A 225290-nucleotide genomic window follows, 5' to 3' on the forward strand; every position below is an offset into this window, starting at 1 on the left:
TCGGCTCATCGATGGGATGAACTGTACGCCGGTGGGGTGCAGAGAAAAACCACCGAGTCGCGAACTAACTGTTCCAGTATTGTGAACAATCGGCACGGAACTTTTCAGGGTTTACCCAAGACTGACTGCCTGAGAGCGCCAAAAAATGGGCTTTCGGCGACATTGCCTCATGGAAACCCTGATTTCCATTTGGGACAATGACATTGGGGTGACAAAGGGCTTTTCCACCCGGGAAAGCCTGGGTGGAAGCAGGTCTTGCACAGGGGAATATGGGCGTGCAATGCGTTCCATGCGGCCAAAACAAGTGCAGGCACCAGGGCCTGCCACTTGATGTGCATCAAGATTGCGTGTTTGTATCGCGCCATGCGAGTCAGTGCCTTGCAAGAGAACCCCATATAGTGCGAAGTAACGATTTGTGTTGCTTGCATGACCGATATTCTTCTTTCAGCGGATGCCGAGGACGCTGACAGTCCCCATTACTTGCGTGCGCTGACCGACATGGCCGACCGGCGTACGGTGGTCGCAGGCGCTGCCATCTACACCGACAACGGCATCAAGCTGGTGGAGAAGGGGGCGCGCATTGACAGCCGCCTGTACGACCGCCTGGTACAGCACAAGCTGCGTGAACCCATTGACCGCCATCTGTCCATCGAAAACCCGGTGGACGTGTCGGCCCTGCTGGCCCTGGGCCAGACGCTCATTGAGCAGGAAACCCTGCCAGCCATGCTGGCCGAGGCCCTGGGCTCCAGTGCCCGGTTGCTGGCGCCGCTTCGTTCCCTGCCATTGCCTTCTGCCATGGCCTGCAAGCTCACCGTGATGCGTGACCAACGGCCTGCGCTGTTCCAGCACAGTCTGGTGATGACCACCGTGGCGGTGTTTCTGGCGCTCAAAAGCGGGCTGAGTGAGCGCGACTGCAGCACGGTGGCGGCCGCTGCGCTGCTGCATGACCTGGGGGTGCTGCACATGGACCCGGCCTGGGACGACCCGGACCACAAGGTGGTGGGGGTAGGGCGCAAGCACCTGGTGGCCCATCCCATCTCGGCCATGCTCATGATCCGCGACACACAGGCCTACCCACGCGCCGCCGAGGTCGCTGTGCTGGAGCACCACGAGCGCATGGACGGCAGCGGTTACCCGCGCGCCTTGCTCGGGGCCGACATCACGCCCATGGGCCGCATCCTGCTGTTGGCCGAGGTGGTGGCCGCCTTCTACGAAAAATACGACGACATGCCCGCACAGCGGCTGTCGCTGGTGCTGCGGCTCAACCACCGCAAGTTTCCTTCGGCATTGGTGGCGTTCATCCTGCCGCTGTTGCAAGAAGAAGTAGCCCGCGAATCCGCCCTGATGCCCCTGGGTAACGATGCTCCGCGCCAGATCGAATTGCTGGCCGAAGCCTTTGCCTACTGGGACCAGCTCAAGGCAGCCTTACCCCCAGACGCGGGGGCCAAGTCTCTTGCAGGCAGTGCCTTTGCGTTTGCCGATTCCCGCCTCATGGCATTGCAAAAGGCCTTGATCGAAGCGGGCTCACACCCCCGGCACCAGGGGGAATTGCTGGCGCAGCTGCAAGGCGACGCTATTGGCATGGCCGAGGTCGCCCTGGTGGGGCGCGAGGCCTTGTGGCAGCTGCAAAGCATCCTGAACGCCAGCCACCGCCGCTGGCCCCAGCTCTCGGACCGCGCCACGCCTGCCGATGCGGCAGTGGCGGACTGGTGCGACTGGGCGATGCGTACGCTGTAAACCGACTCTTGGATCGACACCACCAACCCGGGGGGCTCTTTAAGAGAACTCCCTAGTTGGGGGCGTTTGCTAGCGCCCCCTCAGCGCCGCCTTGAACGCGTGGCGGTTCGCCAGCCTGCGTCGGCTTTCGCATACCGGCGTCCTAGGTGGGTCTTCGCCTTCAGACCCACCCAAGCAGCAAAATACTGGTTATATTTACAGTATTCTTGTTGCCTGAATTCCCCTACGACCATGCCTGCGTCACGCCCTTCCTTGCGGCTTGCGTCCCATTTGCCCGCCTCCATTGCTGGGGTGTGGCATGCCGACGCGCTTGGGGGCGGCACGCAGCGTGTGCTACCCACGGGGTATGCCGCGCTGGATGCCGAGCTGCCGGGCGGTGGCTGGCCTGTGGGAGCCCTGAGCGAGGTGCTGCAGCCCCTGGCGGGCTTGCATGAATGGCAACTGGTGCTGCCTGCGCTGGTGCAGGCCACGGCAAAACAAAGTGGGGCCATCGTGCTGGTGGCGCCGCCCTGTGAGCCTTTTGGCCCGGCCTTGCAATCGCAGGGCTTGCGCGCAGAGCGGGTGTGTGTGGTGCGCGCCGACTCCCCCGTGGCCGCCTTGTGGGCGGCTGAGCAGGCGCTGCGCTGCCAGGGCGTGCTGGCCGTCATGGCCTGGTTGCCCCAGGCGCAACCTGCAGCACTGCGGCGACTGCAACTGGCGGCGGCCCAGCAGCAGCAATTGTTGTGGGTGTTTCGTTCGGTGGCCGCCTCGCTGCAGGCGCAGCAAGTGCTGCACGCGTCGCCCGCCCCGTTGCGGCTGCAAGTGCAGGGACTGGCCCTGCCAGGGGATGCCGCCGCTGCCCCCGGCATGCAGGTGCAGATTCTCAAGCGCCGGGGGCCTCCGCTGGCGCAGGCACTCCACCTGCCGGGCTGTCATCCGCAGTTGGCGCAGGTGCTGGTGGCGCAGGCTGAGCGGCGCCGTGCGGCGCAAGAGGCCGCCAGGGCTCTGCTGGCAGGGCGCCAGTCTGCGTCCGTCCGTGTAGCCGGGGCCTTGGCGGGGGCGCTGGCGCGCCACGTGCCTCCAGTCCAGCCCCCCGGCCAGCCCGGAGAGCAGCCAGGAGGCCGACCCAGAGGCCGGCCAGAAGGGAACAGGCATGCACTGGATTGCTCTGCCATTGCCCTGGTCCGATGAGCCTGCCGCCTTGCCAGGTACGGGTATGGGCACGGACAAAAGTGCTGGCGCACTCCAGGCCGCCGCTGGCTGGTGGGCCTTGCGTTTCACGCCGCGTGTGGCACTGGCCGATGGCGAGGCGGTGTTGCTGGAGGTGTCCACCACCGAACGCCTGTGGGGCGGGCGCGAGGCGCTGCAGGCCCTGGTGCTGCAAGCCTGGGCCGAGGCTGCTGCGCGGTACGAAGGGGAGGGCGCGGCGCCTCCACGCGTCCGCAGCGCGGAAGGGCTTGCCCCTTCCTGTGGACAGACCCCAGCTTTGCCGCCCCATGCGCCGACGGTGTGGGGCACAGGCCCCACCGCCCTGGTGGCCCATGCCAGGCTGCGCATGGCACTGGCAGGGCGCCCCTGCCCACCGCAGGGCAGGGTAGAGAGCCTGCCATTGCACACGCTGACAGCACTGCGCCCCCATGTGGCCAGCCTGGAGCGCATGGGCTGCCGCACCTGGGGCGCGCTGCGGGTCTTGCCGCGTGCGGGCGTCGCGCGGCGCCTGGGCGCGGGCGTGCTGCAGGTGCTTGACCAGGCCCTGGGCGATGCCCCCGAGGCCCATGCCTGGCTGCAACTGCCCGAGCAGTTTGTGTTGACCACCGAGCTGCCCGCCCTGGCCGCGTCGGCCGATGCACTGTTGTGGAGCGCCAGCCGCAGCCTCTCGGTCCTCCAGGCCTGGCTGCAGGCGCGCCAGCAAGGCGTGCTGGCGCTGGAGCTGGCCTGGCGCCACGACCTGCGGCGCATCGATGGTGTGGTGCTGCCGCCCACCCAGGCGCTGCAGGTGCGCACCGCCCAGGCCACCCACGACCTGGCGCACCTGCGGCGCCTGCTGGCCGAAAACCTGGCGCGCACCACGCTGGCCGCGCCGGTCAACCAGATCACGCTGCGGCTGCTCGACGCGGCCCCGTTGCCGCACCGCAGTGCCAGCCTGCTGCCCCCGGGGGAGGTGGGCGGGCGTGACCCCACAAGCCATGGCAGCACCGACCCGGCCGGTACCCCCGGCGAGGCCCTGCACCAACTGCTGGAGCGCCTGTCGGCCCGCCTGGGGGCCGACCACGTGGTGGCCCCGGTGCTGCTGGCCGACCATCGGCCCGAACGCATGCAGCAATGGAGACCGGCCGCTGAAGTGCTGGGCATGCCCTCGGCTGCGACGCGCAATGCAGCCACGCGGACACCCACCGGTCCTGTGTCCACGCGTGCGGACGGTGCTTCGCAGGGCATCGTCCCGGATGCCCCCTTGTTGCCCACCTGGCTGCTGAACCCGCCCCGGCAGCTGGCCGTGCAAGGCAACCGCCCCTGCCACCACGGCCTGTTGCGCCTGCTGGCCGGGCCCCACCGGTTGGAGGCGGGCTGGTGGTCTGCCATGGACGACGCTGTGGACCCAGCACGCCCCTGCGCAGACCTGGCCTTGCGCGATTACTTTGTGGCCCACAACGACGTTGCGGGACTGGTGTGGGTGTTTCGCGAGCGCCTGGCGCCTGCGCTGGACGGCACGCCAGCGGTGGCTCGGCCACACCGCTGGTTCTTGCACGGAATCTTTGGGTGAGCGGGCAGGGTGGTTGTCCATGGGTTTGACGCACCGGCATCCTCCACAGGCCACTGCGGTGCCAGGCCCCGCAGCGGGCGCGGGCGAGCTGCCGGGCTATGCCGAGCTTCACTGCCTGTCCAACTTCAGCTTTCAGCGCGGCGCATCGCACCCACAAGAGCTGGTCACGCGTGCTGCCCAACTCGGCTACCAAGCGCTGGCGCTGACGGACGAATGCTCCGTGGCCGGCGTGGTGCGTGCCTGGGGGGCGGCCAAGGAATGTGGCCTGCACCTCATCGTGGGCAGCGAGTTCTTGTGGGGTGACTTGCGGTTGGTGGCACTGGCGCGCGATGCCGAGGGCTGGGGCAACCTGTGCGAGTTCATCACCGCCGCCCGGGCCGCTGCGCCCAAGGGGCAATACCGTGTGGGTGTGGACAGCCCCTGGCACTTGCTGCAGGGGTGCGAGCTGCTGCTGGCACCTTGCCGTCAGCGCTTTGATGCTTCTAATTTTGTAGCGCTTAGCGCATGTATCACTAGCGCTACCAGCCAATTGGGCTCTCAAAATGCTCCGCATGTGTGGCTTGCGGTCGAATTGCACCAGGCCGCCGACGACAGCTTGTGGCTGGCCACGCTGCAGCGCGTGGGGGCCGCGCTGCAGCTGCCGCTGGTGGCCGCGGGCGACGTGCACATGCACGCCCGCTCGCGCAAGCCGCTGCAGGACGTGATCACCGCCGTCCAACTCGGTTGTACCGTGGCCGAGTGCGGCTTTGCGCTGCAGCCCAATGCCGAGCGCCACCTGCGCCAGCGCGTGCGGCTGGCGGGCATCTACCCACCCGAGTTGCTGGCGGCCACGCTCACCGTGGCCGGGCGCTGCACTTTCAGCCTGGGTGAGATCCAGTACCGGTACCCGCTAGAGACCGTGCCCGAGGGCATGACCCCCGCCCAGGCGCTGGCCTGGCTGGTGGAGCTGGGCGTGCAAAGCCATTACCCGCAGGGTGCTCCCGAGCGCGTGCAGGCGCAGATCCGCAAAGAGCTCGACCTGATCGCGCACTGCGGATACGAGATGTATTTCCTGACCGTGCACGACATCGTGCGTTTTGCACGCAGCGTGGGCATTCTGTGCCAGGGCAGGGGCTCTGCGGCGAACTCGGTGGTCTGCTACGTGCTGGGCATCACGGCGGTGGACCCGGAGCAGTCCCACCTGCTGTTCGAGCGCTTCATCAGCAAGGAGCGCAGCGAGCCGCCCGACATTGATGTGGACTTCGAACACGACCGGCGCGAAGAGGTCATCCAGTACATCTACGACAAATACGGCCGCGACCGCGCCGCCATCGCCGCCGTGGTCACCTGCTACCGCACACGCAGCGCCCTGCGCGACGTGGGCAAGGCCCTGGGCGTGGCGCCCGCCCTGGTCGATGCGTTTGCCAAAGACCACCACTGGTTTGACGAGACCTTTGCCACGGACCGCCTCCAGGAGCTGGCCCAGGCGGTGGGCGTGTCGCTGCACCGGCACATCGCCCGGCTGTGGCTGGAGCTGGCCGCCGATCTGAAGGACTTTCCGCGCCACCTGAGCCAGCATGTGGGCGGCTTTGTGCTGACCCAGGGCAAGCTCACACGGCTGGTGCCGGTGGAGCCAGCCAGCATGAAGGACCGCTCCGTCATCCAGTGGGACAAAGACGACCTGGATGACATGGGCCTGCTCAAGGTCGATGTGCTGGCCCTGGGCATGCTCAGCGCGCTGCGCCGCTGCCTCAACCTGCGCGCCGCCCTGCGCGGCGAGCACTGGGGTCTCAAAGACATCCCGCACGAAGACCCCGCCACCTACGACATGATCTGCGCCGCCGACACCGTGGGCGTGTTCCAGATCGAAAGCCGTGCCCAGATGAGCATGCTGCCCCGCCTGCAGCCGCGCGAGTTCTACGACCTGGTGGTCGAGGTCGCCATCGTGCGGCCCGGCCCCATCCAGGGAGGGATGGTGCACCCCTACCTGCAGGCGCGCGAGCGCCGGCGCAGGGGTGAACCGCTTCAACTCGAAAAACCCGAACTGGAAACCGCCCTGGCGCGCACGCTGGGTGTACCCATCTTTCAGGAACAGGTCATGCAAATCGCCATGGTGGCTGCCGGATTTTCCGCTGGCATGGCGGACGACTTGCGTCGCTCCATGGCCGCCTGGAAGCGCAAAGGAGGCGTACACCGGTTTGAGCGACCCTTGATCGGGGGGATGGAGGCACGCGGCTACCGTACCGAGTTTGCCCAGGCCATCTTCCAGCAGATGCTGGGCTTTGGTGAATACGGCTTTCCCGAAAGCCACGCCCACAGCTTTGCGCTGCTGGCCTATGCCAGCAGCTGGCTCAAGTGCCACGAACCCGCCTGTTTTTTGGCGGCTTTGCTTAACTCGTTGCCCATGGGTTTTTACAGCGCCTCGCAACTCTTGCAGGACGCCCGCCGCCACGGCGTTCGCGTGCTGCCCATCGACGTGACCGTGAGCGACATCGACTGCACACTGGAGGGCGAACCCGAGCCGCTGCGCCCCACACGCGGCCTGCGCGCACCGCCCCTGCCCCAGCCTGCCGTGCGCCTGGGCCTGCGGCTGGTTGGCAGCCTGCACGCAGACGCTGCCAAGCGCCTGCTGCAAGCCCGCGCCACAGGCCCCGTCTTTGCCACCACCGAAGACCTGGCCCTGCGTGCCCAACTGAGCCAGCAAGACCTGCAGGCCCTGGCCGCCGCCGATGCCCTGGCCAGCCTGTCCGGCCACCGGCGCCAGCAGATGTGGGACGCCGCCGCCCAGCACGCCGCGCCGCCCTTGTGGCGCGACGTGCCCGTGCACGAGGCCCCGCTGCAACTGCCCGAGGCGCCCGAGGGTGAAGAAATCCTGTTCGACTACGCCGCCACCGGCCTGACGCTGCGCCGCCACCCCCTGGCCCTGCTGCGCCCCCGCCTGGCCCGCTGGCGCTTGCAGACCGCCCTGCAATTGCATAGCGCCGCCCACGGCCGCAAGGTGCGCGCCTGCGGCATCGTCACGGTGCGTCAGCGCCCCGGCACCGCCAAGGGCACCATGTTCGTCACGCTGGAGGACGAAACCGGCCCCGTCAACGTCATCGTCTGGCCCGCCCTGGTCGATGTGTGGCGCAATGCGCTGCTGCGGTCACAGCTGCTGGCGGTGGAAGGGGTGTGGCAATGCAGCGCCGGTGCGCCTGGCAGCACGGCCGTGGTGCGGCACCTGGTGGCCCAGCGCTTCAAGGATTTGACCCCGCTGCTGGGGCGCATGGGGCGGGCGCTGCAGGGGAGCCGGGATTTTCATTGAGGGGGTGGTCGCTCTTCACGCAGGAGTATGGACCTGAATTGCAGGGCTGCTAACGGCCAACACTAGACGGTGGCCGCCAAAGAAAGCGGACGCTCAACGAACAAGCTAAGCCGACCGCCGAAGGCGGGTCGGCTTGAGCGCCGGGTTAGAAATCATCTCGGTAAGTAGACCTCACCGCTAGCGAGAAGCCGGACGCCGTACTCCTGTGCGCCAACTCCAAATAGCTGACCAAGTGATGCAAGCAAGCTTGAATGATCATCGCCTTGCAGAGCATTGAGAGCTGCCGCCGGCACTAGGGTTACTTCCGGCTCAGCTGCTGCCGCACGAACCAGAAAAGCGAGTTGGGCACCTTGAAGCCAAGTGCCTACGTAAGGAACAACTGAATTAAAGCCAGCCGCATAGACCTTTTTGGCATAGGTCGACCTACCTAAACAAGCAACTCTTGCGCCCTTGTCGTGCGAGAAGAGCGAGTCGCGAAGTGTGTTGAAGCGCGATTGTGCTCCACCTTTATGCCGACGCCACTTCGGAGTATTGGATTTCAGGTCCATCTGATGAATTCCAAACTCGACGACCCCATGCGAATCAAGTGATGAAAGCATTTGCTGCCAAGTCATTTTTCGCTTCCTCTCTGTCAAAGAATAGACAAGCGTCTGGGCATGAGTTCTAACGTAATGTAGACCGCACCGGGTCGCAGGCCATATCTGGCGCTTGCGGTCTAAATTGGCGCGAAAAAAAAACGCGGAAAGGGGCTTGTAGCCTAGCTCGACGGCGCGCATGCTGCACAAACGTACAGTACTAAATTTACCCATGAAACCCGACTCCCCCCTGTGTTGCGCGCCACACGGTTGCTGGATCAGGTCCGTGAGCGAATTTGTTCCGCACACTATAGCTTTGCTAATGGGGCTTTGCCATGCCATGGAGCCGTTCATCATCGAACGACGGCTTTGTGGCTTGGCCTGACCGACAGCTCTGGGCCCATTCCAGCCATCGAGCTGTAAACCCAGCCAACGCCCCACGACCCCACTGCCTCCATTCAAACCGACTTACACCCAAACCTTACCCAACGGTGCACCTGCACAAACGTCGCGCTGCACCGTGGGGCACGGTGGTACAAAACGCAGGTCGGTCGCATCGCGGTGGGATGCACCCGGTGCAGACACCACGGCAATGCCCACCCCGATGCGGGCCATGGCAAGCCGGTTACAGGGCCAGGTTGGAGACTTCCGCGTTGACACCATGTGTTGCACCAGGTCCGGGCCTTTGGCGTGCCGCACGCTCACAAATCAAGGCGCCTGCAGCTTTTGCAGCAGTTCCAGCGTCGGATACCCATCAGCCACCACGCCCAGGCTGCGCTGGTAGCCGCGCAGGCCCGCGCGGGTGGCGGGGCCCATCACGCCATCGGGGGGGCCTGCGGCAAAGCCCTTGCGGTTCAGGGCTTCTTGCAGGGCTTGCAGCTGTGCGCGCGACAGCGGCTCGATGTCGCGGGGCCATGGGGCGGCCACTGGGCCCCCGCCGTCGATCTGCCGCGCCAGCAGCGCCACGCCCAGCGCGTAGTTGACCGAGTTGTTGTAGCGCAGGATGGTGCGAAAGTTGTTGCCCACCAAAAACGCCGGGCCCCGTGCACCCGCAGGGGTGGCGATGGAGGCCCCGGCCAGGTCGGGCAGCGGCGCCCCGTCGATGGATCGCACCCCTTCGGCCTCCCACTGGGCCGTGGTCTGGCGCACGGCGGGGTCGGCGCGGGCATGGTCGAAGGTGGGGGGCAACTGCACTTCGGCACCCCATGGCTCGCCAGACTTCCAGCCGGACCGGGCGAGGAAATGCGCGGTGGACGCCGTCACATCGGGCACGCTGCCCCAGATGTCGCGGTGCCCGTCGCCGTCGGCATCCACGGCATAGGCCAGAAACACCGAGGGCAGGAACTGCGTGTGCCCCATGGCCCCGGCCCACGATCCGATCATGCGGTCGGCGGCGATGTCGCCCTGGTCGATGATGCGCAGCGCTGCCAGCAGTTCGGTCTGCGCCCAGGCGCGGCGGCGGCCTTCGTAGGCCAGGGTGGCCAGTGCGTCCACCGTGCGGAAGGTGCCAAAGTTGCTGCCGTAGTTGCTCTCCATGCCCCAGATGGCGGTGACGATGCTGGCCGGTACGCCATAGCGGGCGGCTGCGGCCTGCAGTGCCGCGCTGTGCGCCGCTAACTGGGCCTGTCCCTGGGCGATGCGCTGGGGGGAGACGGCGCTGTCCAGGTACGCCCACGGGGTGCGGGTGAACTCGGGCTGGGCGCGGTCCAGCTCGACCACGCGGGGCAGCCACTGTGCCTTGCCGAGCACGTCGCGCACGGTGGCGGGACGAATGCCGGCCTCCAGCGCCTGGGCCGAAAAGGTGCTGAGCCATTGGGCAAAGCCGGCGGTGTGGTCAGCATCGGGGCAGGCTTGCGGCTGTGTGGCGGCTGGTATGGGCGAAGCTGTCTGAGCTGGGGCCGCAGGGGCCGCCGCCACAGGTTTGGCTGCGGGTGTGGGGGGGGAGCTGGGGGCTGACGCGCAGCCCGCCAGGGCGAGGGCGGCTGCCAGAGCCACTCCGGCAACGCCTGCGGGGGCGTGGGCGCGCTGGACAGCGAGGGGCAGGGCGGTGGAGAGCCCCACGGGGCGAGGGGAAGCAATGAAACTGGGCATGCGCCATTGTCCCGCGTGGCGATCTGCCCGCCGGGGGCGAATGTGCATCAGTCCGTACGGTGAATATGCTTACTATGTTTTTGATAGCTGCTTGCGCATGTTCCACTAGCGCTTGCGGCCAAAAACACTGAAAAATGCGGTTACAGTGGCGGCTTGATCGCCCCAGCTCCCGCCGATTGCGCGCGAGCCACCGCCTGCAGCCTCCTGTTAGCCTACCGACCATGGCGCCCCACACCTTTCTTTGGCACGACTACGAAACCTTTGGCGCCAACACGCGCCGCGACCGGCCCGCGCAGTTCGCGGCCATCCGCACCGATGCCGAGCTGAACGAAATCGGCGAGCCGCTGATGCTGTACTGCCAGCCCGCCAACGACTATCTGCCCGACCCGGTGTCGTGCCTCATCACCGGCATCACGCCCCAGCAGTGCCTGGAGCAGGGTGTGCCCGAGCACCAGTTTGCCGCGCGCATCGAGTCCGAGTTCGCTCAGCCCGGCACGATTGGCGTGGGCTACAACACCATCCGGTTTGACGACGAGATCACGCGCTTCATGTTCTGGCGCAACCTCATCGACCCCTATGCGCGCGAGTGGCAGAACCAGTGTGGCCGCTGGGACCTGCTGGACGTGGTGCGCATGACTTATGCGCTGCGGCCCGATGGCATCACCTGGCCCAAAAAGGAAGACGGCGTGACCCCCAGCTTCAAGCTGGAGCACCTGTCGAAGGCCAACGGCCTGCAGCACGACGCCGCGCACGATGCGCTGTCGGACGTGCGCGCCACCATTGCGCTGGCGCGGCTGATTCGCCAGCACAACACCAAGCTGTTCGACTTTGCTCTCAGCCTGCACAAGAAGGACCGCGTGGCTGCCGAGCTGCGCCTGCCCGCCACCACGGCCACGGCGCGGGCGTTTTTGCATGTCTCGGGCATGTTCCCCACCGAACGCGGTTGCTTGGCGGTGATGTGGCCGCTGGCCAGCCACCCCACCAACAAGAACGAGCTGATCGCCTGGGACCTGGCCCACGACCCGCGCGAGCTGGCCACGCTGAATGTGGAGGACATCCGCCTGCGCATGTTCAGCAAGGCCGATGCGCTGCCCGAGGGCGTCACCCGCCTGCCGATCAAGACCATCCACCTGAACAAGTCGCCCATGGTGGTGGGCAATGTGAACACGCTCACGCCCGCGTTGGCCCAGCGCTGGGGCATCGACCTGGCCCAGGCCGCGCAGCACGCCGAGGTGGCGCGCGCGCTGCCCGACATGAGCGGCATCTGGCCAGCGGTGTTTGCCCGTCCGCAAGAGCCCGCGCCCGATGTGGACCAGGACTTGTATGGCGGGTTTGTGGGCAACAACGACCGGCGCCTCCTGAACGACCTGCGCACCCTCAGCGGCGACAAGCTGGCCAAGGCGCGTGCGAACTTTGACGACCCGCGCCTGGCCGAGCTGCTGTGGCGCTACCGGGCGCGCAACTTTCCGCAGACGCTGTCACCCGAGGAGCAGGAACGATGGGAGGCCCACCGCGCTGCCTGCCTGTTTGACGGGCAGGGCGGTGCGCGCACGGTGGAGCAACTGTTCACTGAAATCGACGAACTCTCAGAGACCGCCGACGACGAGCGCACGCAGGATATTTTGGGCGCCTTGTACGATTACGCTGAACACATCGCACCGGAGCGATGACTCTCCCTGAGGCGGTGCGCGCCTTCCCCTGGCGGGGGACGCACCGGTGGCCAGGCAAAGCCAGTTCCATGGCTGCGTTGGCCTCTGGTGCCCAGTAACGCCAGGCCTTTTGTGCAGACGAAAAGAAATTGCCGCAGATTTTTATGACGACACCGCAGAACCACAGTTTCACCACCCAGATCGTGCACGCCGACCGCCTGGGCGGCGCCGAGCAAGGGGCCATCCACAAGCCCATCCACACCTCGGTGCAGTACGGCTACGAGAAGGTCGAGGACCTGATCGCCGTCTTCCAGGGCACGGCCAAGGGCGGCTTCAACTACGCGCGCCAGGGCACGCCCACCACGGCGGCGCTGGAGGCCAAGATCACGCAGATGGAGGGCGGGCACGGCTCCATCGTGTTTTCCACCGGCATGGCGGGCATCTGCGCGGTGTTTCTCACGCTGCTCAAGGCGGGCGACCATCTGGTGGCCAGCCAGTTCGTGTTTGGCAACACCAACAGCGTGTTCGGCACGCTGGCCGACCTGGGCATTGAAGTGACCACGGTAGACGTGACCGACGCGGCCAACGTGGCCGCCGCGCTGCGCCCCAACACCCGCATGGTGTTTGTCGAAACCATTGCCAACCCCGGCACGCAGATCCCCGACCTGGAAGGCATTGGCGCACTGTGCCAGCAGCGGGGCGTGCTGTACGTGGTGGACAACACCGTGGCTTCGCCCTACCTGTTCCGCGCGGCCACGGTGGGCGCGGGCCTGGTGGTCAACTCGCTCACCAAGAGCATTGGCGGGCAGGGCGATGCACTGGGCGGCGCCATCACCGACACGGGCCTGTACGACTGGTCGGGCTACCCCAACATCTTTGCGGCCTACCGCAAGGGGGACGCCAAGGGCTGGGGCCTGCAGCAGCTGCGCAAAAAGGGCCTGCGCGACATGGGCGGCACGCTGTCGTCCCACGCCGCCCACCAGCTGGCCTTGGGCGCGGAGACCCTGTCACTGCGCATGGACCGCACCAGTGCCACGGCCCTGGCGTTGGCGCAGTGGCTGGAGGCGCATCCGGCCGTCTCGCGCGTGCTGTACCCCATGCTGCCCTCGCACCCGCAGCACGCCTTTGCACGCAAGCACCTCAAGGCGGGCTCGTGGCTGCTGTCGTTCGAGTTGCGCAACCCCGACCAGTGCCTGCCCGTGTGCAACCGTCTGCAGTTGCCCATCAAGGCCACGGGGCTGGCCGACACGCGCACGCTGATCATCCCGGTGGCGCACACCATCTTCTGGGAGGCCGGCCCCGCCGTGCGCGCCACCATGGGCATTGCCGACAGCATGATCCGCCTGTCGGTGGGCCTGGAAGAGGTGGAAGACCTGCTGGCCGACTTTGAGCAGGCGCTGGCCGGAGCCTGACCCCACCTGACTTGCCCACCCTGATCGGGAGCCCCGCCATGGCCACTGCCACCTCTGCACCGCCCGCCAACATCGGCAAGTACCGCATCGAGCGCGAACTGGGGCGGGGCGCCAGTGGCATTGTGTATCTGGGGCTGGACGGCTTCCGGGGCCGCAAGGTGGCGATCAAGCAGACCCACGCGCACCTGCTGAAGGTGCCCGAGCAAGCCGAGCGCTACCGCAAGCTGCTGCGCAACGAGGCCGCGCTGTCGGGCCGCCTGCGCCACCCCAACATCGTGCGCCTGCTGGATGCGGACGAAGAGGCGCTGCCGCCGTACCTGGTGCTCGAATACGTGGACGGCCAGCCGCTGTCCGACTTTGCGACGCCCGACACCCTGCTGCCCGTGCCCCAGGTGCTGGACATTGCCTTCAAGTGCTGCAACGCGCTCGAATACGCTTACCGCGAAGGTCTGGTGCACCGCGACATTAAGCCCGCCAACCTCATGCTGGCGCGCGGCGGCGATGTGAAGCTGACCGACTTTGGCGCGGCGCTGTCGCTCCGCAGCGATGCCACCCAGCTGTCCGGCCTGGTGGGCTCGCCCTCGTACATGTCGCCTGAGCAGGTGCGCGAGCAGGACCTTACCCACCACAGCGACATGTTCTCGCTGGCCGTGGTGGTGTACGAACTGCTCACCGGCCGCCGCCCGTTTGATGGCGATACCGACTTCGCCACGCTCTACAAGATCAGCAACGAGACGCCCACGCGGCCCAGCCTGCTGCGCGCGTCGCTGCCCGCGCATGTGGACGAGGTGCTGCTGCGTGCGCTGGCCAAGCAGCCCGCCGACCGCTTTGCCACCTGGGCCGACTTTGCCCAGGCGCTGCTGGCCGCGCACCGGGGACTGCCCCGTCAGAAGTCGCAAGACACCGAGGCCGAGCGCTTTGCGCGCCTGCGTGCGCTGCCGTTTTTTGCCGACTTTCACGACGTGGCGCTGTGGGAGCTGATGCGCCTGGGTAGCTGGCGCCGACTGGAGCAGGGCACGGTGCTGATGCGCGAGAACACGCCCGGCGACTCGTTCTGCATTCTCATCGAAGGCCAGGTGGCCGTCAGCCGCCAGGGCTGGAACCTGAGCACGCTGGGCCCGGGCGTGACCCTGGGCGAGATGACCTACCTGCGCCCCGACAACCGCATCCGCACTGCCACCGCCGTGGCCGAGACCGAGGTGTTGGTGCTCAAAGTGCGCAACCCGGCGCTGCGCGAGGCGTCGGAAGATCTGCAGTCGCGCTTTGACAGGGCCTTCATCAAGCTGCTGGTGGGGCGGCTGATTGCGACCAACGAACAGTTGGCGGAGTGGGAGCTGGTGGCTGCGCCTGGGCCGGCTGGCGGTTGATATCCTGTTTGCTATTTAATTGGTAGCTGCTGGGGCATATTGCACTAGCGCTACGAGGGCCTGTTCACCCTATTTTTGCCAGATGCGTTGCGATGCCCAAGGGCCAGGCGCAAGGCGCCAAACGAAGCTGGGGTGCGGCCCCGGCGAGGCTTGGCAACGCTGCGGATGGCCCTTGGGCATCGCAACCCGAAGGGAAGGCATCCCCCGCCACGCCACTCGTCGTTGCGTTCCTAGCCAAGGCCCCGGCCTTGGCGTCGTCGCGCGCCTCGATTGGCGCGGCGGGGGAAGCCTTCGCATTTGCAAAAATAGGGTGAACAGGCCCTGGCCCAAATTACCCAAAAAACCGGTAGCACACCACAATGGCAGCCACCACGCCCGCCAGTTCGGCCAGCAGCGCGCAGCCCACGGCGTGCCGGGCGCGCTGAATGCCCACTGCGCCGAAGTACACGGCCAGCACGTAGAAGGTGGTTTCGGTGCTGCCCTGGATCGTGGCGGCGGCCAGGGCAGCAAAGCTGTCCACGCCCTGGGTCTGCATGGTTTCGATCAGCATGGCGCGCGCCGCGCTGCCTGAAAACGGCTTGACCAGGGCAGTAGGCAAAGCGTCCACGAACCGGGCATCAGCGCCCAGCGTGGTCACGCACCAGCGGATGCCGTCCAGCACATAGCCCAGCGCCCCCGAGGCGCGGAAAACGCCCACCGCGCACAGCATGGCCACCAGGTAGGGCAGCAAGCCTTTGGCCACGTCAAAGCCTTCGCGCGCGCCCTCGATGAACGCCTCGTACACCGGCACCTTGCGCCAGGCGCCCAAGGCCACAAACAACACGACCAGCGCAAACAGCGTGAGGTTGCCCAGCAGCGACGACAGCGAGGCCAGGGCCGCAGCGCTGAGCGTGGTGAGCAGCGCCATGAAGCCGCCCAGCACCAACGCCACCGGCAGCAGGTAGGCCAGCACCACGGGGCTCCACAGCGGCAGGCGCTGCACCACGGCCACGCTCAGCAGGCCCACCAGGGTGGACGCGGAGGTCGCCAGCAGGATGGGCAAAAAGACCAGCGTTGGGTCGGGCGCGCCCTGCTGCATGCGGTACATGAAGATGGTGACGGGCAGCAGCGTGAGGGACGAGGCATTGAGCACCAGAAACAGGATCTGCGCGTTGGTGGCGGTGTCGGGCTGCGGGTTCAGCTCCTGCAGCGCTTTCATGGCCTTGAGGCCCATGGGGGTGGCCGCGTTGTCCAGCCCCAGGGCGTTGGCCGCAAAGTTCAGCGTGATCAGCCCGAGCGACGGGTGGCCGCGCGGCACCCCGGGCATGAGCTTGGCAAACAGGGGGGCCAGCCAGCGCGCCAGCGCGTCCACCAGGCCCGCCTTCTCGGCAATGCGCAGGAAACCCAGCCACAGCGTGAGCGTGCCAAACAGCAGCACCATGACTTCGACCGAGAGCTTGGCCATCTGGAACAGGGCCTGCACCATGGCCGAGAAAATGTCGGCATTGTCACCCACCAGCCACTGGGCCAGCGCAGCCACCGCCGCTGTCAGGAAGAAGCCGAGCCACAGGGTGTTGAGCATGGGAGAGGGGGCGCTGAGGGGAGGGTGGGTGTTTGGCCGAGATTACACGCTGCTGAGGGCAGGGCGGGGCTGTTGGCAGCGGGTTTGGCGCTGCCACGACAACGCCAGGGTTGTGTGCCTGGGGAGATTCTGGGGTGCCGGGTAAACTATAGGGTTTTTGCCGCGCGGGGCGACCCACGGCAAATACCCCCCAACCCACACACAAAGGTAACCCCCATGGGCGCGCAGTGGAAAGCAAAAGGCAAGGCTCTGGTGGCCGATGCCAAGGGCAAGCTGTTTGGCAAGCTGGTCAAGGAAATCACCGTGGCCGCACGCGGCGGCGCCGACCCGGCCAGCAACTCGCGCCTGCGCCTCGTGGTCGAGCAGGCCCGCAAGGCATCGATGCCCAAGGACACGCTGGAGCGCGCCATCAAGAAGGGCTCCGGCACCGGCGCCGACGCCGTCAGCTACGAACGCGTGATCTACGAAGGCTTTGCCCCCCACCAGGTGGCCGTGATGGTCGAGTGCCTGACCGACAACGTGAACCGCACCGCCCCTGAAATGCGCGTGCTGTTCCGCAAGGGCCAGCTGGGAACATCTGGCTCGGTGGCTTGGGACTTCAACCACGTGGGCATCATCGAAGCCGAGCGTGCCAACGCCGATGCCGACCCCGAGCTGGCCGCCATCGAAGCCGGTGCGCAGGACTTTGAAGCCGGCGACGAAGAAGGCACCACCGTCTTCTGGACGGACCCCACCGACCTGGATCTGGTCAGCCGCGCGCTGCCAGCCCACGGCTTCACGGTGCTGACTGCCAAGCTGGGCTACAAGCCCAAGAACCCGGTGAACCCCGCCAACCTTACGGCCGAACAGCTGGAGGAGGTGGAGAACTTCCTGGCCGCCATCGATTCGAACGACGACGTGCAAAACGTGTTTGTGAGCCTGGGTGGCTGATGCCAGCGGGCTGGTGCTGGCGCAGGTGCTGCATGCGGTGCCGCGCAGCATTCCGCCCACTCCATCCGTTGGCTGGCCACCTCTTGTTTTGACGGACCCATCCACTGTTTCATGACTGCTGACCACTACGCAGCCCTCGGGCTGGCGGCCAACGCGTCGCTGGCGGACATCAAGAAGGCCTTTCGCCAGAAGGCCTCGTTCTACCACCCCGACCGCAACACCGCACCCGACGCGGCCCAACGCTTTGCCGAAGTGCAAAAGGCCTACGAGGTGCTGTCGGACGACGACGCGCGCCAGGCCTACGACGACAACCGCCGCCGCAACCTGCTGGACGACCCGCTGCAGACCGCCCAGGAGATCTGGCAGGCCTACAGCGCGCGCATCCTTTCTCATCCTTCTGCCCTGTGAAACTTTCTCCCTATTTTTATGACCTGCGCTCCGCCTACCAGGCCGAGCTGGATGACCTGGTGTCGGACTCCGAAGGCAATGACGTGCTGCGCAAGCGCCTGGCTGAAAAGCGCAACGAGATGGCGTTTTTGGTGCAGATGATGGAACTGGCCCCCGAAATGGTGGCCGTGGTGTTCCACCGGGGCTTTCGCTTCACCCAACCGGCGGCGCTGGAGCACCTGCTGAGCCTGCCCGTGAACGAGCTGCCCGACTGGCACAGCCTGGGCCATGCCGTGGCGCTGGAGCCCTGGGCGCAGAGTCTGGCGCAGACGGTGCTGCGCGAGCCCCAGGGCGCACGCTTTCTGACCGTGGCTGCTGGCCTGGAATACCTGCAGCAGCACGCCCACATGGCCCCCGCTGCTGCTGCCCATGGCGACAGCGATGCCGACGACGACGGTGAAGACGCCGCCGAACACGACGACGACTACAGCGCCCTGAGTGCCGACGACGCGGTGGACCCTCACAACAGCCGTACGCGCGAAGAGGCCAGCGCCAATTGGCTGGCCGACGTAGGCTTTGAGCGCAAGGAATGACGACCATGAGCAACAGCAACCAACACCTGGCCCTGATCACCAAGACCACCAGCCTCATCGCGGCCGGTGACATCGTGGGCGCCGAATCCGCGCTGGCCGAGCTGGCCGATGCCGAAGGCGACAACGCCCTGATGGTGGTGCTGGACCAGCTCGCGCCCAAGGACATCCTGGCCGTGATGCGTGAGTACGACGACTCCAAGGCGTCCGTGGTCAACATGCTGGTCACGCCCGAGCAGTTTGCGCGCGCCATGGTGCTGGAAAAGCAGTACAAGGACCTCACCCACACCCACCTGCGCAACATGGTCAACGCCGTGGTCTTCCGCGACGATGCCGACCCGGTGGAATTCCTCACCGCCATTGGCGACCTGGAAGGCGGCGCCGAGGCCTTGGCCAACTACTTTGCGGAAAAGTGGAGCCGCATCGAAGCCTTTGCCCGCACCGGCACGTTTGACGCGACAGAAGACTACGGTGTCACGCTGAGCGACGACGAGCTACTGGCCTCGGGCTATGTGCAGCCGCGCGTGGACCTGGACGAGGTGGCCGACCGCGACTGGATGCAGATGGCCTGGCTGCTGCGCTACGAGTGCCGCGACCTGTTCATTGAAATGCTGCTGGTGCTGCGCGCCAAGGCCCGTGCGTTTGACCTGGGCCTGGAAGAGGGTGACGAGACTCCCGCCGAGGAAGACGACGGCAAGTTCGAGACCAGCGAGACAGACCGGGGCAAGGCCACACCCGCTGCCCGCGCCTCTGACGAAGAATCCGCGATTTGATGATGTCCCAAAGCTCGGCACTGCAACTGCACGACGCCCGTCCTTTCTTTGAAAAGGCGCTGGTCTACGGCGTGCAGCACGGCATCATTGATGCCGACCGGCTGGCGGCCATCAATACCGATGCACCCAAGGGCATGGTGCAGATTGCGCGCTACTTTGGCAGCGAGTTCCTGCGGCCCGAGCTGGAAAAAGCGCGGGACCGTATGGTCAACCTGATCAGCCTGTACCTGCTGGAGACCACCGACGGTGACCTGGCCAAGGCAGCGGTCTCGTTGCGCGACAACTCCTTTTTGTCGCGCTCCAAGGGCGGGTCGGACATGCTCAAGCGGCTGATCGCCATGCCCGAGAGCAGCAACTTTGGCATGGCCGGTTATGCCGATGCCGAAACCCCGCTGCTGGCTGCCTGGTCGCTGCGCAGCCATGCCGAATACCGCGCGGAGCTGGCCCGCCGCAGCCAGATCGCCCAGGCCATCGCCGCCGCCGAATGGCTGGCCGCGCAATACGACCTGGACACCGACGAGCTGGAAACTGCTGGTGCCGATGCCGAGGCGGTGATCCGCACAGGGCTGCTGATGCAGGCGCTGAACCCCCAGGCCATGGCGGCGGGTGAGTGGCCCAGCGCCCCGGCGTTTGAAAAGCTGGTGACGGCACTGCGCAAAAAGAAGGCAACTGTGCCGACGGCGCTGCGCTTGCCCGCTGGTGTGCCCGCAGAGCTGCGCGATGTGCTACAGGCCCAATGCGCTGCTGTGCTGGCGGACTTGCCCAAGCTGCTGCAGTCCACTGCGCCCCTGCGCACCCTGTTGCGCCCCATGGGCGCCTTTCGGGCGCGGTACTTCCTGCTGGACGACCCGCTGGCCGAAGTGGACAGCTTTCACCGCAGCCTGGACGCTCTGGAGGAAGACGACGAGCCTCCGCAGCCCGCGAGCAAGACCTGGACGAAGGCGACCGCAGGCAACGAGGACGAGCACTCCCTGCTCACGCTGTTTCTGTGCCTGGCCGCCGGTGCGCCCAAGAAGACGCTGCTCACCGAGAAAACCGCCGCCAGCCTGGTGCGCAAGATCCGCAAGTCCGGCCTGCAGCCCGAGCTGGCGACCGACTTCATCCGCACCCATGCGGCGGCCGCCTTCCAGCAAGACTACCTGGCCCTGTGGTCCGGTTTTGTGCAAGACGCGCAGGCCACGCTGACCAGCGACCGTGACTACCAGATGCACGACGCACTGGCGCTCCTGCGGCGCGAATGCCACGTGGTGGGCTGACAGGCGCGCCCATAGGCCGAGCGAGGGGGCGGCCTGAGAGGCTCCAGGCACTAGCTCAAGCACTGCATGGATGCCCGCAAAAGAGTCGCGGGGCAGTCAAGGCTCTCGGTTACCATTGTTAACGTTGACAGTCATCGCATAGCCTTCAAGCCTTAGCAGCCGGGCGTTGGGCGATGGCGTCGCGTTGTGAGCCTCATTGCCATCGCCTGTCTGTACCCTCTGTGCACAGCCCCACCCTCCTTATCGTCGCGGCCATTCTTGCAGCGCTGGTCACAGGCGTTCTGTCCGCGGTGTGGCTCTTCAACAGACGCATTCCCGGGCTTCGGTTCTGGGCGCAGGCACTGTTCTGCGCCACCGTCTTCTGCATCAACCTGCTGCTGCGCGACCATGTGCCGCTGCCGTTGTCTGTCGTGCTGGCGCAGTCTTCCATTGCTTTGACTGCATACCTGTGCCTGCTGGGCGCACGCGAGTACATGGGCAGGGCGCCCTTGGGGCATGGCGTTGCCGCTCTGGCCTTGGCGCTTCTGCTGAGTACGGCCTTGTTTTTTACCCTGGTCAAGCCGAACGTACAGGTGCGCATCGTGCTGACGGGTCTGGTGCCTGGGGTGTTGTTCATTGCGGCCGCGCACACACTGGCCCGTGGCGGCTTTCACAAGGTGCCCGCACGCTACCTGTTTGCGGCCACGGTGGGCGTGCATGGAGCGTTCCTGCTGGTGCGGCCCTTGTTGTTCACGCTGGCCGCGCCCGCCGATGGGGCGCAGCCCGAAGCGGGCATGGTGGCCGCGCTGTCGCAGTTTGTGGTGCTGGAGTCCACCCTGGCGCTGGTGCTGGTGGCGTTTGGTGCGCTCATGCTCACCAATGAGTTCATCACCAACGAACTGCGCCATCTGGCCGAGGTGGACCCGCTGACCAATGTGTTCAACCGCCGCGCGTTTTTGACCCTGCTGGACAAAGCCATCAGCAACGCCCAGCGCACGCAGACGACGCTGCCCGTGTTGGTGATGGACCTGGACCATTTCAAGAAGGTCAACGACAGCTGGGGCCACCGCGCGGGTGACGATGTGCTGCGCCATTTTGTGATGCTGGCCCAGCGCTGCCTGCGCAAGGAGGACGTGATGGGCCGACTGGGGGGCGAAGAGTTCGCCATCTTCTTGCCCAATGCAGGGACAGGTGGCGCCGTTGCGGTGGCCGAGCGGCTGCGCGCCATGGTGGAGGCCCACCCGGTGGTGACCGAGCAGCGCAGCATTGCGCTCACGGTGAGTGTCGGCGTCACCGTGTGCGCGGGCAGCGAGTCTGCAGGCACGGCCCTGCAGCGTGCGGATGAGGCCATGTACCTGGCCAAGGAACGGGGGCGCAACCGCGTGGAGATGACCGTGGTCCCTGCTGCACCCCTGGCCCCGGCTACCACCACCAACCAGCCTGCCACGCGGACCACCCTGGCGGCATAGGAGCTGCCTTGCGCCGTGGCGGGCTGTGTCGGCTGCCCGACCCTGGCGGTGGCGGCATGGGTCACAAAGTCGATGTTGCCCGTCACAATCGCCTTTTTCACCCCGCCCCCGGTGATGCGAGCAGACAACCCCATGGCAGTCCCCACCCCTCCTGGCGCTCCCAGCGACGCCCACGCTGCAGCCCCCCAATCCGCCGGCACCCAGCCCGCGCCCTCTGCGTCGCCCGTAGCGCACGGCCGCAGGGCATTTCTGGCCACCGGGGCCGGGGCGGCGCTCGCAGCCGCTGGCGCTGCGGGCTATTTTCTGCACCAACCGGGCAACGACCGACGGCTGGTCTTCGCCACCCTGCACGACGCCATGGGCGAGGCCGAGCGACTGAACGCTGCCTCAGTCCACGCGCTGGAACCCGCCACGGCCTGGACCTGGGCGCAGACGCTGGTGCATTGCGCGCAGAGCATTGAATACTCGTTGCAAGGCTTTCCGTCGCCCAAGTCGGCGCTGTTTCAGAACACCCTGGGCGCCGCCGCTTTCAAGGTGTTTACTCTGAGGGGCCGCATGAGTCACAACCTGGCTGAGCCCATTCCGGGAGCCCCGGCGCTCGATGCGCAGACCACGGACGCATCGGCCGCCATGGCACGCCTGCGCCAGGCGGTGCAGGACTTTGCCCTCCACACCGGTGCACTGCAGCCCCACTTTGCCTACGGCGCCTTGACCCGGGCGCAGTACGAGCAGGCGCACGCCATGCACCTGGCCAACCATCTGTCGGCCTTTGATGGGCGCGGCTAGTGCAGGCGTTGAAGACTAAAGCTGCGCTCGTCTGAAGCTGCTGGACAGCTCTGCAGCCCAGGCGTAAGACCCACGCAATTGAAGCCAAATTGATGCAAGTCAAGGGGGGCGGCCGACCGCGCGCCGCCCATGAAGGCCCTGCGCTTACGATGCATTTTGAGGTGAGGCGCCTTCGCTGATGTGACTGCCAACGCGCTCTGCCTCCGCACCAAAGAGGATCAGAGCCATGGGCAGCAAGTGGAAAGTTTATGCGGCCGTCGCAGCGCTGTTGCTGCTGGGCACCGTATTGGTCGTGCGGTGGGCGCCCTGGCAGCCCAAGGGGCCGGGCCCGGGCTTTGTGAGCGGCAACGGCCGCATCGAGGCCACCGAGATCGCCGTGGCCACCAAGCTCGCGGGCCGGGTGCAGGACATCCTGGTGGCCGAGGGCGATTTCGTGAAGGCGGGGCAGCCCGCGGCCCGCATGCAGATCGACGGCCTGCAGGCCCAGCGCGAAGAGGCCGTGGCCCGGCTGCAGCAGGCGCAGCTGGCCATCAGCAGCGCGCAGGTACAGGTGGCCCAGCGAGAAAGCGACTACCAGGCTGCATTGGCGGTCGTGGCCCAGCGCGAAAGCGACCTCGACACTGCCCGCCGCCGCCTGCCGCGCTCCGAGCAGCTGGCGCGCGAAGGCTTCTTCTCCAGCCAGTTGCTGGACGACGACCGCGCCAAAGTGCGCAGCCAGCAGGCCGCCGTGGTCGCGGCCAAGGCGCAGGCCAAGGCTGCGCAGGCGGGCATTGGCGCGTCGCGCACGCAGGTGACCAGCGCCGAGGCCAACGTGCGCGCGCTGGAGGCCACGCTGGCCCGCATCGATGTGGAGCTGGCCGACAGCGAGCTCAAGGCCCCGCGGGACGGCCGCGTGCAGTTTCGCGTGGTGCAGCCCGGCGAGGTGGTGGGCGCGGGCGCACGGGTGCTGCAGCTGGTGGACCTGAGCGACGTATACATGACGTTCTTCTTGCCCGAAACCGTGGCGGGTCGCGTGGCGCTGGGCAGCGAGGTGCGCATCGTGCTCGATGCAGCACCGGGTTTTGTGATCCCGGCCACCGTGTCGTTTGTGGCCAGCACCGCTCAGTTCACGCCCAAGACGGTGGAGACCGCCAGCGAGCGCCAGAAGCTCATGTTCCGCGTGCGGGCCCAGATCGACAAGGCACTGCTGCTGCGCCACCAGGAGCAGGTCAAGACCGGTCTGCCCGGCGTGGCCTGGCTGCGGGTGGACCCAGCGGTGGAATGGCCTGCCAACCTCGCCGTCAAGGCCGACCAGTGAGCCTCCCCGGCAGCGCGGCACCCGTGGCTCGCCTGCGTGGCGTGGGCCAGCGCTACGGGCGCACCGTGGCGCTCGACGGCATCGACCTGGAGGTGGCTGCCGGCCGCATGGTGGGCCTGATCGGGCCGGACGGCGTGGGCAAGTCCAGCCTGCTGGCGCTGGTGGCGGGCGCCCGCGCAGTACAGCAGGGCACGGTAGAGGTGCTGGGCGGCGACATGGCCAAAAGCCGCCACCGCAGCCGCGTGTGCCCCCGCATCGCCTATATGCCGCAGGGCCTGGGTAAGAACCTGTACCCCACGCTGTCGGTGGAAGAGAACCTGCAGTTCTTTGGCCGCCTGTTCGGGCACGACGCGGCCGAGCAGCGCCGCCGTATTGATGAACTCACGCGCAGTACCGGCCTGCACCCGTTTCTGGCGCGGCCTGCGGGCAAGCTTTCGGGCGGCATGAAGCAGAAGCTGGCGCTGTGCTGCGCGCTCATCCACGACCCCGACCTGCTCATCCTGGATGAGCCCACCACCGGCGTGGACCCGCTGGCGCGCGCGCAGTTCTGGGATTTGATCGGCCGCATCCGCGCCGCCCGGCCCGGCATGAGCGTGATCGTGGCCACGGCCTACATGGAGGAAGCCCAGCGCTTTGAATGGCTGGTGGCGATGGACGAGGGGCGCATTCTGGCCACCGGCACCCCGGCCGAGCTGATGGCCCGCACCGGGCACGATTCGCTGGAGCAGGCCTTTGTGGCCCTGCTGCCCGAGGCCAAGCGCCGGGGCCACCAGGCGGTGCAGATCCCGCCGCTGGACCGGTCGCAGGCAGACGCCGCCACCAACGTCGCCATCGAGGCGCGCGACCTCACCATGCGCTTTGGCGACTTTGTGGCGGTGGACCATGTGAGCTTTCGCATCCAGCGGGGCGAGATCTTCGGCTTTCTGGGCAGCAATGGGTGCGGCAAGTCCACCACCATGAAGATGCTCACCGGCCTGCTGCCCGCCAGCGACGGGCAGGCCTGGCTGTTCGGCCAGCCGGTGGACCCCAAGGACATGGCCACGCGGCGGCGCGTGGGCTACATGTCGCAGGCGTTTTCGCTGTACAGCGAGCTGTCGGTGGAGCAGAACCTGGTACTGCATGCCCGCCTGTTCCACGTGCCCGAGGCCGAGGTGCCCGCGCGTGTCACGGCCATGCTGGAGCGCTTTGACCTGCAGGCCGTGCGCAGTTCGTTGCCCATGAAGCTGCCGCTGGGCATGCGCCAGCGCCTGTCGCTGGCCGTGGCCATGGTGCACCAGCCCGAGCTGCTGATTCTGGACGAGCCCACCTCGGGCGTGGACCCGATGGCGCGCGACAACTTCTGGCGCCTGATGGTGGAGCTGGCGCGGCGCGACAAGGTCACCATCTTCATCTCCACCCACTTCATGAACGAGGCCGAGCGCTGCGACCGCATCTCGCTGATGCACGCAGGGCGCGTGCTGGAGAGCGCTGCGCCGCAGGACATCGTGGCCAAACGCGGCGCTGCCACGCTGGAAGAAGCCTTCATCGGCTACCTGGAAGATGCCGCAGGCAAGGCCCAGGCTCCTGCGTCTGTGCCTGCGCAGGCTTCGGAGCCCGCTGCGCTATCGCCCGAGCCTACCCACGACGCCCCCACCTGGCCCACCCGCCTGCGCCAGAGCCTGGCCCGCATCCACAGCACCCAGTGGCGCGAATCGCTGGAGCTGCGCCGCGACCCGGTGCGCGGTGCCATGGCGCTACTGGGCTCGCTGATCCTGATGTTTGTGATGGGCTATGGCATCAGCATGGACGTGGAAAACCTGCGCTTTGCCGTGCTGGACCGGGACCAGACCGCGCTGAGCCGCGCCTACACGCTGAACCTGGCGGGCTCGCGCTACTTCACCGAGAGGCCGCCCATCACCACCTACACCGAGCTGGACGCGCGCATGCGGTCCGCCGAGATATCGCTGGCGCTGGAGATCCCGCCTGGCTTTGCAAGCGATGTGGCACGCGGCCAGCCGGTGCAGATCGGCGCGTGGGTGGACGGCGCCATGCCCCAGCGCGCCGAAACCGTCATCGGCTACGCCCAGGGCCTGCACCAGCAGTGGCTGGTGGAACAAAGCCGCAGCCGCACAGGCACGGTGCCCCGGGGCCTGCTGGAGGTAGAGCCGCGCTACCGCTACAACCCCGATGTGCGCAGCCTGCCGTCCATGGTGCCTGCCGTGATCCCGCTGCTGTTGCTCATGCTGCCCGCCATGCTCACCGCCCTGGCCGTAGTGCGCGAGAAGGAGCTGGGTTCCATCATCAACCTCTATGTGACGCCCACCACGCGCACCGAATTCATGCTGGGCAAGCAGCTGCCTTATGTGCTGCTGGCGCTGTTCAACTTTGGTTTGATGTGCCTGGCGGCCGTGACGGTGTTTGGCGTGCCCATCACCGGCAGCTTTGCCACGCTCACGCTGGGGGCCGTGCTGTTCAGCCTGTGCTCCACGGGCATGGGGCTCTTGGCCTCCACCGTCACTCGCAGCCAGATTGCGGCCATGTTTTTTGCCATGGTGGGCACGCTCATCCCGGCGGTGCAGTTTGCGGGGCTCATCAACCCGGTGTCGTCCATGACCGGTTTTGCCCGCTGGGTGGGCGAGGTCTACCCGGCCAGCCACATGTTCACCATCAGCCGGGGCGTGTTCAACAAGGCCCTCACGCTGCAGGACTTGCAGGCCGAGTTCTGGCCCATGCTGGTGGCGGTGCCGGTCATCATCGGCGCGGCGATCTTGCTGTTACGCAAGCAGGAGACCTGACATGGCACTGCGTGGACGGTGGCCGAACATTTTTCGCCTCGGCATCAAGGAGCTGTGGAGCCTGTGGCGCGACCCGGCCATGCTGTTCCTCATTGTCTACACCACCACGCTGGCGGTGTACTCGGCAGGCATGGCGCAGCCCGAGACGCTATACCACGTGCCGATTGCCATCGTGGATGAGGACGACTCGGCTCTGTCCCAGCGCATCGCCACCGCGTTCTACGCACCCCAGTTCACACGCCCCGCCATGATCAGCATGCGCGAGGTGGACCCGGGCCTGGATGCAGGCCGCTTCACGCTGGTGCTGCACATCCCCGCCCATTTCCAGCGCGATGTGCTGGCAGGCCGGGTGCCGCAGGTGCAGCTCAACATCGACGCCACGCGCATGGGGCAGGCGTTTGCGGCCAATGGGGCTGTGCAGCAGATCGTGCAGCTGGAGGTGGCTGAGTTTGTGCAGCGCGACCGCGCCGTGGCCGAGCAGCCCATCGAACTCACAGTGCGGTCGCGCTTCAACCCGGCGCTGAACCCCGCGTGGTTTGGCTCGCTCATGGAGCTGATCAACATCGTGACCATGCTCTCCATCATCCTCACGGGCGCCGCACTGATCCGCGAGCGCGAGCATGGCACGGTGGAGCATTTGCTGGTGATGCCCGTCACCCCGGGTGAGATCATGCTGGCCAAGGTGTGGGCCATGGCGCTGGTGGTGCTGGTCGCTACCTGGGTATCGCTCACGGCGGTGATCCGCTGGGCGATTGGTGTGCCCATCGAGGGTTCGGTGCCGCTGTTTCTGCTGGGGGCCACGCTGCACCTGTTTGCCACCACGTCCATGGGCATCTTCATGGCCACGGTGGCGCGCAGCATGCCGCAGTTTGGCCTGCTGATGGTGCTGGTGATGATGCCGCTGCAGATGCTGTCGGGCGGCGTCACCCCGCGCGAGAGCATGCCGCTGTGGGTGCAGTACGGCATGGCGCTGGCGCCCACCACGCACTTCACCGAGCTGGCCCAGGCCATCCTCTACCGGGGCGCGGGCTGGGCGGTGGTGTGGCCGTCGCTGGTGTGGCTGCTGGGCATTGGGGCGGTGCTGTTCAGCCTGGCGCTGGCGCGGTTTCGCAAGACGATTGCGCGCATGGCGTGATGATCTTTTTTGCTATTGAATGTATAGCTATCAAGGCATGATTCACTAACGCTTGGGGCTATTTGGACGCAAAATCTACGCTATCGGGCCGACCAGGCAGCTGTAATTGCGCCACAGGCGCCGGGCTGCTGGCCACCCGTTGGCCGCGTCGCCACACACCCAGGCGCGTGGCCCGCAGGCGGATGGCGTCCACCGGGTTGCGCGCATGCAGCAGCACCAGGTCGGCGTGGCAGCCGGGGGCAATGCCATAGCCCTCCAGGCCCAGCAGGCGCGCTGGGTTCACCGTCACCGCATCAAAACACTGCCGCATCGCGGCCTGGCTGGTCATCTGCCCCACATGCAGGCCCATGTGCGCAGCCTCCAGCATGTCGGCGCTGCCGCCGCTGTACCACGGGTCCAGCACACAGTCATGGCCAAACGCCACCGTCAGGCCTGCGGCCATCAGCTCGGGCACGCGGGTCATGCCCCGGCGCTTGGGGTAGGTGTCGTGGCGGCCTTGCAGGGTGATGTTGATGAGTGGGTTGGCCACCACGCCCAGGTCGGCCTCTGCCATCAGGGGGATGAGCTTGCTCACGTAGTAGTTGTCCATGCTGTGCATGGAGGTGAGGTGCGAGCCCGTCACACGGCCGTGCAGACCCAGGCGCTGGGTTTCGAACGCCAGGGTTTCGACGTGGCGCGAGTGCGGGTCGTCGGATTCGTCGCAGTGCATGTCCACGCGCTTGCCGTGCTCGGCGGCCAGCTCGCAGAGGATCTTCACGCTTTCGGCCCCTTGGGCCATGGTGCGCTCGAAGTGCGGAATGCCGCCCACCACGTCCACACCCATATCCAGCGCACGTTTGATGTTGTCGAGCCCCCCGGGCGCACGCAGCACACCGTCTTGCGGAAAGGCCACCAGTTGCAAATCCAGGTAGGGCGCCACACGCTGCTTCACATCCAGCAGCGCCTCCACTGGCAGCAAGCTGGGGTGGCTGGTGTCCACATGGCTGCGGATGGCCAGCAGGCCGCGCGCCACGGCCATATCGCAATACTGCAGGGCGCGTTCAACGATGGCGTTGTGGGTGAGCGTGGGCTTGAGCTCGCCCCACAGCGCAATGCCCTCCAGCAGCGTACCGCTCTCGTTTACGCGCGGCTGGCCGTAGCTCAGGGTCGAGTCCATGTGGAAATGCGCGTCCACAAACGGCGGGCTGACCAGCAGGCCGCCTGCATCCACCGTCTCATGTGCGGGGGCTTGCAGGCCTTCGGTCACTTCGGTGATGCGACCGCCTTGCACGGCAATCGACATGTTCTGGCGGCCGTCGGGCAGGGTGGCGTGGGTGATGAGCAGATCGAGCATGGTGGGAGAGTTTAGAGATTCGTCTGGGCGTGCAGGCACACTGCGGGGTCTCAAGAACAAAGGGTCATCCGATGAACGAACATGAAAAGCTGAACTACGTCGAATTTGCCGCGCGCGACTTGCCCGCCACGAAGTCGTTCTTTGAAAAGGCCTTTGCATGGGTCTTTGTGGACTACGGCCCGGAGTACACGGCCTTCACCGGCCAGGGGCTGGACGGTGGATTCTTTCAGGCCAGCCTGCGCTCTACCCCAGCTACTGGCGGCGCCTTGCTGGTGTTCTACAGCGCCGACCTTGAAGCCACTTTGGCCAAGGTGGAGGCAGCGGGTGGCCATGTGATCAAGCCGGTGTTCGAGTTTCCGGGAGGACGGCGCTTTCATTTCACAGAGCCCAGTGGCAACGAGTTTGCGGTGTGGTCCGACCAGAGGGTGTGAATGAATCGGGCGTGGTGGGCTCATTCGCATCTTCTCATCGCTCCCCCTTGCGGTAGGGCTTCATCAGCGCCTGCGGATACGCCGCCTTGCGTGCCACCAGCACCAGCGCCAGGATGGACAGCAGGTACGGCAGCATCAGATACACCTGGTACGGCAGCCACGCATCGCCCGCTTGCTGCAGGCGTAGTTGCAGCGCGTCAAAAAAGGCAAACAGCAGTGCACCCAGCAGCGCCTTGCCGGGCCGCCAGGATGCAAAGACCACCAGGGCCACGCAGATCCAGCCCCGACCATTGATCATGTTGAAGAAGAAGGCGTTGAACGCCGACAGGGTGAGGAACGATCCCGCCACCCCCATCAGCGCCGAGCCTGCCACGATGGAGCCCGTGCGTGTAGCCGCCACCGAGATGCCCTGGCCTTCGGCGGCTTGGGGGTTCTCGCCCACCATGCGCACGGCCAGGCCCAGCGGCGTGCGCATCAGCACCCAGGCCAATAGCGGCACCAGCAGCAGGGCCAGCAATGTGAGCGGCGTCTGCGCCGACAGGATAGGCATGCCCAGCCACTCCATGGGCGCAAAGGGCTCGATGGTGGGCGGCGTGTTCACCTTGGGGAAGCTCACGCGGTAGCCGTAGTAGCTGAGCGCTGTAGCCAGCAGCGTGATGCCCAGGCCGGACACGTGCTGTGACAGCGCCAGCCCCACGGTGAGCCAGGCGTGCAGCAGGCCAAACACAGCACCGGTGAGCGCCGCCACCAGCACCCCGGTCCACAGTCCATGGCCAGCATACACCGTAAGCCAGCCGGTGAAGGCTCCGGCCACCATGATCCCTTCAATGCCCAGGTTCAGCACCCCGGCGCGCTCGCACAGCAGCACGCCCAATGTGCCCAGGATGAGCGGAGTGGCCACGCGCAGGGTGGCAATCCAGAACGCGGGGTTGGCGAGGATGTCGAGCAGCTCGGTCATGTGCCCACCTCACTGCGATTCACTATATTTTTAGTAGCTGCTTGCGCTTTCTGGATAAGCGCTAGAGGCTTATTTGGCTTGAAAATCTGATGCATTGGCTTGTTCATGGCGTGCTCACTTCCAGCGCACCCGGTATTGGGTCAGCAGCCCCGCCACCAGCACCGCAATCAGCGAGGTCGCCACGATCACATCCGCAATGTAGGTCGGCACGCCCACCGCACGGCTCATGCTGTCCGCCCCCACCAGCACGCCCGCCACAAAGGTGCCCGCAGCAATCACGCCCAGCGGGTGCAGCCCGGCCAGCATGGCGATCACGATGCCGCTGTAGCCATAGCCGGGCGACATGTCGAGCGTCACATAGCTGGTGCGGCCCGCCACCTCAATGGCACCCGCTAGCCCCGCCAGCCCGCCCGACAGCAGCGCCACCAGCACCACAGTGCGGGTGATGGGCACGCCCGCAAACGCCGCAGCCCGTGCATTGGCCCCGGAGGCGCGGATGTCAAACCCCGGCACCGTGCGCGCCAGCAACGCCCACAGCATCACGGCCAGCGACACGGCCCACAGCAGGCCCGTGTGCAGCCGCGTCTGCGGCACCAGCTTGGAGAGCTCCAGGTCACCCTGCAGCGCCACGCTCTGCGGCCAGCCCATGGAGAGCGGGTCTTTCATCGGCCCATCCAGCAGCGCCGACACCAGCAGCAGCATGATGAAGTTGAGCAGCAGCGTGGTGACCACCTCGTCCACCCCCAGCCGGGCCTTCATCAACGCCGGGCCCAGCAGCAGCGCGGCACCCGCGAGCGCGGCCGCCAGCATCATCAGGGGGAAGAGCACGTAGGGCGACCATTCCAGCCCCGTTCCGCCATGCATGCCCCCCACGGCCACGGCGGCCAGAGCCCCGGCGTAGAGCTGCCCTTCGGCGCCAATGTTGAACAGCCGGGCGCGGAAGGCCACGGCGGCCGCCAGCCCGGTCAGGATCAGCGGCGTTGCGCGGGTGAGGGTTTCGGTCAGCGCAAACACCGAGCCGAACGCGCCTTGCAGCAGCAGGGCATAGGTTTGGCCCACGGGCGCACCGGCCCAGAGCACCAGCAGGGCGCTGACGATCAATGTGAACACCACGGTGCCCACCGGCGCCAGCACGTAGGCGGCGGGGGAGGTGTGGTTGCGTTTTTCGAGTCTCATGGATTTTTCTTTTTTGTCGCTCAGTGAGTTGCACCGGCCATGGCAAGGCCGATGGCTTCGCGCGTCCAGTCTTCTGCAGGCCGGACCTCGCTCAGGTCCCCGTCATGCATCACCGCCACGCGGTCGCCCAGTGCCAGCACTTCGTCCAAGTCGTCAGAAATCAGCAGTACGGCGGCTCCCGCATCCCGTGCATTGATGAGCTGCTGCTGCACAAACATCACCGCGCCAATGTCCAGCCCCCAGGTGGGCTGGTGCGCGACGATGAGCTGGGGCGCTGTGGCCGAGTTACCCGCTGCGTCCTGTGGCGGCATCAGCGCCCGGCCCAGGATGAGCTTCTGCATGTTGCCGCCCGACAGCGACCGGGCGGGGGTGTCCGGCCCGCCGCCACGCACGTCAAAGGTCTCGGCCACACGCTGTGCGTGCTGGCGCGCGGCGCGGCGTTTGACCCAAAAGGCCCGGAACCACGGGTGTGCAAACCAGGGGCCGCGCAGGCGCTCTGACACCGCGTTCTCCCACACCGACAGGTCACCCACCACGCCCACGGCGTGGCGGTCTTCGGGGATGCGGGCCACGCCCTGGCTGACCAGCCATGCGGGCCTGGCTTGCAGCGCCGCGCCGCGTAGCGTGACCTGGCCGGTGGTGGCGTTGCGCACGCCGCACAGCACATCGGCCAGCGCCACCTGGCCGTTGCCGCTCACGCCCGCAATCGCCACGATCTCGCCTGCGCGCAGGGTGAGGGATACATCGTTCAGCCGGTCGCGCCCGGTGGCGGCGGTGCTCACGTTGGCCAGGGTGCAGATGGGCGCGCCCACGTTCTGGGCGGGGCGGCGCTTGGCGGCCTCGATGGCGTGGCCCACCATCCACTGCGCCAACTGCCCCTGCGTGGTGCCTTGTGCAGGCGCCTCGGCCACCAGTTGGCCCTGGCGCAGCACGGCCACGCGGTGCGATACGCGCAGCACCTCGCCCAGCTTGTGGCTGATGAAGATGATGGACAGGCCCTGCGCCACCATCTGCGCCAGGGTGTCGAACAGCGCCTCGCTCTCCTGCGGGGTGAGCACGGCGGTGGGCTCGTCCAGGATGAGGATGCGGGCGCCCCGGTACAAGGCCTTGAGAATCTCGACCCGCTGGCGCTCGCCCACGGACAGGCTGCCCACCTTGGCATCGGGGCTGACAGGCAGCCCAAACTGCTGCGACACGGCCAGCAGCTTGGCGCGCGCCTCGCTGCGGCGTGAGAAGGGCTGCCACAGCGGCTCGGTGCCCAGCAGCACGTTATCGAGCACCGTGAGGTTGTCGGCCAGCGTGAAATGCTGGTGCACCATGCCAATGCCCGCCGCCAGCGCCGCGCGCGGCTGGCCGGGCGGCAGGGGCTGGCCGAAGACTTCGATGCTGCCTTCGTCTGCCACGTAGTGCCCGAACAGAATCGACATCAGCGTGGACTTGCCCGCGCCGTTTTCGCCCAGCAGGGCCAGCACCTCGCCGCGCGCCAGCGTCAGGCTGATGGCGTCGTTGGCGACGAGCTTGCCGAAGCGCTTGGTGATGCCCGACAGGCGCAGGACGGGCGCCGTGGTGTCTGTCATTTATTTCCAGTTGGCCAAAAACGCTCGCAGCACCTTGGCCGAATTGGCTGCGGCCAAGCCCATGAAGGTGCCCATTTCGTTCTCGCCCTCGCCGCCCCCGGCCAGATCGCTCAGCGATCGGAAAGCGATGTACGGCACGCCATTGCTGTGCGCCACCATGGCGGTCGCAGCGGTTTCCATGTCGAGCACGTTGGCCTCGAAGGTCTTGAAGGCGTATTCGCGGAAGGCCTTGTTGTCCACAAACGCCTGGCCCGACACGCCGTTGCCGCCCACCACCAGCTGCGGGCGCTGCTTGAGGCAGGTGGCAGCCAAGCAGTGTTCCAGGCCCACGTTCTGCAGGCTGCGGGCGGTGGCCAACATCTTGGGGTCAGCTTCAAACCAGAACTTTTTGGAGAGCTTGGGCTGGGCTGCCGAGCGCACTTCCACCGGGCGTGGGTGCATCATGCCGAAGGCGGGCATCGTCAGCTCGCTTTTCATCCAGGCGGGGGCGCTGTACTGGCCGGGCTGGTCTTCGCGCGCCATCAGCCATTCCATGTACTGGCCCCACTGCGCGGGCACGGTCACGTCGCCAATGTGCAAGCTGGGGTTCACGCCACCGGCAATGCCGCTGAAGACCACATGGCTCACGTTGAAACGGTCCAGCACCAGTTGCGTGTTCATGGCCGCGTTGGTCATGCTGATGCCGGAGAGGAAAACCACCACAGGCTTGCCTTCGAGCGTGCCGGTGGTGAACTCCACGCCATTGACGCTGTGCTTGGTGTGCTGCTGCACCTGGGGCAGCAGCACGGTCAGCTCGGGGGCGAAAGCAGAGATGACGGCGATGCGGGGCGTGTCGTCCAGCCGCACTGCCGTCTTGCCGGGCGCGGGGGCAGCGCAGCCTGAGACCATGGCGGCCAGTGCCAGAGCGCCCATAAGACGTGAACAGCGTGTCGCCAGCGAGGCTTTTGCGACGGGAAGTGAGGTCATGAGGGCCTTGTCAGCGGTTCATTGCGGGAGTGTCTAACAAACAGGCCACCGCGTGGTGAGGGTGGCCTGTTCACGCAATAGAGAGAGGGCAAGCGGGCAGGGCGCCCGCCGCACGCCGTGCTTACTTGGCCGTCGATTTGGGCTGGCTGTCATCCACCTTCACGGTGAACTTGCCAGCCAGGATGTCGGCCTCCTTGGCCTTGACCTTGGCGACGATGTCGACAGGCACCTTCTTCTCGAACGTGCCCAGGGGCGCGAGTTCGGAGCCCTTGTGTTTCATCATCGAAAATGGGCCGTAGTCCTCGGCGGTGAACTTGCCTTCCTTGACCAGCTTGAGTGCGCGGTCGATGCTGGGCTCCATGTGCCACAGGGCCGATGCGACCACGGTGTCGGGGTACTGCTCTTGCGTGTTGATCACGTTGCCGATGGCGAGCTTGCCTTTTTCCTTGGCGGCATCGCTCACCCCAAAGCGCTCGGCGTAGAGCACGTCGGCGCCCTTATCGATCATGGCGAAGGTGGCTTCCTTGGCCTTGGGGGGGTCGAACCAGCTGTTGATGAAGGTGATGGTGAACTCGACCTTGGGATTGGTCTCCTTGGCGCCCGCCATGAAGGCGTGCATCAGGCGGTTGACCTCGGGGATGGGGAAGCCGCCGACCATGCCGATCTTGTTGGTCTTGGTCATGCCGCCAGCCACCATGCCGCTGAGGTAGGCGGGCTCCTGGATGTAGTTGTCGAACACGCTGAAGTTGGGCGCCTGCGGCTTGCCGGAGGAGCCCAGCAGGAAGGATGTCTTGGGGAAGTCTTTGGCCACCTTGCGGGCGGCGGCTTCTACCGCAAAGGCTTCGCCCACGATGAGCTGGTTGCCGCCGGTGGCGTACTCGCGCATCACGCGCTCGTAGTCGGCGTTGCTCACGTTTTCGCTGGCCTTGTATTCGATCTCGCCGCGTGCTTCGGCGGCCTTGAGGGCCTTGTGGATGCGGCTGACCCATTGCTGTTCAAAAGGCACCGTGTAGATCGCCGCGACCTTGAGCTTGGACTGCGCGAAGGCCAGAGAGGGCGCCATCGCCATGGCGGCTGAGAGGGCCATGGAGGTGCAGAGCAGGCGTCCGGTGAAGATGCGGCGAGTGGTCATGGTGGGGTTCCTTCAGACAAGCAAACAAGGAGGTTGGGTGTGCTGCTACCAAGCAAGGAGCGCGCCAGTCGGTGGCGGTGTAACTGCAAACCAGCGGCAAGTCTGCCAGAGGAAAGCCACCAGTTGGTAAAAAAATGGTGCGTGCGTGCAGAGCTTCCGAAAATCCGCCTGCGGCACCCCACCAGGGTAGGGCCCGCAATGGGCTGTTACGTAACGCAGAGAGGCCCGGTGACGAAAAAAAGCCACCGCTGGGCTGCAAGCCCTGCGGTGGCTGGTGCACGGGCGCTGACGTTGTGCGCTTATTTGGTGCCAAAAATGCGGTCGCCTGCATCGCCCAGGCCCGGCAGGATGTAGCCGTGGTCGTTCAGCTCGCGGTCGATGGCGGCGGTGAAGATCGGCACGTCGGGGTGGGCCTTTTGCAGCGTGGCCACACCTTCGGGGGCGGCCAGCAGGCAGACGAACTTGATGGAGCGGGGGTTGAGCTTCTTGAGGCGGTCCACGCAGGCTGCGGCCGAGTTGCCGGTGGCGAGCATCGGGTCCACCACGATGATGTCGCGCTCGTCCATTTCGGACGGCATCTTGAAGTAGTACTCCACGGGCTGCAGCGTGGCCGGGTCGCGGTACAGGCCGATGTGGCCCACACGGGCGCCGGGCACCACGTTGAGCATGCCGTCCAGAAAGCCGTTGCCCGCCCGCAGGATGGAGACCAGCACCAGCTTCTTGCCGTCGATCATCTTGCCGGTCATGGTCTCCAGAGGGGTTTCGATCTGCACATCCTGCAGCGGCATGTCGCGGGTCACTTCGTACGCCATCAGCGTGGACAGCTCGCCCAGCAGGCGGCGAAAGCTGTTGGTGCTGGCGTCTTTCTTGCGCATCAGCGTGAGCTTGTGCTGGACGAGGGGGTGGGTGATGACGGTGACGTTGCTCATGGGGAACCTGAAAGGAGAAGGGCAGAGGCCTTTGCGCTGAAACACAGGTGCGCTCTGCCGCGCGGTGAGTAAAAAAGTGGGGGTTAGTCTGCCAGAAACCGTGCCAGCCGCGACAAATCGACGTTGCCGCCGCTGATGAGGATGCCGACGCGCGCTCCGTGGATGTCCACGTTGCCGTGCTGGGCCCCTGCGAAGGCCAGGGCGCCTGTGGGCTCGACCACGATTTTCATGCGCTCGGCAAAAAAGCGCAGGGATTCGACCAGTTGCTCGTCGGTGGCGGTGACCATGTCGTCGGCCAGACGCTGGATGATGGGATAGGTGAGCTGGCCCAGCGCCTGGGTTTGTGCGCCGTCGGCAATGGTGTGGGGCGTGGGGATCTGCACCACATGCCCGGCTTTGAACGACTGCTGGCCGTCGTTGCCCGCTGCGGGCTCCACCCCTACCACCCGGCATTGCGGTGCGAGCGCCTCGGCGGCGAGCAGGCTGCCGGCCAACAGGCCACCGCCGCCGACGCAGACGAACAAGTAGTCCAGGTCGGGCACTTCTTCAAAAAGCTCTTTGGCCGCGGTGCCCTGGCCGGCAATGACATGGGGGTGGTCGAACGGGGGCACCAGCGTCATGCCGCGCTCCAGCGCCAGGCGGCGGCTGATGGCCTCGCGGTCTTCGGTGTAGCGGTTGTAGGTGACGACCTGGGCACCGTAGTCGCGCGTGGCGGCCATCTTGGAGGCGGGGGCGTCCTCGGGCATGACGATGGCGGCGGGCATGTCCAGCAGCCGGGCCGACAGCGCAATGGCCTGGGCGTGGTTACCGGCCGAGAAGGCGAGCACGCCGCGTTCGCGCTGCTCGTCGGTGAACTGGGCCAGGGTGTTGAACGCGCCCCGAAACTTGAAGGCGCCGGTGCGCTGCAGGTTTTCGCACTTGAAGAACAGCTGGGCGCCCAGCCGCTCGTCGGCAGTGCTAGAGCGCAGCACGGGCGTGCGGTGCGCCATGCCCTTGAGCCGGTGCGCGGCAGCGGCCACATCGTCGTAGGTGGGTGGGGGAGCGGTGTGCTCGGTCATAGCGGTGTCCTCGCTGCGGGGCGCAGCCTGCCCCTGGTGGGTACATGATAGCCCGTCAAGTAGATTGTTGGCATAAGAATGGCCGCTACCGCTTGATGGTTGGGTGATATTTGCTATCAAATGCGTAGTGATGGCAGAGCTGCGCAGCCCTGCCAGCGACGGTAGGTAACGGCACGGCATGTGTGGGGCTTGGCCATCGCGCTACTTGTTGCGCCAGCTTTTGAGCATCCGGATCAGCATGGCGGGTATTTGCTCGCGCCGGTGCACCACGCCCAACGGGGGGAGGGGGCTGCTCAGCTGCACATCCAGCTGGCACAGCTGCGCGCCCGACGGCAGCACGGGCGCAATGCTCTGGGGGACCAGCGCCACGGCATCGGGCTGGTTCAGCAGGCTGGCGAACACGGGGAGCGAGACGGTCGACACCGGGAACTGCAGCGCATCGGGCAGGGCCGCCAGCACTTCACGCTCGAAGATCTCGCGTACGGCGATGGTGGCGGTGGGCAGCACCCAGCGTGAATCCTTGAGCGCCGAGAGCGCGATGCCCCGGCGCTTGGCCAGGGGATGGCGGGTGCTGGCCATGATCACCGGCTCATCGGGCTGCAGCGGCTTGAAAACGTACGACGCTGGCAGCAGCACCGGCTCGCGGCAGAACACCGCGTCGAGCCCGCCGTTGAGCAAGAGCGGCAGCAGCCGTTGGCTTGAGTCCTCCTGGACGTCGATGTGCACCCGGGGCTGGGTTTTGTAGAACTCTGCGAGCAAGGGCGACAGGATGGCCTGCGTGGCCGCGGGTGTGGCGCCCAGGCGCAGTGCAGCGGCAGCGCCGCGCCGGATGGCGGCCAGCGACTCTGCCGCTTCCTCCAGCGCGGCGAGCACTCCGCGGGCTGTGTCTACCAGCGTCTGGCCCGCCAGCGTGGGCCGGATGCCCCGCGCATGGCGCTCGAAGAGGCGCACGCCCAGGATGCGCTCCATCTCTGCCAGCGCCTGCGTGGCGGCGGACTGGCTCATGTGCAGTGAAGCGGCGGCCTGCAGGACGGAGCCGCACTGCTGCAGCGCCACCAGCAGCTGCAACTGGCGCAGGCGCGCGTGGCGGGCCAGGCGGGCATAGAGCACCTGCCCTTGCGGGGGCGCGGGGTCGTCCAGGTTGTCGGAATCGGTGGGTGGGGTTGAGAGGGCCATGGGGCTCCTGTCCAGACTGGCAAATAAGGAGAAGCGATAGAGATCCGGCAGCAGCGTGACTCGCCACTGCGATGGTTGCTATCCCGTCGGAGCTATCGACAAGGCTTATACCTTTCGAAGAATACCGCGACCTGCAGAGAGTCTGAAATTCCTATAGTCGATGTCAGTAGCAGGCATGCCCGGTGGCCCTGCGCACCGTGCCCTTCCCGCTGATCCAGACCCATCCATCCATTCACGAAAGCGCTACCCATGTCCACAATGACTTCGTTTCTGGCACGGCGGACCGTTGTGTCCACACTGTGCGCCGCAGCTGCCTCCGCCCTGCTGGTGGCAGCCCCGGCAGCGCAGGCTGCAGACAACTACCCGAGCAAGCCTGTGAAGCTGATCGTGCCGTTTGCCCCCGGTGGCTCCACCGACATCGTGGCCCGCGTGGTGGCCGAGGGCATGCGCGCCAGCCTGGGGCAATCGGTGGTGGTGGACAACAAGGCGGGTGCTGGCGGCCTGCTGGGCACCGAGACCATCGCCCAGTCTGCGCCCGACGGCTACACCATCGGCATGGCCACGGTGAGCACGGCCACGGTCAACCCTTCCATCTTCACCCGGGCGGCCAAGCTGGAGGGCAAGCTGGTACCGGTGGTCAAGCTCGTGACCGTGCCCTCGGTCTACATGGTGCACCCTAGCATGGGCGTCAAGGACTTCCAGGGCTTCATGGCCAAGGTTAAAGCCAAGCCCGGCGACTACAGCGTGGGCGTGCCCGGCCTCGGAACGCTGGGCCACCTCATGATGGCGTCGTTCAACGAGACCTTGAAGACCGATATCCAGATCGTTCCCTACCGTGGCAACGGCCCCGCGCTCAACGATGCCCTGGCAGGCATGGTGCAGGTGATGGCAGACCAGCTGCCCTCGGCCATGCCGCACATCAAGGGCGGCAAGCTGGTGCCCATGGTGCTGGCCGCCGACCGCCGCGTGTCCGAGCTGCCGGATGTGCCCACCTTCAAGGAGCTGGGCCACGCCGATCTCAATGAGCTGGGGATGAGCTGGTTCGGGTTGGTTGTGCCTGCGGGTACGCCTGCGCCCATCATCAAGCGGCTGCAGGACGCGGCCGTCAGCGCCTTGCGTTCGCCCGATGTGCAAGGCCGCCTCAAGACCATGGGTGCGACAGCGGTGGAGATGGACCAGAGCAAATTTGCATCGCAGATCGCCGCTGACCTCCAGCGCAACAAGGCGCTGCTGGACAAGCTGGGCGTGAAGCCTGAATAAGGGGCGGTGCGATGACTGCTGCCGTGCAATCGATTCAGGATCTGCAGGATTTTTTTGACCGTGAGAGGCCCCGGATGGCGGGACTGGCCGACAGCGTGTGGTCCCTGGCCGAGCTGCGCTACGCCGAGCGCGGGTCTGCCCAGCTGCACATCGACGGGCTGGCCGCAGCGGGCTTTCGCATCACGCGCGACGTGGCCGGTATCCCCACCGCCTTCATGGCGGAGTGGGGCGACGAAGGCCCGGTGCTGGCCTTTCTGGGCGAGTACGACGCGCTCTCGGGCCTCAACCAGCAAAGCGGCGCGCTGGTGTGCCAGCCGTCCGTGGACAGCCCCGGCCTGGCCGGGCACGGCTGCGGCCACCATCTGCTGGGCACCGCGGCGCACTTTGCCGCCATTGCGTTGCAAGAGCACCTGCGCCGCTCGGGCCAGCAGGCGCGCGTGCGGTTCTACGGCTGCCCGGCCGAAGAAGGTGGCTCGGGCAAGACCTTCATGGCACGCGCAGGGGTCTTCGATGATGTGGACACGGCGCTGACGTGGCACCCGGGCAGTTTTACCGGGGTGCTGAGCCAGGCCACGCTGGCCAATGTGCAGGCGCGTTTCGTCTTTCACGGGCGCGCCTCGCACGCGGCCCACTCGCCGCACCTAGGCCGCAGTGCCCTGGATGCTGTGGAGTTGATGAATGTCGGTGTGAACTACCTGCGCGAGCACATGCCTGCGGATGCGCGTGTCCACTATGCGGTCACCGACTCGGGCGGGTTCTCACCCAACGTGGTGCAGGCGCGCGCCGAGGTGCTGTACCTGATCCGAGCACGCAACAACCGCGATGCCGCCGAGCTGTATGAGCGTGTGCAGAACGTGGCGCGTGGTGCTGCCTTGATGACGGATTGCCGTGTCGAAATCGTGTTCGACAAGGCCTGCTCCAACCTGCTGCAAAACCGCACGCTGAACCAGGTGATGTACGCGCAGATGCAGGCACTGGGGCAGCTGAAGGTCGATGCCGCGCAGCACAAGCTGGCGGGGGATTTTCAGGCCACGCTGGACGCTGCCGATGTCGAGCAGGTCAGCCGCCCGCTGGCCAGTGTGCTGCGGGGCAAGATGCCGGCGATCTTCGAAGGCATCGCGCCCTACGACCCTGCCGTCGAGGAAACCCTGTTCGGCTCAACCGACGTGGCGGACGTGAGCTGGATCACCCCCACCGTGCAGGCCTGGGTGGCCTGCTACGCCTTCGGCACGCCGTTGCATTCATGGCAGATGGTGTCGCAAGGGCAGTCCGAGCTGGCACACGCGGGCATGGTGCACGCAGCGCAAATCCTGGCCGCCACGGCGATTGTGTTGCTGGAGCAGCCGGAGCTGATCGAGCAGGCCAAGGCCGAATTGCTGGAGCGCCGAGGTGGCCAGCCTTATGTCTGCCCCATCCCGGCAGATGCTCCGTTGCCGAGCCAGCCGCGCGCTGCGGGTTGATGGGACCAACGTGATTCGCCTGCGGCGGCGCCTGCCAGTGCTTGTTCAGCGCATTAACCCAGTTCGCTGAACCGCTGCAGCGGTGTGAGCGCCGGGAACTCGCCCGCGCGTTTCTGCTTCATGGCCGTGACCGATTCGCGCACATGCTGGTTGCTCCAGATGGCGCCCTGCAGCCAGCCCATCTGGCGCAGGCTGTCTTCCACGCTGTGGTCGCGCGCGTAGTTCACGGCCTGCTTGGTGCCCCAGATGGCCACCGGGGGTTTGGACGCGATCTCTTTCGCGCATTGCAGTGCAGCGGCCACCATGGCCTCTTGCGTGTCGAACACCTCGTTGACCAGGCCGTAGTCCAGCGCCTTGGCCGCGCTCAGGCGGCGGCCGGTGTAGGCCAGCTCTTTGACCACACCCAGCGGGATGAGCTTGGGCAGGCGCTGCAGCGTGCCCACGTCGGCCACCATGCCGATGTTGATCTCCTGGATGCAGAAGAACGCATCCTGAGTGGCGTAGCGGATGCAGCCCGCCGTGACCATGTCCACTGCGCCGCCGATGCAGCCGCCGTGGATGGCCATGATGACTGGGATGCGCAGGTTGTCGATGCGGGTGAAGGTGGCCTGCATGTCGGTCAGCAGGTCGAAGATGGCGGCCCGACCCTCGGGGCTCTGGTCGTCCATGGTGATGGCGCCGCCAAAGGTCTCCAGTGCCATGCCCGCGCTGAAATGTTTGCCGGTGCTGCTGATGACCAGCGCCCGCGCCTCGCCCGCCTGGTGCAGCTGGGCCAGCACCGTGTCCAGCTCGCGCCAGAAGGTGGGGTGCATGGTGTTCATGGCCTCGGGTCTGTTCAGAACCAGATGGGCCACGTGGTCAGTGATGCTGAGGGAAAAGCAGGTGAGGGTGTTCATGGGGTGCCACTGTAGACCGGTAGGCACAGGCGCAGTCGTCGCCTGGGTGACTGGGCGTGATTTCAGGTAATTTTGGCTGTAAGCGCCAGTGCATCAAGCCTCGTTAGCTATCAAAAAGAGAGTGATTGGGGCTGGCTTTGTGCCGCCAGCGGGGGCGGTTGGGTGGGTGGACCAGGCGCTCAGTCCCCGCCGCCACCACAACCGCCGCCGTCGCCCCCGCCATCCCCGCCGCCATCACTGCCTGCATCCGAACTCTCGGCCCCACCAAAGTCGCCCGAGCTGCCGCTGTAGCTGCCGTCCGAAAAACTGGTGCCGCAGTAGCTGTCGCCGCCGCTGCCCCCGGCGTCGCTCTTGCGCGCGATGTCGGAGCAATCGGGCACGTAGCTGAAGCCCCCGGCAATCGCGAACTTGGCGTCCAGCGCAAACAGCAGGGGCAGGCGGCTGGGCGCCTTGGGGTCAATGGACTCTTCCTTGCACACCCAGTACCAGCAGCGGCGCAGGCCGTCGTTGTGGCGCGCCTTGTGGCCCAGCGCCTCGGCGGGGGTGTGGTGCAAGAAGAAACCCAGCGCGTTCTGGCACCACAGTTTGTACGCCTGGGTGTGCAGGATGAATTCGTGCCACAGCGCATCGACTGCCTTGGAGGGCATGGCCACAAACTGCTGGTTGCTGCGCAGGCAGGCCATGAAGAACTGGCGCAGGCCGCGTTCGACCAGCTCACAGTCGCGGGTGCTCAGATGGGGGTAGGTCTCGCGCAGCTTGCGCTGCAGAAAGCGGGGCAGGGGAGCCTCGCGGATGTAGCGCTGGCGCACCGCGTTGGTCCACTGGATCACCAGCGCCGTGAAGATCACGGTGGCAATGAAGTACAGGACCCAGGGCCAGCGCAGGCGCCAGGCCCCGGCAAAGATGCCGAGGATGGCTGCCACCCACACCCCAATCGCCAGCAGCATGACCTTGCCGCCCCAGCGCAGCAGAACGTTTTCGATCCGTGTCATCGTCCCTCCTTCTTTTTGTTGTTGTGTATGGCGATTTCACGGCAGCCATGTGACTGATTTGTGACGACTTGCAGGGTGTCGTCAAACCGTCACAGGCGCCATGTGATGCGCTTTTGCAAGAGAGGCAAGCCGCAGGGGGCGGAAGAGGCGCCGGTCGATGACGCCGGGTGCCATACCAACGGAGTTAACGGCGCTTGCTGCCCCCGCCAAAGATACCGCCCAGCACACCCCGCAAAATCTCCTTGCCAATTGTGGTGCCCATGGTGCGCACGGCGGACTTGGCCATGGTCTGCGCCAGGCCGTCGCGTTTGCCGCCGCGCGGGCCGGTGCTGCCAAACAGCACATCGTTCAGCCCACCCAGCAGGCCGCCGCCTTCTTCGGCGGGCGTGCCGGCGGCCACCTTGCCGTCGCCACCGCCCGCTGCATTGCCTGCCTGCGCGCCGGCTTCAGCTGCGCGGCCCTTGAGCTTTTCGTAGGCCGACTCGCGGTCCACCATTTTTTCGTACACACCCGCCACCAGCGAGCTGGCCATCAGCGCCTGACGCTGCTGCGGGGTGATGGGGCCCAGCTGGCTGCCGGGTGGCAGCACAAACACACGCTCGGTCACGCTGGGGCGGCCCTTGGCGTCCAGAAAGCTCACCAGCGCCTCGCCCACGGCCAGCTCGGTGATGGCAGTCTCGATGTCCAGCCCCGGCTTTTGCCGCATGGTGGTGGCCGTCGCCTTCACGGCCTTCTGGTCGCGCGGGGTGAAGGCGCGCAGCGCGTGCTGCACGCGGTTGCCCAGTTGGGCCAGCACGCTGTCGGGGATGTCGAGCGGGTTCTGGGTGACGAAGTACACGCCCACGCCCTTGGAGCGCACCAGTCGCACCACCAGCTCGATGCGCTCGATGAGCACCTTGGGCGCTTCGTTGAACAGCAGGTGGGCCTCGTCGAAGAAGAACACCAGCTTGGGCTGCTCGGGGTCCCCGATTTCGGGCAGTTGCTCGAACAGCTCGGACAGCATCCACAAGAGGAAGGTGGCATACAGGCGCGGCGAGTTCATGAGCTTGTCCGCCGCCAGGATGTTGACCACCCCGTGGCCGTCCACGGTCTGCATGAAGTCCTGGATGTTGAGCATGGGCTCGCCGAAGAACTTGTCGCCGCCTTGCTGCTCGATCTGCAGCAGGCCGCGTTGGATGGCGCCCACGCTGGCGGCGCTGACATTGCCGTACTCGGTGGTGAACTCCTTGCTGTTGTCACCCACGTACTGCAGCATGGCGCGCAGGTCTTTCAGGTCCAGCAGCAGCAGGCCGTTGTCGTCGGCTATCTTGAACACCAGATTGAGCACGCCCAGCTGCGTCTCGTTCAGGTTGAGCATGCGGCCCAGCAGCAGCGGGCCCATGTCGGACACCGTGGCGCGCACCGGGTGGCCCTGCTCGCCGAACACATCCCACAGCGTGGTGGGGCAGGCGAGGGGTTCTGGCAGATCCAGGCTGCGCTCCTTGAGCACGGCGGCCAGCTTGTCGCCAATCTTGCCGGGCTGGCTAGCGCCCGTGAGGTCGCCCTTCACGTCGGCCATGAACACCGGCACGCCAATGCGCGAGAAGTTTTCGGCCAGGGTTTGCAGGGTCACGGTCTTGCCGGTGCCGGTGGCGCCGGTGATAAGCCCGTGCCGGTTGGCCAGGCCGGGCAACAGGTGGCATTCGATGGTGTCGTGCTTGGCAATCAGGAGGGGTTCAGCCATTTCGGGTTTCCTCGGGGTGAGGGAACCTCTGCACGCGTCGCGCGCCGTGTGCATCTGCGGTCTCGGGCGGTCTGCTGCGTTACAAATGCTCGCAATAGCTGCGGCTATTGCTGCGCTTTGTGCCTGGCAGCCCATCCCGACCCGCAGCGCACACTTTCCGCGCGACGCGTGCAGAGGTTCCCTGTGTTCAGCAAAAAGTAAAATCCACCGACTAGATTAAATCAATACAAAAGGACTTCTCGTGGCAGGACACAGCAAATGGGCGAATATCCAGCACCGCAAAGGGCGCCAGGATGAAAAACGCGGCAAGATCTGGACCCGCATCATTCGTGAAATCACTGTAGCCGCCCGTGCCGGTGGCGGTGACCTGTCTGCCAACCCCCGCCTGCGCCTGGCGGTGGACAAGGCCAAGGCGGCCAACATGCCCGCCGACCGCATCAAGTACAACATCGACAAGGCCACGGGCAATGCCGAAGGCCTGACCTACGAAGAAATCCGCTACGAAGGCTACGGAATTGGCGGCGCGGCCATCATGATCGACACCATGACCGACAACCGCGTGCGCACCGTGGCCGAAGTGCGCCACGCGTTCAGCAAGCATGGTGGCAACATGGGCACCGAAGGCTCGGTGGTGTTCCAGTTCAAGCACTGTGGTCAGCTGATTTTTGCCCCCGGCACCAGTGAAGACAAGGTGATGGAAGTGGCGCTGGAGGCCGGCGCCGAAGACGTGGTGACCGACGAAGACGGCGCGGTGGAGGTGCTGACTGCCCCGGCCGACTTTGAAGCCGTGAAAAACGCGCTGGAGGCCGCTGGCCTGACGGCCGAAGTGGCGGGCGTGACCATGCGGCCTGAAAACACGATCGAACTGACCGGCGAAGATGCCGCCAAGATGCAAAAGCTGCTGGACGTACTGGAAGACCTGGACGACACCCAGGAGGTCTACCACAACGCGGCGCTGTGACTTGGCACCCGTTGATCACCGCTTTTTTCTTGCCCTGACCTGTTTTCCGACTGATATTCCCCCGAACCCCACCCAGCAGCGCAGCGCTCTGGGCCGGGTTCACCAAAGGTTCCTATGAAAGTACTTGTGATTGGTGGCGGCGGCCGTGAACACGCGATGGCGTGGAAACTGAGCCAGTCCCCCAAGGTGACCAAGGTGTATGTGGCACCCGGCAACGGTGGCACGGCCCTGAACCCGAAGCTCGAAAACGTGGCGATCTCCGACGTGCGCGAACTGCGCACCTGGGCCCAGGCCGAGAAGATCGCGCTGACGGTGGTGGGCCCCGAGGCGCCGCTGGCGGCCGGTGTGGTCGATGAGTTCCGCGCCCACGGTCTGCGCATCTTCGGCCCCACCAAGGCTGCGGCCCAGCTGGAAAGCTCCAAGGCGTTCAGCAAGGCCTTCATGCGCCGCCATGGCATCCCCACGGCCGACTACGACACCTTCACCGACCCTGCTGCGGCCCACGCTTTTGTGGACCGCCTGGGCGCGCCCATCGTCATCAAGGCCGACGGCCTGGCGGCGGGCAAGGGCGTGGTGGTGGCGATGACGCTGCAAGAGGCCCACGATGCCGTGGACTTCATGCTGGTGGACAACAAATATGGCGTGACGCACAACGAAGGCGGCGCGCGGGTCGTGATCGAGGAATTCCTCGAAGGCGAAGAAGCCAGTTTCATCGTGCTGTGCGACGGCAAGAACGTGCTGGCCCTGGCCACCAGCCAGGACCACAAGCGCCTGAAGGACGGCGACGAAGGCCCCAACACCGGCGGCATGGGTGCCTACTCGCCCGCGCCCGTGGTCACGGCGGACGTGCACGCCCGCGCCATGCGCGAGATCATCCTGCCTACGATCCGTGGCATGGAAAAGGACGGCATTCCCTACACCGGCTTCCTGTACGCAGGGCTGATGATCGATGCCAAGGGCCAGCCCAAGACGCTCGAATTCAACTGCCGCATGGGCGACCCCGAAACACAGCCCATCCTGATGCGCCTGAAGAGCGACTTCAGCGACGTGATGGCCGCTGCCGCCGACGGCAAGCTCGACCAGATGGAACTGCAATGGGACCGCCGCACCGCGCTGGGCGTGGTCATGGCAGCCCATGGCTACCCGGAAAATCCGCGCAAGGGTGACCCCATCACCGGCCTGCCGGCTGAGGCGGACGATGCCGTGGTGTTCCATGCGGGTACGCAGCTGAAAGACGGCGTGGTCAGCGTGACGGGTGGCCGGGTGCTGTGCGTGACGGTGCTGGCCGACAGCGTTAAGCAGGCGCAGCAACGTGCGTACGACGTGGCACGTGGCATCCAGTTTGATGGCGCGCAGTACCGCCGCGACATCGGCTTCCGTGCCCTGAAAAGCTGATGGCAGACGCGCAAAGCCTTAACGCCGCCGACACGGTGGCCCGCGTGCGCGCTTACTTGGTGGGCCTGCAGGCGCGCATCACCGATGCGCTGGAATCCGTGGAAGGCGAGGGCGGCGCACGCTTTCTGGCCGATGCCTGGAGCAAGCCGCCCGGCGAGCCGCTGCAGGGCGACGGCATCACCAAGATCATGGAAGGCGGCCGCGTGTTCGAGCGTGCCGGTTGTGGCTTCAGCCATGTCCGCGGCCCCCAACTGCCGCCTTCGGCCACGCAGCATCGGCCCGAGCTGGCGGGTGCACCGTTCGAGGCCATGGGCGTTTCGCTGGTGTTCCACCCGCGCAACCCGTATGTGCCCACGGTGCACATGAACGTGCGCATGATCGCTGCCGGTCACCCCGGCCAGGCGCCCACCTGCTGGTTTGGCGGCGGCATGGACCTCACACCGTACTACGGGTTCGAGGAAGACGCGGTGCACTTTCACCGCACCTGCCGCGATGCGCTGGCGCCGTTTGGCGACGACAAGTACCCCAGGTTCAAGCAGTGGTGCGACGAATACTTTTACCTGAAGCACCGGAGCGAGCAGCGCGGCGTGGGTGGCGTGTTCTATGACGACTTCTCGGAGCTGGGCTTTGAGCAGAGCCTGGCCATGACGCAGTCGGTAGGCGACGCATTCCTGAGCGCCTACCTGCCCATCGTCGAGAAGCGCCAGGGCATACCCTACGGCGAGCGCGAGCGCGACTTCCAGCTGTACCGCCGGGGCCGCTATGTCGAGTTCAACCTGGTCTGGGATCGGGGCACGCACTTTGGCTTGCAGTCGGGCGGGCGCACCGAGTCCATCCTGTTGTCCATGCCGCCGCTGGTATCGTGGTCTTACCAGCGTTCTGACGCGGCCGATTCGGCCGAAGCCGACCTCACGCAGCGCTTTTTGGTACGGCGCGACTGGCTTGCGGAGGGCGCTGTCCCTTCGTCCTGAAAGCCGTGAAAAGCGCAAAAGCTATAATTTCAATAGCTGCCCGCGCTTTTCACATGAGCGCAAGAGGCAAAAAACACCTCACACTGCTGCAGCGCCCCAGCACAACACCCGCGCAACACCCAAGGCTCAGCCCGCTGGCTGTGCGCTGCGTTGCACGCTATATTGATTCCATTCCCTCTCTAATCACCGCCTGATGACCACCTCCACCAAATCGGAAACCGCCGCCAAAAAAGACGTCACCAAACTCCAGCGCGCCATCGTTGATGGCCTGGAAGACGTCAAGGCGCAAGACATCCAGGTCTTCAACACCGAGCATCTCTCGCCGCTGTTTGAACGGGTGATCGTGGCATCGGGCACCTCCAACCGCCAGACCAAGGCACTGGCTGCCAGCGTGCGCGATGCGGTGAAGGAAGCCGGTTTCAGCAAGCCCCGCATCGAAGGCGAGGACAACGGCGAATGGATCATCGTGGACTGCGGCCCGGCCGTGGCGCACATCATGCAGCCCGCCATCCGCCAGTACTACCGTCTGGAAGAGCTGTGGGGCGACACCCCCGTGCGCCTGAAGCTGGGCGCCGCCAAGCCCCAGTCCAGCGCCGCTACCGAACTGGCCGAGAAGAAATCGGCCCAAAAGGCTGCCAAGGCCGCAGGCAAGGCGCCCGCCAAGAAGGCCGCGACCTCCACTGTGGCCGCCCGTTCAGGCAAGGCCACCGTCAAGGCGGTCGCCAAGACTGCTGCGAAGACTGCAGCCAAAACAGCACCGAAGCCTGCAGCAAAAACTGCGGCCAAGGCCGCACCGGCAAAGTCCGCTGCCAAGACCAGCGCCGCCAAGCCAGCCAGCAAGACCACGGGCGCAGTAGCCGCCAAGAAGCCCGCCACCAAGACCCCCGTCAAGACCGTGGTGGTCAAGCCCACTGGCGCCAAGAAGCCCGCTGCCAAGAAGTCGCCGGCAGCCAAGTCCCCTGCACGTGCAGCTGCCAAGCCAGCTTCCGCATCGGGCTCCAAGCCGGCGGCCAAGAAGGCGCCTGCTCGTAGCAAGGGCTGATCCCGCTCCGCTGCCGCGCGCTCACTGTGCTCACTATGGGCGTTCTGCAGCGGCCTCTCCCACACGCTCCAGGTTGATCCATGAAGCTGCTGATCGTGGCGGTAGGGCAGCGGGTGCCCGACTGGGCGCAGACTGCGTACGACGACTACGCAAAACGTTTCCCGCCCGAACTCAAGGTCGAACTCAAGGCCGTCAAGACCGAGCCGCGTGGCTCCAAGACGCTGGAGACGCTCTATGCGGCCGAGCGTGAGCGCATCGAGGCCGCTATCCCGCGTGGCACGCGTGTGGTGGCACTGGACGAGCGCGGCACCAACCTCACCACCAAGGCCCTGGCCGAACGGCTCAAGGGCTGGCAGCTGGGCGGTGACGATGTGGCGCTGGTCATCGGCGGCCCCGATGGGCTGGACCCCGCCTTTCGGCAGGCGGCGCACGAGCGGATTCGCCTGTCGGACCTGACCCTGCCGCACGCCATGGTGCGCGTGCTGCTGATCGAGCAGCTGTACCGCGCCTGGTCGGTGAATGCCGGGCATCCATACCATCGTGAATGAAACAGGCCCTTTGTGATGCTGGTCTGTGTTACTCCTGTTTTCATAGCTGCTAGCGCTTGATGAATAAGCGCTAGAGCCGATTTTTATTCAAAATCCGTTCATGCCCGACTTCATCTACCTCGCCTCCCAAAGCCCACGTCGTCGCCAGTTGCTTGAACAGCTGGGCGTGCGGCACGAGTTGCTGCTGCCCAATGTGGAGGGTGACGAGGCGGAGGACGCCGAAGCCATCGAGGTGGTACTGCCCGGCGAGGCGCCCACGGCCTATGTGGAGCGCGTGACCGCTCTCAAGCTCGACGCGGCCGTAGCCCGGCGTGCACGGCGCCAGTTGCCCGATGCGCCCATCCTGTGCTCCGACACCACTGTGGCGCTGGGCCGTACCATCTACGGCAAGCCGGACGATGCCGCCCATGCGGCGCGGATGCTGGCCGAGCTGGCGGGGCATGAGCACCGCGTGCTCACGGCCGTGGCGCTGCAGGTGGGCACCAAGCGGCTGACGGCCCTGTCGGTGTCGCGCGTCACCTTCGCTGCGATGACCCCGGCGCAGATTGATGCGTATGTGGCCACGGGCGAGCCGCTGGGCAAGGCGGGCGCCTACGGCATCCAGGGCCGGGCGGCGGCGTATGTGGAACACCTGGCGGGCAGCTATTCGGGCATCATGGGGCTGCCGATGTACGAGACCGCACAACTGCTCCGTGCCGCAGGCTTCCCGCTATAAGCAAGAACAACAGGTTCCAGAGCCATGCAACAAGACATCCTGATCAACTGGTCGCCCCAGGAAACCCGTGTGGCCATCGTCGAGCACGGCGCCGTGCAGGAGCTGCATGTGGAGCGCACGCTGGAACGCGGCCTGGTGGGCAACGTGTACCTCGGCAAGGTCTCCCGCGTGCTGCCAGGCATGCAGTCCGCTTTCATCGACATTGGCCTGGAGCGTGCGGCCTTCTTGCATGTGGCCGATGTGTGGCAGCGCCAGCCCGATGGCGAGCCGCCCGCATTCGCCCGCAAGAACGAGCCGCAGGTGCCCATCGAAAAGCAGGTGTTCGAAGGCCAGGCGCTCATGGTGCAGGTGATCAAGGACCCGATCGGTACCAAGGGCGCGCGGCTATCTACGCAGATCAGCATCGCCGGCCGGCTGCTGGTGTTTTTGCCGCAGGACGACCATGTGGGTGTGTCGCAGAAGATTCCGCCTGCGGAGCGTGATGCGCTGCGTGCACGGCTGCAGGCGCTGGTGGGGGATAAATCCACCGGCGGTGGCGGAGGCTTCATTCTGCGCACCAATGGCGAAGATTCCACCGACGCCGAGCTGGCCGAAGACATTGCCTACCTGCGCAAAACCTGGGCACGCATCAAGGAGGCATCGCTCAAGCAACCAGCCAAATCGCTGCTGCATCAGGACCTGGATCTGCTGCAGCGCGTGCTGCGCGACCTGGTGGGCGACCACACGCAGACCATCCGCATTGATTCGATGGAACAGTTCCAGCGCCTGCGCGCGTTCGGGCAGGAGTTCATGCCCGCCGCCGCCGGCAAGCTGCAGCACTACAAGGGCGAGCGGCCCATCTTTGACCTGTACTCCATCGACGAAGAAGTGGCCAAGGCCCTGGGCCGCCGGGTGGATTTGAAATCGGGCGGCTACCTCATCGTGGACCAGACCGAGGCGCTCACCACCATCGACGTGAACACCGGCGGCTACGTGGGTGCCCGCAATTTTGACGACACCATCTTCAAGACCAACCTGGAGGCCGCGCAGGCCATTGCGCGCCAACTGCGCCTGCGCAACCTAGGCGGCATCATCATCGTGGACTTCATCGACATGGTGCGCGACGACCACCAGCAGGCCGTGCTGTCGGAGTTCAAAAAGCAGCTGGCCCGCGACCGGGTCAAGACCATGTCGTCCGGCACCTTCTCGCAACTGGGCCTGGTAGAGATGACGCGCAAGCGCACCCGCGAATCCCTGGCCCACATGCTGTGCGAGCCCTGCGAGGTGTGCCAGGGCAAGGGCAGCGTGAAGACCGCGCGCAGCGTGTGCTACGACATCCTGCGGGAGATCCTGCGCGAAGCGCGCCAGTTCAACCCGCGCGAGTTCCGTGTGGTGGCGTCGGCCCGGGTGGTGGAGCTGTTCCTGGACGAGGAAAGTCAGCACCTGGCCGGTCTCTCGGACTTCATCAAGAAACCCATCTCGCTGCAGGCCGAAAGCGCGATGGGGCAGGAGCAGTACGACATCGTTCTGCTGTAACTGCACTCTTGATCGACTGAGGGCGTCAGGCCTCGATCTGCATCGATGGGCGCGCCTGCACCCGGGCCAGCCACGCCTGCACATGCGGGTGTGCATTGACGGGGGCACCCAGGTACACGCTGTAGCCCAGCACCGAGCCCACCACCAGATCCACCAACGAGTAGCTCGCCCCCAGCATCCAGGGTTGCTGCGCCAGCCGCGCGTCCAGCAGGGCCAGCAACTCGCTCAGCTGACGCAGAACGGCTTCTGCCTGGGCGCTGTTACGCCACACCGCTTCGCCCTGGGTGGCCACATGCAGGCGACCCACCAGCGCGCCATAGGTCACATACGACCACGTGCACCACGACAGCGCCTCCAACGCCTCGGGCGTGCCGCCAGCGGGCCACAGGCCGCGTTCCACCCCAAAACGGTGGCCCAACCACAGATGGATCGCCAGGGCCTCGAACATCGGCGCACCGTCCACCGTCAGCGTGGGCACCTTGCCGTTCGGGTTGAGGGCCAGGTAGTCGGGGCGGCGCTGCTCGCCGGTGCGGATGTCGATCTTGATGCGCTCATGCGGCACGCCCAGCTCGGTGAGTGCGCAGGCAATCGGGGTGGCGCTGGACATGGGGTGCCAGTAAAGGACGATGGACATGGAAAACTCCTCAGTTGTGGTGGAAGAAAAGGTGGAGCCACTGTAAGAACCATTGCGGACAATTTCAGTCCTCGATTCAACGTACAGTGGCGGCATGCTCAGTTCTTCCACACGCCTGTTGCGCCTGCTGTCCCTGCTGCAAACCCGCAGCCACTGGATGGGACCCGAGCTGGCCGAGCGGCTGGAAGTGCATCCGCGCACGCTGCGGCGCGACATCGACCGCCTGCGCCAGCTGGGCTACCCGGTGCAGGCCAGCAGTGGCGTGGCGGGCGGCTATGCGTTTCGCGCGGGGCAAGCGTTGCCCCCGTTGCTGTTGGACGATGAAGAAGCCCTGGCCGTGTCGATTGCGCTGCGCACCGCCACTGCGGGTGCCGTGGGCGGCATTGAAGAACCCGCCTTGCGCGCCTTGGTGAAACTGGAGCAGGCCATGCCCCTGCGGCTGCGTGAGCAGGTGGACGCGCTGCGCTCCACCATCCTGCCGCTGGACCGCACCGGGCCGGTGGTGGAGGTCTCGCTGTTGGCCACGCTGGCATCGGCCTGCCGCGACCAGTTGCGGCTTGGCTTCTCGTACGAAGACGGCAAGGGGCGCGCTACCCAGCGCTCGGTGGAGCCACAGGGCGTGGTGCACACCGGCATGCGCTGGTACTTGGTGGCGTGGGACTGTGGCCGTGGTGACTGGCGCACCTTCCGCATCGACCGCATGGTGGCAAAGCCCGAAGTTGGCGCGCATTTTGTGCCGCGCCCTGGGCCGGACGGCGGCGACCTCAAGGCCTATGTAACGCGCTCCATCACCGTGGCGCCGCACCCCGACCAGGCGCGGGTGGTGCTGCACGCGCCCTACGCAGAAATGGCGCGGCGCATTCCGCAGTCGGCCGGTGTGGTCACCACACTGGCCGATGGGCAGCAGTGCCTGCTGGAATGTGCCGCCAACGATGCCCTGGTGTTCTGGTTGATGGCGCTGGACGTGGAGTTTGAGGTGCTGGCGCCCGCGTCACTGCAGCAGCGGCTGCGCGTGGCGGGGGAGCGGGCGTTGCGCTGCACTGGTGCGCGCAGTTCGTGAGTGGGCCTCAGGGCACGAACCGGTACCCAATGCCCGCCTCGGTCCGAAGGTGCCGGGGCATCGAGGCGTTGTCCTCCACCTTCTTGCGCAGGTTGGCCATGTGCACGCGCACGTAGTGCGTGTCTTCTGCATGGCCTGGGCCCCACACGGCTTTGAGCAGCTGGGCGTGGGTGATGACTCGGTCGGGCTGGGAGGCCAGGTAGGTGAGCAGCTTGTATTCGATGGGCGTAAGGTGCAGGGCTTCGCTGCCATCGCTACCTGTGCGGCGCTCCACGGTGCGGCGGGCCAGGTCCACGGTGATGGCCCCGAACTGGATGACGGGTGTGGCTTCGGCGCCGGATGCGCGCTGGCTGCGGCGCAACTGGGCGCGCACGCGGGCCATCAGCTCGCCCGAGCCAAAGGGTTTGACCAGGTAGTCGTCGGCCCCGGCGTCCAGTGCCGCGATCTTGCTGGCCTCGGCACTGCGGGCCGAGAGCACGATGATGGGCATGGCCGACCAGGTGCGCAGGTCGCGGATCAAATCGACACCGTCGCCATCGGGCAGACCCAGGTCCAGCACCACCAGATCAGGGCGGCGGGTGCCGGCCTCGATCAACCCGCGCTGCAGGGTGGCGGCCTCGTGCACGGTGTGGCCTTCGCTCTCCAGCGTCAGGCGGACAAAGCGGCGGATGTCGGCCTCGTCTTCGACGATGAGGATGTGGGTGGGCAGGTCGGTCATGGGGATTGCGGGGCCGCGCGGTCAAACTTCGCTGGTGGTGTCTGCATCGGTGCCCAGGTCGGTGGGCGGCGTGCCGCGTGGCAGCAGCAGCGTAAAGCGCGCACCCGCAGGCTGGCCCTGGGCGTTGTGGATGGTATCTCCCCGGATGCTGCCGCCGTGCGCCTGCACGATGGCGCGGCAGATGGCCAGCCCCAGGCCGACGCCGGGCGTGGCGCTTTCACGGGCGCCGCGCTCGAACTTTTCAAACAGCAGCTCTTCGCGCCCTTTGGGCAGGCCGGGGCCTTCGTCGGTGATGGTCAAGGCCACGGCATCGCTTTGGGGCTGCGCGCTGATGTGGATGGCCGTGCTGGCGGGCGTGTACTTGGCGGCGTTTTCCAGCAGGTTGACCAGCACGCGCTCCATCAGCACGGCGTCGATCTGCAGGAGGGGCAGGTCGCCCGGCAGGGTCACTTCGATACGGTGCGCAGCAATGGCCGGGGTGCAGGCGGCCAGGGCGCTGCCCACCACCTCTTCCAGCGGCTGCCAGGCCTTGTTGAGCTGCACGGCCCCGGCTTCCAGGCGGGCCATGTCCAGCAGGTTGTTGACGAGCGCGCTCATGCGCTGGGCGGATTGCTGAATGGCTCCGGTCAGCTCCTGCTGGTGGGCGGGCAGGGGCGGCTGCACCATGGCCAGCGATTCGGCCAGGCCCACCAGTGAGGCCAGCGGGGTGCGCAAGTCGTGCGAGATGGCCGAGAGCAGCGAGTTGCGCAGCCGCTCGGACTCGATCTGCACCGTGCTTTTCTGCGCCACGTCGATGTAGTGGATGCGTTCGAGCGAAATGGCCAGCAGCGAGGCGCAGGTCTGCAGCAGGCGGCGTGGCTCCACGCCCGGTACTTGGCCTTGACCTTGGTGTTGTGGCATGGCCACCACCAGCACGCCACGGATTCGCATGGGCGCCTTGAGCGGCAGCACCAGTGTGGGGCTGGAGTGCAAGGTGTCCGTGCCACGGCCTGCGGGCTCGCCGCGCTCAAACGCCCATTGCGCCACGGCCATGTCCACGGGGGCGGTGCCACCGGGCAGCACCTGCAGACGGTTGTCATCGTCGGCCACCACCAGCGTGCTGCCTGCGCTGAACTCGCCAGTGATGAAGCGTGCGCCAATCTCAGCCACCTGTTCGGGCAGCAGCGCGGCCGACAGGTCCCGCGCCATGTCGTACAGGCTGCGCACGCGGTGCTCGCGCTCTGTGGCGGCTTCGGCCTGTACCTTGAGCCCGGCGGTGAGCTGGCCCACCACCAGGGCCACTACCAGCATCACAGCGAAGGTGACAACATATTGCGCATCGCTCACCGCAAAGTTGAAGCGGGGCGGCACAAAGAAAAAGTCAAAGAACCCCACGCCCAAGAACGCGGCCATGATGGCCGGACCGCGACCAAAACGCAGCGCCACGCCCACCACCACCAGCAAAAACAGCATGACGATGTTGGTCAGCTCCAGCACGTTGGCCAGCGGCGTCGCAATGACGGCGGCCACGCAGCAGGCGAGCGCGGCGGCGATATAGCCCGGCCAGAACGCCGCGCGCGGGGCTGCGGTGCTGGTGCGAGGGGCTTTCCGGTCTGTAGCGGCATCGCGGCCAGGCAGGGTGCCCACCTGCAGCAGGTCCAGGTCGCTGGCACTTTGTCCGATCTGCTCGGCCAGCGTGGCCTGCCATGGCCAGCGCCGGGTGCTGCGCCCCATCACAACGCGCACCAGGTTGTGTTCGCGCGCATAGCGCACCAAAGCCTGGGCGGGCTGCGCGGCTGGCAGCACCGCGCAGGCGGCGGTGCCCAGTTGCTGGGCGATCTTCAGGGTGCGCTCCACCTGCGGGTGCAGGGTGGCCGACTGGCCTTGCTGCTCGGGCGTTTCCACATGCACCGCGTGCCAGGGCAGGTCGAGCTGGGCGGCCAGGCGGGCGCAGCTGCGCACCACTTTTTCGGCGTTGTCGCCCGTGCCCACGCAGGCCAGCAGGGCCTCGCGGTTGGGCCACACGGCCTCTGGCGTGGTGGTGCTGGCGCGGCGGTAGGCGCGCATTTCGTCGTCCACCCGGTCGGCGGTGCGGCGCAGGGCCAGCTCGCGCAGTGCCAGCAGGTTGCCTTTGCGAAAGAAGTTGGCGGCGGCGCGCTCGGCCTGCTGGGGCAGGTAGACCTTGCCGGCCTTCAGGCGCGCCAGCAGCTCGTCGGGCGGGAGGTCCACCACCACCACTTCGTCGGCCGCGTCAAAGAATTGGTCGGGCACCGTCTCCCACACGCGGATGCCGGTGATGCCGCTCACGATGTCGTTCAGGCTCTCCAGGTGCTGCACGTTCATGGTGGACCACACGTCGATGCCTGCGGCCAGCAGTTCTTCGGCGTCTTGCCAGCGCTTGGGGTGGCGCGACCCGGCCACGTTGCTGTGGGCCAGTTCATCGAGCAGCACCAGGCCGTCGGGGTGTTCTGCGCCCCAGGCCAGCGCGGCGTCCAGGTCAAATTCGGGCAGGGTGCGGTCTTTGTAGTGCAGGGCGCGCAGCGGCAGGCGCGGCAGGTGGGCGGTCAGCGCCTCGGTGTCGGCGCGCCCGTGTGTCTCGACCACGCCAATGGTGACGGGCGTGCCCTGCGCTTGTGCCGCCCGGGCGGCCGACAGCATGGCAAAGGTCTTGCCCACCCCGGCGCATGCACCAAAGAACACCTTGAGCCGCCCGCGCTGCTGCTGGGCCTGCTCTTGCTGGATGCGCTGCAGCAGCGCGTCGGGGTCGGGGCGATCCTGCATGGGTACAGTGTACTCGTCAATTTGGAGTCAAATAGGCCTCTAGCGCTTATCTATCAAGCGCAAGCAGCTATTGTTTTGGTAGCGCATCAAGCGCCAGGTTCAAGGCCAGCACGTTCACACGCGGCTCGCCCAGCAGGCCCAACCAGGGGGTGTCGGTGTGCTGCTGTACCAGCGTCTCCACTTGCGCTACGGGCAGGCTGCGGGCGCTGGCCACGCGCTCAGTCTGGTAGGCGGCGGCTGCCGGGCTGATGTGGGGATCGAGCCCGCTGGCCGATGTGGTGACCAAGTCCACGGGCACGGGGCGGGTGTTGCCGGGGTCGGCGGCGCGCAGTGCGTCAATGCGAGCTTTGACGGCATCTGCCAGGGCCGGGTTGGTGGGGCCCAGGTTGGAGCCACCCGAGGCGGCTGCGTTGTAAGGCATGGGCGCAGTGGCCGAGGGGCGGCCCCAGAAGTGGCCGGGCTCGGTGAACGACTGGCCGATCAACTCAGAGCCCACGGCCTTGCCACCTTGGGTAATGAGGCTGCCGTTGGCCTGGTGCGGGAAGGCCGTTTGTGCCACGCCGGTCACGGCCAGAGGATAGAGCAGGCCGGTGACGAGGGACAGCACGACAAACAGCGTGAGGGCGGGGCGCAATACGCCGCCGGTATTGGTGGGTAAGTCGTCGCGGGGGATACGGATAGGCATACGATTTTCCTTTCAATCAAATTCCGGGAGCTGCGCATCAGACTGGCGCGCCCCAGGCCAGGGGACACCGAGCAAGGGCCGCCCCGCAGTGAGGGTGTCGTCCCCCTCCCCGCGCAGCGCAGCGAAGCGAGAGGAGGGGGAAGGCGCGAAGCGACACAGGGGGAGGTCCTTGTTCAAGCCACGCCCATAGCCGCCAGCACCATGTCGATCAACTTGATGCCAATGAATGGCACCACCATGCCCCCCAGCCCGTAGATGGCCAGGTTGCGGCGCAGCAGCGCGGCTGCACCCACGGCGCGGTAGGCCACGCCCCTCAGGGCCAGCGGGATCAAAAAGATGATGATCAGCGCGTTGAACACCACGGCGGACAGAATGGCCGACGAGGGGCTGGCCAGGTGCATGAAGTTCAGCGCCGACAGCTGCGGGTAGGTGGTGACAAACGCCGCCGGGATGATCGCGAAGTACTTGGCGATGTCGTTGGCAATGCTGAAGGTGGTGAGCGAGCCGCGTGTCATCAGCATCTGCTTGCCGGTCTCCACAATCTCGATGAGCTTAGTGGGGTTGCTGTCCAGGTCCACCATGTTGCCCGCCTCCTTGGCGGCCTGGGTGCCCGTGTTCATGGCCACGGCCACGTCGGCCTGGGCCAGGGCGGGCGCGTCGTTGGTGCCGTCTCCGGTCATGGCCACCAGCTGGCCATTGGCCTGGTAGCTGCGGATGAGCTGCAGCTTGGCCTCGGGCGTGGCCTCGGCCAGAAAATCGTCCACACCCGCCTCGGCGGCAATGGCGGCGGCTGTGAGGCGGTTGTCGCCCGTCACCATCACGGTCTTGATGCCCATGCGGCGCAGCTCGGCAAAGCGCTCTTTGATGCCGCCCTTGACGACATCTTTGAGCTCCACCACGCCCAGCACCTGCGCGCCATCGGCCACCACCAGCGGGGTGCTGCCGCGGCGCGATACATCGTCCACCGCCGTCTGCACGGCGGTAGGGAAGCGCCCGCCCAGTGCCTCCACGTGCTTGCGGATGGCGTCTGCGGCACCTTTGCGCAGCAGGCGCGGGCCGGGCAAGTCCACGCCGCTCATGCGCGTTTGGGCAGTGAAGGGCACAAACTGGGCCTGCAGACTGGAAAGGTCGCGCTCACGCAGGTTGAACTTCTGCTTGGCCAGCACCACGATGCTGCGGCCCTCGGGCGTTTCGTCGGCCAGCGAGGCCAGCTGGGCGGCGTCGGCCAACGCGGTATCGGTGACACCGGGGGCAGACAGGAACTGGCTGGCCTGCCGGTTGCCCAGGGTGATGGTGCCGGTCTTGTCCAGCAGCAGCACATCCACATCGCCCGCAGCCTCCACGGCGCGGCCCGAGGTGGCGATCACATTGGCCTGCATCATGCGGCTCATGCCTGCCACGCCGATGGCGCTGAGCAGGCCCGCGATGGTGGTGGGGATCAGGCACACCAGCAGGGCCACCAAGACGACCAGGCTCACAGGCTGGCCCGCGCCGCTGGCCTGCACGCTGAACAGCGAGAACGGGAGCAGCGTGACCACCACGCCCAGGAACACGATGGTCAGCGCCACCAGCAGGATGGTCAGCGCGATCTCGTTGGGGGTCTTGTGGCGCTTCGCGTTCTCCACCATGGCGATCATGCGGTCCACAAAGGTCTCGCCGGGATTCACGGCCACGCGCACCACGATCCAGTCGGACAGCACGCGGGTGCCACCGGTGACGGCCGAGAAGTCGCCGCCCGATTCGCGGATCACCGGGGCGGATTCGCCCGTGATGGCGCTTTCGTCCACGGAGGCCACGCCGTCGATCACCTCGCCATCGGCGGGGATGGTGTCGCCCGCTTCCACCAGCACCACGTCGCCCTTGCGCAGGTTGGCGGCCTCCAGCGGCAGCCAGGTCAGCTCGGTGCGCGGGGTGGTGCGGGCAAACTGGCCGTCGAGCTTTTTCGCCCAGGTCTGCTTTTTCAGGCCGCGCAACGAGGCCGCCTGGGCCTTGCTGCGGCCTTCGGCCATGGCCTCGGCAAAGTTGGCGAACAGCACGGTGAACCACAGCCACAGCGCGGCTGCGGCGGTGAAGCCCTCGGGTTGGCTGGCGGCCAGTGCAGTGGTGAAGGCGCTGCCCACGTACACCACAAACATCACCGGGTTGCGCCATTGCACGCGCGGGTCCAGCTTCTTGAAGGCCTCCAGCAGCGCGGGGCGCACCAGGGCGGGGTCGAACAGGGTCAAGGTTTTGCGAGTCATCACAATCTCCGTGCCATTTATCAACGAGGTGTGAGCACGAGATGCTCTACCACGGGGCCCAGCGCCAGGGCGGGCACATAGTTCAGCAAGCCCACCAGCAGCACCACGCCTGCCAGCAGCGCCACAAACAGCGGGCCGTGGGTGGGCAAGGTGCCATCGGTGGCGGTGGCGCGCTTTTTGGCAGCCAGAGACCCGGCCATGGCCAGCACGGGCACGATCACGCCAAAGCGGCCCAGCCACATCGTCACCGCCAGCAGCACGTTGTAGAAAGGCGTGTTGGCCGACAGGCCTGCAAAGGCGCTGCCGTTGTTGTTGGCGGCGGAAGACAGCGCGTACAGCACCTGGCTGAAGCCGTGCGCGCCGGGGTTGGAAAGGCCTGCACGGCCCGCCTCGCTCATCACCGCCACAGCCGTGCCCAGCAGCACCAGCAACGGCGTGACGAGGATGGCGATGGCAACGAGCTTCATCTCGTGCGTCTCGATCTTCTTGCCCAGGTACTCGGGCGTGCGGCCAATCATCAGCCCGGCAATGAACACGGCCATGATGGCGAAGACCAGCATGCCGTACAGGCCCGAGCCCACGCCGCCAAACACCACCTCGCCCATCTGCATGAGCACCATGGGCACCATTCCGCCCAGGGGTGTGAAGCTGTCGTGCATCGCAATCACCGCGCCGCAGCTGGCCGCTGTGGTGATCACTGCGAACAGGGCCGAGGTGGCGATGCCAAAGCGCGTTTCTTTCCCTTCCATGTTGCCGCCCGCCTGCAGGGCGCTGGCAGTCTGGTCCACACCCAGCGATGCCAGCAGTGGGTTGCCCTGCTGCTCGAAGGCGGTGGCTGCCACCACGGCCACCACAAACAGCAGACTCATCGTGGCCAGAATCGTCCAGCCCTGGCGCTCATCGCCCACCATGCGGCCAAACACCAGGCACAGCGCGGCGGGGATGAGGAAGATCGCCAGCATCTGCAGCACGTTGCTGGCGGCCGAGGGGTTCTCGAACGGGTGGGCCGAGTTGGCGTTGAAGAAGCCGCCACCGTTGGTGCCCAGCATCTTGATGGCCAGTTGCGAGGCCACGGGGCCCATGGCCAGGGTTTGGGTGGTTTGTGTGGCGGGCTCTGTGACCGGGGCACCCTGCGCGTCCAGCACGGGCTGGCCTGCGGCGTCCAGCTTGGGGGCGTCGTAGTGCACGGGCTCCAGCGTCTGCACTTCCGTATAGGGCGACAAGTTCTGGATCACGCCCTGGCCTGCAAACACCACGGCCAGCACCAGCGACAGCGGCAGCAGCACCCACAGCGTGGCACGGGTCAGGTCGGCCCATACATTGCCAATGCTCTGAGCCGAATGCCGCGCAAACCCGCGCACCAGCGCAATGACGACGACTAAGCCTGTGGCGGCGGACAGAAAGTTCTGCACCGTCAACGCCAGCATCTGCGTGAGGTAGCTCATGGTGCTCTCGCCGCCGTAGCCTTGCCAGTTGGTGTTGGTGACAAAGCTGATGGCCGTGTTGAAGGCAGAGTCCGGAGCCACCGCAGCCATGCCCTGCGGGTTGAGCGGCAGCACCGCCTGCCAGCGCTGCAGTGCATACACAGCCAGCACGCCCAGGCCGTTGAACACCAGCAGGCCCAGCGCGTAGCGCAGCCAGCCGGTTTCTTCCTCGGGCCGCACGCCAGCCAATTGGAAGAGCGGCCCTTCCAGCCGCCGCCCCAGCGCAAAGCGGCCTGCCATCACGGTGTCGATGTAACGCGCCAGCGGCCAAGCCAGCGCCAGCAGCAGTGCCAAAAACACTGCCAATTGCAGCCAGGCACCGGTGCTCATGAAAAGTCCTCTGGCCGCAGCAGCACCGCGACCAAGTACACCAAGAGGCCTGCAGCCAGCACGGCCGCCAGAATCATCCAGCCGCTGGTCATGACCGCTCCCCTTGTGCCTGGCGTTGCAGCAGCGCGCAACCTTTGGCCAAGCCATAGACGGCCAGCCACTGCAGGCCTCCCACCGTCATCAATATCCAGTCCATATCGTCCTCCTTGAGACATGGACCGATGCTAGGAACGGCCGCATCAAGACGGGCGCAAGAGTGCGGGGTGCGATATCAAGATCGCATCAAGATGCGCGGACGCCAGGCCAGGTGGGCAGAAAGATGTGTGGGGGTTTGCTATTGAATTTGTAGCTTTTTGCGCTTGATATTCAAGCGCTACAGGCCGTTTTTATTCAAAGTTTTGCATTGAAGCGCGGGTTTGCCGGTTCTCTCACTGGTTTCGGGCGTCTGCACGCTCGGCAGGTGTGGCGCACCTTGAGGTCTGTCCTTTCTCCCAACGGGTCATTAGAGAACCCTCACATCGGCCTGCAGCAAAGACGCTCGCAAGCTGCGATCATCCCCACCCTGCATCACGCTTCTTTGCTTCATGACCCAGGCCACACCGCTGCGTTCCAGCGCTACCAGTCCGCTCGATTCCCTTGTCCCTCTGCTGTTTGTGGCGCTCTGGAGCACCGGCTTTATCGGCGCCAAGCTGGGGTTGCCGTATGTGGAGCCGCTGACCTTTCTGGCGCTGCGGTTTGCCGTCGTCATCGTGCTCATGCTCGCGGTGGTGGCCGTGGCGCGTGCACCGTGGCCGCCGTCAGGCAGGGCCTGGCTGCACATTGGGGTGTCGGGCCTGCTGGTGCACGGTGTGTACCTGGGCGGGGTGTTCATGGCCATCGGGCACGGGCTGCCATCGGGCATTACAGCGCTGGTGGTGGGCTTGCAGCCGCTGCTGACAGCCCTGGTGGCCGGGGCTTTGCTGGGCGAGAAGGTGCGGCCTGCCCAATGGGCGGGCCTGGCCCTGGGCTTTACCGGCGTGGCGCTGGTGGTGGCGGGCAAGGTGGCCACCGTACCAGCGGGCGCTTTGCTGGGCATGCTGCTGCCCGCGGTGGTTGCGCTGCTGGGCATCACGGCGGGCACGCTGTACCAGAAGCGGTTCTGCCCCTCGTTCGACTTGCGCACGGGCTCTGTCATCCAGTACTTGCCGTGTGCGGTGGCGATGGCCGCGGTCGCCTACGCCACCGAATTCATGGCTATATCGTGGACCGGCGAGTTTGTGTTTGCGCTGGGCTGGCTGGTGCTCGTGCTCTCACTGGGGGCAGTGAGCCTGTTGAACCTGCTCATTCGCCGGGGCGGCGCAGTCAATGTGGCCAGCCTGTTCTACCTGACCCCGCCCACCACGGCCCTGATTGCTTGGGCCCTGTTTGGCGAGACGCTCAGCGGTTGGGCACTGGCGGGGATGGGGTTGGCTGCGGCGGGTGTGTGGCTGGCCAGGCAGACGAGATGAGGGCGGGGCACTGCAATGCCACTCCGTGGAAAACGCGGGGTTGGTGTGGCAGTCTGGGTGATGTGTAGAGAGTTTGCTATTGTATTTGTAGCTGTTCGCGCTTTGTGGATGTGCGTAAAGGCCACTTTTCTTGAATTTTTGCTTGCTGCTGAACGATATGGGCCCTGTCAGGCAGCGGGGTGCACGGCAACGATGTTAAGAGGCCCTGAAATGGAGAGTCCGCTGAAACCCATTGGGGATTCCAGCGCAGACACATGGCCGCCCTCCGCCCACACATCCACCAGCGCATCTTTCGTTCCAAACTGGCAGGCAATGGTGGCGATGCGGAATGTGTCCGTCCGGTCGAAGAGAAGCGCTGTCGGCCATCGAACCTGAAACCAGCGTTTGCACTGGAATTCGATGCGCTTCCAGTCGAATGGGCGGCGAATGTTGTTGATGCAGTCCACCTGCTTCGCCAGCAACACCGCCTCAGCCGGTGGCAGTGCGGAAGCGGTGGCTTGGAGCAGCGCTTTCTCAAACGGCAACAGTTGGTCGGTGGGCGTCGGCGCGACGATGGGCTGGAGAGACCCGGTCAGTGGAACCATGGCAACGGCCTCAGAGTTTGCGCAGCCGTTCCAGCGCCGCCCGCAGCGTCTCGTCCTTCTTGGCAAAGCAGAACCGCACCACACGCTGGTCAAACCCGTCGCCATAAAACGCCGACAACGGAATCGCCGCTACGCCTACCTCACGGGTCAGCCACTGGCAGAAGTCGGCCTCGTTCAAGTCGCTGATGGCCGAGATGTCCACGCACTGGAAGTAGCTGCCGGTGCTGGGCAGCAGCTTGAAGCGCGAGCCTGTCAGGCCTTCGCGGAACAGGTCGCGCTTGGCCTGGTAGAACGCGGGCAGTTGCAGGTAGGGCGTGGGGTCTTGCAGGTAGGCGGCCAGGCCGTGCTGCACGGGGGTGTTGACGGTGAACACGTTGAACTGGTGCACCTTGCGGAACTCGGCCGTGAGCGCGGCAGGGGCCGCCACGGTGCCGACCTTCCAGCCGGTGACGTGGAAGGTTTTGCCGAAGCTCGACACGATGAAGGCGCGCGCCGCCAGGCCTGCAAAGCGTGCGGCGCTCTGGTGCTCGGCGCCGTCGAACACCATGTGCTCGTACACCTCGTCGCTGATGAGCAGGATGTCGGTGGGCGCGAGCAGGTCTTCGAGCTGGCGCATTTCCTCGGCCGTCCAGATGGTGGCGCTGGGGTTGTGCGGGCTGTTGATGAGGATGGCGCGGGTGCGGGGCGTGATGGCCGCGCTGATCTTGGCGAAGTCGGGACGAAAGGTGCCGGGCGTGAGTGGCACGCGCACGGCCTTGCCACCGGCCAGCTCGATGTTGGGCACGTAGCTGTCATAGCAGGGGTCGAGCACGATGACTTCGTCGCCCGCGTGCACGATGGCCAGGATCGCGGTGATGATGGCCTGGGTGGCGCCCGCGGTGATGGTGATTTCGGTGTTGGGGTTGTAGGCGCGGCCATGCAGCGCCTCGATCTTGCGGGCCAGGGCTTCGCGCAGGGCGGGCACGCCGGTCATGGGCGGGTATTGGTTGTGACCGGCTTGCATCGCGGCGGTGACGGCGTTCACCAGCTCGGGCGCGCATTCAAAGTCGGGGAAGCCCTGGCCCAGGTTGACGGCCTTGTGCTCGGTGGCCAGGGCGGACATCACGGTGAAGATGGTGGTGCCGACATTGGGCAGCTTGCTGGGGACGGAGGGTGTGCGGGCGGTGGTGGATGTCATGGCGCAGCAGCTTGGAAAACGGGAAATTCTGGAAGAGATCGGGGTGTTTCGGGCCTGAATGCAGGTCAGAGTTCGTAGTCGTTGACATGGCCCGTCATCGCGCGGGCAATCAGCTCACGGCTCAGGCGGTCGCTGAGCAGCTCCGCAAACTTGTAGACAAAGTTGCGCAGGTAGGCGCCGCGCTTGAAGGCCACGCGGGCCACGCTCTGGCCGAACAGGTGGCCCACGGGGCGCACGGCCAGGTCACCCACCGGGTCGTCGCGCATGGCCATCTCGGCCACGATGCCGATGCCAAGGCCCAGGCGCACATAGGTCTTGATCACGTCGGAGTCGATGGCTTCGAGCACGATGCGGGGCGTGAGCTTGCGCGCCGCAAAGGCGTGGTCGATCTTGCCCCGACCGGTGAAGGAGGGGTGGTAGGTGATGAGGGCTTCATGGGCCAGGTCATCCAAACCAATGCGCTCCTTTTGCGCCAGCGGGTGGTCGTTGGGCACGACCAGCACGTGCTGCCATTCGTAGCAGGGCAGGGTGACGAGTTCGGGGTAGTCGGCCAGGGATTCGGTGGCCATGCCGATCTCGGCCACCTCGTCGATGATCATGCGGGCCACTTCGTGGGGCGTGGCCTGGTGCAGGCTTACGTTGACCTTGGGGTAGGCCTCGCGCAGGCGCGCCACGGGCACGGGCAGCACATAGCGCGCCTGGGTGTGGGTGGTGGCGATGCTGAGGGTGCCGCTGTCTTGTGCGCTGAACTGCTCGCCAATGCGCTTGAGGTTGCCCACCTCGCGCATGATGACCTCGATGCTTTTGAGCACATGCTGGCCGGGCTCGGTAATGCGCTTGAGGCGCTTGCCGTGGCGGGCAAAGATGTCCACGCCCAGTTCTTCTTCCAGCTCGATGATGGCTTTGGAGACGCCCGGCTGCGAGGTGTGCAGGGCCTTGGCGGCCTCGGTCAGGTTGAGGTTGCGGCGCGCAGCCTCTTGAACGAAGCGGAATTGGTGCAGATTCATATCGAATATTGCCTAAAGAATTGCATCATTATGCTGCAATCGTCTAAGCAAGCGGACCGCACTCTCGGAAATTTCAGATCGGCGGGCTTTCGCAGGCGATCTCGGCCATCAGGGCCGTCATGCGGGGGTCTTCTCCGATGGCTGTCTGCACATGGAATTGAACTCCAGGATGTGCGGTGCGGAGCTCTTGCACCAGTAAGGGCAAGTCCTCCCGCGCATGTTTGCCCGTGCCCAGGAACATGGGCACCACCGTGACAGCGGTGGCCCCATCGGCCACCAGTTGCCGGACGGCGTCTGGCAGGGATGGTTCACACAGTTCCAGGTAGGCGCAGATAGCTTGGCGGCCAGGGCTTTGTGCCGCAATGCGCGTTGCGACTGCCTCCATGGGGGCGCGCCACAGGGGGTCGCGGGACCCGTGGGCAAACAGGACGATGGCTTGGGTCATGGGGCGAGGCAAGGTCAGGGTGTCAGCGTCTCAGCACCAGCCAGCCAAACGCCGCCAGCGAGAGCAGGGAATAGATCAGGCCAGGCGCCGCCGCTGTCAGCCATGGCGACCAGTTTTGCAGGTTGCCCGCATAGCCGAAAACGTTGTTGAGCAGGAAGAAGCTGATACCCGCCATCACGCCGCCGAACACGTAGCCCGCGATGCCGCCCGAGCGGAAGTGCAGGTACGCAAAGGGCAGAGCCAGCACCACCATCACCAGACAGCTCAAGGGGTAGAACACCTTGCGCCAGAACTCGATCTCGTACTTCTGCGCGGACTGTCCATTGGCGTTCAGGTGCCGGATGAACTGAAAGAGGTCCAGCGTGGCCATGCGGTCGGGCTTGAGCAAGGACGCTGCCACCATGTCGGCGCTGATCTTGGTCGGCCACTGCAGGGAGGGGCTCTCCAGGTGCTCCACGCGGGCCTCGTTCTTTTCGCTTTGCTGTTCAAAGTGACTGCGCTGCACCTTCTCCAGGGTCCACGATCCATCGGTGCCGAACTGCCCCGACGCAGCCCGGGTCTGCGACGCCAGGCGCCCCTTCTCGTCAAACTCGAAGATGCGCACGTCCAGCATGCCGCCATTGGGGGTGAGTGCGCGCACGTTGACGGCAAACGAATGGTCTTCTTGCCGCTCCTTGAGCCATGCACCTGTGGCGCCTGCTGTGAGCCGCCCCAGGTAGCGCACTTTGATGAGCTGCGCGGTGCGGTCGGTCAAGGGGGCCAGGTAGTCACCGACAGCAAACGTCAGCAGCACAAAGACGCCGCCGAGCGTGAGCAGGGTACGCAGTGCGCGCCAAGGGCCCATGCCGCTGGTGCGCATGATGGTGAACTCCGAGCTTTGGGCCAGGCGCGCCATCACGAAGATGGTGCCGATCAGTACCGTGATGGGCAGCAGTTCATACAGGTGACTGGGGATGCTGAGCACCACAAACAGCAACGCGTGCGATAGCTGGTAGCCATCCTCCCCGGCACGGCCCACCCAGCGGAGCTCATCCACCAAGTCAAAAAAGAAGAACAGGGCCAGAAAGCCCACTGTGACGAAGGTGACGGCGCCCAGCGCCTCACGGTGGATCAGGCGGCGGATGGTTTTCATGCGGACTGCCCTCCGGTGCGCACGGACTGCCATAGCCGGCCCATCGTCCATTGGTTGTGTCGGACAGCAAGCACCAGCAGTGAGGCCGCCAGCATGCCGCCGTGCAGCAGCACCATGAAACTGGTCAGGCCCAGCCGGTCCGCGCCCACCCAGCTCTGGCCCAGGGTCATGAGGTTGTAGTAAACGATGAAGGCAAACAGCGCAAACACCATGCTCGTGCTGCGCGCTGCGCGTGGGTTGACGCTGGCCACGGCCAGACCCAGCAGCACAAAGTTGAGCGCGGCCAGTGCCAGGCCCAGCCGCCAGCCCAGCTCGGCGCGGTAGGCCGGCAGCGGCCGCATCACAAGGTCGTAGGTCGTGCGTGTCTTCACCGCCAGTTCTTCCGCCGCACCGGGCGCTGCACTACCGATGCGGGTGCCGTACAGGCTGAACTCGCTGATCTTCACGCCGGGCTTGTCCCGCGAGGTCTCCAGGCGCTGACCGTCGCTCAACAGGGCCATGCGTTCACCGCCCTGGGTCTCCAGCCGGGCGCTGCGGGCGGAGGTGACGGATTCGCGTTTGCCGTCATTGGCGGCAATGAAGACGTTGTTGGCGGCCTGCGTGTCTGGGGTGTCCTTGTCGATGAAGAACACCCGGCTGCCGTTGGACGACTCCTGGAACTCGCCCGGTGCAATGCGGTCGATGTCGCTGCGCTGCTCGTAGCGGGTCTTGAGTTCCTGGATCTGGGAGTTGGCCCAAGGCCACACCAGCAGCGACAGTACGGCAATCACCACCATCACCGGCCAGGCAAAGCGCAGCAGGGGTCGCACCAGACTGATCAGGCCGCGCCCGCTGGCGAACCAGATCACCATTTCGCTGTCACGGTACATGCGCGACAGGGTGCCGACGACCGCAATGAACAGACTGAGGCTGAGAATGGTGGGCAATTGCCCCAAGACGGTGAAGCCCATGACGAGCATCACGTCGGATGGGCTGACACTGCCCTTGGAGGCCTGGCCCAGCGTGCGGATGAGCATCATGGTCATGACCACTGTCACCAGCACCACAAGGGTCGCGCCGAAGCTGCGCGCCAGCTCCTTGCGGATGGATGAATCGAATAACATTGGCTGGAAGGAAAACACCAATTATGAACTTTGATCTCAAGACCCTTGAACTTGCTGCGGCAGCTTCGGAGAAATGCGACCTGCTGATCGTCCTGCTTCCTGAGGGCTTCAAGCCAGGCAAGGACGCGCTGTCTGCCCTGGCGGCCTTGGCGCTCAAGAACGGAGATCTGACCACCAAAGCAGGCAAACACCTGCAGCTGTACCAGGTGCCTGCCGTTGCAGCCCGCCGCGTGGTGCTGGTGGGGTTGGGCGATGGATCGGCGCGCGCAACGCGCCAGGCGCTGCAGGCACTGGGTGGTGCCATCAAGGCGCCCCAGACCAAGCGCGTGGTGCTGTGTTTTGCCGGCGCAGCCTCGGCGGCGTCTGTCAGCGCTGCCGTGCAGGCGGTGGCAGACGTGAGCTATGTCTACACCACCACCAAGACCAAGGCGGAGGCACGCAGCCTGAGTCGCTGTGTGGTGGGTGTGCCCGATGCCGCCGGTGCGCATGACGGGTTTGACAGCGGGGTCGCTCTGGTCGCTGGTGTGGAGTTTGCGAGGGAGTGGGGCAACCGCCCAGCCAACCATGCCACCCCCAGCCAGCTGGCGGATGCGGCCAAAACCCTGGCCAAGCTGCCACGCATCCAGTGCAAGGTCCATGGCCCGGCAGAGGTGGCGCGTCTGGGCATGGGCGCCTTCATGGCTGTGGCAAAGGGCTCTGAAGAGCCCCTGCGTTTCATCGAGCTGCGCTACAACGGCGCTGCCAAGGACCAGGCACCCATCGTGCTGGTGGGCAAGGGCATCACCTTTGACACCGGCGGCATCTCGATCAAGCCCGCGCCCGAGATGGACGAGATGAAATTCGACATGTGCGGCGCTGCCAGCGTGCTGGGCACCTTCCGCGCGCTGGGCGAACTGCAGCCTGCCATCAATGTGGTGGGCCTGATCCCCGCCTGCGAAAACATGCCGGACGGGCGCGCCGTTAAGCCGGGTGATGTGGTCACCAGCATGAGCGGCCAAACCATCGAGATTTTGAACACCGATGCAGAAGGGCGCCTGGTGTTGTGTGATGCGTTGACCTATGCAGCGCGATTCAAGCCTGCCGCGGTGGTGGATATCGCCACACTGACGGGTGCCTGCGTGATCGCGCTGGGCGGCGTGCGCAGCGGCCTGTTCGCCAACAACGATGATCTGGCGGAGTCTTTGCAGGCGGCCGGCGAAGCCGCGCAAGACCTTTGCTGGCGCATGCCCCTGGATGACGACTATGCGGATGGCCTCAAGAGCAACTTTGCCGACATGGGCAATGTGGCTGGCCGTGCGGGCGGTTCCATCACTGCAGCCAAGTTCTTGCAAAAGTTCGTGGGCGACATGCCGTGGGCGCATCTGGACATTGCAGGCACCGCGTGGAAAGGTGGGGCGGCCAAGGGTTCTACAGGCCGGCCCGTGGGGCTGCTGGTGCACTATGTGCTCGAACAGTCTAGGTCGCCGGTCCGTACGGCAAAGGCCCCCAAGTCCACGTCGCGCTCTGCGACCAGCAAGGCGGCTACGGGCACTGCCCGAAAGCCTGCTGCTAAGCGGCCCGCTGGCAGCAAGTCTGCTTGACTGTGCCATGACCGAGGTGGCCTTTCACTTCAATGCGCCCGACAAGCTGGCGTATGCATGCCGGTTTGCGCGCAAGGTGCAGCGTAGCGGAGCTCGCCTGGTCATCGCAGCGCCGGCGGACGCGCTCCAGACGCTGGACCGCATGCTCTGGTTGATGGCCCCCCAGGACTTTGTGGCTCATTGCCACGCCGATGCTGACGAGGATCTCGTTCAGGCTTCGCCGGTATTGCTGGCGCAAGATGCACGCTTGGCGCCGCACCACGAAGTCTTGCTGAATCTTCATGCGGAAGTGCCAGAGGGTTTTGGCCGGTTTGACCGCCTGGTGGAAGTCGTGAGTGCCGAGGACGAAGCCGACCGTGCCCAGGCGCGCACGCGATGGCGCCATTACGCGTCCCGTGGCTATGCCATTACCCGTCATGATCTGGTGCTGAAAGCGGGCTGATGGCGCTCCCCCCCAAGACCCCTCCGCGGTTCGTGCCCACGCTCACCGAAGTGGTGCAAGTGCCCGACGCCGCAGCCCCGGCGTCGGGCGCTACCAATCCAGCAGCGCGTACGACAGTTCTTTCTCCATCGCAGTCGGCTGCGCTGGCAAAGGCAGCTCCGCCCGCAGTGCGGCCTGCTCCGATGCAACAAGGCAGTGCGCCAGTCGCTGTGGCGCGTCCTGTCGCTCCGCCCTTGGTTGCGCCACCACCGGTGGTTTCTCCTCAAGCGTCGCGCGCTGTGTCTTCATCTGCCCAGCAACGCCCATCAACCTTCGCTGCTGCCACTTCCGTAGGGATGCCACCAGTGTCCGCGCCTGTTGCAGCCCGCGCTTTGCCCGAAGGGATGGAGGAATACATGGTGCACCGCGTCATGCAGCGTGTGGATGTGGTGCTCGATCAGCGCCTTCGCGAGGCAATCGCCACAGTGGTGCAGGAGCAGACGCGTTCGGTACTGCCACGCCTGCGCGAAGAGATCGAATCAGTGGTCCGGCATGCGGTGTATGAAGCCGTGGCTGACGAGTTGGCCAGCGGTGCGCTGCCTGCGCCAAAGGGATGACAGGGTATTCCCCTGTGGTTTCTCTCGCGTTTAATCGTGTTCCCTAATGATCTGGCCCGTAAATTGCGATATGTTCGCCTGCGTTGAGACACAACAACATGCTCAGCGTTTATCTTTACTGGAGATTTGATATGCAATTGAAGTTGAAACTGACCGTGGTTGCTGCTATCGCGGCGATTTCCACCATGGCCGCTGCACAAGAACAAGTGGTCAAGCTCGGTCACGTTGCTCCTATGTCGGGCGCGCAAGCCTCCTACGGCAAAGACAATGAAAATGGCGCTCGCATGGCCATCGAAGAACTGAATGCCCAGGGTGTGACCATCGGGGGTAAGAAGATCAAGTTTGAACTGATGGCGGAAGATGACGCTGCTGATCCAAAGCAAGGCACTGCTGCAGCGCAAAAGCTTTGCGACTCCAAGGTGGCGGGTGTAATCGGTCACCTGAATTCTGGTACCACGATTCCCGCATCTAAGGTGTATAACGACTGTGGCATTCCCCACGTCACTGGCGCAGCCACCAACCCTAACCTGACCAAGCCTGGCTACAAGACCACCTTCCGCATCATCGCCAACGACAATGCGTTGGGCGCTGGCTTGGCTTTCTACGCTGTGGATACCCTGAAGCTCAAGACCGTGGCTGTGGTCGACGACCGTACTGCGTACGGTCAGGGTGTTGCTGAAGTGTTCAAGAAGACTGCCGCCGCAAAGGGCATGAAGGTAGTGGACGAGCAGTTCACCACCGACAAGGCCACTGACTTCATGGCAATCTTGACTGCCATCAAGGCCAAGAACCCTGATGCTATCTTCTTCGGTGGTATGCACCCTCAAGCTGCGCCCATGCTTCGCCAGATGGAGCAGTTGGGTATGAATAATGTCAAGTATTTCGGCGGTGATGGGATTTGCACCCAGGAAATTATTCAGCTCGTCGCGGGTGCCAAAACATTAGGTAATGTGATTTGTGCGGAGGGTGGATCTTCGCTGGACAAGATGCCCGGCGGAAAGGCTTGGAAGGCCAAGTACGATGCCAAGTACCCTGGACAGTTTCAGGTTTATAGCCCCTACACCTATGACGCTACATTCCTTATTGTGGATGCCATGAAGCGCGCCAACTCTGTGGATCCGAAGGTCTACACGGCGGAACTCGCCAAGTCGAACTTCAAGGGTGTCACTTCAACCATTCAATTCGAGCCCAATGGTGAAATGAAGAATCCTTCCATCTCCTTGTACATTTATAAGGATGGCAAGAAGGTACCTCTGTAATTGGAGTGTGGCTTCCCGCTGCGGGGCATTGCGGGTGCCTTGCAGACAACAAAAAGGCTTCCTTCGGGAAGCCTTTTTGTTGTGGGTGACCCGTCCTGCCTGGCGTTGACACGAGGACCTTTCAAAAAGGGTATGTGTCATGGAATCAAGTGTCAAACGCACGCAGCGCGACTACACACTGGCCTTTAAGTTGGCGGTGGTGGAGCAGGTGGAAAAAGGCGAGCTCACGTACAAACAGGCGCAGCAGCACTACGGCATCCAGGGTCGCTCGACGGTTCTGGTCTGGCTGCGCAAGCACGGTCGCCTGGGCTGGAGTCCTGCGGCATCATCTGCAGCCATGCCGATAGACAAGAAGAACACTGGTGCTCTCACGCCCGAGCAGCAGATCAAGGCGCTGCAGGTGCAGCTCGCACAGGCGCAGGAGAAGGCCGGGCTGTTCGAAGCCGTCATCGACGTGCTGCGCAAGGACTATGGGGTGCGCATCGTAAAAAAGCCTTTGGGCAAGTCCTCGCGCAAAACCTCATCGCAGGGTTGAGCGTGAAGAGGGCTTGCCAGCATATGGGCCACAGCCGTCAGGCGTACTACCAGGGTAGGCGCCGCGAGGCCGATCGCTTGGCGAATGCGCAGACGGTGGTGGAGTTGGTACGCGAGCAGCGCATGCGCCAACCACGCATAGGCACGCGCAAGCTGCACCACTTATTGCAGGAGCCGCTACAGCGCCGAGGCATCGACTTGGGCCGCGATGCAATGTTCGACGTCCTGCGCAATGCCAGGCTGCTGGTGGCACCTCGGCGGGCGTATCACAAGACAACAGACAGTCACCACCGCTTCAGGCGCCATCCGAACCTTCTCAAGGTAGGGCCGCAACAGATCCACGCCAGCGGCAGCGAGCAGGTCTGGGTGGCTGACATCACCTACTTGCCCACACACGGCAAGTTCGTCTATCTGAGCCTGGTCACGGATGCGTATTCCAGGAAGATCGTCGGCTGGCACGTGCATGAGAGCCTGCAGACCGAAGAGGTGGCGCAGGCCATGAAGATGGCGCTCTCGGGGCGACAGAGCAGCCGACAGTTGGTGCACCACTCCGACAGGGGTATCCAGTACTGCGCGACGTACTACCAGGCCCTGCACAAGCGCCACGGCGTGATCTGCTCGATGACGGACGGCTACGACTGCTACCAGAACGCGCTGGCCGAGCGGGTCAATGGCATCTTGAAGAGTGAGTTCTTGCTGCAGCGCCCCGCCGATCTGGGGCAGGCCAGACGCGTGGTCGAGCAGTCAGTCGACATCTATAACTGCGAGCGACCGCATCTGTCGCTGAAAATGCAAACGCCCGATGCAGTGCATCGGGCGTCATTGGCCGGATAGTCCGGCTGGAGTATTTAACCGTCCTGGGTGTCAACGCTATTCAGGACGGGTCAGAGGTGCAGCCAGTCGCGTAATTGGAGCTGGTGGATGACCGACAGCCGCTAGCGCCTCACCTGTAGTGAGCCTGGGTTCACGATGTTGGTGGGTGTGCCTTTGATGAAATTCACCACGTTGTCAAAAGCTGCACCAAAGTAGAGCTCATAGCTGTCCTGTTCCACGTACCCAATATGTGGCGTGCAAATGCAGTTTTCGAGACGGAGCAGGGCGTGCCCTTGCAGGATAGGTTCGCTCTCGAACACATCCACCGCGGCCAAGCCTGGGCGCCCTCGGTTGAGGGCTGCGATCAGCGCGTCTGGCTCGATCAATTCTGCGCGTGATGTATTGACCAGCAGCGAAGTTGGCTTCATGCACGAGAGATCTTCGAGCGAGATGATGCCCCGCGTCTCGTCGTTCAGGCGCAGGTGCAAAGAGATCACGTCGCATTGCGAGAAGAACTCTTCCCGCGTGGCTGCTGCCTGGTAGCCGTCCGTCAGCGCCTGCGCGCGCGATGCTTCACGGCCCCAGACGCGCACGTTCATACCAAAAGCGCGCCCGTACCCGGCCACCAGTTGTCCAATGCGGCCATAGCCCCAGATGCCCAGGGTCTTGCCCCTCAGCACATTGCCGATCCCGAAGTTGGCGGGCATCGAGGCGGTCTTGAGACCTGACTGCTGCCAGGCGCCATGCTTGAGATTGGAGATGTACTGGGGCAGTCGGCGCATGGAGGCCATCACCAGGGCCCAGGTCAGCTCAGCCGGTGCCACCGGGGACCCAACCCCCTCTGCCACGGCAATGCCGCGCTCGGTACATGCCGCCACATCAATGTGGCTGCCAATCTTGCCGGTTTGTGCAATGAGCTTGAGCCGAGGGAGCTTCTCGACCAATTGGCGCGTGATCTGGGTCCGTTCACGGATCAGCACGATGATGTCTGCATCTTTGAGCCGCACCGAAAGCTGCCCCAGCCCCTTGACCGTGTTGGTGTAGACCTTGGCGGTGTATGCGTCGAGCCGCGATGCGCAATGCAGCTTGCGCACTGCATCCTGGTAATCGTCGAGGATCACAATGTTCATCCCGACATTGTGCCTTGGTGGGCGCGGAGAAGAACCACCCAAGCCCTGTGGGCATGCCAAAGCCCCCAGTTTTTGGTGACGGAGTGCTGCGGAGATACCAGAACAGAAATGGCCTTATCACTCCGCACGACCGCACGACCGCACGACCGCACGACCGCACGATTGGCGCAGGTGGGCCTCCGTGTTTGGTGTCGATCAAGATTTGGTAAGGCTCAGCACCAGCCTCGGGGCTGTGGGTGCAATCCTGGCACCACCTCATCGGCTGTAGCTCCGTAGTCTGAAGGGAAGGCCGCCACAGTGAGGAATATCAAAGAGCGCTTGCCACCTTAGCCCCCCAATGTCCAGCAAATCAGGCCCTGAGAGCCTCGGATGCCGCCAAGCGGTCCAGCTCTGCGCAGACATCTGCCATGCGGCCTGCAATCACCAGGCGTCCGGTACCTGCGGCGTCAGAAGCCCGGCGCAGCACTTTGGTTGTTCGTGGGCCGCAGGAAGCCGTACCCACCGCTGATAGGAAAGCTTGCCGTTTGCTGCCGGCCATGTGCGTTGGCAGAAAAGAGCGCTGCGTGTCGGGCAAACGGGCAGGGCTTTCTGGCGCTCGTGCAGGTGGTTTGGCCGTAAAAGGCCAGTTCCCGCGAGGAGCGCGTTGTCCTTGGTGCTGTTCAGCACGATGAAGTGTTGCAACGTCTGCAGCCCGTCTTTGGGAAATAAACGGCGATGCACTCCCAAATTCAGTGAGCTCTCTTGTCTCTGCTTGCGCCGGTAGGGTCGTCTTGTCTGCAGACGCTAGCTCCGCACTCGCAAACAGCTTTTTGAGGCTGCGAACAGGGCTCTGCAGGGCAGAAAGGGTGAACAAAGCAATTCCCATGTGAAAACTCCGAAAGTCGGGGGTTGAACATAGGCAGGATTGCAACGTGGCTGAGTACCAGAACACCCAAAAGCAGCGCGAGACCATCCCCTGCGGTGCAGGCAACTGCTCCGCCGATTCATCACACATTGCCTGGGAGTTGTTGGCACTCAACGGGATCCGCATCGCAGGGCTGGTGTACCGATCAGAATCTGTCCACCAAACGCCCGCCACCCACGGTGCGGCCCCTGAGCGCGTGCTACATCAGCATGGTGTTGCGGATAAGGCCCACTGCCAGGCCTTCTATCTCAAAGGGCTCACCTGGCTGCACCACGATCACGGGATAGTCGGGGTTCTCAGGCAACAACTCAATGGCGTTGGCGGTGCGGCGAAGGCGCTTGACAGTGACGTCGTCACCCAGGCGGGCGACGATGATCTGGCCGTTGCGGGCTTCGCGGGTGGACTGAACGGCCAGCAAATCGCCATCCATGATGCCCGCGTCACGCATGGACATGCCCCGCACCTTGAGCAGGTAATCGGGCTTGTGCTGGAAGAGGCTGTTTTCTACGCTGTAGGTCTGGTCTACATGTTCCTGCGCGAGAATGGGCGACCCCGCAGCCACCCGGCCTACCAAAGGCAAGACCAGTTGCGACAGGCCCGGGATGGGCAGGCTGAACTGGCTGCCGCGCGCGGCGTTGATGGAGCGCACCGTGTCGCCGCGCAGGCGGATACCCCGAGAGGTGCCGCTGACCAGCTCGATCACCCCTTTACGGGCAAGAGCCTGAAGGTGTTCTTCTGCCGCATTGGCTGACTTGAAACCCAGCTCGGCCGCGATTTCTGCGCGGGTGGGAGGCGCGCCGGTGCGTGCGATAGCGGTCTGGATGAGATCCAGAATCTGCTGCTGGCGGGCGGTGAGTTTGGGGTTGTCGAGCATGGTGGTTTCCGGTGCGGGCGGTTACAGTGATGAACAACTGTTTTTTAATCCAGTAACTGTATTTTTCACCAGTTTTTCGGAGTATGCAAGTGAGTGGGCAAAAAATTGTGGTTTTGGGCACCGGTGGCACGATTGCGGGCACCTCGGCCCAAGCGGGGGACAACATTGGCTACACCGCCGCGCAGGTGGGCGTGGAGCAAATGCTGACGGCTGTGCCAGGTCTGCAGGCTCTGGCAGGGGGCGCCTTGGTTGCAGAGCAAGTAGCGCAGATCGACAGCAAGGACATGGATGGCGAGGTGTGGCGCACGCTGGCATTGCGGTGCGCCCACCACCTGAATGACCCGGAGGTGAAGGGGTTGGTCATCACCCATGGTACGGACACCCTGGAAGAAACGGCGTGGTTCTTGCACGAAGTGCTGGACGCCGCCAAACCCGTGGTGCTGACCTGCGCGATGCGGCCTGCCACAGCCTTGACCCCCGATGGCCCCCAGAACCTGCTGGACGCGGTGGCAACGGTATTGGCGCCAGGTGCCACAGGTGTGCTGGCTGTTGCGGCGGGTGAAGTGCATGGCGCACGGCATGTGCAAAAAGTGCATCCCTACCGCGTCAATGCCTTCAGCTCGGGGGATGCTGGACCTCTGGGGTGGGTGGAAGAGTGTGTGGTCCGTTGGGCATGCAATAGCCCAGTAGTGCCGGTAAATAATGTCGATGGTGCTATGAATAATATAGTGAGCGCTGCGACTTGGCCGTGGGTGGAAATCGTCATGAACCATGCGGGGGCATCGGGCAGGGCGGTGGATGCGCTGGTGCGAGAGGGCGTGCAGGGCCTGGTGGTGGCCTGCACCGGCAATGGCACGATCCACCACGATCTGGAGGCTGCTTTGGTGCGCGCGCAGAACGCCGGAGTGCGGGTGGTGCGCTCCACCCGCTGCGCGGAGGGGCAGGTGCTGCCCAAGCCGGGTGATGTGCTTCCCGCCTCGCAAGGCCTGTCGCCGGTGAAGGCGCGGGTTGCCCTGATGCTGGATTTGCTGCGGATGCATTGATCTAAAAAGGGCCGGCAGCCGTGTTCACCGCACTCAAGACACACGCCTGGGCTTACCCCGCGCTGGAGGTCGTCCACATCATCGGTATTGCGTTGCTGCTGGGCAATCTGCTGCTGCTGGAGTTGCGGGTTTTCGGACGTGGTGCGGCATTGCCGGTGAAGGACCTCGCGCGGCTGAGTCTCACTGTGGCGCTGTGCGGCTTCGGATTGGCCGCAGCGTCGGGGCTGCTGATGTTTGCCGCCCAGTCTGCGGAGCTGCTCAGCAGCCGCGCTTTTACCTTGAAGATGCTGTTGTTAATGCTTGCGGGCTGCAACGCGGCGTGGTTTCATGCACGCGGTTCGCTTGCACGCCTGGACGGGTTGGCTCGCGTGCAGATGCTGGTGTCCACTGTGATCTGGCTGTTGGTGGTGGTCTGTGGCCGCTGGATTGCGTACCTTTGATATGGCCCCTTGAACCGGGTTTTATTCCTACGGGAGTCTTTATGGGCTTGCAACGTCGTCATGTGCTGATCGCCGCGAGTGCCTTGCCTTTGGGGGCACACGCGCATCACGGCTGGAGCAGTTTTGATGCGGACCGACCGCTGTATGTGGAGGGCACGGCGCGCAAAGTGCGGTGGCAAAACCCGCATGCAGAGCTGGAGCTGGAATTGCCCGCTGCGCTCCGGTTGCCTCCAGATCTTGCCCAGCGGCCTGTGCCTGCGCAGACCGCGCCGGTGGACGGACGCGCACTACTGGCCAAAACCGTGCTGCCCACCCGCAAGGACCGGGTCTGGGAGGTTGAGCTGGCTCCGTTGACTCGTATGCAGGCCTGGCAGGTGCCAGAGATCAAGCCGGATACGGCCGTGTCGGTGGTGGGCTTTGGCCTGCGGGACGAAAAGGGCGAGGCAGTGCTGCGCGCCGAATACCTGTTTGTGGACGGCAAGGCCTACGGCCTGCGATCCAGCCCCGCCTGAGCCCAGGCATGTGCCCGCAGCGGGCGGCTGTCGCGGCCACCGTGCGGCAGGGTGGCCCATGAAAAAAGCGACGCCCTGGTGCAGTGCGTCGCTTTCAGGAGCCTTGAGCGCCCAACGTGCGTCAGGCGGATCTTGGCCCTTGGTTCATTGCATCAGCTGGCCAGCGCCTGCAGCGCGCGTGCGGTGATCTCGTCCACGCTGCCCGTACCACTGATGGCGCGGTACTTGGGCGCTGCGGCGGGTTCAGCCTTGGCCCAGTTGCTGTAGTAATCCACCAGGGGGCGCGTCTGGTCGCTGTAGACCTGCAGGCGCTTCTTGACGGTTTCTTCCTTGTCGTCTTCGCGCTGGATCAGTTCTTCGCCGGTCACGTCATCCTTGCCTTCGACCTTGGGTGGGTTGAACTTGACGTGGTAGGTCCGGCCGCTGGCCGGGTGCGAGCGGCGGCCGCTCATGCGTTCGATGATGGCGTCAAAGGGCACATCGATTTCGAGCACGTAGTCGAGCTTGACGCCAGCTGCCTTCATGGCGTCGGCCTGGGGAATGGTGCGGGGGAAGCCGTCAAACAGGAAGCCGTTGGCGCAGTCTGGCTGCGTGATGCGCTCCTTGACGAGACCGATGATGATGTCGTCGCTGACCAGGGCGCCCGAGTCCATCACGGCCTTGGCCTGCAGGCCCAAGGGGGTGCCAGCCTTGACGGCGGCACGCAGCATGTCGCCGGTGGAGATCTGGGGGATGCCGTACTTCTGGCAGATGAATGTGGCTTGCGTGCCCTTTCCGGCGCCAGGCGCGCCCAACAGAATCAGTCTCATGGATGTCCTCGAAGGTTAGAAATCGGGTGGCGCCGCTGGCGGGGACGTTCGAAGGGCGCCTGTAGCCGTTCTGTGCGCCCGGGATGCGGTGCTCTCGTTACAGTTGAGGATAGCATGTGACCACCTTGCGCGGACTTACATGGGTGGCCGTTTCTAGGTCGGTGCCTCCATGCGAGCGCCGCAAGGGTCATCTGTGCGACCCCGGATGCATCCAACATGCACGCCAATGCGGATCGTTGGCGCCTGAAAACTGTCAGCGAAACAGTGCGCGGACACGCTCCAGGTCCTCTGGGGTGTCCACGCCAGGGCCCGGCGCCGCGTCTGCCAGGTGAACGGCGATGCGATGGCCGTGCCACAGTGCACGGAGCTGTTCCAGCGCCTCGATGGCCTCGGTCGGCGCAGGCGCCAGTTGTGGAAACTCCCGCAGAAACCCCGCGCGATAGCTGTAGATGCCCACGTGGCGTAGCGGTGCGAAGCCTTGCAGTGCCTTCACGCCGGGCTGGGCGGCCTGTGCTGCACCCTGCCACCAGGCCGTGCCAGCATGGTCGCGCCCAAAAGGGATGGGCGCGCGGCTGAAGTAATGGGCCAGGCCCCGCGCGTCCAGCACCACCTTCACCACGTTGGGGTTGGTGTAGTCGGCCAGGGACGCGATGGCATGGGCGGCGGTGCCCATGCTGGCTTCGGGTCGCTGCCCACCGTGGTCTTGCAGAAGGGCGGCCACGGCGTTGATGAGTGCGGGGTCTATCAGCGGTTCGTCGCCCTGCACGTTGACAACGATGTCGTCGCCCTGCAGCCCCAGTTGTGTGCAGGCCTCGGCCAGCCGGTCACTGCCGCTGGCGTGGTCGGCGCGGGTCATGACGGCATCCACACCATGGGCTGCGCTGGCTTGCAGGATGCGGGCGTCGTCTGCAGCCACCACCACGCGGACTGCGGCGCTCTGCGCAGCACGCTGGGCCACGCGCACCACCATGGGCAGGCCCGCAATGTCGGCCAGGGGCTTGTCGGGCAAGCGGCTCGACGCCATGCGTGCCGGTATCAGCACGGTAAAGGGGTTGTTGGCTGCGGGGACTACGGGGGCGCTCACTGCTCCAGTTCCTCGTCGGTCAGGGGGCGGGCTTCGTTCTCCAGCAGCACCGGGATTCCGTCGCGCACCGGGTAGGCCAGCCGCGCGCTGCGCGAGAGGAGTTCCTGAGCCTCGCGGTCATACGTCAAAGGGCCTTTGGTGACGGGGCAGACCAGCAGTTCAAGCAGTTTGGGGTCCATGGGGGAGAGGCTTTCCGGGTGGGTTCGTTCAGGCAGGGGCAGATGATAGCGGCGGCTTCTTGCCTCCTGGGCTGGGATTGATCTGGTTCAGCCAGTCATCCAGGGCAACAAAAAAGCGCGGGTCCAGCTGCGTGGCCAGCGGCACGGCCAGAGCGTCCGGATGGCGCGTCCAGAGCTTGACGGCGTCCTTTTCGGTGCAAATAAGCCGTAAGCGCTGGTCGGATATGCGCTGCCAGCTATAAAAATCATAGTGATCGGGTAAGGCCTCGGTGTGCTCCAGCGTCAGGCGCTGGGTGCGCAACATGGCAAAGAACTCGGCGGGTCGGGCCACAGCGGCCACCGCATGCAGGGGCTGCCCTTGCAGTTGTGCCAGTGGCACGTGGTGGCCGTCCGATTGCACGGCATAGGGCGCCAGGCTGCGTTGGAGGGCAAATGCCAGCGCTGTGGTGCCGCGCGGCGGTGCGCTGCCTGCATGCAGCACCATGTCCACGGGGCGGGGCCAGGGCTCCCGCAGCGGGCCTGCGGGCAGCAGAAAGCCGTTGCCGATGCCTTGGTCGTTGAAGATGCAGACCTCCAGGTCCCGCCGCAGTGCGAGGTGCTGCAAGCCGTCATCGCAGACGATCACATCGGTATCGGGTTGGGCTGCCAGCAACGCGCGTGCGGCGGTGATGCGCCGTGGGGCCACAAACACGGGCACCGTGCCGCCCCCCGCTACGCTGCGGGCAATCAAGGCCGGCTCGTCGCCCACCTCGCTGGCAGGGCTGTCGGGTTGCACGGCACGGCAGTCATGTGTGCTGCGACCGTAGCCGCGCGAGATCACGCCCGGGCGCAGACCACGCGCCTGCAGGTGTTTGACGAGTGCGATGACCACCGGGGTCTTACCGGCGCCTCCGGCAATCACATTGCCCACCACGATGACAGGGCGGCCCGGGTGCTCGGACCGAAGCCAGCCCCGGCGGTACAGCCAGCGGCGCAGGGCCACCAAGGCGCCATACATGAGAGAGACGGGCCAGAGCGCCCACGCCGCTGGACCCCGGGACTGCCAGATGTTCTGCAGCCGCTGTTCGGCCGTGGCAGAGGAGGGCGGAGGGGCTTGCGGGGCCGAAGCCCGGGGCGGCTGCGGCCCTGAAGCGGCCATGCCCGTCAGCGGCTGGCCGCGCGGCCCGACGTGGACGATTGCGTGGCGAACGTGATCTGCGTGAGGCCCACGCGGCGCGCGGCCTCCATCACGGTGACCACGGACTGGTGCGGCGACATGGCGTCGGCGCTGATGATGACTACGCTGTCGCGGCCTGCGGTGGCGGCGGTGCGCAGCGCCTGGGCGATGGCATCCACGCTCTTGCCTTCCACGCCGGTCTTGTTGACGGCGTAGCGGCCGTCTGCGGCCACCGACACGATCACTTCCTTGGGGTGGTCGCGCTGTTGCTCGGCATCGGCCACGGGCAGGGTGAGCTGCAGCTCCGTGAACTTGCTGTAGGTGGTGGTGAGCATCAGAAAGATGAGGATCACCAGCAGCACGTCGATGAACGGGATCAGGTTGATCTCGGGCTCATCCTTGGCGCGGGGGCGAAAGTTCATGGCGCTTATTTGGCTTTGCGCAGGCGCAGGATGTGGCGAACGAACTGCTCCGATGCCAGTTCCAGCGTGAGCAGATACGCGTCCACGCGGGCCCGGAAGTAGCGCCAGAAGATCAGGGAGGGGATGGCCACGATCAGGCCGAACGCCGTGTTGTAGAGCGCGATCGAAATGCCGTGTGCCAACTGTGCCGGGTTGCCACCGCCCATGGCCTGGCCCACACCGCCGCCGCCGGCTTGCGAACCAAAGATCTCGATCATGCCGATGACGGTGCCCAGCAGGCCCAGCAGCGGCGCGGCCGAGGCGATGGTGGCCAGGGCCGACAGGTACTTCTCCAGCCGGTGAGCCACTGCGCGGCCCGTACCTTCCATCGCGGCGCGCAGGTCGGTTTCGCTGCACTGGGGGTTGCTGTTGAGGGTGCGCAGACCGCTGGCCAGCACTTCGCCCAGGGCCGAGTTCTGGGCCAGCTGGTTCACCACGTCGGGGGTGGGCAGGGCCTTGGACGACACCGTGATGGCTTCGTCGAGAAGTTTGGGGGGGGCCACGCGGGCCGTTTTCAGGGCCAGAAAACGTTCAAAAATCAGTGCCAGTCCCAGGACGGAACACGCGATCAGGGGCCAGATGGGCCAGCCTGCGGCTTGTATGATGGACAGCAAATCTCTCTCCGCGCAGATGAAAGCAATCGGCGATTATGGCCCAGCTTATGGCGGCCACTGCGTCACAAACCGTTACGTTATCGCGCAGACTTCCCCTCGCTGCGCTCACCCACAAAAACTGTGGATAACTTTGTGGGCAACCCACATCCGCAGCCCCGCAAAGTGGCTCCACGCCGTGCTTGCAACAGATTGATGAAAAATTGTGCAATGAAAAACATATATAAATCAACAACTTGCACGTGTTCTCGTGTTTTGCGGCCGATTGGGATGTCTGGTTTGAAGGCAGCTCCCGCTGGCCCGAAACTGTGGAGTACTTGCATGGGGGGCGCCACGCCAACGCGCGCCATTTCTCATGTTTGACCGCTCAAGCCCAGCAGCGGCGCCCCGAATCTGGGAAGTTGGCGCGCTATGCCGCGCCATTGCTGACGCGCTGGAGGCGCGCTTCAATCCTGTCGCGGTGCGCGGCGAGATCACGGGCTTCTCGCGCGCGTCCAGCGGTCATTGTTATTTTTCAATCAAGGACGCCAACGGACAGTTGCGCTGCGCCATGTTCCGCCGCGCAGCCACGCTGCTTGACTTTTCGCCGCGCGATGGCGAATTGGTGGAAGTGCGTGGCCGCCTCGGGGTGTACGAGGCGCGGGGCGATCTGCAGTTCATCGTGGAGAGCATGCAGCGTGCGGGGCAGGGCGCGCTGTTCGAGCAGTTCCTGCGCCTCAAGGCACAGCTCGACGCCGAAGGCCTGTTCGACACGGCGCGCAAGCGCCCGCTGCCGCTGCAGCCGCGCGGCATTGGCCTGGTCACCTCGGCGGGTGCGGCTGCGTTGCACGATGTGGTGACGGCGTTGCGCCGCCGGGTGCCGCACATTCCGGTGGTGCTGGTGCCCGCGCAGGTGCAGGGTGTGGCCGCCCCGCCGTCGATCATTGCGGCGCTATCAAAACTGTATCTGCTGGCGCAAGCGGGGCGGGCGCAAGGGGGTGATTCGAATCCTAATCCGCCCATTGACGTCATTCTGCTGGTGCGGGGAGGCGGCTCCATCGAGGACCTGTGGGCCTTCAACGACGAGCAACTGGCCCGCACCATCGTGCAAAGCCCGGTGCCCCTGGTCAGCGGGGTGGGGCACGAGACGGATTTCACCATCGCCGACTTTTGCGCCGACCTGCGCGCTCCCACGCCCACGGCGGCGGCTGAACTGGTGGCCCAGCCGCGCGAGGTCTGGCTGGGAGCGCTGGATTTGCTCGCAGGCCGCCTCAGCGATGGTGTGCAGCGCCAGCTCGATACCCGTCACCAGCGCCTTGACCAGGCCGCCGCCCGCCTGGGACGCCCCTCGGGCCTGGTGGCGCGCCAGCAGTTGCAACTGGCGCGCCTTGCGCAGCGCATGCGCCACGGGGTGCTCCTGAACATGCAGCGCCTGGCGCAGCGCCAACAAGCGCTGGAGGCCCAATTGCCCCAGACTCTGCAACGCAGCGTGGCGCAGAACGCCGAGCGGCTGGAGCGTGCCGCCCTGCGACTGGAATTGCTGGACCCGCGCCTGGTGCTGCAGCGCGGTTATGCGCTGCTGACCGACACCAGCGGCCAGGCTGTCACCAGTATCCGCCAGGCCCAGCCGGGCGACGCACTGCGGGCCACGCTGGCCGATGGGGCTGTGGATGTGACGGTGTCGCAGCCCCGGCTTTTGTAACCGGATCGTGCAGGGCGGTGGGCGGCCGGCAGCCCGCCTGTAGGACATGGGCGGTTTGTGGCGCTGCGGGCGGAATCCAGGAGCCCACATGCTGCACAGGTCACCTGATGTTCCTACAATGCCCCCTTCGCGCTGTGTCCGACTGCATTGCTCAGGAAAGCCCGCGTTGCAGACGGCATCCCAGAATTTCAAACCACGAGGAAACACCACCATGGAACACACCCTTCCCCCGCTGCCCTACGCCATCGACGCCCTGGCCCCGCACTACAGCCAGGAAACCCTGGAGTACCACCACGGCAAGCACCACAACGCCTACGTGGTGAACCTCAACAACCTGCAAAAGGGCACCGAGTTCGAATCCATGACGCTCGAAGAGATCGTCAAGAAGTCGAGCGGCGGCATCTACAACAACGCTGCGCAAATCTGGAACCACACCTTCTTCTGGAACTGCATGGCTCCCCAAGGTGGCGGTGAGCCCTCGGGCGCGCTGGCCGCAGCCATCAATGCCAAGTGGGGCAGCTACGCCGCCTTCAAGGAAGCCTTTGTGAAGTCCGCCGTGGGCAACTTCGGTTCGGGCTGGACCTGGCTGGTGAAGAAGGCCGACGGTAGCGTGGACATCGTGAACACCGGCGCCGCCGGCACGCCCCTGACCACCGCTGACAAGGCCCTGTTGACGGTGGACGTGTGGGAACACGCGTACTACATCGACTACCGCAACATGCGCCCCAAGTTCGTCGAGACCTTCCTCGACAAGCTGGTGAACTGGAAGTTTGCTGAAGCCAACTTCGCCTGATCGCTCCAGGCAGTCGCGGTGTGGAGCTCTGTCCACATCGCACTGACAACAAAAAACGGCCCATGGGCCGTTTTTTATTGCTCCACAGAAAAGTTGAAGTCTTTTCGGCTGGATGCGCTAGTGAATCATGCCTGTGCCGCTATTGAAAATATAGCGTCAGCAGCCGCGTGCATTACTGCCGTGCAAACGGAGTTCCGCCGAGTTTCGCCCCCGCCTTGATGCCCTTCTTGGCAAACCAGCCTTGGTTCATCTCCAGCACGTAGCGCACGGGCTTGGCCGAACAGTGCGAATCCAGCGTCTGGGGCTTCATGTCCTCCAGGTTCACGATGGTGCCGTCATCGGCAATGAAGGCTGCCGTGAGCGGCAGCAAGGTGTTCTTCATCCAGAAGCACTGCTGCGAGGGCTGCTCAAACACAAACAGCATGCCCTCGTGCGCGGGCATTTCCTTGCGGTACATCAGGCCCGTCTGGCGCTCCTGCGGGGTGAGGGCGACCTGGACATCGATGCGGTGCATGCCAGCGGTCAGCTCCACGCGCCGCAGGTTCATCTGGGGGCCTTCCTGCGCTTGGGCGACCCCAACGGGCGCGGCCAGTGCACATGCCGCAAGCCAAACCCCCCAGGCCCCGACGGCGCGGCGGGCGCGGCTTGGAACACCGGTCGCCCCGCGCAGGGCGGCGAGCGGGAAGGCTGGGAGGGCGCGTGAGGCGGTCATGGGCGGGGCTTTCTGGCAAAAAAAGACAACACGAAGTGCGGCAACTGCGCCAGAGACGGACTGCAGCGGTCGCGAAAAGTTCAGGCTGTGCGCAGGGCGTCTGCGTCACCAAAGAAAACGCCCGCAGGAGCGGGCGGTTTTAAATCAGCGAAGGCCTGGGGGCCCGGTGGCGGGTACGTCAGGCCTTGCAAAGCTGGTTCAGGCGGCCTTGTGGGCGGTTTTCTTCTTGGCGACCTTTTTGTGGGTCTTTTTCTTGGCGACCTTCTTGGTGGCCGGAGCTGCTGCCTGGGCCGTCATGGGAGCGGCTGCAGGAGTGGTGGTGGCAGGGGCGGCTGCGGGTGCCTGTGCAAAAGCACCAGCAGTGAACAGACCGGCCACGAGGACAGCGAGGAGTTTTTTCATATATGCCGTTTCCAGTGTGAACGAAGGTTGAAGGGCCGGACGAATTCCGTACGGCTCCACTCGCAACGATAGCAGCGCGCGGCCCGTTGACAGGGTCTTCGACGAAATTTTTTGTCATTAGAATGGTTCGAAACCACACTGCCACGCCTGTGGCGGTGCCTCTTTTCCTCGCTTTGCCCCTCATCGACCGAATCAGACTCGGCGCATACCGGAGACTCCCCACCCATGACCACCTACCAGCACATCGTGGTGCCTGCCGAAGGCCAGAAAATCACCGTCAACGCCGACATGTCCCTGAATGTGCCGGACGAGCCCATCATTCCCTTCATCGAAGGCGACGGCACGGGCCTGGACATCACCCCCGTCATGATCAAGGTGGTGGACGCAGCCGTGGCCAAGGCCTATGGCGGCAAAAAGAAGATCCACTGGATGGAGGTGTACGCGGGCGAAAAGTCCACCAAGGTCTATGGCCCCGATGTGTGGCTGCCCGACGAAACCCTGCAGGTGCTGCGCGAGTACGTGGTCTCCATCAAGGGCCCGCTGACCACGCCCGTGGGCGGTGGCATCCGCTCGTTGAACGTGGCGCTGCGCCAGGAGCTGGACCTGTATGTGTGCCTGCGCCCCGTGCAGTATTTCAAGGGCGTGCCCTCGCCGCTGAAGGAACCTGAAAAGACCAACATGGTCATCTTCCGCGAGAACTCGGAAGATATCTACGCCGGCATCGAATTTGAAGCCGAGTCGGACAAGGCCAAGAAGCTCATCAAGTTCCTGCAGGACGAGATGGGGGTCAAGAAGATCCGCTTCCCCAACACGTCTGGTCTGGGCGTGAAGCCCGTGTCCATCGAAGGCACGGAGCGCCTGGTGCGCAAGGCCATCCAGTACGCCATCGACAACGACAAGCCCAGCGTGACCATCGTGCACAAGGGCAACATCATGAAGTACACCGAAGGCGGCTTCCGCGACTGGGCATATGCCCTGGCGCAGAAAGAGTTCGGTGCTGAGCTCATCGACGGCGGCCCTTGGTGCCGCCTCAAGAACCCCAAGAACGGCAAGGAAATCACCATCAAGGACAGCATCGCCGATGCCTTCCTGCAACAGATCCTGCTGCGCCCGGCCGAGTATTCGGTCGTGGCCACGCTGAACCTGAATGGTGACTACATCTCCGACGCGCTGGCGGCACAGGTGGGCGGCATCGGCATTGCCCCTGGCGCCAATATGTCCGACTCGGTGGCCTGTTTTGAAGCCACCCACGGCACCGCGCCCAAGTACGCGGGCAAGGACTACGTGAACCCCGGCTCCGAGATTCTCTCGGCCGAGATGATGCTGCGCCACATGGGCTGGACAGCGGCCGCCGACCTGATCATCAGCTCGCTGGAGAAGTCGATCGCATCCAAGAAGGTGACCTACGACTTTGCCCGCCTGATGGAAGGCGCCACCCAAGTGAGTTGTTCCGGGTTCGGACAGGTCATGATCGACAACATGTAAGACCGCACAGCGCTGCCACCCACACGGGGCGGCCGGTGACATGTTGATGCCCCCGATCCTTGATGGGTTCGGGGGCTTTTTGTTTGGGGCGTGGCCCTTGCGCTTTGCAGTGGATCGCGATGGGTTGCAGCCTTGGCACTTCAGTGTTGGAGTTTTGCCGCGTTCCCCCCTAATATGGTTCGGCGCTCTCGCCGCATTACGTTGCCCCTGCTGTCTTGGAGCTGGGGCCACGCAATGTGGCGAGGGGTGGCAACAGTACACAGCATGGTGAAAGTGCTGTGTGCCCTCACCACCCACACCAAAAACACCGACACCGGGGCCAACGCAGGGCGCACCCAGGCATAGCCAGCACCGCGATTCAGCCCCACCCGGAGCGAGAGGGCTGCATGGCGACTGAATTTTCTGCCGCGTACTGGGAGCAAAACCCCGATGCATTGCTGGTGCTGTCGCCCCAGGGCGTGGTGCTGGAGTGGAACCCGGCGGCCGAGCTGATCTTTGGGTATTCGCAGGCCGAAGTGCAAGGGCGCTCCGTCCTCGACCTCATCGTGCCCCAGGGCCGCGCGCACGAAGAAGACCTTTTCCGTGCCGAGGCCCTGCGCCTGGGCACCTCGGTGCAGGAGGCGGTGCGCCGTCGCAAGGACGGCTCGCTGGTGCATGTCAATGTATCGACCAAGGCCGTGCGCGATGCCAGTGGTCAGGTGCTGTACTTCCTGTCGAGCAAGAAGGATGTCACGCAGCTCAAGGTGCAGCGCGACGCCAAGCTGCTGGAGGCGCGGTTTCGCGATTTGCTCGAATCCACCCCCGATGCGATCGTGATGGTCAACGTGACCGGGCGCATCGTGCTCGTCAACTCCCAGGCCGAGCGGGTGTTTGGCTACCCCCGTGCCGAACTGCTGGGGCAGGCGGTAGAGGTGCTGCTGCCCCACCGCTACCGCGGCGCCCACCTGGGCCACCGCAGCGGCTTTTTTGGCCAACCGCGCACTCGCACCATGGGGGCTGGGCTCGAACTGCATGGCCTGCGCAAGGACGGCGGTGAGTTTCCGGTCGAGATCAGCCTGAGCCCCATCGACACCGAAGAGGGCACCATGGTGATGAGCGCCATCCGCGACATCACCGACCGCAAGCGCGCCGATCAGAAGTTCAAGGACCTGCTGGAGGCCGCGCCGGACGCCATGGTCATCGTCAACCGCGAGGGGCACATCGTCCTCGTCAACTCGCAGGCGGTCAAACTGTTCGGCTGGAGCCGCGACGAGTTGCTGGGCCAGCCCATCGAGTTGTTGGTGCCCCAGCGCTTCAGCGCCCGGCACCCCGACCACCGGCGCAATTTTTTTGCCGAACCACGCACCCGCTCCATGGGGGCAGGGCTGGAGCTGCACGGCTTGCGCAAGGACGGCAGCGAGTTCCCGGTCGAGATCAGCCTGAGCCCGCTGGAGACGGAGGAGGGCCTCTTTGTCTCCAGTGCCATCCGCGATGTGACCGAGCGCAAGCGCATCGAGCAGGTGCTGCGTGACAAGAACCTGGAGCTGGAGAACGCGGCCCTGGTGAAAGACCGTTTTCTGGCCAGCATGTCCCACGAGCTGCGCACGCCCCTCAACGCCATCATCGGCTTTACCGGCACGTTGCTCATGAAGCTGCCCGGGCCTCTCAATGCCGAGCAGGAAAAGCAGCTGCGCATCGTGCAGACGGGCGCCAAGCACCTGCTGTCGCTCATCAACGATCTGCTGGATGTGGCGAAGCTCAGCGCCAACAAGGTCACGCTGAACCTGGAGCCCGTGGACTGCAAGACCCTGATCGAAGAAGTGTCTGCCACACTGGAAATGGAGGCACGGCGCAAGGGCCTGGCTTTTGCGGTGCACACGCCGCCGGTCGATGTCTTGCTGCTCACCGACCGGCGTGCGCTCAGTCAGATTCTCATCAACCTCGTGGGTAACGCCATCAAGTTCACGCAACAGGGGCGGGTGGATGTGGTGCTGCAGGATTTGCAGCTGCCCACCGGCCGCGCGGTGCAGCTGCGTGTGCAGGACACCGGCCCGGGCATACCGCTGCAGGAGCAGCCCCGGTTGTTCGAGGCGTTTTCGCGGGTAGAAAGTGCAGACCGCCGCCACCATGAGGGCACGGGCCTGGGCCTGCACCTGAGCCGCAAGCTGGCCGAGGCCCTGGGCGGCACGCTGGGTTTTGACAGCACCGAGGGCCTGGGCAGCACCTTCACCCTGCAATTGCCGGAGCATGTGGCATGACGACCACCACCACCCATCCCGCCACCGTTCTGGTCATCGAGGACGATGACGCCAGCCGCATGTTGGTCACCTATCTGCTTGAAGCTGCCGGCCACCGGGTGCTGGCCGCCGAAAACGGTGCGGTGGGGCTGGACCTGGCGCTGGCCGAGGGGCCGGACATCGTGCTGTGTGACCTGCAGATGCCCGTGATGAACGGCTACGAAGTGGCCCGGGGCCTGCGGTCCAGCCCGCGCTGGCGGGTGGTGCCTCTGGTCGCGGTGACGGCCTTCTCGATGCCGGGCGACCGTGAGAAGGCCCTCGAAGTCGGTTTTAATGAACACCTGTCCAAGCCCATCACGCCCGAGACCTTTGTGCAGCAGATCGAGGCGTTTTTGGCCAGTGCCCGGCAAACACCCCCTCAATCAGGTTGAACCCCCAGCACGTACAGCATGGCAAAGATCCTCGTCGTTGATGACCTCCCCGCCAACCGCGCGTTGGTGGTCACGCTCATCGGGCACAGCGGCCATCAGGCGCTGGAGGCGGCCGATGGCGCCGAGGCGCTGGCCCTGGTCCGTGCCGAGCGGCCGGACCTGGTGATTTCCGACATCCTGATGCCGACCATGGACGGCTTTGAGTTCGTGCGGCAGCTGCGCTCCGATCATGGCCTGGCGGCCACGCAGGTGATCTTTTGCAGCGCGCACTACCAGGAGGAAGAGGCCCTGCGTCTGGCCGAGGCCTGCGGCGTGACCCAGGTGCTGTTCAAGCCCTGCGAGCCGCAAGACATTCTGGCTGCCATCGAACAGGCGCTCACGCAGATCCGCCACCAGCCCTCGGTGGCGCTGGAGCACAGCTTTCAGACCCGCCACCTGCAGCTGATGACGGACAAGCTCACCGGCAACGTGGCCGAGCTGGCAGCCATGAACCGGCGCCTGTCCGCACTGACCGACCTGAACCTGCAGCTGGCCTCAGAGCGGGACCCGCAGGTCCTGCTGGCCAATGTGTGCCGTGGCGCCCGCGAGCTGGTGGGCGCGCAGTACGCCGTGCTGTGCGTGGTGCGCAAGTACAGCGACGGCGCCATCACCTGCACCAGCGGCATGAACCCGGCCCTGCAGAACGGGCCTGTTGATCTGCCCGTGGTGTCGCACGGGCTGCTGGGCCAGCTGCGGGCGGAACGCCGGCCGCACCGCCTTGTTAATGCAGGGGGTGACCCCGTGGCGCTGGGCTTGCCCGCCGGATATCCCCCGGTGCACACGGCGGTGATTGCGCCCATCGTGTCGCTGTCGTTCTCCTACGGCTGGCTGTGCCTGGCCAACAAACAGGGGGCGGACGCCTTCAGCGCCGACGACGAAAAAGTCCTGGCCATCCTGGGTGCGCAGGTGGGCCGTATTTACGAAAACGGCAGCCTGTACCAGGAGATCCAGCAGCACGCCGAGCAACTGCAGGTGCAGGTGCAAGAGCGCCAGCGGGCTGTGGATGCCCTGCGCGCCAACAAGGCCAGCCTGCGCAGGGCCCAGGCGCTGGCCAAGATATCCCACGTCATCAGCGGGCCTGACGGCGCCTTTGAGAGCTGGCTGGACACCTTGCCCGACATGCTGGGGCTGGACGAGAGCGCCATGCCCCGCTCGGCCCGCGACTGGCTGGTGCTGGTGCACCCCGATGACCGCGACATGTTCCGCCGCCACGCGCTGCAGGCGGCGCACCAGGGCGCACGCATGGACTTCACCTACCGCGTGGTGCGTGGCGATGGCCAGCCGCTGTACCTGCGCCAGGTGATGGAGCCCCTGGAGGACGAAGCGGGCCGGGGCGAGCTGGGTCGCTGGTTCAACACCATCCAGGACATCACCAAGGAAAAGCGCGCAGAAGAAGAACTGCACGAAAGCGACCGCCGCTTCAACGACATGCTCGACAAGGTCGAGATGATCTCGCTGATGCTGGACTGTGAAGGCCGCATCACCTACTGCAACGACTACCTGCTGCGGCTCACGGGCTGGCAGCGCGACGAGGTGTTTGGCCGCAACTGGTTCGACCTGTTCGTGCCGCCCGAGATGGGCGATGTGCGCAGCGTCTTTGCCGACGTGCTGGCCGACCGGCCGTCGGCCTGGCACTACGACAACGAGATTCGGACTCGCTCGGGCGAGCGGCGCCTGGTGCACTGGAACAACACGGTGCTGCGCTCCGTGGGCGGGCAGGTGACGGGGGTGGCGGCCCTGGGTGAGGACATCACGGCACGCCGCGACGCCGAGCGGCGCATCAAGCGGCTGAACCGGGTGTATGCCGTGCTCAGCGGCATCAACACCCTGATCGTGCGTGTGCGCCAGCGCGACGAGCTGTTCCGCGAGGCCTGCCGCATTGCGGTGGAGCACGGCCAGTTCAAGATCGCCTGGATCGGTCGCGTGGACCACGCCTTGCAAGAGGTGGTGCCGGTGGCACTTGCAGGGGCCGGGGCGGAATTCCTCATGCATGTGCGGCGCCGGTTGTGGCTGAGCGAAACCCCGAGAGAGGGCGAAAGCCTGAGCGCCAGCGTGGTGCGCACCCGGCAGTCCGTGGTGTGTGAGGACATTCAGAACGACCCGCGCATCCTCGTCCCCCAGGAGCTGGCCGCGCGCGGCGTAGCATCGATGGCCGTGTTGCCCTTGCTGGTGGCGCACGAGGTGGTGGGCGTGATTGCCCTGTTTGCCGACGAAGCCGGGTTCTTTGACGATGACGAGATGCACCTGCTGACCGAGCTGGCGGGCGACATCGGCTTTGCCATGGACCACCTCGACAAGGAAGAGCGGCTGAACTACCTGGCGTACTACGACGACATCACCGGTCTGCCCAACCGCACCCTGTTCCTGGAGCGCAGCGGCCAGCACCTGCGGCCACGCGAAGGCGCCAAGACGCTGCTCGGCATGGGGCTCATGGACATCAGCCGGTTTCGGTTCGTCAACGACACGCTGAGGCGCCAAGAGGGCGACGAACTGCTCAAGCAGGTGGCGCAAAGGCTGCAGCAGGCGGCGGGCGACGCGTACGACGTGGCTCGCATTGGCGTCAACAGCTTTGGCATCGCCGTGACTGACGCGCGGGATGCGGGCGCGGTGGCGCTGGCACTGGATGGCCTGATGCGCGCCTGTTTTGATGCGCCCTTTGTGCTGGGCGGCACCGAGCTACGCATGGCCGCCAAAGCCGGTGTCGCGCTGTACCCCATGGATGGTGCCGATGCAGAAACCCTGCTGCGCAACGCCGAGGCAGCCCTCAACAAGGCCAAAGCCTCGGCCGACAGCCTGTTGTTCTACACCTCGGAGATGAACACCCGCGTGGCCGAAGCCCTGAGCCTGGAGGGGCGCCTGCGCGATGCGCTGGAGCAGGGCCAGTTTGTGCTGCACTACCAGCCCAAGCAGCACCTGGCCTCGGGCGCCGTCGCCGGGGCCGAGGCCCTGATCCGCTGGAACGACCCCCGCCGGGGGCTGGTGCCGCCCGCGCAGTTCATCCCCATTCTGGAAGAAACCGGCCTGATCTACGACGTGGGCCGCTGGGCGCTGCGCCAGGCCCTGGCCGACAACCTGCGCTGGCGCCAGGCAGGGCTGGCGCCCCTGCGGGTGGCCGTCAATGTGTCGTTCCTGCAGCTGCGGCACCGGGGCTTCATTGCCGAGGTGCGCGACGCCGTGGCCCACGACGCCAATGCGGCCGCCGGGCTGGAGCTGGAGATCACCGAAAGCATGGTCATGGACGACGTGCAGCACAGCACCGCCAGCCTGCATGCACTGCGCGAGATGGGCATCACCATCGCCATCGACGACTTCGGCACAGGGTTCTCATCCCTGAGTTACCTCGCCAAACTGCCGGTGGACACGCTCAAGATCGACCGGTCCTTCATCCTCAACATGGCCTCGGGCCCGCAGGGCGTGGCGCTGGTCTCCACCATCATCAACCTGGGGCATTCGCTGGGCCTGAAGGTGGTCGCCGAAGGGGTGGAGACCGAGGACCAGTCCCGCCATCTGGCACTGCTGGGCTGCGACGAGATCCAGGGGTACCTGTTGAGCAAGCCGGTGCCTGCCGAGGTGTTTGAGGCGCAGTTTCTCCAGACCCTGGTGGCGAAATAGCGGGCAAAAAAATGCCGACCTGCAGGTCGGCATGGTGGGTGCGGCGTGAGGCCCCCGGTGGACGAAGGGGGCGCAAAGATCAGCAGCGCCCCCAGTCCTTGGTCCTCAGCGTATTGGCTTTCAGCCCTTTTGCACCATCTTGATGATGCTGGAGAAATCCAGCGCGCCGTGGCCTGCCAGGCTGTGCGCCGCATACAGATTGCGAGCCATGCCCCCCAGCGGCGTGGCGGCCTTCACCGCCATCGCGTTCTCCTGCGCCAGCCCCAGGTCCTTGAGCATCAGGTCCGTGCCAAAACCGCCTGCATAGCCTTTGCTGGCGGGCGCGGTTTCCATCACGCCGGGGAAGGGGTTGTACTTCTCCAGTGCCCAGTTGCCGCCCGAGCTGCGGCGCATGATTTCGCTGAGCACCTTGGGGTCCAGGCCGTTGGCTACGCCCAGGGCAATGGCTTCGCTGGTGCCAGCCATCAGGATGCCCAGCAGCATGTTGTTGCAGATCTTGGCCGTCTGGCCTGCGCCCACGCTGCCTGCGTGGAAGATGTTGGCGCCCATTTTTTCGAGCACGGGGCGGGCGCGTTCCAGGTCGGCCGCATCGCCGCCCACCATGAAGGTGAGGGTGCCTGCAATGGCGCCGCCGGTGCCGCCCGACACGGGGGCGTCGATAAAAGCCACGCCCTTGGCCTTGGCGGCCTCGGCCACCTTGCGGGAGGTGGCGGCTGCGATGGTGGAGCAGTCGATGATCAGCGTGCCGGCAGGCAGCTGGGCCAGCAGGTCGCCCGCGCCGAGGAACAGGCCTTCCACATGCTGGCTGGCGGGCAGCATGCTTATGACGACTTCGGCACCCGCCACGGCGGCTTTGGCATCCGCGGCGATGGGCACGCCGTCTGCGGCCAGCTTGTCGCGGGCGGGTTGCGAGAGGTCGAACGCGCGCACTTCGTTGCCTGCCTTGTGCAGGTTGTGTGCCATGGGGCCGCCCATGTTGCCGAGGCCGATAAATGCGATTTTCATGCTGTGTTGCTCCTGGATGTCGTTGTGATGGTGAAAGAAAAAGGGGGCGGGTTTGATATGAATTTGATAGCTACCAGCGCATATTTATCTGGCGCTTGAGCCCAAAAAGCATCTGAAATCAATCGGTGATGTCCGCTCCGCGGCCCGCCAGCTCGGCGCGGAGCACCGACCGGTGGCAGCGGGCCTCGTCCTCGCAGTAGCAGCCCAGCGACATTGCGCTGTGGTGCGACAGCGCGGCCAGCAAATCGAGCGTGCGGCTGGCCTCGGGTTGGGCCAGTTCTTTGCGGAACTGCTTGGCGAAAGCCTCCCAAGCCTTGTCGCCTTCTGTGCCAGTAGGCACCTGCTGGCCCTGGGCCATGAGGTCGGCGCTGGGGGAGAGCAGGGGGTACCACACGTCGTAGTAGTCGCGGCTGGCGAACTCGGCCTTGGGCACGCCGCGCGGTGGGCGGCGCACGGTGCCAATGCGGGTGCCTTCCCCAGCGGCGCGCGGGGTGCCAAGGCGGACGATGCGAAGGGGCATGGTGGGGCTCCGGGTGGAGGGTGGAGGGGCGAGTCAGTCGTCGGCTTCGAAGATGCTGTGCTTCTTGGCCGCGGGCTTTTTGGCTAGGGGCTTGGCGGCCTTGGTGGTCGCGCTTGTCGCGCTTTTCGCGCGCGTGCCTGCTGCTGCGGCCTTCTTGGCAGTAGCTGGCCGGGCTTTGGCGGCATCCCTTTTTTTCTTGGGCGGTGACGCCTTGGCGTGCGGGTTGTAGGCCAGTGCTTCGTCGATCCAGAAGCTCCATTGCGCCCGGGTGGAAAAGCCGTTGGGCTCCACCCAGAAGTAGCCCTTCATCCCGCCGCCGGGTGACAGCTCGCGCGTGTTCTGCATCTCCTGCAGCTCGCCGTGCCGTTCCGGCTGCAAACGCACCAGCAGCTCCTCGCCCTTGACGGCGATGCACATCTTGCCGTCCACAAAGAAGGCGTGCGTTCCAAAAAGGGCACGCTCCTCCACATCGCTGCGGTGGGCGAGCGCCGTGCGCACGGCGTCGATCAGGTGCAGGGTTTCGTCAGACAGCGGGCGGGCGGGCATGGTGTGAGCAAAAAATGCCGATAGCGATAGTGCAATATGCCTGAGTAGCTCTGAATGTTGTAGCTACCGGATGGCCTCGGTGGCATCCCCATCCAGCATGCGCCGCGCAATGATGACCCGCATGATTTCGTTGGTGCCTTCCAGAATCTGGTGCACACGTGCGTCGCGCAGCAGGCGCTCCAGCGGGTATTCGCGGATGTAGCCGTAGCCGCCGTGCAGTTGCAGGGCCTCGTTGACCACGGTAAAGCCTGCGTCGGTGGCAAAACGCTTGGCCATGGCGCAGTAGGTGGATGCGTCGCGCGCATCGGCGTCCAGCTTGCTGGCGGCCAGCCGCACCATCTGGCGCGCCGCGACCAGTTCCGTTGCCATGTCGGCCAGCTTGAACTGCAAGGCCTGGAAGCTCGCGATGGGTTTGCCAAACTGTTTGCGGTCTTGCATGTACTGCTGCGCGGCGTTGAGCGCGCCTTGGGCTGCGCCCACCGAGCAGGTGGCGATGTTGATGCGGCCGCCGTCCAGGCCCTTCATGGCGATCTTGAAGCCTTCGCCCTCGCGGCCCAGCAGGTGGTCGGCAGGGATGCGCACGTTGTCAAAGCTGATGGTGCGCGTGGGCTGGCTGTTCCAGCCCATCTTCTGTTCCTTTTTGCCGTAGCTGATGCCGGGCGTATCGGCGGGCACGGCAAAGGCGCTGATGCCGCCCGCGCCCGATTGCGCATCGCCGGTGCGGGCCATGAGCACCAGCACATCGGTGCTGCCTGCGCCGCTGATGAAGGCCTTGGCGCCGTTGATGATGTATTCGTTGCCGACCAGCTCGGCCCGGGTCTTGAGCGAGGCGGCGTCGGAGCCCGCGCCGGGTTCGGTCAGGCAGTAGCTGGCGAGCTTTTCACCCGTGGTGAGCAGCGGGCCCCAGTGGTCGCGCACGGCGGGTGTGGCCCAGGTGCCCAGCATCCAGGTGGCCATGTTGTGGATGGTGATGAAGGCGGTGGTGCTGGGGTCCACGGCCGCCATTTCTTCAAAGACCAGGGTGGCGTCCAGGCGGGGCAAGGCGAGGCCACCGGCGGCTTCGGGTGCGTACAGGCCACAAAAGCCCAGCTCGCCCGCCTTGGCGATGGCTTCTTTGGGGAAGATGCCTTCTTCGTCCCAATGCGCGGCGTGGGGTGCGAACTCAGCTTGTGCAAAGTCGCGGGCCGTCTGGGCAAAGGCGCGTTGTTCTTCGGTGAGTTCAAAGTCCATGGTGTTCTGTCTCGTCGTCGGTTCTTGTTGTTCTGGGGGTCTTGCTCAGGGCTTGGCGGACGGGTGGTCCAGCGTCAGCCAGCGCATCAGGCCTTTGCGGCGCGCCTGGGTCTCGGCCGTGAGGCACTCGTGGTACAGGCGCGGCCACTGGGGTTGCGATTCGCTGCTGCGCTGGGCCTGCTTGCAGCGCGTGGTGCGCTCGCGCTGCCAAGCCGTGTGCTCCTGCCGCAGCTGGGGCCTCTCGTGGGCCGACAGCGCGCGCATCACGTCGCCGTAGAGGATGGCGATCTCGGTGTCTGCTGCCTGGAAGGCTTGCACGGCGCAGGCGTTGGTTTCTTCCACGGTACCACCGGGGTTGCAGGCCGCACCGGCCTGCGCGTGGGCATTGGCACCCACCAGCATCGCGCACGCAGCACCGAAGACCATGGACCATCTCCGCATCGTTGTTAGATCAATTTGCATGCCCCGCTTTTACCACCGCGCGCAGTCGTTGAAACCGGCGGGGCCCAGGTCAGTGCCACCGTGCAAGGGCCGCCCCGCCGCACGGGTGGCGTCCCCCTTCCGCATCGCGCAGCGATGCAGAGAAAGGGGGAAGCGGCACAGCCGCTCAGGGGGTTACTTCAGACTAATCGTCGTGTTCACACCATGCGAGATGGTGCTGTCGTCAAACCAGCGTGCCGTCACGGTCTTGGTCTGCGTGTAGAACAGCACAACCTGCTTGCCGTAGGGGCCCAGGTCGCCCAGCTTGGAAGCGCGCGAGCCCGAGAACGAGAACAGCGGCACTGGCACAGGGATTGGCACGTTGATGCCGACCTGGCCCACATCGATCTCTTCCTGGAACTTGCGCGCCGCCGCACCCGACTGGGTGAAGATGGCGGTGCCGTTGCCGTTGGGGTTGCTGTTGATGAACTCGATGGCTTCGTCAATGTCGGCAGCGGCCGACAGGCACAGCACAGGGCCAAAGATTTCCTGGTCGTAGATGGCCATGCCGGGTTTGACGCCGCTGAACACCGTGGGACCCACAAAGTTGCCCTTTTCGTAGCCGGCCACCTGGGGCTTGCGGCCGTCCAGTTCCAGCTTGGCGCCGTCGGCAATGCCACGCTCGATCAGGCCTTCCACACGCGACAGCGCGGCACACGACACGACCGGGCCCACGTCGGTGCCCTTTTCCACACCAGCGCTGACCTTGAGCGTCTTGGCCTTCTCGACCAGCTCGGGAATCCACTTTTGCGCTTCGCCCACCAGCACCACCACCGACAACGCCATGCAGCGCTGGCCTGCTGCGCCGAAGGCGGCACCGGCCAGGGCGTTCAGGGTTTGTTCCTTGTTGGCATCGGGCATCACGATGGCGTGGTTCTTGGCGCCCATCATGCATTGCACGCGCTTGCCGTTCAGGCTGGCGCGGTTGTAGACGTGCGTGCCCACCTTGGTGGAGCCCACAAAGCTGATGGCCTTGATGTCCTTGTGGTCGCAGATGGCGTTCACGGCCATCTCGCCGCCGTGCACCACGTTCAGCACGCCAGGGGGGATGCCGGCTTGCAGCGCCAGTTCGCACAGGCGCATGGTCACCATGGGGTCTTGCTCGGAGGGCTTGAGCACGAAGGTGTTGCCCGTGGCAATGGCCATGGGGAACATCCACAGCGGGATCATGGCCGGGAAGTTGAAGGGGGTGATGCCTGCGCACACGCCCAGGGGCTGCAGCAGGGTGTAGGTGTCCACGCCACCGGCCACGTTGTTGGCCAGCTCGCCCAGTTGCAGGTTGCCGATGCTGGCGGCGTGTTCGACCACTTCGAGGCCACGGAACACGTCGCCTTCGGCGTCCGGCAGGGTCTTGCCCTGTTCAGCCGTCAGGATGGCAGCCAGTTCGGCCATGTTTTCGCGGATGAGCTGCTGGTACTTGAGGAAGATGCGGGCGCGGGTGCCGATGGGGGTCTTCTTCCAGGTCTTGAACGCTTCCTTGGCCGAGGCCACGGCGGCATTGATTTCGTCCTGCGTGGCAAAGGGCACGCGGGCCAGCACCTCTTGCGTGGCCGGGTTCACCACGTCGCGCCATTCGGTGGTCTTGGATTCGACGAACTGGCCGCCGATCAACAGCTTGACGGTGGGGGCCAGCACGGCCTGGGAAGTGGGTGCGTTCATGGGGTGTGTCTCCTGGAAAAAAGTGCGTGCAGGGGTGCGGCAAGGTGCCTCGAACTGCGCCATGTTAGCTGTGCGAAATTGCTGGTGCAATAGAGAAAATTGCACTTTGTTTTTGCATATTTGCACATCATCAGCATGCTTGTGCGGCCCCCATGGCACAGCGCCCGCCTGGGGCCTTGTCCCCGCGTCCGTATGTGCGGTGCAAGGCCCCAGGCGGGCGCGAGGGTCATTCGGCAGGTTGTGCAGACGCAGGGCCCCTGGCGGTCACTCCAGGCTGATGTTGGCTTTCTGGATCAGCAGCTTGTACTGCTCGGACTTGACCCCGGCCTGGCGCTGGATTTCTTCGACCGACCACGACAGGGGCTCGAACGCAAAGGTGTTGAATTTCTCGCGCACTTCGGGCTCTTGCAGCACTCTCAGCACATCGGCGTGGATCTGGGCGCGCACCGGTGCAGGAACGCCTTTGACGGCCAGCAGGGACACGAACGAGTTCACATCCACCTGCGCGGGGCCACCGGCCTCGGCCAGGGTGGGCACGTCGGGCAGTTGCGCAATGCGGCGTGGGCCCGCCACGGCCAGGTAGCGGATCTTGCCGGCCTTGTAGATGCCCTGGCTGGAGGGAATGCTGGCCAGGCTCCAGGCCGGGTCGCCATTGGCAACCGAGGTGAACAGTTGGCTGACCTCGCGGAACGGCACATGGGTCATTTGTGTGCCGTCCACCAGGTCCAGCCACTCACCGCCCAGGTGGCCGGGGCTGCCCACGCCCCACGAGCCGTAGCTCACCGCGCCCTGGCCCTTCTTGGCAGCCGCAATCAGGTCGCCCATGTTCTTCCAGGGGGACTGCGTGGGCACCGCAACCAGGAACGGTGTGCGGAACAGCGGCGCCACCGGGTCGAAGACCTGTAACGTCTGGAAGTTGCGTTGCTTGTAGAGGTGGGGCAGGGCGGACAGGTGTTCGCTGTCCAGCTGCAGCAGGGTGTGTCCGTCGGGGGCGCCGCGGCGCGCGGCTTCGATGGCGATGAAGCCGCCGCCGCCGGGGCGGTTGTCCACCGTCACGCTTTGCTTCCAAGCCACCGACAGCTTGTTGGCCACCAGGCGCAGCACCGCATCGGGGCCGCTGCCGACGGCGAAGGCGGTGACCACGGTGACCGGCTTGTTGGGAAAGGCGGGCGCGCTGCCCTGGGCCCAGGCCAGGCCGGTGGCGCTGGCGCCGCCCAGCAGCAGTGCTGCGGTGGTGAGCGCACGGCGGCGCAGGCCGCGCTGCGGGGCCAGGGTGGCATGGTGGTGGGGCGCCGAAGTGGCGGATGGGAAGGCGGGCATGGTTTGTCTCCTGGTTGTAGTGATGAATGCGGGTGTGACGGTGGTGGCTGCGGTGTCGTGGCAGCGTCAGGCGTCTGGCTGGGCCGCAGGGGCGGCGCTGGCAAAGGCAGGCAGCTCGGCGCAGGCGGCGTCCACCGCGCGGATGAGCGGCCAGGCGGCCATGTCCACGCCAAAGCGGCGGGCGCTTTCGACCTGCGGAATCAGGTACACATCGGCCAGGCTGGGCGTGCCGCCAAAGCAGTAGCTGCCGCGCGTGGTGTCCTTGGCCAGCAGCGCTTCGATGGCGTCAAACCCGGCGGTGATCCAGGTGGCGCACCAGGCGTTGATGGCAGCTTCGTCCGCGCCAAACTGCTTGCGCAAGGTCTGCAGGATGCGGCGGTTGTTGATGGGGTGCACATCGCAGCCCACGATGGCAGCCAGTGCGCGCACCTGGGCGCGGGCCAGTGGGTCGGCAGGCAGCAGTGGGGGCGTGGGATAGCGCTCTTCCAGCCATTCAATGATGGCGGGTGACTGGATCAGCACCTGGCCGTTGTCAATCTCCAGCGCAGGCACCAGGCCCTGCGGGTTGATGGCCTTGAACGGTGCTTCGGCCTGCTCGTCCACGCGCAGGTCCACCGGCACGTAGTCGGGCGTGAGGCCCTTGAGGTGGAGCGCGATGCGCAGGCGGTGCGAGGTGCCGCTGCGGAAAAAGCTGTAGAGCTTCATGGGGCGGTCCTCGTTTTATGCGGGCTGGCCCACGGTCAGCGCGATCTCGCTCACTCCCTCCACGCGGCCGGTGATGTGGTCGCCGGGCACCACGGCGCCCACACCTTCGGGCGTGCCGGTGTAGATGAGGTCGCCGGGCTGCAGGTGGTAGAACAGGGAGAGGTCGGCAATGATCTCGCGGATGTTCCAGATCAGCTTGTCCACGTTGGACTGCTGCTTGACCGCGCCGTTGACCGACAGCTCGATCACTCCGAACTCGATCACCTGGCCCGGCATGGGCACCACCTCGCTCGCCACGGAGGATTGCTCCACGTCTTTGCCCAGGTCCCAGGGGCGGCCTTTGTCGCGCGCCACCAGTTGCAGGTCGCGGCGGGTCATATCCAGGCCGCAGGCGTAGCCGTAGATGTACTCATGCGCCTGCTCGGCTGGGATGCGGAACCCGGCCTTGCCAATCGCCACGACCAGTTCCATCTCGAAGTGGTAGTTCTGCGTCTCGGGCGGGTAGACCACGGTGGCGCCAGATTCGGTCAGCGTCTGGGGGGCCTTGGTGAAGTAGAAGGGGCGCTCCACGCTCTTGTCCACGGGGCGGCCCATTTCGACGGCATGCGCGTGGTAGTTGCGGCCCACAAAGAACAGGCGGTGGATGGGCAGGCGCTGCGCGCTGCCGCGCACTGGCAGCGATTGAACAGGCGGTGGGGTCCAGAGGTAAGAGGTAGCAGTCATCGGGGCTTCTGGTCAAAGAGGAGTGCAGGGCCGACCCGCGAGGGCGGGCAGACGCTGCAAGGAACGAATGGGACGGGGTTGTGGTTACGCGGGCTCTACCTGCTCGCGCCAGGCATGCACGGCCTCAAAAATCGGTGTGTCGCTGAAGCGGAACAGATCCAGCGAGGGCTGGCTGGCATCGCACTGGGCCGTGAAGGGTTGCCAGGACGGCACCACAAACATGTCCCCACGGCGCACCTGCCACTGGTGGTCTCCCACCTTCACGGTGCCCTGGCCGTCAAACACCTGGAACACGGACGAACCCACCTCGCGGCGCGTGCGGGTGGTGGCGCCGCTGCGCACGCGGTGCATCTCGCAGCGGATGGTGGGCAGCACGTCGCGGCCATTGGTGGGGTTGGTGTAGCGCACGGCAGCGTGGCCGGGGCTCAGCGTGGCGGGGTGGCCCTCGGCTTCCAGCGCCAGTTGTTCGTTGAGGGCCTTGTCGGTGTCCACCCAGCGGTAGGCCAGCATGGGGGTGACGGGCTGGTCCTGCAGTTGCGACACCGGGCGCAGGCCCGGATGCGCCCACAGTCGTTCGGAGCGTGAGAGCATGGGCGTGATCCGCTCTGCCGGGCTGATGGCGTCGCGCCCCACCTCGAAGAACTGGGACTCGGTGAAGTAGGCGAACGGAATGTCCAGCCCGTCGATCCAGGCCATGGGCTTGTCGGCCGCGTTGTGGTGGGCGTGCCAGTTCCACCCGCCCTGGGGCAGGAAGTCGCCGCGCGACATGCGCACCGAGTCGCCGTTGACCACGGTCCACACACCTTCGCCCTCCACGATGAAGCGGAACGCGTGCTGTGTGTGGCGGTGTTCGGGCGCGTCCTCGCCTGGCATCAGGTACTGGATGGCCGCCCACAGCGTGGGTGTGGCAAATGGTCTGCCGCCCAGGGATGGGTTGGCCAGGGCGATGGCCCGGCGCTCGCCCCCGCGCCCCACGGGCACGATGCGGCCGGCTTCATCGGCCAGCGGCACCAGCCGGTCCCACCGCCACAGGTGGGCGCTGGCCTTGCTCTGCGGATGCGGGGGCATCAGGTCGCCGATCTGCGTCCACAGCGGCACCAGCATTTCCTGCTCAAAGCCGCGGTACAGCTGTTCCAGCGCGGGGGTGGGCTCGGGCTGGCCATGGGCCGCCACGGCGGTCAGGCGAACGGGGGACAGTACGGGATCCATCGCGCTCATGGGAATTCCTTGGGTTGAATGTGGGGGAGGGGGGAAGATCGATGGGGCAGGGCGCACGGCTGGCTCAGTCGGCCAGGCAGTTGTCGACCTTCCAGGCATACAGCCACTCCATCGCGTCGTAAAAACGCTCGGGGCTGCGGCCTTTCCAGAGGTCGTTGCGCACCAGGCGCTCCACGCCCTGGGCGTGGAAGATGCGGCCCATTTCGCGTGCCGACAGCACCACGCGTGCCGTGCGGGCGATGCGGGAGCGCTCGTACAGCGACAGTGCCTGGGGGAAGTCTTGGTGGCAGCGCTTGAGGGCCTCGCCCAGCGTCACCGCGTCTTCCAGCGCCATGCAGGCGCCCTGGGCCAGGTACTGCAGGGTGGGGTGGGCGGCATCGCCCAGCAAGGTGGCGCGGCCAAAGGTCCACTGGCCGATGGGCTCGCGGTCGGCGGTGGCCCAGCGTTTCCAGCTCTTGGGCATGTCGATCAGTTGGTGGGCGCGTGGGCAGCAGTCGCGGTAGTAGCTCTGCACCTCTTCGCGGCTGCCCTCGCGCACGCCCCATTCCTCTTGTTCGCGGCTGTGGAAGGTCACGACCACGTTGTACTGCTCGCCGCCACGCAGCGGGTAGTGCACCAGGTGGTAGTTGGGGCCGACCCAGATGCTGGCAGCGTTCCAGCGCAGGTCTTCGGGGAAGTCGTTCTTCTCCACCACGGCGCGGTACACCACATGGCCCGACACGCGGGCGGCGTCACCCACGTATTGCTGCCGCACGACGGACTTCACGCCATCCGCACCAATCAGGGCCTGGCCCTGGTGTGCCACGCCGTGCTGGTCGTATACGGTGACGGTGTCGCCGGCTTGCTCCACGCGCTCGATGCGCGTGCCGGTCAGTGTCTCGATGTTGCCGTGCGCTTTGGCCCCTTCCAGCAACGAGGTGTGGATGTCCGCGCGGTGGATCACGGCGTACGGGTTGCCAAAGCGCTGGCGAAAAGCCTCGCCCGTGGGGATGCGGCCGACCAGGCGTTCGTCCAGCGCGTCATGCATCACCATTTCGTCGGTGTAGACCGCGCGGGTCCGCGCCAGCTCGCCAATGCCCAGGGCGTCAAACGCGGCAAAGGCGTTGGGGCCCAGCTGGATGCCCGCTCCGATCTCGCCGAGCTGCGGAGCCTGCTCCAGCACCTTGACCGCATAGCCCTGGCGCGCCAGGGCCAGGGCTGCTGCCACGCCACCGATGCCTCCGCCAGCGACCAGGACGGGTGCTGTGGGAGTGTTCAAAACTGTCATTGCCGCTGTCTCCATCCGTTGTGCCACTGACGTGGATCAATAAGCCGTGTACACATCAAAAGTATACTGATGATTAGTGTAGGGCCTAAAATGACCCGCATCAAGATCGGTAGAAACCCTAGATTCATGTCCGTAGAGATCGACAACCTCCCTGGTTTCCATATCCGCCGCCTGCAGCAGATTGCGGTGGCCGTGTTTCTGGAGGAGACGCAGGCCACGGGCATCACCCCTGTGCAATACGCTGCGCTGTATGCCGTGGGGCGCGAGCCGGGCATCGACCAGCGCACGCTGGCGCGCACCATTGGTTTTGACACCTCCACCATTGGCAGCGTGATCGACCGGCTGGAGTCGCGCGGGCTGATGCAGCGCAATGCCCACCCCGAAGACCGCCGCGTGCGTCTGCTGACCCTCACGCCCGAAGGCCAGCGTGTGCTGGAAGAGGTGGAGCCCGGCATGCTGCGCGCGCAGGAGCGCATGCTCGAACCCCTCGCGCCCGAACAGCGCGCGGTGTTCATGGACATGCTGCGCACGCTGGTGCGGGGCAACAACGCGCTCAGCCGTGCGCCCAGCGAGCCGCTGGACGGACGCGCTGCACGGCGGGCCCGGTGACGCCATGGACTGGGACAACCTGCGCTACTTTCTGGAACTGGCCCGCGCTGGCACGTTGGTGGGGGCCGCGCGCCGCCTGGCCGTGGACCACACCACGGTGGCGCGCCGCCTGCAGGCGCTCGAAAAGCAGGTGGGCTCCGCCCTGTTTGCACGCGAGGCCGGCGGCCACCGGCTGACCGAGGCCGGGCGCGCGCTGCTGCCCCAGGTCGAGGCCATGGAAGCCGCCTTTCTGGCGGTGGAAAACGCCGCCCCCGGCGTGCGCCAAGGCCTGCACGGCCTGGTGCGCATCGGCACCACCGAGGGCTTCGGCAACCTGATCCTGGCGCCCCAGCTGGCCCGGTTTGCGCTGGACCACCCCGGCCTGGTGGTGGACCTGCTGGCGCTGCCCCGCCTGGTGCACCTGTCGCGCCGCGAGGCGGACATCGTCATCTCGCTGGAGCGCCCGGCGCGTGGCGCGGTGGTGGTCGTGAAGCTGACCGACTACGTGCTGCAACTGTATGGAGCGCGCAGCTACCTGCAGCGCCATGCCCCCATCCACACTCCAGACGACCTGCGGGGCCACACCTTTATCAGCTACGTGGACGACCTGCTGTTCAGCAAGGAGCTGCAAATCCTGGACGAGCTGCACCGCCCCGCGCATTTCGCGCTGCGCAGCACGAGCATCCTGGCCCAGTACGAAGCCGCCCGGGTGGGGGCGGGGCTGGCCGTGCTGCCCGCCTTTGTGGCAGCGCAAGACCCGTCCCTGGTGCCCGTGCTGCCCGGGGTGGCACGGTTTCAGCGCACCTTCTGGATGTCCATGCCCGGTGACAATAAACATGTAGCCCGCATGCAGGCTACGTGGGCGTTTTTGCGGGAGGCGGTGGCGGCTCAGCAGGGGTTGCTGTTGCCTGCGGTGATTGCTACTTAATTGATAGCTGATAAGTCAATTTCGAATAGCACTACAAGCCCGTTGGATTCCATTTCCTGATTTTTGGGGCGCTACCTGTGCGGCTGGAGTCCATGGCCCAGGACAGGTTTCGAGGGCGCTCGTGTCGGGGCGGGTATTGGGTGTTTGTCCCCAGCTTTTGGGCCAACCTAACGGCGCAACACTTGCCCCGGCGTCCGCCACTGCAGCGGTACCAGGTCATACAGCGGGCTTGGCTCGCGCTGCCAGCCGCTGGTGGGTGCTGCGGTGGTCGTGCCGGTGGGCGAGCCGTTGGTGCCGATGTGAAGACCGGCGAGCTGCTGCATCCACGCGACGTCGATGGCGCCGCCTTGCAAGGGTCTGGAGAAGATCAGCTCCAGCATCTTGCGGCCCTGTGGGTCGCCGCTGCTGGCTGCTACCTGGTACAGGCGCACGGCCTCGGTGTAGTTGGCAGGTACGCCGTCGCCGCGGTGGTAGCGCTGGGCCTCCGCGTACCAATCTGCAGCGCTGTAGCGGGCTGATCGGGTGCGGGCGTTGGGACCGCTCTGGATGCGGCGGGCCAGAAGGCGGGCGTTGGCGGCGGCGGCCTCGGATTTTGCAGACGCTGATTGAAACTGGACCATCGCCTGTTCGAGATCGCCGCTGGCGATGAATTCCAGCCCCAGTTCGTTGCCGGCCTGCGCGTTGCCGGCCCGCACAGCTTGCGTCAACAGTTTTTGGAGCGATGGGCTGGTCGTCGCTGGGGCCGCTGAGCCGGGATATCGGTCAGGTGAGGACAGACGGGGCTCGGCCAATGGAGCCAATGCCTTGGCCGCATGCCATTCGAGGTATTTGGCAAGCCCCGGATCGGCACGGCCCACCAGCGCAATCCAGTGCATGGCGGTTGAAGGATTGGGTGCTGCCACACACCCGCTGAGCTGGCACCACGCAAGGCCCGCAGGAGCCAGGGGGTGGCTGAGCATTTGCGCACGTTCAAACCAGTGCTGAGCCTGCGCCGGGTCAGCGGGCATGGCCAGGCCATGCAACGCCAGCAATCCCAACAGCCACGCCGCATCGGCAGGCGTCAGGTCGCCCGTTGATCGCGTTGTAGGGGCAGGGGGGGCGCGCGGCTTGCGCGTCGGCACCCCATCGCGTTGCGCGGTGCTGCGAAGTTTTTGCAACATCTTCTCCTGTATGGGGTCGTCAGACCCGGGCACTTGGGGGGATGCGGCGTTTAGGTTGGAACGATCGATGTCGGTGATTTCTGCGGGCGTGGGAAGCGCCTGCACCGATCCCTGCGCAGGAGCAGCAGTCACCAACGCCATCACCAGGCACGCTGCACCCGAGGCTTGCGCAACAGCGCCGTGGACTGCGCGCCATATTCCTTGCGGTGAGTGTGCCCCACCAAGGGTGGAGTGCGTGCGCGCCGTAGTCGCCGGGGCGGTGGTCATGGCGTTTGCCTGCGCGGTGCTTTACCGACGGTGTTTCACTTGCGCTGGGCGGGTTGCGTCGGCGCGGCGGCTGCAGCGGGCAGGGCCCGGCGTGGAATGACTTGCCAGTACACGGCATTGCCGGTGTAGCCATCGGTACCCCAGGCGGTGGCGAAGGCTTCGTTCAAGCGCTCCAGCGCCCGGTAGTTCGGGATGGGCTTGAGCGGCGGTCCGCGCAGCGCCTCGGGCAAACGGGGCGTGCTGTCCTCGTCGGTGGCAAAGCAGGCCACACCCTCGGTGCCGGGGCTGGCGGCGTCCATGATGAAGCCGGGGTTGGGGCTCATCCAGTCGGGGATGCGTATGGCCTGGTTGGCAGACACCCAGCCGGTGGTGTTGGCCTGGTTGGGCAGCAGGCGGATGACTGTGCCGGTGGCATCGGCCAGAAAACACTGCAGGTAGGAGGCGCGCGACACGGTGGCCGACAGGAAGACCTGTTCACCCACCTCGAATGCGGTGCGCTCCAGCAACACGTTCTCGATCTGCAGATCGATGCTGCGCGCAGGAGGTGGGTCTCCGTACTTGGCAGCCCCAGGATTGGTGCTCACCACCTGCACTGCAGCATCTGGTGTGGCAGGACTGGCGGCGATCTGCGGCACAGGCTCTGCGTGTGTGCTGGCCCAGCCAATGCGGGCCAGGGTGCCGTCTGCGGACAGCCCGACAAAGTGGCGCAGCGCCCGTTCGTAGGTCGCAAAGTCCACCACGCCCGTCACCACCATGCCGTTGTCTGCTTGAAAGCGCGCCAGGGCCTTGCGTAGCGCCGGGTCGTTGTCCGGCAGGGGTTGCGCGACGGGGGCGAGGTAGCCCCGGCTGACCAGCGAGCGTGTGATGAGCTGGGTGCGCACGGCGGGCGAGCCTTCGTCAAACCAGTCCCGCAGCTGCCGCTGAAAGTCCGGGTGGTTTTGCTCCAGCGTCAGGCATTGCCAGTAAGGCACCCGGGCCCATTTGCCAATGAGTTCGATGGTGGCTAGGTCCACCAGTGTGCGCACTGCACTGCCAGAACCCTGGGTGTAGTCACGCCCCACGTTGAACTGAACGCCATAAGAGCCGATGCGCCCGGCCAGGTCCACGCCCTGGCCGCCGTTGCCAATGATGACTTCGTTGGCGGAGTCCAATCCGGGAATCAGAGTGCGGGTGCGAAAGTCGCCGAGGTGCATCTCCAGGCCGATGATGGTGGCGTTGCGGCTCTGGCTGTAGCCCATGTCGATGCGGGGGCCGGAGAGTCCGGTGTCGAACCGGTTGTTGATCACGTTCTGGTCCACGAACGAGATGGCGCCCGACAGGTACAGCGCGGGCCGCTGCAGTTGCATCTGGTTGTTGTTGAGCAGGATGGTGGTGAGGTTCTGCACCGTGTCCTGGCGCGCGATGTCCACCTCGTAGTCCACAAAGCGGAAGGCATTGCTCAGGCGCGACATCTGGGACAGGGCCGTGATCACCATGTCCTTGGTGGCCACGGTGACGCGGGTGGAGTAGTCGGGAATCTGCTTGCTCGTGATCAGTGTGGTGGGCAGCTGTGCATCGCGCAGCATATGGTCCATGCACATCAGCGAGTCGGAGAAGCTGGAGATGGAGCGTGTGGGGCGCACCACGGGGCGGTCGGTGATGGAAGCCAGGCTCTGAAAGGCCTGGTCCTTGCGCGGGTCCCTGGGGGTGGCACAGCCAGCCAGTCCCAGCCCGACGACTAGCCAAAGCGCTCCATGGATCGCGCGCATCACAGGGTGCGGGGAGCGTGGGCGCTGGGGGCGAGAGCATGCAGGCATGGCGGGGCTCGGCGGGGTGGGCGGCATGTTCTCTCTCCTGGCGGCCGGGCGCATGGCCTGTTATTTGCAGATATTGACGAGATCGCCGCGCAGCACCACCACCTGCGGCGCCTGGTTGGGACCGTACTTGGCCGATCCCGTGGTGTTGGCAGACACGGTGTTGCTGCCCACCTCCTGGACGCAGGTCTTTTGCATGCCCTGTGCGTTGGCGGTGGTGACCACGTCGTTGTTGGTCAGCACGCCGGTGGTGTCGTCTGAGAAAGCCTTGGCTTCGTAGCGGGCGATGCGGGCGCGTAGCCACGATGGCATGGTGTTGCTGCCGTCCAGTCCCGTCGAGGCTGCCACTGGCCCTGTGGGCTGCATCTGGACCGAGAGCTTCTTGGTCAGGATGACCGGGTCTTCTCCGGGGGCCTGCGACCACGCGGGGCCTGGCATCAGGCCGCAGACCGTGAGCAAAGCTGCGCATGGCGCCAGAAAACGTGTGTTCATGGAACACCTCCTATGGTGAGAATGAGGGGCCCACCCGCGCTGCTGTTTGCAGCCTTGCCGGTGTGCCCCTGGCACGAACTCATCCGGGCACCGATGTGCTGCCGGAATCAGACCCTCGCAGGTCTATTCACCAGCCGAGCTGGTGCCGATCTCAGTAGGGCCAGCCGGCGGGCTTGGTGGGCTGGCAGGTGAAGCAGGCGTTGTTGGAGGCGATGTTTTGCACCGCCTTGCTGTTGCTGCCGCTGGAGAGGTTGTTGACCGACGAGTTGATCATCGAGGTGAATTGGCTGGAGTTGCCAATGATGGTGACTTCGCCCACGTTGGATGACAGGTTCTGGCTGGCGTAGGCTTCGTTGCCGCTGGCGGTGTTGGTCACATTGCCGCCAGAGCCCGTTACCGTCTGGGTCGATGAGCCACTGATGGTGACGTTGCCGGTGTTGGAGGCAAGGTTCTGGAAGGCTTCGCTCTTCGCGCCCGTCGAGTTGTTGTTGACGGACACCGACGTCAGGGATACCGACTGCGTGGAATTGCCGGTGATGGTGATGTCCGGAGTGGAAGGGACTGGACCGGTGGCCATGGCGGCGGAGGCGATGACGCTGAGCGTGATGAAAGCAAGGGTTTTCATGACAGATCCTTCAAAGATGACTTCTACACTGGCTGCAACCGCAGCGAACCTGCGGTGCAGAGGGGGTTGGACGGCGCTTTCGGGCCTGGCTTTTTGAGAACCGGTGGCCGTTAGGCGCTGTCGGAGTTCAGTGTGCGAGCCGATGCGATTTGTGCGAATACGCTGGGCGGGCTACCTCATATAGCGGAGCGGTTCAACCCTCGGACCCGCGCAAAGCCTTTGCCAGCGCGGCTTGGCCGCCCGCACTACATGAGATCGTCCGAAGAAAGTTAGGTAGTAACCAATTGCTACTTGGGCAACATTGCCAAATAAATTTGGACCCTGTAACTTATTTGGCGCACTGTGCGCTGCCGTACAGAGGGACATGAGAGGGTTGGAGAACATGCATGTGAACGCAAGAGTTGCGTGTAGATGCGTCAACCGAAAGACCCAGTCCATCTGGACTTACTACCACGTCCCTAGGAGTTCACCCATGAGCAGCAGTTGGCAGGTCGATACACCATCGCAAACGTTGACGTCTTCAGCGTTGCTTCCATCGCAAAGTGCGCGCGACCTTGCATCGCTTCCGTCGGGCCAGTTTGAAACGTATTCCAATCCGCCATCGGTCTGGCCCGCCTTCCTCACCGGGCAGGAGGCCAACCCGGTGCGGGTCTTGCTGGTGGACGACGATCCGCACATCCGCCTGGTGATTGCACAGGAGTTGATGGCCGATGCCCGCACGTTGCTGGTGGCGCAGGCGGGCAGTGTCCGCGAGGGGCGCAAGGCCATCAAGAATCACGATTTTGATGTGCTCTTGGTGGACCTGAACCTGGGCGACGGTGACGCCTTTGACCTGTTGCACTACGTGAAGCCTGTACGCCCATCGGCCCAGACGGTCGTGATCTCGGTCATGGAAAACGACGAGCAGGTCCTGCGGGCCTTCGAACTCGGGGCCACGGGGTATGTGGGCAAGAACTCGTGGTTCGGCAACTATTCGCAAGCCGTGTTGCAGGTGGCCAATGGTGGCGCCTCTATCACCCCCAACCTGGCGCGGCGGTTGCTGCAGCGGTTTGACCGCACCCACTCGGCCGAAAACAAGCGACGGCAGCCCGATGAGGCAGATCGGCTGTCCACACGGGAAAAGGAAATCTTGCGCATGGTGGCCAGCGGCTACACCAGCGTCGAGGTGGGGGCGCGCCTGCTCATCAGCAGCATGACGGTCAACACCCACTTGCGCAACATCTACCGCAAGTTGCAGGTGCGCACCCGTGCCCAGGCGGTGCGCTTCGCCTCGCTGCGGGGGCTCTTTTGACGGAGTGACGCAGGTGGCTGCCGCGTGTGTGGGTTGTGCTGTCACCAGGTGTGCTCGCGGTTGCCCACACCACCCAGAAAGCCAGGATTGAGCGGTGTTTCGCACACGTCCCCCGTTGTTCGCCATCGCTTGCATGTGCATGTGGCTGCTGCAATGGGCGCTCCTTGCGATGGCGTTTTGTGGCTATGACGAGGAGAGGCCGTCGGATCGGCAATGGTGGGAGCTGGCCGCCCTGGTGATCTCGATGGGCCTGGGGGCCCTGCTGCTGGTGCAACTGCCGCGGGCCCTGCAGTGGCGCCCCCGGCTGCGGCTGCGCGCCAGTGCCGAGGTGACGGCAGAGCGGCGGCGCATTGCGCAGGACTTGCATGACAACCTGGGCGCACAGCTGGTTTTTGCCATGGCGCTGCTGGAGACCGAGCCGCCCGCAGTGCGTGAACTCCGTTCGCTGCTCGACAAGTGCATGCTGGACCTGCGACTCGTGGTGGACTCCATGGATGCGGCGGACGAGCCATTTGCTGACCGCCTGGCCCGGCTCCGGCACCGCATCCAGCCCGTGCTCGATCGACGTTGCATTCGCATGGTGTGGGATGTGCAAATTCCGCCGTTGTCCAGTTTTCCGTATGCCGACAGTGCCATGCACCTGGTTGCCATTGTTCAGGAGGCCTTGAGCAACGTGTTGCAGCATTCGGGCGCCACCGAGGTCATGGTGGGTGTGCGTTACCGTGCGGGTGCCGAGTCCTGGTGTGCCGAGGTCACCGACAACGGGCGCGGCATGCTGCTTCACGCCGGCGAAGGCAGCCCACTGGGAGGCCATGGGGTGGCAGGCATGAACCACCGCGCGCAGATGGCGGGCGGTGACTTGCTGGTGCTGCAGCGTCCGGGTGGGGGCACCTGCATTCGGGTGGTGATGCCGGGCAGAGGGAGTGCCTAGGATCGCGTGCGACTGCCGGGCGCGCAGCCTCCAGCCCGCTGTCCATTCGCAAAACTGGCGTGAAAACTGTTGGCTTATTCGCCCACCGTACGGGCTGCTGCCCGCTACCCTTGGTGCATCTGGGCGATGCGGTGACTTGCGGACAGGTCAAAGGTACCGGGCTGTCGCCACACAGGAGTTCATGGCGATGTCCCCTCTCATTTCCGGCCTCGCATCGGTGGCGTCGATGATTTTCAATGCGGCCTCCAGTGGCGCGGGCAAGGCGTCCGCGCGGCGTGGGGGTGAGGCGGCGGCGCCCGAGCCCTCGGCCGTGGTCACCCTCAGCCCCGAGGCGCAGACGCTGGCGGGAATGGCCGGGCAGGGCGCTCTGGCGACCCAGGGCCAGCCTTCTGGCGCGGGGATGACTGTGGGACGTTCGTCCGGTCAGACCACTGCGGCACTGCCCGGTGGCCGCGCAGCAGGTGCGGTGTCCAAGGACGATTTCCAGGCGCTGCTGACGCGCTTTGGCGCCACCGAAGACCAGAAGCAGCAGATCACCGCAGGCTTTGACGCCGACAAGGACGGCGTCATCACCCACGATGAATTCCTCAAGGGGCTTGCCCGCACCAAGGGCCAGCAGGCAACTACCGACCCCTTTGCGCAGGCCGTGCTGCAGGTGATGGACCGTGCAGGCAACGCCGATGGCACCGTGGGCAAGGACGAGTTTGCTGCCCTGTCGTCAGCGTTTGGCCTGGCCGAGCGGCGCACGCACACTGCTTGACCTGACCCTCTGCACTGCAGGGTTCCAGCTCGCTCAGGTCACTTTGGGCAGCGGCAGCAACACCCAGAAGCTGCTGCCCTTGCCCGGCTCGCTCTCCACACCCAGGCTGCCGCCCATGCCCTCGACTAGGCGTTTGCACAGCGCCAACCCCAACCCGGCGCCCTCGAAGCTGCGGGTGGTCGATCCGTCCACCTGCTCGAACAGGGTGAAGATGCGATGCTGGTCGCCCGCCGCAATCCCGATGCCCTCGTCGGTGACGCGCAGACGCCACACGGTGGAGTCCGGCGTGTCTTGCTCGGTGTGCAGGGCCAGGCGAATAGCGCCTGAGGGGCTGAACTTCACGGCGTTGTCCAGCAGGCTGACCAGCACTTGCTGGATGCGCTCGGCATCGCCCACGTGGCGGGCCGTGCTGCCCTCGCCGTCGATGGTCATGAACATTTGCAGCCCCTTTTGGCGCGCCTGCGGCTCCAGCAGCTGCAAGGCATCGGCCGCCAGCTCCGGCAGCGACAGGGGCGCGAACTGAAACGCCACCTGGCGTGTTTCCAGCGCGGCCAGGTCGATCAGGTCGTTGAGCATGCGCGTGAGTCCTGTGGCCGCGTCCATCACGTTGTTCAGGATGGGCTTCAGGCGTTCGTCCTGCGTGCGATTGCGCACCAGCTCGGTCATGCCCAGGATCAGGGTCATGGGCGTACGCAACTCGTGCCCGATGTTCGCCAGAAAGACCCGCTTGGTGTTGAGCGCGGCCTCGGCCGCCTCCTTGGCGACGGACAGCGCCGCCGTTCGCTCCTTGACCCGGGCCTCCAGGTGCTCGCGCTCGGCCTGCAATGCCTGCTCCAGCTCCCGCCGGGCGGTCACGTCGCGCCCGATGCTGTGGTAACCGGCGGGCTTGCCCGAGGCGTCGCGGTACAGGCGGCTGGACATCTCGAACCAGCGCACACTGCCATTGGCACAGCGCATGGGCAGCGTCAGCAGTTGCTGCCGCTCGCGCACAGCCTGTCTCAGTGCTTCGGCACCCTCGGGCGTCAGGGCTTTGAAGATGGACCTTCCGATGACGTCGCGGGCAGGCACGCCGCGCGCCCGTTCGTCGGCGGGGCTTACATACGCCACCGTCATGTCGGGGTTGATCCGCCAGATGACTTCTGCGGCGCCTTCGGTCAGCAAGGTGTACTGCTGGTCCCGCTCGGACAGGTGCTGGTACAGGCGCAGCGCCTCACTGACGAACAGGTAAAAACACAGGCTGCTCAGCGACAGGGCTAGCGTGAAGATGATGAGCGCGTGCAGCGAATACGGCGCGCTTTGCATGCCGTTGCTGCCCAGCACGATGGCCAAGGTCGCGGCGGTGTAGCCCACACCCGCCGCGCGCCCCAGCAGCAGGTAGGCCGCACCCACCCCGATCAGGAACCACACGGCGCGCAGCTCGTGCCCCAGGGGCTGCCACAGGGCGTAGGTAAAAAGTGCCATCCCGATCAGGGTCTGGATGAGTGCCACTGGAACATAGACCTGGGGCCAGCGGCGCAGGGCCCACCACAGCGCTGCCATGAATGCGGTACCAGCGCCCAGGGTGAAGCTCCACGACCCGGGGGTGGCGACCAGCCCGGCCGCACCCGCTGCCAGCAACAGCAGCTCAAAAGCCACATTGGCCAGCAGGATGCCCCGCAGCAGGCGGATTTGAAACTGCCGCATGTTGCCAATGGCGGAGGGGGAAAAGGGCATGGTGGGGGTGGTACGGCTATTCTTTGAATTTATCGTTTATATCAAATAAATGATTGAAATGCCAATATTATCAATTTGATTGTATTTTTGCTGCAAATTGATCATTTAGGCGTTTCTGGCCGAGGCCGGGTAGCCGTCCTACCGCGCGCGCCCCTGCGAAGCGCCCAAAACAAAGGGCCCTCGAAAGGGCCCTGTGTGCATTTGAAAACTTCCCCTGGGCAGACGCTGTGTGGCATGTACCGGGAGTTCAGATACCCGTCATATCCGTCCCATCAGCAGCAGGATCACCAGGATCAGCACCACCAGACCAATCCCGCCGCTGGGCCCGTAGCCCCACGAGCGGCTGTGGCCCCAGGTGGGCAGCGCGCCGACCAGGATGAGGATCAGAACGATCAGAAGAATCAGCGAGAGTGACATGGCAGTTCCTTGTTGGAGTGGTTTGCGGTGAGTGCATTGTTGGGTGCACCCCGCGAACTGCCCGCAGGTGCCGCGCCCGCCGCGCGGTCAGGGATTTCCGACACCGGCTGTGGGATGCGCGGACTGCAGCAGGGCGCGGCCCCGCTGGCTCACTGCGCCGCCATGTCAAAAATGATAGCTACCAGCGCATAATCCCCTAGCGCTTGCGGCCGTTTTGGTCTGGGGTGTCCGCCGCGAGGCCGTGCCACGCGGCGGACGGGCTCAGTGGGCGCCCGCAGCGTCTGCCGCGCCCGCGCCGCCGGTGCGCGCCGGGCGTTTGGTCAGCCAGATCAGCCCGATGAGCAGCAGGAACAAGCCCGCCGAGCCCAGGAAGATGTCGTTGGCCGCGCGGGTGAAGGCCTGCTGGTCGATCAGCCGGTTGATCTGCGCCAGCGCCTGCATTTGCGTGAGGCCCGAGGCCATCAAGCCGTCCAGCGTCTGCGCAAACACGCCCTGGCCTTGCACCAGCCCCTCGGTCAGGTGCGCGTGGTGCATGGCGGCGCGGCTCTCCCACAGCGTGGTGGCAATCGATGTGCCCATGGCCCCGGCGGTGATGCGCACGAAGTTCGACAACCCCGCCGCCGCCGGGATGCGGTCTGGCGACACGCCAGCCAGCGTCAGCGTGGTCAGCGGGATGAAGAAGAACGCCATGGCCGCACCCTGCAGCAGCGTGGGGATCAGGATGTGGATGAAGTCCGTCTGCACCGTGAACTGCGAACGCATCCACAGCACCGTGCTGAACACAATGAACGCACCCGTGGCCATGCGGCGCGGGTCCCACTGGCCGACCTTTTTGCCCACCAGCGGCGTGAGCAGGATGGCGAACACGCCCACCGGTGCCAGCGCCATGCCGGCCGAGGTGGCCGTGTAGCCCATCCACTGCTGCAGCCACAGCGGCAGCAGCACCACGTTGCCGAAGAACAGCGCATAGGCCACCGACAGCGCCAGCGCGCCAAAGGTGAAGTTGCGGCCCTTGAAGAGCTTGAGGTCCACCACCGGGTGCTTTTCCGTCAGCTCCCACACCAGGAACACGGCGAACGCCACCACGGCCACCACACACAGGGTGATGATTTCGCCCGAGGCAAACCAGTCCAGTTCCTTGCCCTTGTCGAGCATGAGCTGCAGCGCGCCCACCCACAGCACCAGCAGGCTCAGGCCCACGGTGTCAATCGGCAGCTTGCGGATGGGGGTCTCGCGCTTGCGGTAGATGCCCCAGGTCAGCACCCCGGCCAGCAGGCCCACGGGCACGTTGATGTAGAAGATCCACGGCCAGGAGATGTTGTCGGTGATCCACCCGCCCAAGAGCGGCCCCACCACCGGCGCGACCAGAGTGGTCACGCCCCACAGCGCCAGCGCCGTGCCCGCCAAGGCACGCGGGTAGCTGGCCAGCAGCAGCGTCTGGCTGAGTGGAATCATCGGCCCGGCCACCAGGCCCTGCAGCACGCGGAAGAAGACCAGCATCTCCAGCGAGGACGCAAAGCCGCACAGCCAGGACGTGAGCACGAACAGCAGCACGCTCATGGTGAACAGGCGCACCGCGCCAAAGCGCTGCGTGAGCCAGCCGGTGAGCGGCACCGAGATCGCGTTGGCCACGCCAAAGCTGGTGATGACCCAGGTGCCCTGGCCGGGGCTCACGCCCAGGTCACCTGCAATGGCGGGGATGGAGACGTTGGCGATGGACGAGTCCAGCACGTTCATGAACGTGGCCAGCGACAGCGACAGCGTGCCCAGCAGCAGGGCGGTGCCCTGCAGCGGCGGATAGGCAGCGGGCGGGCCGGGTGGCGCCGCAGGGGGCGACACTGCAGGAGGCGCCGCCGGAGCGGGGGCCTGGCCTGCGGCGTCAGCAGTGGGGTTGGCGGCAGTCATGCTCGGTCAACCCCGCTCACTGCACCACGGGGGCTTGCACTGCAGGTTGCACGGGGGCTGACGCATGCTTTTGCGCCTGCACTGCGGGCTGGCTGCTCACTTTGGGCGATGCCACTGCCACGGCGGACTTGCCACTGCGGCCCAGGTTGGCGGCGATGATGTGCGCCACCTCATCGTCGGCGGCCTTGAACTGCTCGTCAAACACGGCGGTGGCGGCCACGGGGGTGGTTCGCTGGGTGTCGGCCAGGGTCTTGCCGCTCTGGTCGGCGGTGTCCACCTTCACTTCCATCGACAGGCCCACGCGCAGCGGGTGCTCGGCCACTTCCTTGGGGTCGAGCGCAATGCGCACCGGTACGCGCTGCACCACCTTGATCCAGTTGCCGGTGGCGTTCTGTGCGGGCAGCAGCGCAAAGGCCGCGCCGGTGCCGGCGCCCAGGCCTGTCACGGTGCCGTGGTAGACCACCTTGGTGCCGTACACGTCGGCTTCCAGCTCGGCGGTCTGGCCGATGCGCAGCGTCTTGAGCTGGCTTTCCTTGAAGTTCGCGTCCACCCACAGGTCGTTCAGGGGCACCAGGGTCATCAGCGGGGCGCCGGCCTGCACACGCTGGCCCACCTGCACGCCGCGCTTGGCCACATGGCCGTCCAGCGGGGCCACCAGCTGCGCGCGCTGCACCGCCAGATAGGCCTCGCGCACGCGGGCCGAAGCGCGCTGCACGTTGGGGTGCTGTTCGATGGAGGTGCCTTCGGTCTGCGTCTGGCTGGCGGCCAGTTGTTCTTGCGCGGCCAGCACAGCCGACTGGGCGGCGGCCACGGTGCTCTTGGCGGCGGCCAGCTGCGCGGTGGCGTGCTGGAACTCTTCCTTGCCCACGGCACCACTGGCCATCAGCGGGGTTCGGCGGTTCACGTCGTCTTGCGCGCGGGCAGCATCGGCCTGGGCGCGGGCCAGGTCAGCGCTGCGCAGGCTGACCTGCGCCTTCAGCGTGGAGTTGTTGGCGTACAGGGTGCGCACTTCGCGCACCGTCTGCGCCAGCTGGGCCTCGGCCTGCTCCAGTGCCACGCGGGCGTCAGCGGGATCCAGCTTGACCAGCAACTGGCCGGCCTTCACAAAGTCGGTGTCGTCTGCGCCGATGGACACCACGGTGCCACCGATCTGCGGCGTGATCTGCACCACGTTGCCCGCCACGTAGGCGTTGTCGGTGGTCTCCACGTGGCGGCCGTTGGCCCAGTGCCAGCCGCCCCAGCCAATGGCCACCAGCGCGACGGCGGCCGCGATGAGGGTGAGGCCCCGGCGGCGGGCGGTGTTGGACTCGTTGGCGGTGAGGGGTTCGCTGTTGGCGGTCATGGCAATGGTCTTTCTGGAATGTGTTGTTATGTGCTTCTGAATAGGGCGGTGTGGCGTTCCGGGCTGGTCAGTGCGCGGCGGCGGTGTGCAGTACGGCCGTGTCGTCGGTCCAGCCGCCACCCAGGGCCTTCATCAGCACCAGGCGGGTGTCGAGCTGGCGGGCGCGCAGGTCCACGGCCAGGCGGCGCTGGGCCAGCACCTGGCTTTCGGTGGACAGCACCACCAGGTAGTTGCCCAGGCCCGCGCGGTAGCGCTCCTGCGCAAAGCGGTAGGCCTTTTCGGCACTGGCCACGGCTTCGTCCTGCAAGGCCTGCTGGCGGGTGAGCGACTGGATGGAGGCCACGGCGTCGCCGGCTTCCTTCACCGCATCGAGCACGGCGCCGTTGTACAGGGCAATGGCGGCATCCAGCTCGGCAGCGCGGCCGCCCAGCTGGGCGCGCAGGCGGCCGCCGTCAAAGATCGGCAGGCGCAACGCGGGCGTCACGCCCATCTGGCGTGAGCTGCCGTTGAACAGCCGGTCCAGCCCCAGCGAGTTCAGGCCGATGAACGCGCCGATGTTGATGTTTGGATAGAACTCGCTGCGCGCGCTGTTCACGCCTTGCGTTGCCGCCTCCACGCGCCAACGGGCGGCCACCACATCGGGACGGCGGCCCAGCAGATCGGCGCCCAGCACCTCGGGCACGGCGGTGGGTTGCAGGGTGGCAAGGCGGGGTGTGAGCTGGGGCAGGGCATCGGGCGCCTGGCCGGTCAGCACGGCCAATTGGCGGCGGCCCAGGGTGATCTGCTCGTCCAGCGCTTCGATTTGTGTGCGGGCGTCGGGCACGGCGGCCTGGGCCTGGGTCAGTTCGACCTGGCTGTCCAGGCCTGCGGCGGTGCGTTCTTGCGTCAGCTTGCGTTGCTCTTCACGCTGTTCCAGCGCACGTTGGGCCACGTCGCGCTGGGCCACCAGCCGGGCCAGCGCCACATAGCTGCGGCCCACCTGGGCGGCCAGCGTGTTGGCAGCGGCGGCGGCGTCGGCCTGCGCAGCACGGGCCTGGCCCAGGGCGGCCTGCAGCTCGGCGGCGTGCTGGCCAAAAAAGTCGGGCGACCAGCTCAGGCTGGCTTGCACGGTGCCGCTGTTGTAGATGTTGCCGGCGATGGGGGCGGGCACCAGCCCGTTGGCGGTGTAGCGCTGGCGGGTGGCGTCCACGCCCAGCGTGGCTTGCGGGCCGTTGGCGGCCTCACGCACCTGGCTCAGCGCCACGGCTTGCTCCAGGCGGGCGCGGCTCACGGCCAGGCTGGGGTTGCCTTGCAGGGCGGTGTCGATCAGGGTGTTGAGCTGCTCGTCACCCAGGGCTTTCCACCACTGGCTGGTGACCACAACGTCGGTGGTGGCGGCGGTCAGACCAGCGGCGGCCGGGGTGGTTTGCGCGAGTGGCGTGTGGGCGGGGCCTGGGTTGGCGCAGCCCACCAGCAGCAGTGCGGCGGCCAGGGCAACGGCCGACACCGCCAGGTGGGCGGCGAGGGCGGAGCGGGTGGACAGGGGAGTTGGGGCAGTGGCGGTCACGGAAATCTCCAGGGGCAGGGCAACAGGGCGGGATCAACCGGCTGCGGGTTCGGTGGGTGAGGGGGTCTGCTGGCGCAGCGCTTCGCCGTTGGCCAGCATGCGGCGCAGCATGGACAGCAGCAGCTGCCACTCGTCATGGCTGAAGTCGCTGAGGTGGCCGTTGAGCACGTCGGCCAGCACGGGGGGCACCAAGGCGGCGATGCGCTGGCCTTCGGCTGTGAGCTTGAGCTGCACGACGCGGCGGTCCACGGTGGAACGCTCCCGCACCACCAGACCCTTGGCTTCCATGCGGTCGAGCGACCGGGTCATGGAGGCGGGGTCGGTCTCCAGGTCCCGCGCCAGGGTGGCCACCGTGGCGGTCTCGCACAGCGACAACTTGAACAGCGGCAGCCACTGGGCGTAGGTGAGTTCATGCAGCGACAGCTGGGCATCGGCCTGCGTGCGGATGGACGACATCACCTTGCGCATCAGGTAGCCGACGCTGTTTTCGGGCACCAGCTTGCTGGGGTCGTAGTGCTCGGCGTTGTAGAACGCGGTGGCTTGGCTGGGTTTGGGCGGAGCTGACATGGATGAGGAATTTAATTGACTAGACAATTATTGTCTTTGCATTGATTTAATTCCTGACACTGAAAAGGGGCCTTTGGGCGGGGGCAGGGCCCACGGCCGGGGCGCAACGGATGGCGGTTGGCGGTGCCGGAATTGGTGCGTGTGACTGGAAATCCGCCCTGTGATCCAGCTCGCCTTGAACGAATTTGCTGCGTATTTGATAGCTTCCAAGGCATGTTCGACTAGCGCATCAGCCGCAAAAACCTTGATTTTTGGTGCGCAGGCTGCCGCCGATATAGTGGGGCGCCCTGTTGCTTCACCTTTCCTTACCTTGCCCACCGGGACACCGCCATGACCGCTGCCGCTGATTCCTCTGTCTCCCTGCCCACCGCCTCGGACATTTGCCCGCCCTTGCGTTTTGCTGTGATGGGCGCGGGCGCCGTGGGCTGTTACTTTGGTGCCCTGCTGGCCCGCGCGGGCCATGCCGTCACGCTCATCGGGCGGCCCGCCCATGTGCTGGCGGTGCGTGACCACGGCCTGCGGCTGCAGACGGCGGCGATGGACGTGCAGGTGCCCCTGGCGGCCAGCACCGAGGCCAGCGCGGTGCACGGCGCGGACGTGGTGCTGTTCTGCGTGAAGTCGTCCGACTCGGAAGACGCGGCGCAGCAGATATGCCCCCACCTCGCGCCCGGCGCGCTGGTGCTGACCTTGCAGAACGGCGTGGACAACGACGAACGCGTGCGCGCGGTGCTGGACGCCTGCACCCCCGTGGCCGCCGCCGTGGTGTATGTCGCCACCGCCATGGGCGGCCCAGGGCATGTGGTGCACCATGGCCGGGGCGAGCTGGTGATTGCACCTTCGCCACGCAGCGACGAGGTGGCCCGCCAGCTCACGGCAGCGGGCATCCCTACCCAGGTGTCAGACAACGTGCGCGGTGCGCTCTGGGCCAAGCTGGTGCTCAACAGCGCCTACAACGCGCTGTCGGCCCTGTCGCAGCAGCCCTATGGCCCGCTGGTGCAGGTGCCCGGCGTGACGCAGGTGATTGCCGACATCGTGGCCGAATGCCTGGCGGTGGCAGCGGCCGATGGGGTGACGATTCCGGGCGATGTGCAGGCGGCGGTGCGTGGCATTGCCAGCACCATGCCCAGCCAGTATTCGTCCACCGCGCAGGACCTGGCGCGGGGCAAACCCACCGAGATCGACCACCTGAACGGTTATGTGGTCAAGCGCGGCGCCGCACTGGGGGTGCCGACGCCGCTGAACCACGCGCTGCAGGTGCTGGTCAAGTTGGCCGAGATGAAGCGCGCTGCCGGCTGAGCCGGGGATCGGTCAGGCCAGCGCCGCTTCTTCCAGCAACCGCTCACGCACTTCCTGCGCGGCCTGCACCATGTGGCGCAGGGCGGCTTCGGTCTCGGGCCAGCCCCGGGTCTTGAGGCCGCAGTCGGGGTTCACCCACAGGTGCTCCACGGGCACCACCTCGGCGGCTTTTTCCAGCAGTGCGGCCATCTCCTGCACTCCGGGCACACGGGGCGAGTGGATGTCGTACACGCCGGGGCCGATCTCGTTGGGGTACTTGAAGTCGCCCGCGCCACCTGTGGCGCTTGCACCGAACGCTTGTAGCAGCTCCATGTCCGACCGGCTCGTCTCAATCGTGATCACATCCGCGTCCATGGCCGCGATGGCGGGCAGGATGTCGTTGAACTCGCTGTAGCACATGTGGGTGTGGATCTGCGTATCGTTGCGCACGCCGCTGGCGCTGATGCGGAAGGCGCGCGTGGCGCGCTCCAGGTAGCTCTTCCACCCCGCGCGGCGCAGCGGCAGCCCTTCACGGATGGCGGGCTCGTCGATCTGGATGATGGCGATGCCGGCGGCTTCGAGGTCGCACACCTCGTCGCGGATGGCCCAGGCGATCTGGTCGGCCGTGGTGGCGCGGGGCTGGTCGTCGCGCACGAAGCTCCATTGCAGGATGGTGATGGGGCCGGTGAGCATGCCTTTCATGGGTTTGGCGGTGAGGCTCTGCGCGTACTGCGTCCAGGCCACCGTCATGGGCGTGGGGCGGGCCACGTCGCCGTAGATGATGGGCGGCTTCACGCAGCGCGAGCCATAGCTCTGCACCCAGCCGTTGGCGGTGAAGGCAAAGCCGTCGAGCTGCTCGCCGAAGTATTCGACCATGTCGTTGCGCTCGGCCTCGCCGTGCACCAGCACGTCAATGCCCAGCGCTTCCTGCTTGCGCACGGCCAGGGCAATTTCCGCTTCCATCTTCTGTTGGTAGTGCGTAGCGTCGAGCGCACCGCGCTTGAAGGCGGCGCGTGCTGCGCGGATCTCTGCCGTCTGTGGGAACGAGCCGATCGTGGTGGTGGGCAGCAGCGGCAGCTTGAGGCGCGCGCGCTGGGCTTTTTGCCGCGCGGGGAAGGCGCTGGCGCGCTGGTCGGCGCCCGGCGCGGCGGCGGCAATGCGGGCGGCCACGGTGGCGCGGTGCACACGCGGGCTGGCGCGGCGCGCGGCCAGGGCGGTGCGGGCGGCGTGCAGTTCGTCGTCCACGGCCGCTTCGCACTGCGACAAGGCGGTAGACAGAACGCGCAGTTCGTCCAATTTCTCCACCGCAAACGCCAACCAGGACTTCACCTCGGCATCCAGCTGCGTTTCGGCCTGCAGGCTGAACGGCACATGCAGCAGCGAGCACGATGGCGCCAGCCACAGCTCGCCCTGGTGTTTGTCGGCCACGGGGCGCAGCTTTAGCAGTGCCCCATCCAGGTCGGCGCGCCAGATGTTGCGGCCGTCCACGATGCCCACCGACAGCACCTTATGCGAGGGCAGCCAGTCAGCCACGCCCACCAGCTCGTCGGGCGCGCGCACGGCATCCACATGCAGGCCCGCCACAGGCAGCTGGCAGGCCAGGCGCAGGTTTTCGGCCAGCGGCGAGAAGTAGGTGGCCAGTAGCAGCTTGGGCGCACTGCGGGCCAGCTGCCAGTAGCTGGGCTCAAAGGCATGGCGCCACGCATCGGGCAGGTCCAGGCCCAGGATGGGCTCGTCGATCTGCACCCATTCCACGCCCTGGGCTTTCAGGCGCGCCAGCACGGTTTCGTACACCGGCAGCAACTGCTCCAGCAGGCTGAAGCGGTCAAAACCGGTCGTCTTGGATTTGCCCAACCACAAAAAGCTCAGCGGCCCCAGCAGCACGGCCTTGACGCGGTGGCCCAGCGCCTGGGCCTCGGCCACTTCGGCAAACAGGCGCTCGCTGGCCAGGTGGAATTGCGTGTGGGCGCTGAACTCGGGCACGAGGTAGTGGTAGTTGGTGTCGAACCACTTGGTCATCTCCAGCGCGGGTTGGCCGGTGGTGTGCTTTGCAGTGCAACCGGCGCTGCAGCCCGCGTGATCGTCGGCGGCTTGGGCCGACACGCCCCGCGCCATCGCAAAGTAGCGGGCCAGCTCGGGCGCGTGGGCATCAAAGCCAAAACGCGCGGGCTCGCAGCCCAGCAGCTGGATGTGGTTGGCCACATGGTCGTACAGCGCAAAGTCGCCCACCGTGACATAGCCCAGGCCCGCATCGGCCTGCGCCTGCCAGTGTTGCTGGCGCAGCTGGGCGGCGGTGGACTGCAGCTCGGCTTCGGTGCTGTCGCCCCGCCAGAAGGATTCGAGCGCGAATTTCAGTTCGCGCTGCGCCCCCATGCGCGGAAAGCCCAGGGTGTGCGTGAGCACGGGGCGGCGGGTGGTGGCGGTTACCGAAACTGCGGCGAGCGACATGGTGATTTCCTTCTTCTGAATGGAGCAATGCAATGAAGGCACCGATGGTCGCGCGGGCTCGTTTATTATTCAAACGAAAGTTTTAGTCGATCAACTTGAATATTAATAATGAACCAGTCGATCCTGGAAGTGCGCCACCTGCGCACGCTGGTCGCCCTGCGCGACAGCGGCAGCCTGGTGCGGGCCGCGCAGTTGCTCAACCTCACGCAGTCGGCGCTGTCGCACCAGATCAAGCTGTTGGAAGACCGCTATGGCCAACCGCTGTTCGAGCGCAAATCGGTGCCGCCCCAGTTCACCGCCGTGGGCGAACGCCTGCTGGCGCTGGCCGATGCCGTGCTGCCGCAGGTGGAAGGGGCCGAGCGCGACATCGCCCGGCTGGTGCTGGGGCAGGGCGGACAGATGCGCATTGCGGTGGAATGCCACACCTGCTTTGACTGGCTGATGCCCGCCATGGACGCCTTTCGCACCCGCTGGCCCGAGGTGGAGCTGGACATCGTGAGCGGCTTTCACGCCGACCCTGTAGGCCTGTTGCACCAGGGCCGGGCCGATGTGGCCATCGTGTCGGAGGTGGATGGTGACGAGGCGGGCGTGGACTACCACGCGCTGTTTGGCTTTGAAATCCGCGCGCTGCTGGCCAAAACGCACCCGCTGGTGGCCAAACCGCACCTCGTGGCGCAGGACTTTGCCGACCAGACCATCATCACCTACCCCGTGCCCGACGAAATGCTGGACCTGATCCGCCAGGTGCTGGAGCCCGCCGGTGTACGCCCCCCACGCCGCACCACCGAGCTGACGGTGGCCATGCTGCAGCTGGTGGCCAGCGGGCGCGGCGTGGCGGCGCTGCCGCTGTGGGCAGTGCAGAGTTACCTGGACCGGGGGTATGTGACGGCGCGGCCCATTGGAGAAAAAGGCCTGCGCGGCGAGCTGCACGCCGCGTGCCTGCCCAGCCTGTCTGCCAAGCCGTACCTGCAGGACTTTGTGCAGGTGACGCGGGAGACGAGTTTTGTGACGCTCAAGGGCGTAGAACTTTTGTAGCCTAGTCCGGCGCGTACTTGTCGCCCACCTCTTCGCGCAGTGGGTGGGTGTCGTAGACGATGTTCATGTCGCGGATGCGCGTGCTGCCCGCGTCGAACGTGAACACGTCCACGCAGGTGAAGGTCACCTCGCGGCCGTCGTTCAAGGTCCAGTCGTAGCGGAAGTAGGCCGCCACGCGCACCGATCCATCCCGGCTGGGCTGCGCGGAGGCAAACAGATCCAGCACCGTGATCACGCTGCCGCTGGAGGCCTGGGCGAGCTTTTGGAAGAAGTCGCTCGCACGCATGGTGCCCAGAAAGGGCGAATGCACCACGCCATCGTCTTCAAAGCAGGCGATCAGCCCCTCGGTATGGCTGGCGTGCAGGTGGGCGAGGTAGGTGCGGACGGTGTTGATGGGGGTAGGGCTCATATGCGGCGTTGCAAAGGTCGTGGAGTGGAGTGCGTAGCTTCGCCAAGTTCGCGCCGTGCGACAAGAGACAATGGCGGCTTATACATAAAAGGTGTTTATGTATCTGCGCTATCTGCAATACCTCCATGCGGTCGTCGAAAAAGGCTCGTTTGCCTTGGCGGCCAAGGCCTGCGGCGTGTCGCAGCCCGCGATCAGCCACGGCATGAAAGCACTGCAAGCCCACTTTGCGCAGCCCTTGCTGGTGCGTGAAGGGCGTCGCCATGTGCCCACCGATTTGGCCCGGGCCGTGGCCGCGCAGGCGCTGCCGCTGGCACAAGGGGTGGAGGCGCTGCCCCGCGCTTCGGTGGCTGCGCCAGAACGCCATCGGCTGCGGGTGGGGCTCACCTCTTCAGCGGCGCTGGTCTGTGGCCCGCTGCTGTATGCCTGCTGGTGCCTGCCCAACGCCCGGCGCTCGCTGGAGATGGCGACGGCCGATGAAGGCAGTCTGCTGGACGGCCTGCTGCAGCGGCGCTTTGATGCGGTCATCGCCCCCAAACCGCGCAAGTTTGCGCATCCTGATGTGACGGAGCGCCCCTTGTACGAGTTGCATCCCCAGGTCTATGCGCGCAAAGGCCACCCATGGGTCCGGGCCCAGTCGCTGGCGCAACTGCAGGGCGCTGCGTGGGCCTGTGTGGGGCCCAGTGTCAGCGGGCCGGTGGATGTGTTGACGGAAGCGCACCGTGTGCGCCGCATGCCCGCGCCCAAGATGTCCGTGCGCTGCCCCGACTTTGCCAGCCTGTTGCACCTGGTGGCGCAGTCCGACCTGCTGGCTGTTGTGCCGCACGCTGCGTTGCTGGGCGGTGCGTCCACGCTGGTGGCGCCCCTGCGGCTGGCGGAATCTCTGCCGCTGTATGGCATGTGGCTGTTCGAACCCCGGGGCTACAAGTCACGACTGGGCCCCGAGGTGTTTGCGCCTGCGGGCTGAGTCTGGCGCGCAGGCGCTGACCGAAACATTGCAAGGAGGATCAGTGTTTGAAATTGGTGTTGCAAGACTCCATAATCGCTTTCCTCATTCCTTCACCGAGCCTTTGCACCATGCACCATTCGCAGCGCCGCCCACACTCAGCCCCTTCGTTTATCCGCCCCCTGATGGCCTCGCTGGCGCTGGCGTTTGCCGCCACCCTGGCCCAAGCTGCACCTGTTGCTGAGGTCCATGCGCTGGCCCAGAAGGAGCAGCAGCCGCTGCTCGACACCCTGCGTGACCTGGTGCATATCGAGTCGGGCAGCAAGGACATCGAAGGCCTGAATCAGATCGCCGAGCGCATTGCCAGCCAGCTCAAGCAACTGGGCGGCACGGTGGACGTGCTGCAAACCAGCGACATCTACCGCCTCGACGATACCCCCGAGAAGGTGGGCCCTGCCGTGCAGGCCGTGTTCAAGGGCACGGGCAGCAAGAAGATCATGCTCATCGCGCACATGGACACGGTGTACCTGAAAGGCATGCTCAAAGGCCAGCCGTTCCGCATCGATGGCGACAAGGCCTATGGCCTGGGCATTTCGGACGACAAGCAGGGCATCGCGCTCATCATCCACACCGTGGCCTTGCTGCAAAAGCTCAACTTCAAGGACTACGGCACGCTCACCGTGCTGATCAACGGCGACGAGGAAATCAGCTCGCCCGGCTGGCGCAGCACCATCACTCGTGTGGCGTCCGAGCAGGACGTGGTGTTGTCGTTCGAAGGCGGCGGCACCGACGGCACGCTGCGCCTGGCCACCAGCGGCATTGGGGCGGCTTACCTTACGGTGCAGGGCAAGGCATCGCACGCCGGAGCCAAGCCCGAGGATGGCGTGAACGCGCTGTATGAGCTGTCGCACCAGCTGCTGCAAATGAAGGACTTGTCCAAGACCGAGGAGGGCCTCAAGCTGAACTGGACGGTGTCCAAGGCGGGCACCAACCGCAACGTGATTCCGGCCGAAGCCACGGCCCAGGCCGATGCGCGCGCGTTGCGTGTGGCCGATTTCGACGGGCTGGAGAAAGGCCTGCAAGAGAAGGTCAAGAGCAAGCTGCTGCCTGCCTCCAAGGTGGATGTGAAGTTTGAAGTGCGCCGCCCGCCGCTGGAGGCCAGCGACGCATCCCGCCGCGTGGCGGGTTACGGCAAGGTCATCTACCAGGAGCTGGGCATGTCGCTCAACGTGGTGGAAAAAGCCACCGGCGGCGGCACCGATGCAGCGTTTGCCGCGCTCAAGACCAAGGGCGCAGTGGTGGAAGGCATGGGCCTGTCGGGCTACGGCGCGCACTCCAACGATGCGGAGTACGTGCAGATCAACACCATCGTGCCGCGCCTGTACCTGGCCACGCGCATGATCATGGACATCTCACGCGACCGCGTGAAGTGACACGCTGAGCTGCCCCATGCCCTCCCTGTGAGGGCAGCGTTACGCAGGGCGCAGTGGTCGGCTCAGGCGCCCGGCGTGCCCGGCACCGGCGTCCGCACGGCGCCGGTTGCAAAGAAGGATTCCAGGTTTTCCAGCACCAGGTCGGCCATGGCGCGCCGGGTTTCATGCGTGGCGCTGGCGGTGTGCGGTGTCAGCACCACGTTGTCCAGCGCCATCAGCGCGGCGGGCACGGTGGGTTCGTTCTCAAACACGTCCAGGCCGGCACCAGCAATGCGGCGCTCGGTCAGCGCATCGATCAGTGCCGCCTCGTCCACCACAGTGCCACGCGCCACATTGATGAGAAATCCGTCGGGGCCCAAGGCCTCCAGCACCTTGCCGTTGACGAGGTGGCGCGTTGCAGCGCCGCCTGCCACGGTGAGCACGAGGTAGTCGGCCCACTGCGCCAGCGCGGTCACCGACTCGAAGTAGGGCAGTACGCATTCCTGTCCCGGGCGGCGGTTGTGGTACCCCACCTCCATGCGAAAGCCCGCCGCGCGCTCTGCCACGGCCTGGCCGATGCGGCCCATGCCCACAATGCCTAGGCGCTTGCCCGACACGCGGCTACCCAATGCATACCGGGCCTTCGGCCATTCACCACGGCGCACAAAACGGTCGCTGGCGACCACGTGGCGTGACACATCCAGCATCAGCGCAAACGCCATGTCGGCCACGCAGTCGTTGAGCACGCCGGGCGTGTAGCCCACCTGTACGCCACGTGCTTTGGCGGCGTCGATGTCCAGTGCGTCAAAGCCCACACCAAAGCTGCTGATGACCTGAAGGTTGGGCAGGGCCGCGATGACTTCGCCTTTGACGCCAATGGCCGCAGTGGTTACCACCCCGGTGAACTCCGCACCGCGCGCTGCCAGAAAGGCCGCTGGATCGGGCTGGTCTGCCAGGCAGGTGACGTCGTACCGGGCCGCCAGTTCGGCCTCCAGTGCGGGAAGGGGCAGGCTGCCGATTTGCAGGATGCGGTGGCGGGTGGCTGTGGTCATGGTTCCGGGGGGCAACAGTGCCAAAAATGCGAAGAGCGGCACACGGCCGCCCCAATGTGTTTACATCAAGCCGCGACGCGCACGGCCTGGCGGGCCAGCAGCTTCCACTGGCCACCTTGCTGTTGCCACACGCCCAGGATCTTGATCTGCACCTTGCCGGGCTTGCCCGAGTCGTTGGTGTCGGCCGTGAGGGTGTGGCGCACGATGGCGGTGTTGCCCACTACCCTGATGGTCTGGTCGGTGATGGCAATGGTCACAAAGTCGGACTTGCCGGCGATCAGGTCACCGATAAAGCTGTCCTTGGTGTCCACGCGGCCGCCGGAATGGCCGTAGCTCAGGTCGTCGGCAACGAGGGCCGTCAGCGCCGCAGGCGTGGGGTCGATCATGGCGACGCGCAGTTTTTCTGCGGCGGCTGCCACAGCTTGCTCGGCCGATGCCGAGGAGCCGGTGGCTGCCGCACCGGTGGCGCAACCTGAGAGTGCGGCAAGGGTGACGGCGGCGGCTGTGGCCAGAATGATTTTCTTGAACATCTTTTCTGTCTCCGTTGATGTGTTGATGGTTGTGGAATGGGCGTGCCAGGACTGCCCCCGGACCTGTGCACGGCCGGGCCCGGGGTGTTGGTTTTCACTGGGGAAAAAAACGAGGGCCTGGAGAACCAGGCCCTGAGCAGGCCTTGAACCCGCTGGTTCTTACTGCGGCCCCAACTTGTCAATCAGCCCCTTGAGCTCTTCCATCTCGCTGGGCTTGAGGTCCACCAGCGGCGCCCGCACCGGCCCACCGTCATGGCCCACGATGCGTGCCCCCGCCTTGATGATCGACACCCCATAGCCCTCCACCCGGTTGCGGATGGCCAGGTACGGCATGAAGAACGACTTGAGCAGCCGGTGCTGCGTGGCCGTGTCGTCCGTCGCCACCGCCTGGTAGAACTCCATCGCTGTCTTCGGAATGAAGTTGAACACTGCCGACGAATACACCGGCGTGCCCAGCGCCTTGTAGGCGGCTGCATACACCTCGGCCGTGGGCAGGCCGCCCAGGTACGAGAAGCGGTCCCCCAGCTTCATGTAGATGGACGACATGGTCTCGATGTTGCCCACACCATCCTTGAACCCCACCAGGTTCGGACAACGCTCGGCCAGGATGGCCAGGGACTCGGCCGTGAGCTTGGTGCGATCACGGTTGTAGACGATCACACCGAACTTCACGCTCTTGCAGACCTGCTCCACATGGGCGATCAGGCCTTCCTGACCCGCCTCGGTCAGGTAATGCGGCAGCAGCAGGATGCCGTGGGCGCCCAGGCGCTCGGCCTCCTGCGCGTGGGCAATGGCCGTGCGGGTGGGGCCACCGGCGCCGGCAATGATGGGCACCTTGCCCCGGCAGGTCTCCACGGCGGTCTTGATGACCTCGCTGTACTCCGGGCCCGAGAGCGAGAAGTACTCCCCCGTGCCGCCAGCGGCAAACAGGGCACTGGCGCCATAGGGGGCGAGCCACTCCAGGCGCTCGATGTAGGTCTTGGGGCGGAAGTTGCCTTGCTCGTCGAAGTCGGTGATGGGGAACGAGAGCAGGCCGGAGCCCATGATGGATTTGAGTTCTTGAGGGGTCATGATCAGTGCAGCGAGAGAGGAATGTGAATGAAACGCGTGTCCGTGGCGCTCAGTCGAGCTTGATGTTGGCGGCCTTCACCACGCTGGCCCAGCGCGCGCGTTCCTTGGCAAAGAACTGGTCTTGTTCGGTGGAGGTCATGGTCACCACTTCGGCGCCCTGGCCGGCCAGTCGCGAGCGGATCTCGGGCGCGCGGATGGCGGTGATGAGTGCCTTGTTGAGCTTTTGCACGACGGCATCGGGCGTGCCGCGTGGCAGCAGCACACCTTGCCAGGTGCCGGATTCGTAGCCGGCCACGCCTTGCTCGGCAATGGTGGGCACGTCTCCGATCAGCGGCATGCGGGTGGACTTGGAAACGCCCAGCACCTTCAGCTTGCCGTTCTGCACCTGGGGCAGGGTGGCCAGCATGCCGTTCATCAGCACCTGGGTCTGGCCTGCCACGGTGTCCTGGATGGCGGTGACCCCGCCCTTGTAGGGGATGTACTGCCAGCGTGCGCCGCTGGCGCGCTCCAGCGCAACGCCCGCCAAATGCGGCGCGCTGCCGGTGGCCGTCACGGCAAAGTTCAGCTCGTTCTTCTTGGAGTAGGCGATCAGCTCCTTGAGGTTGTTCACCGGCACCGAGGGGTGCACCACCAGCAGGTGGGGCGAGTAGGCCAGCATGGTCACACCGCGCAGGTCTTTGGACGGGTCGAACGACAGCTTGGTGTAGACCGAGGGGCTGATGGCCAGTGCACCCACATCGCACAGCAGCATGGTGTAGCCATCGGGCTCGGCCTTGGCCACAAAGTCAGCGCCCAGGTTGCCGTTGGCGCCGGGCTTGTTTTCGACGATCACGCTTTGCTTGAGCGACTCGGACAGCGCCTGGCTGATGGAGCGCGCAATGATGTCCGAGCTGCCGCCGGGCGGGTAGGGCACCACGATGCGCAAGGTCTTGGTGGGCCAGTCGGCGGTTTGGGCCGTGGCGGATGCCGCAGCCAGAGCGGCGGTGCAGGCCAGAAGAATTGCGCGACGTTGCAGGCTCATGGAAGGTCTCCGTGTGTTTGTGTTGTTAGTCATCGTACAACTAGGTTCAAAGAAACACAATCCCTTGCTCGTGGGTTGTGGGCATATTCAACGGAATTTCAGGGTTTGTACTGAGATTTTTGAGTTGTAGATAGCTGGGAAAGGCCAATGAACGGGCGCTTTGATCCATGCGCCACTTCGGGTAATCCCTTTCTTCATCCCTGTCTTTCCTGGGTCAGAATGCCAACCTTGTTGTATGACGACATATCACAATGAGCGACCCCCAGCAGTTGCGCCACGCTCCAAGTGGCCTCCAGCAAGGCAGCGAAACCCCAGCAACCACGGCGGCCAGCGCGCTTCGCAGCCACCGTGCGGCCATTCTCAAAGGACATTGCATGACCCTCCCATTCCGCATCCATCGCCGGGCCGCGCCCGTGGCGCTGGCCGTCGCTGCCGTGTTGGGCGCCCAGGCGGCGCAAGCGGCCACGTGGGTGTACGTGGCCAACGCAGACAGCCAGGATGTCTCGGTGCTGGAGCTGGACCGCGCCGCCGGAACGCTCAAGCCCGTAGACACCACGGCAGTGGGGGGCACCGCCATGCCCATGGCTGTCAGCCCGGACAAGCGCGTGCTCTATGTGGCGCTGCGCTCGCAGCCGTTTCGGGTGGTCAGCCTGGCCATTGACCCGGCGAGTGGCAAGCTGCGCAAGCTGGGCGAAGCGCCGCTGGCCGACAGCATGGCCAACATCGACACCGACGCCACCGGGCGCTGGCTGTTTGCGGCCTCCTACCCCGGCCACAAGATCACGGTCAACAGCATTGGCAAGGATGGCGTGGTGGGAGCGGTGCAGCAACTCATCACCACCGCGCCCAACGCGCATGCCATCCATGCGGATGCCGCCAACCGCTATGTCTTGGCGACCAGCCTGGGTGGCGACCACCTGTCGGCCTGGAAGTTCGATGCCGAGACAGGCAAGATCATTGCCCACGAGCCCGCGTTGACGCCGGTCGCGCCCGAAAAATCCGGCCCCCGCCATTTTGTCTGGAGCCGCGACCAGCGCCACCTGTACCTGCTGGACGAGCTGGATGCTGCCCTGCATGTAATGGCCTACGACAAGGAACGCGGCACCCTGCGCCAGCTGCAGCGCACCACCACATTACCAGCAGGTTTTACCGGCAAGCCTTGGGCCGCCGACATTCACCTGTCGCCCGACGGCCGCACGCTGTATGCGTCGGAGCGCACCTCCAGCACGCTGAGCACGTTTCGCGTCGATGCCGCCACGGGGCAGCTGCAACCGCTGGGGCAGGTGCCCACCGAAAAGACGCCGCGCGGTTTTGCGGTGGACGCATCGGGTCGCTTCCTGATCGCGGCGGGGCAGGATTCACACCACGTCGCCCTGCACCCCGTCGACGCAGCCACGGGCCTGCCCGGCGCACCCACCCGCGTTCCAGTGGGCAAGAACCCCAACTGGATCGAGATCGTCGACATGCCCTGAGATCGCCCTTTTTTTTCATTACCCCAAGGAGACAAACACATGCAACGCAGAACCCTGGTCCAATCCGTCGCCCTGGCAGCCGCAGGCGCGCTGATGGCGCTGCCCGCCATGGCCCAGACCACCTGGCCCACCGGCAAACCCATCAGCTACGTGGTGCCCTTTGCCGCCGGTGGCACCACCGACACACTGGCTCGCCTGATCGGCCAGCAACTGGGCACAGCCCTGGGCACCACGGTGGTGGTGGAGAACAAGGGCGGCGCCGCAGGCAGCATTGGTTCGGAGGCGGCCGCGCGCTCGGCCCCGGACGGCTACACGCTGCTGGGCGGCACCGTCAGCTCGCATGCCATCAACATCAGCCTGTACCCCAAGCTGGGCTACGACCCCATCAAGTCGTTCAGCCCCGTCACGCTGATCGGCACCAACCCGGTGGTGCTGGTGGTGTCCGCCGCCAGTCCCTACAAAACCCTGAAGGACGTGCTGACGGCCGCCAAGGGCAAGCAGGGCGGCCTGTCGTCCGCGTCGGCCGGCACGGGCAGCTCACAGCATCTGGCGGTGGAACTGCTGGCCTACAAGTCGGGCGTGAAGTTCACGCACATTCCCTACAAGGGCAGCGGCCCCGCCATCCAGGACGTGATCAGCGGCCAGGTGGACATGATGTTTGACACCACGGTGGTGGCTGCACCGCACATTCAAAGCGGCAAGCTGCGCGCCATCGCCGTCACGTCGCCCAAGCGCCTGGCCTCCATGCCCGACGTGCCCACGGTGGCGGAGTCGGGAGTGGCCGAGCTCAAGGACTTCGAGGTGCAGTCCTGGCAGGCGATTTTTGTGCCGGCGGGTACGCCCACCCCGGTGGTGAGCCGCCTGCACGACGAGATCCGCAAGATCCTCGCCCAGCCCGACATGCAGACCCGCCTCAAGGGGTTTGGCATGGAGCCTGCCGACATGAGCGTGGCCCAGATCGCCACGTTCCAGAAAGCCGAAGTGGACAAGTGGGCCCAGGTCATCAAGGCGGCCAACATCAAGGTGGACTGATCGCCCGCTGACCCCTTTTGCTCCCTGTAAAGACTTAGCGGAACAGCCTTCGGGCCGTTCCGCCTTTTTTATTGCGGGTTGGGCGCTTGCGCGTTTGCGGGGGCGTCCGCCGATGGGTAGCGTGGTGCGAGCACGAGATCGGGATGCTGCCCGGTGAGCAACAGAAACATCGCAAACACCGGCCCCTGCATGTTGCGCTCGTCGGTCATGCTCTCCAGCGCCTGCCAGGTGCGCGACTGCACGCCGCCCCGGCTGCCGGTCTGCAGCGGGTAGCCCATGAGTTCGGCGGCCTGCGCCTGGCTGAGCCCGGCCGCAACGCGCGCGGCCTTGAGCTGCTCGCCGGTGGGCACAGGCATGGCAAGGGCCATGGCGGAAAGGGGTGGTGTGGACATGGGTTGCTATAAAAAAATGAGCTTTTAGCGCATGAAATACCAGCGCTACAGCCCATTTTTACCCAAAAAGCGGGAGCGTTATCCGGGTGTGGTGCTGGCACATCACTGGACAAAACAGAGAAGTGCCAGCGATGCAGGCGAGCGGGGTGCGCTTCTAGAATCCGCTCGCAATTGACGAGCGTCAACACCCACAACAAGCCGCATCCGAGCGGCATCCGAGGAGGGATTTGTGAGCTACACCATCCAGATCTGGGAAAAGCCCGCCGATTGGCCGTGGCCCACGACCAAGGCCGAGGCGGACGCGCAGTACGAGCGCGTGGAGGCAGGCCGCCAGGTGCCGATGAACCCCAAGTACGCAGCGTGGGCCCAGGCCGTCGAGCCGCGCTTTCCAGGGTTCTGGGACATCTACTTGGGCGGCCCTGACATCACCGATCCGACCTTTGGCGTGGGCATCAACACCCGCTTTCCTGACTGGGGCCCACCGTTTGACGATGGCTGGGAGCAAGCGGCCCGCCTGGGCCTGAACCTCTATGACCCGCAAAGTGGCGTGCACTACCTGGCCAACGGCGATGCCCCGGAAGAGCCCGATCTGCAGGTGCGCCACGCGGCACGGGCGCGGCAGGCGGGCGATGACGCCAGGGCCTGGGCCGAGTACCGGCGCTGGGCCGCGCGGGGCAACCCGCAAGCGCTGTATGCGCTGGGCCGGGCCTTGCGATTTGGCACCATGGGCCAGCGCAGGCATTTCGATCTGGCGGCTGCGCTACAGCTCATGGGCGCGCATGATGCGGAGAACCGCAAGGACGCCCTAGCCTTCTACGAGCGCTTTCCGGACAAGGCCAAGGCCCGCATCCAGGCCCTGATGGCGCGGCTGAAGGCCGCGCCGGGCGAGCCACTGCTGCAGATCGTGGACGAAGAGCGCAAGGCGGTGGATGACGCCGTGGCCCGCAGCGAGCAACTGGCCTTGTACTCGCGCAAGCGCATCGAAGCGGCAGACGCACTCGAGCCCGCAGCGGCCCAGGGCCACGAGGTGGCCGCGTTTCTGCAGGCGCTGGAGACCGTGATCGGCTGGGAGCAGCCCAACTACGAGAACGCACGCTCCTGGTGCCAGCGCGCGGCGGACTGGGACCATGAACCTGCCAAACGCCTTTTGGCCGTGATGTTTGAGCGCGGCTGGGGTGGACCGGCGGATGCGCAGCAAGCCGCCAAGTGGAACGCCGCTGCGCAAGAGCAGCGGCAGCGGGTGCAGCAAAAGAAACAGGCCCAGGAGGCCTCTGAATCGCCCGGCGGCCTCAGCCTGGCGCCCATGGCTGCGGCTTCTGCGGCTGCGTCCACGTCAGGTGCCGCAGCACCCCTGGTGTGGACTGGCAACCCCCTGCGCGACCTGCCTGCTTGGTACGCCCGCGAAGGGGACCCGCACGCGGCTTTTCACCTGGGCACCAGCGACGAGCACGGCCGCTATGGCAGCCCCGTGAATCTGGCCCAGGCCCGCGCCTGGTATGCCCAGGCGGCCGAGGCGGGCCACGCCGACGCCACCTACAACCTGGGAACCTTTATCGAAAGCGGCAAGGGCGGCCCCAAGGACGCGCTGGTGGCCAAGGCGCTGTTCATGCTGGCCAACACACGGGGCACCACCATGCAGGTGGCCGACCTGCGCATCAAACCCCAGGAGCAAGGGCCCGTGCGGGCGCTGGTGATGGCGCTGCGCGAGCCCGGGCGGCTGCGCGGCGTGCTGCAAGAGCGTGGACTCGCCCCGAGTCTTCAGGCTCCGGGTGGGGCCGCCGCGCGGGTGGTGGGTGCAGCGGCAGCGGCGGGTCTGTCCGCAGGCGAGTGGGGGCGGGGCGATGGCGCCCCGCCGTCGCCAGCTACAGCCAGACCGCCAGAGCCACAGACTCCGCGTTCGCAGGCGCCCAGCCCATCGCGCAGCCGCACAGGCCCGACGCATCGCGGCGAAGAGGACGACGATGGCGACGAGGGCGATGCCCATGACGATGCCCGCTATGGGCGCTCCACCTCCACGTTTGCATGGCACCTGGGCCATGCGGCGCTGGGCATTGGTGTGGCCAATGGGGCATTGCTGATGGCTTTCTTCAAACCCGGAGCCAGCTTCCGCATGGGCATGCTGGTGCTGGGCCTGATCGCCGCGCTGGGCGCGTGGCGTACGGCGCGCGACTTTGACTGGTCGCCCCTGGCGCGTGCCGTGGTGGCGGTGCTGGCGGCCATCCCCTTGCTGGGCATGGGCGTGTGCCTGGGCCTGCTGTTCAAGGCCTTGCGTGAACGTGGGTAGGGGTGGGTCGCCCACCGCAAACCCACGAGGCCGTCAGGCGGTGACAGGGTGCTCCAGCACCTGCGCAAAGTACGAATCGGGCTGGATGTTGGTGTAGTTGGGGATGTCTGCCGACAGCTCAGCCATCGTCGCCTTGGCGGCCGTCTGGGCCTGCTTCAGGTCGCTGAAGAACGCGTTGGTCAGCGCCACAATCTGCCCCGGGCGCGGCTCGCCAGGGTAGAGAACACGGTCGCTCTCCAGCCGCACCAGGCCCAGCGGCTGCAATGCTGCGCGGGCGATGCGCATGTGCTCGGAGTGGTAGTAGTCGTGGTTGAAGATGGCGCCTTCACGCCAGCGGTAGACGGCGGTGACTTTGATCATCGGTGCGATTCCATCCGGTGGTTGAAACCCGCCACCGTAGGGACAACACACCCGGGGCACAGCCGCGTGCGCGACAGCGTGTCGCCCATGTGGCTGGTGGCCTGTCTGCCTTTGCGGGCTCAGTCCTCTTCAGATTCGCCCAGGAACCCGCCGCTCTGGTGCCCCCACAGGCGGGCATACACGCCGCCCTGGCCCAGCAGCTGGGCGTGCGTGCCTTCTTCCACAATGCGGCCCCCGTCCATCACGATGAGGCGGTCCATGGCGGCGATGGTAGACAGGCGGTGGGCGATGGCAATCACGGTCTTGCCTTTCATCAGGCCGTCCAGGCTTTGCTGGATCGCGGCTTCCACCTCGGAGTCGAGCGCGCTGGTGGCTTCGTCCAGCAGCAGGATGGGCGCGTCTTTCAGCATCACGCGTGCAATGGCCACACGCTGGCGCTGACCGCCTGAGAGCTTCACACCGCGCTCGCCCACATGGGCGTCATAGCCGGTACGGCCCTGCAAGTCGGTGAGGGTGGCGATGAAGTCGGCGGCTTCGGCACGGGCGGCCGCCTGGTGCAGGTCGGCCTCGCTGGCATCGGGGCGGCCGTACAGAATGTTGTCGCGCATGGACCGGTGCAGCAGCGAGGTGTCTTGCGTGACCATGCCGATGTGGCGGCGCAGGCTGTCCTGGGTGACCTGCGCAATGTCCTGTCCGTCAATGAGGATGCGGCCGGACTGCACATCATGAAACCGCAGCAGCAGGTTGACCAGCGTGGACTTGCCCGCGCCCGACCGGCCAATCAGGCCGATCTTTTCGCCGGGGCGGATGGTGAGGTTGAGGCGGTCGATGACCGGGCGCGCATCGGGGCCGCTGCCGTAGGCAAAGCTCATGTCCTCAAAGCGCACCTCGCCCTGGGTCACGACCAGGGGTTTGGCATCGGGGGCATCCACCACGGTGCGTGGTCGGGTCAGTGTGTTGATGCCGTCCTGGATGGTGCCCACGCTCTCAAACAGGGTGGTCATCTCCCACATCACCCAGTGGGCGTGGCCCGACACGCGCAGTGTCATGGCCGTGACGGCGGCCACGGCGCCCGCACCCACCTCGCCCGCAGACCACAGCCACAGGGCTGTGCCGCAGGCACCCAGAATCATGGCCACCACCAGCAGCTGGTTGACGATCTCGAACAGGCTCACCAGCCGCATTTGCGCGTAGCCGGTGAGCTTGAAGGCATCCATCGCCGCGCGCGCAAATTCGGATTCGCGCCGCGTGTGAGAGAAGAGCTTGACGGTGGCGATGTTGGTGTACGCGTCGGTGATCCGCCCGGTCATCACCGAGCGCGCATCGGCCTGCTGCTTGCCCACCTGGCCCAGGCGCGGCACAAAGTACCAGCAGGCCAGGCCATAGGCCACCATCCACGCGGCAAACGGCAGCAGCAGCCGCGCGTCAAAACCGGCCAGCAGCACGAGGATGGTGACCAGGTAGATGCCCATGCCGATCACCACGTCGGTGGTCGTAAAGATCATGTCGCGCACGGCCAGCGCGGTCTGCATGATCTTGGTGGTGATGCGGCCCGCAAACTCGTCGGCATAGAACGCCATGCTCTGGCCCAGCATCAGGCGGTGAAAGTTCCAGCGCAGGCGCAGCGGAAAGTTGATGGCCAGCACCTGGTGCTTGATGCTGGTCTGCCAGGCGACCAGCACCACCGACGCCAGCAGCAGCACGGTGATGCCGATCAGCGCCGCTTTGCGTTCGGCCCACAGCGTGCTCGGAGACGCGGAGGTGGAGATCCAGTCCACCACCACGCCCAGCACCGCAAACAACAAGGCTTCGTATATGGCAATGGCTGCAGACAGGCCTGCCATGGCGGCCACGTAGCCCCGCAGGCCCCGGGTGCAGTCCCACACAAAGGCCAAGAAGGCCTTGGGCGGCAAGTGCGGCTCGGCAGCGGGGTAGGGGGGAAGGCGGCTTTCGAAAAAACGGAACAACGTCAAAACTCCTGGGGCCACGCGGTATGCACTGCCGCGCGGGGCGGCAGCCTGCGTGCCCATCCAATCAATACGAAATGCGAGCGAGGGCCAGGTGGGGCTAGACCAGCAGGGTGACCACAACGATCACCACACCGAGCGCCAGGTTCACGCCCACCCAACTGCGGATGCTGCCCAGGGCCTTGGCGCCGCTGGGCCAGTCTGAGGCCGCTACGGCACGCTGCAGGCGCCGGAACAGTGCAAAGCGGATATGGCCAAAGATGGCGATCATCACCAGGCCCAGCGTGGCCATGATGGTCCAGTCCAGCGGCATGGAGAACACGCCGCCCGTCTGTACGGCCTGCTTGGCCGCGCGGCCGATCATCCACAGGCCGCTACCCAGCACCAGCACCACAGCGGCAGTGACGGCCGTAAAAAAGCGCTGCAGCACGTCATGCATCAGCCGCACGCGCTGCGGCGGCTCCAGCGACTGCGCGGCGGGGCGCAAAAAGAAATGGGCGAACACCATGCCCCCCACCCACACGATGATGGACAAGACATGGACAAGCTTCAGGGCGTTGTAGAGCATGGGTGTGCGGCGCTGCGCGCCGGGTGGGATGAAGGGGCCGGGAGAGGGGCCGGAGCATCCGGCCGAGGGGCTGCGGGTGCAAGGCCGCATTGTGCGACGATCCGCTGGGGGCGACCGGCCGGCGCCCAAGAATCCCTAAGGCGCTGGTGATTAAGTCTCTGCGTTCCAGGGATGCACAGAGACAGGGGCTGGTTGGGTGTGGCCCTCAGCGCCTGCACATGGCGCTCAGTGCGGGGTGTTCGCGGGGCCTTCAACTCCACGCCAAAGTGCCAGCACCAGCCTCCACAGCGGAGGCAGAAGCAGGGCTGCAGCCATCGGCGCCCAAACTGCCAGGTAGCACCAGCCGGCGGGCCCGCTGTGGCCCACGCTTTCGATGCCCGTGGTGCGCTCCAGCCATGACCACACCGGATAGAGCAGCAGCGTCACCGCGAGCGCCACTGGCACGGCCACGGCAGTCAGGCCCGAGCGCACGGCCAACTGCAGCATGACGGCTTTGACACCTTGGGGCTGCCCGTTGAAAGAGGCGCTGCTCGCGGGCGTGGACGGCGGCTGCACGGTTCGGTCCCTGTGCGTCGGGGGCTTCAGGCGTATCAGGAGTACAGTGGCGCCAGCGCCACCCGCACCTGATTCCCTCCGTTGCGCTTGGACAGGTACATGGCCTCGTCGGCGTGGCCCAGCAGGCGGTGTTCTTCGCCGCCATGCTCGGGGTAGATGGCCACCCCGATGCTGGGCTGGATGTACAGGCGCTGGCCTTCCAGGTCAAAGTCCTGGCCAAACGCGGCCAGGATCTTGTGGGCCGCTGCACTCGCATGCTCGCGGGCCTGGCCGCCTTCGAGCAGCACCACAAATTCGTCGCCCCCCAGCCGCGCCACGGTGTCGGATGCACGCACGAATTCGAGCAGCCGCTGTGCCACCCGCTGCAGAAGCAGGTCGCCCATGGCGTGGCCCAGGGTGTCGTTCACTTCCTTGAAGCGGTCCAGGTCAATGAAAAGCAGCGACAGCAGCGTCTGCTCGCGCCGCGCGCGCGCCAGGGCTGTCTTGAGCCGGTCCAGAAACAGCTGGCGGTTGGGCAGGTGCGTGAGCTGGTCGTACTGCGCCATGTGCTCCAGGCGCTCATACATCTGTTTGCGTTCAATGGCGGCCGCGACCTGGGTGGAGACGAACTGCAGTAGCTCCTTGTCCTTGTCGGTGTAGCGGCCTTGCTCGGTATAGCTTTGCAGTACCAGCGCGCCCAGCGGCCCGCGCTGCGTCTGCAGGGGTACGCCCAGCCAGTACAAGGGCTGGTGCTCGCCACCAAGGGCGTGTGCCATGGGCGCATCCGGCGTCAGCAGCAGGGTGGCACCGCCGCGGATCACCTCGGCATAGCGGGCGTCGTCGGCCAGGGCCATCGTCGCAGGTGCTGGCAGGTACTCGTTGACGTGGTACGGAAAGCTGAGCCGGTCGCTCAGCGCGTCATACAGAGCCACCGCAAAATTGGTGGCTGGCAACAGCCCGCCCACGATCTGGTGGATGTGCTGGAACAGCGCCTGCAGGTTGTGCGTGGTGTGCGCGGCTTCGGAGATGGCGTAGATCACCGCCTGCATCGACTCGGCGGCCTTGCGCTCCGTGATGTCATGGGCCACGGCCAGCCGGACTTGCCTGTCGGGCAACCAGCGTGCCGTCCAGCGAATGTGGGCGATGGAGCCGTCCTTGCGCACATAGCGGTTTTCAAACTGCAGCTGCAGCTCCCCCTGGGTCACGCTCTGGGCCTGGCGTTGCGTGGCGGGCAGGTCGTCGGGGTGCACCATGTCCAGCATGCGCTTGCCAATGACTTCCTCGGGCTTGTATCCAAAGATGCGTTCGAATGCGGCACTGACAAACACGATCGTGCTGTCTGTTTGAACGACGCAGACGGCGTCCAGCAACAAGTTCGCCAGGTTCAGTGAAGAAATGCTTTGCATCAGGCGGCGTGCACGGTGTGGCGGATTCACCCATTGTGCTCCGCGCCAACCGCTTGTGCTGTCTCGAATGCAAAAACGAGACAGGTGTTTGCTTGGTTCAATCCATCTGCACCATTCGCACCGTTTGCGGTGCTATGGCCTGCCGCTGGCGTACTTGGCCTCCAGCGCATCCCAGGCCATTTTTTGCACCAGCCGCTGGCGCTCGGCAAACGGCGCCACCAGAGCGGGGTCTTCATCAATGCGCTGGGTGTCGCGCAGCACGGTCAGCGCCTTCTGCATGCCCGCCACCGCGCCCTGCAGCGCGGCGTTGGCGTACAGCACCAGGCCGTAGCCCAGGGTGGCCAGTTCTTCAGCGCTGGTGATGGGCGTCTTGCCGCCGATCACCATGTTCATCAGTTGGGGCGCGGCCAGCCGCTGGGGCAGGGCGCGGATCTCGTCCAGCGTGGTGACGGCCTCCACAAACAGGATGTCGGCACCCGCCTCCTGAAAACGCTGGGCGCGCTCCACTGCCGCTTCAAAGCCCTGGGTGGCGCAGGCATCCGTGCGTGCCAGGATGAGGGTGTTGGGGTCGCGGCGCGCGTCCACGGCGGCCTTGATCTTGCCCAGCATCTCGTCGGTGCTGATCACCTCCTTGCCGTTGAAATGCCCGCAGCGCTTGGGGCTGACCTGGTCTTCGAGCTGGATGCAGTCCGCACCTGCGCGCTCCAGCGTTCGCACCGCGTGGTAGGTGTTGAGTGCGTTGCCAAAGCCCGTGTCGGCATCCACGATGAGCGGCAGCTCCACCGCATCGCGGATGCGGGCCGTGTGGTCTGCAATGTCGGTGAGGCCCATGAAGGCCTGGTCTGGCAGGCCGAACCACATGTTGGTGACACCTGCGCCGGTCACGTAAATGGCTTCAAAGCCCAGGTCGGCCACGACACGGGCGGAAAGCGCGTTGAACGCGCCGGGCACGATGACACCCCGGCGGGCGTGGGCCAGGGCCTTGAGTTGTTGTTTGGTGTTCATGAATTGCAAGGGACTTGATTTGCTATTGTTCTTGTAGCTATTAAGGATTGATGGACAGGCGGAAGGGGCCAAAAAACTCAAAAAATACCGCCAGGCACACGCACCCAGCCTTCCATCAGGATGCGGGCGCTGCGGCTCATCAGGGCCTTGGTCACCTTCCACTGGCCGTTGACCTGCGCTGCATCGGCCCCCACACGCAAGGTGCCTGAGGGGTGGCCAAACCGCACGCTGCTGCGCACGCCCCCGCCCGCTGCCAGGTTGACCAGCGTGCTTGGTATGGCAGCCGCAGTGCCGATGGCCACCGCCGCTGTGCCCATCATGGCGTGGTGCAGCTGGCCCATGGAGAGGGCGCGCACCAGCAGGTCGATGTCTTTGGCGTCAATGGCTTTGCCGCTGGATGCCGTGTAGCTGGCGGGTGGTGCGACGAAGGCGATCTTGGGCGTGTGCTGGCGTGTGGCGGCCTCGCTCACGTCCTGGATGAGGCCCATGCGAACGGCGCCGTGTGCGCGGATGGTTTCAAAGCGTGCCAGCGCCTCTGCGTCGCTGTTGATGGCCCGCTGCAACTCTGTGCCGGTGTAGCCCAGTTCCTGTGCGCTGAGAAAAATGGTGGGGATGCCCGCGTTGATCAGCGTGGCGGCGAAGGTGCCGACACCCGGGACCTCCAATGTGTCCACGACATTGCCGGTGGGGAACATTGCGCCACCTTCTTGCCCGTCGTCGTCGGCAGGGTCCAGAAACTCCAGCGCCACCTCGGCCGCTGCAAAGGTCACGCCATCCAGCTCAAAGTCGCCCGTCTCCTGCACCTGCCCGTGGGTGATCGGCACGTGCGCCATGATGGTCTTGCCAATGTTGGCTTGCCAGATGCGGACGGTGAGGCTGCCGTCCAGTGGAATGCTTGCAGCGTCGATCAGCCCCATGTGGATGGCGCACGGCCCCACGGCGGCCGAGAGGTTGCCGCAGTTGCCGCTCCAGTCCACCAAAGGCTGGTCGATGGACACCTGGCCAAACAGGTAGTCCACATCGTGCCCTGGCCGCGTACTGCGGCTCAGGATCACGGCCTTGCTGGTGCTGGACGAGGCATTGCCCATGCCGTCGATCTGCTTGCCATACGGGTCGGGGCTGCCGAGCACACGCAGCAGCATGGCGTCGCGGGCGGGGCCGGGTTGCTGGGCGGGTTTGGGCAAATCCGCTAAGTTGAAGAACACACCCTTGCTGGTACCGCCACGCATGTAGGTAGCGGGGATCTTGATTTGTGGTCGGTGGCGCGTCATTGCACGGTGTCCCTCTCCGGTGGCGCGACAGGGATGATGGGCTTGTTGAACGGGTGGTGATCGTGGTGAGACCTCCTCTCCCCCAGCCCCTCTCCCGCGGGGGGAGAGGGGGGGAGAGACACGGCGGCTTCGCGTATGGCTGTGTAGATGGATTCGAGCACTGCGTCGGTGTTTTGCAAGATGTCGTTGTTCCAAAAGCGCAGCAGGGCAAAGCCCTGGCTGCGCAGCCACGCATCGCGGATCGCGTCGTGCTCCGAATCCACGTGTTGCCCGCCATCCGCTTCCACGATGAGCCGCAGGCCGAAGTGCACAAAATCCACGATGTAGGGGCCGATGGGTTGCTGGCGGCGAAACTTCTGGCCGTCCATGCGGTGAGCGCGCAGGTGCTTCCACAGCAGCTGTCCGGCGTCGGTCATGTTCTGGCGCAGGGTTTTGGTGAACTGGCGTTGGTCCATGGGTGGGGCCCCCTCTCCCCCGGCCCCTCTCCCACAAGGGGCGAGGGGAGCAAGACAAATAGCAGCGATTGTCATCGTGCGCGAGCCCCTCTCCCCTCGCGGGAGAGGGGTTGGGGAGAGGGGGCGACCGCAGCCCGCGCTGCCAAAAAATCCTGCGCAAAACGCTGCAGCACACCACCCGCCGCGTACACCGACACCTCCTCTGCAGTGTCCAGCCGACAGCGCATGGGGACCCTCACCGCCTCACCCAACTTGCGTTGAACAACAAGCGTCACCACCGCCCCGGGCTTCAGATCACCTTCCACTTCATAAACCTCCGTCCCATCCAGCCCCAGCGTGGTGCGGTTGACTCCCACCTCAAACTCCAGCGGCAGCACCCCCATCCCAATCAAATTGGTGCGGTGAATGCGCTCAAAGCCCTCCGCCACCACCACCTCCACACCCGCCAGCCGCACCCCCTTGGCGGCCCAGTCGCGGCTCGACCCCTGGCCGTAGTCGGCACCGGCAATGATGATGAGCGGCTGGCGGCGGTTCAGATACGTTTCCATCGCCTCCCACATGCGCATCACCTGGCCCTCGGGCTCCACGCGGGCCAGCGATCCTTTTTTCACCTGGCCATCCACCACCGCCATTTCGTTGACCAGTTGCGGGTTGGCAAACGTGGCCCGCATGGCGGTGAGGTGGTCACCCCGGTGCGTAGCGTAGGAGTTGAAGTCCTCCTCGGGCACGCCCATCCGGGCCAGGTACTCGCCTGCTGCGCTGTCCCGCAGGATGGCGTTCGAGGGTGACAGGTGGTCGGTCGTGATGTTGTCGGGCAGGATGGCCAGGGGGCGCATGCCTTTCAACGTGCGTGGGTGGGCGGCCAGCGCGCCGATGCCTTCGGTGTCCCAGTAGGGCGGGCGGCGGATGTAGGTGGATCGTGGGCGCCAGTCGTACTGCGACGACACGCGCTGGCCATCGCCCGGCCGGATGGCGAACATGGGTTCGTACACGGCGCGGTATTGCGCGGGCTTCACGGCGGTCTTCACCACCGCGTCGATTTCTTCATCGCTGGGCCACAGGTCTTTGAGGCGAATTTCCCTTCCGTTCACCACTGTCAGCACGTCTTTTTCAATGTCAAAACGCACCGTGCCCGCCATCGCATAGGCCACCACGAGCGGGGGCGAGGCCAGGAACGCCTGCTTGGCGTAGGGGTGAATGCGCCCGTCGAAATTGCGGTTGCCCGAGAGCACGGCGGTGGCGTACAGGTCGCGGTTGATGATCTCCTGCTGGATCGCAGGGTCCAGCGCGCCACTCATCCCGTTGCAGGTGGTGCAGGCAAAGCCGACGATCCCAAAGCCGAGCTTTTCCAGGTCGGCCAGCAAGCCCGCTTCCTTCAGATACAGCTCCACCGCCTTGGAGCCGGGCGCCAGCGAGGTCTTGACCCAGGGCTTGCGCGTGAGGCCCAGCCGGTTGGCGTTGCGCGCCAGCAGCGCTGCGGCGATCACGTTGCGCGGGTTGCTGGTGTTGGTGCAGCTGGTGATGGCGGCGATGACCACGGCGCCATCGGGCATCGTGCCGTCCTGTGGTGCGGGCATGGCCCAGGGGCCCGCGATGCCTTGGGCGGCCAGGTCGGACGTGGCCACGCGCGCATGCGGGTTGGAGGGGCCGGCCAGGTTGCGCACCACGCTCGACAGGTCGAACACCAGGTTGCGTGCGTAGACAGCGTCTTTGAGGGTGTCGGACCACAATCCCGCTGCCTTGGCATAGGTCGCGACCAGCTTCACTTGGTTGGCCTCGCGGCCCGTCAGCGTCAGATACTCCAGCGTCTGTTCGTCGATGCTGAACAGGGCCGCCGTAGCGCCGTATTCAGGCGCCATGTTGGAGATGGTGGCGCGGTCGCCAATCGTGAGCTTGGCTGCGCCGGTGCCAAAGAACTCCAGGTAGGCGCCCACCACCTTGGCTTTGCGCAAAAACTCGGTGAGCGCCAGCACCACATCGGTGGCGGTGATGCCGTCCTGGCGCTGGCCGGTCAGCTGCACGCCCACGATTTCGGGCAGCCGCATCATCGATGCGCGGCCCAGCATGACGTTCTCGGCCTCCAGGCCGCCCACGCCGATGGCGATCACGCCCAGCGCATCGACGTGCGGGGTGTGGCTGTCGGTGCCCACGCAGGTGTCGGGGTAGGCCACGCCGCTTTGTACCTGCACGACCGGCGACATCTTTTCCAGATTGATCTGGTGCATGATCCCGTTCCCCGCCGGGATGACATCTACGTTGGCAAAGGCTTTCTTCGTCCACTCGATGAAGTGGAAGCGGTCTTCGTTGCGGCGGTCTTCGATGGCGCGGTTCTTGGCAAACGCATCGGGGTCGAACCCGCCACATTCAACGGCCAGCGAATGGTCCACGATGAGCTGCACTGGCACCACGGGGTTCACTTGGGCCGGGTCGCCACCCTCCTTGGCAATCGCATCGCGCAAGCCCGCCAGATCCACCAGCGCCGTCTGGCCCAGGATGTCGTGGCACACCACGCGCGCCGGGTACCAGGGGAAGTCGCGGTCGCGTTTGCGCTCGATAAGCTGGTACAGGCAGTCGTTGATGGTGGCCGGATCGGCGCGGCGCACGATGTTTTCGGCAAACACGCGGGCGGTGTAGGGCAGGGTGGCCCAGGCGGCGGGTTGCAGGGCATTGACGGCCTCGCTGGCGTCGAAGTAGTCCAGCTGCGTGCCGGGCAGTTGCTTGCGGTACAGGGTGTTCATGGCCATGGGGCTGGGTACTGGGTCGTCTTGATTTTTATTTGCGGTCCTGGATTGGTACGAACGCCAGGTCTTCCGGCCCGGTGTAGTTCGCACTCGGCCGGATGATCTTGTTGTCCTGCCGCTGCTCGATGATGTGTGCCGCCCAGCCGCTGGTGCGTGCGATGACGAACAGCGGAGTGAACATGGCGGTGGGCACACCCATCATGTGGTAGCTCACGGCGCTGAACCAGTCGAGGTTGGGGAACATCTTTTTCACCTCCCACATCACCGATTCCAGCCGTTCGGCAATGTCGAACATCTTGGTGCTACCGGCCTCTTCCGACAAACCGCGCGCCACGCCCTTGATGACGACATTGCGCGGGTCGCTCACGGTGTAGACCGGGTGACCAAAACCAATGACCACCTCCTTGGCCTCCACGCGGCGGCGGATGTCGGCCTCGGCTTCGTCCGGGCTGTCGTAGCGTTTCTGGATCTCGAAAGCCACCTCGTTCGCGCCGCCATGCTTGGGGCCCCGCAGCGCACCGATGGCGCCGGTGATGGCCGAATACATGTCGCTGCCCGTGCCCGCCACCACGCGGGCGGTGAAGGTGCTGGCGTTGAACTCGTGCTCGGCATACAGGTTGAGCGAAGTGTGCATGGCACGCTCCCACGCCGCGCTGGGTTTGGAGCCGTGCAGCAGGTGCAAGAAGTGCGCGCCGATGGAGTCGTCATCGGTCTCCACCTCGCTACGACGGCCCGAACTGGCCCAGTGGTGCCAATAGAGCAGCATGGAGCCCAGTGATGCCATCAACCGGTCGGCAATGTCGCGCGCACCCGGCAGGTTGTGGTCGTCCTTTTCAGGCAGCGCACAGCCCAGGGCCGAGACGCCCGTGCGCATCACGTCCATGGGGTGGCTGGCGGCAGGCAGTTGCTCCAGCGCCTGCTTGACCGACAGCGGCAAGCCGCGCAGGGCCTTGAGCTTGGACTTGTAGGCCCGCAGCTCGGCGCGTGTGGGCAGCTTGCCGTGCACCAGCAGGTGGGCGATTTCTTCAAACTCGCAGACCTCCGCAATGTCGAGGATGTCGTAGCCCCGGTAGTGCAGGTCGTTGCCCGTGCGGCCCACGGTGCACAGGGCGGTGTTGCCCGCCGTCACGCCTGAGAGCGCGACGGACTTCTTGGGCTTGAAGCCCGGGGTTTCAACGGTGGTAGTCATGCGGTCTCCTGGTTTACATATGTGTTGGTGATGGCAGCGGGGCGGCCTTTGCCATCCACCGCCACCATTTCAAAAATCCCCTTCAGCACTTCGTCCTGGGGCGAGCCCAGCGTGGCGGCCAGACCGGTCACGCACACGGTGAGCGAGCTGCGCCCGATGCGGCTGACCCAGGCGCGCAGCGTGAGCACATGGCCCACGGGCACTGGGGCCAGAAAACGCACGTCGGTCACGCCCGCCATCACCACATCGCGCTGTGCGGTGCCGCGCGCTGCCAGAAATGCCGCCTTGGCCATGAGCTGCAAGGCGTTGCCGCCAAACAGCGTGCCGTAGTGGTTGGCTTCGGCGGGGAACACGATTTCCGTCAGCTCGACGGTGCCAGTGGGGGTTGTCATGCTTCGCAATTTACGCACAATGGCACCCCTCTGTAAGGGCTGAATTGGCGAATGATTGCGAATGCAAAACCGTCAATTTGCAAATATTGCGAATGATGGTGAAGGTGCTGCGAAGCACCACTGAGAAAGATGGAATGAAAAAAACCTTCATGGGTGTGCGCTTGCGCCGCCTGCGCGAAGAGCGCGGCATGACCCAGGTGGCGCTGGCCCGGGCGCTGGACCTGTCGGCCAGCTACCTCAACCAGCTGGAGCAGAACCAGCGCCCGCTCACGGTGCCCGTTCTGCTCAAGATCAACGCCGTGTTCGGTGTGGATGTGCAGCGGTTTTCTGACGACGACGAGGCGCGTCTGATCACCGGCCTTCGAGAGGTGCTGGCTGACCTGCCTGCGGGTGTGGGCGGGGAGGGCGCGGGCGATGCCGTCTCGCTGGCCGAGATCCGCGAGCTGGCCGCAGGTATGCCTGCCGTCGCGCGCACACTACTGGCGCTCCACCAGCGGCACCGGCAGGCCCTGGAGCGGCTGGCGGCCCTGGGCAATGACCGCAGCGGCGAGGGCGTGTTGGCCCCGCACCCACCCATGGCCTATGAAGAAGTACGCGACTTCTTCTTTGCGCGCCAGAACCACATTGCCGAGCTGGACGACGCGGCCGAGCGATGTGCCGCCGACTGGGGCCTGCTTCCCGGCCGGGCCGATGAGGCGCTGGCCCAACGCCTGCTCGTGGCCCACGGGGTGCGCGTGGTGGATGTGGCCGACCTGCCTGGCCAGGCGCAGCGCGTGTTCCAGGCCGAGGCCGGGCTGCTGCAGCTGGCGGCGGGGCTGGAGCGCGGGCAGCGCGCGTTTCAGATGGCGACGCAGCTGGCGTTTTTGGAGCAGGGCGCGGAGCTGCAGCGCTTGGCCGACAGCGCCGGGCTGTCCAGCGACCAGGCCCGGGCGCTGGCGCGCATCGGTCTGGCCAACTACTTTGCGGGGGCGCTGGTGCTGCCCTACACGGCCTTTTTGCAGGCGGCCGAAGCGGCGCGCTACGACATCGACCGACTGGGCCAGCAGTTTGGTGTCGGCTTCGAGACCGTGTGCCACCGCCTGTCCACTCTGCAGCGGCCCAGTGCACGCGGCGTGCCGTTCTTCTTCATCCGCGTGGACCGCGCGGGCAACATCAGCAAGCGGCAGTCAGCCACCCACTTTCACTTCAGCAAGATCGGCGGCACCTGCCCGCTGTGGAACGTGTACGAGGCCTTTGCCCAACCCGGGCGCATCGTGCCGCAGGTGGCGCGCATGCCGGATGGGCGGGCTTACCTGTGGGTGGCGCGCACCGTGTCGCGCAGCGGGGGCGGGTGGGGCGTGCCGGGCAAGGAGTTTTCGGTGGCGCTGGGCTGCGACATCCGCCATGCGCCACAACTGGTGTATGCGCGCGGGCTGGATCTGGCCAACCCCGAGGCCGCCGTGCCCATCGGCATGGGCTGCAAGGTGTGTGAGCGCGATGCCTGTCCGCAGCGGGCGTTTCCCCCCATAGGGCGCGCGCTGGATGTGAACGAGAATCGAAGCCGCTTTGCGCCGTACCCGGTGGCCACGGGCGCAGTCATCGGGTAAACCCGTGGGTGCCTGGACTATGAAATATGCTCATCAATTCATAGCTTGTCAGGCATGCCACTGTGGCGCTGGCGGCACTTTTTTCTTAAATTTTTCGCCGTAACCAAATGTTGGCTCCACTGGGGCTGGATTGCCGCTATCCTGCGCAACTTGCATGGCCTCCGGCCCCATTGGGGGCTGGTAACGCAAAGGTGCGTCTCTGACTTCTTTTCATCCCTCCCCGCTGGCTGCGCAGGCGCCCCAAAGCCGTTATCGGCATTGGGTGGCGGGCATTGGGGTGGCTGCCTTGGGCCTGGTGCTCAGTTTGTGGCTGGCGCAGCATCAGGCAGCGTCGATGGCCCAGATTGAGGAGGCCCGCTTCACACAGGAAACCAGGGCGTTCTCCGACGCACTGAGCCAGCGTATCGCAGGCCATACCGAGGTGGTCAATGGGCTGCGGGGCCTTTTTACCGCCAACCCGCGCCTGTCGCGCCTGGACTTTGAACGGGCCGCCAGCGAGATGGAGGTGGGCCAGCGGTACCCCGGCGTGCGCAACCTGTCCTTCACGCGCTGGGTGCCAGGGCCCGAGCGCGAGGCCTACGAGGCCCGGGTGCGGGCCGACACCTCGCTGTCCCCCGAAGGCTTGCCCCAGTTCAAGATCCACCCGCCCGGTGAGCGGCCCGAATACTTTGTGGCCGAGTACCTCTGGCCGATGTTTGGCAACGAGGGTGTGCTGGGGCTGGACATCAGCGCACAGCCCACCAACTTGGCGGCGATGCGCTACAGCCGCGACAGCGGGCAGACCGTGGTGTCCGCCCCGTTCGACCTGCTGCAGGAATCCTCGCACCGCGCGGGCATCGTCATCCGCGTGCCGGTGTTTGACCCCACGGCTGGCACGGCCGAGCAGCGTTTTGTGGGTGCGGTGGCCTCCACGCTGCGGGTCTATGACCTGGTGCAGGGGCTGGGCAGCCAAGGGTATTTGAACGGGATCGCCGTTGCCATGGACGACCTGGGGCCCGTGCGCCCCAACTCGGGTGACAACGTCGTGCGCCCCTTGCTGGAGCAGACCGCCCCTGGCCTGCCCGGCGCGCGGCCCCTGGTGCGTGTGCTGGCGGTGCACGACCGGCGCTGGCAGCTCACCTTCTACCCCACCCCGTCGTTCCTCACCCCGTCTGAAACCCGCCTGCCATGGCTGGCCGGGCTGGCTGCCGCGCTGGTGTCGCTGCTGCTGGCGTCCACCGTGGCCTTGCTGGTGCGCCAGCGCACGCTGGCGCTGGTGCGAGCCCAGCTGTCCGACGAGGCGCGGCGCGAGAGCGAGGAACGGTTTCGGGCACTGTTCAACCAGGCCACCGTGGGTGTGGCCCAAGTGGACTCGGCCACGGGCCAGTTCGTGCGCGTCAACCAGCGCTACGCCGACATCCTGGGCTACAGCCCGCAGGAACTGGTGGGCATGACCTTTCAGAGCCTCACCCACCCCGACGACCTGGCGGCGGATCTGGCGCAAGTGAGGCGGCTGCAGAGCGGCGATGTGCCCGAGTACCGGCTGGAAAAACGCTACATCCACAAGGACGGGCACGAGGTCTGGGGCGACCTCACCGTGTCGTCGATGTGGGCCTCGGGCTCGGCGCCGGGCTACCACATTGCCGTGGTGCAGGACATCACAGCCCGCAAGCGCATGGAAGAAAACCTGCGCGCCAACGAACAACGCCTGCGCAGCATCCTGGAGCGCCTGCCCATGGGCCTGTGCCTGGTGCAGGACGACGGTCTGATCAGCTTTCGCAACGCGCGCTATGTGCAGATCTGTGGCTACACGCAGGAGGAAGTGCCCGACACCAACACCTGGTGGCAGCGCGCCTACCCCGACGCTACCGAGCGGGAGGCCATCCGCCAGCGGCTGCTGGATACCTCGCACCAGGGCATCATCCCGCTGGCCGAGTACACGATCCGCTGCGCTGACGGCAAATACAAGCCGGTGGAGATCTCCGGCATCTTTGTCGAAGGCGGGCGCCTGATCACCATGCAGGACCTGAGCGAGCGCAAGGCTGCCGAGGAAGAGATCAACCAGCTGGCCTACTACGACCCGCTCACCCGCCTGCCCAACCGCCGCCTGCTGATGGACCGGCTGCAGCAGGCGCTGGCCACCAGTGCGCGCCACCAGCGCAGCGGAGCCTTGCTGATGCTGGACCTGGACAACTTCAAGACGGTGAACGAAACCCGGGGCCACGACCGGGGCGATGCCTTGCTGCTGCAGGTGGCGCACCGCCTGCGCAGTTGCGTGCACGAGGACGACACTGTGGCCCGCCAGGGCGGCGACGAATTTGTAGTAGTGCTGGAAGACCTGGGCGACAGTCCTGAAGAGGCCGCTGCACGCGCCGAAGACGTGGGCCAGCGCATCTTGGGCGTGCTGCGCGAGCCGTACCAGATCGACGGCGACGCGCACCACAGCTCGCTGAGCATGGGCGTCACCATTTACAGCGGCACGCGCGAGACGGTGGATGAACTCCTCAAGCGCGCCGACCTGGCGCTGTACCAGGCCAAGAATGCGGGGCGCGACACCTTGCGCTTTTATGACCCCCAGATGCAGGCCGTGGTCAGCGCCCGCGCCACGCTGGAGCTGGACATGCGCGTGGGCCTGGCCCAGGGCCAGTTCGAGCTGTACTACCAGCCCCAGATCGACCACGGCCGCATCATCGGCGCCGAGGCCCTGCTGCGCTGGCGCCACCCGCGCGACGGCTTCATCTCGCCCGCGCATTTCATCCCGCTGGCCGAAGAAACCGGCCTGATCCTGCCGCTGGGCGAATGGGTGCTGCAGGCGGCCTGCCGCCGTCTGGCCGCGTGGGCCCAGCAGCCCGACCTGGCCACGCTGAGCCTTGCGGTCAACGTGAGTCCCCGGCAGTTCCACCAGACGGGCTTTGTGGCCCAGGTGCTTGCCGCACTGGCGGGGGCAGGGGCCGACGGCCACCAGCTCAAGCTGGAGATGACCGAAGGCCTGCTGCTGCAGGACGTGGAAGACACCATCGACAAGATGGGCCAGTTGCGAGGCTACGGCGTGGGCTTTTCGCTGGACGACTTTGGCACCGGTTATTCATCGCTCAGCTACCTCAAGCGCCTGCCGCTGGATCAGCTCAAGATCGACCAGAGCTTTGTGCGCGACGTGCTCACCGACCCCAACGACGCCGCCATTGCACGCACGGTGGTGGCCCTGGGCACCAGCCTGGGCCTGCGCGTGATCGCGGAGGGCGTGGAAACCGAGGCGCAGCGCGAGTTTCTGGAGCGCCATCACTGCCACGCATGGCAGGGCTTTCTGCTCAGTCCGCCCGTGGCCGTGGCCGAGTTCGAGGCACTGGTTCGCCGCACGAACGGTGCTCTGGATGGCACCCTGGATGGAGGCCATTGATGGCATCGGCCCTGCGCCGGGCGTGCGGGGCCAGGGAATGGGTGCGGCCAGCAACGCGACGCCGTAGACCCTTTGCACCCGCAGGCTGGCCGCGCCACCTATGATGCGGGCGCTTGACCGCTGCCGTTTCCATGTTTTTCAAAAAATCTCTGCCGTCCGCTTCCACACCACAGGCACCAGCAGCCTCAGGGTTTGACGCACAACGCGAGCGCTCGGTGATCGCCGAGATGCTGCTCAAGCGCTCTGCCAAGCTGATCCTGGGGCGCAGCGAGCTGGAGATCATCCGCGGGGTGTGCCAGGCCATCGTGGATGTCACCAGTCACATCCGCCTGGCGTGGACCTGGTTCGGCCCGACCGACACGCAGACCATCCGCCCGCAGGTGTACGCAGGCCCGGCGGTCGCTTATGCCGAGTCGCTGACCATCGAGCGCAACCTGCTCACCCGCATCGGCCCTGCCTTTACCACGCTGGAGGGCAAGTCTGCGGGCCCTTTCACGGTGTCGCAGCTTTCCCCGTTTGGCCCCTGGCGCGAGGCGGCACGCCACCACGGTATTCACCATGTGCTGGCCTTGCCCATTGCCTCCACCTTCAATGGCTACAGCGGCATCTTTGTGCTGTACGCCGACCGCGATGGCTACTTTGACGAGGTTGGCGAGAGCCTGTTTGCGGGGCTGGCAGAACTGTTCGGCTCGCTCATGACCGTGGCCGCCGAGCGCCAGGAGCTGCAGCGCGCCGCTTACCACGATGCGCTGACCGGGCTGCTGAACCGCCACGCGGTGGACCTGATCGACCGGCGTGTGTACCGGGCCTCCCTGTTTGAGCCCGCTTCGTCCATCCTGCTCATGGACCTTGACCGTTTCAAGAGCATCAACGACCGCTTTGGCCACGATGCGGGCGACAAGGCCCTGCAGGCAGTGGCCCGGGTGCTGACCGATGCCCTGCGGCGCGGCGACGAGATCATTCGCTGGGGCGGCGAGGAGTTTCTGGTCTGCCTGCCCCAGACCGCACTGCCCGACGCGCTGAAGGTGGCCGAAAAGCTGCGTCGCGCGGTGGAGGGCATCACCGAGCCCGAGCAGCTCACCGTGTCCATTGGCGCGTGCGAGATCTCTGCGCTGCAGCATCTGCCCCAGGCAGTGGCCCGCGCGGACGAAGCTCTGTTCAAGGCCAAGTCGGGCGGGCGTAACCAAGTGTGTGTGCTGCCTTGATGGTCGTCGCCTTTGGCTATCAAAATCGATAGCAATAAAACCATATTGCACTAGCGCATCAGGCCGATTTGGCTGGATTTTTGGTGCCAGCCGGCCTGCGGGCACCCCTGGCGGCCCTTGCGCCCCGGGGCCGGGCAGGCGGCGCGGTATCATTCCGGCCTTGCCCATACCCGGCCCTGCCGGGGTGTTGTACGCCGGGACTGCGCACCGGCGCCCTGGTTGACCGCCGCGTCTCTTCTGCATCTACCCGCCATCTGATCCGTGCGTCTTACCTCGATCAAGCTCTCCGGCTTCAAGTCGTTCGCTGAACCCACCAATTTCATGCTGCCCGGGCAACTGGTCGGCGTGGTGGGGCCTAACGGCTGCGGCAAGTCCAACATCATGGACGCGGTGCGCTGGGTGCTGGGCGAGAGCAAGGCCAGCGAGCTGCGCGGCGAGAGCATGCAGGACGTGATCTTCAGCGGCACCACCACCCGCAAGCAGGCCAGCCGCGCCAGTGTGGAGCTGGTGTTCGACAACTCCGACCACCGCGCGGGCGGCCAGTGGGGCCAGTTTGGCGAAATCGCGGTGCGCCGCGTGCTCACCCGCGATGGCACCAGCAGCTACTTTCTGAACAACCAGCCTGTGCGCCGCCGCGACGTGCAGGACGTGTTCCTGGGCACGGGCCTCGGGCCCCGCGCCTACGCCATCATCGGCCAGGGCACCATCAGCCGCATCATCGAAAGCCGCCCTGAGGAACTGCGCCTGTTCCTCGAAGAGGCTGCGGGCGTCTCCAAATACAAGGAGCGCCGCCGCGAGACCGAAAACCGCCTGTCGGACACGCGCGAGAACCTCACGCGGGTCGAAGACATCCTGCGCGAGCTGAACGCCAACCTCGAAAAGCTCGAAAAGCAGGCCGAGGTGGCCGCCAAATACAACACGTTGCACGCCGATGCGACGCTCAAGCAGCACCAGCTGTGGTTCCTGAAGCGGACCGAGGCCGAGGAGCAGCAGAACAAGGTGCGCCTGGACGGCCTGCAGGCCGTGAACGACCTCGAATCGCGCATGGCCGACCTGCGCGCCGTCGAGTCCGACCTCGAAACCATCCGCCAGGCCCACTACGCCGCGGGCGACCAAGTCAACCAGGCCCAGGGCAAGCTCTATGAAGCCACGGCCGAGGTCGGTAAGCTCGAAGCCGAGATCCGCTACGTGGTCGAGGGCCGCCAGCGCGTGGAGCAGCGCCTGGTGCAACTGGCCGAGCAGATCGCGCAGTGGCAAGCCCGCAAGGAAGATGCCGATGTGGAGCTGGAAAACCTGGCCGGTGCGGGGGTAGATGCCGAAGAGCGCGCCGAACTGCTCGCCGCCCAGGTCGAAGAGCAGGCCATGCAGCTGCCCGACCTGGAAGAAGCCTTGCGCCAGGCCCAGGCCCGCACGGCCGAGCAGCGCAGCAGCGTCGTGCAGGTGCAGCAGCAGATAGGCGTGCTGGCCGCCGAGCAACGCAGCTTTGACGAGCAAAGCCGCCAGCTGGACGCCCGCTTTGAACGCCTGCGCACTGACCGCAACGCGCTGGCCGCGCCCGACGAAGCCCGCCTGAACAACCTGCGCGAGCAGCTCGAAGAAGCGCAGGAGATTGCCGAAACCACCGAGGCACGGTTGTACGAGCTGCAGGAGTCCGTGCCCCAGCTGGACGAAGACCGCCGCACCCGCCAGCAGGCGGTGAACGCCGAAAGTGCGCGCCAGGCCGAGCTATCGGCCCGTATGGAGGCCCTGAAGGCGCTGCAGGAAAAGGTCAAGACCGACGGCAAGCTGCGCCCCTGGCTGGCCAAACACGGCCTCGACGGCCTGCAAGGCCTATGGAGCCGTATCCACATCGAAAAGGGCTGGGAAAACGCGCTCGAAGCCGCCCTGCGCGAGCGTCTGGCCGCGCTGGAAGTCGGGCGCCTGGACATGGTGCGCGGTTTTCTGGGCTCCGGCGGCAACGATGCGCCTCCGGCGCGCCTGGCCTTTTACAGCGCGCCTGCAGCCGGCCAGCCCGAGGCGCCGTCCCAGCACCAGCGCCTGTCCGATCTGCTGCGCCTCAATGACGCGGGTCTGCGCGCCGTGCTCACCGACTGGCTGCAGGGCTGCTACACCGCCCCCACGCTCGACGAAGCCCTGGCCCGCCGGAGCCAGTTGCAACCTGGGGAGACGGTGTTTGTGCCCACGGGCCATGCCGTCAGCGCCCACAGCGTGAGCTTTTATGCGCAGGACTCCGAGCAGTCCGGCATGCTGGCCCGCGCGCAAGAGATCGAGCACCTTGAAAAGGAACTGCGCGCGCAGGCCCTGATCGCCGAAGAGTCTCGCACTGCCCTGGTCCGCGCCGAGGCCGCCTATGCTGACGCCTCGCAGCGCCTGGTGTCCGCCCGCCGTGAAGCCACCGAGGCCCAGAGCCGCGCGCACGAGCTGCAGGTGGAAACCCTGCGCCTGACGCAACTCGCCGAGCAGACCCGCGCCCGCAGCGCACAGATCGATGGCGACCTGGCCGAGGTCGAGGCCCAACTGGCTGACCTGCAGGAGCGCCGCGTGGCCGCCGAGGCGCGCTTTGAAGAGCTGGACATGCAACTGGCCGACAGCCAGGAGCGCGAGGCCCAGTTGGGCGACAAGGTCATCGAGGCGGAGCGCAAGCTGGCCGCCTGCCGTGAACAGCAGCGCACGCTGGAGCGCCAGGCGCAAGAGGCCACGTTCTCGCAGCGCAGCCTGGAGGCGCGCCGCGCCGAGCTCAACCGCTCCATCGAAACCGCCACCCAGCAAGCCAAGGCCCTGGCCGACGAAGAGCAGCGTGCGCGCGATGAGCTTGCCCGCCTGTCGGATGCCGCAGCGCAAGGCGGCCTGCAGGCCGCGTTGGAACTCAAAATGGAGCGCGAGAAGGCTTTGGCCGCCCAGCGCAGCGAATACGACGACCTGACCACCAAGCTGCGCGCCAGCGACGAGCGCCGCATGCAGCTGGAGCGCGCACTCGACCCGCTGCGCCAGCGCATCACCGAATTCCAGCTCAAGGAACAGGCTGCGCGCCTGGGCCTGGAGCAGTACACCACCTTGCTGCAAGACGCCCAGGCCGACCTGGAAGCCGTGGCCCGCTCCATCGAGGAGGGCAATGTGCGCATCGGCGGCCTGCAAAGCGAAATCGACCGCCTGCACCGCGAGATCACGGCCCTGGGCGCCGTCAACCTGGCCGCGCTGGATGAACTCAAGCTGGCCAGCGAGCGCAAGGTGTTCCTCGATGCGCAGACCGCCGACCTCACCGAGGCCATGAACACGCTGGAAGACGCGATCCGCAAGATCGATGGCGAAACGCGCCAGCTGCTCTCGGGCACCTTCGACACCGTGAACGCGCACTTTGGCCGCATGTTCCCCGAGCTGTTCGGCGGCGGGCAGGCCAAGCTCATCATCACGGGCGACGAAATTCTGGATTCAGGTGTGCAGGTGATGGCGCAGCCGCCCGGCAAGAAAAACCAGACCATCCACCTGCTGTCGGGCGGCGAAAAGGCCCTCACGGCCATTGCGCTGGTGTTCGCCATCTTTCAGCTCAACCCCGCGCCGTTCTGCCTGCTGGACGAAGTGGACGCGCCGCTGGACGACGCCAACACCGAACGTTATGCCAAGCTGGTGTCCAGCATGAGCAAGGGCACGCAGTTTTTGTTCATCAGCCACAACAAGATCGCGATGGAAATGGCCGAGCAACTGATCGGCGTGACCATGCAGGAGCAGGGCGTGTCGCGCATCGTGGCCGTCGATATGGAATCGGCCCTCTCGATGGTGGACGCTTGAACCCATTCATTCAAACATGAGCACATTGCAACTGAGTCTGGCCATCATCGGTGGCCTGGTGCTGGCCCTGATCGTGGCGTACAACACCTGGACCTCGCGCCGCAACGCGCCCAAGCGCGCCCTGCCCACCGAGCACGACCCGGCGGTGGAGCCCGCGCAGCGCCTGGAGCCCGGCTTTGACACGGGAGCGACCGGTGCCATGCCACCCAGCGAGTTCCACGGCCTGGACCGGGGGCCGGAGCCGTCTGAACACAACGTGGACGCGGGCGACGCCCTGCAACTGCCCGTGCCGCCGTTTTCGCCCGAGCGCCGCCCGGGGCTGGACCCGCTCATCGATGTGATCGCCTCGCTACAGCCCGAGCATGTGGTGTCCGGCGACGCGGCCCTGGCCGCGCTGCCGCCCACCCGCCGCGCAGGCAGCAAGCCCTTTGCCATTGAAGGCCTGAACGAAGCCACCCAGCAGTGGGAAACCCCGGCCCCCGGCCAGCGCTACCAGTCCTTCCAGGCGGGCGTGCAACTGGCCAACCGCATGGGCGCGCTCAACGAGATCGAGTTCTCCGAATTCGTGATGAAGGCCCAGGCCTTTGCCGACGCCATCAACGCTGCCCCCGACTTCCCCGACATGCTGCAGGAAGTGGCCCGCGCCCGTGAACTGGACCAGTTCGCCAGCGACCACGATGCCCAGCTCATGTTCATGCTGCGGGCCCGCCAGGCCGCGTGGAGCCCCGGCTATGTGCAGCAGAATGCCGCCCGCCTGGGCTTTGTGCCCGGCGCCATGCCCGGCCGCTTGGTGCTGCCTGCCAGCACCCAGGGCCTGCCGCCCTTGCTCACGCTGGGCTACGACACCCAGGCTGCCTTGGCCGACGACCCCGATCAGTCCGCCATTCGCGACATCACTTTAAGTCTCGATGTCGCCCAGGTCCACCGCACCGAACAGCCTTTTGCCCGCCTGCGCGACGTGGCCGCCGCCCTGTGCCAGGCCATGGACGGTGTGCTCTGCGACCAGAACGGCACACCGCTGCCTGCGATGGCCATGGACCCGATCGCCGCCGACCTGGAGCTGCTGTACGACCAGCTCGATGGGCGGGACCTGTCGGCGGGGTCGGTGCTGGCGCGGCGCCTGTTCAGCTAAAGATATGAAGCACCCCCTGAGCCGCCTTCGGCGTCTTCCCCCTCAAGGGGGACGACACCTTCGCTGCGGGGCGGCCCTGGCTCGGTGTCCCTGGCATGGACTGCGCCAGTCGTATAGGCCGCATACGGTGCACAGCGGGGTCGATCACTGAAATGACCGAGAATTTCGACCTTTTTTCGGCCTCAGCGCCCGTGGATCAAGCGCAGCCTGCTATCAAAATCAAAGCACTGCGCGACCAGCTCAACCAGTGGGCGCACCAGTACTACGTGCTGGACGAGCCCACCGTGCCCGACGCCGAATACGACCGCGTGTTCCGCGAGCTGCAGGCGCTGGAAGCCGCGCACCCTGACCTGGTCACCCCCGACTCGCCCACGCAGCGCGTGATTGGCGCGGTGATGGAGGGCCTGGCCCCCGTGCGCCATACGGTGCCCATGCTCAGCATTCACACCGAAACCGACACCGAAGCGACGGGCGCCCAGGCGTTTGATGCCCGCGTGCGGCGCGAGCTGGGTCTGACGGATGCTGACCCTGCCATCGAATACGTGGCCGAGCCCAAGTTTGACGGCCTGGCCATGAGCCTGCGCTATGAAAACGGCCGCCTGGTGCAGGCCGCCACGCGCGGTGATGGCGAGGTGGGCGAGGACGTGACGCACAACATCCGCACCATCCGCCAGATTCCGCTGACCCTGCCCGACGGTGTGCCTTCTTTGCTCGAAGTGCGCGGCGAGGTCTACATGCGCCGCGCCGACTTCGACGCGCTGAACGAGCGCCAGCGGGAGCAGGGCGGCAAGACCTTTGTGAACCCACGCAATGCGGCTGCGGGTGCGGTGCGCCAGCTGGACTCCAACATCACCGCCCAGCGGCCCTTGAGTTTTTTTGCCTATGGCCTGGGCGCCATCACGCCGCCTGCCGAGGGTGGGCCCGTGTTCCGCACGCATTTCGAGATGCTGCAGACGTTGAAATCCTGGGGTTTTCCGGTCGCGGTGCAGGTAAAGATTGCGGTGGGCGCTACTGAATTGGTAGCATTTCACCAGCAGGTGGGTGCCAGCCGCGATGCGCTGCCGTACGACATTGACGGCGTCGTCTACAAGGTCAACTCGCTGCAGCTGCAGCGCGACCTGGGCTTCAAGACGCGCGAGCCGCGCTGGGCCGTGGCGCACAAATATCCCGCGCAGGAGATGGCCACCAGGATCGAAGGCATCGACGTGCAGGTGGGGCGCACCGGCAAGATCACGCCGGTCGCACGCCTGGCGCCTGTGTTTGTGGGCGGCGTCACCGTCACCAACGCCACGCTGCACAACCTGTTCGAGATCCGCAAGAAGGGCGTGCGCGTGGGCGACACCGTCATCGTGCGCCGTGCGGGCGATGTGATCCCCGAAGTGGTGGGCGTGATGCCGGGCAACCGCACGGGCTATGTACCCAATTTTCAGATGCCCAAGGCCTGCCCCGTGTGTGGCAGCGCCGTGGTGCGCGAAAAGGGCGAGGCCAACCACCGCTGCACGGGCGGCCTGTTCTGTGCCGCGCAGCGCAAGGAGGCCATCCTGCACTTTGCCGCGCGCCGTGCCATGGACATCGAGGGCCTGGGCGACAAGCTGGTGGACCAGCTGGTGGATGCCAATGTGATCCGCACGCTGCCCGACCTGTACCGGCTGGGCCTCACATCGCTCATCGCGCTGGAGCGCATGGCCGAAAAATCGGCCCAGAACGTGCTGGCCGCGCTCGAAAAATCCAAGCAGACCACCTTGCCACGCTTTTTGTTCGGTCTGGGGCTGCGTCATGTGGGCGAGGCCACGGCCAAGGACCTGGCACGCCACTTCGGCACGCTGGACGCCATCATGGATGCCAGCGTGGAGCAGTTGCTGGAGGTGAACGATGTGGGCCCCGTGGTGGCGCAGAGCCTGCACACCTTCTTCCAGCAGCCGCACAACCGCGAGGTGGTCGAGCAACTGCGCGCTTGCGGCGTGACCTGGCCCGAGGGGCCGGTGGCCGAGCGCGCTCCGCAGATCCTGGCGGGCAAGACAGTGGTGCTGACCGGTACCTTGCCCACCCTGAGCCGCGACGCGGCCAAGGACATGCTCGAAGCCGCAGGCGCCAAGGTGGCCGGCTCCGTCAGTAAGAAGACCAGCTACGTGGTGGCGGGCGAAGAAGCAGGCAGCAAGCTGGCCAAGGCCCAGGAACTGGGTGTGCCCGTGCTCGACGAAGCCGGCATGCTGGAACTGTTGTCAGGCCAGGGTGTCTGACGGAGCACGGTGCACCATGCCCGACTCTTTGTTCGCGTTCTCATTCCCCTTTCTCCTTCCTGACCGGCCCCTGGTGGGGCGGTCCTGAAGCGACCCCCAATCTCCCGGCGATTCATTGATGCACAACTGGCTGCTTTCTTTCCGGGCCCGCATGGCGAGCCTGTTGGCCTGGGTTCCCCGGCCCGTGCGGCGCCTGCTGCTGTGGACGGTGGTGGCGGTGCCCGCTGCGCTGCTGGTGTTCACGCTGGCGCTGGTGCCTTTTACTCCCGGCATCAGCGACATCCGCAAGGCCAAGAGCGAGCTGCCGGCGCAGCTCATGTCGGCCGACGGCAAGCTGCTGGCCGAATACCGCTGGGCCAACCGCGAGTGGGTGGAGCTGAACCAGATCTCGCCCAACGTGGTGGACGCGCTGATAGCGACCGAGGACCACCGCTTCTACAAGCACTTCGGGCTGGACTGGCGGCGCACGGCGTCGTCGGTGGTGCTGACCCTGCGTGGGGACCCGCAGGGCGGCTCCACCATCACCCAGCAGCTGGCGCGCAACCTGTTCCCGGAGGAAATCGGGCGCTCGCGCACGCTCACGCGCAAGCTCAAGGAGGCGATCACCGCCCTCAAGATCGAGGCGTCGTATTCCAAGGACGAAATCCTGGAGACTTACCTCAATACCGTGCCGTTTCTCTACAACGCCTACGGCATCGAGATGGCCGCGCGCACCTACTTTGACAAGTCGGCCGACAAGCTCAACGTGCTGGAAAGCGCCACGCTGATCGGCATGCTCAAGGGCACGGCCTACTACAACCCGGTGCTGAACCCCGAGCGCGCGCAGGCCCGCCGCAACACGGTGCTGTCGCAGATGGTCAAGCGGGGCAAGCTCGATGCCAAGCAGTTCGAGACCCTGCAAAAACGCCCGCTGCGCATCAACTTCGAACGCCAGACGGAGGTGATGGGTCCGGCGCCGCACTTTGCGATCCAGCTGCGCAAGCAGCTCATCGACTGGGCCGACAGCAAGGGCTACAGCCTGTATTCGGACGGTCTGGTGATTCGCACCACCATCGATTCGCGCCTGCAGGCCTATGCCAACCAGGCGGTGGCACGGCAGGGCCGGCAATTGCAAGGCGTGGCAGACACCGCCTGGTCGCAGCGCAACGGCTGGGGCCCCAAGAACGAGCTGGTGCAGACCCTGGTGCGCGAGAGCGCCGAATACCGCGCCGCCGTTGACAAAGGCGACGCCCCTGACGACGCCCTGAAGGCGCTGATGGATGACGCCTCCTTCATGGCCAAGCTGCGCGCCGAAAAGACGCGTGTGCAGGCCGGCTTTCTGGCGCAAGACCCGGTCACCGGCCATGTGTTGGCCTGGGTGGGCAGCCGCGACTTTGCGCAAGACCCGTTTGACCACGTGCAGGCAGCGCGCCGCCAGCCGGGCTCTACCTTCAAGCCGTTTGTGTACGGCGCCGCGTTTGCTAACGGCGCCACGCCCGAAGACACGTTGATGGATACCGCCGTCGAAATCCCGCTGGGCGGTGGCCGCGTCTGGCGCCCCACCGACGGTGGCCCGCCCAGCGACCAGCCCATGACGCTGGCCGATGGCCTCGCGCTGTCCAAGAACACCATCACCGCGCAGGTGATGCAGCAGGTGGGCCCGGCCCGCGTGGCCGAAGTGGCACGCGCACTGGGCGTGCGGCAGTCCAAGCTGGAGGAGGTTCCGTCCCTCGCGCTGGGCACCAGCCCGGTCACGCTCAAGGAGATGATCTCGGCCTACAGCAGCATCGTGAACCTGGGCCGCTATGTGGAGCCCGTGCTCATCACCAGCATCGAAGACCGCCACGGCAAGGTGTTGGAGACCTTTGCCAAGCCCGTGCCGGAAGAGGTCTTCCAGCCCCGGGCTGCCCAGACCCTGCGCAACACCATGCGCGGTGCCGTGGACCGGGGCACGGCCACGGCCATCCGCACGCGGTACGGCATCCAGGCCGACGTGGCGGGCAAGACCGGCACCACGCAAGACAACACCGATGGCTGGTTCATCCTGATGCACACCCGCCTGGTGGCGGGCGCCTGGGCCGGCTTCAACGACGGGCGCATCACGCTGCGCAGCGACTACTGGGGGCAGGGCGCGCGCAGTGCGTTGCCCATGGTGGGCGAGTTCATGCAGCAGGCCATCCGCAACAAGGTGATCGACGGCAACGACCGGTTTGTGGACGAGTTCGACACCAGTCCGCCGCCACCGCCCGACAGCTCGCTCAGCACTATGCGCGACTGGATTCGTGGCCTGTTCCGCACCGACCCGCAGCAGGCCCCGGTGCCCGGCATGCCGCCCCGGCCTGCGGGTGCGGGCGGTTTGCCGCCGGTCACTACCGACCCACCGGGCTCGGTGTCGCCACCGGTGCCCGCAGAGGAGCGGGTGGGGGGCGAATGAGCGGGCGCGGCGCGGGGTTTACGCGTCGCTGAATTTCTCGGTCGGGCTGCGCGGTCAGGCCACCACGCCGGGCCATACGATGGCCTGGGCCACGATCACGGTCTGCCCGTTGAAGGTGGCCGCCGGTGAGCCATACAGCCGATAGCCCAGCGCCAGCGCGTCGCTCACGCGGCGGCAGAAGCTGGCGTCGTCGGGACCGGTGAGCAGGCGGTAGGCGGGCAAACCATCGGGTGGAGTGCTGGCCTGGGCGGAAGATGCAGGCGATGCGGTGGAGGTGGCAACCGTCATGGCCGCGCCTATTCGATGTCGATGAAATGCATGCCCATGGTGCCTGCCTTGCGGTCGGCAAAGTAGCACTCCAGCGTTTCCTTGACGGTGCGGAACGCCAGCTCGTCCCAGGGCACCTCGTCTTCGGCAAACAGCCGCGCCTCGATGGTTTCGTAGCCCGGGTTGAACTGGTCGCTCAGCAGCGTGGCGCGGTAGAACAGATGCACCTGGCCTACGCGGCGCACGTTCAGCAGGCTGAACAGGGGGCCGATCTCGATCTGCGCGCCAGCCTCTTCGTCAGTCTCACGCGCCGCCCCTTGGGCCGTGGTTTCATCCAGCTCCATGAAGCCTGCGGGCAGCGTCCATTTGCCCCACCGGGGTTCGATATTGCGTTTGCACAGCAGGATGCGGCCATCGGGCAGCGCGGGCACCGTGCCCACCACATTGAGCGGGTTCTCGTAGTGCACCGTATTGCACGCGGGGCAGACTGCGCGCTGCTTGGTGTCGCCGTCGTCCGGCAGGCGGTACACCACGGCGGTGCCACAGGCGCGGCAATGTTTGATGGGGCTGCGGTAGGTCATGCAGGGGTTTGAGGGTCAAATGGGCTGGTAGCGATAGTGCAACATGCGCTGCCAGCTATGAAAATCGTAGCATTGCGTTCACCTGGCCGGGCGGCGGGGCCGCCCGGTGGCGCTCAGACCACGGTCAGGCGCAAAGGCGTGAGGCCGCCCACGCCGCCTTCTAGCGTATCGCCACGCACCACAGCGCCCACGCCTTCGGGGGTGCCGGTGTAGATCAGGTCGCCGGGCTGCAGCTCCCACGCGGCCGACAGGTGCTCGATGGTCTCGGCAATGTTCCAGATCAGCTGGGTCACGGTGCTGCGCTGGCGGTCGGCGCCGTTGACCTGCAGCCAGATGGGCGCGTTGGCCACGTCACCTGCCTGCGCTGCCGGGGTGATGGGGCCGATGGGAGCGCTGGCGTCAAAGCCCTTGCCGATGCACCAGGGGCGGCCCTGCTTCTTCATGTCGTTCTGCAGGTCGCGGCGGGTCATGTCGAGGCCCACGGCGTAGCCATAAATGTGGCTGAAAGCGTCGGCAGCCTGGATGTTCTTGCCGCCCTTGCCAATGGCCACCACCAGTTCGATCTCGTGGTGCAGGTTGGCCGTGAGGCTGGGGTAGGGCAGCTGCCCGGTTTCGCCCGCGTTGACGACCACGATGGCATCCGCAGGCTTGAGGAAGAAGAAGGGTGGTTCGCGGCCGGTGAAGCCCATCTCCTTGGCGTGTTCTTCGTAGTTGCGGCCCACGCAGTAAATGCGATGTACCGGAAACCGTTCGCCGCTGCCCACCACGGGCACGCTGACCACGGGGGCTGGAGGAAACACGTAGCTCATGTCTGCCTTTCAATGGTTCTGGGAATGCTGTCAAAAAACCGCGCGCAGTACCGTGCGCGCCGCAGTGTGGCAGTGTGCCATGGGCGCTGACCCTCTGCTGGGGGGCGCTACACTCGCGCCCATGGCAAAGAGCTTCGATTTCCACAATACGCCGGGCCACCTGGTGCGCCGCGCCCACCAGCGGACCGTGGCACTTTTCATGGAAGAGACGGCCGGATTTGACGTGACGCCGGTGCAGTTCGCCATCCTGCACGAGCTGCTGGCCCAGCCGGGCGAGGACCAGGTCACCCTGGCCGCCCGCGTGGCGTTCGATGCGGCCACGTCCGGCTCGGTGATCGGGCGCCTGGAAAAGCGCGGATGGATCCGCCGCGAGCCCGACACCCGCGACCGCCGCCGCAAACTGCTGTGGATCACCCCCGAGGGCGAAGTGGCCGCCCTGCAGATGCGCGACGCCGCCCAGCGCGTGCAGGAACGCCTCACGGCACCGCTCACCGCACAGGAAAGCGCCGACCTGATGGTGCTGCTCTCCAAAGTCGTCTACAACCACCAGGATCCGGCGGGCACCTCGGGCGCCTGACGGGGATGCCCTTGGCCGCCGGGCGCACTCTTTCTCTGGCCTGCCGGCATCGTGCCGCACAGGCTTCATTCCTCCTTTGACCGACCCCAGGCCCCCCTCCGCCATGCAGCTCTACAACTACTTCCGCTCCTCCGCCTCGTTCCGCGTGCGCATCGCGCTGCAGCTCAAGGGCCTGCCGTACGACTACATGCCTGTGCATCTGGTCAAGGGCGAGCACAAGGCCCCCGATTACGCGGGCCGCATTGGGGACGCGCTGGTGCCCACGCTGGTGACCGATGGCGGCACGGCGCTGTCGCAGTCCATGGCCATCATCGAATACCTGGACGAAACCCACCCCACGCCTGCCTTGCTGCCCGCCACCCCGTTGGCGCGGGCTCGGGTGCGCGCACTGGCGCAGATGGTGGCGTGCGAAATCCACCCCATCAACAACCTGCGTGTGCTCAAGTACCTGGTGCATGAACTGAAGGTGGACGAGGATGCCAAGAACGCCTGGTACCACCACTGGGTGCGCAGTGGGCTGGAGGCGTTCGAGCGGCAGCTTGACCTGCTGGCGCAAGAGCGCGCTGCGCAGGGCATGGCGCCCTCGGTGCTGTGCTGGGGCGACACGCCCACGCTGGCCGACTGCTGCCTGGTGCCGCAGATCTTCAATGCCCAGCGCTTCAAGGTCAGCCTGGATGGCCTGCCGCGCACCATGAGTGCGTTCGACGCCTGCATGGCACTGCCCGCGTTCCAGCAGGCGCAGCCCTCGGCGTGCCCGGACAACGAAGCGTGACGGCTGCGTCTTCGTCGGTACAGGGCCAGCACGCAGACTGGCTGGTGCCCGACTGGCCTGCACCGCCCGGTGTGCATGCGCTGTGCACCACGCGCGCGGGCGGCGTGGGCCGCGCACCGTACGACCAGTTGAACCTGGGCGCCCATGTGGGCGACGATCCGCAGGCGGTGGCCGCCAACCGGCAGATCGTTCAATCCGCCTTGCAAGCCACGACCCCGGGCACGCGTGCAGTGTTCTTGAGTCAGGTGCATGGCGAAGGCGTGGCGCTGCTTGATGCGGGCACGCCCGACGGGACAGAGGCCGACGCCTGCGTGGCCAGTGCACCCGGCGCCGTCTGCACCATCATGGTGGCCGACTGCTTGCCCGTGTTGCTGGCTCACCGCTCAGGCCAAGTGGTGGCTGCAGCCCACGCCGGCTGGCGCGGACTGGCCGGGCACGCAGGGCAGGGCGTGCTGGAATCGGTTTTCAAGCGTTTTTGCCATGAAGCGCTAGTACATCAAGCCTCTGCAGCTATCAAAAATGCAGCAATGGCGCCTGGCTCTCCGTATGCTTCAGAGGTTGCTGCCCACACGGTGGCTTGGCTAGGCCCCTGCATCGGCCCCACGGCTTTCGAGGTCGGGGCGGAGGTGCGTGCAGCGTTCTGCGACGCCCCGGGTGCCCTGGGCGCTGCGGCCGCTCAGTGCTTTGTGGCCCGGCCCGATGCACCGGGCAAGTACCTGTGCGATCTGGCAGGGCTGGCCCGGTTGCGCCTGCGTGCCATGGGCATCACCGCCATTTACGGCAATGACAGCACCGCACCCTGGTGCACCGTTACGCAGGCCTCACGGTTCTTTTCGCACCGCCGCGACAGCGTTGCCCTCGGCGGCAGCGGGCGCTTTGCCGCCTGCATCTGGCGCGGCTGACGCTGCGGGTTCGGCGCCCGCATCGGTCGCGCGGGCTGCGGCCTGTTCCGCGTCATACGCAGCCTGTTCGGCCGCCTCCCGCGCTTTGATCTTGCGCTTGCGCGACGGCGTGCCCAGGATGTAAACCAGAATGCCCATGGGCAGCAGGCCATACAACGCAAACGTGATGATGGCGCCCAGCACAGTGCCCTGTGGGCTGGTGGCCTCGGCCACCGCCATCATGAGCGTGACGTAGGTCCAGGCGATGACGATGAGGTACATTGATTTGTGTGCACTGAAAGCATTGAATTCGTTGCCATGCCCCATGGGGTGGGCAACAATGAACCCGCGAAACAAAAATCAGGCCCCAGCCGCTGCGAGCGACCAACCATTGAGGAATGAGCATGACTTCTGAATCACCCTGGGCCGAGAGCGCCCAGCAGTTCCAGCAGATTTTCGGGCAAAGCTGGTCGCAGGCGCTGCAATCGTTTCAGAAACTGGACCTCGGGGCGCAGGTACCTGCCGCAGCGCCCCTGAAGCTGTCGCAGACCAAACTGCAGGCGTTGCAGCAGCAGTACCTCAAGGAAGCGCAGGAGCTCTGGGCGCAGGGCCTGCAGGGCACCCCGGAAGTCAAGGACAAGCGTTTTGCCGGCGAAGGCTGGGCCAGCAACCCGGTGGCGGCGTTTTCTGCGGCTGCCTACTTGCTCAACGCCCGCACGCTGATGGGCCTGGCCGAGGCGGTCGAGGCCGACGAAAAAACCAAGGCCCGCATCCGCTTTGGCGTGGAGCAGTGGATGGCCGCCATGGCGCCCAGCAATTTCCTCGCCTTCAATGCTGAAGCGCAGAAGAAAGCCATCGAGACCAAGGGCGAGAGCATTGCCAAGGGCATGCAGAACCTGCTGCACGACATCACGCAAGGCCACGTGTCGATGACTGACGAAAGCCTTTTCGAGGTGGGCCGCAATGTGGCCACCACCGAAGGCGCGGTGGTGTACGAGAACGAACTGTTTCAGCTGCTCGAATACAAGCCCCTCACGGCCAAGGTGTACGAGCGGCCGTTTTTGCTGGTGCCGCCCTGCATCAACAAGTTCTACATCCTCGATCTGCAGCCCGAAAACTCGCTGATCCGCTACGCCGTCGAACAAGGCCACCGCACCTTTGTGGTGAGCTGGCGCAACCCCGACGACAGCCTGGCCCACAAGACCTGGGACGACTACGTGGAAGACGGCGCCATGGCCGCCATTGACGTGGTGCAGAACATCACCGGCGCCGAGCAGATCAACACGCTGGGTTTTTGCGTGGGGGGCACCATCCTCAGCAACGCGCTGGCTGTGCTGGCGGCGCGTGGCGACGAGCCCGTGGCCAGTGCCACCTTTCTTACCACGCTGATCGACTTCAGCGACACCGGCATCCTCGATGTGTTCATCGACGAGGCCTTCGTCAAGTTCCGCGAGATGCAGATGGGCCATGGCGGGTTGATGAAGGGACAGGACCTGGCGTCCACCTTCAGCTTCTTGCGCCCCAACGATCTGGTCTGGAACTACGTGGTGGGCAACTACCTCAAGGGCGAAACGCCGCCGCCGTTTGACCTGCTGTACTGGAACAGCGACAGCACCAACCTTCCCGGTCCGTTCTACGCCTGGTACCTGCGCAATTTTTATCTGGAGAACAACCTGGTCAAACCAGGCAAGCTCACGGTGTGCGGCGAAAAGCTGGACTTGGGCAATCTCGATTTGCCGGTCTACATCTATGGCTCGCGCGAAGACCACATCGTGCCGGCCACGGCTGCTTATGCATCCACCCAGGTGCTGCCAGGCAAAAAGCGTTTTGTGATGGGCGCGTCAGGCCACATCGCGGGCGTGATCAACCCACCCGCCAAGGGCAAGCGCAGCCACTGGACCCGCGCCGACGGCAAGTTCCCAGGCACGCTGGACCAATGGCTGGAAGGCGCTACCGAGCACCCCGGCAGCTGGTGGACCGACTGGTCAGGCTGGCTCAAGAGCCATGCGGGCAAACAGATTGCCGCGCCCAAGGCCTATGGCAAAGGCACCAAGTTCAAGGCCATCGAGCCCGCGCCCGGCCGCTACGTCAAGCAGAAAGCCTGATACGCAAAAGTCCTGACTTTTGTCGCTGCGAGAATCACTGAACCACCACTCACCACTACAAGGACATTCCATGGAAGACATCGTCATCGTTTCGGCCACCCGCACTGCTGTGGGCAAGTTTGGTGGCTCGCTGGCCAAGACGCCCGCGGCCGACCTCGGCGCCATCGTGATCCGCGAAGCCATCGCCCGCGCAGGCCTCTCGTCCGACCAGATCGGCGAAGTCATCATGGGCCAGGTGCTGGCAGCTGGCGTGGGTCAGAACCCGGCGCGCCAGGCTTCGATGAAAGCAGGCGTGGCCAAGGAAACCCCCGCACTCACCATCAACGCGGTGTGCGGCTCTGGCCTCAAGGCCGTGATGCTGGCTGCCCAGGCCGTGGCCTGGGGTGACAGCGAGATCGTGGTGGCCGGCGGCCAGGAGAGCATGAGCCTGGCACCGCACGTACTGCCCAACTCGCGCGACGGCCAGCGCATGGGCGACTGGAAGCTGGTGGACACCATGATCGTGGACGGCCTGTGGGACGTGTACAACCAGTACCACATGGGCATCACGGCTGAAAACGTGGCCAAGCAATACGGCATCACCCGCGACATGCAGGATGCCCTGGCCCTGGCCAGCCAGCAAAAGGCAGCCGCAGCCCAAGATGCCGGCAAGTTTGTCGATGAAATCGTCGGCGTGAGCCTGGCGCAAAAGAAGGGCGACCCCATCCTCTTCAACACCGACGAATACCTCAACCGCAAGACCAACGCCGAAGCCCTGGCGGGACTGCGCCCCGCGTTTGACAAGGCGGGCAGCGTGACGGCGGGCAATGCCTCGGGCCTGAACGATGGCGCCGCCGCCGTGGTGGTGATGAGCGCCAAGAAGGCTGCGGCCCTGGGTCTCAAGCCTCTGGCCCGCATCGCCGCGTTTGGGACCAGCGGCTTGGACCCCGCCACCATGGGCATGGGCCCCGTGCCGGCCTCGCGCAAGGCCTTGCAGCGCGCAGGCTGGAATGTGGCCGATGTGGACCTGTTCGAGCTGAACGAGGCCTTCGCCGCCCAGGCTTGTGCCGTGAACAAGGAATTGGCAATCGACCCTGCCAAGGTCAATGTGAACGGTGGCGCCATTGCCATTGGCCACCCCATTGGCGCGTCGGGTTGCCGCATTCTGGTGACGCTGCTGCACGAAATGCAGCGCCGTGACGCCAAGAAGGGCTTGGCCGCGCTGTGCATCGGCGGTGGCATGGGCGTGTCGCTGGCGGTGGAGCGTTAAGCGTCAGCTTCAGCTTCAGCTTGGGATAGCTGAGTAGTTCGGACGATGCATTGATCGAAGGTGCTACCTATCCCGCCTCAAAAGGCCGCATGGACATGCGGCCTTTTTTGTTGGTTGTTTCTAGCAGCCAATTCCAGAGAGTGTTGTATCGCGTCTAAGAGAGCCTTCTCTGAATCACCACCCTCAGATCCAGACCGGCGCGCCTCGAGAAACGCTGTCCCTGCACCGGCACCATCAGACCGCAAGTTTGTAATGATGCGTTACCATGTTTGCCCATGACAGCGACCATTTTTGCCCAACCCTTCGAACCCGTGGGCTGCCAATCCTGTCGAGACAAGACGCAGCTTCCGTTCGACTTCACGATGGCGTTCCAGCCCATCATGGATCTGGAGTTGGATCGTCCGTTCGCCTACGAAGCGCTGGTGCGCGGTGTGGATGGCGAGTCGGCCGGGACGGTGCTGTCGTGGGTGGATGACACCAACCGCTACCGGTTTGACCAAGCCTGCCGCGTCAAGGCGATTGAACTCGCGTCGCGCCTCGGGCTGGCCAGCTTGCCAGACTGCCGACTGAGCATCAATTTTCTGCCCAACGCGGTGTACCGGGCGGAGACCTGTATCCGCGCCACCATGGAAGCAGCAGAGGAATTCGATTTTCCGCACAACCGCATCATGTTCGAGGTGACCGAGGGCGAACAGGTCACCAGCGGCGCCCACCTCAAGTCCATCTTCAATGAATACCGGCGCCAGGGCCTCATCACGGCCATCGACGACTTTGGTGCGGGCTATGCGGGGCTGAACATGCTGGTTCAATTCCAGCCCCATGTGCTCAAGATCGACATGGAGCTGATCCGCAACATCGACCAGGACCCGGTGCGGCAGGCGATTGTGTGCGGCATCGTGCTGGTATGCCAGCGTTTATCCATCGACATCGTGGCCGAGGGCATGGAGACCCCAGCAGAGTCGGCCTACCTGAGATCGCTGGGCGTCCGCTACCAGCAGGGCTATCTGTTTGCCAAACCAGGGTGGGAATCCTTGCCGCTGGCGCCACGGCACGCCTAGTCGCCTACTCCCTGGCGGCTCCCTCCGGGGGCGTCTTTCTGCTGTACAACAGTCAATAGGCGCTTGGTGGCTGCCTGGTTTTGGTGCATCTGAAGGCACCATTCCTGTGACCCATCGCTAAGCTTGTCTTGCGTCAATGGTGTGACGCATGTGGATATGTCAAAAAGGAAAGGGCTTCAGTGTTTTCCTTCACGGCAGCGTCCAATTTCTTCGGTAGAGTGGGTCCTGAGCCAATCACTAACAAGGAGAAATCACATGAGCCAGAAAGTCGCGTATGTCACCGGTGGCATGGGAGGCATCGGTACCGCCATTTGCCAGCGCCTGCACAAGGAAGGTTTCAAGGTCATCGCTGGTTGCGGCCCCACACGGGACCACGCCAAGTGGCTGGCCGAGCAAAAGGCCCTGGGCTACACGTTTTATGCGTCGGTCGGTAACGTGGGTGATTGGGATTCCACGGTGGAAGCTTTCGGCAAGACCAAGGCAGAGCACGGAACCATCGATGTGCTGGTGAACAACGCCGGCATCACGCGCGACCGCATGTTCCTCAAGATGTCCCGCGAAGACTGGGACGCTGTGATCGAGACCAACCTCAACAGCATGTTCAACGTCACCAAGCAAGTGGTATCGGACATGGTGGAAAAGGGCTGGGGCCGTATCATCAACATCAGTTCGGTCAACGGCGAAAAAGGCCAGGCAGGTCAAACCAACTATTCCGCAGCCAAGGCGGGCATGCATGGGTTCTCGATGGCCCTGGCGCAAGAGCTGGCCACCAAGGGCGTTACCGTCAACACGGTCAGCCCCGGCTACATCGGCACAGACATGGTCAAGGCGATCCGCCCGGATGTGCTGGAGAAGATCGTTGCCACCGTCCCCGTCAAGCGCCTGGGCGAACCGAGCGAAATTGCCTCGATCATCGCCTGGTTGGCCTCGGAAGAGGGCGGGTACGCCACGGGTGCAGACTTCTCGGTCAATGGTGGCCTGCACATGGGCTGAGAGTGGCACATCTCTGTTGAGCCAACAAAAAACCCCGCGAAAGCGGGGTTTTTTGTTGGGCTTTGCAAGGACTGCCGATCGATGGATCTGACCTTGCTAGGGCCGTCTGAAAAATGCGGGGTCTATGTAGGCACCTGCATTTTTCCTGTTCTGGTACGGTTTATGCTTGTTGTGAGCTGTGCGGCGGCATCGTTATGCACCACAGAGGCTGGGCTGCAACGTCTTCAGAGGCGGGCGGGAGCGCGCTTGCGGTCGCGTTCGTCTTCGGGCCAAGCGGACAAGATTGCGGTGGTATTCATGGTGGAAAACTCCTGTGATGTACCAACAACGCGGCCCGTCCATGGTTCGTTGACAGCCTTTCGCAAAAAAATGCAACCGCAATAGCCTGTAGATTGGCCCAAAAAATAGCTACATTTTTTATAGCAATACATTCATATATGGTTTGGTAAATTCCTGAAAATTCCAGCGGAAATTTACAGGACTTTACATCTTCAGCCTAACGAAGCCGCTGAAATTTCTTCGAGCTCAGAAGAAATTTCCAGCCAGCGCTCCTCCAGTTTTTCCGTTTCCTCGTTCCCGGCTTTCAGGCGCCGGCCGCATTCGGCGATCTCTGGGGGAGGCAGGGTTTCCGTCAGTTTTTGCTCCAATTCGGTGCGTTCTGCACTCAACGCAGCCAAGCGTTTGTCGATCTGCTCCAGCTCTTTCTTCAGCGGACGGGTCTTTTCAGCCAGTTGTTGACGGGTCTGGGCATCCAGCTTGCGCTGTTCCCGTCCGTCGCGTGCGGGGGGGGAAGAGGACGCCGGTGGGGGCGCAGCCACGGAAGGTACCAACGTTGGCTGTGCGACGGTTGGGGCTGCAACAGGAGCCTGTGAGGTCTGTTGTTGTGCCTGCTCGGCCAGCCGCGCTTCTTCGCGCAGGCGCTTGGATTCTTCGAGCAGGTATCGCTGGTAGTCGTCGAGGTCTCCGTCGAACGGGCCGACCACGCCCCGGCCCACCATCCAGAAGTCCTCGCACACCGAGCGCAGCAGTGCACGGTCGTGGCTGACCAGCATGACGGTGCCGTCGAAGTCGTTGAGCGCCATGGCCAACGCCTCGCGGGTGGCCAAGTCCAGGTGGTTGGTAGGCTCGTCGAGCAGCAGCAGGTTCGGGCGCTGCCAGACAATCATGGCCAGGACCAGGCGCGCCTTTTCACCACCGCTCATGGTGCCCACGGCCTGTTTGACCATATCGCCGGTGAAGTTGAAGCTGCCCAGGTAGCTGCGCAGATCCTGCTCACGGCTCGGTTGCTTGGCATCCGGCCCTAGCTCCTTGGCCAGACGGATCATGTGCTCCAGCGGGTTTTCACTGGGGCGCAGCACATCGAGCTCTTGCTGCGCAAAGTACCCGATGTTCAGACCCTTGCCCTCCGTGATGCTGCCCGCGAGCGGCTTCATGGTCCGCGCAATGGTCTTGACCAGCGTGGACTTGCCCTGTCCGTTGGCGCCCAGGATACCGATGCGCTGCCCAGCTAGCACCGAGCGGTTGACGCCCGTGAGAATGGTGGTGGGCGTACCTTCTTCGTCCACATAGCCAAACGACGCGTCGCTGATGGCAAGCATCGGATTGGGCAGGTTGGCTGGCTCCTTGAACTCGAAAGTGAACTCGGCCTCGGCCAGCACGGGTCCGATTTTCTCCATACGTTCAAGTTGCTTGACCCGGCTTTGCGCCTGCTTGGCCTTGCTGGCCTTGGCCTTGAAGCGGTCGATGAACTTCTGCAGGTGCGCCATCTTCTCCTGTTGTTTGGCAAAGCTGGCTTGCTGCAGTTCAAGCTGCTGGGCGCGCAGTTCTTCAAACTTGCTGTAGTTACCGCCGTAACGGTTCAATTCGCCTTGCTGGATTTGCAGGGTGACGTTGGTGATCGCGTCCAAAAACTCGCGGTCGTGGCTGATCACGATCATGGTGCCTGCATAGCGCTTGAGCCAGGCTTCGAGCCAGACGAGCGCGTCCAGATCCAAGTGGTTGGTGGGCTCGTCCAGCAGCAGCAAATCGCTGGGGCACATCAGCGCACGTGCCAATTGCAGGCGCATGCGCCAGCCGCCCGAGAAGCTGTTGACGGGCTGGTCGAGTTCGCTCACCCGAAAACCCAGCCCCAGGATGAGCGCCTGGGCGCGGGCCACGGCATCGTGGGCGCCGGCGTCGTGCAGGTCGGAATACGCATGGGCAATGGCCATGCCATCGTCGCTGGCTTCAGCCTCGGCCAGCTGGCGCTGTACCTCGGCGAGGCGCGTGTCGCCTTCCAGCACAAAGTCGGTAGCCGACTGGTCAGTCTCGGGCATGTTCTGTGCGACCTCGGCCATGCGCCAGCTCGACGGAATGTGAAAGTCTCCGCCATCTTCATGCAGCTTGCCACTGAGCAGCGCAAACAGGCTGGATTTGCCTGCGCCATTGCGCCCCACAAGCCCGACGTTTTCGCCAGGGTTGATGGTGGTGGACACGCTGTCGAGCACGACTTTGGTGCCTCGGCGCAGGGTAACGTTCTTGAGGGTGATCATCCGGGAAACAGAAAAAAGCACACCCGCGCGAGGCGGGTGGCATACAAAACTCTGGGGGCCAGTGCAGCTATGAACGGCAGAGCCGCTGCAGCTGCCCAAGGTGGCGCAAAGGGCTCTATTGTGCCGTGAGCCGGGTTTGGGCGGCCAGGGCCTGCCGGGTAACCAGCAAAACCTGGTCTTCTCCCGCACTGGTTTCCAGCCAGAAAACCGGTAGTTGCGGAAAAGCCGCCTCGAAGTTTGCCCGCTCGTTGCCGATCTCCAGAAGGATCACGGCGTCCTCAGTCATGCAGTCGGGAGCTGCGGCAAACAGCTGGCGAACAAAGTCCATGCCGTCCTTGCCACCGGCCAAGGCCAGTTCAGGCTCGGCACGGTACTCGCTGGGCAGCGCGGCCATGCTGTCGGCATTGACATAGGGCGGGTTGCAGAGGATCAAGTCCCAGGGGCCGGGCAGGGCGGCCAGGCCATCAGAGAGCTGCAGCCTGATGCGGTCCTGCAGGCCGTGTTTGTCCACGTTGATGCGGGCTACGGCCAGGGCGTCGGCCGAGATGTCGGCGCCGGTCACTTCGACTTCGGGCCAGGCCATGGCGGCCAGCACGGCCAGGCTGCCGTTGCCGGTGCACAGGTCCAGCACCTGGCGGGTGTTTTCGCTCAGGAAGCCGTCCACGCTGCCATCGGCCAGCAGCTCGGCGATGAAGCTGCGCGGCACGATGGCGCGTTCGTCAATGTAGAAGGGCACGCCCTGCAGCCAGGCCTCTCGCGTGAGGTAGGCGGCGGGCTTGCGTGTACGGATGCGTTCTTCAAAAAGTGTAGCTACCAGGGCAAGCTGGTCAGGCGCTACGGCCTGATTTTTGATGGAATCTGGTGCGTCTGAGAGATCACTGTCCAGCGGCAGGCCCAGGCGCCACAGCACCAGCCAGGCGGCTTCATCATGGGCGTTGGTGGTGCCGTGGCCAAAGAACACCCCGGCAGAGGCCAGCCATTGGGCGCCAGATTCGACCAGCGCACCGATGGTGTTGCCGGTCAGGGGATGGTTCGTGCTGCTCATGCGGTCACCGCCAGGGCCTGAGCGTGCAGGTTTTCCAGCGTGCGGCGGTAAATGTTCTTGAGTGGCTCGATGTCGGCCACCACCACATGCTCGTCGATCTTGTGGATCGTGGCATTGGGGGGGCCCAGTTCGATCACCTGGGGGCAGATCTGCGCAATGAAACGGCCGTCGCTGGTGCCTCCGGTGGTGGACAGTTCGGTGGTGATACCTGTCTCGGACGCGATGGCCTGCTGCACGGCGCCCACCAGCTCGCCGGGCGTCGTAAGGAAGGGCTGGCCGCCGAGCGTCCAGCGCAGGTCGTATTCCAGGCCATGGCGGTCGAGCACGGCGTGCACTCGCTGCTGCAAGCCCTCTGCCGTCGATTCGGTCGAAAAGCGGAAATTGAAGTCGATCACCACTTCCCCGGGGATCACGTTGGTCGCGCCCGTGCCGCCATGAATGTTGCTGATTTGCCAGCTGGTGGGCGGAAAGAATGCATTGCCGTTGTCCCACACAGTGGATGCCAACTCCGTCAGCGCGGGCAGGGCCTGGTGGATGGGGTTGCGGGCCAGCTGCGGATAGGCAATGTGGCCTTGGATACCACGCACGCTGAGCTTGCCGCTCAGGGTGCCGCGCCGTCCGTTCTTGATCATGTCTCCGGTTTTCTCGACGGAGGTGGGTTCGCCCACGATGCAGTAATCGAGTTTTTCGCCGCGCGCCTTGAGCTGTTCCACCACGACCTTGGTGCCATCGACGGAGGGACCTTCCTCGTCGCTGGTCAGCAGAAATGCCAGCTCGATCAACGGAGCAGGCGTGGCGGCCAGGAACTCTTCCACTGCAACCACGAAGGCGGCAATAGACGTCTTCATGTCGCTGGCACCCCGGCCATAGAGCTTGCCGTCCTTGTGGGTGGGCACGAACGGGTCGCTGCTCCATTGGGCCAATGGACCGGTGGGGACGACATCGGTGTGCCCCGCGAATACTACGGTTTTGATAGCTGCTGAGGCATGATTCACCTGCGCTATCGGCCGTTTCGCCCACAAATTGCTGACGCGGAAGTCGGCGGGACCACTGTCCAGGCGTTCGCACACAAACCCGAGCGGGGCGAGCCGCGCGGCCAGCAGGTCCAGGCAACCGGCGTCCTCCGGTGTGATGGAAGGCAGGGAGATGAGCTGTTCAGCCAGGTGCAGGGTTCGGGACATGGGATGAGAATCAGGAAATGGAGACACGCAGCCGCGCTGCGATCATGGAGACGGGGAGCGACACGACGCAGCCCGGGCAAGGGCTGCCGTGCGAGAGACGCTCGGCACCGAGCACGGCGTCCCCTCAAGGAAGGGTTCCGCAGGCCGCTTCGTGCGGCATCACATCATGCCGCCGGCTTGACGTCCAGCACGATCTCGGTGAACGACGGTGTATCGTCGGGGGCATCGCGTGCTTCTTTCTGGGCCTTGGCGGCATTGGCGGCCAGGGAAAAGTCGTTTTGCAGGCGCCACATCAGGTTGGTGGGCGAGTCAGCATAGGCCATGCCTTCCTTGCGGTCGATCTGCGCGTCCATGATGAGACGGGCCAGCGCTTCTTCGAAGGTCTGCGATCCTTCGGCCATGGATTTCTCCATGGCTTCGCGCACGCCCGAGAAGTCGCCTTTTTCGATGAGATCGGACACCAGCTTGGTGTTGAGCATGACCTCGACCGCAGGCACCCGGCCGCCGTCGGTCTTGCGCACCAGGCGTTGCGACACCACGGCCTTGAGGGCCGATGCCAGGTCGCCCAGCATGGTGGGGCGTACCTCGACCGGGTAGAAACTCAGAATACGGTTGAGCGCGTGGTAGCTATTGTTGCCGTGCAGCGTGGCCAGGCACAGGTGGCCCGACTGCGCATAGGCAATGGCGGCCGACATGGTTTCGCGGTCGCGGATTTCGCCGATCAGGATCACGTCGGGCGCCTGGCGCAGCGCGTTCTTCAGGGCGGTTTGCAAGGACTGGGTGTCGCTGCCGATTTCGCGCTGGTTGACGATGGACTTCTTGTTCTTGAACTGGTACTCGACCGGGTCCTCGATGGTGAGGATGTGGCCTGTCAGCGCCTCGTTGCGGGTGTCGATCATCGACGCCAGCGAGGTGCTCTTGCCCGAGCCCGTGGCGCCCACCATCAGGATGAGGCCGCGCTTTTCCATGATGAGCTCGCGCATCACCGGGGGCAGGCCCAAGGTGTCAAACTCGGGAATCTGCTGCGAGATGAAGCGGATCACCACCGCGTAGCTGCCACGCTGGCGCATGGCGCTGACCCGGAAGCGCCCTACACCGCTGAGCGGCACGCCCATGTTGAGTTCGCCGGTTTCCTCCAGCTCTTCGATGCGGTCCGGGGGGACCACTTCAGACAGCAGGTTGCGCGGTGCGTCGGGCGGCAGGATCTGGTTGTTGATGGGCACGCACTCGCCGTTGATCTTGATCAGCGCGGGGGCGTTGGCCGACAGATAGACGTCGGAGGCCTTTTTCTCTGCCATCAGGCGAAGAATTCGTTCCATCGTGCTCATGGTGTTTCCCTCTTGTTGTCAGTCTCTGTCGGCAAGGCAGCCCATCAGGCCGCGCTCATGCAGCGCAATCAGTCGCGCAGCAGGTCGTTGATGCTGGTCTTGGAGCGGGTTTGCGCGTCCACCTGCTTGACGATGATGGCAGCGTACATGCTGTAAGGTGCGCCGTTGGCGGCGGTCTTGGGCAGGTTGCCGCTCACCACCACCGAGCCGGAAGGCACGCGGCCATAGCTGATTTCGCCGGTGGCACGGTTGAAGATCGGGGTGCTCTGGCCCAAGTACACGCCCATGCCCAGCACGGAGTTCTCTTCGACCACCACGCCTTCGACGACCTCGGAGCGGGCGCCAATGAAGCAGTTGTCTTCAATGATGGTGGGGCCGGCCTGCAGAGGCTCCAGCACGCCGCCAATGCCCACGCCGCCGGACAGGTGCACGCCCGCGCCGATCTGTGCGCACGAGCCCACGGTGGCCCAGGTGTCGACCATGGTGCCTTCGCCCACGTAGGCGCCGATGTTCACGTACGAGGGCATCAGGATCGCACCCTTGGCGATGAAGCTGCCACGGCGGGCCACAGCAGGTGGCACCACGCGCACGCCAGTAGCCTTCATTTCTTCTTCGGACAGGTGGGCAAACTTGGTCTGCACCTTGTCGTAAAAGCCCAGGTCGCCGGCCTTGACGACTTCGTTGTCCTTCAGGCGGAAAGACAGCAGCACGGCCTTCTTGATCCACTGGTGCACGGTCCACTGGCCCACGCCTTCGCGGGTGGCCACACGCAGCTTGCCGTTGTTCAGCTCGGCAATCACGTGCTCGACGGCGTCCTGGATCTCCTTGGGGGCGGCGGCGGGCGAGAGGCTGGCGCGGTTTTCCCAGGCGTTGTCGATGAGGGTTTGGAGTTGTTGGGTCATGTTGTTGTCGATCAGATCAGGCAGTACGGGATTGGATGAATTGCACGATGCGCAGCGCGGCTTCCACGCATTCTTCGGCTTCGGCCACCAGGGCCATGCGCACGCGCTGGGCGCCGGGGTTGCTCCCCTGGGCCTCGCGGGCCAGGTAGCTGCCGGGCAGCACCGTCACATTGTATTGAGCCAGCAGGGCGCGCGCGAACTCGGCATCGTCCATGCCAAGGGCTTCCGGCACCTTGGCCCACAGGTAGAAACCGGCGTCGGGCAGGGCGACTTCCATCACACCGGCCAGCAGTGGCGTGACCTGAGCAAACTTTTTGCGGTACAGCGCCCGGTTTTCGACCACATGCTTTTCATCGCTCCAGGCGGCGATGCTGGCAGCCTGCACGATGGGGCTCATGGCGCTGCCGTGGTAGGTGCGGTAGAGCAAGAAGGACTTGATCAGCGCGGCATCGCCAGCCACAAAGCCGCTGCGCATGCCGGGCACGTTGCTGCGCTTGGAGAGGCTGGTGAAAGAGATCAGGTTCTTGAAGTGGCCACGCCCCAGTTGCGCTGCAGCCTGCAGGCCACCCAGCGGCGGTTCGTCGCGGAAATAAATTTCGCTGTAGCACTCGTCCGAGGCAATCACGAAGCCGTATCGGTCGCTCAGCTCAAACAGCTTCTTCCACTCGCTGAGCGGCATCACGGCGCCCGTGGGGTTGCCGGGGGAGCAGACGAAGAGCAACTGGGTGCGTTGCCACACAGCCTCGGGCACGGCGTCCCAGTTCACCGCAAAGTTGCGGCTGGGGTCGCTGGCCGCGTAATACGGCTGGGCGCCCGCCAGCAGGGCGGCACCTTCGTAGATTTGATAGAACGGATTGGGGCAGACGACCAGCGGCTGGCCTTGCGAGGGGTCGATGATGGTCTGCGCGAACGCAAACAGTGCCTCGCGCGAACCGTTGACCGGCAGCACCTGGCAGCCCGGGTCCAGGGTCAGCGCATAGCGCTGTTGTATCCATTGTGTGAAGGCCTCGCGCAGCTTGGGTTCGCCTGCGGTGGCTGGGTAACTGGCCAGTCCACCCAGGTTGTTACTGAGTGCATCTTTGATGAACTGCGGTGTAGGATGGCGTGGCTCACCCATGCCCAGGCTGATGGGGCTGTAGGCCGCCGGGGGGGTGACTCCCGCAAAGAGTTGCCGCAGCCGCTCGAAGGGGTAGGGCTGGAGATGGGAGAGCAGGGGATTCATGGAGCGACATTATGGGCGAAGGGCGTGCGCCCAAGGCGCGCTGCCAGGTGTCGTCCACGCCGTGGCAATGGTCGGGGCAATGCGCGGAGGCAAGCCCCGCGCGCGCCGGATGGGGTTGTCAATCCGACGTAAGAGCGGACACCTAGCATGGCTCCCTTTCAAAAACGATAACGGAGACAAGATGTCTGGATTCCTACCGCTGCGCCCCGGACTCTGGTGGATGCGCAGGTGGCACCTGCCGGGCAAACTGATCACGCTGGGTATGTTGATGGCGGGCGCCCTGGCGATGGCCGCCATGGATGCCCCGTGGTGGTCTGTGGCGCTGGCCGGTGCCGTGGTGCTCTATGCCCTGTGCGCGTTGTATATGGGGCTGGCCTCCGACCTGCAGAGCGTGGCGCATGCGATGGAGCAGACCACGCGCGGCGACTTGTCGGCCCGTGCGGGTGTCAACGGACGGGACGAGGTCGGGTCTATGGCCCAATCGCTTGACCGGATGGTGCTCACGCTCTCATCCATGGTGGCGGACATTCGCAGCAACGCGGCACTGGTGGCCCATGCGGGGCAGAGCCTGGCGCAAGGCAACCGCTCCCTGGCTGAACGCACCGAACAGCAAGCTGCCAACCTAGAGCAGACGGCTGCCAGCGTAGAGCAGCTTTCGTCGGCCGTGCAGAACAACGCACAGACCGCGCGCAGCGCCGATGCCCGTGCCGCCGAGGTGCGCAAGGCCGCCGACAGCGGGGCCGAGGCCATGGCGCGTGCCGTGCAGTCGGTGGAGGCCATCCAGCAAAGCGCGCGCCGCATGACCGAAATCATCGGTGTCATCGACAGCATTGCGTTTCAGACCAACATCCTGGCCCTGAATGCTGCGGTGGAGGCCGCCCGCGCCGGTGAGCAGGGCCGAGGCTTTGCCGTGGTGGCGGGTGAGGTGCGTACGCTGGCCAAGCGCTCGGGCGACGCGGCGCGCGAGATCCGTGAACTGATCGGCGCCTCGGTCAACCAGGTGGAGGCCAGCGCGGGCCTGATCCGGTCGGCTGGCGAAGGCATTGCCAACATGGCCAGCGGCATTCGCAGCGTGGCGGCCAGCATGACCGAGATCTCCGGCTCCAGCGCCGAGCAAAGCACGGGCTTGAGCGAGGTCAGTTCTGCCGTGCAGCAGCTCGACCAGATCACGCAGCACAACGCCCAGATGGTGGGCCACGCCGTTTCGCAGGCTGAGGCGCTGGAGCACCGCGCCTCCACCCTGTCCCAGGCGGTGGCGGCGTTCCGGCTGCAGCAGGGTACGGCCGACGAGGCGGTGGCCCTGGTGAACAAGGCAGTGGCGCTGCACAAGACCACCTCGCGCGACCAGTTTCTGCGCAGCATCACCGACAAGACGCAGCCCTACCATGACCGCGACATGTATGTGTTTGTGCTGGATGCTGGCGGCACCTACCTGGCCTTTGGCGGCAACCAGGCCAAGGTGGGTACCCGCGTGCAGGACATCCCCGGCATTGCAGGCGACCGGCTGGTGAGCGACATCGTGACCCAGGCCGACCGCGCCCCAGGGTGGGTGGAGTACGACATCACCAACCCAGCCACGGGCGCGGTGCAAACCAAGATGTCCTACGTGAGCCGCGTGGGCGATTGGTACGTGGGCTGCGGCGTGTACAAGTCACTGGCCGCGCGGTAGTCCGCAGACCAGCAGTTTCTCGTCCAGAGACCTGGGCGTCGCTTTTGGGGTGCCGCTTTCAGCGCGATCCTTTTTCACGCAGCTGGCGCGCGCGCTCCATGGCGGCGGCAATGGCCGCCTTGCGTGCTTCTATGCCCTCAGCAGCCACTGCAGTGGCCGCCGGGCGCGATAAGGCGGTTGATGACAAGGCGGTTGTTGTGGAATCGGCCTGTGCACCGAATCCATCGTCCTCGACATCTTCCAGCGGCACCCGCTGGCGGTGCTGTTGGTAGCGTTGCTTGGCTTGAAGTGCCAACGCATCAGACCACGCGGCCCACCCGGTCGCGCCACCGCTGGCGTTGTCGAGCTGGATGCAGTCCACGGGGCAAACAGGGATACACAGCTCGCACCCTGTGCAATAGGGCTCGATGACGGTGTGCATTTTTTTGTTGGAGCCCACGATGGCATCGGTGGGGCAGGCCTTGATGCACAAGGTGCAGCCAATGCACCACGCTTCGTCAATGAAAGCCACCGTGCGTGGTCCCTCCACGCCGTGGTCGGCACTCAAAGGCACCACGGCGTGGCCCGTGATGGCGGCGAGGCGCGCGACACCTTCAGCGCCCCCGGGGGGGCACTGGTTGATGGCAGCCTCGCCCTGGGCGATGGCCTGCGCATAGCTTGCACAGTCGGGGTAGCCGCAGCGCGTGCACTGCGTCTGGGGCAGGGCGGCATCGATCCGCGCTGCGAGTTCAGCTAAGGCAGCGTGGGCTGGTGCGGTGCTGGCGGAAGCGGGGTGGCTCAAGCCTTGCGCGCCTTGCTCTTGCCGCTACTGCGGGTGGACGGCGCCGCCGTAGCGCTGGTCTGCGCCGTGCTCAGGTCGGCAGTGGGCTCCTGGGCGGCCCCCGTGGGGGTGGCTGCCGGTTGTACCCAGCGTGTGGCCACCGCCGTGGCACCGGCGGGCTTGGACGCAGCACGGGCTGGCGCAGGCTTGGCGGCTGCCTTGTGTGCTTTGGCCGTGGTGGTTTTGGCTACCGGTGCCACCTTGGCGGGGGCGGGCGAGGGGCTGGCGAGCTTGGGCGCTGCCGGGGCTGCAGTCGAAGCCACAGGCTTGGCGGGCAGTTCGTGTTCCAGGATGAAGGCGCGCACCTTGGGGTACACGATGTCGCGCCAGCGGCGGCCGCTGAAGATGCCGTAGTGGCCTGCGCCCTTGGCCTCCAGGTGGCGCTGCTCCTTGCGCACGATGCCGCTGCACAGGTCGTGGGCAGCTTCGGTCTGGCCTGAGCCGGAGATATCGTCCAGCTCGCCTTCCACCGTGAACAGGGCGGTGGTCTTGATGTCCTGGGGGCGCACGCGTTCCAGCTTGCCGGCGGGGGAGCGCACGTCCCAAGTGCCATTCACCAGCTTGTAGTCCTGGAATACGGTCTGGATGGTTTCGAGGTAATAGTCCGCATCCATGTCCAGCACGGCGTTGTACTCGTCGTAGAACTTGCGGTGGGCCTCGGCGCTGGCGTCGTCGCCCTTAATCAGGTTCTTGAAGTAGTCGTAGTGGCTGGACGCATGGCGGTCCGGGTTCATGGCCACAAAGCCGGTGTACTGCAAAAAGCCGGGGTAAACGCGGCGGCCGGCACCAGGGAATTTCTCCGGCACGCGGTAGATCACGTTGTTCTCAAACCATTCGTAGCTGCGGTTGGTGGCCAGGTTGTTCACCGCCGTGGGCGACTTGCGGGCGTCGATGGGGCCACCCATCATGGTCATGGTCAGGGGCGTTTTCTCGCCGCGGCTGGCCATCAGCGACACGGCAGCCAGCACCGGCACCGTGGGCTGGCAGACGCTGATCACGTGGCAGTTGCCGTAGATACCTTGCAGGTGGCGGATGAAGTCCTGCACGTAGTTGACGTAGTCGTCGAGGTGGAACTCACCCTCCGACAGCGGCACCAGGCGAGCGTTTTTCCAGTCGGTGATGTAGACCTTGTGGTCCTTGAGCATGGTGCGCACGGTGTCGCGCAGCAGCGTGGCGTAGTGGCCGGACAGCGGCGCCACGATGAGCACCACAGGCTGGCCCTTGAGCTTGGTCAGCGTGGCGGGGTCGTCCGAAAAGCGCTTGAAGCGGCGCAGTTCGCAAAACGGCTTGTCCACCTCGATGCGCTCATGGATGGCGACGCCGATGCCGTCCACGTCGACCGTGTGGATGTCGAAGGCGGGCTTTTCGTAGTCCTTGCCCAGGCGGTAGAGCAGGTCGTAGCCGGCGGCCATGCGCTGGGCCACCGAGGTCTGGCTCAGCGGCGAGACCGGGTTGCTGAACAACTTGGAAGCCGCCTGCGCAAAATCTGTGAAGGGCTCCATCAAGGAGCGCTGGGTTTCGTAGAGGTGGTACAGCATGGGGCGAAACTCCGTTTTGTTGCAGTGCAATATAGCAGCACTTGGTAACAAGCGCATGGAGTAAAACCACCAATGTCCAGTCGCCTTTGCGACAAACCGCCCTAGGCCCCGCCACAGCGCAGTGGCCCTTCAGGGAGCTGCCATGGCCCAGTCTGTAGCTATCAAAATTGGTAGCATCTGGCGCAATACACACGAGCGCTTGGCCCATTTTGTCATTATCCCTGCAGCTTGGGCTCCGCGTTGTCGTTCAGCCACGCCTCGAACGACTCGCGGGCCGAATTGCGCAGCGCGGGGCGGAAGGCGGTCTTGTTACTCAGGTACAGGCAGTGCCGGATCACCGTGTAGGGGTTGAAGCTGGCCTGGGGGTTCTGGTCTTCAAAGTGCTGCTTGTAGCGCTTGACCACGCCAATCGTCTCCCGCATCAGGCTGTTGAAACGGGCGCGTGTCATGCCTGCCGACCAGGCCTGGATGTCGTCCACAAAACCATCCACCTTGGACGGTTCAAACTCGAAGTCCTTGAAGAAATGCGTGGCGATCTTGAGGAAGGTGAAGGCGTTGAGCTCGCTGCTGGGGGCTGCAGCGCGGGCGGGGGCCTGCAAATCCGCGGCCGCGTCGGGTGCGGGTTCGGCAGTTTCGTCCGGGGCCTGAAGCAGTTCTGCCGCTGTGGCATCGCGGATCTGGCGGAACTCCCGGTCGGCCAGTTCGAACAGGGCCGACAGCACGTTGATGCGCCGCTTGAGCTGCCCCGGGATGGATTTTTTGTACTTGATCTTGTGGTCCAGCACGCTCCACGAGTCCTGGATGATGGTGCGCACCTGCAGTTCGAAAGGCCACTGGGCATACGCCGCGTGTTCGGGCAGGTCGCGCTCGGCCACGCTCAGCCGCAGGTCCAGGTGCAGCCCCTTGTAGCCAAACGACGCCTCGGTGCTCTCCACGGCCGACACCTTGTCGGTCACATCAATCACCGCGAAATGGGCGCGAACTATCTGTGCGATCTTTTCCAGCTCGTCTTCATACAGGCACACCACGCGTACGCCAATCAGGTCGGTGATGTAGGCCTGAATGTCGTAGGGCGTGTTGCTTTCTTCCAGCGCAGGCCGGTACTTGCGCACGAACTTGCGCACGCATTCATCCACATCCTTCACCCGGCCCTCGACCTTGGTGATGTCCACGCCGCCCGCCTGGGTCACCACGGTCGCCACGCGCGCCGTGAGCGCTGCGCAGGCGTCTTCCAGCGCTACGGCTTGCGCCGCATACCAGCTGCGAAATTGGGATTCCTCCTGATCGAAATCAAGCGATGCCATGCCAGGCCTTTGGGTTGAGTGTTGCCGGGTTGATTGGTGAGAGCTGGTGCGCAGGCACGGGACTGCCGCACAGCGGGTGCGAGCATAGCCGTACAGCGTTCGCAAGCAGTGTGCAGTTTGTGCGCGCAAATGCCCCTTTTCGGCGCAGGACAGATGCTCATAATGGTGCAGCCCCTCGGGTCCACAGCCTGTGTACCGCCGACGCGCCTCCACCACCCAGGATGCCATGACACCAGAACCCGCTCCGCACACCGATGCGCCTGCACCGCAGGGGCCGGTGGCGTGGGCGCCCGACGGGGTGGCTGGCACGAGCAACCACCGTTGGTTGCCCGTGGTGCTGCCCCCGCTGATTGCGCTGCTGACCTTGGGCCTGACCTTTCTGTACTGGCAGAGCGAAGAGAAGAACACGCGGGCCAAGCGCGAGCAGAACTTTGAGGTGGCGGCCGACCAGATCGCCTACAACCTCAAGGACCGCATGGCGACCTACGAGGTGGTGCTGCGCGGAGTCAAAGGCTACTTTGAAGGCTCGGAGCGCATCGACCGCGCTGAGTTCCAGGCCTATGTGAGTGCGCTGCAGTTGCAGGCCACCCGGCCCGGGCTGCAGGGGGTCTCGCTGATCCTGCAGTTCCCCGGCAATGCGCTGACCGCCCACCTGGAGGACATGCGCCAGCGCGGCTTTGACCAATATGCGGTGCGCCCGTCCGGCGAGCGCGCACTGATGGCCCCCATCACCCACATCGAACCGCTGGAGGGCCCCAATCTCAAGGCCCTGGGCTTTGATGTGCTGACCCTTCCACCCGCCAAGGAGGCGCTGGACCGGGCCCGCGACACCGGAGCGCTGGCGTTGTCGGGGCGGCTGACCCTGATGCAAAACGCAGCTCCGGGGTTGGTGATGTACATGCCCTTGTACCGCGCCGACGCCGACAACGGCTCGGTGGAGGGCAGGCGGCAAGGGCTGGCGGGCTGGGTGTCGGCGCCGTTTCTGATGGAGGATGTGATCCACGGCATGTCCCGTGAATTTGACGCCGACATCGGCCTGCAAATCACCGACAGCACCCCGGGCGCGGGTGCCGTGTCCCCTGTTGCCATCGCTGGAGACGCCGGTGCCGCCTCAGGTGTGCAGCTGTTCAGCAACCTCAAGGCGCCGGCCCTGGGGGCGGGTGGGCAGCCTTTGCAGGCGCGGCGCGAGCTGGAGCTGGGAGGGCGGCGCTGGACATTGCAGATGGCACCCCAGCCTGGCTTTGTGCAGCGCTTTCAGGACGATGGACACCACCCGGTGGCGCTGCTGGGCACGGTGCTGAGCCTGATCCTGGCCTGGTTCACCTGGCTGCTGGCTACGGGGCGCGAGCGTGCCGTGGCCCTGGCACGGGACATGACGGCCGAGCTGCGCGCCACCCGCGACGACCTCGAAAGCACGCTCAGCGCCATTCCTGATCTGCTGTTCGAGCTGGGGCTGGACGGCTGCATCCACCACTACCGTTCTGCCCGATCAGGAGAGCTGGCGGTGCCGCCCGAGATGTTTCTGGGCCGCCTGCTGCGCGATGTGGTGCCGCACGAGGCCGCTGCCGGATGCCAAGCGGCGCTGCAAGCGGCGCACCACACCGGGTATTCGTCAGGCCACCAGTTCCGGCTGGAGCTGGGCGGGGTGACCCACTGGTTTGAGTTGTCGATTGCGCGCAAAGAGAGTGCCGCGCCTGGCGACGAACCCCGGTTCATCGCGCTGTCGCGCGACATCACCGAGCGCAAGCAGGCCGAGGCGCGGTCGCACCAGCTAGCGTACTTTGATGCGCTTACCGGCCTGCCCAACCGGCGCATGCTGCTGGACCGCATGGAACACGCTTTGGCCAATGCGCAAAAGGCCGCCCAGGTGGGGGCCGTGCTCTACATCGACCTGGACAATTTCAAGCAGATCAACGACGCGCGGGGGCACACGGTGGGCGACATGCTGCTGATGCAGGTGGCGCAGCGGCTCACGCAGTTGCAACGCCCGGGCGACACCGTGGCGCGCCTGGGTGGGGACGAGTTTGTGGTGCTGGTGCACAACGTGGCGTCGGACATGGAGTCCGCCGGGCGCGCCGCGCTGCTGGTGGCCGAAGAAATGCGTACCGCGCTGGAGGCGCCGTACACCATCGACACCCACCTCTACAGCACCACCGGCAGCATCGGCATCACGCTCTTCCCCAAACGAGGCGAAGGTGTGGAAGACCTGCTGCGCGAGGCCGACACGGCCATGTACCGTGCCAAAGACCTGGGGCGCAACCGCATCCGTTTTTATGAAGCGGCCATGCAGGCCGACGTGCAGGAGCGTCTGGCGCTGGAGCAGGACCTGAAAAAAGCGCAGGCGCTGGGCCAACTGGCGGCCTTTGTGCAAAACCAGGTGGATGCGGCCGGCAACGTGGTGGGCGGCGAGCTGCTGATGCGCTGGGACCACCCCGTGCGCGGTAACGTCCCGCCCAGCCGCTTCATCCCGATTGCCGAGGCCTCGGGCCTGATCCTGCGCATGGGCGACTGGATGATCCAGCAGGCCTGCGAAACCCTGGCTCGCCTGCAGGGGGCAGGGCATGCGCTGTCTCTCTCGGTCAATGTGAGCGAGCGGCAGTTTCGCCAGGACGACTTTGTCGAGCGCGTGCGCCACATCCTGGCCCACACCGGTGCCAACCCGGCCCTGCTGATCCTGGAGGTGACCGAAAGCCTTTTGATCGAAGACCTGGACGACACCATCGCCCGCATGACCGAGATCGTGCAGCTGGGTGTGCGCTTTTCCATCGACGACTTTGGCACCGGCTATTCGAGCCTGGCCTACCTCAAACGGCTCCCGCTCTACGAGCTGAAGATCGACAAGAGCTTTGTGGACGACACACCCGACGACCCCAACGACACGGCCATCGTGCAGTCCATCACCTCGGTGGCCCGCCACCTGAACCTGCGCGTGGTGGCCGAGGGGGTGGAGACACGCGCCCAGGCCGACTTTCTCGTTGAGAGCCAGTGCGAGTGCCTGCAGGGCTATCTGTTCGGCCGACCTGAGCCGCTGGCGGCCTGGGTGGGACGGTTGATTAGGTAGTTGCTGCTGCCAGCGCGCCCGGCTCTGTTTGCTGCTCGGGCGCAGCGCTCGCGTAGGCCTGCATCGCTAACGCATGCACCTCCCGCGCGGGGCGGTCCTTGAGCAGGTGGTTGCTCCACACCTGGCGCCAGATGCGGGCGCCGGGCAGGCTGTGGCGCAGGCCCAGCATGTGGCGGGCGATGTGGGGCCAGGGGGTGCCATGTTGCGCGGCTTCGCGCTCCATGTACTCGACCATGGCCAATTCCACTTCTTCGCGGGTCAGGGGGCAGGGAGTGCCGCCGTAGTAGAGCTGGTCCCAGCGGGCCAGCCACCAGGGGTTGTGGTACGCCTCACGGCCGATCATCACGCCGTCCAGATGTTGCAACTGCTCCTGCACCACGTCATCCGTGGTGATGCCGCCGTTGATGGCGATGGTGAACTGCGGAAACTCAGCCTTCAGGCGGTGCACCACCTCGTAGCGCAGGGGAGGGATGTCGCGGTTTTCCTTCGGACTCAGGCCCTGCAGCCACGCGTTGCGCGCATGCACGATGAACACGGTGCAGCCTGCCTCGGCCACGGTGCCGATGAAGTCGCGCACAAAGCCGTAGTCCTCCACCTTGTCGATACCGATGCGGTGCTTGACGGTGACGGGCACGCTCACCACGTCCTTCATGGCCTTCACGCAGTCGGCCACCAGCAGGGGGGCCTTCATCAGGCTGGCTCCAAAGGCGCCGCGCTGCACGCGGTCGCTGGGGCAACCGCAGTTCAGGTTGATTTCGTCGTAGCCCCATTCCTCACCCAGCCTGGCGGCCTGGGCCAGTTTGTCGGGCTCGTTGCCGCCCAGCTGCAGGGCCACGGGGTGCTCTTCGGCGTTGTAGCGCAGGTGGCGCTCGGTGCCGCCATACAGAATGCCGCCTGCGTTCACCATCTCGGTGTACAGCAGGGTCTGGCGGGTCAGCAGCCGGTGAAAGTAACGGCAGTGGCGGTCAGTCCAGTCCATCATCGGCGCCACTGACATTCGCCAAGGGCTGAATTCTTGCGGGTTTCCTTGCTGTGCAAGGCTTTGGGCTTGGTTCTCGGTCATTTTGGCTCTGTCTGGTTTTCCGCCGTTTTGCCCGGTTTTCACTGGTTTTTGGTCTGGTGGTGCTACAGTGAGTGCTACAAATTTGGGCTTGTAGCACCGCACTCCATGGGCACTATCACTGCGCGCAAGCGCGCCGACGGCACGACCTCTTACACCGCGCAGATCCGCATCAAGCGGGATGGCAAGGTGATCCACAGCGAGGCGCAAACGTTCAGCCGCAAGGTGCTGGCTGAAGAGTGGAAGCGGCGCCGGGAGTCGGAGTTGGAGGCGGTACGCGCCAGCGGGAAACCCTTGGTGAAGGGGGTAACGCTGGAAACGTTGATCACGGATTATGTCAGCGCGGCCAAAAACGTGACCGAGTGGGGGCGCAGCAAGACAGCCGATATCAACCGGCTCAAGGGCACGGCCCTGGCGGCCAAAGACGCCACCAAGCTCACGGCGCAGGATTTCATGGAGCATGCGCGGTTGCGCCGGTCTGTGGATGGTGCTGGCCCATCCACGGTGCTCAATGACTTGATCTGGCTGCGCCAGGTGCTGATGCATGCGGCCGTGGCGCGTGACCTGCCGGGGCCGCTGATGGCGCTGGACCGAGCCCGGGAGGAGCTGCTACGCGTGCGGGTGGTGGCTAAGTCGCGGCAGCGGTCGCGCCGGTTGTCGGCGGATGAGGAAAGCAGGCTGCTGGCTCACTTTAAGAGCCGGGATGCCCGGGCCAAGATTCCTATGGTGGAAATCATGCTGTTTGCGCTGGCCACCTCGCGGCGGCAGGCGGAGATTTGCAGCCTGCGCTGGGTGGATGTGGACATGGACAAGGCGGTGGCCTGGCTGGATGATGTGAAGCACCCACGCCAAAAGAAGGGCAACCGGCGCAAATTCCGCATGCCAGTGGAGGCGGTGGCGATCATCAAGCGCCAGCCCAAGGCGGCGGGCAAGGATGCCGGGCTTGTGTTCCCGTTTAATTCAAAGTCGGTCAGTGCGGCATTCACCCGGGCGTGCAAGCTGCTGGAGATTGAGGACTTGGACTTCCACGACTTGCGGCATGAGGCCACCAGTCGGTTGTTTGAGCGGGGCTACTCCATACAGGAGGTGGCCCAGTTCACGTTGCATGAAAGCTGGGCCACCCTCAAGCGCTACACCCACCTGCACCCAGAGGATGTGCCCGAGCGCTAGGGCGCTGCCTCGGCCGTCTGCATGCGCTCCCAGTCCTTGCGGGCCTGCTCTTTGACGGCGTCCAGGTGCTTGGCCAGCTGGTGCGCGTCCACCAGCCATGGGCTCTTTTGCGAGCCGATGCGGAAGGCGGGCACGGGCAGGCGCTGGCGGCCGGCGTATTCCTCGGCCTTTTTGGGGGACAGGCCAAATAGGCTGGCGCACTTTTCTACGGGGATCTGGGCCGTGCCGTATTCGGCCATGAGGGCGAAAAAGGTATTCATGTTGCTTGCTCCTCATCCGGCGGCGAGTAGTCCCACTTTTCGATCAGCTTCATAGCCTCGGGCGGCAGCGGGTTGGCCGCCAGCTCGGCGCGGGCCCGCACCCAGCCTGCGCACAGGCGGCCGTCGTTGGGTGCGTGGCAGCGGAATGGCCGGCCCTCTGCAGCTGCTTTGAGAAAATCCATCTGCGTTTGCAGGCAGCCGTTGGGCACGGTGTTGGGTTGGCATGCGCAGGTTTTGCACATTTCCGCCCGCAGCATTGGGGCCTGCACGTTGGCCAGGCCCTGGGCTTGCAGGCGCTGCAGGCCCAGGGCGGCCAGACGGGTGGTGTTCTTACCCATTGCTTGGCCTTGGGGGCTGACGCGGCTGTGGGTTTTGGTTGGGTTGTGCATCAGGCTCCTCCTGGCTCGGTGGTGTAGGTGGTGGCGGATAAAGCAACGGCGCAGTGCAAAGCAATCTCGCGCGTGTATGCCACCAGGTCACCCTGAGTGACGCCGTGCACGCCTTCTGACCACACCAGTGAACCGGCCCCGTGGTTCAGCAGGCTCTTAATGCCGACGCGCTGGGCGGCCTTTTCGATCAGTGCCATTTCGCCATCGATTGGCGGCGCTGCCGCTTCGCGGGTCGTGGTTGTCTGTTGGGACGCTGGTTTGTAGAGGGGCTGGGCGTCTGGGTGGTTGATTGGTTTTTGAGACCAAAGGCGGATGTTCCCGTTGTCAGAAAACACGGCGTAGGCCACTAGCTCCTGGGTATGGCTTGCCCCAAGCTGAAACCACTTCCAATCGCGTGCCACTGCTGGGTTCACATAGGTGCCACGGCGCGAGCGCCTCAGCTTGAATGACGGATCGCTGGCCAGCGCCTCGAACTGGGTGCGCAGCGCTTCGGGTGCTTGGTCTTTGGGTAGGGCGGACATGGTGGTCATTGATGACTTACTGCAATGGGGTGATCCGTGCCGGTGTCTGCGGCATGGTTTGGGTGATGAACTGCGCGGTGCCCAGCAGGCGTGCGGCTGCCATGTCGCAGCCTTCGGCGCGGGCCATTGCGACGCCCACCACGCTTGCCAGCTTCATGAGGTAGTTGCCCAGGTTCTCGGCGCTGTCCATGCGGCAGGCGTTCAGGTAGTCGCTGACGGCTTTGGTGGCCAGCGTTTCGGCTTCCTCTGGGGTTGCGGGGTTAGTCATGTCTCATTCCTCCGAAATACCTTGCTCAAATTCATCCCTTCCACTGCATGCCCGCGCTTGAGCAGTGCTCGGCACACTGCCGCCCGCTCCTTGTGGCTGTGGCTGGCCTGGCGCACCAGGCCCAGGTAGCTGTTGCCTGCACTGAAGACCTCGGCTGCTGGCATGTGCTCGATGCGCTGCAGGGCGCTGGCTAGGGTGCGGCGCCGGGTGGTGCGGCGCCAGGGCTTGATGACCTGGCCCGCAAAGTCGATGCCCCGGTCCACCGGCTGCAGGATGGTCTTGCTGGGGTTGAGCTGCACGCCAAGGTGCGCGGGCAGCCAGGTGGTGATGTCGCGCAGCGCGGCGCTGAGCCACTGGGCATCGGGGTGCAGCAGCACAAAGTCGTCCACATAGCGCACATAGTGCGGCGCGCGCAGCTTGTGCTTGGCGTACTGATCCAGGCCGTCCAGCAGCACGTTGGCGAAGAACTGGCTGCTCAGGTTGCCAATGGGCAGGCTGGTGTCGGCGGGCGCGTTGAACAGGCTCTTGTGTGCGGGCACGCGGCGCAGGGTGCTGGCCTTGCCGCGTACCTCCACGTCGCTGCGCGGGTCGTGCATCAGGATGGTGGTGGCCAGGGCCCGCCACCAGGGCTCATGGATGCGGGCGGCCAGGCGCTGCAGCAGGATGGGCTTGCGGATGCTGACAAAAAAGTTGGCGCAGTCGCACTTCAGATAGAAGGCGGGGCAGGCCCAGTTCTGGGTGCAGCTGCGCACCTGGGCCTCCAGCCGCTGGGCGCCGTACAGGGTGCCCCGGCCTGGGATGCACGCGCAGGAGTCGGCCACAAAGGATGCCTCGAAGCGCGGGCCGATGTGGTTGTACAGCAGGTGATGCACGATGCGGTCGCGGAACTGCGCGGCCCACACCTCGCGCGGCTTGGGGCGGGTGATGGCAAAGCAGATGCTGCGGCCGGGCCGGTAGCTGCCGTCCAGCAGCTCGGCGTGCAGGTCGCACAGGTTGCGCTCCAGGTGCTGCTCAAACTCGCGTGCGCTGGCGGTGTTGCGCTTGTGCTGGCGGCAGTCGATGTAGGCCTGCAGGAGGGTGTTGAGGGTGGGGGTAGTCATGCCGCGGCCTTTATTGCGTTGATCACGTCGCGCGCCACGATGGGCACCACGGCGTTGCCCAGCATGTGCATGGCGTCCCTTGCGCGCTCTGGCAGGCGGTATGTGTCGGGAAATCCCATCGCGCGGCGGCATTCAGGCACGCTCAACATGCGCATGCGTTCGCCGTCCACCACGGCCCAGCGGTCGATGGTGGTGATGGTGCCCAGTGGGCGGCCGAGACTGCGCCCTCCAGGTTCGTTGCCGTAGTAGGCCGTCACGAACCGGCTGCCGTGGCGCGCCCTGCCGTGGGCTATGCGTGCCAGGGTGGTGGCGGCGCGGCCCGGCTTGTGGATGGGTTGCCAGCGCCCTGCGTCAAAGTCGATGATCTGGCCGCTGCCTATGTGCGGCTGTGGTTGCAGGGCCAGTTCGATGGGGTGTTTGCTGCGCGTGGCCACCACAAACAGACGGCGACGGTGCTGGGCCACGCCGTGGTCGGCTGCATCCAGAATCATCGGCGCCAGGGCGTAGCCCAGTGCGTGCATGGCAGCGCACCAAGCCGGGTAGAGTTGCCATGCAGCGAACTCGGGCACGTTTTCAACCAGCACCACGGCGGGCCGGTGGCATTCAGCGGCGGACACTACGGCCCAGGCGGTGGAGCGCATGGCGTCGTGGTGGGGGCGCTCTTTGCCCTTTGCCTTGCTGTGGCCCTGGCAGGCTGGAGACGCCATGAGCAGGTCGTGCGCTGGCACGATGCGCCAGTCGGCCTGCTGCAGGTCTTGGCAGGCATGGGTTGTTGTGGGGTGGTTGTCGGCATGCACGGCCACGGCTGCGGGCCAGTGATTGGCCGCCCACACCACTGTGCAACCGGCCATGATGGCGCCGGTGCTGAAGCCGCCTGCTCCGGCGAAGAGATCAATGGCTTTCATGGTGGCGTACAGAAATTGGGTGGCGGGCGATGAAGCCCGCCTGGGTGGTTGAATCTGCGGACAGGACGGGCGCGGAACTCGTTGTCCTTGTTGTTGGCGTTGCTGTTGCCGTACTCGAAGTCCTGGCACCAGGCGTTGTTGCGCGAGTACTGCGAAGCGTCGAGCTATCTACGTCGCCCTGCCGAAGGCTTGCGCAGCCGATCAGCGGGGGAACTGCGCCGGACCGGGTCGCGCTGGTGTGCCGCGCGGTGGTATCCGTGGTGCGCCTGGCGGTGAGGCCTGCGGGTGTGCAGGCGCCCAGCGGCTCGACCAGATTCATAAAGCGCACGGGCATGGCGGCCTTGGCTGTCATGCTGCAGGCGCTGCGGCGTTGTCGAACAGGCCGGGTGTGTAGCCGGGGCCTGCTGACGTAATGGCGGTGGCGCTGCTGGGTGCGTCGCCGTCGCCGGTGTGCACGCCCATGCGGGCGCGGGCGTTCTTGAGCCAGCCGTTGGCCATCTTGCCGATGGTGTCGGTCAGCTCGATGCTGGTGGCCCACAGCTTGGTGGCGATCAGCCGTTTGGCGTGTGCGGTGCGCAGCAGGATTTGCGCGACCTGCAGGCGCTCCAGCAGCTGCTCCAGGTGTGTTGCCCGGTCTTGCGGCTGGCGGGCGGCGTTGGCGCGACCGATCAGCACCAGTATCTCAACACACTCATCCGAAATGCGGTACCCCATGGACGCGCGGAACGCGCGGGGTATGCGGGCCTGCACGTCGGTGCACAGGTCCAGCAGGGCGGTGCCTTGTTTGTGGATTTCGAGGTCGGTGGCGAGAGACATGGGTGCAAAGCGGGGTCGGTGTGGGCCAAAAAAATCGCGCGGACGGCGCTACGCGCCGTGCTGCTGCTGGGGAGGGCTTAAGTGTTCAAGGCTTGAAGTTGAACTCTGCGGACAGGACGGGCGCGGAACTCGTTGGCCTTGTTGCGGGCGGTGCTGCCGCCGTACTCGAAGTCCTGGCACCAGGCGTCGTAGCGCGAGCACTGCGAGCTGCTCCAGTACCAGTCCTTCTGCTGGAAAAGCTCTGGCACGGTGGCCGACAGGGCGCGCAGCTCGGCGGCGGCGGGCAGGTACCAGTCGGTATGGCCGCCCAGGTCCAGGGCCTGGATGCGCAGGGCCAGTTGCAGGCCTGCGGCGGCCATGGCCTCGGTGTTGGAGCGGCCGTCTGTCTTGCTGTCGGCGCCCGCGATGGTGGTGTAGTCCTCAGACCAGGTGGTGTCTTCAATATCGGCCGATGCCTCTGACACGATCAGGGCGTAGTCCTCGCTGCCGTCAGCGGCGGCGCCGCGCAGAATGGCGCCGAAGTGCCCGCCGTGGGTGGAAAGGAGGGTGCCGAACAGTGGGAGGGTGATGGTGCGCATGGGGTGCTGCCTTTCAAAAATTTGCGTCGGACCGGCGCTGCGCGCCGGTGGTGGGTGGGTGAAAGTGGCGAAGGGGTGAAGGACTAAAGTTGAATGCTGCGGACAGGACGGGCGCGGAACTCGTCGTCCTTGAGGTAGGCGTCGCTGCCGCCGTACTCGAAGCCCTGGCACCAGGCGCCGTAGCGCGAGGACTGCGAGCTGCTCCAGTACCAGCCCGAGGTATTGAACACCTGGGGCGCGTGCAGGTAGCACATCAGCAGCTCGATGCGGCTGGGCAGGTGGTAGTCGGCGTGGCCGTCTTCGGTGTATTGGCTGGCCCAGGTGGCGGCGGGGTGACCTTTGCCGCTGGCGGTCAAGGCGGCGGTGTTGGCGCGGCCATCGGTTTGGCTGGTGGCGCCTGGGGCCTCTTCTCCGTATGGGCCCCAGGTAAGGTCTTCGGCCTCGTTGGTGCCCACCACCAGGTGACGGGCTGGCAGGCCAAATTGGGTGGGCAGGGTGCAGATGTAGATGCCGCCCTGGCCGGGCCATGGCTGGCCGGGTACTGGTGGCGTCAGTGCGGCGGTGGGCGCTGGTGCGGGAGCGGATGGGGCTGCCACGGTGCAGAGGGTGGTGCTTTCAGCGGCGCGCTGCAGGGACTGCAGAATCTGCAGCGCTTGGTCCATGCTGCTGGGTGCGGCATGCGGGGCCTCGTGCTGCAGCAGGGTGATGTTGACGGTTTCGATGTGCATGGTGGGTGCCTTTGTGGTGGTGGTGGTGGGGTTGGTCGGGTTGGTGGTGGGGGGTTAAGCAGCGGCGGCCAGCATCTTTCGGCGCACATGCACCATCTGCTCGGTGCTCCAGATCACGGCCTTTTCGGCCAGGCCGAAGCGGTCCAGCTCGATGAGGCTGTCGAACACCGAGGCGGCGGCGCGGGCGGTCAGCAGCTCGGCGGCGTTGAAGCCAACGCGGCCGGTGCGGGCGTGGCGCAGGGCGATGGCCTCATAGGTGTTGAGTTGGTCGTTGATGGCGGCCATGGCCTCGGGGGTGAAATCGGTGCCGTCTTCGGCCAGCAGGCGCATCAGCTGCGAGTAGGTGAAGCCGGTTTCCATCCAGTCCCACAGGTCGGCGCGGTCGGCGGTGCCGGAGGTAAAGCGGTTGATCAGGTCCCAGTGGATGAGCTGGGCGTCCAGGCGCTGCTGCGGGCTGGTGCTGGTGCGCCAGAACTTGGGCATGGCCTTGGGCTGCGCCAGGGGGGCGCGCTTGGCAAGGCTGGCCAGGCGGTGTGCGGTTCTCATGGCTGGGGTACCTCTTCAATGTGGCCGTCAGGGAAGTGCAGGCGGTTGCCCACGCGGCTGGGCAGGTGGTAGGCGGCAAAGCGGGCATCGGTCAGCCCGGGGTTGCGGTCCAGCTCGGGGCAGCGGTAGTGGGGGCTGTTCAAAAACTCGCTGCGCTCGCGCGCCTCGCGGTCCACGCGCTCGGCCTGGGCGCGGCGGCGGGCTGCGTTGGCGGCGCGGGTGGCGGCGCTCTTTTGCACCGGCGTGGGGTGGCGGGCCTCGTAGCTGCCGGGTTCGGGGGTGGGGTGGGTCATGGCAGCCTCTGGAACTCGATGGCCCACACCCAAGGGTTGCTGGCCCAGCTGGCGGGGCCGTTGATCTGTTCCCATAGATCGTGGTACCAGAGCTTTGCCAGTAGGTCCACGCTGGCCTGCTCTGCGCCGGGTATGGGTTTGTCGGGGCAGCCCTCGGCGCGCGCATCGTCTGCGCTGATGTCCTGCAGGCGCTCCACGCGCACGCTGGTGATTTCGAGGGTGATGCGGCTGGCCCAGCGGGGCATATGGATGCTGGGGCGCCAGCCCTGACGCATGACGTCGTCGGCGTCCGTGTACTCAGGCTTCGGCCCGCCGTCTGCGGCATATTCGCAATGCGCTGGGTTTTGGTATTGGTGGATGTGGCTGGCATAGTGCCAGTCAGGGTCCGCATCAACCTCAAACTCTTGCAGCAGTGGTCCTTGCCATGTCTCCCGCACCCACAGCCGGTCGCCGGGCTGGCCGTAGGGGCAGACAATCTCGCGGCCGTATGGCTCCACTGAATCGTCCAAAGGCACAAGCGGCGCGGGTGAGCCGTCACGCGATGTCACGCCGGGGCCACCCACGAATTCGGTGGGCTGCGGCTTCATCACCCGCCGCGTCTGCGTCTTGCTGCCATCCAGCAGCGCGCGGACCATGGGCCCGCTGAAAAGGATGGGGCGCTCTTTGCTCATGCCACCACCTCGCCCCGCGCGCTGCACTGCGTCGTCAGTGTCTGGTACCGCTCCACAAACGCATCCCGGTGGTGCCGCCAGCTCATGGCCACGCGCACGGGGCTGTTCAGGTCCACGGTGTCCAGCGGCAGCACCCGGGCGCCTGGGGTGTCCAAGATGGGCCAGGGGGCGTTGGTGGCGGGGTCAAAGCGGGTGAGGTCGCGGCGCTCGGTGGCCAGGGCGATGAGGTCGGCCTGCTTGATGGCTTCGCGCCAGCCGGTGTAGGTGGCGTGCAGGCCGTAGTGCTTGCGCATCAGCATGGCCAGCGGGTTTTCAAACGCCATCCATGCTGTGCCCAGCTCCCACTTGACGGGGCTGGCCGCGTCGCCGCACAGGCATTCGTGTGCGTCGTGCATCAGGGCCGCGCGCTGGGCGGCGGGGCCCAGGCCCATGCCTGCCACGATGTCGCACACCAGCAGGCTGTGCTCGGCCACGCTGTAGGGGCGCACGGCGTGGCCGGTGAAGCGGTTGATCTGCGCCAGGCTGTGGGCAATGACCTCGATGGTGGGCATGGTGCCCAGCATTGCGGCGGGGCCGCTGATGGGTTGGTCGGCGCCGTGGGCGGTGATGATCCAGTGGGAGGGGGTCATGCTGGCGTGTCCTTGCTTGGGGTGCTGGCCTGCGCTTTGGGCAGTGCCAGCAGGTAGACGGCCTTGAAGTGGTCTGCAGCCTCGGTGCCAAAGGGGTAGGGGCAGGCGTCATTGATGCTCTGGCCTTTGCCTGCTGCCTCGGTGGCCTGCTTTTCGATGGTGGATTTGCTGACGATCATGGGAAGGCCGGGGTTTTTGGATGCAGAGACGCGCGGGCTCATGCGGTGGCCGCTTCGGTGGTGGTTGGCGCGCTGGCTGCGCGGCGGGGTGCCAGCTGCAGGCGCACGACGTAGCCGCGCAGCTCTGGCAGGGGCGGGAAGGTTTGCGGGCCGGGGTGCACGCGCAGGCGCTCCAGCTCGGCGTGCAGTGGCGTGCCTGGGGTCAGGTCGCCTTTGTGGGCCGCCCAGAAGGCTTGCGCCTCGGGGCCGATCCAGCGCACGCGGTAGGCCTCTTTCTCGTCGCGGCCGTTGTGCGGGTTGCGGCCCATGTTGTCCACCAGCACCAGGTCCAGGCGGAAGGCGCCGCCGGGCTCTGCGCCGACGGTGGGGCGCTGTTTGCTCATGAACAGGGTGCCGGTGTGGTGCATGGGGTTGCTCCTGCGTGCTGCTGAATTGATAGCGGCTGGCGCTTATGGCTTGCCGATCAGCACCGTGTAGCCGCTTTGTTCGCGCACGGTGTTCACGTAGCCGGTGAAGGCGTCTTCGACGGCGCGCTCGGGGCGCTCCAGCTCGTACCAAAACTTCACGCTGCCGCTGTGAATGCGGTACTTGAGGCGGGCGGTGAGCTTGTAGCCTTCGCCGTTCTTGAAAATGCGCAGGCCCAGGGCGAAGGTTTGCGGGATCTTCAGCGTGCCGTCGGCGCCCGCTGTGGCGTTGATGACTTCGTTGTAGGTGAGCTGGGTCTGGCCGTCTTGCAGGCGGCGGGCGCTGCTGAAGTTGATGCCGTTGGTGGCCTGGATGGTGGTGGCCACGGTCAGCAGGTTCTGCGCCTGGTCGCCCTGGATGTCTGCCAGGTTGTCTTCGATGAACTCGGCAAACTCGGTCTGGCCCATGTTGACCGTGTTCTTGTCCATCCACTTCTTGAACTCGGGCGTGTACACGGCGGCAAAGGTGGCGCGGTGGTCGCGCCAGCCGGGAGCCAGGGTGCTGCGCTGGTCGTTGAAGACGGCGGTGATGGTGCGGGCGTCGGGGTCGGCGTAGATGTAGCCGCGCTCTTGTGCCACCTGGTCGGCGCAGTAGGCCAGCAGGCTGTGCACGTCGCCCAGGTTGACGGTGCCCTGCGCGCGGCGGCGGTGGGGCTGGGCGGCCTCGATGATGGCGGTGATGTCCTTCAGCTGATAGCCGTCGGGCAGCGTCATCATGGTGGCGCCGTCGATGGTGCGGGGCGCCAGGGCGCCGGCCACGTTGGCGGCCAGTTTCTCGGCAATGCTCAGCGCCTCGGGTGCGTCGTCGGCGCTGATCACGCCGAGGGTGTTGGTGGTTTCGTCCATGGTGCTCAGGCCTCCTTGAATTGAGCGGGTGGGGTGGTGGTGGCGACTTCACGCAGCTCCAGCGACTGCTGGCGGGGGTGGTTGCGGGTGGTTTCACCGTCTTCGGTGAGGTAGAAGAAGTCCGTGGGTGTCTCGGGCTTGGGCAGGGCCAGGGTCCGGTCCACGGTGATGTTCACGCGGTCGATGTCGCCGCCGCTGGTGTTGCGCACGGCAGGCACGACCTTGATGGTCAGCGTCAACTTGCCAGCGCGGCCGGTGACCTGCACGGTGCGCAGCAGCTCGGCCAGGTCGCTGGTCAGCGCGGCGTGCGTGCTGCCTTCGTTGATCTCGTTCAGGAGGTGGGCAAAGGATTTCATGGCGTCCTTGTGTGTTATGAAATTGATAGCAACCGGCGCAAGTGCATCAAGCGCCAGCGCTCAAAACCAATGCGCCAACGATGGCGAGCACGACGCACGCGCCCCACAGGGCGATGCTCAGCAGCTCGGCCCGTGTGGCTGGTGTTTCGTCGGCAACCTCGCAGGCCTGCGGCGTGGGGCAGGCCTTGTGGCCCTGGCGGCAGGCGTTGGCGGCGCAGGCGCGGTAGGTGGGCGCTGTGTGGCTGCCGGTGCGCGGGCGGGCGCGGCGGTCGGTGAGGGGGTGGGTGTTGGTCATTTCAGCCACCCCACCAGCACGGCGAAGGCCACGCCCAGAAAGAAGCCAGTGACCTTGCCGTACCACCAGCCAGCGGTCCAGGCGGCGTCGGCGTTCTGGCTGCGCAGGGTTGGCAGCGCGGTGGGCTTGCGCAGGGGTTGCGGGCGGGTGGTCATGCCAGCACCGCCTGGGCCAGTGGGGCAGCCGTGGCCGCATGCACGCCGTGCAGGTCCATGGCGTTGATGATGGCCATGCATGCGCTTTCGGCCATGGCGATGTAGTGCAGGCCGGCGCAGTGGACGGCAAAGGGGCGCAGGGTGGGGGTCATGCGGCACCGCCTTGCACCTGCGCCCAGCCTTCAAACGTCATGCGGCCCAGCACTTCGGTGATGGTGACCTTTGGCGCCGTGGTCGCGGTCTGGCCTGGCAGGGGGGCAAAGTCTTTGGCGCAGCGCGTGGCCTGGCGGCGGGTGGGCCAGCGGAATGTGGCGCGCTTGCCGGTGGTCGGGAAGTGGACCTCTACCAGGTATGAGGTCTTGGCCTGTGCGGCGGGGGCGGTTGTTTGCATCGTTCCTCCAGGGCGCCGGGGTGGCGTGTGGAGGAAATAGTAAAGCATTACTTTTCTAAAGTAAAGCATAGGTGTACCGCTGGGCGCGAAAAAACCGCCTGGATGGCGGTTTGTTTTGGTGACCGTGCGGCCTAGAGGCGGCAGGATGCGATGGGCCTGTTGCCGCTGAAGGGCGAGAAGATCAGGATCTTCCAGTTCTTGTCGTCGAAAGCGTTGGTTTTGGCGCGCATCGATGCCGCCACATCCCTGCATGTCAGCGCAGCGTTGCTCGGTGATATGGCCAGTGTGGTTTCAATGGTGCTGTCGCTGAGGATGTTGGAGTTGATGTCGCAGGTGGTGGCGCCCACCTGTTCAAAGGCTTTGCAGATGACTTGGGCAAATTCGTAGGCGCTGGGCTCTGTGCGGCGCTGTGTGGCTGCGGGCGGAGCGGGTGCGGGGGCTGGTGCTGGAGCGGGCTTCGGCTGTACTGCAGTGGCGCTCTGTGTTGGCGGGCTTTTGCGCACGGGTGGGGGTAGGGCGATTTCGCTGCCATCAGCTGCCCTAGCTTTTACTGCGCCATTGGGGCAGCCGCCCAATTGCTGCGTAATGACCACGCCGTTTGGCATGGTGCACTTGACCTGTGCATGGATGGTGGGAGCGATGGCAATTGCCAGAAGGACGGCGGTAGTTGTGCGAATCATTGATATGTGTGCATTCGTTTCTTGGAGTTACGAAACATGCATGCTAGGCTTGCGCGGCACGAACTGCAACACGATTCCGCGCGGCCTTTCAGGCGTTGTAAGTGCCGTTGCTTTTTGCAGGCGGCGACTCGTGCAGCAGGCCCTTGATATAGCCTTCGACCATTCCCTTTTGGCGCTCGGTGAGGTTGGCGTACTCGGTTGCGCTGATGCTAGCGAACGGCCACCCGGTGTTGCCGTAGTGTATCGGCACTGGTTCACGCGCAACATGTGGTGGGCTAGGGGCGGGTGTTGGATCTGATGCGCTCGCATCCAGCCACCATTCGAGCGGGTACCCCAGCACTGTGACAAAAGTCTGCAGGTGCTTTTTGTCCACGCGGCCCGTCTTTAGCCAGCCCTGCACGGCTTGCTTGCTAACTTTGCAACGCTCAGCGAATACGGCCTGACTCATGCCCCTTGTTTGTAGGGCACGCCTGAGCTTTTCGGCCATAAGCTGCGAGGTTGAAAGCATTGCTTTATCGTAGGGGTTGCAAGTGTGGTCGGCCAATGCTTTACTATGGGCAAGTAATGCTTTACTATCCACGGCCATGGAAACCCCCAACTTCGCGGCTTTGCGTCGCGCCATTGAAATTTGCGGCAGCCAGCGCGCTCTGGCGGCTGCGCTGCAGATCTCGCCTGTGGCTGTAGGGCAGTGGCTGCTGGACACGGAAAACCAGAACTACCGGCCTGTTCCACCAAAGCAGTGCGTGCGCATTGAGCAAATCACTGGTGGCCGGGTCTGTCGCCGCGAGTTGCGCCCGCATGACTGGCAGGATTGGTGGCCTTCTGAGGTCGATGCGCCCGCCCAGCATGCCCGCACTGCTACTGAAACCGTAGCGGGGGTGGTGGCATGAGAACCCTTGCGGACTTTCGAGACCGGTTGCAAAGCGACTTTCAGCTGCTTGTGGACCGTTGCACAAGCGGCGAGCTTCTGGCGCGCAGGCGTGAGTTGATGAGGCGTGGCCCCTATTTCTGGTGGACGCCTCTGCCTGACGGGTCTGTGCAACTTGACGTGTCGCTGCAATTCTGCCGTTTGGTGGATGAGGTGCGAGGCAGAGGCGCCACGCCGTTCGAGTATTCCACTTCGCTGGCGGGGGCTGTTTACTCAGCCGAGGGGCAAACCTGGTTTCGTGTGGTGATACCTGCTGACCGATCGGGCTTGGAAGCATTGCCGTCAATGTCGGTGTACATCCCCGGGCGCGCTGACGGTACTTTGACTGTTGAAACTTTCCAGTGCCCCGCGCAAGCCGTCCAGTTGGTCGGGGTAAAGGCGCCAGCTGGTCCAGCCCAGCCCCAGGTTGCGCAGCCGAAGGATGACGGTGCCGTTGCTGGTGGGGTTGTCCATGATCAGTGATGGCGAGTCCTGCGTGAGTGTTGGCAGGTTGCCTGCAGGGGTGTCGCTGGGTCGTTCTGGTACGCCCGGCGTCATCTGCGCCCGCAGCATGGCCAGTGCACGTATCAATTCTTCGACTCCCGCTGCGTTCAGCTCGGTATTGATGGTGAGCTGGGCGCTGGTTTTGTCGGCGTTGAGTTTCATGGGTGTCCCTGTCGAAAGGTGGTTTGAAGTGAGAAGCGCATTGTCTTTCGATTGCGGATGCCCGCCCTTTGCTTGGTGCGCGCACGGCGCGATTGCCCGCACTGCTACTGAAACCGTAGCGGGGGTGGTGCATGCATAAGCGTCTGCGTAGCGTGAAAAGTGGTCCCCTTTCTGGCAAGTGGGTGCCTTTGAACCCTTCGGCTGCTGCGTTGGCGCGCTTTTGTGAGCATTTCGGTGTTGCTGGGCGGCCGATAGGTCGGGGTGTTGATGATTCTCCGCAGTCCGCGGTGTCTATCCGTCTGTCCGAGCCCGGTCGTTCACCAATCCCTTTGTCCCCATCCGGGGCTGCCGGGGTTGATGACAGTGCGCTGGGGCTTGGCTTTGAGGGTGCTCGGTGCGGTGGCAACGGAGCCATTGCACAGGCTGCAGTGAGCGACGTTGTAGGCGATGCGCAGGACGCTCTTCTTGCCGGCATCGAAGCACGGTTGACAGAGGAAGTGCGGCGGCTCATCGGCGCGCTCGACCAGTTCGCTGGGCGGGCGCAGCTCATAGGCAAAGAACTCCCCGAGAGTTCCCACTTTGGCAAGGCGATAACGAGCCTTCTCGCTTTGCTCAGCCTCCAGCTCGCGTACGCGCTGCGTAAGGACCTGGATAAGCCCATCCTTCTCGATGATGGCGCCGAGTACCTGCGAGGTTTGGGCCTGACTTTGGAGCAGGCGTTCCGTGAGGTCCGCCTTGACGGCCGCCGATATTCCGCTGTCGCGTGCGCTGATGACAGCTTTGACGATATCGGCGAGCGCGCTGGTCGAGGCGATGAATGATGAGATTTCAACGGCCATGTTTGGTGCAGCCCCGTGCGGGAAATGGTAGGTGGTACTTCCATTCTTGCACGGGTGCTGCCACCTCCTCGCGCTACGACAGCACCCGTCGCCGCAGCTGCGCCAGCGCCTGCAAGGTGCCTGGGTCCGTGCTGCGTGTGGCTGCCATGCGTTTCTGGGCCAGGGTGCTCCATCGGTGCAGTGCGTCGGCTGTGAAGGTGGGCTCGCACTCCAGCACCAGCACCAGCTGCTGCAGCAGTAGCTCCATGGCGGCCAGGCGCTGGTCTGTGGTGGGTGGTGCTGTTGGTTCGTTCGTTTGCGTGTCTGCCATTGGTGTGGGCATGCGTTTGTCCTCGGGTTGCCGTTGGGGTGGCCTGGGGTTGGTCAATGGTTCTGTCACTCGCACCTCCGTCCATGCCGCATGGCGGACGGGGTGCCTCCTTACCCCTTTTGTTCAGGGTCGCAGCGCGCAGGCAAGTGCGCTGTGTTCCGCTGTGCGGGGTGGTGCGGGTGCTTTTTCTTGGGAGTGATGGCATGGGGATAACTGTCTCAATTCCGCCTGGTCTTGCCCACGTCAGCGATGAGGCGATGGTCAACAGACCCCCTGCGGGTATGGACATCCTCGATGTGATCTATCACACGGTGCACGGCTTTCCGGGTGGTACCGCTGTGCTGGCGCAGCGCATGGGCATGACGCTGGACGTACTGCGCCAGAAGGCGAATGTGAATAACCCGCAGCACGTGTTTCACCCCCGCCAGTTGCTCGACCTGATGTACTTCAGTGGCAATGACGCAATCCTGCACGCGATGGCGGACCACATGGGCAAGGTGGTGGTGAATGCCACGCCTGACCAGACTGGTGGTGACATGCTGGAAGCCAGCATGCGTGCGCAGGTGACGTTTGCTGACCTGATGCGTGCCGTGGCAGACCCATTGGCACGCATGGCGGGGCAGCCGAGCCAAGCTGTGACTAGCAACGAAATGCGCCGAGCGGAACATTGCGCGCAAGAGCATCAGGCCGCGATTGCCCACATGCTGGGCACGATGAGAGCGCACATGCGCAAGGCGCCTGGGGGTGAGCAGTGACCCGGACCCGCGCGCTTCGCATGCTGCTGCAGCACGGGCCGCTGCGGCTGGTGGAGATTGTGGAGATCACCGGCTGGGGGTATCACGCCTGTCGCCATGTGGTGCGGCGGTGCCGCGCTGCTGGCGCGGTGGTGGATTGCAATTTGGCTGGCTGGCCGTATCACGTTGCCCTGGCCGGTGCTGATGTGCAGGGGGCGCCATGCAGCTGAGCGTGGTGCTGCGCAATCAGGAGGCTGTGCAAGAGCAGCTGGCCAAGCTGAGCGGCCCCAGTGCTCGGGCGGCATATGCCAAGGCGTTGAACGATGCGGGGTTTCAGGTGCGGCGCGAGATGCAAAAGACCCTGCGCGGGTCGTTTGTGGGTGTCACGCCGTGGATTGAGCGGTCGCCCAAGGTGTTCCCTGCCACGGCTGAAAAGCTGAGTGTGTCGGTGGCCCCCACGCTGAGTACCACCAATGCGCCCAGCAAGGGCGGCAAGGTGGGTGTAGACCCGCAGAAGGTGCTCCAGGCCCAGGAGTTTGGCGGGCGGCGGGCGGACAAGCGCAGCGAGTCGGCATTGCGCCGCGCTGGCATCTTGCCCAACGGATACCAGACTGCCATCCCAAAGCAGCCTTACCCGGGAAGTGATGACGGCAAGGGCAACCTGCGCGGCGCGTTTGTGCAGCAGCTGCTGTCGTACCTGCAGGCGTTCAGTGAGCAGGGCTTCAAGGCCAACATGTCGGACAAGCGCAAAGCCAGGCTGCGCAACCAGCAGGGCATTGGCAACATCGCCACCAAGAAGGTCTACAAGACCACGCTGGGTGTGCGCTTCTTCGTGAGTCGTGGGCGCGTGCGGGGCAGTCATCTGGCGCCAGGCATCTGGGCTGCCAAGGGTACGCACGACGTGGAGCTGCGGCCGGTGCTGATGTTCGTGCGCACGCCGAGCTATCAGCCGCGCATCAGCATGGATGCCATCGCCCGAGAGAGCGATCTGCAGAACTATCTGGACAAGCGTGTGCGCTTCCGCATTCGGGAGGCTGCGGGCGTATGAGCACACGCATCATGGCCCTGTGCTGGCCGCTGCAGATGCGCCCACCCGCGAAGGCGGTGCTGGTGTCGCTGGCAGACATGGCCAACGATGAGGGCTACTGCTGGCCGACCATTGACAAGCTGTGCGAGCGGACTTGTTACGGGCGGACGGCGGTGATCGAGGCCATCGCGTGGCTGGAGTCGAGGGGCGCGGTGCGAGCCAGCCGCTCGAATGGTCGCAAGACCACGTACTGGGTGGAGCCCGGGAAGTTCTCGGCGCAGGCCGATGATGCAGCGCAGGCTGTGGACAACCCGCCTAACCAGTACGCCACGCGAACCGGTACGCCTCGCGGACCCGTCCGCCACGCGGACCCAACCAGTCCGCCACGCGGACTAAACCAGTCCGCCACGCGGACACTAATACCCAAGAACCGTCAAGAACCGTCAGAAATACCCCCCCATCCCCCCGCCGTCGCGGGGGGCGCGTGCGAGCGCGATGCAAAGCAACCCGATACCGGGCAACCGGATGCAGGGCGGGGTGGGGATGGTGATGGCTTCGATGCGTTCTGGCAGGTGTACCCACGCAAGGAGCGAGAGAAAGCAGCCCGTCGGCAGTGGGCGAAGCTGCTGCCAAGCCCATCACTGCAGGCGCGGATCGTTGCCGCAGTGGTGGCATGGGCGGCCACCGAACGGTGGCAGCAGGAGGGTGGGCGGTACGTGCCTCGTGCAAGCGGCTGGCTGTCGGGGGAGCAGTGGCTTGACCAGCTGCCGATGCCTGCGCTTGCAGCGGACTGGTGGCAGTCGCTCGAAGGCGTCAAGGCCATGGGCGAGCGGGTCGGCGTCGTGTACGCCACGTCGGGCTTGGGCAATGCGTGGACTGATGACGAGCTGCGTGCCCACAACCGCGCGTACCGCCAGCGCGTGTTCGATGCGGCCGGCCCTGGCCCGTGGCATCAGCTGAGGAAGGTGGCGTGATGGCTGGCCAATCCCGCGATGAGTTGAATCGCAAAGCCCGCGAGCGCATGGCTGCGTATCGCCAGACGCCTGAGTACCAAAACTGGCTGCAGCGTTCGCGTGAGTTGCGCAAGCAACTGAAGGCCAGGTACCGCAGGCAAGCAGGGGCGCAGCCGCGCGATCATGCAGCCATTGCGGCAAAGCGGGCTGAGCAGAAGGCCAGGCGTGAGGAGCGTGAGACGCTGGCGGCGCTGCATGACGCGCATGTGCAGCGATTCCGGTATGTCATGAGGAATCGGGCTAAGGCTGCTAGGCGATATGCCGCTGACCCAGATCGTGAGCGGTCAAGAAGTGCCGCTCGAAAGCAGAAGCTGCCTGATTCGTACGTAGTCGAGCAGCTCGGCTATGCAGGCTTCCCGCGTGACGCCATAGACGCGCGGGTCATCGAAATGAAGCGTGAAGTTATTCAGTTCCACCGGCTGTCGCGGCAGATACGTGCAGCCATTTCCAGCAACGCAAACGGAGATCATTCATGAAGGCATCGGACAACACACTCACATCCTTGCAAGACATGCAGAAGGTAGAGACCATTGGCGATGTGCGTCGGGTCATTGGTCAATCGCTGCTAGCTCTGGCGCGCAAGGAGATAAGCGCTACTGATCTCACTGCCATGTCCAAGGCGGCTGACTCAATTGCCAACACCTTAAGCGCAGAGGTGTCGTTGGCAAAGGTGGCCCACGAACTTCGCAAGACGGGTGGTGATCTCGGGCAGATTGCCCAAGTCGGTCGGACCCTGATCGGTTGACGTCGGTGTCAAAAATCGCAGGGTCCTCTTTGGGCATCCTAAGTGCGGGTAATTCGCACCCCGTGGTCGCGCTAGTGCAGGGGTTTTGGAAAGGGTGGACGGTGGACGGTGGACTATTGGAGGTGGACAAAAAATGAGGCAGAGCGAGCTGGCCAAGGCACTCGGTTTGTCAAAGCAGGCTGTCAGCAAGCTCAAGGGGCAGGGCATGCCGGTGCACAGCGTTGAGGCCGCGCGCGCCTGGCGCGATGAGAACCTGAGCGTGGCCGCCCGCAAGGAAACCCGCGAGTCAGCTCCCGCCCCATCGGCTGCGCCAGCAGCACCACCTCGCAGCCGCCCAGACCCGCGCACCTTCCCGCCGCTGCCTGATGACGACGAGGAGGACGAAGACTTCAAAGCCGCCCGCACCCGCGAAAAAATCTCTGAAGCCAACATGGCCGAGATGAACGAGGCCAAGATGCGGCGCGAGATGATCAACGTGGCCGTGGTGGAGCGCCAGCTGGCCACCGACTATGCCACCACGCGCGATGCCTTGCTGCAGATCCCTGCCCGCATTGCCCCGCTGATCGCTGGGGAGACCGACCCCGCAGCCATCCAGACCATGCTGGACGCCGAGCTGCACCAGGCCCTGGCCAATCTGGCCGGCACAGCAGAGCAGGCGAAGAACGCCGAAGGGGCCTTCGATTGACCGCGCGTGACGTGCCCGACGCCGATCTGCTGTTTGCGGAGTTGATGGCGCGTGTGCGCGCGCGGTTCCTGGCGCCTCCGCCTCGCATCGACACGGCTGAATGGGCCGCTCAGTACCGGCACATCGCCAAGGGCCCCGAGCGTGGCCCGTGGCGCAACGAACGCACTCCCTACCTGGTGGAGCCCATGCAGTGCGCCAGCAGCCACATGCCGTATGAGCGCGTGGTGCTGTGGTTTGCCACGCAGCTCGGCAAGTCCGAAGTGCTCTACAACTCCGTCATGCAGCGGATCCACACCGACCCGCAAGACATGATGATGGTGCAGCCCACACTGCAGGACGCCCAGGACCACAGCAGCCAGCGCTTCCTGCCCACCATCATGCAGACCCCTGCCATGCACGGTAAGGTGGCGGTGCGCAAAAGCCGTGACGAGTCCACCAGCTGGCGCAGCCGCAGCATTCAGGGCGGCTTCACAGTGTTTTTTGCGGGTGCCAACAGCGCCGCCAGCCTAGCGTCCAAGCCGCTGGGCTTTGCTGTTGCCGACGAGGTGGACAAGTGGCCCGCCGACGTGGACAACGAAGGGCCGCCCCTCGGTCTGCTGGAAGAGCGCATGAGCAACTTTGCCCGGCGCAAACTCATCATCGCCAGCACCTGCAACATCAAGGGCACCAGCATCATCGAGAGCGAATACCTGGCCAGCGACCAGCGCCAGTATTTCGTTCCCTGCCCGCACTGCAGCGAAACTCAAATCCTGCTGTGGGGAGCAAAGACCGACTGGGGCATCAAGTGGCTCAAGACCCCGAGCGGCGAGCCCAGGCCAGAGACAGCCGTGTATATCTGCCGCCACTGCGGCGGCGCGATCGAGGAGCGCGCCAAAGACGGCATGCTGGCCAACGGCGTCTGGGTGCCCCAGGCGCCCGGGGCTGGTCAGGGCAAGCGCGCTGGCTTCTGGCTCAACAAGCTGTACAGCCCTCTGGGCTGGCGCAGCTGGGCCAGCCTGGTCGAGGAATGGGATGGCGCCCAAAAGGCCAAGTTGGCGGGCAACAGCGCCCCGCTCAAAAAGTTCCTCAACTCATCCCTGGCTGAAACGTGGGAAGAGGTTGGCACCGGCGCAGACAGTCGCGCCCTGGCCGCCCGTGCTGAAGACTACGACTTCGGCACCGTGCCGCGCGGCGGCCTGATGCTCACCATGGGGGTAGATACCCAGCCTGATCGCTTGGAGGCCCGCGTGTGGGCCTGGGGGCGGGGTGAAGAAAGCTGGCTGGTCGCCCGCCACATCATTTACGGCGATCCCAACCTGGACGAAGGCGCCGAGGGCAGCCCATGGACGCGGCTCACCGAGATCCGCAGCACGCCCATCATCCACGCCGTCAGCGGCGCTCAGATGCTCATCGAGGCCACTGGTATCGACACCGGTGGCCACAACACCCACGCCGTGTACAGCTACTGCCGCGCCCATGCCCACGCCAAGGTGCTCGCGCTCAAGGGTGCCAGCCAGTACGGCAAGCCCATCATCGGCAAGCCCAGCAACATCGACATCAACTGGCGCGGCCGCACCATCACCAACGGCGTCAAGCTGTGGCCCATCGGTACCGACACGGCCAAGCATCTGATCTATGGCCGCATGCGCCTTACCCAGGCCGGCCCGGGCTACGTGCATGTGCCCAAGGCGCTGGTGGGCACTGACGAGTTCGAGCAGATGACCGCCGCCCGCCTCATGCCCGTCACCGTGCAGGGCAAGCCCAGCATGCGCTGGATCACACCCCCGGGTCATCGCGAAGAGGCGGGCGACTGCTTTGTGTACGCCTACGCCATGGCCTGCCACCTCGGCATCCAGACTTTCCGTGAACCAAGTTGGGAGCGCAGAGAGCAGAAGTACGCGCCATTGAACCCTGATCTGTTCAGCCAGCCAGCGCAAATTGAAGTGAAAACCGCTCAGAGCGCAGAAGCAGAAATTGCCGATAGCTATAAAAAAAATAGCAATTCACAGCCGCAAGCCAAGCCAGTTCAACCAGCCAGACCAGCCCAACGCCGCCCAGTCGTCGCCTCCGATGAATGGAGCGCCCGCCTATGACCAGCATGCCCACCATGACCCACCACACCACCGCCCAGACCGAAGACGCAGCTATCCAGCTGGAGCACGACTTCGTGGAGATCATTCGCCAGCGCATCGGCCTCAACGAAACGCTGGCCACCATTCACGCGCAGGAGATAGTGCGCGGGCTGCGCGAGCGGCATGGCGGGCAAGAGCTGTGGATTCCGGCGCCCGACAAAAGCGAGCGCAATGCGGCCATCCTGCGCGACTTCAATGGCGTCAATGCCAAGGATGTGATGCAGCGCCATGGCATCAGCCGTGCGCACCTGTACCGCATCGTCGGAGGTGCCCGGCCCAGGGGGAAGGGCGGCAACCCGGGGGCGCCCAGCATTGGTGTCAGCAGTCCAGCTGCGCCGTAGTCCATTGAAGGCCATGGAAGTGCGCTGACGTGCAAATAGTCTCCTTTTCCCCCTGTAAATGAGACAGGCGGGCGCGTAGGCTGGCCCGCCATGAGCACAGCCACCGACATGATCGCGGCCTACCTGGCCGCCGAAACCGCCATCCTTGCGGGCAAGGACGTCAGCTTCAATGGCCGCAGGGTCACGATGGAGGATCTGGACGCAATCCGCAAAGGCCGACAGGAGTGGGAGGCCAAGGCCCGCGCCGAGGCGCAGCCTGCTGGCCGCCGTGGCGGCCTTGGCGGTTACGCCGTGGCCAGCTTCAACGACTGCAACTGACCGCGCCCCGGAGCCTCCACCATGAACGCCTTCGACTTCTGGGTGTACCTCACCGACCCATCCGAGCGGTTGCGCCGTGCCCACGCCCGCAAGGTGCTCAACCGGTATGAGGCCACGGCCCCCAGCCCCTTTCGCAACAAGCGCCGCAGCAACCGGGCGCCCAATGACATCGTGCAGCGTGACGCGGCCTCGCTCCGCGCCATTGCCCGCGACCTGGAGCGCAACCACGACATCTTCCGGGGTGCCCTGCGCGTGCTGGTCAACAGCACCATAGGTGCCACCGGCATCGGTGTGGATCCCCAGCCGCGCCGCCTGGACGGCACCATCCATACCGCCTATGCGGAGCAGCTGGCCGACGCCTACAAGCGCCACTGCGAAAAGCCCGAGGTCACCCGCAAATTCAGCGACAGCATGGCGCAACGCATCATGGCCTACACGTGGTTCCGTGATGGCGAGGGCTTTGGGCAGCAGGTGTACGGCGAAGTGCCTGGCCTCAAGCACTACACCGCAGTGCCTTACTCCATCGAGCTTTTTGAGCCCGACTTTGTGCCGCTTGACTACAGCGACCCGGCCAACCGCATCAAGCAGGGCATTCAGGCCAATGCCTGGGGGCAAGCGCTCAACTACTTTGTGTACAAGTCCGACCCACGCGACAACATGGGCGCCAATTGGCTGTCGCCGCAAGATATCAAGGCTGTGCCTGCCGACCGGATGATGCACATCGCCACGCTCGATCGCCTGCATCAGTTCCGGGGTGTGTCCGAGTTCGCCAGCGTGCTCACTCGCATCGAAGACCTCAAGGACTATGAAGAGTCCGAGCGCATTGCCGCCAAGATCGCAGCGTCCATGACGGCCTACGTCAAGCGCACCAGCCCCGAAGGTTTCGACCCAGCATCTATCCCAGATGACCGCAAGGACGAACGCGGCAACATCCTCCCGCGCGACATTCGCATGTCGCCCGGCATGGTGTTTGATGACCTGCTGGTGGGCGAAGAAATCGGCATGGTCAAGTCCGACCGGCCCAATCCCAACCTGGTCGGCTGGCGTGCGGGCCAGCTCAAGGCGTTTGCGGCGGGCATCGGTGCGGGCTACTCCAGCGTCAGCCGCAACTACGACGGCACCTACAGCGCCCAGCGGCAAGAGCTGGTAGAGCAGTGGATGCACTATGCCGTGCTGGCCGACGAGTTCGTGTGCATGTGGAAGCAACCCGACTACAAGCGCTTCGTGCAGGTGGCCCATCTGTCGGGCGTGGTCAAGCGCCCGTGGGATGTGCCAGAGGACCGCGCAGCCGATGCGCTGTACCTTGGCCAGTCCATGCCGTGGATTGACCCGCTCAAGGAAGTGATGGCGTGGGAGAAGCGTACCCAGGCAGGCTTCGCCAGCGAGCAGCAGGCCATCCGCGCCGCCGGCGGCAACCCCCGCGACGTGCGCCAGCAGATTGTGGAGTGGCGCACCGCCAACGACAGCATGGGCCTGCAGTTCACCAGCGATGCGCGGTACATGAAGGGGGCAGGAGGAGACAGCAACGCCGCCCAGGTCGATGCATCAAACCCGCCAGAACCCGCGTCGGGCAACGCTTCCGCTCAAAACTAGGCTCCTGAAAATTGTCTCATTTTCCCCCTGTAAATGAGACAGGCGAATCAAGACACTGACCTTATTCGAGACGTGCGCGCAGTGCGCACCAACCGACCGACTAAAGGCAGTGTCCATGACTCAAACCACACCCACCTGGTATGCCATCCGCCGCCGCACCGCAGTCGCTGCAGCGGCCACGGGCGTGCCGGCGGTGCCTGAAATCTGGATCTATGGCGACATCGGCGAGAGCTGGTATGAAGAAACCGTCAGCGCAGTTCAGTTCATCAAAGACCTGAACGCAATTGATGAGCCTGAAATCAAGGTTCGCATCAACAGCCTTGGCGGCAGCGTGCCCGATGGTCTGGCCATCTACAACGCCATGCGCCGCCATCCCGCCACCATCACAGTCGAGGTGGATGGCATCGCCTTCTCCATCGCCAGCCTCATCGCCATGGCGGGCGACAAAGTGCACATGGCGGAAAACGCCATGCTCATGATTCACGCGCCTTGGACTTATGGTGCAGGCAACGCCGCCGAGCTGCGTGAGCTGGCCGACCAGCTCGACACCTGGGCCGCCGCCATGTCCACCAGCTACGCCGCCCGCACGGGCGACCAGCCCGCCATGCTGGCCCTGCTGACCGATGGCAAGGACCACTACTACACCGCCGCCGAGGCGCTGGACGCCAAGTTTATCGACGCCGTGACCGACCCCGTGCCCGTGGCCGCCAGCGCCGCGCGCGACTTGCCTTTGTCCCGTTTCCGCTCGCTGCCTGCATCGCTGCAGGTAGCGGGTACTCCCGCAGCTGCTGCTGCACCTTCCGCTGATGAGGATTCCATGACGAAATTCCGTTCCCACCTGCTGCTGGCCGCCGTCGGTGCTGCTGGCGCTGTTGCGGCCGGTGGCGGAAGCGCCACCCCTGCAGCTCCCGCAGCACCTGCTGCAGCCGCCACCATGGTGCCTGACGCTGCTGCCATCCTGGCCGCAGACAAGGCCCGCCGTGAAGGCATTCGCGCTGCCTTCGAACCGCACCTGAGTGTCGATGGCGTGCAAGCCATCCTTCGCCAATGCGAAGACGATCACACCGTCACGCCCGAGGCTGCAGGCCTGCGCCTGCTGGCCCACGTGGGCAAGACTATGCAGCCTGCCGCCGGTGGCGACGTGCGCACGGTGGAAGACGAGCGCGACAAGTTCGTGGCCGCCGGTGTGCAGGCCGTACTGGCGCGCGGCAACATCGCGCTGGACAAGAGCGGCCCTGTGCGTGCCGAAGGTGCCAACCCTCTGCGCGGCCGCAAGCTGCTAGCCATTGCCGAGGCCTGCCTGGTGCGCGCTGGTGTGCGCACCGAAGGCATGGACCAGCGCGCCCTGGTGGCCGCAGCCTTCACCACCTCGCGCAGCGACTTCCCCATCCTGCTGGAGAACGTGCTGCACAAAACCCTGCAAGGTGCGTACACCCTGCAGGCTGACACCTGGACCCGCTTTTGCGCCCGCGGCTCGGTTGGCGACTTCCGTGAGCACAACCGCTACCGCGTGGGAAGCCTCTCCAATCTGGAGGATAAAAACGAGCTGGGCGAGTACCGCAACAAGGTGATCCCCGATGGTGAAAAGGGCACCATCAAGGCCGGTACCAAAGGCAACATCATCAACATCAGCCGCGAGATGATCATTGATGATGATCTGGGTGCATTTACTGGCCTGGCTTCCAGCCTAGGGCGTGCTGCCAAGCGAACCATCGAGGCGGGTGTGTATTCGTCGCTGCTGTCCAATAGCGGCCTGGGTCCGTTGCTGAATGACGGAAAAACGCTGTTCCACGCAGACCACGGCAACATCGCTGGCACCGCCGCCGCGCCCACCGTCACATCGTTTGAAGCGGCTCGCGTACTGATGCGTGCCCAGAAGGACGTGGGCGGTAATGACTTTCTGGAGATCTCGGCCGATGTGTGGCTGGGCCCGGACGGCATCGTGGGCCAGGCCAAGGTGGTCAACAACTCCACCTTCGACCCTGACGCCGCCAACAAGCTGCAGCGCGCCAACATCGCCGCCGGCATGGTGCGCGACATCGTGGGTTCGCCGCGTTTGTCTGGCACCCGCTGGTACCTCTTTGCCGACCCCGTGCAGGCGCCGGTGATGGAGGTGGCCTTCCTCGATGGCATCGACATGCCTTACATCGAAATGGAAGAAGCCTTCACCACGGATGGCGCCCGTTGGAAGGTACGCCTCGATTTCGGCGTGGCCGGTACCGACTATCGCGGCGCCGTCACCAACGCTGGCGCCTGATACGCCGCCAGCGCAGCAAGCCACACCCGGCCCGACCTCTTAACCCTGACCCAAGGAAACCATCATGGCAGGCAACTACCTCATGTCCGGCGATGTGCTGGACTACACCAACACCACGGGCGCGGCGCTGGCAAGCGGCGCCATGGTGCCCATCGGCACCAAAGTGGGTGTGGCGCTCGCCAACATCGCCAACGGCGCAACCGGCTCCGTCCGCGTCCGTGGCGTGTTCACGATTGCCAAGCTCAGTACAGACACGCCCGCACAGGGCGCTGCGCTGTACTGGGACAACACCAACAAGCGCCTGACCACCACCGCCAGCGGCAACACCCTGGCGGGCTATGCGGCCAAGGCTGCGGGCTCTGGAGCCACCACGGTCGAAGTCAGCATCAACGCCTGACCGGCAGCGCTGCGCCATGTCCCTGAACCCCTTCGCCACCCTCGAAGCCCGCGTCAACAGCGCGGTGCAGCGCCGCCTGGCCAACGCCACGGCGACGTACCAGGGGGGCGCACCCTTCGGCGTGCTGTTCGACCGCACTGCGTCCGAGCCTTACGGCCAGGCGGTCGATGTGGCTGCGCTGTCGGTGGGGTACTGCGTGGCCAACACCCCAGGCGTGCGCGAGGGTAGCGAGCTGGTCATTGATGGCGTGGTGCACGTTGTCACCGGCCCGGTGCAGCCCGATGCGGGCGGCTGGGTCAGTCTGTCTGTGTACCCCAAGGGCTGATCGCCGTGTTTGCCCTCATCGCCCCCATCAAAACCCGCCTGCTGGCCCTGGCGCCGCTGGCAGGCTGGCAGGTGCGTTCTGAGGACGTGGACGCAGACCGCACGGGGCTGCCTGCTGCCGATGTGCGCTGCGTCGGCGCCCAGGCGCAAGACAGCGAAACCGTGGGCGTGACGCTGGACCCTGTCTATGCCGTCACGTTGGCTGTCAAGCGTGGGCCCACTGCTGGGGTAGAGCTGGAGGATGCGCTGGCCGCTGTCATTGGCAGCCTGCACAACTGGACTCCCGGCAGCCAAGGCGGCACGCACTGGCGGCGCCTGTCGCTGCAGCTGGTGCGCCCGCCCGAGTTTTCTGAAACGGGCGTTGTCGCCTACGAACTCACCTTTGCCACCAGCGCTGTCTACCACGGCGCCAAAACCGGCACCTGAAACACAACCACCACAGGATGAACACCATGTCCGAAGTCATCAAGCAAATCTACAAGCCCTCCATGACGGTGGGCCAGGTCTACGCCAAAGTCTACGGCTCTGCCGCGCTGCCGCTGCCCATTGGCAACGTGCTGGAGCTGGGGGTCGAGCACACCGAGGACGTGCAAAAGCAAGACGACATGACCGCCCTGGGCGGTGGAACCCATGCCGAAGTGCGCCGCATCACCGAGGCCAAACTCACCGCAAAGCTGGCCGACCTGAACGTGGTCAACATGTCGCGCGCCATCTTCGGCACTGCATCGGCTACCACGGCGGGCACAGTCACAGACGAGGCGCACACCGCCACCTTGGGCGGCCTGATCCGGCTGGCACACATCCAGCCCACGGCCGTCACCATCAAAGAGGGCGCCACATCCGGCGCGGCGACGCCCGTCACCATGGCGGGCAATTACGAAGTGCGCCCCGAGGGTGTGTACATCCTGCCCGGCGCTGCAGACCTTGCCGACGCAGACAAGCTGTGGGTCAGCTACAGCTACGGTGCCTATGCTGTCATCGAGGCCATGACCACCAAGTCGGTCGAGCTGTCGCTCACGTTTGGCGGCCTCAATGAAGCCGATGGCGGCAAGCCTGTGGTGGTGGACATTTTCCGCGCCAGCCAGGGCATCACGAAAAACCTGGCCCTCATCAACAAGGGCTTCGGCGCGCTGGACGTTGAGGGCTCCATCCTCATCGACCCCACCAAGTCTGGCACCGGCATCAGCCGCTACTACAAGGTGAGCATGGCCTGACGGGCCAGCGCCGCCTCATCCCCTCCAACGGCGCCCAGCGCGCCGTGCGCCTCCAAGTGCCGCCCTCCCACTTTGTTGTGGAAACGGCGGCAGTTGAAGCCGCTGCATTGCCTGCCCACCTCAACCGAAAGCACCGCCCGTGGCATTCAAACCCATCGAGATTCTGATCAACGCCAAGGACAACGCGTCCTCGGTGTTCACCAGCTTGCAGTCCAAGGTGGTGGCGGTGGGCGCTGCCATTGCCACCTACTTCGGTGTGAGCGCTTTTGCGGGTGTGGTCAAGGGCGCGGCCAATTTTGAAGAGGGCATGAGCCGCGTGCAGGCCGCCACTGGCGCCAGCGCGGCCGAGATGGAAAAGCTGCGCAAGGCAGCTGAAGACGCCGGGGCCAATACCAAATTCACCAGCGTAGAGGCCGCAGGCGCGCTGGAGAACCTGGCCAAGGCAGGCCTCAACGCCAACGAGGCCGTGGCGGCGTTGCCCGCCGTGCTGCAGCTGGCAGCAGCCGGTGGCACAGACCTGGGCCAGGCCAGTGAATTCATCACCAAAGCCGTGATGGGCATGGGCTTGGCGTTCACCGACGCGGGCCGTGTGGCCGACGTGCTAGCGTTGGGAGCCAACGCCACCAACACCAGCGTGACCGGCCTGGCCCAGGCGCTCAGCTACGCCGCGCCAGTGGCCAACACCCTGGGCCTGAGCCTCGAAAGCACCGTGGCCATCATCGGCAAGTTTGCCGATGCAGGCATCGACGCCAGCCGCGCCGGTACCGCGCTCAACTCCATCCTGAGCCAGTTTGCCAACCCTGCCAGCCAGTTCCGCAACGAGCTGGCCGCCGCAGGCATCACCACCGGCAACTTTGAAGATGCGCTGCGCCAGCTGGCCGCCGCTGGCCCGCAGGGCTCCAAGGCCATCAACGCCGTGGGCCTGGAGGCAGGCCCCGCGCTGCGCGCTCTGCTGAATCAAGGCACCGGGGCGCTGGACGAACTCACCGCCAAGCTGAAGAACGCCGAAGGCAGCGCCGCCGCCACTGCCAAGGTCATGCAGGACAACCTCAACGGGTCCCTGACAGGCTTGGCCAGCGTGTGGGAGACCGTGAAGAACGCACTGGGCACCCCTGTGCTGCCGGTGCTCAAGGATGGCGTGGACCAGCTGGCTGCAGCGTTCAAAAATGCGGTGGCAGATGGCACGGTAACGCGGTTTGGCGAGGCCATTGCCGCAGCGTTTCAGGCGGGCATCAAGTGGGTGCGCGAGTTCCTGGGTACTGTGGACTTCACCAAGCTGGTCGCAGACCTGCAGGGCTTTGCTGCGCGCACCGGGGAAGTGTTTGACCAGGTGGGGCAGTACGCTACCAATGCGGGCAACATCGTCAAAGTCACCTTTGGGGTGATGAGCGCCGGGTTCAACTTGGTGCTGGCTGTCATCTACAAGTTGGGCGAGGCCTTTGCGTTCCAGGCTAGCGCCATTCAGACCGGGTTGGCCGCCATCATGGACGGCTTTGCAAAGGTCACCTTTGGCAAGCTGTCTGCAGGCTTTAAGGCTGCTGCGGCTGAGGTGCGTCTCTCTGCTGAAGCCACCATGGCAGCCAGTGATGCGCTCGGAGAAAAGGCTAAGCAGGCCATGCTGAAGGCCGCGGATGCGGCGGAATTGGCCCGTGAAGGCTACAACGGGCTAAGTGCTGAAGTAAGCGCAACAAGCGCTGCAACGCAGGCGTGGTCAAAGACTGTCGAGCAGGTGAGTGCTGAACTGTCTAAATCTGCGGAGGCCGCAGCAGCAGCAAGTCTTGCCGCCCAGAAAAAAGCCCAGGCCGACCAGGTGGCAAAACAGGCCGCCGAGGAGCACCGAGCTGCCATTGCCCAGTTGCGGCAGGAGTATGCGGACCTTGTCGCCAAGGGTGACTTGCAGGGCGCGGCCACCAAGCTGCAGGAAATCAATAAGGCCCTGCGCGACACGGCACCCGCTGGGAAAGAGGCGGCCCGGGCGGCTGCTGAAGCTGCAGCGCAAATCGAAGCCGCTTTTGGCCGCCTTGGTGTTTCCAGCGCTGCGCAGCTCAAGCAACAGGCTGATGCTGCCCAGCGCGACTACCAAACCATCAAAAACGCCGGGACCAGCACCGCCGAGGACATTGCGAACGCCTTCAAGGTAGCCGCAGAAAAAGCCATCGCAGCCAACAAGGGCGTGGCCCCCAGCTGGGTAGAGGCGGAGGCTGCGGCCCGTGGCTATCGCATCGTCATTGATGAATCGGGCAAGGCGACGCTGGAATTGGCAAACAAAACGGGCGAAGCCACTGGCCGCATGGCCCGCGGTTGGCAGGCATCGCGTGAGGCCATCCAGGCCAATGCAGATGCAATTGACGAGCTGAACATGCGCTACAAGCTCAGCGCCGATTACACCGAGCGTGAAATTGCGTTGCTTGCCCGCCAGGCGGCAGCCCTGGAGAAGGCGGCAGAGGCAAAACGCAAGTATTGGAACGTGGACAAAGATGGCTTCACGCTCGACGCCAATGGCCAGCGCCAGCAGATGACTGCACCCACGGGCGATTTTGTGTTCAACGCAGCCAAGGGTGCGGGGCTGACCGAGGCGGAGGCGCTTGCCCTAATGGATAAGTATTTCCAGAACGGCAAGCCTACGGGCGTGACGGCTGCCAACGGTCTCAACGGCCCCAGCCGTGACTGGTTCTCCATCGTCAATGAGGCTATCAGCCAGGCGGTGATTGAAAAAGCTCGCCAAAACGTTGCTGGCGGGGCAGCGCAGAACAGCAGCCCGCCTGTGGCCCAGGGTGGCGGTGATGGCGCAGGCGCCAATGCTGGCGGTAAGACAGAGGCCATGTCTGCCAAGAGTGGCGGCGCCACCTACATCTCCAACATCACCATCCCCGGCCTGGCAGACCGCGAAGAAATCCGCTTTGCCGACCCCATCAGCCAGGCCCGCAATGAAAGCCTGCTGCGCAAGCTGGCCCAGGCCAAAAGCACGGCCATCCGGTAAGCCCTATGAGCATCACCCTTACTTACAGCGGCACCACCGCCACCCTGAGCGACCGCCTGCACTGGGCAGACGAGTTCGACTGGAGCCCGGTCGAGCAAGAGACTGGGTACAGCACCAGAGGTGCACTACTGGTGGACGTTGCGGAAAAGCAGGGCGGCCAGCCCATCACGCTGGAGGGCACCGATACCAACGCATGGATCAGCCGCGCCCTTTGCAGCACCCTGCAGGCCTGGGCTGCGCTGCCGGGCATCCAGCTTGACCTGGTGCTGCGCGGTGTCACACACCAGGTCATTTTTGACCACGCCAAGGGCGGGTTTTCAGCGCAGCCCATCTGGAAGCTGCTCGACGGCGAAATCACGCCCGAGCTGTTCTACCGCCCCACCTTCCGTTTTCTGAAAGTCTGAGCCATGGCCATCCTCGAAGGCGATATCAAACTCCTCGCGTCCCGCGTCATGGACGACGTGCCCGAAGGCGGCGGCGGCCCCACCGGCAACGTCATCCCCTACGGCGGCAGCAACCACATCTTCCGCGACATTACCGAGGCCGACCGCGCAGGCGGCAACGTCAGCGTCATGCAGGTGCACGCGGCTGTCATGACCGACAACGCAGAGCCCTACATGGGCGCCAATTTCGTCCTGTCGATGCCACCCACTGACCCCAACGTGTCGGTGACCTTGGCCAAGTGCAACCTGTTCGCGCGCCGCACGGAGATCGCGGCGGCCATTGCCAACTATCTGATCCAGAGCAGCGAGTGGTCCGGCTACCTTTTTGAGAACCACGTCATCGGGCAAAAAAACATTCAGGTCTTCCACCGCCCTGGCACCCCCACGCCCAACATCAACCGCACGCTGGTGCTGACCTACAACGAGGGCCAGCCCAGCCAGCAAATCCAGTACGTGCGCGTCATCAAGGTCACCACCGAAACCCGCACTTTTACCTACAACTCGGGCGGAAGCTACATCGACTACCAGGCCAGCGTCACCCAGCTAGACCTTGCCAACGAGCTGCGCTACAACTTCCCAGGCTCGCCGCCTGACCGCAACTTTGCCCGCGCGGCCAACAAAACCATGCTGCGCGACACCACCGTGGCGGATGCGGCGGTGTACTACGGCGCCTCGCCCACCACGGCGGTGGCCAACATCGGCGACACCGCAGTGCGGGTGGCCAGCATTTACAGCCAGCTGGTGCCCAACTCGCGCACCGAGACCTCGGCACTGGACCAGCGCCCTGCAGCCACGCGCAGCATCGTGCTGGCAGAGACACCACGTCGGGTAGAGGTGCCCGTGGCCGCGCACACCCAGCGCATCAAGATCGGGCAGGAGAACCGTAGCTACAACCACGTGTTCATGCTCAAGCCACTGCCTGCGCCGGGCACCATCACCATCAGCTGGATGGCACTGGGCACCTGGTACACGCTGCAGGATGACGGTGCGGGGGCGTTCACTGGCAGCGGCACCGGCCAGATCATTTACAACACCGGTAGCGGCTCCATCACCACGCCAGAGCTGCCCGACGTGGGCAGCGCGGTCATCATTCAGTGGGCGGAGACGCTGGCATTCACCAACCGCACCAGCCAGGGCGCATCCGTGCGCCCGCCTGAATACGCGTGGGTCATCGAAAGCGCTGTGGACGATGCCATCGTACCCGGCTCGCTGGTGCTCACATACCCCAGCGCGGGCACCATTCGCACGGTCACAGACAACGGCAGCGGCAAGCTGACGGGTGCAGGCACTGGTGTGGTGGACTACCCCAGCCGCAGCGTGCTGCTGCGCCCCTCCGTCATGCCCGATGCCGGCGCGCAAATCTCGGTGGCGTGCGAGCTGGATGCCGTGGTCACCGACCTGATCAACCTCACCGCCGTCACCCCCGACGCAGGCGGCTTTGTGACCTTTGGGCTCACGCAGCAGCCCGCTGCTGGCACATTGCAAGTGCAATGGGCCACCGCCCGCGCCACCAGCAACACCAGCGGTGGCGTGCTCACGGGCGT

The 225290-nt window shown here is 65.4% G+C and carries 211 protein-coding genes and 1 pseudogene (1 of these 212 running past the window's edge); 94 read left to right on the forward strand and 118 right to left on the reverse strand.

The genetic code is table 11. The features are described from left to right. Positions 1 to 426: 426 nt before the first annotated feature. From ACODSU_RS02980 to ACODSU_RS02995, 4 genes are all read left to right on the forward strand, one after another. Positions 427 to 1737, forward strand: coding sequence for an HD-GYP domain-containing protein (locus ACODSU_RS02980; RefSeq protein ID WP_488839976.1), 1311 nt, complete (start codon positions 427 to 429; stop codon positions 1735 to 1737). A 231-nt stretch (positions 1738 to 1968) separates the two neighbouring features. Continuing rightward, positions 1969 to 2907 carry a translesion DNA synthesis-associated protein ImuA gene (gene imuA, locus ACODSU_RS02985; protein WP_488839978.1) on the forward strand — a complete coding sequence of 313 codons (939 nt, stop codon included), beginning with the start codon at positions 1969 to 1971 and terminating at the stop codon, positions 2905 to 2907. Next, complete coding sequence (locus tag ACODSU_RS02990; protein WP_488839980.1) at positions 2870 to 4477, forward strand: DNA polymerase Y subunit UmuC family protein; 1608 nt, start codon at positions 2870 to 2872, stop codon at positions 4475 to 4477. Before imuA ends, ACODSU_RS02990 begins: the two co-directional genes overlap by 38 nt. Positions 4478 to 4496: 19 nt before the next feature. Further along, a complete protein-coding gene (locus ACODSU_RS02995; protein WP_488839982.1) occupies positions 4497 to 7760 on the forward strand; it encodes an error-prone DNA polymerase in 3264 nt (1087 codons plus the stop codon). A gap of 152 nt (positions 7761 to 7912) precedes the next feature. On the opposite strand, the gene ACODSU_RS03000 is transcribed toward ACODSU_RS02995, so the two are convergent. The 3 genes from ACODSU_RS03000 to ACODSU_RS03010 form a co-directional block, all read right to left on the reverse strand. Then, on the reverse strand, positions 7913 to 8374 hold the full coding sequence (locus ACODSU_RS03000) for a hypothetical protein (protein ID WP_488839984.1): 462 nt from the start codon (positions 8372 to 8374) through the stop codon (positions 7913 to 7915). 429 nt (positions 8375 to 8803) lie between these two features. After that, on the reverse strand, positions 8804 to 8950 hold the full coding sequence (locus ACODSU_RS03005; protein ID WP_488839986.1) for a hypothetical protein: 147 nt from the start codon (positions 8948 to 8950) through the stop codon (positions 8804 to 8806). Positions 8951 to 9043: 93 nt separating this feature from the next. Beyond that, on the reverse strand, positions 9044 to 10396 hold the full coding sequence (locus ACODSU_RS03010; protein WP_488839988.1) for a lytic murein transglycosylase: 1353 nt from the start codon (positions 10394 to 10396) through the stop codon (positions 9044 to 9046). A 251-nt stretch (positions 10397 to 10647) separates the two neighbouring features. On the opposite strand from ACODSU_RS03010, the gene sbcB reads away from it, so the two are divergent. From sbcB to ACODSU_RS03025, 3 genes are all read left to right on the forward strand, one after another. Next, positions 10648 to 12096: an exodeoxyribonuclease I gene (sbcB, locus tag ACODSU_RS03015; protein WP_488839989.1), complete on the forward strand. Its 1449-nt coding sequence runs from the start codon at positions 10648 to 10650 to the stop codon at positions 12094 to 12096. Between the two features lie 143 nt (positions 12097 to 12239). After that, a complete protein-coding gene (locus ACODSU_RS03020; protein WP_488839991.1) occupies positions 12240 to 13487 on the forward strand; it encodes a cystathionine gamma-synthase family protein in 1248 nt (415 codons plus the stop codon). A gap of 38 nt (positions 13488 to 13525) precedes the next feature. Continuing rightward, positions 13526 to 14854, forward strand: coding sequence for a protein kinase domain-containing protein (locus tag ACODSU_RS03025; RefSeq protein ID WP_488839993.1), 1329 nt, complete (start codon positions 13526 to 13528; stop codon positions 14852 to 14854). 331 nt (positions 14855 to 15185) lie between these two features. Here ACODSU_RS03025 and ACODSU_RS03030 read toward each other — a convergent pair whose 3' ends face one another. Continuing rightward, positions 15186 to 16415 (reverse strand): nucleoside recognition domain-containing protein, encoded by a 1230-nt coding sequence (locus ACODSU_RS03030; RefSeq protein ID WP_488839995.1) that lies wholly within the window; start codon positions 16413 to 16415, stop codon positions 15186 to 15188. Positions 16416 to 16631: 216 nt separating this feature from the next. Between ACODSU_RS03030 and ACODSU_RS03035 the strand changes: the two genes are divergently transcribed. From ACODSU_RS03035 to ACODSU_RS03085, 11 genes and pseudogenes are all read left to right on the forward strand, one after another. Beyond that, a complete protein-coding gene (locus tag ACODSU_RS03035; RefSeq protein WP_060984321.1) occupies positions 16632 to 17345 on the forward strand; it encodes a YebC/PmpR family DNA-binding transcriptional regulator in 714 nt (237 codons plus the stop codon). Positions 17346 to 17357: 12 nt separating this feature from the next. Beyond that, positions 17358 to 17438, forward strand: a pseudogene (locus tag ACODSU_RS03040) (hypothetical protein); the annotation flags it as partial. 18 nt (positions 17439 to 17456) lie between these two features. After that, positions 17457 to 17753 (forward strand): DnaJ domain-containing protein, encoded by a 297-nt coding sequence (locus tag ACODSU_RS03045; protein ID WP_015014301.1) that lies wholly within the window; start codon positions 17457 to 17459, stop codon positions 17751 to 17753. Continuing rightward, the gene (locus ACODSU_RS03050) at positions 17750 to 18325 is read left to right on the forward strand and encodes a hypothetical protein (RefSeq protein WP_488839997.1); all 576 of its coding nucleotides are present in this window, start codon (positions 17750 to 17752) and stop codon (positions 18323 to 18325) included. The genes ACODSU_RS03045 and ACODSU_RS03050 overlap by 4 nt, the downstream gene beginning before the upstream one ends. A gap of 5 nt (positions 18326 to 18330) precedes the next feature. Continuing rightward, positions 18331 to 19095, forward strand: coding sequence for a hypothetical protein (locus ACODSU_RS03055; protein ID WP_488839999.1), 765 nt, complete (start codon positions 18331 to 18333; stop codon positions 19093 to 19095). Next, positions 19095 to 20351, forward strand: a complete 1257-nt coding sequence (locus tag ACODSU_RS03060; RefSeq protein WP_488840536.1) for a hypothetical protein — start codon at positions 19095 to 19097, stop codon at positions 20349 to 20351. The genes ACODSU_RS03055 and ACODSU_RS03060 overlap by 1 nt, the downstream gene beginning before the upstream one ends. Positions 20352 to 20572: 221 nt before the next feature. Continuing rightward, positions 20573 to 21799, forward strand: a complete 1227-nt coding sequence (locus ACODSU_RS03065; RefSeq protein WP_488840001.1) for a GGDEF domain-containing protein — start codon at positions 20573 to 20575, stop codon at positions 21797 to 21799. Positions 21800 to 21931: 132 nt separating this feature from the next. Further along, positions 21932 to 22585: a DUF1569 domain-containing protein gene (locus tag ACODSU_RS03070; RefSeq protein ID WP_488840003.1), complete on the forward strand. Its 654-nt coding sequence runs from the start codon at positions 21932 to 21934 to the stop codon at positions 22583 to 22585. A gap of 226 nt (positions 22586 to 22811) precedes the next feature. Then, positions 22812 to 23882, forward strand: coding sequence for an HlyD family secretion protein (locus ACODSU_RS03075; protein ID WP_488840005.1), 1071 nt, complete (start codon positions 22812 to 22814; stop codon positions 23880 to 23882). After that, positions 23846 to 26656, forward strand: coding sequence for a ribosome-associated ATPase/putative transporter RbbA (gene rbbA / locus ACODSU_RS03080; RefSeq protein ID WP_488840007.1), 2811 nt, complete (start codon positions 23846 to 23848; stop codon positions 26654 to 26656). Before ACODSU_RS03075 ends, rbbA begins: the two co-directional genes overlap by 37 nt. A gap of 1 nt (position 26657) precedes the next feature. Continuing rightward, positions 26658 to 27791, forward strand: coding sequence for an ABC transporter permease (locus tag ACODSU_RS03085; RefSeq protein ID WP_488840009.1), 1134 nt, complete (start codon positions 26658 to 26660; stop codon positions 27789 to 27791). Positions 27792 to 27849: 58 nt separating this feature from the next. On the opposite strand, the gene ACODSU_RS03090 is transcribed toward ACODSU_RS03085, so the two are convergent. Further along, positions 27850 to 29124 (reverse strand): amidohydrolase family protein, encoded by a 1275-nt coding sequence (locus ACODSU_RS03090; protein ID WP_343735803.1) that lies wholly within the window; start codon positions 29122 to 29124, stop codon positions 27850 to 27852. A 71-nt stretch (positions 29125 to 29195) separates the two neighbouring features. On the opposite strand from ACODSU_RS03090, the gene ACODSU_RS03095 reads away from it, so the two are divergent. Then, entirely contained in the window at positions 29196 to 29555 is a 360-nt protein-coding gene (locus ACODSU_RS03095; protein ID WP_488840011.1) for a VOC family protein, read from the forward strand. A gap of 34 nt (positions 29556 to 29589) precedes the next feature. On the opposite strand, the gene ACODSU_RS03100 is transcribed toward ACODSU_RS03095, so the two are convergent. The 8 genes from ACODSU_RS03100 to ACODSU_RS03135 form a co-directional block, all read right to left on the reverse strand. After that, positions 29590 to 30513 (reverse strand): ABC transporter permease, encoded by a 924-nt coding sequence (locus tag ACODSU_RS03100; RefSeq protein WP_488840013.1) that lies wholly within the window; start codon positions 30511 to 30513, stop codon positions 29590 to 29592. Between the two features lie 114 nt (positions 30514 to 30627). Then, positions 30628 to 31689 carry an ABC transporter permease gene (locus ACODSU_RS03105; protein WP_488840015.1) on the reverse strand — a complete coding sequence of 354 codons (1062 nt, stop codon included), beginning with the start codon at positions 31687 to 31689 and terminating at the stop codon, positions 30628 to 30630. A gap of 20 nt (positions 31690 to 31709) precedes the next feature. Further along, entirely contained in the window at positions 31710 to 33266 is a 1557-nt protein-coding gene (locus ACODSU_RS03110; protein ID WP_488840017.1) for an ABC transporter ATP-binding protein, read from the reverse strand. Beyond that, a complete protein-coding gene (locus ACODSU_RS03115) occupies positions 33267 to 34178 on the reverse strand; it encodes a 5'-methylthioadenosine/S-adenosylhomocysteine nucleosidase (protein ID WP_488840538.1) in 912 nt (303 codons plus the stop codon). Positions 34179 to 34353: 175 nt separating this feature from the next. Next, entirely contained in the window at positions 34354 to 35364 is a 1011-nt protein-coding gene (locus ACODSU_RS03120; RefSeq protein ID WP_488840019.1) for a BMP family protein, read from the reverse strand. 299 nt (positions 35365 to 35663) lie between these two features. Continuing rightward, positions 35664 to 36293 carry a uracil phosphoribosyltransferase gene (gene upp / locus ACODSU_RS03125; RefSeq protein WP_056062295.1) on the reverse strand — a complete coding sequence of 210 codons (630 nt, stop codon included), beginning with the start codon at positions 36291 to 36293 and terminating at the stop codon, positions 35664 to 35666. An 83-nt stretch (positions 36294 to 36376) separates the two neighbouring features. Beyond that, entirely contained in the window at positions 36377 to 37351 is a 975-nt protein-coding gene (locus ACODSU_RS03130; protein WP_488840021.1) for a threo-3-hydroxy-L-aspartate ammonia-lyase, read from the reverse strand. 201 nt (positions 37352 to 37552) lie between these two features. Next, positions 37553 to 38527: a LysR family transcriptional regulator gene (locus ACODSU_RS03135; protein WP_060986985.1), complete on the reverse strand. Its 975-nt coding sequence runs from the start codon at positions 38525 to 38527 to the stop codon at positions 37553 to 37555. A 258-nt stretch (positions 38528 to 38785) separates the two neighbouring features. Between ACODSU_RS03135 and ACODSU_RS03140 the strand changes: the two genes are divergently transcribed. Next, complete coding sequence (locus ACODSU_RS03140; protein WP_488840540.1) at positions 38786 to 39787, forward strand: tripartite tricarboxylate transporter substrate binding protein BugE; 1002 nt, start codon at positions 38786 to 38788, stop codon at positions 39785 to 39787. A gap of 11 nt (positions 39788 to 39798) precedes the next feature. Continuing rightward, positions 39799 to 41247 (forward strand): M20 family metallopeptidase, encoded by a 1449-nt coding sequence (locus ACODSU_RS03145; RefSeq protein WP_488840023.1) that lies wholly within the window; start codon positions 39799 to 39801, stop codon positions 41245 to 41247. Between the two features lie 53 nt (positions 41248 to 41300). Here the strand turns inward: ACODSU_RS03145 and ACODSU_RS03150 are convergent, their stop codons facing one another. From ACODSU_RS03150 to ACODSU_RS03160, 3 genes are all read right to left on the reverse strand, one after another. Next, on the reverse strand, positions 41301 to 42143 hold the full coding sequence (locus ACODSU_RS03150; protein WP_488840025.1) for an enoyl-CoA hydratase-related protein: 843 nt from the start codon (positions 42141 to 42143) through the stop codon (positions 41301 to 41303). Positions 42144 to 42322: 179 nt separating this feature from the next. Next, positions 42323 to 43135 (reverse strand): glycine-rich domain-containing protein, encoded by an 813-nt coding sequence (locus tag ACODSU_RS03155; RefSeq protein ID WP_146871024.1) that lies wholly within the window; start codon positions 43133 to 43135, stop codon positions 42323 to 42325. Between the two features lie 184 nt (positions 43136 to 43319). Beyond that, positions 43320 to 44858 (reverse strand): helicase HerA-like domain-containing protein, encoded by a 1539-nt coding sequence (locus ACODSU_RS03160; RefSeq protein WP_488840028.1) that lies wholly within the window; start codon positions 44856 to 44858, stop codon positions 43320 to 43322. A 241-nt stretch (positions 44859 to 45099) separates the two neighbouring features. Here ACODSU_RS03160 and ACODSU_RS03165 point away from each other — a divergent pair, with 241 nt between their 5' ends. From ACODSU_RS03165 to rng, 7 genes are all read left to right on the forward strand, one after another. Then, complete coding sequence (locus ACODSU_RS03165) at positions 45100 to 45819, forward strand: YebC/PmpR family DNA-binding transcriptional regulator (protein WP_015014275.1); 720 nt, start codon at positions 45100 to 45102, stop codon at positions 45817 to 45819. A 114-nt stretch (positions 45820 to 45933) separates the two neighbouring features. Then, positions 45934 to 47214, forward strand: a complete 1281-nt coding sequence (purD, locus tag ACODSU_RS03170) for a phosphoribosylamine--glycine ligase (protein WP_015014274.1) — start codon at positions 45934 to 45936, stop codon at positions 47212 to 47214. Beyond that, entirely contained in the window at positions 47214 to 48185 is a 972-nt protein-coding gene (gene hemF, locus ACODSU_RS03175) for an oxygen-dependent coproporphyrinogen oxidase (protein ID WP_488840030.1), read from the forward strand. Before purD ends, hemF begins: the two co-directional genes overlap by 1 nt. 193 nt (positions 48186 to 48378) lie before the next feature. After that, positions 48379 to 49227, forward strand: coding sequence for a ribosome silencing factor (rsfS, locus tag ACODSU_RS03180; RefSeq protein WP_488840032.1), 849 nt, complete (start codon positions 48379 to 48381; stop codon positions 49225 to 49227). Between the two features lie 80 nt (positions 49228 to 49307). After that, the gene (gene rlmH / locus ACODSU_RS03185) at positions 49308 to 49775 is read left to right on the forward strand and encodes a 23S rRNA (pseudouridine(1915)-N(3))-methyltransferase RlmH (protein ID WP_007858784.1); all 468 of its coding nucleotides are present in this window, start codon (positions 49308 to 49310) and stop codon (positions 49773 to 49775) included. 100 nt (positions 49776 to 49875) lie between these two features. Then, a complete protein-coding gene (locus tag ACODSU_RS03190) occupies positions 49876 to 50490 on the forward strand; it encodes a Maf family protein (protein WP_488840034.1) in 615 nt (204 codons plus the stop codon). 24 nt (positions 50491 to 50514) lie between these two features. Beyond that, the gene (rng, locus tag ACODSU_RS03195; RefSeq protein WP_291444662.1) at positions 50515 to 52005 is read left to right on the forward strand and encodes a ribonuclease G; all 1491 of its coding nucleotides are present in this window, start codon (positions 50515 to 50517) and stop codon (positions 52003 to 52005) included. 25 nt (positions 52006 to 52030) lie between these two features. On the opposite strand, the gene ACODSU_RS03200 is transcribed toward rng, so the two are convergent. Next, entirely contained in the window at positions 52031 to 52639 is a 609-nt protein-coding gene (locus ACODSU_RS03200) for a glutathione S-transferase family protein (RefSeq protein WP_488840036.1), read from the reverse strand. A gap of 94 nt (positions 52640 to 52733) precedes the next feature. On the opposite strand from ACODSU_RS03200, the gene ACODSU_RS03205 reads away from it, so the two are divergent. Continuing rightward, complete coding sequence (locus ACODSU_RS03205) at positions 52734 to 53699, forward strand: helix-turn-helix transcriptional regulator (RefSeq protein ID WP_488840038.1); 966 nt, start codon at positions 52734 to 52736, stop codon at positions 53697 to 53699. Positions 53700 to 53706: 7 nt separating this feature from the next. Here the strand turns inward: ACODSU_RS03205 and ACODSU_RS03210 are convergent, their stop codons facing one another. The 6 genes from ACODSU_RS03210 to kdpF form a co-directional block, all read right to left on the reverse strand. Continuing rightward, positions 53707 to 54417 carry a response regulator gene (locus tag ACODSU_RS03210; RefSeq protein WP_488840040.1) on the reverse strand — a complete coding sequence of 237 codons (711 nt, stop codon included), beginning with the start codon at positions 54415 to 54417 and terminating at the stop codon, positions 53707 to 53709. A gap of 21 nt (positions 54418 to 54438) precedes the next feature. Next, the gene (locus ACODSU_RS03215) at positions 54439 to 57177 is read right to left on the reverse strand and encodes a DUF4118 domain-containing protein (RefSeq protein ID WP_488840042.1); all 2739 of its coding nucleotides are present in this window, start codon (positions 57175 to 57177) and stop codon (positions 54439 to 54441) included. A gap of 67 nt (positions 57178 to 57244) precedes the next feature. Continuing rightward, positions 57245 to 57862: a potassium-transporting ATPase subunit KdpC gene (gene kdpC, locus ACODSU_RS03220; RefSeq protein WP_488840044.1), complete on the reverse strand. Its 618-nt coding sequence runs from the start codon at positions 57860 to 57862 to the stop codon at positions 57245 to 57247. A gap of 173 nt (positions 57863 to 58035) precedes the next feature. Beyond that, positions 58036 to 60102, reverse strand: a complete 2067-nt coding sequence (kdpB, locus tag ACODSU_RS03225) for a potassium-transporting ATPase subunit KdpB (RefSeq protein ID WP_488840046.1) — start codon at positions 60100 to 60102, stop codon at positions 58036 to 58038. 20 nt (positions 60103 to 60122) lie between these two features. Then, positions 60123 to 61916: a potassium-transporting ATPase subunit KdpA gene (gene kdpA, locus ACODSU_RS03230; RefSeq protein ID WP_488840048.1), complete on the reverse strand. Its 1794-nt coding sequence runs from the start codon at positions 61914 to 61916 to the stop codon at positions 60123 to 60125. Next, positions 61913 to 62008 (reverse strand): K(+)-transporting ATPase subunit F, encoded by a 96-nt coding sequence (gene kdpF / locus ACODSU_RS03235; protein ID WP_044394814.1) that lies wholly within the window; start codon positions 62006 to 62008, stop codon positions 61913 to 61915. The genes kdpA and kdpF overlap by 4 nt, the downstream gene beginning before the upstream one ends. A gap of 492 nt (positions 62009 to 62500) precedes the next feature. On the opposite strand from kdpF, the gene ACODSU_RS03240 reads away from it, so the two are divergent. Then, the gene (locus ACODSU_RS03240) at positions 62501 to 63403 is read left to right on the forward strand and encodes a DMT family transporter (RefSeq protein ID WP_488840051.1); all 903 of its coding nucleotides are present in this window, start codon (positions 62501 to 62503) and stop codon (positions 63401 to 63403) included. A 167-nt stretch (positions 63404 to 63570) separates the two neighbouring features. Here the strand turns inward: ACODSU_RS03240 and ACODSU_RS03245 are convergent, their stop codons facing one another. From ACODSU_RS03245 to lptF, 6 genes are all read right to left on the reverse strand, one after another. Next, positions 63571 to 63987: a hypothetical protein gene (locus tag ACODSU_RS03245; protein ID WP_488840053.1), complete on the reverse strand. Its 417-nt coding sequence runs from the start codon at positions 63985 to 63987 to the stop codon at positions 63571 to 63573. Between the two features lie 10 nt (positions 63988 to 63997). Next, complete coding sequence (locus ACODSU_RS03250) at positions 63998 to 65164, reverse strand: pyridoxal phosphate-dependent aminotransferase (RefSeq protein ID WP_488840055.1); 1167 nt, start codon at positions 65162 to 65164, stop codon at positions 63998 to 64000. Between the two features lie 65 nt (positions 65165 to 65229). After that, the gene (locus ACODSU_RS03255; RefSeq protein WP_056062356.1) at positions 65230 to 66171 is read right to left on the reverse strand and encodes a CysB family HTH-type transcriptional regulator; all 942 of its coding nucleotides are present in this window, start codon (positions 66169 to 66171) and stop codon (positions 65230 to 65232) included. 73 nt (positions 66172 to 66244) lie between these two features. Beyond that, positions 66245 to 66616: a sirohydrochlorin chelatase gene (locus ACODSU_RS03260; RefSeq protein WP_309823963.1), complete on the reverse strand. Its 372-nt coding sequence runs from the start codon at positions 66614 to 66616 to the stop codon at positions 66245 to 66247. 22 nt (positions 66617 to 66638) lie between these two features. Beyond that, positions 66639 to 67748, reverse strand: coding sequence for an LPS export ABC transporter permease LptG (lptG, locus tag ACODSU_RS03265; RefSeq protein WP_309823965.1), 1110 nt, complete (start codon positions 67746 to 67748; stop codon positions 66639 to 66641). Continuing rightward, entirely contained in the window at positions 67745 to 68851 is a 1107-nt protein-coding gene (lptF, locus tag ACODSU_RS03270) for an LPS export ABC transporter permease LptF (protein ID WP_488840058.1), read from the reverse strand. Before lptF ends, lptG begins: the two co-directional genes overlap by 4 nt. A 23-nt stretch (positions 68852 to 68874) precedes the next feature. On the opposite strand from lptF, the gene ACODSU_RS03275 reads away from it, so the two are divergent. From ACODSU_RS03275 to ACODSU_RS03295, 5 genes are all read left to right on the forward strand, one after another. Then, positions 68875 to 70431, forward strand: a complete 1557-nt coding sequence (locus tag ACODSU_RS03275; protein ID WP_488840060.1) for a leucyl aminopeptidase — start codon at positions 68875 to 68877, stop codon at positions 70429 to 70431. A 7-nt stretch (positions 70432 to 70438) separates the two neighbouring features. Beyond that, positions 70439 to 70873, forward strand: coding sequence for a DNA polymerase III subunit chi (locus ACODSU_RS03280; RefSeq protein WP_488840062.1), 435 nt, complete (start codon positions 70439 to 70441; stop codon positions 70871 to 70873). 395 nt (positions 70874 to 71268) lie between these two features. Then, a complete protein-coding gene (locus ACODSU_RS03285; RefSeq protein ID WP_488840064.1) occupies positions 71269 to 71469 on the forward strand; it encodes a hypothetical protein in 201 nt (66 codons plus the stop codon). A 131-nt stretch (positions 71470 to 71600) separates the two neighbouring features. Further along, positions 71601 to 72728, forward strand: coding sequence for a branched-chain amino acid ABC transporter substrate-binding protein (locus ACODSU_RS03290; protein WP_291472880.1), 1128 nt, complete (start codon positions 71601 to 71603; stop codon positions 72726 to 72728). A 139-nt stretch (positions 72729 to 72867) separates the two neighbouring features. Next, positions 72868 to 74096, forward strand: a protein-coding gene (locus ACODSU_RS03295) for an IS3 family transposase (RefSeq protein WP_488840067.1) whose coding sequence is annotated in 2 segments (ribosomal slippage) — positions 72868 to 73213 and positions 73213 to 74096 — 1230 coding nt in all. Because the reading frame shifts where the segments join, the coding sequence is not laid out codon by codon here. 101 nt (positions 74097 to 74197) lie between these two features. On the opposite strand, the gene ACODSU_RS03300 is transcribed toward ACODSU_RS03295, so the two are convergent. Together ACODSU_RS03300 and lexA are read right to left on the reverse strand one after the other, a co-directional pair. Next, complete coding sequence (locus ACODSU_RS03300; RefSeq protein WP_015014252.1) at positions 74198 to 75205, reverse strand: D-2-hydroxyacid dehydrogenase family protein; 1008 nt, start codon at positions 75203 to 75205, stop codon at positions 74198 to 74200. A gap of 1103 nt (positions 75206 to 76308) precedes the next feature. Next, entirely contained in the window at positions 76309 to 76983 is a 675-nt protein-coding gene (gene lexA, locus ACODSU_RS03305) for a transcriptional repressor LexA (RefSeq protein ID WP_110958782.1), read from the reverse strand. A gap of 83 nt (positions 76984 to 77066) precedes the next feature. Between lexA and ACODSU_RS03310 the strand changes: the two genes are divergently transcribed. From ACODSU_RS03310 to ACODSU_RS03320, 3 genes are read left to right on the forward strand one after another with little or no spacing between them, the layout of a single operon-like run. Further along, positions 77067 to 78026: an asparaginase gene (locus tag ACODSU_RS03310; RefSeq protein ID WP_488840069.1), complete on the forward strand. Its 960-nt coding sequence runs from the start codon at positions 77067 to 77069 to the stop codon at positions 78024 to 78026. A 20-nt stretch (positions 78027 to 78046) separates the two neighbouring features. Further along, the gene (locus ACODSU_RS03315; RefSeq protein ID WP_488840071.1) at positions 78047 to 78466 is read left to right on the forward strand and encodes a hypothetical protein; all 420 of its coding nucleotides are present in this window, start codon (positions 78047 to 78049) and stop codon (positions 78464 to 78466) included. A 41-nt stretch (positions 78467 to 78507) separates the two neighbouring features. Further along, the gene (locus ACODSU_RS03320) at positions 78508 to 78978 is read left to right on the forward strand and encodes a DUF6152 family protein (RefSeq protein ID WP_488840073.1); all 471 of its coding nucleotides are present in this window, start codon (positions 78508 to 78510) and stop codon (positions 78976 to 78978) included. A gap of 152 nt (positions 78979 to 79130) precedes the next feature. Here the strand turns inward: ACODSU_RS03320 and adk are convergent, their stop codons facing one another. From adk to ACODSU_RS03350, 6 genes are all read right to left on the reverse strand, one after another. Further along, positions 79131 to 79787: an adenylate kinase gene (adk, locus tag ACODSU_RS03325; RefSeq protein WP_015014247.1), complete on the reverse strand. Its 657-nt coding sequence runs from the start codon at positions 79785 to 79787 to the stop codon at positions 79131 to 79133. Between the two features lie 253 nt (positions 79788 to 80040). After that, positions 80041 to 80871, reverse strand: coding sequence for a 3-deoxy-manno-octulosonate cytidylyltransferase (kdsB, locus tag ACODSU_RS03330; RefSeq protein WP_488840074.1), 831 nt, complete (start codon positions 80869 to 80871; stop codon positions 80041 to 80043). Continuing rightward, positions 80868 to 81050: a Trm112 family protein gene (locus ACODSU_RS03335; RefSeq protein ID WP_488840076.1), complete on the reverse strand. Its 183-nt coding sequence runs from the start codon at positions 81048 to 81050 to the stop codon at positions 80868 to 80870. The genes kdsB and ACODSU_RS03335 overlap by 4 nt, the downstream gene beginning before the upstream one ends. 28 nt (positions 81051 to 81078) lie before the next feature. Beyond that, on the reverse strand, positions 81079 to 82188 hold the full coding sequence (gene lpxK / locus ACODSU_RS03340) for a tetraacyldisaccharide 4'-kinase (protein WP_488840078.1): 1110 nt from the start codon (positions 82186 to 82188) through the stop codon (positions 81079 to 81081). A gap of 5 nt (positions 82189 to 82193) precedes the next feature. After that, positions 82194 to 82628: an ExbD/TolR family protein gene (locus tag ACODSU_RS03345; protein ID WP_488840079.1), complete on the reverse strand. Its 435-nt coding sequence runs from the start codon at positions 82626 to 82628 to the stop codon at positions 82194 to 82196. A 5-nt stretch (positions 82629 to 82633) separates the two neighbouring features. After that, positions 82634 to 83281 (reverse strand): MotA/TolQ/ExbB proton channel family protein, encoded by a 648-nt coding sequence (locus ACODSU_RS03350; protein ID WP_056062406.1) that lies wholly within the window; start codon positions 83279 to 83281, stop codon positions 82634 to 82636. A gap of 352 nt (positions 83282 to 83633) precedes the next feature. Between ACODSU_RS03350 and xseA the strand changes: the two genes are divergently transcribed. Next, positions 83634 to 84959, forward strand: coding sequence for an exodeoxyribonuclease VII large subunit (gene xseA, locus ACODSU_RS03355; protein WP_488840081.1), 1326 nt, complete (start codon positions 83634 to 83636; stop codon positions 84957 to 84959). Positions 84960 to 85170: 211 nt separating this feature from the next. Further along, entirely contained in the window at positions 85171 to 85752 is a 582-nt protein-coding gene (locus ACODSU_RS03360) for a superoxide dismutase (protein WP_015014240.1), read from the forward strand. A 172-nt stretch (positions 85753 to 85924) separates the two neighbouring features. On the opposite strand, the gene ACODSU_RS03365 is transcribed toward ACODSU_RS03360, so the two are convergent. After that, positions 85925 to 86464, reverse strand: a complete 540-nt coding sequence (locus tag ACODSU_RS03365; RefSeq protein ID WP_488840083.1) for a DUF192 domain-containing protein — start codon at positions 86462 to 86464, stop codon at positions 85925 to 85927. A gap of 198 nt (positions 86465 to 86662) precedes the next feature. After that, positions 86663 to 86866, reverse strand: coding sequence for a hypothetical protein (locus ACODSU_RS03370; protein WP_015014238.1), 204 nt, complete (start codon positions 86864 to 86866; stop codon positions 86663 to 86665). A gap of 225 nt (positions 86867 to 87091) precedes the next feature. Between ACODSU_RS03370 and icd the strand changes: the two genes are divergently transcribed. The 4 genes from icd (at position 87092) to ACODSU_RS03390 (ending at position 94649) form a co-directional block, all read left to right on the forward strand. Then, positions 87092 to 88351, forward strand: a complete 1260-nt coding sequence (icd, locus tag ACODSU_RS03375; RefSeq protein ID WP_015014237.1) for an NADP-dependent isocitrate dehydrogenase — start codon at positions 87092 to 87094, stop codon at positions 88349 to 88351. A 386-nt stretch (positions 88352 to 88737) separates the two neighbouring features. Next, positions 88738 to 90588 carry a PAS domain S-box protein gene (locus ACODSU_RS03380; protein WP_488840086.1) on the forward strand — a complete coding sequence of 617 codons (1851 nt, stop codon included), beginning with the start codon at positions 88738 to 88740 and terminating at the stop codon, positions 90586 to 90588. Next, positions 90585 to 90998 (forward strand): response regulator, encoded by a 414-nt coding sequence (locus ACODSU_RS03385; RefSeq protein WP_015014235.1) that lies wholly within the window; start codon positions 90585 to 90587, stop codon positions 90996 to 90998. The genes ACODSU_RS03380 and ACODSU_RS03385 overlap by 4 nt, the downstream gene beginning before the upstream one ends. Positions 90999 to 91016: 18 nt before the next feature. Beyond that, entirely contained in the window at positions 91017 to 94649 is a 3633-nt protein-coding gene (locus tag ACODSU_RS03390) for an EAL domain-containing protein (protein WP_488840088.1), read from the forward strand. Between the two features lie 120 nt (positions 94650 to 94769). On the opposite strand, the gene mmsB is transcribed toward ACODSU_RS03390, so the two are convergent. From mmsB to ACODSU_RS03445, 11 genes are all read right to left on the reverse strand, one after another. Beyond that, a complete protein-coding gene (mmsB, locus tag ACODSU_RS03395; protein WP_488840542.1) occupies positions 94770 to 95672 on the reverse strand; it encodes a 3-hydroxyisobutyrate dehydrogenase in 903 nt (300 codons plus the stop codon). A gap of 100 nt (positions 95673 to 95772) precedes the next feature. Further along, positions 95773 to 96174: a DUF488 domain-containing protein gene (locus tag ACODSU_RS03400; protein ID WP_488840090.1), complete on the reverse strand. Its 402-nt coding sequence runs from the start codon at positions 96172 to 96174 to the stop codon at positions 95773 to 95775. 33 nt (positions 96175 to 96207) lie between these two features. Further along, positions 96208 to 96720 carry a TfoX/Sxy family protein gene (locus ACODSU_RS03405; RefSeq protein WP_488840092.1) on the reverse strand — a complete coding sequence of 171 codons (513 nt, stop codon included), beginning with the start codon at positions 96718 to 96720 and terminating at the stop codon, positions 96208 to 96210. 63 nt (positions 96721 to 96783) lie between these two features. Next, positions 96784 to 97950, reverse strand: coding sequence for an acyl-CoA dehydrogenase family protein (locus ACODSU_RS03410; RefSeq protein WP_488840094.1), 1167 nt, complete (start codon positions 97948 to 97950; stop codon positions 96784 to 96786). 45 nt (positions 97951 to 97995) lie between these two features. After that, entirely contained in the window at positions 97996 to 98376 is a 381-nt protein-coding gene (locus tag ACODSU_RS03415) for a lysozyme inhibitor LprI family protein (protein WP_488840096.1), read from the reverse strand. Positions 98377 to 98565: 189 nt separating this feature from the next. Beyond that, on the reverse strand, positions 98566 to 100089 hold the full coding sequence (locus ACODSU_RS03420) for a CoA-acylating methylmalonate-semialdehyde dehydrogenase (protein ID WP_291444726.1): 1524 nt from the start codon (positions 100087 to 100089) through the stop codon (positions 98566 to 98568). A 264-nt stretch (positions 100090 to 100353) separates the two neighbouring features. Then, a complete protein-coding gene (locus ACODSU_RS03425; RefSeq protein WP_488840098.1) occupies positions 100354 to 101409 on the reverse strand; it encodes a Bug family tripartite tricarboxylate transporter substrate binding protein in 1056 nt (351 codons plus the stop codon). A 66-nt stretch (positions 101410 to 101475) separates the two neighbouring features. Beyond that, positions 101476 to 102114, reverse strand: coding sequence for a maleylacetoacetate isomerase (gene maiA / locus ACODSU_RS03430; RefSeq protein ID WP_488840100.1), 639 nt, complete (start codon positions 102112 to 102114; stop codon positions 101476 to 101478). 15 nt (positions 102115 to 102129) lie between these two features. After that, positions 102130 to 102837, reverse strand: coding sequence for a fumarylacetoacetate hydrolase family protein (locus tag ACODSU_RS03435; RefSeq protein ID WP_488840102.1), 708 nt, complete (start codon positions 102835 to 102837; stop codon positions 102130 to 102132). A gap of 84 nt (positions 102838 to 102921) precedes the next feature. Then, on the reverse strand, positions 102922 to 104055 hold the full coding sequence (locus ACODSU_RS03440; RefSeq protein ID WP_488840104.1) for a cupin domain-containing protein: 1134 nt from the start codon (positions 104053 to 104055) through the stop codon (positions 102922 to 102924). Positions 104056 to 104119: 64 nt separating this feature from the next. Next, positions 104120 to 105322 carry a 3-hydroxybenzoate 6-monooxygenase gene (locus ACODSU_RS03445; RefSeq protein WP_488840106.1) on the reverse strand — a complete coding sequence of 401 codons (1203 nt, stop codon included), beginning with the start codon at positions 105320 to 105322 and terminating at the stop codon, positions 104120 to 104122. A gap of 126 nt (positions 105323 to 105448) precedes the next feature. Between ACODSU_RS03445 and ACODSU_RS03450 the strand changes: the two genes are divergently transcribed. Both ACODSU_RS03450 and ACODSU_RS03455 read left to right on the forward strand, forming a co-directional pair. Next, on the forward strand, positions 105449 to 105931 hold the full coding sequence (locus ACODSU_RS03450) for a MarR family winged helix-turn-helix transcriptional regulator (protein WP_110958762.1): 483 nt from the start codon (positions 105449 to 105451) through the stop codon (positions 105929 to 105931). A gap of 4 nt (positions 105932 to 105935) precedes the next feature. Beyond that, complete coding sequence (locus ACODSU_RS03455) at positions 105936 to 106838, forward strand: LysR family transcriptional regulator (protein WP_056062476.1); 903 nt, start codon at positions 105936 to 105938, stop codon at positions 106836 to 106838. 167 nt (positions 106839 to 107005) lie between these two features. Here ACODSU_RS03455 and ACODSU_RS03460 read toward each other — a convergent pair whose 3' ends face one another. The 4 genes from ACODSU_RS03460 to ACODSU_RS03475 all read right to left on the reverse strand — a co-directional run bounded on the left by ACODSU_RS03460 (position 107006) and on the right by ACODSU_RS03475 (position 111175). Continuing rightward, complete coding sequence (locus ACODSU_RS03460; protein ID WP_488840108.1) at positions 107006 to 108139, reverse strand: SEL1-like repeat protein; 1134 nt, start codon at positions 108137 to 108139, stop codon at positions 107006 to 107008. A 161-nt stretch (positions 108140 to 108300) separates the two neighbouring features. Further along, on the reverse strand, positions 108301 to 110013 hold the full coding sequence (locus tag ACODSU_RS03465) for a DUF4384 domain-containing protein (RefSeq protein ID WP_488840545.1): 1713 nt from the start codon (positions 110011 to 110013) through the stop codon (positions 108301 to 108303). A 108-nt stretch (positions 110014 to 110121) separates the two neighbouring features. Next, the gene (locus ACODSU_RS03470) at positions 110122 to 110550 is read right to left on the reverse strand and encodes a hypothetical protein (RefSeq protein WP_488840110.1); all 429 of its coding nucleotides are present in this window, start codon (positions 110548 to 110550) and stop codon (positions 110122 to 110124) included. Positions 110551 to 110701: 151 nt separating this feature from the next. Next, positions 110702 to 111175, reverse strand: a complete 474-nt coding sequence (locus ACODSU_RS03475; protein ID WP_488840112.1) for a hypothetical protein — start codon at positions 111173 to 111175, stop codon at positions 110702 to 110704. 472 nt (positions 111176 to 111647) lie between these two features. Between ACODSU_RS03475 and ACODSU_RS03480 the strand changes: the two genes are divergently transcribed. The 3 genes from ACODSU_RS03480 to ACODSU_RS03490 all read left to right on the forward strand — a co-directional run bounded on the left by ACODSU_RS03480 (position 111648) and on the right by ACODSU_RS03490 (position 114157). Further along, complete coding sequence (locus tag ACODSU_RS03480) at positions 111648 to 112466, forward strand: LuxR C-terminal-related transcriptional regulator (RefSeq protein ID WP_488840114.1); 819 nt, start codon at positions 111648 to 111650, stop codon at positions 112464 to 112466. A gap of 115 nt (positions 112467 to 112581) precedes the next feature. Beyond that, on the forward strand, positions 112582 to 113397 hold the full coding sequence (locus ACODSU_RS03485) for a sensor histidine kinase (RefSeq protein ID WP_488840116.1): 816 nt from the start codon (positions 112582 to 112584) through the stop codon (positions 113395 to 113397). Positions 113398 to 113584: 187 nt separating this feature from the next. Continuing rightward, complete coding sequence (locus ACODSU_RS03490; RefSeq protein ID WP_488840118.1) at positions 113585 to 114157, forward strand: EF-hand domain-containing protein; 573 nt, start codon at positions 113585 to 113587, stop codon at positions 114155 to 114157. A 33-nt stretch (positions 114158 to 114190) separates the two neighbouring features. On the opposite strand, the gene ACODSU_RS03495 is transcribed toward ACODSU_RS03490, so the two are convergent. From ACODSU_RS03495 to ACODSU_RS03520, 6 genes are all read right to left on the reverse strand, one after another. Beyond that, positions 114191 to 115870, reverse strand: a complete 1680-nt coding sequence (locus tag ACODSU_RS03495) for a sensor histidine kinase (protein ID WP_488840120.1) — start codon at positions 115868 to 115870, stop codon at positions 114191 to 114193. 258 nt (positions 115871 to 116128) lie between these two features. After that, positions 116129 to 116287: a DUF3309 family protein gene (locus ACODSU_RS03500; RefSeq protein ID WP_007856361.1), complete on the reverse strand. Its 159-nt coding sequence runs from the start codon at positions 116285 to 116287 to the stop codon at positions 116129 to 116131. 261 nt (positions 116288 to 116548) lie between these two features. Then, a complete protein-coding gene (locus tag ACODSU_RS03505) occupies positions 116549 to 118192 on the reverse strand; it encodes a DHA2 family efflux MFS transporter permease subunit (RefSeq protein WP_488840122.1) in 1644 nt (547 codons plus the stop codon). 16 nt (positions 118193 to 118208) lie between these two features. After that, on the reverse strand, positions 118209 to 119534 hold the full coding sequence (locus ACODSU_RS03510; RefSeq protein WP_309824038.1) for an HlyD family efflux transporter periplasmic adaptor subunit: 1326 nt from the start codon (positions 119532 to 119534) through the stop codon (positions 118209 to 118211). Positions 119535 to 119601: 67 nt separating this feature from the next. Beyond that, the gene (locus ACODSU_RS03515; protein ID WP_488840125.1) at positions 119602 to 121080 is read right to left on the reverse strand and encodes an efflux transporter outer membrane subunit; all 1479 of its coding nucleotides are present in this window, start codon (positions 121078 to 121080) and stop codon (positions 119602 to 119604) included. A 33-nt stretch (positions 121081 to 121113) separates the two neighbouring features. Continuing rightward, positions 121114 to 121647 (reverse strand): MarR family winged helix-turn-helix transcriptional regulator, encoded by a 534-nt coding sequence (locus tag ACODSU_RS03520; RefSeq protein ID WP_488840126.1) that lies wholly within the window; start codon positions 121645 to 121647, stop codon positions 121114 to 121116. A gap of 330 nt (positions 121648 to 121977) precedes the next feature. On the opposite strand from ACODSU_RS03520, the gene ACODSU_RS03525 reads away from it, so the two are divergent. Beyond that, positions 121978 to 122943: a ketopantoate reductase family protein gene (locus ACODSU_RS03525; protein ID WP_110958757.1), complete on the forward strand. Its 966-nt coding sequence runs from the start codon at positions 121978 to 121980 to the stop codon at positions 122941 to 122943. A 12-nt stretch (positions 122944 to 122955) separates the two neighbouring features. On the opposite strand, the gene metE is transcribed toward ACODSU_RS03525, so the two are convergent. After that, a complete protein-coding gene (gene metE, locus ACODSU_RS03530; protein WP_488840129.1) occupies positions 122956 to 125370 on the reverse strand; it encodes a 5-methyltetrahydropteroyltriglutamate--homocysteine S-methyltransferase in 2415 nt (804 codons plus the stop codon). 108 nt (positions 125371 to 125478) lie between these two features. Between metE and ACODSU_RS03535 the strand changes: the two genes are divergently transcribed. Continuing rightward, positions 125479 to 126405, forward strand: coding sequence for a LysR family transcriptional regulator (locus ACODSU_RS03535; protein ID WP_422849519.1), 927 nt, complete (start codon positions 125479 to 125481; stop codon positions 126403 to 126405). Position 126406: 1 nt separating this feature from the next. Here the strand turns inward: ACODSU_RS03535 and ACODSU_RS03540 are convergent, their stop codons facing one another. After that, on the reverse strand, positions 126407 to 126814 hold the full coding sequence (locus tag ACODSU_RS03540; RefSeq protein ID WP_295944775.1) for a nuclear transport factor 2 family protein: 408 nt from the start codon (positions 126812 to 126814) through the stop codon (positions 126407 to 126409). 97 nt (positions 126815 to 126911) lie between these two features. Between ACODSU_RS03540 and ACODSU_RS03545 the strand changes: the two genes are divergently transcribed. Then, positions 126912 to 127778: a LysR family transcriptional regulator gene (locus ACODSU_RS03545; RefSeq protein ID WP_488840132.1), complete on the forward strand. Its 867-nt coding sequence runs from the start codon at positions 126912 to 126914 to the stop codon at positions 127776 to 127778. 110 nt (positions 127779 to 127888) lie between these two features. Then, positions 127889 to 129190, forward strand: coding sequence for a M20/M25/M40 family metallo-hydrolase (locus ACODSU_RS03550; RefSeq protein ID WP_488840134.1), 1302 nt, complete (start codon positions 127889 to 127891; stop codon positions 129188 to 129190). 62 nt (positions 129191 to 129252) lie between these two features. On the opposite strand, the gene ACODSU_RS03555 is transcribed toward ACODSU_RS03550, so the two are convergent. The 4 genes from ACODSU_RS03555 to ACODSU_RS03570 form a co-directional block, all read right to left on the reverse strand. Next, positions 129253 to 130221: a 2-hydroxyacid dehydrogenase gene (locus tag ACODSU_RS03555; protein WP_488840136.1), complete on the reverse strand. Its 969-nt coding sequence runs from the start codon at positions 130219 to 130221 to the stop codon at positions 129253 to 129255. A 65-nt stretch (positions 130222 to 130286) separates the two neighbouring features. After that, positions 130287 to 130751 (reverse strand): nuclear transport factor 2 family protein, encoded by a 465-nt coding sequence (locus ACODSU_RS03560; protein ID WP_488840138.1) that lies wholly within the window; start codon positions 130749 to 130751, stop codon positions 130287 to 130289. A 159-nt stretch (positions 130752 to 130910) separates the two neighbouring features. Further along, positions 130911 to 131822, reverse strand: coding sequence for a 5-dehydro-4-deoxyglucarate dehydratase (gene kdgD, locus ACODSU_RS03565; RefSeq protein ID WP_488840139.1), 912 nt, complete (start codon positions 131820 to 131822; stop codon positions 130911 to 130913). A gap of 49 nt (positions 131823 to 131871) precedes the next feature. Beyond that, positions 131872 to 132843: a Bug family tripartite tricarboxylate transporter substrate binding protein gene (locus ACODSU_RS03570; RefSeq protein WP_060984441.1), complete on the reverse strand. Its 972-nt coding sequence runs from the start codon at positions 132841 to 132843 to the stop codon at positions 131872 to 131874. Between the two features lie 374 nt (positions 132844 to 133217). Between ACODSU_RS03570 and ACODSU_RS03575 the strand changes: the two genes are divergently transcribed. Together ACODSU_RS03575 and ACODSU_RS03580 are read left to right on the forward strand one after the other, a co-directional pair. Next, entirely contained in the window at positions 133218 to 134315 is a 1098-nt protein-coding gene (locus ACODSU_RS03575; protein ID WP_488840141.1) for a lactonase family protein, read from the forward strand. Between the two features lie 39 nt (positions 134316 to 134354). Continuing rightward, on the forward strand, positions 134355 to 135347 hold the full coding sequence (locus ACODSU_RS03580) for a Bug family tripartite tricarboxylate transporter substrate binding protein (RefSeq protein WP_488840143.1): 993 nt from the start codon (positions 134355 to 134357) through the stop codon (positions 135345 to 135347). Between the two features lie 68 nt (positions 135348 to 135415). Here the strand turns inward: ACODSU_RS03580 and ACODSU_RS03585 are convergent, their stop codons facing one another. After that, positions 135416 to 135739, reverse strand: coding sequence for a helix-turn-helix domain-containing protein (locus ACODSU_RS03585; protein WP_488840145.1), 324 nt, complete (start codon positions 135737 to 135739; stop codon positions 135416 to 135418). 31 nt (positions 135740 to 135770) lie between these two features. On the opposite strand from ACODSU_RS03585, the gene ACODSU_RS03590 reads away from it, so the two are divergent. Both ACODSU_RS03590 and ACODSU_RS03595 read left to right on the forward strand, forming a co-directional pair. After that, positions 135771 to 135914: a hypothetical protein gene (locus tag ACODSU_RS03590; protein WP_488840147.1), complete on the forward strand. Its 144-nt coding sequence runs from the start codon at positions 135771 to 135773 to the stop codon at positions 135912 to 135914. 54 nt (positions 135915 to 135968) lie between these two features. Next, complete coding sequence (locus ACODSU_RS03595) at positions 135969 to 138023, forward strand: tetratricopeptide repeat protein (protein WP_488840149.1); 2055 nt, start codon at positions 135969 to 135971, stop codon at positions 138021 to 138023. A gap of 33 nt (positions 138024 to 138056) precedes the next feature. Here the strand turns inward: ACODSU_RS03595 and ACODSU_RS03600 are convergent, their stop codons facing one another. The 11 genes from ACODSU_RS03600 to ACODSU_RS03650 form a co-directional block, all read right to left on the reverse strand. Beyond that, positions 138057 to 138383, reverse strand: a complete 327-nt coding sequence (locus ACODSU_RS03600) for an EthD family reductase (RefSeq protein ID WP_488840151.1) — start codon at positions 138381 to 138383, stop codon at positions 138057 to 138059. A 119-nt stretch (positions 138384 to 138502) separates the two neighbouring features. Then, entirely contained in the window at positions 138503 to 140350 is a 1848-nt protein-coding gene (locus ACODSU_RS03605; protein WP_488840153.1) for an ABC transporter ATP-binding protein, read from the reverse strand. 100 nt (positions 140351 to 140450) lie between these two features. Continuing rightward, positions 140451 to 140918 (reverse strand): CopD family protein, encoded by a 468-nt coding sequence (locus tag ACODSU_RS03610; RefSeq protein WP_295942018.1) that lies wholly within the window; start codon positions 140916 to 140918, stop codon positions 140451 to 140453. Between the two features lie 225 nt (positions 140919 to 141143). Beyond that, positions 141144 to 141473 carry a hypothetical protein gene (locus ACODSU_RS03615; protein WP_488840155.1) on the reverse strand — a complete coding sequence of 110 codons (330 nt, stop codon included), beginning with the start codon at positions 141471 to 141473 and terminating at the stop codon, positions 141144 to 141146. Positions 141474 to 141508: 35 nt separating this feature from the next. Further along, positions 141509 to 142858: a sensor domain-containing protein gene (locus ACODSU_RS03620; protein WP_488840157.1), complete on the reverse strand. Its 1350-nt coding sequence runs from the start codon at positions 142856 to 142858 to the stop codon at positions 141509 to 141511. A 132-nt stretch (positions 142859 to 142990) separates the two neighbouring features. Then, on the reverse strand, positions 142991 to 143863 hold the full coding sequence (locus tag ACODSU_RS03625; RefSeq protein WP_488840159.1) for an isocitrate lyase/PEP mutase family protein: 873 nt from the start codon (positions 143861 to 143863) through the stop codon (positions 142991 to 142993). A 77-nt stretch (positions 143864 to 143940) separates the two neighbouring features. Beyond that, positions 143941 to 145134, reverse strand: a complete 1194-nt coding sequence (gene prpF / locus ACODSU_RS03630) for a 2-methylaconitate cis-trans isomerase PrpF (protein ID WP_488840161.1) — start codon at positions 145132 to 145134, stop codon at positions 143941 to 143943. After that, positions 145131 to 145589, reverse strand: coding sequence for an endonuclease domain-containing protein (locus ACODSU_RS03635; protein ID WP_488840163.1), 459 nt, complete (start codon positions 145587 to 145589; stop codon positions 145131 to 145133). Before ACODSU_RS03635 ends, prpF begins: the two co-directional genes overlap by 4 nt. 71 nt (positions 145590 to 145660) lie before the next feature. Then, positions 145661 to 148327: a Fe/S-dependent 2-methylisocitrate dehydratase AcnD gene (gene acnD / locus ACODSU_RS03640; protein ID WP_488840546.1), complete on the reverse strand. Its 2667-nt coding sequence runs from the start codon at positions 148325 to 148327 to the stop codon at positions 145661 to 145663. Between the two features lie 34 nt (positions 148328 to 148361). Then, positions 148362 to 149519 carry a bifunctional 2-methylcitrate synthase/citrate synthase gene (gene prpC / locus ACODSU_RS03645; protein WP_488840165.1) on the reverse strand — a complete coding sequence of 386 codons (1158 nt, stop codon included), beginning with the start codon at positions 149517 to 149519 and terminating at the stop codon, positions 148362 to 148364. Continuing rightward, positions 149516 to 149911, reverse strand: coding sequence for an acyl-CoA thioesterase (locus tag ACODSU_RS03650; protein ID WP_488840167.1), 396 nt, complete (start codon positions 149909 to 149911; stop codon positions 149516 to 149518). Before ACODSU_RS03650 ends, prpC begins: the two co-directional genes overlap by 4 nt. Positions 149912 to 150045: 134 nt before the next feature. Between ACODSU_RS03650 and ACODSU_RS03655 the strand changes: the two genes are divergently transcribed. The 7 genes from ACODSU_RS03655 (at position 150046) to ACODSU_RS03685 (ending at position 165649) form a co-directional block, all read left to right on the forward strand. Continuing rightward, positions 150046 to 151497, forward strand: coding sequence for a short-chain fatty acyl-CoA regulator family protein (locus tag ACODSU_RS03655; protein ID WP_488840169.1), 1452 nt, complete (start codon positions 150046 to 150048; stop codon positions 151495 to 151497). A 334-nt stretch (positions 151498 to 151831) separates the two neighbouring features. Next, on the forward strand, positions 151832 to 154873 hold the full coding sequence (locus tag ACODSU_RS03660; protein ID WP_488840171.1) for a bifunctional diguanylate cyclase/phosphodiesterase: 3042 nt from the start codon (positions 151832 to 151834) through the stop codon (positions 154871 to 154873). A gap of 131 nt (positions 154874 to 155004) precedes the next feature. Continuing rightward, positions 155005 to 156078 carry a GGDEF domain-containing protein gene (locus ACODSU_RS03665; RefSeq protein WP_488840173.1) on the forward strand — a complete coding sequence of 358 codons (1074 nt, stop codon included), beginning with the start codon at positions 155005 to 155007 and terminating at the stop codon, positions 156076 to 156078. Positions 156079 to 156339: 261 nt separating this feature from the next. Continuing rightward, the gene (gene smc, locus ACODSU_RS03670; protein ID WP_488840175.1) at positions 156340 to 159864 is read left to right on the forward strand and encodes a chromosome segregation protein SMC; all 3525 of its coding nucleotides are present in this window, start codon (positions 156340 to 156342) and stop codon (positions 159862 to 159864) included. Positions 159865 to 159880: 16 nt separating this feature from the next. Next, a complete protein-coding gene (locus ACODSU_RS03675; RefSeq protein ID WP_488840176.1) occupies positions 159881 to 160996 on the forward strand; it encodes a cell division protein FtsZ in 1116 nt (371 codons plus the stop codon). A gap of 152 nt (positions 160997 to 161148) precedes the next feature. Continuing rightward, positions 161149 to 163236, forward strand: coding sequence for an NAD-dependent DNA ligase LigA (ligA, locus tag ACODSU_RS03680; protein WP_488840178.1), 2088 nt, complete (start codon positions 161149 to 161151; stop codon positions 163234 to 163236). 118 nt (positions 163237 to 163354) lie between these two features. Further along, positions 163355 to 165649: a penicillin-binding protein 1A gene (locus tag ACODSU_RS03685; RefSeq protein ID WP_488840180.1), complete on the forward strand. Its 2295-nt coding sequence runs from the start codon at positions 163355 to 163357 to the stop codon at positions 165647 to 165649. A 54-nt stretch (positions 165650 to 165703) separates the two neighbouring features. Here ACODSU_RS03685 and ACODSU_RS03690 read toward each other — a convergent pair whose 3' ends face one another. The 3 genes from ACODSU_RS03690 to ACODSU_RS03700 form a co-directional block, all read right to left on the reverse strand. Beyond that, positions 165704 to 165937 (reverse strand): DUF1737 domain-containing protein, encoded by a 234-nt coding sequence (locus tag ACODSU_RS03690; protein ID WP_476016641.1) that lies wholly within the window; start codon positions 165935 to 165937, stop codon positions 165704 to 165706. 8 nt (positions 165938 to 165945) lie between these two features. Further along, entirely contained in the window at positions 165946 to 166497 is a 552-nt protein-coding gene (locus ACODSU_RS03695) for an NUDIX hydrolase (RefSeq protein ID WP_015014179.1), read from the reverse strand. A 113-nt stretch (positions 166498 to 166610) separates the two neighbouring features. After that, the gene (locus ACODSU_RS03700; protein ID WP_116749809.1) at positions 166611 to 167306 is read right to left on the reverse strand and encodes a fumarylacetoacetate hydrolase family protein; all 696 of its coding nucleotides are present in this window, start codon (positions 167304 to 167306) and stop codon (positions 166611 to 166613) included. Between the two features lie 121 nt (positions 167307 to 167427). Here ACODSU_RS03700 and ACODSU_RS03705 point away from each other — a divergent pair, with 121 nt between their 5' ends. From ACODSU_RS03705 to ACODSU_RS03715, 3 genes are all read left to right on the forward strand, one after another. Beyond that, positions 167428 to 167883 carry a MarR family winged helix-turn-helix transcriptional regulator gene (locus tag ACODSU_RS03705; protein ID WP_043566498.1) on the forward strand — a complete coding sequence of 152 codons (456 nt, stop codon included), beginning with the start codon at positions 167428 to 167430 and terminating at the stop codon, positions 167881 to 167883. 103 nt (positions 167884 to 167986) lie between these two features. Further along, positions 167987 to 168655, forward strand: a complete 669-nt coding sequence (maiA, locus tag ACODSU_RS03710) for a maleylacetoacetate isomerase (RefSeq protein WP_488840183.1) — start codon at positions 167987 to 167989, stop codon at positions 168653 to 168655. Further along, positions 168634 to 169557: a purine nucleoside phosphorylase YfiH/LACC1 family protein gene (locus tag ACODSU_RS03715; protein ID WP_488840185.1), complete on the forward strand. Its 924-nt coding sequence runs from the start codon at positions 168634 to 168636 to the stop codon at positions 169555 to 169557. The genes maiA (ACODSU_RS03710) and ACODSU_RS03715 overlap by 22 nt, the downstream gene beginning before the upstream one ends. Here ACODSU_RS03715 and ACODSU_RS03720 read toward each other — a convergent pair. After that, entirely contained in the window at positions 169477 to 169818 is a 342-nt protein-coding gene (locus ACODSU_RS03720) for a hypothetical protein (protein ID WP_422849539.1), read from the reverse strand. The two genes, ACODSU_RS03715 and ACODSU_RS03720, sit on opposite strands and share 81 nt — an antisense overlap. 122 nt (positions 169819 to 169940) lie before the next feature. Between ACODSU_RS03720 and ACODSU_RS03725 the strand changes: the two genes are divergently transcribed. The 4 genes from ACODSU_RS03725 to phbB all read left to right on the forward strand — a co-directional run bounded on the left by ACODSU_RS03725 (position 169941) and on the right by phbB (position 174941). Next, positions 169941 to 171641, forward strand: coding sequence for a PHA/PHB synthase family protein (locus ACODSU_RS03725; RefSeq protein ID WP_488840186.1), 1701 nt, complete (start codon positions 169941 to 169943; stop codon positions 171639 to 171641). Positions 171642 to 171711: 70 nt separating this feature from the next. Next, positions 171712 to 172890 carry an acetyl-CoA C-acetyltransferase gene (locus ACODSU_RS03730; RefSeq protein ID WP_488840188.1) on the forward strand — a complete coding sequence of 393 codons (1179 nt, stop codon included), beginning with the start codon at positions 171712 to 171714 and terminating at the stop codon, positions 172888 to 172890. Between the two features lie 275 nt (positions 172891 to 173165). Continuing rightward, positions 173166 to 173948, forward strand: coding sequence for an EAL domain-containing protein (locus ACODSU_RS03735; RefSeq protein ID WP_488840190.1), 783 nt, complete (start codon positions 173166 to 173168; stop codon positions 173946 to 173948). 255 nt (positions 173949 to 174203) lie between these two features. After that, positions 174204 to 174941 (forward strand): acetoacetyl-CoA reductase, encoded by a 738-nt coding sequence (gene phbB, locus ACODSU_RS03740; protein WP_056062618.1) that lies wholly within the window; start codon positions 174204 to 174206, stop codon positions 174939 to 174941. A 491-nt stretch (positions 174942 to 175432) separates the two neighbouring features. On the opposite strand, the gene ACODSU_RS03745 is transcribed toward phbB, so the two are convergent. From ACODSU_RS03745 to dapC, 6 genes are all read right to left on the reverse strand, one after another. Further along, a complete protein-coding gene (locus ACODSU_RS03745; RefSeq protein ID WP_488840192.1) occupies positions 175433 to 177472 on the reverse strand; it encodes an ABC-F family ATP-binding cassette domain-containing protein in 2040 nt (679 codons plus the stop codon). Between the two features lie 115 nt (positions 177473 to 177587). Beyond that, a complete protein-coding gene (gene prmB, locus ACODSU_RS03750) occupies positions 177588 to 178517 on the reverse strand; it encodes a 50S ribosomal protein L3 N(5)-glutamine methyltransferase (protein ID WP_488840194.1) in 930 nt (309 codons plus the stop codon). Further along, positions 178514 to 179698 (reverse strand): succinyl-diaminopimelate desuccinylase, encoded by a 1185-nt coding sequence (gene dapE, locus ACODSU_RS03755; RefSeq protein ID WP_488840196.1) that lies wholly within the window; start codon positions 179696 to 179698, stop codon positions 178514 to 178516. Before dapE ends, prmB begins: the two co-directional genes overlap by 4 nt. A gap of 164 nt (positions 179699 to 179862) precedes the next feature. Beyond that, entirely contained in the window at positions 179863 to 181026 is a 1164-nt protein-coding gene (locus tag ACODSU_RS03760; RefSeq protein WP_060987304.1) for a PilT/PilU family type 4a pilus ATPase, read from the reverse strand. A gap of 68 nt (positions 181027 to 181094) precedes the next feature. Beyond that, a complete protein-coding gene (gene dapD / locus ACODSU_RS03765) occupies positions 181095 to 181928 on the reverse strand; it encodes a 2,3,4,5-tetrahydropyridine-2,6-dicarboxylate N-succinyltransferase (RefSeq protein ID WP_060987303.1) in 834 nt (277 codons plus the stop codon). Between the two features lie 16 nt (positions 181929 to 181944). Then, on the reverse strand, positions 181945 to 183150 hold the full coding sequence (dapC, locus tag ACODSU_RS03770; protein WP_488840198.1) for a succinyldiaminopimelate transaminase: 1206 nt from the start codon (positions 183148 to 183150) through the stop codon (positions 181945 to 181947). 364 nt (positions 183151 to 183514) lie between these two features. Between dapC and ACODSU_RS03775 the strand changes: the two genes are divergently transcribed. Further along, on the forward strand, positions 183515 to 184819 hold the full coding sequence (locus tag ACODSU_RS03775) for a methyl-accepting chemotaxis protein (protein WP_488806818.1): 1305 nt from the start codon (positions 183515 to 183517) through the stop codon (positions 184817 to 184819). Between the two features lie 58 nt (positions 184820 to 184877). On the opposite strand, the gene rsxB is transcribed toward ACODSU_RS03775, so the two are convergent. From rsxB to ACODSU_RS03790, 3 genes are all read right to left on the reverse strand, one after another. Then, complete coding sequence (rsxB, locus tag ACODSU_RS03780) at positions 184878 to 185600, reverse strand: electron transport complex subunit RsxB (protein ID WP_488840200.1); 723 nt, start codon at positions 185598 to 185600, stop codon at positions 184878 to 184880. Further along, positions 185597 to 187177, reverse strand: a complete 1581-nt coding sequence (locus ACODSU_RS03785) for a polyhydroxyalkanoate depolymerase (protein WP_488806792.1) — start codon at positions 187175 to 187177, stop codon at positions 185597 to 185599. Before ACODSU_RS03785 ends, rsxB begins: the two co-directional genes overlap by 4 nt. Before the next feature lie 215 nt (positions 187178 to 187392). Continuing rightward, the gene (locus ACODSU_RS03790; protein ID WP_488840201.1) at positions 187393 to 188481 is read right to left on the reverse strand and encodes a GTP pyrophosphokinase; all 1089 of its coding nucleotides are present in this window, start codon (positions 188479 to 188481) and stop codon (positions 187393 to 187395) included. A gap of 226 nt (positions 188482 to 188707) precedes the next feature. Here ACODSU_RS03790 and ACODSU_RS03795 point away from each other — a divergent pair, with 226 nt between their 5' ends. Continuing rightward, positions 188708 to 191542, forward strand: a complete 2835-nt coding sequence (locus ACODSU_RS03795; RefSeq protein WP_488840203.1) for a bifunctional diguanylate cyclase/phosphodiesterase — start codon at positions 188708 to 188710, stop codon at positions 191540 to 191542. Here ACODSU_RS03795 and dusA read toward each other — a convergent pair. After that, on the reverse strand, positions 191535 to 192605 hold the full coding sequence (gene dusA / locus ACODSU_RS03800) for a tRNA dihydrouridine(20/20a) synthase DusA (protein ID WP_488840205.1): 1071 nt from the start codon (positions 192603 to 192605) through the stop codon (positions 191535 to 191537). The genes ACODSU_RS03795 and dusA overlap by 8 nt on opposite strands. Before the next feature lie 105 nt (positions 192606 to 192710). Here dusA and ACODSU_RS03805 point away from each other — a divergent pair, with 105 nt between their 5' ends. After that, entirely contained in the window at positions 192711 to 193772 is a 1062-nt protein-coding gene (locus tag ACODSU_RS03805) for a tyrosine-type recombinase/integrase (protein WP_488840207.1), read from the forward strand. Here ACODSU_RS03805 and ACODSU_RS03810 read toward each other — a convergent pair. From ACODSU_RS03810 to ACODSU_RS03920, 23 genes are all read right to left on the reverse strand, one after another. Next, positions 193769 to 194032 carry a pyocin activator PrtN family protein gene (locus ACODSU_RS03810; RefSeq protein ID WP_488840209.1) on the reverse strand — a complete coding sequence of 88 codons (264 nt, stop codon included), beginning with the start codon at positions 194030 to 194032 and terminating at the stop codon, positions 193769 to 193771. The genes ACODSU_RS03805 and ACODSU_RS03810 overlap by 4 nt on opposite strands. Beyond that, a complete protein-coding gene (locus ACODSU_RS03815) occupies positions 194029 to 194421 on the reverse strand; it encodes a hypothetical protein (RefSeq protein WP_488840211.1) in 393 nt (130 codons plus the stop codon). Before ACODSU_RS03815 ends, ACODSU_RS03810 begins: the two co-directional genes overlap by 4 nt. After that, entirely contained in the window at positions 194421 to 194942 is a 522-nt protein-coding gene (locus tag ACODSU_RS03820) for a hypothetical protein (RefSeq protein ID WP_488840213.1), read from the reverse strand. The genes ACODSU_RS03815 and ACODSU_RS03820 overlap by 1 nt, the downstream gene beginning before the upstream one ends. A 16-nt stretch (positions 194943 to 194958) precedes the next feature. Beyond that, a complete protein-coding gene (locus ACODSU_RS03825) occupies positions 194959 to 195210 on the reverse strand; it encodes a hypothetical protein (RefSeq protein WP_488840215.1) in 252 nt (83 codons plus the stop codon). Further along, positions 195207 to 196310, reverse strand: a complete 1104-nt coding sequence (locus tag ACODSU_RS03830) for an RNA-directed DNA polymerase (RefSeq protein WP_488840217.1) — start codon at positions 196308 to 196310, stop codon at positions 195207 to 195209. Before ACODSU_RS03830 ends, ACODSU_RS03825 begins: the two co-directional genes overlap by 4 nt. Beyond that, a complete protein-coding gene (locus ACODSU_RS03835; RefSeq protein ID WP_488840219.1) occupies positions 196307 to 197215 on the reverse strand; it encodes a DNA cytosine methyltransferase in 909 nt (302 codons plus the stop codon). The genes ACODSU_RS03830 and ACODSU_RS03835 overlap by 4 nt, the downstream gene beginning before the upstream one ends. Positions 197216 to 197563: 348 nt before the next feature. Continuing rightward, on the reverse strand, positions 197564 to 198031 hold the full coding sequence (locus ACODSU_RS03840) for a four helix bundle protein (protein WP_488840221.1): 468 nt from the start codon (positions 198029 to 198031) through the stop codon (positions 197564 to 197566). A 77-nt stretch (positions 198032 to 198108) separates the two neighbouring features. After that, the gene (locus ACODSU_RS03845) at positions 198109 to 198609 is read right to left on the reverse strand and encodes an Lcl C-terminal domain-containing protein (RefSeq protein ID WP_488840223.1); all 501 of its coding nucleotides are present in this window, start codon (positions 198607 to 198609) and stop codon (positions 198109 to 198111) included. An 83-nt stretch (positions 198610 to 198692) separates the two neighbouring features. Next, positions 198693 to 199337, reverse strand: a complete 645-nt coding sequence (locus ACODSU_RS03850; protein ID WP_488840224.1) for an Lcl C-terminal domain-containing protein — start codon at positions 199335 to 199337, stop codon at positions 198693 to 198695. Between the two features lie 54 nt (positions 199338 to 199391). After that, complete coding sequence (locus ACODSU_RS03855; protein WP_488840226.1) at positions 199392 to 199883, reverse strand: hypothetical protein; 492 nt, start codon at positions 199881 to 199883, stop codon at positions 199392 to 199394. After that, entirely contained in the window at positions 199880 to 200176 is a 297-nt protein-coding gene (locus ACODSU_RS03860; RefSeq protein ID WP_488840228.1) for a hypothetical protein, read from the reverse strand. The genes ACODSU_RS03855 and ACODSU_RS03860 overlap by 4 nt, the downstream gene beginning before the upstream one ends. Then, positions 200173 to 200847 carry an ASCH domain-containing protein gene (locus ACODSU_RS03865; RefSeq protein ID WP_488840230.1) on the reverse strand — a complete coding sequence of 225 codons (675 nt, stop codon included), beginning with the start codon at positions 200845 to 200847 and terminating at the stop codon, positions 200173 to 200175. The genes ACODSU_RS03860 and ACODSU_RS03865 overlap by 4 nt, the downstream gene beginning before the upstream one ends. Next, complete coding sequence (locus ACODSU_RS03870; RefSeq protein ID WP_488840232.1) at positions 200844 to 201476, reverse strand: hypothetical protein; 633 nt, start codon at positions 201474 to 201476, stop codon at positions 200844 to 200846. Before ACODSU_RS03870 ends, ACODSU_RS03865 begins: the two co-directional genes overlap by 4 nt. Next, the gene (locus ACODSU_RS03875) at positions 201473 to 201697 is read right to left on the reverse strand and encodes a hypothetical protein (protein ID WP_488840233.1); all 225 of its coding nucleotides are present in this window, start codon (positions 201695 to 201697) and stop codon (positions 201473 to 201475) included. Before ACODSU_RS03875 ends, ACODSU_RS03870 begins: the two co-directional genes overlap by 4 nt. Further along, entirely contained in the window at positions 201694 to 202062 is a 369-nt protein-coding gene (locus tag ACODSU_RS03880; protein WP_488840235.1) for a hypothetical protein, read from the reverse strand. The genes ACODSU_RS03875 and ACODSU_RS03880 overlap by 4 nt, the downstream gene beginning before the upstream one ends. A gap of 42 nt (positions 202063 to 202104) precedes the next feature. Further along, entirely contained in the window at positions 202105 to 202965 is an 861-nt protein-coding gene (locus tag ACODSU_RS03885) for a DUF2303 family protein (RefSeq protein WP_488840237.1), read from the reverse strand. 5 nt (positions 202966 to 202970) lie between these two features. After that, positions 202971 to 203321: a hypothetical protein gene (locus ACODSU_RS03890; RefSeq protein WP_488840239.1), complete on the reverse strand. Its 351-nt coding sequence runs from the start codon at positions 203319 to 203321 to the stop codon at positions 202971 to 202973. Positions 203322 to 203367: 46 nt separating this feature from the next. Further along, positions 203368 to 203616, reverse strand: coding sequence for a hypothetical protein (locus ACODSU_RS03895; RefSeq protein ID WP_488840241.1), 249 nt, complete (start codon positions 203614 to 203616; stop codon positions 203368 to 203370). Then, positions 203613 to 203771: a hypothetical protein gene (locus ACODSU_RS03900; protein ID WP_488840243.1), complete on the reverse strand. Its 159-nt coding sequence runs from the start codon at positions 203769 to 203771 to the stop codon at positions 203613 to 203615. Before ACODSU_RS03900 ends, ACODSU_RS03895 begins: the two co-directional genes overlap by 4 nt. Beyond that, positions 203768 to 203923 (reverse strand): hypothetical protein, encoded by a 156-nt coding sequence (locus ACODSU_RS03905; protein WP_488840245.1) that lies wholly within the window; start codon positions 203921 to 203923, stop codon positions 203768 to 203770. Before ACODSU_RS03905 ends, ACODSU_RS03900 begins: the two co-directional genes overlap by 4 nt. Then, entirely contained in the window at positions 203920 to 204162 is a 243-nt protein-coding gene (locus ACODSU_RS03910; protein ID WP_488840247.1) for a hypothetical protein, read from the reverse strand. The genes ACODSU_RS03905 and ACODSU_RS03910 overlap by 4 nt, the downstream gene beginning before the upstream one ends. 131 nt (positions 204163 to 204293) lie before the next feature. Then, positions 204294 to 204509, reverse strand: coding sequence for a hypothetical protein (locus tag ACODSU_RS03915; RefSeq protein WP_488840249.1), 216 nt, complete (start codon positions 204507 to 204509; stop codon positions 204294 to 204296). 421 nt (positions 204510 to 204930) lie between these two features. Then, complete coding sequence (locus tag ACODSU_RS03920; RefSeq protein WP_488840250.1) at positions 204931 to 205428, reverse strand: helix-turn-helix domain-containing protein; 498 nt, start codon at positions 205426 to 205428, stop codon at positions 204931 to 204933. Here ACODSU_RS03920 and ACODSU_RS03925 point away from each other — a divergent pair. Then, positions 205427 to 205732, forward strand: a complete 306-nt coding sequence (locus ACODSU_RS03925) for a transcriptional regulator (protein ID WP_488840252.1) — start codon at positions 205427 to 205429, stop codon at positions 205730 to 205732. The two genes, ACODSU_RS03920 and ACODSU_RS03925, sit on opposite strands and share 2 nt — an antisense overlap. Before the next feature lie 320 nt (positions 205733 to 206052). Here the strand turns inward: ACODSU_RS03925 and ACODSU_RS03930 are convergent, their stop codons facing one another. The 3 genes from ACODSU_RS03930 to ACODSU_RS03940 form a co-directional block, all read right to left on the reverse strand. Next, positions 206053 to 206415 carry a hypothetical protein gene (locus ACODSU_RS03930; protein WP_488840254.1) on the reverse strand — a complete coding sequence of 121 codons (363 nt, stop codon included), beginning with the start codon at positions 206413 to 206415 and terminating at the stop codon, positions 206053 to 206055. A gap of 317 nt (positions 206416 to 206732) precedes the next feature. Next, a complete protein-coding gene (locus ACODSU_RS03935) occupies positions 206733 to 207254 on the reverse strand; it encodes a hypothetical protein (RefSeq protein WP_488840256.1) in 522 nt (173 codons plus the stop codon). 73 nt (positions 207255 to 207327) lie between these two features. Then, complete coding sequence (locus ACODSU_RS03940) at positions 207328 to 207576, reverse strand: hypothetical protein (RefSeq protein ID WP_488840258.1); 249 nt, start codon at positions 207574 to 207576, stop codon at positions 207328 to 207330. Positions 207577 to 207821: 245 nt separating this feature from the next. Between ACODSU_RS03940 and ACODSU_RS03945 the strand changes: the two genes are divergently transcribed. The 19 genes from ACODSU_RS03945 to ACODSU_RS04035 form a co-directional block, all read left to right on the forward strand. Further along, complete coding sequence (locus ACODSU_RS03945; protein WP_488840260.1) at positions 207822 to 208319, forward strand: phage regulatory CII family protein; 498 nt, start codon at positions 207822 to 207824, stop codon at positions 208317 to 208319. Between the two features lie 20 nt (positions 208320 to 208339). After that, a complete protein-coding gene (locus ACODSU_RS03950) occupies positions 208340 to 208528 on the forward strand; it encodes a hypothetical protein (protein WP_488840262.1) in 189 nt (62 codons plus the stop codon). Continuing rightward, positions 208519 to 209346: a hypothetical protein gene (locus tag ACODSU_RS03955; RefSeq protein WP_488840264.1), complete on the forward strand. Its 828-nt coding sequence runs from the start codon at positions 208519 to 208521 to the stop codon at positions 209344 to 209346. Before ACODSU_RS03950 ends, ACODSU_RS03955 begins: the two co-directional genes overlap by 10 nt. Next, complete coding sequence (locus ACODSU_RS03960; RefSeq protein WP_488840266.1) at positions 209343 to 210299, forward strand: helix-turn-helix domain-containing protein; 957 nt, start codon at positions 209343 to 209345, stop codon at positions 210297 to 210299. Before ACODSU_RS03955 ends, ACODSU_RS03960 begins: the two co-directional genes overlap by 4 nt. Then, on the forward strand, positions 210299 to 210814 hold the full coding sequence (locus tag ACODSU_RS03965; protein ID WP_488840268.1) for a hypothetical protein: 516 nt from the start codon (positions 210299 to 210301) through the stop codon (positions 210812 to 210814). The genes ACODSU_RS03960 and ACODSU_RS03965 overlap by 1 nt, the downstream gene beginning before the upstream one ends. Next, complete coding sequence (locus ACODSU_RS03970) at positions 210811 to 211083, forward strand: hypothetical protein (RefSeq protein WP_488840270.1); 273 nt, start codon at positions 210811 to 210813, stop codon at positions 211081 to 211083. The genes ACODSU_RS03965 and ACODSU_RS03970 overlap by 4 nt, the downstream gene beginning before the upstream one ends. A gap of 133 nt (positions 211084 to 211216) precedes the next feature. Continuing rightward, positions 211217 to 211768 (forward strand): hypothetical protein, encoded by a 552-nt coding sequence (locus ACODSU_RS03975; RefSeq protein ID WP_488840272.1) that lies wholly within the window; start codon positions 211217 to 211219, stop codon positions 211766 to 211768. Next, on the forward strand, positions 211765 to 213840 hold the full coding sequence (locus ACODSU_RS03980) for a phage terminase large subunit family protein (protein ID WP_488840274.1): 2076 nt from the start codon (positions 211765 to 211767) through the stop codon (positions 213838 to 213840). The genes ACODSU_RS03975 and ACODSU_RS03980 overlap by 4 nt, the downstream gene beginning before the upstream one ends. Next, complete coding sequence (locus tag ACODSU_RS03985) at positions 213837 to 214220, forward strand: Mor transcription activator family protein (RefSeq protein ID WP_488840276.1); 384 nt, start codon at positions 213837 to 213839, stop codon at positions 214218 to 214220. Before ACODSU_RS03980 ends, ACODSU_RS03985 begins: the two co-directional genes overlap by 4 nt. A 90-nt stretch (positions 214221 to 214310) precedes the next feature. Next, positions 214311 to 214538, forward strand: coding sequence for a DUF6148 family protein (locus ACODSU_RS03990; RefSeq protein ID WP_488840278.1), 228 nt, complete (start codon positions 214311 to 214313; stop codon positions 214536 to 214538). A gap of 21 nt (positions 214539 to 214559) precedes the next feature. Further along, positions 214560 to 216131, forward strand: a complete 1572-nt coding sequence (locus tag ACODSU_RS03995; RefSeq protein ID WP_488840280.1) for a phage portal protein — start codon at positions 214560 to 214562, stop codon at positions 216129 to 216131. 115 nt (positions 216132 to 216246) lie between these two features. Next, positions 216247 to 218388, forward strand: a complete 2142-nt coding sequence (locus ACODSU_RS04000; protein WP_488840282.1) for a ClpP-like prohead protease/major capsid protein fusion protein — start codon at positions 216247 to 216249, stop codon at positions 218386 to 218388. Between the two features lie 64 nt (positions 218389 to 218452). After that, the gene (locus tag ACODSU_RS04005; protein WP_488840283.1) at positions 218453 to 218785 is read left to right on the forward strand and encodes a DUF2190 family protein; all 333 of its coding nucleotides are present in this window, start codon (positions 218453 to 218455) and stop codon (positions 218783 to 218785) included. 16 nt (positions 218786 to 218801) lie between these two features. After that, positions 218802 to 219110, forward strand: a complete 309-nt coding sequence (locus ACODSU_RS04010; protein ID WP_488840285.1) for a head-tail joining protein — start codon at positions 218802 to 218804, stop codon at positions 219108 to 219110. Positions 219111 to 219115: 5 nt separating this feature from the next. After that, entirely contained in the window at positions 219116 to 219535 is a 420-nt protein-coding gene (locus ACODSU_RS04015) for a hypothetical protein (RefSeq protein WP_488840287.1), read from the forward strand. Between the two features lie 26 nt (positions 219536 to 219561). Next, positions 219562 to 220323, forward strand: coding sequence for a phage tail tube protein (locus ACODSU_RS04020; protein ID WP_488840288.1), 762 nt, complete (start codon positions 219562 to 219564; stop codon positions 220321 to 220323). A 139-nt stretch (positions 220324 to 220462) separates the two neighbouring features. Continuing rightward, positions 220463 to 223303 (forward strand): phage tail tape measure protein, encoded by a 2841-nt coding sequence (locus ACODSU_RS04025; RefSeq protein WP_488840289.1) that lies wholly within the window; start codon positions 220463 to 220465, stop codon positions 223301 to 223303. A gap of 5 nt (positions 223304 to 223308) precedes the next feature. Continuing rightward, positions 223309 to 223707: a hypothetical protein gene (locus ACODSU_RS04030; protein WP_488840291.1), complete on the forward strand. Its 399-nt coding sequence runs from the start codon at positions 223309 to 223311 to the stop codon at positions 223705 to 223707. 3 nt (positions 223708 to 223710) lie between these two features. Next, positions 223711 to 225290: the 5' portion of a hypothetical protein gene (locus tag ACODSU_RS04035; RefSeq protein WP_488840293.1), read on the forward strand. Its footprint extends 427 nt past the window's final position; the window shows 1580 of its 2007 coding nt (coding positions 1-1580); the start codon lies at positions 223711 to 223713; the stop codon falls past the right edge of the window.

The sequence above is a fragment of the Acidovorax sp. FG48 genome (assembly GCF_057809085.1).

Coding starts and splice junctions, on each gene's coding strand:
- ACODSU_RS02980 (WP_488839976.1), top strand. CDS start 427: ATGACCGATATTCTTCTTTCAGCGGATGCCGAGGACGCTGACAGTCCC.
- imuA (WP_488839978.1), top strand. CDS start 1,969: ATGCCTGCGTCACGCCCTTCCTTGCGGCTTGCGTCCCATTTGCCCGCC.
- ACODSU_RS02990 (WP_488839980.1), top strand. CDS start 2,870: ATGCACTGGATTGCTCTGCCATTGCCCTGGTCCGATGAGCCTGCCGCC.
- ACODSU_RS02995 (WP_488839982.1), top strand. CDS start 4,497: ATGGGTTTGACGCACCGGCATCCTCCACAGGCCACTGCGGTGCCAGGC.
- ACODSU_RS03000 (WP_488839984.1), bottom strand. CDS start 8,374: ATGACTTGGCAGCAAATGCTTTCATCACTTGATTCGCATGGGGTCGTC.
- ACODSU_RS03005 (WP_488839986.1), bottom strand. CDS start 8,950: ATGGCCCGCATCGGGGTGGGCATTGCCGTGGTGTCTGCACCGGGTGCA.
- sbcB (WP_488839989.1), top strand. CDS start 10,648: ATGGCGCCCCACACCTTTCTTTGGCACGACTACGAAACCTTTGGCGCC.
- ACODSU_RS03020 (WP_488839991.1), top strand. CDS start 12,240: ATGACGACACCGCAGAACCACAGTTTCACCACCCAGATCGTGCACGCC.
- ACODSU_RS03025 (WP_488839993.1), top strand. CDS start 13,526: ATGGCCACTGCCACCTCTGCACCGCCCGCCAACATCGGCAAGTACCGC.
- ACODSU_RS03030 (WP_488839995.1), bottom strand. CDS start 16,415: ATGCTCAACACCCTGTGGCTCGGCTTCTTCCTGACAGCGGCGGTGGCT.
- ACODSU_RS03035 (WP_060984321.1), top strand. CDS start 16,632: ATGGGCGCGCAGTGGAAAGCAAAAGGCAAGGCTCTGGTGGCCGATGCC.
- ACODSU_RS03045 (WP_015014301.1), top strand. CDS start 17,457: ATGACTGCTGACCACTACGCAGCCCTCGGGCTGGCGGCCAACGCGTCG.
- ACODSU_RS03055 (WP_488839999.1), top strand. CDS start 18,331: ATGAGCAACAGCAACCAACACCTGGCCCTGATCACCAAGACCACCAGC.
- ACODSU_RS03060 (WP_488840536.1), top strand. CDS start 19,095: ATGATGTCCCAAAGCTCGGCACTGCAACTGCACGACGCCCGTCCTTTC.
- ACODSU_RS03070 (WP_488840003.1), top strand. CDS start 21,932: ATGGCAGTCCCCACCCCTCCTGGCGCTCCCAGCGACGCCCACGCTGCA.
- ACODSU_RS03075 (WP_488840005.1), top strand. CDS start 22,812: ATGGGCAGCAAGTGGAAAGTTTATGCGGCCGTCGCAGCGCTGTTGCTG.
- rbbA (WP_488840007.1), top strand. CDS start 23,846: ATGGCCTGCCAACCTCGCCGTCAAGGCCGACCAGTGAGCCTCCCCGGC.
- ACODSU_RS03085 (WP_488840009.1), top strand. CDS start 26,658: ATGGCACTGCGTGGACGGTGGCCGAACATTTTTCGCCTCGGCATCAAG.
- ACODSU_RS03090 (WP_343735803.1), bottom strand. CDS start 29,124: ATGCTCGATCTGCTCATCACCCACGCCACCCTGCCCGACGGCCGCCAG.
- ACODSU_RS03095 (WP_488840011.1), top strand. CDS start 29,196: ATGAACGAACATGAAAAGCTGAACTACGTCGAATTTGCCGCGCGCGAC.
- ACODSU_RS03100 (WP_488840013.1), bottom strand. CDS start 30,513: ATGACCGAGCTGCTCGACATCCTCGCCAACCCCGCGTTCTGGATTGCC.
- ACODSU_RS03105 (WP_488840015.1), bottom strand. CDS start 31,689: ATGAGACTCGAAAAACGCAACCACACCTCCCCCGCCGCCTACGTGCTG.
- ACODSU_RS03110 (WP_488840017.1), bottom strand. CDS start 33,266: ATGACAGACACCACGGCGCCCGTCCTGCGCCTGTCGGGCATCACCAAG.
- ACODSU_RS03115 (WP_488840538.1), bottom strand. CDS start 34,178: ATGGGCGCTCTGGCACTGGCCGCCATGGTCTCAGGCTGCGCTGCCCCC.
- ACODSU_RS03120 (WP_488840019.1), bottom strand. CDS start 35,364: ATGACCACTCGCCGCATCTTCACCGGACGCCTGCTCTGCACCTCCATG.
- upp (WP_056062295.1), bottom strand. CDS start 36,293: ATGAGCAACGTCACCGTCATCACCCACCCCCTCGTCCAGCACAAGCTC.
- ACODSU_RS03130 (WP_488840021.1), bottom strand. CDS start 37,351: ATGACCGAGCACACCGCTCCCCCACCCACCTACGACGATGTGGCCGCT.
- ACODSU_RS03135 (WP_060986985.1), bottom strand. CDS start 38,527: ATGGCCCTCTCAACCCCACCCACCGATTCCGACAACCTGGACGACCCC.
- ACODSU_RS03140 (WP_488840540.1), top strand. CDS start 38,786: ATGACTTCGTTTCTGGCACGGCGGACCGTTGTGTCCACACTGTGCGCC.
- ACODSU_RS03145 (WP_488840023.1), top strand. CDS start 39,799: ATGACTGCTGCCGTGCAATCGATTCAGGATCTGCAGGATTTTTTTGAC.
- ACODSU_RS03150 (WP_488840025.1), bottom strand. CDS start 42,143: ATGAACACCCTCACCTGCTTTTCCCTCAGCATCACTGACCACGTGGCC.
- ACODSU_RS03155 (WP_146871024.1), bottom strand. CDS start 43,135: ATGACACGGATCGAAAACGTTCTGCTGCGCTGGGGCGGCAAGGTCATG.
- ACODSU_RS03160 (WP_488840028.1), bottom strand. CDS start 44,858: ATGGCTGAACCCCTCCTGATTGCCAAGCACGACACCATCGAATGCCAC.
- purD (WP_015014274.1), top strand. CDS start 45,934: ATGAAAGTACTTGTGATTGGTGGCGGCGGCCGTGAACACGCGATGGCG.
- hemF (WP_488840030.1), top strand. CDS start 47,214: ATGGCAGACGCGCAAAGCCTTAACGCCGCCGACACGGTGGCCCGCGTG.
- rsfS (WP_488840032.1), top strand. CDS start 48,379: ATGACCACCTCCACCAAATCGGAAACCGCCGCCAAAAAAGACGTCACC.
- rlmH (WP_007858784.1), top strand. CDS start 49,308: ATGAAGCTGCTGATCGTGGCGGTAGGGCAGCGGGTGCCCGACTGGGCG.
- ACODSU_RS03190 (WP_488840034.1), top strand. CDS start 49,876: ATGCCCGACTTCATCTACCTCGCCTCCCAAAGCCCACGTCGTCGCCAG.
- rng (WP_291444662.1), top strand. CDS start 50,515: ATGCAACAAGACATCCTGATCAACTGGTCGCCCCAGGAAACCCGTGTG.
- ACODSU_RS03200 (WP_488840036.1), bottom strand. CDS start 52,639: ATGTCCATCGTCCTTTACTGGCACCCCATGTCCAGCGCCACCCCGATT.
- ACODSU_RS03205 (WP_488840038.1), top strand. CDS start 52,734: ATGCTCAGTTCTTCCACACGCCTGTTGCGCCTGCTGTCCCTGCTGCAA.
- ACODSU_RS03210 (WP_488840040.1), bottom strand. CDS start 54,417: ATGACCGACCTGCCCACCCACATCCTCATCGTCGAAGACGAGGCCGAC.
- ACODSU_RS03215 (WP_488840042.1), bottom strand. CDS start 57,177: ATGCAGGATCGCCCCGACCCCGACGCGCTGCTGCAGCGCATCCAGCAA.
- kdpC (WP_488840044.1), bottom strand. CDS start 57,862: ATGCCTATCCGTATCCCCCGCGACGACTTACCCACCAATACCGGCGGC.
- kdpB (WP_488840046.1), bottom strand. CDS start 60,102: ATGACTCGCAAAACCTTGACCCTGTTCGACCCCGCCCTGGTGCGCCCC.
- kdpA (WP_488840048.1), bottom strand. CDS start 61,916: ATGAGCACCGGTGCCTGGCTGCAATTGGCAGTGTTTTTGGCACTGCTG.
- kdpF (WP_044394814.1), bottom strand. CDS start 62,008: ATGACCAGCGGCTGGATGATTCTGGCGGCCGTGCTGGCTGCAGGCCTC.
- ACODSU_RS03240 (WP_488840051.1), top strand. CDS start 62,501: ATGACCCAGGCCACACCGCTGCGTTCCAGCGCTACCAGTCCGCTCGAT.
- ACODSU_RS03245 (WP_488840053.1), bottom strand. CDS start 63,987: ATGGTTCCACTGACCGGGTCTCTCCAGCCCATCGTCGCGCCGACGCCC.
- ACODSU_RS03250 (WP_488840055.1), bottom strand. CDS start 65,164: ATGACATCCACCACCGCCCGCACACCCTCCGTCCCCAGCAAGCTGCCC.
- ACODSU_RS03255 (WP_056062356.1), bottom strand. CDS start 66,171: ATGAATCTGCACCAATTCCGCTTCGTTCAAGAGGCTGCGCGCCGCAAC.
- ACODSU_RS03260 (WP_309823963.1), bottom strand. CDS start 66,616: ATGACCCAAGCCATCGTCCTGTTTGCCCACGGGTCCCGCGACCCCCTG.
- lptG (WP_309823965.1), bottom strand. CDS start 67,748: ATGAAAACCATCCGCCGCCTGATCCACCGTGAGGCGCTGGGCGCCGTC.
- lptF (WP_488840058.1), bottom strand. CDS start 68,851: ATGTTATTCGATTCATCCATCCGCAAGGAGCTGGCGCGCAGCTTCGGC.
- ACODSU_RS03275 (WP_488840060.1), top strand. CDS start 68,875: ATGAACTTTGATCTCAAGACCCTTGAACTTGCTGCGGCAGCTTCGGAG.
- ACODSU_RS03280 (WP_488840062.1), top strand. CDS start 70,439: ATGACCGAGGTGGCCTTTCACTTCAATGCGCCCGACAAGCTGGCGTAT.
- ACODSU_RS03285 (WP_488840064.1), top strand. CDS start 71,269: ATGGTGCACCGCGTCATGCAGCGTGTGGATGTGGTGCTCGATCAGCGC.
- ACODSU_RS03290 (WP_291472880.1), top strand. CDS start 71,601: ATGCAATTGAAGTTGAAACTGACCGTGGTTGCTGCTATCGCGGCGATT.
- ACODSU_RS03300 (WP_015014252.1), bottom strand. CDS start 75,205: ATGAACATTGTGATCCTCGACGATTACCAGGATGCAGTGCGCAAGCTG.
- lexA (WP_110958782.1), bottom strand. CDS start 76,983: ATGCTCGACAACCCCAAACTCACCGCCCGCCAGCAGCAGATTCTGGAT.
- ACODSU_RS03310 (WP_488840069.1), top strand. CDS start 77,067: ATGCAAGTGAGTGGGCAAAAAATTGTGGTTTTGGGCACCGGTGGCACG.
- ACODSU_RS03320 (WP_488840073.1), top strand. CDS start 78,508: ATGGGCTTGCAACGTCGTCATGTGCTGATCGCCGCGAGTGCCTTGCCT.
- adk (WP_015014247.1), bottom strand. CDS start 79,787: ATGAGACTGATTCTGTTGGGCGCGCCTGGCGCCGGAAAGGGCACGCAA.
- ACODSU_RS03335 (WP_488840076.1), bottom strand. CDS start 81,050: ATGGACCCCAAACTGCTTGAACTGCTGGTCTGCCCCGTCACCAAAGGC.
- lpxK (WP_488840078.1), bottom strand. CDS start 82,188: ATGGCCGCTTCAGGGCCGCAGCCGCCCCGGGCTTCGGCCCCGCAAGCC.
- ACODSU_RS03345 (WP_488840079.1), bottom strand. CDS start 82,628: ATGAACTTTCGCCCCCGCGCCAAGGATGAGCCCGAGATCAACCTGATC.
- xseA (WP_488840081.1), top strand. CDS start 83,634: ATGTTTGACCGCTCAAGCCCAGCAGCGGCGCCCCGAATCTGGGAAGTT.
- ACODSU_RS03360 (WP_015014240.1), top strand. CDS start 85,171: ATGGAACACACCCTTCCCCCGCTGCCCTACGCCATCGACGCCCTGGCC.
- ACODSU_RS03365 (WP_488840083.1), bottom strand. CDS start 86,464: ATGACCGCCTCACGCGCCCTCCCAGCCTTCCCGCTCGCCGCCCTGCGC.
- ACODSU_RS03370 (WP_015014238.1), bottom strand. CDS start 86,866: ATGAAAAAACTCCTCGCTGTCCTCGTGGCCGGTCTGTTCACTGCTGGT.
- icd (WP_015014237.1), top strand. CDS start 87,092: ATGACCACCTACCAGCACATCGTGGTGCCTGCCGAAGGCCAGAAAATC.
- ACODSU_RS03380 (WP_488840086.1), top strand. CDS start 88,738: ATGGCGACTGAATTTTCTGCCGCGTACTGGGAGCAAAACCCCGATGCA.
- ACODSU_RS03385 (WP_015014235.1), top strand. CDS start 90,585: ATGACGACCACCACCACCCATCCCGCCACCGTTCTGGTCATCGAGGAC.
- ACODSU_RS03390 (WP_488840088.1), top strand. CDS start 91,017: ATGGCAAAGATCCTCGTCGTTGATGACCTCCCCGCCAACCGCGCGTTG.
- ACODSU_RS03400 (WP_488840090.1), bottom strand. CDS start 96,174: ATGCCCCTTCGCATCGTCCGCCTTGGCACCCCGCGCGCCGCTGGGGAA.
- ACODSU_RS03405 (WP_488840092.1), bottom strand. CDS start 96,720: ATGCCCGCCCGCCCGCTGTCTGACGAAACCCTGCACCTGATCGACGCC.
- ACODSU_RS03410 (WP_488840094.1), bottom strand. CDS start 97,950: ATGGACTTTGAACTCACCGAAGAACAACGCGCCTTTGCCCAGACGGCC.
- ACODSU_RS03415 (WP_488840096.1), bottom strand. CDS start 98,376: ATGGTCTTCGGTGCTGCGTGCGCGATGCTGGTGGGTGCCAATGCCCAC.
- ACODSU_RS03420 (WP_291444726.1), bottom strand. CDS start 100,089: ATGAACGCACCCACTTCCCAGGCCGTGCTGGCCCCCACCGTCAAGCTG.
- ACODSU_RS03425 (WP_488840098.1), bottom strand. CDS start 101,409: ATGCCCGCCTTCCCATCCGCCACTTCGGCGCCCCACCACCATGCCACC.
- maiA (WP_488840100.1), bottom strand. CDS start 102,114: ATGAAGCTCTACAGCTTTTTCCGCAGCGGCACCTCGCACCGCCTGCGC.
- ACODSU_RS03435 (WP_488840102.1), bottom strand. CDS start 102,837: ATGACTGCTACCTCTTACCTCTGGACCCCACCGCCTGTTCAATCGCTG.
- ACODSU_RS03440 (WP_488840104.1), bottom strand. CDS start 104,055: ATGAGCGCGATGGATCCCGTACTGTCCCCCGTTCGCCTGACCGCCGTG.
- ACODSU_RS03445 (WP_488840106.1), bottom strand. CDS start 105,322: ATGACAGTTTTGAACACTCCCACAGCACCCGTCCTGGTCGCTGGCGGA.
- ACODSU_RS03450 (WP_110958762.1), top strand. CDS start 105,449: ATGTCCGTAGAGATCGACAACCTCCCTGGTTTCCATATCCGCCGCCTG.
- ACODSU_RS03455 (WP_056062476.1), top strand. CDS start 105,936: ATGGACTGGGACAACCTGCGCTACTTTCTGGAACTGGCCCGCGCTGGC.
- ACODSU_RS03460 (WP_488840108.1), bottom strand. CDS start 108,139: ATGGCGTTGGTGACTGCTGCTCCTGCGCAGGGATCGGTGCAGGCGCTT.
- ACODSU_RS03465 (WP_488840545.1), bottom strand. CDS start 110,013: ATGCGCGCGATCCATGGAGCGCTTTGGCTAGTCGTCGGGCTGGGACTG.
- ACODSU_RS03470 (WP_488840110.1), bottom strand. CDS start 110,550: ATGAACACACGTTTTCTGGCGCCATGCGCAGCTTTGCTCACGGTCTGC.
- ACODSU_RS03475 (WP_488840112.1), bottom strand. CDS start 111,175: ATGAAAACCCTTGCTTTCATCACGCTCAGCGTCATCGCCTCCGCCGCC.
- ACODSU_RS03480 (WP_488840114.1), top strand. CDS start 111,648: ATGAGCAGCAGTTGGCAGGTCGATACACCATCGCAAACGTTGACGTCT.
- ACODSU_RS03490 (WP_488840118.1), top strand. CDS start 113,585: ATGTCCCCTCTCATTTCCGGCCTCGCATCGGTGGCGTCGATGATTTTC.
- ACODSU_RS03495 (WP_488840120.1), bottom strand. CDS start 115,870: ATGCCCTTTTCCCCCTCCGCCATTGGCAACATGCGGCAGTTTCAAATC.
- ACODSU_RS03500 (WP_007856361.1), bottom strand. CDS start 116,287: ATGTCACTCTCGCTGATTCTTCTGATCGTTCTGATCCTCATCCTGGTC.
- ACODSU_RS03505 (WP_488840122.1), bottom strand. CDS start 118,192: ATGACTGCCGCCAACCCCACTGCTGACGCCGCAGGCCAGGCCCCCGCT.
- ACODSU_RS03510 (WP_309824038.1), bottom strand. CDS start 119,534: ATGACCGCCAACAGCGAACCCCTCACCGCCAACGAGTCCAACACCGCC.
- ACODSU_RS03520 (WP_488840126.1), bottom strand. CDS start 121,647: ATGTCAGCTCCGCCCAAACCCAGCCAAGCCACCGCGTTCTACAACGCC.
- ACODSU_RS03525 (WP_110958757.1), top strand. CDS start 121,978: ATGACCGCTGCCGCTGATTCCTCTGTCTCCCTGCCCACCGCCTCGGAC.
- metE (WP_488840129.1), bottom strand. CDS start 125,370: ATGTCGCTCGCCGCAGTTTCGGTAACCGCCACCACCCGCCGCCCCGTG.
- ACODSU_RS03535 (WP_422849519.1), top strand. CDS start 125,479: ATGAACCAGTCGATCCTGGAAGTGCGCCACCTGCGCACGCTGGTCGCC.
- ACODSU_RS03540 (WP_295944775.1), bottom strand. CDS start 126,814: ATGAGCCCTACCCCCATCAACACCGTCCGCACCTACCTCGCCCACCTG.
- ACODSU_RS03545 (WP_488840132.1), top strand. CDS start 126,912: ATGTATCTGCGCTATCTGCAATACCTCCATGCGGTCGTCGAAAAAGGC.
- ACODSU_RS03550 (WP_488840134.1), top strand. CDS start 127,889: ATGCACCATTCGCAGCGCCGCCCACACTCAGCCCCTTCGTTTATCCGC.
- ACODSU_RS03555 (WP_488840136.1), bottom strand. CDS start 130,221: ATGACCACAGCCACCCGCCACCGCATCCTGCAAATCGGCAGCCTGCCC.
- ACODSU_RS03560 (WP_488840138.1), bottom strand. CDS start 130,751: ATGTTCAAGAAAATCATTCTGGCCACAGCCGCCGCCGTCACCCTTGCC.
- kdgD (WP_488840139.1), bottom strand. CDS start 131,822: ATGACCCCTCAAGAACTCAAATCCATCATGGGCTCCGGCCTGCTCTCG.
- ACODSU_RS03570 (WP_060984441.1), bottom strand. CDS start 132,843: ATGAGCCTGCAACGTCGCGCAATTCTTCTGGCCTGCACCGCCGCTCTG.
- ACODSU_RS03575 (WP_488840141.1), top strand. CDS start 133,218: ATGACCCTCCCATTCCGCATCCATCGCCGGGCCGCGCCCGTGGCGCTG.
- ACODSU_RS03580 (WP_488840143.1), top strand. CDS start 134,355: ATGCAACGCAGAACCCTGGTCCAATCCGTCGCCCTGGCAGCCGCAGGC.
- ACODSU_RS03585 (WP_488840145.1), bottom strand. CDS start 135,739: ATGTCCACACCACCCCTTTCCGCCATGGCCCTTGCCATGCCTGTGCCC.
- ACODSU_RS03590 (WP_488840147.1), top strand. CDS start 135,771: ATGAAATACCAGCGCTACAGCCCATTTTTACCCAAAAAGCGGGAGCGT.
- ACODSU_RS03600 (WP_488840151.1), bottom strand. CDS start 138,383: ATGATCAAAGTCACCGCCGTCTACCGCTGGCGTGAAGGCGCCATCTTC.
- ACODSU_RS03610 (WP_295942018.1), bottom strand. CDS start 140,918: ATGCTCTACAACGCCCTGAAGCTTGTCCATGTCTTGTCCATCATCGTG.
- ACODSU_RS03620 (WP_488840157.1), bottom strand. CDS start 142,858: ATGCAAAGCATTTCTTCACTGAACCTGGCGAACTTGTTGCTGGACGCC.
- ACODSU_RS03625 (WP_488840159.1), bottom strand. CDS start 143,863: ATGAACACCAAACAACAACTCAAGGCCCTGGCCCACGCCCGCCGGGGT.
- prpF (WP_488840161.1), bottom strand. CDS start 145,134: ATGACGCGCCACCGACCACAAATCAAGATCCCCGCTACCTACATGCGT.
- ACODSU_RS03635 (WP_488840163.1), bottom strand. CDS start 145,589: ATGGACCAACGCCAGTTCACCAAAACCCTGCGCCAGAACATGACCGAC.
- acnD (WP_488840546.1), bottom strand. CDS start 148,327: ATGAACACCCTGTACCGCAAGCAACTGCCCGGCACGCAGCTGGACTAC.
- prpC (WP_488840165.1), bottom strand. CDS start 149,519: ATGACTACCACCGTTGAAACCCCGGGCTTCAAGCCCAAGAAGTCCGTC.
- ACODSU_RS03650 (WP_488840167.1), bottom strand. CDS start 149,911: ATGACAACCCCCACTGGCACCGTCGAGCTGACGGAAATCGTGTTCCCC.
- ACODSU_RS03655 (WP_488840169.1), top strand. CDS start 150,046: ATGAAAAAAACCTTCATGGGTGTGCGCTTGCGCCGCCTGCGCGAAGAG.
- ACODSU_RS03660 (WP_488840171.1), top strand. CDS start 151,832: ATGGCCCAGATTGAGGAGGCCCGCTTCACACAGGAAACCAGGGCGTTC.
- ACODSU_RS03665 (WP_488840173.1), top strand. CDS start 155,005: ATGTTTTTCAAAAAATCTCTGCCGTCCGCTTCCACACCACAGGCACCA.
- ACODSU_RS03675 (WP_488840176.1), top strand. CDS start 159,881: ATGAGCACATTGCAACTGAGTCTGGCCATCATCGGTGGCCTGGTGCTG.
- ligA (WP_488840178.1), top strand. CDS start 161,149: ATGACCGAGAATTTCGACCTTTTTTCGGCCTCAGCGCCCGTGGATCAA.
- ACODSU_RS03685 (WP_488840180.1), top strand. CDS start 163,355: ATGCACAACTGGCTGCTTTCTTTCCGGGCCCGCATGGCGAGCCTGTTG.
- ACODSU_RS03690 (WP_476016641.1), bottom strand. CDS start 165,937: ATGACGGTTGCCACCTCCACCGCATCGCCTGCATCTTCCGCCCAGGCC.
- ACODSU_RS03695 (WP_015014179.1), bottom strand. CDS start 166,497: ATGACCTACCGCAGCCCCATCAAACATTGCCGCGCCTGTGGCACCGCC.
- ACODSU_RS03700 (WP_116749809.1), bottom strand. CDS start 167,306: ATGAGCTACGTGTTTCCTCCAGCCCCCGTGGTCAGCGTGCCCGTGGTG.
- ACODSU_RS03705 (WP_043566498.1), top strand. CDS start 167,428: ATGGCAAAGAGCTTCGATTTCCACAATACGCCGGGCCACCTGGTGCGC.
- maiA (WP_488840183.1), top strand. CDS start 167,987: ATGCAGCTCTACAACTACTTCCGCTCCTCCGCCTCGTTCCGCGTGCGC.
- ACODSU_RS03720 (WP_422849539.1), bottom strand. CDS start 169,818: ATGTACCTCATCGTCATCGCCTGGACCTACGTCACGCTCATGATGGCG.
- ACODSU_RS03725 (WP_488840186.1), top strand. CDS start 169,941: ATGACTTCTGAATCACCCTGGGCCGAGAGCGCCCAGCAGTTCCAGCAG.
- ACODSU_RS03730 (WP_488840188.1), top strand. CDS start 171,712: ATGGAAGACATCGTCATCGTTTCGGCCACCCGCACTGCTGTGGGCAAG.
- ACODSU_RS03735 (WP_488840190.1), top strand. CDS start 173,166: ATGACAGCGACCATTTTTGCCCAACCCTTCGAACCCGTGGGCTGCCAA.
- phbB (WP_056062618.1), top strand. CDS start 174,204: ATGAGCCAGAAAGTCGCGTATGTCACCGGTGGCATGGGAGGCATCGGT.
- ACODSU_RS03745 (WP_488840192.1), bottom strand. CDS start 177,472: ATGATCACCCTCAAGAACGTTACCCTGCGCCGAGGCACCAAAGTCGTG.
- prmB (WP_488840194.1), bottom strand. CDS start 178,517: ATGAGCAGCACGAACCATCCCCTGACCGGCAACACCATCGGTGCGCTG.
- dapE (WP_488840196.1), bottom strand. CDS start 179,698: ATGTCCCGAACCCTGCACCTGGCTGAACAGCTCATCTCCCTGCCTTCC.
- ACODSU_RS03760 (WP_060987304.1), bottom strand. CDS start 181,026: ATGAGCACGATGGAACGAATTCTTCGCCTGATGGCAGAGAAAAAGGCC.
- dapD (WP_060987303.1), bottom strand. CDS start 181,928: ATGACCCAACAACTCCAAACCCTCATCGACAACGCCTGGGAAAACCGC.
- dapC (WP_488840198.1), bottom strand. CDS start 183,150: ATGAATCCCCTGCTCTCCCATCTCCAGCCCTACCCCTTCGAGCGGCTG.
- ACODSU_RS03775 (WP_488806818.1), top strand. CDS start 183,515: ATGGGGCTGGCCTCCGACCTGCAGAGCGTGGCGCATGCGATGGAGCAG.
- ACODSU_RS03785 (WP_488806792.1), bottom strand. CDS start 187,177: ATGCTGTACCACCTCTACGAAACCCAGCGCTCCTTGATGGAGCCCTTC.
- ACODSU_RS03790 (WP_488840201.1), bottom strand. CDS start 188,481: ATGGCATCGCTTGATTTCGATCAGGAGGAATCCCAATTTCGCAGCTGG.
- ACODSU_RS03795 (WP_488840203.1), top strand. CDS start 188,708: ATGACACCAGAACCCGCTCCGCACACCGATGCGCCTGCACCGCAGGGG.
- dusA (WP_488840205.1), bottom strand. CDS start 192,605: ATGACCGAGAACCAAGCCCAAAGCCTTGCACAGCAAGGAAACCCGCAA.
- ACODSU_RS03805 (WP_488840207.1), top strand. CDS start 192,711: ATGGGCACTATCACTGCGCGCAAGCGCGCCGACGGCACGACCTCTTAC.
- ACODSU_RS03810 (WP_488840209.1), bottom strand. CDS start 194,032: ATGAATACCTTTTTCGCCCTCATGGCCGAATACGGCACGGCCCAGATC.
- ACODSU_RS03815 (WP_488840211.1), bottom strand. CDS start 194,421: ATGCACAACCCAACCAAAACCCACAGCCGCGTCAGCCCCCAAGGCCAA.
- ACODSU_RS03820 (WP_488840213.1), bottom strand. CDS start 194,942: ATGTCCGCCCTACCCAAAGACCAAGCACCCGAAGCGCTGCGCACCCAG.
- ACODSU_RS03825 (WP_488840215.1), bottom strand. CDS start 195,210: ATGACTAACCCCGCAACCCCAGAGGAAGCCGAAACGCTGGCCACCAAA.
- ACODSU_RS03830 (WP_488840217.1), bottom strand. CDS start 196,310: ATGACTACCCCCACCCTCAACACCCTCCTGCAGGCCTACATCGACTGC.
- ACODSU_RS03835 (WP_488840219.1), bottom strand. CDS start 197,215: ATGAAAGCCATTGATCTCTTCGCCGGAGCAGGCGGCTTCAGCACCGGC.
- ACODSU_RS03840 (WP_488840221.1), bottom strand. CDS start 198,031: ATGTCTCTCGCCACCGACCTCGAAATCCACAAACAAGGCACCGCCCTG.
- ACODSU_RS03845 (WP_488840223.1), bottom strand. CDS start 198,609: ATGCGCACCATCACCCTCCCACTGTTCGGCACCCTCCTTTCCACCCAC.
- ACODSU_RS03850 (WP_488840224.1), bottom strand. CDS start 199,337: ATGCACATCGAAACCGTCAACATCACCCTGCTGCAGCACGAGGCCCCG.
- ACODSU_RS03855 (WP_488840226.1), bottom strand. CDS start 199,883: ATGAGAACCGCACACCGCCTGGCCAGCCTTGCCAAGCGCGCCCCCCTG.
- ACODSU_RS03860 (WP_488840228.1), bottom strand. CDS start 200,176: ATGACCCACCCCACCCCCGAACCCGGCAGCTACGAGGCCCGCCACCCC.
- ACODSU_RS03865 (WP_488840230.1), bottom strand. CDS start 200,847: ATGAGCAAAGAGCGCCCCATCCTTTTCAGCGGGCCCATGGTCCGCGCG.
- ACODSU_RS03870 (WP_488840232.1), bottom strand. CDS start 201,476: ATGACCCCCTCCCACTGGATCATCACCGCCCACGGCGCCGACCAACCC.
- ACODSU_RS03875 (WP_488840233.1), bottom strand. CDS start 201,697: ATGAGCCCGCGCGTCTCTGCATCCAAAAACCCCGGCCTTCCCATGATC.
- ACODSU_RS03880 (WP_488840235.1), bottom strand. CDS start 202,062: ATGCACCACACCGGCACCCTGTTCATGAGCAAACAGCGCCCCACCGTC.
- ACODSU_RS03885 (WP_488840237.1), bottom strand. CDS start 202,965: ATGGACGAAACCACCAACACCCTCGGCGTGATCAGCGCCGACGACGCA.
- ACODSU_RS03890 (WP_488840239.1), bottom strand. CDS start 203,321: ATGAAATCCTTTGCCCACCTCCTGAACGAGATCAACGAAGGCAGCACG.
- ACODSU_RS03895 (WP_488840241.1), bottom strand. CDS start 203,616: ATGACCAACACCCACCCCCTCACCGACCGCCGCGCCCGCCCGCGCACC.
- ACODSU_RS03900 (WP_488840243.1), bottom strand. CDS start 203,771: ATGACCACCCGCCCGCAACCCCTGCGCAAGCCCACCGCGCTGCCAACC.
- ACODSU_RS03905 (WP_488840245.1), bottom strand. CDS start 203,923: ATGACCCCCACCCTGCGCCCCTTTGCCGTCCACTGCGCCGGCCTGCAC.
- ACODSU_RS03910 (WP_488840247.1), bottom strand. CDS start 204,162: ATGCAAACAACCGCCCCCGCCGCACAGGCCAAGACCTCATACCTGGTA.
- ACODSU_RS03925 (WP_488840252.1), top strand. CDS start 205,427: ATGGAAACCCCCAACTTCGCGGCTTTGCGTCGCGCCATTGAAATTTGC.
- ACODSU_RS03920 (WP_488840250.1), bottom strand. CDS start 205,428: ATGGCCGTGGATAGTAAAGCATTACTTGCCCATAGTAAAGCATTGGCC.
- ACODSU_RS03930 (WP_488840254.1), bottom strand. CDS start 206,415: ATGAAACTCAACGCCGACAAAACCAGCGCCCAGCTCACCATCAATACC.
- ACODSU_RS03935 (WP_488840256.1), bottom strand. CDS start 207,254: ATGGCCGTTGAAATCTCATCATTCATCGCCTCGACCAGCGCGCTCGCC.
- ACODSU_RS03940 (WP_488840258.1), bottom strand. CDS start 207,576: ATGCCCACACCAATGGCAGACACGCAAACGAACGAACCAACAGCACCA.
- ACODSU_RS03945 (WP_488840260.1), top strand. CDS start 207,822: ATGGTCAACAGACCCCCTGCGGGTATGGACATCCTCGATGTGATCTAT.
- ACODSU_RS03950 (WP_488840262.1), top strand. CDS start 208,340: ATGCTGCTGCAGCACGGGCCGCTGCGGCTGGTGGAGATTGTGGAGATC.
- ACODSU_RS03955 (WP_488840264.1), top strand. CDS start 208,519: ATGCAGCTGAGCGTGGTGCTGCGCAATCAGGAGGCTGTGCAAGAGCAG.
- ACODSU_RS03960 (WP_488840266.1), top strand. CDS start 209,343: ATGAGCACACGCATCATGGCCCTGTGCTGGCCGCTGCAGATGCGCCCA.
- ACODSU_RS03965 (WP_488840268.1), top strand. CDS start 210,299: ATGGCTGGCCAATCCCGCGATGAGTTGAATCGCAAAGCCCGCGAGCGC.
- ACODSU_RS03970 (WP_488840270.1), top strand. CDS start 210,811: ATGAAGGCATCGGACAACACACTCACATCCTTGCAAGACATGCAGAAG.
- ACODSU_RS03975 (WP_488840272.1), top strand. CDS start 211,217: ATGAGGCAGAGCGAGCTGGCCAAGGCACTCGGTTTGTCAAAGCAGGCT.
- ACODSU_RS03985 (WP_488840276.1), top strand. CDS start 213,837: ATGACCAGCATGCCCACCATGACCCACCACACCACCGCCCAGACCGAA.
- ACODSU_RS03990 (WP_488840278.1), top strand. CDS start 214,311: ATGAGCACAGCCACCGACATGATCGCGGCCTACCTGGCCGCCGAAACC.
- ACODSU_RS03995 (WP_488840280.1), top strand. CDS start 214,560: ATGAACGCCTTCGACTTCTGGGTGTACCTCACCGACCCATCCGAGCGG.
- ACODSU_RS04000 (WP_488840282.1), top strand. CDS start 216,247: ATGACTCAAACCACACCCACCTGGTATGCCATCCGCCGCCGCACCGCA.
- ACODSU_RS04005 (WP_488840283.1), top strand. CDS start 218,453: ATGGCAGGCAACTACCTCATGTCCGGCGATGTGCTGGACTACACCAAC.
- ACODSU_RS04010 (WP_488840285.1), top strand. CDS start 218,802: ATGTCCCTGAACCCCTTCGCCACCCTCGAAGCCCGCGTCAACAGCGCG.
- ACODSU_RS04020 (WP_488840288.1), top strand. CDS start 219,562: ATGTCCGAAGTCATCAAGCAAATCTACAAGCCCTCCATGACGGTGGGC.
- ACODSU_RS04030 (WP_488840291.1), top strand. CDS start 223,309: ATGAGCATCACCCTTACTTACAGCGGCACCACCGCCACCCTGAGCGAC.